The organism is Nitrospira japonica (assembly GCF_900169565.1).
Taxonomy (GTDB): Bacteria; Nitrospirota; Nitrospiria; order Nitrospirales; family Nitrospiraceae; genus Nitrospira_C; species Nitrospira_C japonica_A.
The window spans coordinates 3081679-3312364 of record NZ_LT828648.1; the positions used below are offsets into that span (position 1 = coordinate 3081679).

215 protein-coding genes, 1 tRNA gene and 1 other RNA gene (2 of these 217 running past the window's edge) are annotated in these 230686 nt (G+C 59.2%); 124 read left to right on the forward strand and 93 right to left on the reverse strand.

Going from position 1 to position 230686, the window contains the following annotated elements; genetic code table 11:
* The 3 genes from lnt to NSJP_RS14685 all read right to left on the reverse strand — a co-directional run.
* Positions 1 to 150: the 5' portion of an apolipoprotein N-acyltransferase gene (lnt, locus tag NSJP_RS14675; protein WP_231989393.1), read on the reverse strand. It extends 1461 nt beyond the left edge of the window; the window shows 150 of its 1611 coding nt (coding positions 1-150); the start codon lies at positions 148 to 150; its stop codon lies beyond the left edge, outside the window.
* Between the two features lie 203 nt (positions 151 to 353).
* Positions 354 to 692: a PilZ domain-containing protein gene (locus NSJP_RS14680; protein WP_080887614.1), complete on the reverse strand. Its 339-nt coding sequence runs from the start codon at positions 690 to 692 to the stop codon at positions 354 to 356.
* Complete coding sequence (locus NSJP_RS14685; RefSeq protein WP_080887615.1) at positions 689 to 1132, reverse strand: VanZ family protein; 444 nt, start codon at positions 1130 to 1132, stop codon at positions 689 to 691. The genes NSJP_RS14680 and NSJP_RS14685 overlap by 4 nt, the downstream gene beginning before the upstream one ends.
* A gap of 409 nt (positions 1133 to 1541) precedes the next feature.
* On the opposite strand from NSJP_RS14685, the gene NSJP_RS14690 reads away from it, so the two are divergent.
* The 12 genes from NSJP_RS14690 to NSJP_RS14740 all read left to right on the forward strand — a co-directional run bounded on the left by NSJP_RS14690 (position 1542) and on the right by NSJP_RS14740 (position 11827).
* Positions 1542 to 1859, forward strand: coding sequence for a hypothetical protein (locus NSJP_RS14690; RefSeq protein ID WP_080887616.1), 318 nt, complete (start codon positions 1542 to 1544; stop codon positions 1857 to 1859).
* 17 nt (positions 1860 to 1876) lie between these two features.
* Positions 1877 to 2536 carry a YajG family lipoprotein gene (locus tag NSJP_RS14695; protein WP_080887617.1) on the forward strand — a complete coding sequence of 220 codons (660 nt, stop codon included), beginning with the start codon at positions 1877 to 1879 and terminating at the stop codon, positions 2534 to 2536.
* A gap of 116 nt (positions 2537 to 2652) precedes the next feature.
* Positions 2653 to 3345 carry a hypothetical protein gene (locus NSJP_RS14700; protein WP_080887618.1) on the forward strand — a complete coding sequence of 231 codons (693 nt, stop codon included), beginning with the start codon at positions 2653 to 2655 and terminating at the stop codon, positions 3343 to 3345.
* 163 nt (positions 3346 to 3508) lie between these two features.
* Entirely contained in the window at positions 3509 to 4831 is a 1323-nt protein-coding gene (locus tag NSJP_RS14705) for a dicarboxylate/amino acid:cation symporter (protein ID WP_080887619.1), read from the forward strand.
* A 189-nt stretch (positions 4832 to 5020) separates the two neighbouring features.
* Positions 5021 to 5416 (forward strand): outer membrane protein assembly factor BamE, encoded by a 396-nt coding sequence (locus tag NSJP_RS14710; RefSeq protein ID WP_080887620.1) that lies wholly within the window; start codon positions 5021 to 5023, stop codon positions 5414 to 5416.
* Positions 5385 to 6014 carry a hypothetical protein gene (locus tag NSJP_RS14715; protein WP_231989394.1) on the forward strand — a complete coding sequence of 210 codons (630 nt, stop codon included), beginning with the start codon at positions 5385 to 5387 and terminating at the stop codon, positions 6012 to 6014. Before NSJP_RS14710 ends, NSJP_RS14715 begins: the two co-directional genes overlap by 32 nt.
* Positions 6015 to 6032: 18 nt before the next feature.
* Complete coding sequence (locus NSJP_RS14720) at positions 6033 to 6497, forward strand: hypothetical protein (RefSeq protein ID WP_231989395.1); 465 nt, start codon at positions 6033 to 6035, stop codon at positions 6495 to 6497.
* Positions 6494 to 7102 (forward strand): hypothetical protein, encoded by a 609-nt coding sequence (locus NSJP_RS14725; RefSeq protein ID WP_080887623.1) that lies wholly within the window; start codon positions 6494 to 6496, stop codon positions 7100 to 7102. Before NSJP_RS14720 ends, NSJP_RS14725 begins: the two co-directional genes overlap by 4 nt.
* A gap of 116 nt (positions 7103 to 7218) precedes the next feature.
* Positions 7219 to 7524: a hypothetical protein gene (locus tag NSJP_RS14730; RefSeq protein ID WP_080887624.1), complete on the forward strand. Its 306-nt coding sequence runs from the start codon at positions 7219 to 7221 to the stop codon at positions 7522 to 7524.
* A gap of 38 nt (positions 7525 to 7562) precedes the next feature.
* The gene (locus tag NSJP_RS19355) at positions 7563 to 7712 is read left to right on the forward strand and encodes a hypothetical protein (RefSeq protein ID WP_155970264.1); all 150 of its coding nucleotides are present in this window, start codon (positions 7563 to 7565) and stop codon (positions 7710 to 7712) included.
* A 68-nt stretch (positions 7713 to 7780) separates the two neighbouring features.
* Positions 7781 to 8401 (forward strand): CDP-alcohol phosphatidyltransferase family protein, encoded by a 621-nt coding sequence (locus NSJP_RS14735; RefSeq protein WP_197685428.1) that lies wholly within the window; start codon positions 7781 to 7783, stop codon positions 8399 to 8401.
* 18 nt (positions 8402 to 8419) lie between these two features.
* Complete coding sequence (locus NSJP_RS14740; RefSeq protein ID WP_080887625.1) at positions 8420 to 11827, forward strand: TM0106 family RecB-like putative nuclease; 3408 nt, start codon at positions 8420 to 8422, stop codon at positions 11825 to 11827.
* 23 nt (positions 11828 to 11850) lie between these two features.
* Here the strand turns inward: NSJP_RS14740 and NSJP_RS14745 are convergent, their stop codons facing one another.
* From NSJP_RS14745 to NSJP_RS14765, 5 genes are all read right to left on the reverse strand, one after another.
* Positions 11851 to 12603: a lipoate--protein ligase family protein gene (locus tag NSJP_RS14745; protein ID WP_080887626.1), complete on the reverse strand. Its 753-nt coding sequence runs from the start codon at positions 12601 to 12603 to the stop codon at positions 11851 to 11853.
* Positions 12569 to 13978 (reverse strand): dihydrolipoyl dehydrogenase, encoded by a 1410-nt coding sequence (lpdA, locus tag NSJP_RS14750; RefSeq protein ID WP_080887627.1) that lies wholly within the window; start codon positions 13976 to 13978, stop codon positions 12569 to 12571. Before lpdA ends, NSJP_RS14745 begins: the two co-directional genes overlap by 35 nt.
* Positions 13979 to 14107: 129 nt before the next feature.
* Positions 14108 to 15577, reverse strand: a complete 1470-nt coding sequence (locus NSJP_RS14755; protein ID WP_080887628.1) for a 2-oxo acid dehydrogenase subunit E2 — start codon at positions 15575 to 15577, stop codon at positions 14108 to 14110.
* Positions 15578 to 15644: 67 nt separating this feature from the next.
* Positions 15645 to 18344, reverse strand: coding sequence for a pyruvate dehydrogenase (acetyl-transferring), homodimeric type (gene aceE, locus NSJP_RS14760; RefSeq protein WP_080887629.1), 2700 nt, complete (start codon positions 18342 to 18344; stop codon positions 15645 to 15647).
* A gap of 176 nt (positions 18345 to 18520) precedes the next feature.
* Positions 18521 to 19690 (reverse strand): YncE family protein, encoded by a 1170-nt coding sequence (locus NSJP_RS14765; protein ID WP_080887630.1) that lies wholly within the window; start codon positions 19688 to 19690, stop codon positions 18521 to 18523.
* A gap of 184 nt (positions 19691 to 19874) precedes the next feature.
* Here NSJP_RS14765 and NSJP_RS14770 point away from each other — a divergent pair, with 184 nt between their 5' ends.
* Together NSJP_RS14770 and NSJP_RS14775 are read left to right on the forward strand one after the other, a co-directional pair.
* On the forward strand, positions 19875 to 21524 hold the full coding sequence (locus tag NSJP_RS14770) for an AsmA-like C-terminal region-containing protein (RefSeq protein ID WP_080887631.1): 1650 nt from the start codon (positions 19875 to 19877) through the stop codon (positions 21522 to 21524).
* Between the two features lie 175 nt (positions 21525 to 21699).
* Positions 21700 to 22428 carry a DUF3313 domain-containing protein gene (locus tag NSJP_RS14775; RefSeq protein WP_172834365.1) on the forward strand — a complete coding sequence of 243 codons (729 nt, stop codon included), beginning with the start codon at positions 21700 to 21702 and terminating at the stop codon, positions 22426 to 22428.
* Between the two features lie 21 nt (positions 22429 to 22449).
* Here the strand turns inward: NSJP_RS14775 and NSJP_RS14780 are convergent, their stop codons facing one another.
* Positions 22450 to 24198, reverse strand: a complete 1749-nt coding sequence (locus NSJP_RS14780; RefSeq protein WP_080887633.1) for an alkaline phosphatase family protein — start codon at positions 24196 to 24198, stop codon at positions 22450 to 22452.
* A 305-nt stretch (positions 24199 to 24503) separates the two neighbouring features.
* On the opposite strand from NSJP_RS14780, the gene NSJP_RS14785 reads away from it, so the two are divergent.
* From NSJP_RS14785 to NSJP_RS14815, 7 genes are all read left to right on the forward strand, one after another.
* Positions 24504 to 24899 carry a hypothetical protein gene (locus NSJP_RS14785; protein WP_155970266.1) on the forward strand — a complete coding sequence of 132 codons (396 nt, stop codon included), beginning with the start codon at positions 24504 to 24506 and terminating at the stop codon, positions 24897 to 24899.
* Between the two features lie 233 nt (positions 24900 to 25132).
* On the forward strand, positions 25133 to 26569 hold the full coding sequence (locus NSJP_RS14790; RefSeq protein ID WP_080887635.1) for an ATP-binding protein: 1437 nt from the start codon (positions 25133 to 25135) through the stop codon (positions 26567 to 26569).
* Positions 26566 to 28224, forward strand: coding sequence for a response regulator (locus tag NSJP_RS14795; RefSeq protein WP_080887636.1), 1659 nt, complete (start codon positions 26566 to 26568; stop codon positions 28222 to 28224). Before NSJP_RS14790 ends, NSJP_RS14795 begins: the two co-directional genes overlap by 4 nt.
* 11 nt (positions 28225 to 28235) lie before the next feature.
* Positions 28236 to 28778: a DsbA family protein gene (locus NSJP_RS14800; RefSeq protein WP_080887637.1), complete on the forward strand. Its 543-nt coding sequence runs from the start codon at positions 28236 to 28238 to the stop codon at positions 28776 to 28778.
* A 15-nt stretch (positions 28779 to 28793) separates the two neighbouring features.
* A complete protein-coding gene (locus tag NSJP_RS14805; RefSeq protein ID WP_080887638.1) occupies positions 28794 to 29768 on the forward strand; it encodes a VTT domain-containing protein in 975 nt (324 codons plus the stop codon).
* Between the two features lie 115 nt (positions 29769 to 29883).
* Positions 29884 to 30126, forward strand: coding sequence for a hypothetical protein (locus NSJP_RS14810; RefSeq protein WP_080887639.1), 243 nt, complete (start codon positions 29884 to 29886; stop codon positions 30124 to 30126).
* Positions 30127 to 30317: 191 nt separating this feature from the next.
* Positions 30318 to 30752 (forward strand): hypothetical protein, encoded by a 435-nt coding sequence (locus NSJP_RS14815; protein WP_080887640.1) that lies wholly within the window; start codon positions 30318 to 30320, stop codon positions 30750 to 30752.
* A 79-nt stretch (positions 30753 to 30831) separates the two neighbouring features.
* On the opposite strand, the gene NSJP_RS14820 is transcribed toward NSJP_RS14815, so the two are convergent.
* The 3 genes from NSJP_RS14820 to NSJP_RS14830 all read right to left on the reverse strand — a co-directional run bounded on the left by NSJP_RS14820 (position 30832) and on the right by NSJP_RS14830 (position 33775).
* Positions 30832 to 32004, reverse strand: coding sequence for a YncE family protein (locus NSJP_RS14820; protein WP_080887641.1), 1173 nt, complete (start codon positions 32002 to 32004; stop codon positions 30832 to 30834).
* Positions 32005 to 32365: 361 nt separating this feature from the next.
* The gene (locus NSJP_RS19360; protein ID WP_155970268.1) at positions 32366 to 32755 is read right to left on the reverse strand and encodes a hypothetical protein; all 390 of its coding nucleotides are present in this window, start codon (positions 32753 to 32755) and stop codon (positions 32366 to 32368) included.
* Positions 32756 to 33085: 330 nt separating this feature from the next.
* The gene (locus NSJP_RS14830) at positions 33086 to 33775 is read right to left on the reverse strand and encodes an SDR family oxidoreductase (protein WP_080887643.1); all 690 of its coding nucleotides are present in this window, start codon (positions 33773 to 33775) and stop codon (positions 33086 to 33088) included.
* Between the two features lie 234 nt (positions 33776 to 34009).
* Between NSJP_RS14830 and NSJP_RS20160 the strand changes: the two genes are divergently transcribed.
* The 8 genes from NSJP_RS20160 (at position 34010) to NSJP_RS19635 (ending at position 44555) form a co-directional block, all read left to right on the forward strand.
* Positions 34010 to 34204, forward strand: coding sequence for a DUF4160 domain-containing protein (locus NSJP_RS20160; RefSeq protein ID WP_080887644.1), 195 nt, complete (start codon positions 34010 to 34012; stop codon positions 34202 to 34204).
* A gap of 22 nt (positions 34205 to 34226) precedes the next feature.
* Positions 34227 to 34469, forward strand: a complete 243-nt coding sequence (locus NSJP_RS14840; RefSeq protein WP_080887645.1) for a DUF2442 domain-containing protein — start codon at positions 34227 to 34229, stop codon at positions 34467 to 34469.
* A gap of 430 nt (positions 34470 to 34899) precedes the next feature.
* Positions 34900 to 35454: a vWA domain-containing protein gene (locus tag NSJP_RS14845; RefSeq protein ID WP_080887646.1), complete on the forward strand. Its 555-nt coding sequence runs from the start codon at positions 34900 to 34902 to the stop codon at positions 35452 to 35454.
* 474 nt (positions 35455 to 35928) lie between these two features.
* On the forward strand, positions 35929 to 38460 hold the full coding sequence (locus tag NSJP_RS14850) for a DEAD/DEAH box helicase family protein (protein WP_080887647.1): 2532 nt from the start codon (positions 35929 to 35931) through the stop codon (positions 38458 to 38460).
* Positions 38461 to 38468: 8 nt separating this feature from the next.
* Positions 38469 to 40994: an N-6 DNA methylase gene (locus NSJP_RS14855; RefSeq protein WP_080887648.1), complete on the forward strand. Its 2526-nt coding sequence runs from the start codon at positions 38469 to 38471 to the stop codon at positions 40992 to 40994.
* Positions 40991 to 43216, forward strand: coding sequence for an AAA family ATPase (locus NSJP_RS14860; RefSeq protein WP_080887649.1), 2226 nt, complete (start codon positions 40991 to 40993; stop codon positions 43214 to 43216). Before NSJP_RS14855 ends, NSJP_RS14860 begins: the two co-directional genes overlap by 4 nt.
* Before the next feature lie 79 nt (positions 43217 to 43295).
* On the forward strand, positions 43296 to 43727 hold the full coding sequence (locus tag NSJP_RS19630) for a hypothetical protein (protein ID WP_197685429.1): 432 nt from the start codon (positions 43296 to 43298) through the stop codon (positions 43725 to 43727).
* 21 nt (positions 43728 to 43748) lie between these two features.
* Positions 43749 to 44555 (forward strand): nSTAND3 domain-containing NTPase, encoded by an 807-nt coding sequence (locus NSJP_RS19635; protein WP_197685430.1) that lies wholly within the window; start codon positions 43749 to 43751, stop codon positions 44553 to 44555.
* Positions 44556 to 44687: 132 nt separating this feature from the next.
* Here NSJP_RS19635 and NSJP_RS14870 read toward each other — a convergent pair whose 3' ends face one another.
* Entirely contained in the window at positions 44688 to 45113 is a 426-nt protein-coding gene (locus NSJP_RS14870) for a DUF3617 domain-containing protein (RefSeq protein WP_080887650.1), read from the reverse strand.
* A 208-nt stretch (positions 45114 to 45321) separates the two neighbouring features.
* Here NSJP_RS14870 and NSJP_RS14875 point away from each other — a divergent pair, with 208 nt between their 5' ends.
* The 9 genes from NSJP_RS14875 to NSJP_RS14920 all read left to right on the forward strand — a co-directional run bounded on the left by NSJP_RS14875 (position 45322) and on the right by NSJP_RS14920 (position 52122).
* Entirely contained in the window at positions 45322 to 45726 is a 405-nt protein-coding gene (locus NSJP_RS14875; protein WP_172834366.1) for a PEGA domain-containing protein, read from the forward strand.
* Between the two features lie 149 nt (positions 45727 to 45875).
* Positions 45876 to 46091 (forward strand): DUF433 domain-containing protein, encoded by a 216-nt coding sequence (locus NSJP_RS14880; protein WP_080887652.1) that lies wholly within the window; start codon positions 45876 to 45878, stop codon positions 46089 to 46091.
* 555 nt (positions 46092 to 46646) lie between these two features.
* A complete protein-coding gene (locus tag NSJP_RS14890; protein ID WP_080887653.1) occupies positions 46647 to 47021 on the forward strand; it encodes a hypothetical protein in 375 nt (124 codons plus the stop codon).
* 303 nt (positions 47022 to 47324) lie between these two features.
* Positions 47325 to 47552, forward strand: a complete 228-nt coding sequence (locus tag NSJP_RS14895; RefSeq protein WP_080887654.1) for a hypothetical protein — start codon at positions 47325 to 47327, stop codon at positions 47550 to 47552.
* Positions 47553 to 47677: 125 nt separating this feature from the next.
* Positions 47678 to 48175: a hypothetical protein gene (locus NSJP_RS14900; RefSeq protein ID WP_080887655.1), complete on the forward strand. Its 498-nt coding sequence runs from the start codon at positions 47678 to 47680 to the stop codon at positions 48173 to 48175.
* A complete protein-coding gene (locus NSJP_RS14905; RefSeq protein WP_155970274.1) occupies positions 48172 to 48384 on the forward strand; it encodes a hypothetical protein in 213 nt (70 codons plus the stop codon). The genes NSJP_RS14900 and NSJP_RS14905 overlap by 4 nt, the downstream gene beginning before the upstream one ends.
* A 123-nt stretch (positions 48385 to 48507) precedes the next feature.
* Positions 48508 to 48987 carry a VOC family protein gene (locus NSJP_RS14910; RefSeq protein ID WP_172834367.1) on the forward strand — a complete coding sequence of 160 codons (480 nt, stop codon included), beginning with the start codon at positions 48508 to 48510 and terminating at the stop codon, positions 48985 to 48987.
* Positions 48988 to 49203: 216 nt separating this feature from the next.
* Positions 49204 to 49446 (forward strand): type II toxin-antitoxin system RelE family toxin, encoded by a 243-nt coding sequence (locus tag NSJP_RS14915; RefSeq protein ID WP_080887658.1) that lies wholly within the window; start codon positions 49204 to 49206, stop codon positions 49444 to 49446.
* A gap of 276 nt (positions 49447 to 49722) precedes the next feature.
* Positions 49723 to 52122 (forward strand): Tex family protein, encoded by a 2400-nt coding sequence (locus NSJP_RS14920; protein WP_080888617.1) that lies wholly within the window; start codon positions 49723 to 49725, stop codon positions 52120 to 52122.
* 222 nt (positions 52123 to 52344) lie between these two features.
* Here the strand turns inward: NSJP_RS14920 and NSJP_RS14925 are convergent, their stop codons facing one another.
* Positions 52345 to 53175, reverse strand: coding sequence for an alpha/beta fold hydrolase (locus tag NSJP_RS14925; protein WP_080887659.1), 831 nt, complete (start codon positions 53173 to 53175; stop codon positions 52345 to 52347).
* 194 nt (positions 53176 to 53369) lie between these two features.
* Between NSJP_RS14925 and NSJP_RS14930 the strand changes: the two genes are divergently transcribed.
* Positions 53370 to 53915, forward strand: a complete 546-nt coding sequence (locus NSJP_RS14930; RefSeq protein WP_080887660.1) for a hypothetical protein — start codon at positions 53370 to 53372, stop codon at positions 53913 to 53915.
* A 71-nt stretch (positions 53916 to 53986) separates the two neighbouring features.
* Here NSJP_RS14930 and NSJP_RS14935 read toward each other — a convergent pair whose 3' ends face one another.
* Positions 53987 to 54412 (reverse strand): hypothetical protein, encoded by a 426-nt coding sequence (locus tag NSJP_RS14935; protein WP_155970276.1) that lies wholly within the window; start codon positions 54410 to 54412, stop codon positions 53987 to 53989.
* A 382-nt stretch (positions 54413 to 54794) separates the two neighbouring features.
* Positions 54795 to 55163 carry a hypothetical protein gene (locus NSJP_RS19365; protein ID WP_172834368.1) on the reverse strand — a complete coding sequence of 123 codons (369 nt, stop codon included), beginning with the start codon at positions 55161 to 55163 and terminating at the stop codon, positions 54795 to 54797.
* A gap of 168 nt (positions 55164 to 55331) precedes the next feature.
* Here NSJP_RS19365 and NSJP_RS14945 point away from each other — a divergent pair, with 168 nt between their 5' ends.
* Complete coding sequence (locus tag NSJP_RS14945; RefSeq protein WP_080887663.1) at positions 55332 to 56081, forward strand: hypothetical protein; 750 nt, start codon at positions 55332 to 55334, stop codon at positions 56079 to 56081.
* An 18-nt stretch (positions 56082 to 56099) separates the two neighbouring features.
* On the opposite strand, the gene NSJP_RS14950 is transcribed toward NSJP_RS14945, so the two are convergent.
* Positions 56100 to 57308: a threonine ammonia-lyase gene (locus NSJP_RS14950; RefSeq protein ID WP_080887664.1), complete on the reverse strand. Its 1209-nt coding sequence runs from the start codon at positions 57306 to 57308 to the stop codon at positions 56100 to 56102.
* Positions 57309 to 57722: 414 nt separating this feature from the next.
* Between NSJP_RS14950 and NSJP_RS14960 the strand changes: the two genes are divergently transcribed.
* From NSJP_RS14960 to NSJP_RS15000, 9 genes are all read left to right on the forward strand, one after another.
* Positions 57723 to 59030 carry a tetratricopeptide repeat protein gene (locus NSJP_RS14960; protein WP_080887666.1) on the forward strand — a complete coding sequence of 436 codons (1308 nt, stop codon included), beginning with the start codon at positions 57723 to 57725 and terminating at the stop codon, positions 59028 to 59030.
* Between the two features lie 210 nt (positions 59031 to 59240).
* A complete protein-coding gene (locus NSJP_RS14965; RefSeq protein ID WP_080887667.1) occupies positions 59241 to 59501 on the forward strand; it encodes a DUF2630 family protein in 261 nt (86 codons plus the stop codon).
* Between the two features lie 73 nt (positions 59502 to 59574).
* Positions 59575 to 60846: a sulfite dehydrogenase gene (gene soxC, locus NSJP_RS14970; protein WP_080887668.1), complete on the forward strand. Its 1272-nt coding sequence runs from the start codon at positions 59575 to 59577 to the stop codon at positions 60844 to 60846.
* Positions 60818 to 61384 (forward strand): c-type cytochrome, encoded by a 567-nt coding sequence (locus tag NSJP_RS14975; protein WP_197685431.1) that lies wholly within the window; start codon positions 60818 to 60820, stop codon positions 61382 to 61384. The genes soxC and NSJP_RS14975 overlap by 29 nt, the downstream gene beginning before the upstream one ends.
* A gap of 152 nt (positions 61385 to 61536) precedes the next feature.
* Positions 61537 to 62736, forward strand: a complete 1200-nt coding sequence (locus tag NSJP_RS14980; protein WP_080887670.1) for an efflux RND transporter periplasmic adaptor subunit — start codon at positions 61537 to 61539, stop codon at positions 62734 to 62736.
* The gene (locus NSJP_RS14985) at positions 62733 to 65921 is read left to right on the forward strand and encodes a multidrug efflux RND transporter permease subunit (protein ID WP_080887671.1); all 3189 of its coding nucleotides are present in this window, start codon (positions 62733 to 62735) and stop codon (positions 65919 to 65921) included. Before NSJP_RS14980 ends, NSJP_RS14985 begins: the two co-directional genes overlap by 4 nt.
* A gap of 55 nt (positions 65922 to 65976) precedes the next feature.
* Entirely contained in the window at positions 65977 to 67419 is a 1443-nt protein-coding gene (locus NSJP_RS14990; protein ID WP_231989396.1) for an efflux transporter outer membrane subunit, read from the forward strand.
* Positions 67420 to 67491: 72 nt separating this feature from the next.
* Positions 67492 to 68241: an SDR family NAD(P)-dependent oxidoreductase gene (locus tag NSJP_RS14995; RefSeq protein ID WP_080887672.1), complete on the forward strand. Its 750-nt coding sequence runs from the start codon at positions 67492 to 67494 to the stop codon at positions 68239 to 68241.
* 166 nt (positions 68242 to 68407) lie between these two features.
* Positions 68408 to 68587 carry a hypothetical protein gene (locus NSJP_RS15000; protein ID WP_080887673.1) on the forward strand — a complete coding sequence of 60 codons (180 nt, stop codon included), beginning with the start codon at positions 68408 to 68410 and terminating at the stop codon, positions 68585 to 68587.
* A 40-nt stretch (positions 68588 to 68627) separates the two neighbouring features.
* On the opposite strand, the gene NSJP_RS15005 is transcribed toward NSJP_RS15000, so the two are convergent.
* Positions 68628 to 70706: an MASE1 domain-containing protein gene (locus NSJP_RS15005; RefSeq protein WP_172834369.1), complete on the reverse strand. Its 2079-nt coding sequence runs from the start codon at positions 70704 to 70706 to the stop codon at positions 68628 to 68630.
* 114 nt (positions 70707 to 70820) lie between these two features.
* Positions 70821 to 72380 (reverse strand): FAD-dependent oxidoreductase, encoded by a 1560-nt coding sequence (locus tag NSJP_RS15010; protein ID WP_080887675.1) that lies wholly within the window; start codon positions 72378 to 72380, stop codon positions 70821 to 70823.
* 256 nt (positions 72381 to 72636) lie between these two features.
* Here NSJP_RS15010 and NSJP_RS15015 point away from each other — a divergent pair, with 256 nt between their 5' ends.
* The 5 genes from NSJP_RS15015 to NSJP_RS19370 all read left to right on the forward strand — a co-directional run bounded on the left by NSJP_RS15015 (position 72637) and on the right by NSJP_RS19370 (position 79492).
* Positions 72637 to 75051, forward strand: coding sequence for an alpha-amylase family glycosyl hydrolase (locus NSJP_RS15015; RefSeq protein WP_080887676.1), 2415 nt, complete (start codon positions 72637 to 72639; stop codon positions 75049 to 75051).
* A gap of 268 nt (positions 75052 to 75319) precedes the next feature.
* Positions 75320 to 76213 (forward strand): ATP adenylyltransferase family protein, encoded by an 894-nt coding sequence (locus NSJP_RS15020; protein ID WP_080887677.1) that lies wholly within the window; start codon positions 75320 to 75322, stop codon positions 76211 to 76213.
* A gap of 578 nt (positions 76214 to 76791) precedes the next feature.
* A complete protein-coding gene (locus NSJP_RS15030; RefSeq protein WP_080887679.1) occupies positions 76792 to 78042 on the forward strand; it encodes a DEAD/DEAH box helicase in 1251 nt (416 codons plus the stop codon).
* Positions 78043 to 78316: 274 nt separating this feature from the next.
* Positions 78317 to 79270 (forward strand): hypothetical protein, encoded by a 954-nt coding sequence (locus NSJP_RS15035; protein ID WP_080887680.1) that lies wholly within the window; start codon positions 78317 to 78319, stop codon positions 79268 to 79270.
* 48 nt (positions 79271 to 79318) lie between these two features.
* Positions 79319 to 79492: a hypothetical protein gene (locus NSJP_RS19370; RefSeq protein WP_155970282.1), complete on the forward strand. Its 174-nt coding sequence runs from the start codon at positions 79319 to 79321 to the stop codon at positions 79490 to 79492.
* 336 nt (positions 79493 to 79828) lie between these two features.
* Here NSJP_RS19370 and clpX read toward each other — a convergent pair whose 3' ends face one another.
* Positions 79829 to 81100, reverse strand: coding sequence for an ATP-dependent Clp protease ATP-binding subunit ClpX (gene clpX / locus NSJP_RS15040; protein ID WP_080887681.1), 1272 nt, complete (start codon positions 81098 to 81100; stop codon positions 79829 to 79831).
* A 785-nt stretch (positions 81101 to 81885) separates the two neighbouring features.
* Here clpX and NSJP_RS15045 point away from each other — a divergent pair.
* The gene (locus NSJP_RS15045; RefSeq protein ID WP_080887682.1) at positions 81886 to 82572 is read left to right on the forward strand and encodes a small metal-binding protein SmbP; all 687 of its coding nucleotides are present in this window, start codon (positions 81886 to 81888) and stop codon (positions 82570 to 82572) included.
* A gap of 92 nt (positions 82573 to 82664) precedes the next feature.
* Here NSJP_RS15045 and NSJP_RS15050 read toward each other — a convergent pair whose 3' ends face one another.
* Positions 82665 to 83528 carry a dienelactone hydrolase family protein gene (locus tag NSJP_RS15050; protein ID WP_172834370.1) on the reverse strand — a complete coding sequence of 288 codons (864 nt, stop codon included), beginning with the start codon at positions 83526 to 83528 and terminating at the stop codon, positions 82665 to 82667.
* Between the two features lie 306 nt (positions 83529 to 83834).
* Between NSJP_RS15050 and NSJP_RS15055 the strand changes: the two genes are divergently transcribed.
* On the forward strand, positions 83835 to 84191 hold the full coding sequence (locus tag NSJP_RS15055) for a hypothetical protein (RefSeq protein ID WP_080887683.1): 357 nt from the start codon (positions 83835 to 83837) through the stop codon (positions 84189 to 84191).
* A 61-nt stretch (positions 84192 to 84252) separates the two neighbouring features.
* Entirely contained in the window at positions 84253 to 84570 is a 318-nt protein-coding gene (locus tag NSJP_RS15060; protein WP_155970284.1) for a hypothetical protein, read from the forward strand.
* A gap of 10 nt (positions 84571 to 84580) precedes the next feature.
* Here the strand turns inward: NSJP_RS15060 and NSJP_RS15065 are convergent, their stop codons facing one another.
* Positions 84581 to 85129, reverse strand: coding sequence for an MOSC domain-containing protein (locus tag NSJP_RS15065; protein WP_080887685.1), 549 nt, complete (start codon positions 85127 to 85129; stop codon positions 84581 to 84583).
* Between the two features lie 463 nt (positions 85130 to 85592).
* On the opposite strand from NSJP_RS15065, the gene NSJP_RS15075 reads away from it, so the two are divergent.
* Complete coding sequence (locus NSJP_RS15075; protein ID WP_231989397.1) at positions 85593 to 86159, forward strand: heme-binding beta-barrel domain-containing protein; 567 nt, start codon at positions 85593 to 85595, stop codon at positions 86157 to 86159.
* Positions 86160 to 86168: 9 nt separating this feature from the next.
* Here NSJP_RS15075 and NSJP_RS15080 read toward each other — a convergent pair whose 3' ends face one another.
* Positions 86169 to 86660 carry an HAD domain-containing protein gene (locus NSJP_RS15080; RefSeq protein WP_080887687.1) on the reverse strand — a complete coding sequence of 164 codons (492 nt, stop codon included), beginning with the start codon at positions 86658 to 86660 and terminating at the stop codon, positions 86169 to 86171.
* A 168-nt stretch (positions 86661 to 86828) separates the two neighbouring features.
* Here NSJP_RS15080 and NSJP_RS15085 point away from each other — a divergent pair, with 168 nt between their 5' ends.
* From NSJP_RS15085 to NSJP_RS15095, 3 genes are all read left to right on the forward strand, one after another.
* The gene (locus tag NSJP_RS15085; protein ID WP_080887688.1) at positions 86829 to 88817 is read left to right on the forward strand and encodes an OPT family oligopeptide transporter; all 1989 of its coding nucleotides are present in this window, start codon (positions 86829 to 86831) and stop codon (positions 88815 to 88817) included.
* Between the two features lie 62 nt (positions 88818 to 88879).
* Complete coding sequence (locus NSJP_RS15090) at positions 88880 to 89158, forward strand: hypothetical protein (protein WP_080887689.1); 279 nt, start codon at positions 88880 to 88882, stop codon at positions 89156 to 89158.
* A 61-nt stretch (positions 89159 to 89219) separates the two neighbouring features.
* Positions 89220 to 89606: a YkvA family protein gene (locus NSJP_RS15095; protein WP_080887690.1), complete on the forward strand. Its 387-nt coding sequence runs from the start codon at positions 89220 to 89222 to the stop codon at positions 89604 to 89606.
* A gap of 9 nt (positions 89607 to 89615) precedes the next feature.
* Here the strand turns inward: NSJP_RS15095 and NSJP_RS15100 are convergent, their stop codons facing one another.
* The 3 genes from NSJP_RS15100 to NSJP_RS15110 all read right to left on the reverse strand — a co-directional run bounded on the left by NSJP_RS15100 (position 89616) and on the right by NSJP_RS15110 (position 90958).
* Positions 89616 to 89963: a hypothetical protein gene (locus tag NSJP_RS15100; protein ID WP_080887691.1), complete on the reverse strand. Its 348-nt coding sequence runs from the start codon at positions 89961 to 89963 to the stop codon at positions 89616 to 89618.
* 71 nt (positions 89964 to 90034) lie between these two features.
* Complete coding sequence (locus NSJP_RS15105; RefSeq protein WP_080887692.1) at positions 90035 to 90238, reverse strand: hypothetical protein; 204 nt, start codon at positions 90236 to 90238, stop codon at positions 90035 to 90037.
* Between the two features lie 330 nt (positions 90239 to 90568).
* Positions 90569 to 90958 carry a hypothetical protein gene (locus NSJP_RS15110; RefSeq protein WP_080887693.1) on the reverse strand — a complete coding sequence of 130 codons (390 nt, stop codon included), beginning with the start codon at positions 90956 to 90958 and terminating at the stop codon, positions 90569 to 90571.
* 178 nt (positions 90959 to 91136) lie between these two features.
* On the opposite strand from NSJP_RS15110, the gene NSJP_RS15115 reads away from it, so the two are divergent.
* The 3 genes from NSJP_RS15115 to NSJP_RS15125 all read left to right on the forward strand — a co-directional run bounded on the left by NSJP_RS15115 (position 91137) and on the right by NSJP_RS15125 (position 93426).
* Positions 91137 to 91544, forward strand: coding sequence for a DUF4168 domain-containing protein (locus tag NSJP_RS15115; RefSeq protein WP_080887694.1), 408 nt, complete (start codon positions 91137 to 91139; stop codon positions 91542 to 91544).
* A gap of 21 nt (positions 91545 to 91565) precedes the next feature.
* Positions 91566 to 92549, forward strand: coding sequence for a Kelch repeat-containing protein (locus NSJP_RS15120; protein ID WP_080887695.1), 984 nt, complete (start codon positions 91566 to 91568; stop codon positions 92547 to 92549).
* 250 nt (positions 92550 to 92799) lie between these two features.
* Positions 92800 to 93426 (forward strand): hypothetical protein, encoded by a 627-nt coding sequence (locus tag NSJP_RS15125; RefSeq protein ID WP_080887696.1) that lies wholly within the window; start codon positions 92800 to 92802, stop codon positions 93424 to 93426.
* Positions 93427 to 93433: 7 nt separating this feature from the next.
* Here the strand turns inward: NSJP_RS15125 and NSJP_RS15130 are convergent, their stop codons facing one another.
* On the reverse strand, positions 93434 to 95797 hold the full coding sequence (locus tag NSJP_RS15130) for a fatty acid cis/trans isomerase (protein WP_197685433.1): 2364 nt from the start codon (positions 95795 to 95797) through the stop codon (positions 93434 to 93436).
* A gap of 124 nt (positions 95798 to 95921) precedes the next feature.
* Between NSJP_RS15130 and NSJP_RS15135 the strand changes: the two genes are divergently transcribed.
* From NSJP_RS15135 to NSJP_RS15145, 3 genes are all read left to right on the forward strand, one after another.
* On the forward strand, positions 95922 to 97466 hold the full coding sequence (locus tag NSJP_RS15135; protein ID WP_080887698.1) for an ATP-dependent DNA ligase: 1545 nt from the start codon (positions 95922 to 95924) through the stop codon (positions 97464 to 97466).
* 52 nt (positions 97467 to 97518) lie between these two features.
* Positions 97519 to 98766, forward strand: coding sequence for an NnrS family protein (locus NSJP_RS15140; RefSeq protein ID WP_172834371.1), 1248 nt, complete (start codon positions 97519 to 97521; stop codon positions 98764 to 98766).
* A gap of 116 nt (positions 98767 to 98882) precedes the next feature.
* Positions 98883 to 99356, forward strand: coding sequence for a hypothetical protein (locus tag NSJP_RS15145; RefSeq protein ID WP_080887700.1), 474 nt, complete (start codon positions 98883 to 98885; stop codon positions 99354 to 99356).
* Between the two features lie 85 nt (positions 99357 to 99441).
* Here NSJP_RS15145 and NSJP_RS15150 read toward each other — a convergent pair whose 3' ends face one another.
* Positions 99442 to 99777, reverse strand: a complete 336-nt coding sequence (locus NSJP_RS15150) for a BON domain-containing protein (protein ID WP_080887701.1) — start codon at positions 99775 to 99777, stop codon at positions 99442 to 99444.
* 323 nt (positions 99778 to 100100) lie between these two features.
* On the opposite strand from NSJP_RS15150, the gene NSJP_RS15155 reads away from it, so the two are divergent.
* Positions 100101 to 100640, forward strand: coding sequence for a DUF3015 domain-containing protein (locus NSJP_RS15155; protein ID WP_080887702.1), 540 nt, complete (start codon positions 100101 to 100103; stop codon positions 100638 to 100640).
* An 18-nt stretch (positions 100641 to 100658) separates the two neighbouring features.
* Here the strand turns inward: NSJP_RS15155 and NSJP_RS15160 are convergent, their stop codons facing one another.
* On the reverse strand, positions 100659 to 101645 hold the full coding sequence (locus NSJP_RS15160; protein WP_172834372.1) for an endonuclease/exonuclease/phosphatase family protein: 987 nt from the start codon (positions 101643 to 101645) through the stop codon (positions 100659 to 100661).
* Between the two features lie 111 nt (positions 101646 to 101756).
* Positions 101757 to 102326 carry an OmpA family protein gene (locus tag NSJP_RS15165; RefSeq protein ID WP_080887704.1) on the reverse strand — a complete coding sequence of 190 codons (570 nt, stop codon included), beginning with the start codon at positions 102324 to 102326 and terminating at the stop codon, positions 101757 to 101759.
* Between the two features lie 288 nt (positions 102327 to 102614).
* Between NSJP_RS15165 and NSJP_RS15170 the strand changes: the two genes are divergently transcribed.
* Positions 102615 to 103496 (forward strand): hypothetical protein, encoded by an 882-nt coding sequence (locus NSJP_RS15170; protein ID WP_080887705.1) that lies wholly within the window; start codon positions 102615 to 102617, stop codon positions 103494 to 103496.
* 439 nt (positions 103497 to 103935) lie between these two features.
* On the forward strand, positions 103936 to 105183 hold the full coding sequence (locus NSJP_RS15175; RefSeq protein ID WP_172834373.1) for a DUF445 domain-containing protein: 1248 nt from the start codon (positions 103936 to 103938) through the stop codon (positions 105181 to 105183).
* 11 nt (positions 105184 to 105194) lie between these two features.
* On the opposite strand, the gene NSJP_RS15180 is transcribed toward NSJP_RS15175, so the two are convergent.
* Positions 105195 to 106115: a hypothetical protein gene (locus NSJP_RS15180; RefSeq protein WP_080887707.1), complete on the reverse strand. Its 921-nt coding sequence runs from the start codon at positions 106113 to 106115 to the stop codon at positions 105195 to 105197.
* Between the two features lie 149 nt (positions 106116 to 106264).
* On the opposite strand from NSJP_RS15180, the gene NSJP_RS15185 reads away from it, so the two are divergent.
* From NSJP_RS15185 to NSJP_RS15215, 7 genes are all read left to right on the forward strand, one after another.
* Positions 106265 to 107680 (forward strand): TolC family protein, encoded by a 1416-nt coding sequence (locus NSJP_RS15185; RefSeq protein WP_172834374.1) that lies wholly within the window; start codon positions 106265 to 106267, stop codon positions 107678 to 107680.
* 22 nt (positions 107681 to 107702) lie between these two features.
* The gene (cax, locus tag NSJP_RS15190) at positions 107703 to 108761 is read left to right on the forward strand and encodes a calcium/proton exchanger (protein WP_080887709.1); all 1059 of its coding nucleotides are present in this window, start codon (positions 107703 to 107705) and stop codon (positions 108759 to 108761) included.
* 270 nt (positions 108762 to 109031) lie between these two features.
* The gene (locus NSJP_RS15195; protein WP_080887710.1) at positions 109032 to 109301 is read left to right on the forward strand and encodes a DUF5132 domain-containing protein; all 270 of its coding nucleotides are present in this window, start codon (positions 109032 to 109034) and stop codon (positions 109299 to 109301) included.
* Between the two features lie 186 nt (positions 109302 to 109487).
* Positions 109488 to 109694 carry a DUF5132 domain-containing protein gene (locus NSJP_RS15200; protein WP_080887711.1) on the forward strand — a complete coding sequence of 69 codons (207 nt, stop codon included), beginning with the start codon at positions 109488 to 109490 and terminating at the stop codon, positions 109692 to 109694.
* 189 nt (positions 109695 to 109883) lie between these two features.
* On the forward strand, positions 109884 to 112445 hold the full coding sequence (locus NSJP_RS15205) for a heavy metal translocating P-type ATPase (protein WP_080887712.1): 2562 nt from the start codon (positions 109884 to 109886) through the stop codon (positions 112443 to 112445).
* A 13-nt stretch (positions 112446 to 112458) separates the two neighbouring features.
* Positions 112459 to 113136, forward strand: coding sequence for an HMA2 domain-containing protein (locus NSJP_RS15210; RefSeq protein WP_080887713.1), 678 nt, complete (start codon positions 112459 to 112461; stop codon positions 113134 to 113136).
* A gap of 178 nt (positions 113137 to 113314) precedes the next feature.
* A complete protein-coding gene (locus tag NSJP_RS15215; protein ID WP_080887714.1) occupies positions 113315 to 113959 on the forward strand; it encodes a TMEM175 family protein in 645 nt (214 codons plus the stop codon).
* A gap of 128 nt (positions 113960 to 114087) precedes the next feature.
* On the opposite strand, the gene NSJP_RS15220 is transcribed toward NSJP_RS15215, so the two are convergent.
* The 3 genes from NSJP_RS15220 to NSJP_RS15230 all read right to left on the reverse strand — a co-directional run bounded on the left by NSJP_RS15220 (position 114088) and on the right by NSJP_RS15230 (position 118730).
* Positions 114088 to 115602, reverse strand: coding sequence for an arylsulfatase (locus NSJP_RS15220; RefSeq protein WP_197685435.1), 1515 nt, complete (start codon positions 115600 to 115602; stop codon positions 114088 to 114090).
* 431 nt (positions 115603 to 116033) lie between these two features.
* On the reverse strand, positions 116034 to 117377 hold the full coding sequence (locus NSJP_RS15225; protein ID WP_172834375.1) for an alginate export family protein: 1344 nt from the start codon (positions 117375 to 117377) through the stop codon (positions 116034 to 116036).
* 1047 nt (positions 117378 to 118424) lie between these two features.
* Entirely contained in the window at positions 118425 to 118730 is a 306-nt protein-coding gene (locus NSJP_RS15230) for a DUF5132 domain-containing protein (RefSeq protein WP_080887716.1), read from the reverse strand.
* 304 nt (positions 118731 to 119034) lie between these two features.
* Between NSJP_RS15230 and NSJP_RS15235 the strand changes: the two genes are divergently transcribed.
* The gene (locus NSJP_RS15235; RefSeq protein ID WP_080887717.1) at positions 119035 to 119403 is read left to right on the forward strand and encodes a hypothetical protein; all 369 of its coding nucleotides are present in this window, start codon (positions 119035 to 119037) and stop codon (positions 119401 to 119403) included.
* 84 nt (positions 119404 to 119487) lie between these two features.
* Here the strand turns inward: NSJP_RS15235 and NSJP_RS15240 are convergent, their stop codons facing one another.
* Complete coding sequence (locus NSJP_RS15240; RefSeq protein WP_080887718.1) at positions 119488 to 120213, reverse strand: hypothetical protein; 726 nt, start codon at positions 120211 to 120213, stop codon at positions 119488 to 119490.
* Positions 120214 to 121181: 968 nt separating this feature from the next.
* On the opposite strand from NSJP_RS15240, the gene NSJP_RS15245 reads away from it, so the two are divergent.
* The 3 genes from NSJP_RS15245 to NSJP_RS15255 all read left to right on the forward strand — a co-directional run bounded on the left by NSJP_RS15245 (position 121182) and on the right by NSJP_RS15255 (position 123675).
* Positions 121182 to 121916, forward strand: coding sequence for an SIMPL domain-containing protein (locus NSJP_RS15245; RefSeq protein WP_172834376.1), 735 nt, complete (start codon positions 121182 to 121184; stop codon positions 121914 to 121916).
* Between the two features lie 132 nt (positions 121917 to 122048).
* Entirely contained in the window at positions 122049 to 122582 is a 534-nt protein-coding gene (locus NSJP_RS15250) for a hypothetical protein (protein WP_080887720.1), read from the forward strand.
* 124 nt (positions 122583 to 122706) lie between these two features.
* Positions 122707 to 123675, forward strand: a complete 969-nt coding sequence (locus NSJP_RS15255) for an aldo/keto reductase (protein WP_080887721.1) — start codon at positions 122707 to 122709, stop codon at positions 123673 to 123675.
* A gap of 18 nt (positions 123676 to 123693) precedes the next feature.
* Here NSJP_RS15255 and NSJP_RS15260 read toward each other — a convergent pair whose 3' ends face one another.
* Entirely contained in the window at positions 123694 to 125253 is a 1560-nt protein-coding gene (locus tag NSJP_RS15260) for a DUF4403 family protein (protein WP_080887722.1), read from the reverse strand.
* Positions 125254 to 125666: 413 nt separating this feature from the next.
* Between NSJP_RS15260 and ssrS the strand changes: the two genes are divergently transcribed.
* The 12 genes from ssrS (at position 125667) to NSJP_RS15310 (ending at position 138566) form a co-directional block, all read left to right on the forward strand.
* Positions 125667 to 125741: non-coding RNA, 6S RNA (ssrS, locus tag NSJP_RS20255), on the forward strand.
* A gap of 277 nt (positions 125742 to 126018) precedes the next feature.
* Positions 126019 to 128091 carry a DNA topoisomerase VI subunit B gene (locus NSJP_RS15265; RefSeq protein ID WP_231989398.1) on the forward strand — a complete coding sequence of 691 codons (2073 nt, stop codon included), beginning with the start codon at positions 126019 to 126021 and terminating at the stop codon, positions 128089 to 128091.
* 3 nt (positions 128092 to 128094) lie between these two features.
* Positions 128095 to 129201 carry a DNA topoisomerase IV subunit A gene (locus tag NSJP_RS15270; RefSeq protein WP_080887723.1) on the forward strand — a complete coding sequence of 369 codons (1107 nt, stop codon included), beginning with the start codon at positions 128095 to 128097 and terminating at the stop codon, positions 129199 to 129201.
* 113 nt (positions 129202 to 129314) lie between these two features.
* Positions 129315 to 129671 carry a hypothetical protein gene (locus NSJP_RS15275; protein WP_080887724.1) on the forward strand — a complete coding sequence of 119 codons (357 nt, stop codon included), beginning with the start codon at positions 129315 to 129317 and terminating at the stop codon, positions 129669 to 129671.
* On the forward strand, positions 129668 to 129994 hold the full coding sequence (locus NSJP_RS15280; RefSeq protein WP_155970288.1) for a hypothetical protein: 327 nt from the start codon (positions 129668 to 129670) through the stop codon (positions 129992 to 129994). The genes NSJP_RS15275 and NSJP_RS15280 overlap by 4 nt, the downstream gene beginning before the upstream one ends.
* Positions 129966 to 130532, forward strand: a complete 567-nt coding sequence (locus NSJP_RS15285) for a peroxiredoxin (protein WP_080887726.1) — start codon at positions 129966 to 129968, stop codon at positions 130530 to 130532. Before NSJP_RS15280 ends, NSJP_RS15285 begins: the two co-directional genes overlap by 29 nt.
* 101 nt (positions 130533 to 130633) lie before the next feature.
* A complete protein-coding gene (locus NSJP_RS15290; protein WP_080887727.1) occupies positions 130634 to 130900 on the forward strand; it encodes a glutaredoxin family protein in 267 nt (88 codons plus the stop codon).
* A gap of 73 nt (positions 130901 to 130973) precedes the next feature.
* Complete coding sequence (locus NSJP_RS19545; RefSeq protein WP_172834377.1) at positions 130974 to 131132, forward strand: hypothetical protein; 159 nt, start codon at positions 130974 to 130976, stop codon at positions 131130 to 131132.
* Between the two features lie 66 nt (positions 131133 to 131198).
* Entirely contained in the window at positions 131199 to 134405 is a 3207-nt protein-coding gene (locus NSJP_RS15295) for a PD-(D/E)XK nuclease family protein (RefSeq protein WP_080887728.1), read from the forward strand.
* Positions 134395 to 137751, forward strand: coding sequence for a UvrD-helicase domain-containing protein (locus tag NSJP_RS15300; RefSeq protein WP_080887729.1), 3357 nt, complete (start codon positions 134395 to 134397; stop codon positions 137749 to 137751). Before NSJP_RS15295 ends, NSJP_RS15300 begins: the two co-directional genes overlap by 11 nt.
* A gap of 12 nt (positions 137752 to 137763) precedes the next feature.
* On the forward strand, positions 137764 to 138180 hold the full coding sequence (locus NSJP_RS15305; RefSeq protein ID WP_080887730.1) for a tetratricopeptide repeat protein: 417 nt from the start codon (positions 137764 to 137766) through the stop codon (positions 138178 to 138180).
* Between the two features lie 2 nt (positions 138181 to 138182).
* A complete protein-coding gene (locus NSJP_RS15310; RefSeq protein WP_080887731.1) occupies positions 138183 to 138566 on the forward strand; it encodes a metallopeptidase family protein in 384 nt (127 codons plus the stop codon).
* 252 nt (positions 138567 to 138818) lie between these two features.
* On the opposite strand, the gene lgt is transcribed toward NSJP_RS15310, so the two are convergent.
* Complete coding sequence (lgt, locus tag NSJP_RS15315) at positions 138819 to 139631, reverse strand: prolipoprotein diacylglyceryl transferase (RefSeq protein WP_080888623.1); 813 nt, start codon at positions 139629 to 139631, stop codon at positions 138819 to 138821.
* Between the two features lie 346 nt (positions 139632 to 139977).
* On the opposite strand from lgt, the gene NSJP_RS19375 reads away from it, so the two are divergent.
* From NSJP_RS19375 to NSJP_RS15390, 15 genes are all read left to right on the forward strand, one after another.
* The gene (locus tag NSJP_RS19375) at positions 139978 to 140214 is read left to right on the forward strand and encodes a YtxH domain-containing protein (protein ID WP_155970290.1); all 237 of its coding nucleotides are present in this window, start codon (positions 139978 to 139980) and stop codon (positions 140212 to 140214) included.
* 250 nt (positions 140215 to 140464) lie between these two features.
* Positions 140465 to 140551 (forward strand) — tRNA-Leu (locus tag NSJP_RS15325).
* A gap of 39 nt (positions 140552 to 140590) precedes the next feature.
* The gene (locus NSJP_RS15330) at positions 140591 to 140920 is read left to right on the forward strand and encodes a hypothetical protein (protein ID WP_080887733.1); all 330 of its coding nucleotides are present in this window, start codon (positions 140591 to 140593) and stop codon (positions 140918 to 140920) included.
* A gap of 187 nt (positions 140921 to 141107) precedes the next feature.
* Positions 141108 to 141866 carry a hypothetical protein gene (locus NSJP_RS15335; RefSeq protein WP_080887734.1) on the forward strand — a complete coding sequence of 253 codons (759 nt, stop codon included), beginning with the start codon at positions 141108 to 141110 and terminating at the stop codon, positions 141864 to 141866.
* Positions 141867 to 141992: 126 nt separating this feature from the next.
* Positions 141993 to 142895, forward strand: coding sequence for a methyltransferase domain-containing protein (locus tag NSJP_RS15340; protein ID WP_172834378.1), 903 nt, complete (start codon positions 141993 to 141995; stop codon positions 142893 to 142895).
* A gap of 87 nt (positions 142896 to 142982) precedes the next feature.
* Positions 142983 to 144344 carry a DNA repair protein RadA gene (gene radA / locus NSJP_RS15345; RefSeq protein WP_080887736.1) on the forward strand — a complete coding sequence of 454 codons (1362 nt, stop codon included), beginning with the start codon at positions 142983 to 142985 and terminating at the stop codon, positions 144342 to 144344.
* Complete coding sequence (locus tag NSJP_RS15350) at positions 144328 to 145209, forward strand: LolA family protein (protein ID WP_080887737.1); 882 nt, start codon at positions 144328 to 144330, stop codon at positions 145207 to 145209. Before radA ends, NSJP_RS15350 begins: the two co-directional genes overlap by 17 nt.
* 37 nt (positions 145210 to 145246) lie before the next feature.
* Positions 145247 to 145999, forward strand: a complete 753-nt coding sequence (gene tsaB / locus NSJP_RS15355; protein ID WP_080887738.1) for a tRNA (adenosine(37)-N6)-threonylcarbamoyltransferase complex dimerization subunit type 1 TsaB — start codon at positions 145247 to 145249, stop codon at positions 145997 to 145999.
* A gap of 28 nt (positions 146000 to 146027) precedes the next feature.
* Entirely contained in the window at positions 146028 to 146597 is a 570-nt protein-coding gene (gene rimI, locus NSJP_RS15360) for a ribosomal protein S18-alanine N-acetyltransferase (RefSeq protein ID WP_172834379.1), read from the forward strand.
* Positions 146591 to 146833, forward strand: coding sequence for a YdcH family protein (locus NSJP_RS15365; RefSeq protein WP_080887740.1), 243 nt, complete (start codon positions 146591 to 146593; stop codon positions 146831 to 146833). The genes rimI and NSJP_RS15365 overlap by 7 nt, the downstream gene beginning before the upstream one ends.
* Positions 146834 to 146885: 52 nt before the next feature.
* The gene (tatC, locus tag NSJP_RS15370; protein WP_080887741.1) at positions 146886 to 147656 is read left to right on the forward strand and encodes a twin-arginine translocase subunit TatC; all 771 of its coding nucleotides are present in this window, start codon (positions 146886 to 146888) and stop codon (positions 147654 to 147656) included.
* A gap of 13 nt (positions 147657 to 147669) precedes the next feature.
* Positions 147670 to 148719: a hypothetical protein gene (locus tag NSJP_RS15375; protein ID WP_080887742.1), complete on the forward strand. Its 1050-nt coding sequence runs from the start codon at positions 147670 to 147672 to the stop codon at positions 148717 to 148719.
* 84 nt (positions 148720 to 148803) lie between these two features.
* Positions 148804 to 149256 carry a peptidylprolyl isomerase gene (locus tag NSJP_RS15380; RefSeq protein ID WP_155970652.1) on the forward strand — a complete coding sequence of 151 codons (453 nt, stop codon included), beginning with the start codon at positions 148804 to 148806 and terminating at the stop codon, positions 149254 to 149256.
* Between the two features lie 22 nt (positions 149257 to 149278).
* Complete coding sequence (locus NSJP_RS15385) at positions 149279 to 149980, forward strand: hypothetical protein (protein WP_080887743.1); 702 nt, start codon at positions 149279 to 149281, stop codon at positions 149978 to 149980.
* Positions 149981 to 150096: 116 nt separating this feature from the next.
* A complete protein-coding gene (locus tag NSJP_RS15390) occupies positions 150097 to 152295 on the forward strand; it encodes a tetratricopeptide repeat protein (protein WP_080887744.1) in 2199 nt (732 codons plus the stop codon).
* A gap of 156 nt (positions 152296 to 152451) precedes the next feature.
* Here NSJP_RS15390 and NSJP_RS15395 read toward each other — a convergent pair whose 3' ends face one another.
* A complete protein-coding gene (locus NSJP_RS15395; protein ID WP_080887745.1) occupies positions 152452 to 153417 on the reverse strand; it encodes a 2-hydroxyacid dehydrogenase in 966 nt (321 codons plus the stop codon).
* A 373-nt stretch (positions 153418 to 153790) separates the two neighbouring features.
* Here NSJP_RS15395 and purH point away from each other — a divergent pair, with 373 nt between their 5' ends.
* The 4 genes from purH (at position 153791) to NSJP_RS15415 (ending at position 157894) form a co-directional block, all read left to right on the forward strand.
* On the forward strand, positions 153791 to 155344 hold the full coding sequence (purH, locus tag NSJP_RS15400; RefSeq protein ID WP_080887746.1) for a bifunctional phosphoribosylaminoimidazolecarboxamide formyltransferase/IMP cyclohydrolase: 1554 nt from the start codon (positions 153791 to 153793) through the stop codon (positions 155342 to 155344).
* Positions 155345 to 155472: 128 nt separating this feature from the next.
* Complete coding sequence (gene purD / locus NSJP_RS15405) at positions 155473 to 156753, forward strand: phosphoribosylamine--glycine ligase (protein ID WP_080887747.1); 1281 nt, start codon at positions 155473 to 155475, stop codon at positions 156751 to 156753.
* 17 nt (positions 156754 to 156770) lie between these two features.
* Complete coding sequence (locus NSJP_RS15410; protein WP_080887748.1) at positions 156771 to 157418, forward strand: L-threonylcarbamoyladenylate synthase; 648 nt, start codon at positions 156771 to 156773, stop codon at positions 157416 to 157418.
* A gap of 47 nt (positions 157419 to 157465) precedes the next feature.
* On the forward strand, positions 157466 to 157894 hold the full coding sequence (locus tag NSJP_RS15415; RefSeq protein WP_080887749.1) for a hypothetical protein: 429 nt from the start codon (positions 157466 to 157468) through the stop codon (positions 157892 to 157894).
* Positions 157895 to 157914: 20 nt separating this feature from the next.
* On the opposite strand, the gene NSJP_RS15420 is transcribed toward NSJP_RS15415, so the two are convergent.
* The 5 genes from NSJP_RS15420 to NSJP_RS15440 all read right to left on the reverse strand — a co-directional run bounded on the left by NSJP_RS15420 (position 157915) and on the right by NSJP_RS15440 (position 161037).
* The gene (locus tag NSJP_RS15420; protein WP_172834380.1) at positions 157915 to 158286 is read right to left on the reverse strand and encodes an FmdB family zinc ribbon protein; all 372 of its coding nucleotides are present in this window, start codon (positions 158284 to 158286) and stop codon (positions 157915 to 157917) included.
* A 47-nt stretch (positions 158287 to 158333) separates the two neighbouring features.
* The gene (locus NSJP_RS15425) at positions 158334 to 159527 is read right to left on the reverse strand and encodes a pyridoxal phosphate-dependent aminotransferase (protein WP_080887751.1); all 1194 of its coding nucleotides are present in this window, start codon (positions 159525 to 159527) and stop codon (positions 158334 to 158336) included.
* Positions 159524 to 160012 carry a pantetheine-phosphate adenylyltransferase gene (coaD, locus tag NSJP_RS15430; RefSeq protein ID WP_080887752.1) on the reverse strand — a complete coding sequence of 163 codons (489 nt, stop codon included), beginning with the start codon at positions 160010 to 160012 and terminating at the stop codon, positions 159524 to 159526. Before coaD ends, NSJP_RS15425 begins: the two co-directional genes overlap by 4 nt.
* The gene (rsmD, locus tag NSJP_RS15435; protein WP_172834381.1) at positions 160009 to 160545 is read right to left on the reverse strand and encodes a 16S rRNA (guanine(966)-N(2))-methyltransferase RsmD; all 537 of its coding nucleotides are present in this window, start codon (positions 160543 to 160545) and stop codon (positions 160009 to 160011) included. The genes coaD and rsmD overlap by 4 nt, the downstream gene beginning before the upstream one ends.
* A gap of 309 nt (positions 160546 to 160854) precedes the next feature.
* Entirely contained in the window at positions 160855 to 161037 is a 183-nt protein-coding gene (locus NSJP_RS15440; RefSeq protein WP_080888625.1) for a hypothetical protein, read from the reverse strand.
* 215 nt (positions 161038 to 161252) lie between these two features.
* On the opposite strand from NSJP_RS15440, the gene radC reads away from it, so the two are divergent.
* Together radC and fusA are read left to right on the forward strand one after the other, a co-directional pair.
* A complete protein-coding gene (gene radC / locus NSJP_RS15445) occupies positions 161253 to 161975 on the forward strand; it encodes a RadC family protein (RefSeq protein ID WP_231989399.1) in 723 nt (240 codons plus the stop codon).
* Positions 161976 to 162026: 51 nt separating this feature from the next.
* Positions 162027 to 164129, forward strand: a complete 2103-nt coding sequence (gene fusA / locus NSJP_RS15450) for an elongation factor G (protein WP_080887755.1) — start codon at positions 162027 to 162029, stop codon at positions 164127 to 164129.
* 6 nt (positions 164130 to 164135) lie between these two features.
* On the opposite strand, the gene NSJP_RS15455 is transcribed toward fusA, so the two are convergent.
* From NSJP_RS15455 to NSJP_RS15510, 11 genes are all read right to left on the reverse strand, one after another.
* The gene (locus NSJP_RS15455) at positions 164136 to 165557 is read right to left on the reverse strand and encodes a Do family serine endopeptidase (RefSeq protein ID WP_231989400.1); all 1422 of its coding nucleotides are present in this window, start codon (positions 165555 to 165557) and stop codon (positions 164136 to 164138) included.
* A gap of 37 nt (positions 165558 to 165594) precedes the next feature.
* Entirely contained in the window at positions 165595 to 166245 is a 651-nt protein-coding gene (locus NSJP_RS15460; protein ID WP_080887757.1) for a TrkA C-terminal domain-containing protein, read from the reverse strand.
* A 256-nt stretch (positions 166246 to 166501) separates the two neighbouring features.
* Positions 166502 to 167011, reverse strand: coding sequence for an NADH-quinone oxidoreductase subunit B family protein (locus NSJP_RS15465; RefSeq protein WP_080887758.1), 510 nt, complete (start codon positions 167009 to 167011; stop codon positions 166502 to 166504).
* A 13-nt stretch (positions 167012 to 167024) separates the two neighbouring features.
* The gene (locus NSJP_RS15470; protein WP_172834382.1) at positions 167025 to 168614 is read right to left on the reverse strand and encodes a hydrogenase large subunit; all 1590 of its coding nucleotides are present in this window, start codon (positions 168612 to 168614) and stop codon (positions 167025 to 167027) included.
* Positions 168615 to 168625: 11 nt separating this feature from the next.
* Complete coding sequence (locus NSJP_RS15475; protein ID WP_172834383.1) at positions 168626 to 170128, reverse strand: proton-conducting transporter transmembrane domain-containing protein; 1503 nt, start codon at positions 170126 to 170128, stop codon at positions 168626 to 168628.
* Positions 170129 to 170136: 8 nt separating this feature from the next.
* Positions 170137 to 170805, reverse strand: a complete 669-nt coding sequence (locus NSJP_RS15480; protein WP_080887761.1) for a hydrogenase — start codon at positions 170803 to 170805, stop codon at positions 170137 to 170139.
* 2 nt (positions 170806 to 170807) lie between these two features.
* On the reverse strand, positions 170808 to 171770 hold the full coding sequence (locus NSJP_RS15485) for a respiratory chain complex I subunit 1 family protein (protein WP_080888626.1): 963 nt from the start codon (positions 171768 to 171770) through the stop codon (positions 170808 to 170810).
* 8 nt (positions 171771 to 171778) lie between these two features.
* Complete coding sequence (gene hyfB, locus NSJP_RS15490) at positions 171779 to 173806, reverse strand: hydrogenase 4 subunit B (protein WP_080887762.1); 2028 nt, start codon at positions 173804 to 173806, stop codon at positions 171779 to 171781.
* An 86-nt stretch (positions 173807 to 173892) separates the two neighbouring features.
* Complete coding sequence (locus NSJP_RS15495) at positions 173893 to 174834, reverse strand: carboxypeptidase regulatory-like domain-containing protein (protein ID WP_231989401.1); 942 nt, start codon at positions 174832 to 174834, stop codon at positions 173893 to 173895.
* A gap of 643 nt (positions 174835 to 175477) precedes the next feature.
* A complete protein-coding gene (locus NSJP_RS15505; RefSeq protein WP_080887765.1) occupies positions 175478 to 176836 on the reverse strand; it encodes a sigma-54-dependent transcriptional regulator in 1359 nt (452 codons plus the stop codon).
* Positions 176833 to 178230, reverse strand: a complete 1398-nt coding sequence (locus NSJP_RS15510) for a two-component system sensor histidine kinase NtrB (RefSeq protein WP_080887766.1) — start codon at positions 178228 to 178230, stop codon at positions 176833 to 176835. Before NSJP_RS15510 ends, NSJP_RS15505 begins: the two co-directional genes overlap by 4 nt.
* 235 nt (positions 178231 to 178465) lie before the next feature.
* Here NSJP_RS15510 and NSJP_RS15515 point away from each other — a divergent pair, with 235 nt between their 5' ends.
* Positions 178466 to 178981 (forward strand): tetratricopeptide repeat protein, encoded by a 516-nt coding sequence (locus tag NSJP_RS15515; RefSeq protein ID WP_080887767.1) that lies wholly within the window; start codon positions 178466 to 178468, stop codon positions 178979 to 178981.
* A gap of 73 nt (positions 178982 to 179054) precedes the next feature.
* On the opposite strand, the gene lipA is transcribed toward NSJP_RS15515, so the two are convergent.
* From lipA to NSJP_RS15545, 6 genes are all read right to left on the reverse strand, one after another.
* Entirely contained in the window at positions 179055 to 180002 is a 948-nt protein-coding gene (lipA, locus tag NSJP_RS15520) for a lipoyl synthase (RefSeq protein ID WP_080887768.1), read from the reverse strand.
* A gap of 5 nt (positions 180003 to 180007) precedes the next feature.
* Positions 180008 to 180373 (reverse strand): hypothetical protein, encoded by a 366-nt coding sequence (locus NSJP_RS15525; RefSeq protein ID WP_080887769.1) that lies wholly within the window; start codon positions 180371 to 180373, stop codon positions 180008 to 180010.
* Positions 180374 to 180425: 52 nt separating this feature from the next.
* Complete coding sequence (locus NSJP_RS15530; RefSeq protein WP_080887770.1) at positions 180426 to 180791, reverse strand: hypothetical protein; 366 nt, start codon at positions 180789 to 180791, stop codon at positions 180426 to 180428.
* Positions 180792 to 180831: 40 nt separating this feature from the next.
* Positions 180832 to 181137 (reverse strand): Rieske (2Fe-2S) protein, encoded by a 306-nt coding sequence (locus tag NSJP_RS15535; protein WP_080887771.1) that lies wholly within the window; start codon positions 181135 to 181137, stop codon positions 180832 to 180834.
* A 27-nt stretch (positions 181138 to 181164) separates the two neighbouring features.
* Positions 181165 to 182040 (reverse strand): Mrp/NBP35 family ATP-binding protein, encoded by an 876-nt coding sequence (locus NSJP_RS15540; protein WP_080887772.1) that lies wholly within the window; start codon positions 182038 to 182040, stop codon positions 181165 to 181167.
* A gap of 138 nt (positions 182041 to 182178) precedes the next feature.
* Positions 182179 to 183030 (reverse strand): acyl-CoA desaturase, encoded by an 852-nt coding sequence (locus NSJP_RS15545; RefSeq protein WP_080887773.1) that lies wholly within the window; start codon positions 183028 to 183030, stop codon positions 182179 to 182181.
* A gap of 166 nt (positions 183031 to 183196) precedes the next feature.
* Between NSJP_RS15545 and NSJP_RS15550 the strand changes: the two genes are divergently transcribed.
* Positions 183197 to 186148, forward strand: coding sequence for a proline dehydrogenase family protein (locus NSJP_RS15550; RefSeq protein ID WP_080887774.1), 2952 nt, complete (start codon positions 183197 to 183199; stop codon positions 186146 to 186148).
* Here NSJP_RS15550 and NSJP_RS15555 read toward each other — a convergent pair.
* The gene (locus NSJP_RS15555; protein WP_080887775.1) at positions 186041 to 186931 is read right to left on the reverse strand and encodes a TapB family protein; all 891 of its coding nucleotides are present in this window, start codon (positions 186929 to 186931) and stop codon (positions 186041 to 186043) included. The genes NSJP_RS15550 and NSJP_RS15555 overlap by 108 nt on opposite strands.
* A gap of 117 nt (positions 186932 to 187048) precedes the next feature.
* Between NSJP_RS15555 and NSJP_RS15560 the strand changes: the two genes are divergently transcribed.
* Positions 187049 to 187822 carry an SDR family NAD(P)-dependent oxidoreductase gene (locus tag NSJP_RS15560; protein WP_080887776.1) on the forward strand — a complete coding sequence of 258 codons (774 nt, stop codon included), beginning with the start codon at positions 187049 to 187051 and terminating at the stop codon, positions 187820 to 187822.
* Between the two features lie 33 nt (positions 187823 to 187855).
* On the forward strand, positions 187856 to 188584 hold the full coding sequence (bioD, locus tag NSJP_RS15565; RefSeq protein WP_080887777.1) for a dethiobiotin synthase: 729 nt from the start codon (positions 187856 to 187858) through the stop codon (positions 188582 to 188584).
* On the opposite strand, the gene thiE is transcribed toward bioD, so the two are convergent.
* The 14 genes from thiE to NSJP_RS15635 all read right to left on the reverse strand — a co-directional run bounded on the left by thiE (position 188565) and on the right by NSJP_RS15635 (position 202599).
* The gene (gene thiE, locus NSJP_RS15570; RefSeq protein ID WP_231989403.1) at positions 188565 to 189203 is read right to left on the reverse strand and encodes a thiamine phosphate synthase; all 639 of its coding nucleotides are present in this window, start codon (positions 189201 to 189203) and stop codon (positions 188565 to 188567) included. The two genes, bioD and thiE, sit on opposite strands and share 20 nt — an antisense overlap.
* Positions 189204 to 189354: 151 nt before the next feature.
* Positions 189355 to 190695 carry an acetyl-CoA carboxylase biotin carboxylase subunit gene (accC, locus tag NSJP_RS15575; RefSeq protein ID WP_080887778.1) on the reverse strand — a complete coding sequence of 447 codons (1341 nt, stop codon included), beginning with the start codon at positions 190693 to 190695 and terminating at the stop codon, positions 189355 to 189357.
* 58 nt (positions 190696 to 190753) lie between these two features.
* Positions 190754 to 191326 carry an acetyl-CoA carboxylase biotin carboxyl carrier protein gene (accB, locus tag NSJP_RS15580; RefSeq protein WP_080887779.1) on the reverse strand — a complete coding sequence of 191 codons (573 nt, stop codon included), beginning with the start codon at positions 191324 to 191326 and terminating at the stop codon, positions 190754 to 190756.
* Positions 191323 to 191883 carry an elongation factor P gene (gene efp / locus NSJP_RS15585; protein WP_080887780.1) on the reverse strand — a complete coding sequence of 187 codons (561 nt, stop codon included), beginning with the start codon at positions 191881 to 191883 and terminating at the stop codon, positions 191323 to 191325. Before efp ends, accB begins: the two co-directional genes overlap by 4 nt.
* 52 nt (positions 191884 to 191935) lie before the next feature.
* Entirely contained in the window at positions 191936 to 192436 is a 501-nt protein-coding gene (gene aroQ, locus NSJP_RS15590) for a type II 3-dehydroquinate dehydratase (RefSeq protein WP_080888628.1), read from the reverse strand.
* Positions 192437 to 192540: 104 nt separating this feature from the next.
* The gene (locus NSJP_RS15595) at positions 192541 to 193344 is read right to left on the reverse strand and encodes a tetratricopeptide repeat protein (RefSeq protein WP_080887781.1); all 804 of its coding nucleotides are present in this window, start codon (positions 193342 to 193344) and stop codon (positions 192541 to 192543) included.
* A 3-nt stretch (positions 193345 to 193347) separates the two neighbouring features.
* The gene (gene coaBC / locus NSJP_RS15600) at positions 193348 to 194595 is read right to left on the reverse strand and encodes a bifunctional phosphopantothenoylcysteine decarboxylase/phosphopantothenate--cysteine ligase CoaBC (protein ID WP_080887782.1); all 1248 of its coding nucleotides are present in this window, start codon (positions 194593 to 194595) and stop codon (positions 193348 to 193350) included.
* A 13-nt stretch (positions 194596 to 194608) separates the two neighbouring features.
* Positions 194609 to 194968 (reverse strand): DNA-directed RNA polymerase subunit omega, encoded by a 360-nt coding sequence (locus NSJP_RS15605; protein WP_155970292.1) that lies wholly within the window; start codon positions 194966 to 194968, stop codon positions 194609 to 194611.
* Between the two features lie 21 nt (positions 194969 to 194989).
* Positions 194990 to 195697, reverse strand: a complete 708-nt coding sequence (gmk, locus tag NSJP_RS15610; protein WP_231989404.1) for a guanylate kinase — start codon at positions 195695 to 195697, stop codon at positions 194990 to 194992.
* On the reverse strand, positions 195694 to 196572 hold the full coding sequence (locus tag NSJP_RS15615) for a YicC/YloC family endoribonuclease (RefSeq protein WP_172834384.1): 879 nt from the start codon (positions 196570 to 196572) through the stop codon (positions 195694 to 195696). The genes gmk and NSJP_RS15615 overlap by 4 nt, the downstream gene beginning before the upstream one ends.
* A complete protein-coding gene (nth, locus tag NSJP_RS15620; protein WP_080887785.1) occupies positions 196569 to 197231 on the reverse strand; it encodes an endonuclease III in 663 nt (220 codons plus the stop codon). The genes NSJP_RS15615 and nth overlap by 4 nt, the downstream gene beginning before the upstream one ends.
* A 33-nt stretch (positions 197232 to 197264) precedes the next feature.
* On the reverse strand, positions 197265 to 198920 hold the full coding sequence (hflX, locus tag NSJP_RS15625; RefSeq protein WP_231989405.1) for a GTPase HflX: 1656 nt from the start codon (positions 198918 to 198920) through the stop codon (positions 197265 to 197267).
* A 45-nt stretch (positions 198921 to 198965) separates the two neighbouring features.
* Positions 198966 to 200048, reverse strand: a complete 1083-nt coding sequence (gene tsaD / locus NSJP_RS15630) for a tRNA (adenosine(37)-N6)-threonylcarbamoyltransferase complex transferase subunit TsaD (protein ID WP_231989406.1) — start codon at positions 200046 to 200048, stop codon at positions 198966 to 198968.
* 124 nt (positions 200049 to 200172) lie between these two features.
* Positions 200173 to 202599 carry an ATP-dependent Clp protease ATP-binding subunit gene (locus NSJP_RS15635; protein ID WP_080887787.1) on the reverse strand — a complete coding sequence of 809 codons (2427 nt, stop codon included), beginning with the start codon at positions 202597 to 202599 and terminating at the stop codon, positions 200173 to 200175.
* 269 nt (positions 202600 to 202868) lie between these two features.
* Here NSJP_RS15635 and NSJP_RS15640 point away from each other — a divergent pair, with 269 nt between their 5' ends.
* Positions 202869 to 203729: an NAD(+)/NADH kinase gene (locus NSJP_RS15640; protein WP_080887788.1), complete on the forward strand. Its 861-nt coding sequence runs from the start codon at positions 202869 to 202871 to the stop codon at positions 203727 to 203729.
* Between the two features lie 32 nt (positions 203730 to 203761).
* On the opposite strand, the gene NSJP_RS15645 is transcribed toward NSJP_RS15640, so the two are convergent.
* Both NSJP_RS15645 and NSJP_RS15650 read right to left on the reverse strand, forming a co-directional pair.
* Positions 203762 to 205108, reverse strand: coding sequence for an FAD-dependent oxidoreductase (locus NSJP_RS15645; protein WP_080887789.1), 1347 nt, complete (start codon positions 205106 to 205108; stop codon positions 203762 to 203764).
* Positions 205109 to 205321: 213 nt separating this feature from the next.
* Positions 205322 to 206779 (reverse strand): class II fumarate hydratase, encoded by a 1458-nt coding sequence (locus tag NSJP_RS15650; protein ID WP_080887790.1) that lies wholly within the window; start codon positions 206777 to 206779, stop codon positions 205322 to 205324.
* Between the two features lie 82 nt (positions 206780 to 206861).
* Here NSJP_RS15650 and NSJP_RS15655 point away from each other — a divergent pair, with 82 nt between their 5' ends.
* Positions 206862 to 207092: a hypothetical protein gene (locus tag NSJP_RS15655; protein ID WP_155970294.1), complete on the forward strand. Its 231-nt coding sequence runs from the start codon at positions 206862 to 206864 to the stop codon at positions 207090 to 207092.
* Positions 207093 to 207153: 61 nt separating this feature from the next.
* On the opposite strand, the gene NSJP_RS15660 is transcribed toward NSJP_RS15655, so the two are convergent.
* Both NSJP_RS15660 and NSJP_RS15665 read right to left on the reverse strand, forming a co-directional pair.
* Complete coding sequence (locus NSJP_RS15660) at positions 207154 to 207603, reverse strand: Hsp20/alpha crystallin family protein (protein WP_080887792.1); 450 nt, start codon at positions 207601 to 207603, stop codon at positions 207154 to 207156.
* 138 nt (positions 207604 to 207741) lie between these two features.
* A complete protein-coding gene (locus NSJP_RS15665) occupies positions 207742 to 208878 on the reverse strand; it encodes a citrate synthase (RefSeq protein ID WP_080887793.1) in 1137 nt (378 codons plus the stop codon).
* Between NSJP_RS15665 and NSJP_RS15670 the strand changes: the two genes are divergently transcribed.
* Together NSJP_RS15670 and NSJP_RS15675 are read left to right on the forward strand one after the other, a co-directional pair.
* Complete coding sequence (locus tag NSJP_RS15670; protein ID WP_231989407.1) at positions 208870 to 209241, forward strand: hypothetical protein; 372 nt, start codon at positions 208870 to 208872, stop codon at positions 209239 to 209241. The genes NSJP_RS15665 and NSJP_RS15670 overlap by 9 nt on opposite strands.
* Positions 209238 to 209621, forward strand: a complete 384-nt coding sequence (locus NSJP_RS15675; RefSeq protein ID WP_080887795.1) for a hypothetical protein — start codon at positions 209238 to 209240, stop codon at positions 209619 to 209621. Before NSJP_RS15670 ends, NSJP_RS15675 begins: the two co-directional genes overlap by 4 nt.
* 12 nt (positions 209622 to 209633) lie before the next feature.
* Here NSJP_RS15675 and NSJP_RS15680 read toward each other — a convergent pair whose 3' ends face one another.
* A complete protein-coding gene (locus tag NSJP_RS15680) occupies positions 209634 to 210005 on the reverse strand; it encodes a hypothetical protein (protein WP_080887796.1) in 372 nt (123 codons plus the stop codon).
* A 91-nt stretch (positions 210006 to 210096) separates the two neighbouring features.
* Here NSJP_RS15680 and NSJP_RS15685 point away from each other — a divergent pair, with 91 nt between their 5' ends.
* Positions 210097 to 210447: an arsenate reductase family protein gene (locus NSJP_RS15685; RefSeq protein WP_080887797.1), complete on the forward strand. Its 351-nt coding sequence runs from the start codon at positions 210097 to 210099 to the stop codon at positions 210445 to 210447.
* A gap of 99 nt (positions 210448 to 210546) precedes the next feature.
* On the opposite strand, the gene rnd is transcribed toward NSJP_RS15685, so the two are convergent.
* The 3 genes from rnd to NSJP_RS15700 form a co-directional block, all read right to left on the reverse strand.
* Positions 210547 to 211746, reverse strand: coding sequence for a ribonuclease D (gene rnd, locus NSJP_RS15690; protein ID WP_172834385.1), 1200 nt, complete (start codon positions 211744 to 211746; stop codon positions 210547 to 210549).
* Between the two features lie 8 nt (positions 211747 to 211754).
* Complete coding sequence (locus NSJP_RS15695) at positions 211755 to 212342, reverse strand: J domain-containing protein (protein WP_172834386.1); 588 nt, start codon at positions 212340 to 212342, stop codon at positions 211755 to 211757.
* Positions 212343 to 212462: 120 nt separating this feature from the next.
* The gene (locus tag NSJP_RS15700; protein WP_080887800.1) at positions 212463 to 213905 is read right to left on the reverse strand and encodes an NAD-dependent malic enzyme; all 1443 of its coding nucleotides are present in this window, start codon (positions 213903 to 213905) and stop codon (positions 212463 to 212465) included.
* A gap of 147 nt (positions 213906 to 214052) precedes the next feature.
* Between NSJP_RS15700 and NSJP_RS15705 the strand changes: the two genes are divergently transcribed.
* Entirely contained in the window at positions 214053 to 217736 is a 3684-nt protein-coding gene (locus NSJP_RS15705) for an aldo/keto reductase (protein ID WP_080888631.1), read from the forward strand.
* 2 nt (positions 217737 to 217738) lie between these two features.
* Here the strand turns inward: NSJP_RS15705 and NSJP_RS15710 are convergent, their stop codons facing one another.
* The 10 genes from NSJP_RS15710 to NSJP_RS15755 form a co-directional block, all read right to left on the reverse strand.
* Positions 217739 to 219130, reverse strand: a complete 1392-nt coding sequence (locus NSJP_RS15710) for an AAA family ATPase (RefSeq protein ID WP_080887801.1) — start codon at positions 219128 to 219130, stop codon at positions 217739 to 217741.
* Positions 219131 to 219163: 33 nt separating this feature from the next.
* Entirely contained in the window at positions 219164 to 219991 is an 828-nt protein-coding gene (locus NSJP_RS15715; RefSeq protein ID WP_080887802.1) for a CpsD/CapB family tyrosine-protein kinase, read from the reverse strand.
* Between the two features lie 38 nt (positions 219992 to 220029).
* Positions 220030 to 221802 (reverse strand): GumC family protein, encoded by a 1773-nt coding sequence (locus NSJP_RS15720; RefSeq protein WP_080887803.1) that lies wholly within the window; start codon positions 221800 to 221802, stop codon positions 220030 to 220032.
* Positions 221803 to 221808: 6 nt separating this feature from the next.
* Entirely contained in the window at positions 221809 to 223017 is a 1209-nt protein-coding gene (locus NSJP_RS15725; RefSeq protein WP_080887804.1) for a porin family protein, read from the reverse strand.
* Positions 223018 to 223059: 42 nt separating this feature from the next.
* The gene (locus NSJP_RS15730; RefSeq protein WP_080887805.1) at positions 223060 to 223665 is read right to left on the reverse strand and encodes a polysaccharide biosynthesis/export family protein; all 606 of its coding nucleotides are present in this window, start codon (positions 223663 to 223665) and stop codon (positions 223060 to 223062) included.
* A gap of 10 nt (positions 223666 to 223675) precedes the next feature.
* On the reverse strand, positions 223676 to 226033 hold the full coding sequence (locus tag NSJP_RS15735) for a tetratricopeptide repeat protein (RefSeq protein WP_172834388.1): 2358 nt from the start codon (positions 226031 to 226033) through the stop codon (positions 223676 to 223678).
* A 53-nt stretch (positions 226034 to 226086) separates the two neighbouring features.
* Positions 226087 to 227673: a glycosyltransferase family 4 protein gene (locus NSJP_RS15740; protein ID WP_172834389.1), complete on the reverse strand. Its 1587-nt coding sequence runs from the start codon at positions 227671 to 227673 to the stop codon at positions 226087 to 226089.
* 108 nt (positions 227674 to 227781) lie between these two features.
* A complete protein-coding gene (gene xrtD, locus NSJP_RS15745; RefSeq protein ID WP_172834390.1) occupies positions 227782 to 229338 on the reverse strand; it encodes a VPLPA-CTERM-specific exosortase XrtD in 1557 nt (518 codons plus the stop codon).
* Between the two features lie 287 nt (positions 229339 to 229625).
* Positions 229626 to 230291, reverse strand: coding sequence for a hypothetical protein (locus tag NSJP_RS15750; RefSeq protein ID WP_080887809.1), 666 nt, complete (start codon positions 230289 to 230291; stop codon positions 229626 to 229628).
* Between the two features lie 304 nt (positions 230292 to 230595).
* A protein-coding gene (locus NSJP_RS15755; protein WP_080887810.1) for a WecB/TagA/CpsF family glycosyltransferase crosses the window boundary here: on the reverse strand, positions 230596 to 230686 show its 3' end. The gene runs 668 nt beyond the window's last position; the window shows 91 of its 759 coding nt (coding positions 669-759); its start codon lies off the right edge, out of view; the stop codon is at positions 230596 to 230598.

Genomic DNA, 230686 nt, shown 5'->3' on the forward strand with positions numbered 1-230686 from the left:
TCCCAGGCGAAACGCCCGCCACTTGCTGGGGCTATCGAGGGCGAGGTGAAGCGGGATCAGCGCCACCCACGCCAGCAACCCGATGTCGAATTTGGGAAAACAAAAGGGGAGGAGGAGACCGCTCGCCACCGCGAGCACGATTGAACGCACAGGCCACCGATACATCGCGCTAACTTAGCGGAAGGTAAGGACCGATGCAACCAAGCCCTCATGGTCGCCTTGGCCAACCGGTGACAGTCCCCGGATCTCGACGACCCGGGCGCCTGACGGACTCTCACGCCCAAGGCGAATGACAATCAGCATGAAACGGTCAGGTGCAAGATATAAGGAACCGGCTGCGCCGAGACCAACCTCTAGTGCGTCATCAACGACAGTGGCGTCCGCTGATCGAAGGCGACCTGATCCAGCTCCCACGACGTCGCCGTGTCGTTGTGGTCGAGTTGCACCCCGAAGAACTGGTCGCGCACCCACCGCACCGTGGCCTTCCTGATCAAGAGAGCCGACTGAGTCGGCGGGATGAGCAGCACCATCAGCTCCATCCCGACCGCCACGTTGTGCGATCCCTGCAGGCAGCCGCCGCTATGGTTGAGATTTGCGGTCACTCCGCTCGCGTGAAACGCGCCGTCGGAATAGTACACCGCACAGGTGATGGGAACGCGCAGGCTCCTGCGTTTGTCAGAATGAACCATCATGAGAGCAACCTCCTCAAAGACAAGATTGACGACGACCCGATTCGTTTCACCGAGAGCATGACCGGCCTGGCGGCCCGTCCCTCGGTCCGATTCTGCGCGAGCATGGCGCACGCGATCAGGGTAATGCCGCCGGCGTTGACGGCAAGATCATCGGAAGACGTGCTCCGGCCGGGCACCAGGCCTTGAAGCACCTCGGTCCATAGACCAAAGACGAAGGCGGCGCTCGAGGCGGCCAACACCGCGTAGACGATCGGCCAGCCGCGTCCGCGCAGACTCCGGGTCAGCAACCACGCCAAGATTCCGTATCCTGGTGCATGAGCCCATTCGAGGAGAACGGGCGGCATCTGCGTGATAAGCCGGCCGCTCATTCCCACACCCGGGGCGATCATCGCGCCGAAACACAGGAGCATCATGTACCCCAATGTCGTAATCAATCCCACTCGTATTCTCCCGAGGTGACACACGTGTCTCGCACACGCAATTGGGAACCTACACAACATGTAAACGCTGAAACTACTAGGCATTGGTAGGGGACAGCCACACCGTCTCGCCCAATTACTGTCTGCGACGTTCGAGGTTCCCGTTCTTTAGCTGGGTATCCTTTCGGCACAATCCGGCCCGATTCAAGGCTTGCGACGACTCCATTTGGACCTACTCAGTCGACGCTCCTGCCGCATGGATTCCTGATGATGAAAGAGCCTGAATCGAACGGAATGCCGAACGCCCGGGTCTGATTGCCGTGGCGTCCAGGGATCTGCCCAGGCTCGGCCTGTGGCGTCTGCCCGTTACAGTGAGTGTATTCGCACTTGATTCCACAGAGTTCTCTTTCTGAACCAAGGAGGATGAACCATGGCAGGAGGATGGAAAGGGTGGGCGGTCGCGTCGGCAATCGTGCTGTGTTTCACCATGACGGGCTGCGCCAAGACCGGCCCGGAAAAGCACACGGCCGTTCCCAGCAAGGGGGAACGAGTCATGAATGATGCGGTCACCGGCCAGATTAGCGAGATGGGATCGGATCACGTGTCCATTACCCAGGCGGGCGGCAAGATCAGGCATGTTCGCGTAGACAGCCACACGAAGATGGACCAGATGGCCAAGGGCGACTATGTGAAGGCCTTCGTCTCGGACGACGGTTACGCCTCCACCATTCAGCGGGTCGGACCATAAACGAAAGCGACGATTTGATGGCGCATCTCCCATCTCGCCGCTGGTTCCTCGGCGTCTGCGCAGCCGCCCTTCTGATGGGCGGCTGCACAGGGCCGGCGTATGTCCCGGAGATCACCGTCGCGGAAGCGAGGCCGATCGTCGATGCCACCGCCGAGTTTCATGGTCTCTTCCCCGCACGGGCACTCGTGTCGGGTAAACGGACGTATGGACTCGATGCCCCGAAAGCCAGGCGACAACCTCCCACGGAATTGACGAGACAACTCGAACAGGAGATGCTGAAAGAACTCGCGGCGGCCGGAGTCTTTTCCCGGGTGACCGGATTCGACCCTAAACCGGACGTCATTATTGCCGGCCGTATCGACGCATTTCACGAAGAGTACCGCCCACGTGCCTGGACCTACGTTCCAATCCTCGATAAACAACTGGTGTCCAGGCTGCTGAATCTCAAGAGCCACACGAGCACGGGGGAGGCGAGTCTGACATTGTTCGTGTTGACGCCGGATGGAGCCCTCATCGGGACCTACGAAGGCCGATCCACCTTCGACGAGCAATTCAACCCGACGAACGAAGTTCCTCCGGGTGCACGCCTCAACCGCGCGCTCTCCGACGCGGTCAAGGACATTCAAGACCAGATCGTCCGCGACGCGCAGCTGCGCAAACTGGCGTCGCGATCCTGACCCACGCACGGCCCGCCATCGCACTACGTGATTTTTCTTGAAGAACCGGCCGCTTTCGTCCACGATGAGCCGTAATACCGGCCGTAGCGCGCATCGAACCTTCGAGAGAGATCGCCATGCACATCGTCACATGCCGTCCCGCTGCATCACTGGGTATCAGCGTCCTCCTCTTTGCACCAGGCTGCGCCTGGCAAAGTACCTACGACCAGGCGGTCGCCGAACGGGAAGGCGTCAAGGCGGAATTGCAGAGCGTCAAGCTTGAGCAGGACCGTCTGATGGAACAGGTCAAGGAAATCGAGCCCCTGACGAAACAGGCCAGACTGCAGGCGGAACAGGCCAATGCCTCGCTCAGGGACGCCGTCGATGCGGCGGAGGGAGCACGCCAGATCGGCGAAGAACGCCAGGCCAAACTCGCGCTTCTCATCGACCAGCTGTCCGCCCAGCAGAACAGTCTGCGCCAGTCCATGCGGAAGATGAAGGCGGAGCGACCGGGCTTGCAGTCCGCCGTGGACAAGTATCGGGCGCAGCTCGACGAGGCAGACCGGCTCAGCGCCGCCGCGTCGTTCCCGCCACCGCCTCCCGTTCATGACCCCATTGCCTCCGCGACGGTACCGCCGCCGCCGTCACTCCCCGGACCGACCGTAACCCCGACGTCCGTTTCTTCCTCGGCGTCCGTGCCGTCGTCCGATCCCCTTGCCGTTCCTGCGACAAGACCGGCAACCAAGCGGGGAGTCGAGCCGGCCGAGGAGGGATTTTTTGCGAGCATGAAGGATTGGCTGGTCTCTATCTGGCGATCAGTCTTTTCTTAAGCGACAGCATTCCTCGAGTCTGTAGACTCCGGTTGCTCCAGTGCGCCTCGCACCCTCGTGTGACTTTCCCGCAGACCAGGTCGCATTTCGTCCTCTCCTTCATCTATGATGACTCACCCGACAGGTCCTTTATCTGAACGTTCAACTCCCTGGCCCATCACCTTTGACGGAATCAGCCTCGCAGAACGCAACGGATCAGGACGGCCTCGCACCTGGCCGTCGCCGGTCCATTCCTCTCTATACCAGGGTCCTGATCGGCGCTCTCTGCGGCACGGCGCTCGGACTGCTCCTCGGAAAGGCTCCTTACCTCGGCCCGTTCGGCAATGAACACCTGGGCTTGATCGGTCTGGCGGTCATTACCCTGCTGAAGGCGCTCGCAATTCCGCTCATCTTCTTCGCCATCCTCGATGCCTTCCTCCGCATGAGCCTGCCCCTTCGGCAGGGAACCAGGCTGCTCGCCATCTGCCTCATCAACGTCTCGGTGGCCATGACGATCGGGCTCGTGATCATGAACCTCTGGAATCCGGGGGCGGCCTGGCACGGTCATCTGGATCAATTGCTCACGACAGATTCGAGGGGAGCCGGCCCAACCCGAACCGGCCCTGGTGAGGCCATCGAACACCTGGCCTCCTATATTCCCAGCACCATGTTCCGGCCCTTCACGACCAACAACGTCATTGGCGTGGTGCTCCTCGCCGTCGTGTCCGGCGCGGTATTGCGGCATCTCCGAGTCAATCGCCCGCTCCATGCGCTCGAGCGCACCGTCGAAATCGTCGAGCGTGTCTATCATTGGCTCATTCGCATCCTCGGGTGGATCATCGAAGTCGTTCCGTTTGCCGTGTTCGGCGTGCTCGCCAACGTGGTCGGAAAGGCCGGCGCGGGGGTCTTCTCGCTCTTGTGGATCTTTCTTGTCGCGATCCTGGCGGGGCTCCTGGTCCATGCGCTCGTCTACTATCCGGCCGTCGCCTGGCTCGTCGGCCGGAAACCGCCCGGCATCTATATCGGCAAGGGCGCGGACGCGATTACGACGGCGCTGTCCTGCAACAGCAGTCTGGCCACCGTCCCGATCACGCTCCGTTGTCTCGAGCGGATGCAGGTCTCGCCGGAATCGGCACGCCTGGCCGCTTGCGTGGGAACGAACCTGAATAATGACGGCATTACCCTCTACGAAGCGATGGCCGCGCTGTTTTTGGCCCAGGCGTTGGGCTTCGAGCTGGCCCTCGGGAATCAGCTCCTGATCATTGCGGCCTCCATCGTCGCCGGCATCGGCGCGGCCGGCATACCCGAAGCCGGCTTGGTCGTGCTCCCCCTGGTCCTTTCGGCCGCCGGGCTGCCGGACCAGATCATCACGGCCGCCATCCCACTGATCATGACGGTCGACTGGATCCTGGCCAGGGTCCGATCGGGAGTCAACGTCATGAGCGACATGCTGGTGGCGATACTGCTCGATGCGGCGGAACGGAAGCGTCTGCCGTCCGGCCCCTGAAATTCCATACCGGCCGTCGGGGTGATTTTCCTTAGAGAAAACAGGTATCCTGGCGAGTGGGCAGCGGCGGCGGCGCCATGGTACTGTGTAGTGTCGTTCGAAAGAGGATAGCGCCCGATTGCGTCACGCACAAACATCCAATTCAGCAGACCGGCATCTCACCGGATTTCACGCGAGGGGGAATCACACATGAACTACAAATGGGTACTGTGGGGGCTTTGTCTCTCGATCGGTCTCGCCGGATGCGGCGGAAGTCAACCGGCCGAAATCAAGGACGAACGCTTGACGGTCGGAAGAGTACAAAGCGAAATCAAGGTCGGCATGCCGGCTTCCCAGGTCGTGGAAATCCTGGGCTCACCCAACATCGTGACCACCGACGAGAAGCGGCGGGAAGTCTGGATGTACGACAAGGTGTCGACCGACCGGGTAGATACCGCAAGTTCCTCGTACGGCACCTTGATCATTCTGGGAAAAAACTCGCGGGATGCCTCGAGTTCTCAGCGGCAACGCACGCTCACGATCATCATCAAGTACGACGATGACAAGAAAGTCCGTGATCTTGCGTATAACTACACCCAGTTCTGATCGCCTCGCCGCCCGCTCCGGCCGGCTTGCCGGGTGGGCGGCCTGTTTGGCCTGCACAGCCGGCCTGGCCCTGTTGGCGGGTTGCGTCCAGGAGACGAAGCCCGACGAGCTGTTCCAGCTGAAGCCGGAAAGCCTCCGGAACCGGGCGATGTCCATACGCACCTTCGACACTTCCAACGAGCTCGAGCTCCTGTCGGCTTCCGCGGCCGTTCTCCAAGACCTGGGGTACCAGGTGGAGGAGAGCGTGCACGAGGTCGGGTATTTCCGCGCGGTCAAGGAACGGAGCGCCAGGGAACATGGCCAGGACTGGCAGCGGGTCATGTTCTTCTTTTTCTCGCTGGGCGGAGCCGTCATCCCGGTCGATCTCCACCAACAGCTCGTGGCGAATCTGGTCACCAAACCCCTCAATCCGGAGGGCACCAAGCAACAGGTGCGCATCAGCTTCTACCGCATCGTCTGGAAGGGCGACGGCCAGGCCAATCGGCAATACATCCCGCCTGGGGAGCAGTATATGGAGATGATCCATGATCCGGAGATCTACCAGCAATTCTTCGCCAAACTGTCCAAGGCCGTGTTCCTGGAAGCCCACGACATCTAGCACGAGGAGCCGGAATCTATGCGGAACGCATTAATGGCCCGACGGTGGGGGTGGGGAATCGTCATCGGCCTCTGGGGTGTGCTCTTATACGGATGTACGACCCCGGAGCAGCCGCCGACCCTGCTGGCGCCGACGGAGGCACAGCTGAAGATCCGCAACTTTCAGACGCGGGTCTTCGACATGACCGACCGAAACTTTGCGATCCGATCCGTCATCGGTTCGCTCCAGGACTTGGGCTTCATCATCGAACGGGCCAACGACGTCCTGGGGCTCGTGACGGCCGCCCGTTTCGCCGAACCGAACTACTATGACGTCGTCACCATCACCGTGACCGTGCGGCAGCTCAATGCGACGCAGCTCACGATCCGGGCCAACGCGATCTACAACAACCGGCCGATCGAGGATCCCAAAGTTTATCAGAACTTCTTCTTCACCCTCGAACGGTCGTTGTTCATCACCAAGGAGAGCCCGACCGCGCCATGAGAAGTTCAGCGGGATACCAGTCGACTTGGCTCGGTCCGGCGACCGGATCGATGTGCCGGACCGTCGTGGCGCTGGCCTGCCTTGCCGGTCTCTCAGGCTGCAACACCTATGAGCTGCGCCAGGAAAATCAATCGAACGCGCGCAATCAGGTGTGGCTGTCCGAAACGAGCCAACTCAAGATCCGCGCCGCCCAAACCAGAGTGTTCGACACGACCGACCGCCTGAAGCTTCTGCAAGCGGTCGTCTCGACCATGCAGGATCTGGATTTCAAAGTCGAAGTCCTCGACCAGGATCTGGGAATCGTCTCGGGAAAGAAGTTCGTGGAGGTCGAGACCGGCTACATGGCTGACCCGGTCTATTACTATCTCTATCGGCCCGATACGATGATGTTCCTCGCCCGAAACTACCGATCCTGGGGTCCCTTCTACTATCGCAGCAACCTCGTGCGGTTCACCGCCACGATCCGCCCGCGCGGCGAAACGCAGTCGCTCATCCGTGTCAGCGTGCAGTACTACATGCACGCGCTCGAAGATCCGAAGGCCTATCAAGAGTTCTTCCGCACACTCGAACAGTCGCTCTTCCTTCAAGGCCACGAAGATACGTAGCCGCTGTTCAGAAAGGCCCATCCAGCAAGGCCGTCTCCCCATTGAACCTCGGCTCCCGCTCCGCTAAGCTGAACGGAATCTTACGACGATCACCCCTAACTGGCATTCGGATCACGATGGACGAACTCGAAGAAAAGGCCAACACGCTCTTCACCGGCAAGACGAGTCAGCTGGCCGCCTCGCACAATCATATCCGGTGCACGGTGGACGGCTGTCTGCAGCACGCGACCGTCGCCTGCGAAGTCGCGGTCAAGAACTCCCACCTGGGACCGGACGGGGAGATCCATCACATCCCCCTCTGCTCCAACCATGCCCAGGCGGGCGATACGTTGCGCTGGGAATGGAGACGGGACCCTGACGCAAGCGCGACGCGCAAGCTGCGGCTGGACAATCTCTTTGCGTTGGACACGGTCGAGGATTAACCACACTCAGTCCGTCTCAAAGGAGAAGGAGCACCTGCATGGCCGAGCCGCTCAATTCACCGATACCAACCGGCAGTAATCCTCCAAAGGCCCAGTTCATCTGGCAATGTCCCTCCTGCTCCCGGCGCTATTTGACCGAACAGGCTCCGGCGCAATGTCCCTATTGTCTGCAACCGGTCAAGGGGTGATGACGCAAGGTTCCTTGTTTGTTCCCGCGCCGATACCGGGGCGGGCCGTCCGGTCATGATGCAACGACATGATGACCCCGCGTAGATTTTCGATGATCCGCGAGTTCCACCTTGCGGATTTTCTGACGCTGGCCAACGCCGCCTGCGGCGTCGGCGCGGTGCTCTTCAGCATGCGCTACATGGGCAGCGGCGCCTCGGCTGATTTTCTCACGGCGGCGGCGCTGGTTCCCGGAGCGCTGCTGTTCGACTGGCTCGACGGACGCGTCGCCCGCTGGCGGCACGAGCATACCGCGCTCGGTCGCGAACTCGATTCGCTTGCCGACATTCTCTCCTTCGGCATGGCGCCCGCCGCGCTCGGCTATGCCGCCGGCCTGCGGGGCGGATGGGATTGGTTCGCCCTGACCTTTTTCGTCTGCTGCGGAGTGAGCCGCCTGGCCCGTTACAACGTCACGGCCGAACAGCTGTCCGCCGGCGGTGACAAAGTCGCCTACTTCGAAGGGACGCCGATTCCGACCACGGTCCTGCTCGCCGGCCTCTTGGCGATCCTCCTGTGGCAGGATCGGCTGGGCGAACGACTCTATGGAGGAGTCTGGACAATCGGCGTGGCCGATCTGCATCCCCTGTCACTGTTGTTCGTGCTTTCCGGGAGTCTCATGATCAGCAAAACCCTGAAGATCCCCAAGATCTGAATTCATCCGGAGGATCGGATGAGAAAGTCGGCGGACCGTCTCCGCTATGCTCCCAGCGACCTGATCACGTTTTTAGCCTCCCCCTTTGCATCCTGGATGGATCGTTACCATCTGGAGTACCCCGGCGCCGCCGAACCGGACGAGCGGACTGAAGACGACGGGCTGATCGCCAAGACCGGAGCCCGGCACGAACAGGCCGTCCTCGAAGAGTTCCGGACGTCCGACGCCCGCATGGTAGAGATCACCACGCGGGACTTCACCCAGGCGCTGACGCAGACCAAGTCCGCCGTCACGGCCAGAACCCCGGTCATCTATCAGGCCGCACTCGAAGAGGGAGATTTCTCTGGCTTCGCGGACTTTCTCCTGCTGGATCCGTCCGGCGATTATCAGGTCTGGGATACGAAGCTTGCCCGCTCGCCCAAACCGTACTATGCCATTCAGCTCTGCTGTTATTCCGAGATGCTCGCCTCGATCACAGGCGTACGGCCCGACACGTTCGGCGTGATCCTGGGCAACGGCGAGCGTGTCCCGTTCAAGCTCGAATCCTTCGTGTATTACTACCGCCATCTGAAACAGCAATTCCTCATGTTACAGGCCGGTTTCACCGGCGACCTCCACGACCGGCCTGAGCCGGCCCCCCGCGCCGACCATGGCCGCTGGACTTCCCATGCAGACCGCTTTTTTCGAGACCGCGACCACCTCGTCATGGTCGCCGGCATCACGACCGGCCAGATCAAAAAGCTCTTGAAGGCCGGCCTCACGACCGCGGCGCAGTTGGCCGACGCGTCCTCGGTGAAAGTTGCGAACCTCGACCAGGCTTCGCTCGACAAGCTCGCGGCGCAGGCCAGACTCCAGCGGCAGACGATCGAAGACCGGCTGACCGATCCTGAGGCGCCCCCGCGATTCGAGATCCTGCCGCACGCCGGTCCGAACGGAGAGGCAGTCGGATTTGCCGCGCTGCCTCCTGACGATCCGGGCGACGTCTGGTTCGACATGGAGGGCTACCCGCTGGCTCCCGGCGGCCTCGAATATCTGTTCGGCTGCTGCACACGGGAACCGAGCGGACCAGTCTATCGATATTGGGATTGGTGGGCCCACGACCGGGACGGGGAGAAGCGCGCGTTCGAAGAGTTCGTCGATTGGGCGTTCGACCGGTGGAAGAAGTATCCCCGCATGCACATCTACCATTACGCGCCCTATGAGCCGAGCGCCATACGGCGGCTGAGTACGCGCCATGACAGCCGGCAGGACGAAGTGGACGAACTGCTGCGGCGCAACGTGTTCGTGGATCTCTTTCGCATCGTCCGGCAGGGACTGCGCGTGGGAGCCGACAACTATTCCATCAAGTCCGTCGAACGTCTGTACCGACCCAAGCGGGCGACGGAGGTCGCGAGCGGAGCCGATTCGATCGTGGCCTATAGCCGGTGGATCGAAAGCGGGCAGGCCGGCGATTGGCGGCAGAGCGCCGTGCTCAAGAACATTCGGGACTACAACGAGGACGATTGCCGGTCCACGGCCGAGCTCCTCGACTGGATGAGGGCTCTGGCCACAACACGACATCTCCTTCCACCGTCTCCACGATCTGTTCCAGCGCAGGACGAGCCACGTGAACTCCCGCAGGCCGTGATTGACAGGATCGAAACCGTGGCGCAGCTGCGGAAGCGGCGGGACTCTGTCGCTCTCACGCTCGCCGACCTGGTCGAATTTCACCGGCGCGAACAGAAGCCCGTATGGTGGCGGATGTTCGATCGTGCCGCCGCGACGCCGGATCAGCTGCGCGACGATCCGGGATGCATCGAAGGATTGACGGCCGACGGACCCTGCTCGACGGAAAAACGTTCACTTCTCCAAGCCTACCGATTCGATCCGGCGCAGGAATGCAGGCTGGCCGCCTCCGACCAGGTGCGGTTCGTCCATAACCTTGACGCCACGTTCACCATCGCCGATCTCGATGCAGCCATGGGCCGGCTGACGTTGAAAATCGGCCGACAGAGCCTGGGAGACAAGTGCGGTGGAGTCTTTCCGACCGAGGGATCGCTGCTGCAGAATGAATTCGTCTCGCCGGCCGGCATCCCTGATGCCTTGGCCAGGGTGGCGGCCTCCCACCTGTCCGATACGCTGCCCAAACCGGTCACGGCATTGTTGACCAGGCAGGCGCCGGCTGCGCCGATGCAACAGGCAGGTGAATCCACCATCGACGCGGCTCTACGTATCGCCCGCTCCATGGACGGAGGTTGCCTCGTCGTTCAAGGCCCTCCGGGTACGGGAAAGACCTATGCGGCATCCCGCGTCATCGTGGCATTGCTCGAGAGGGGCAAGAGAATCGGCATCGCCTCGAACAGCCATAAAGCCATTATCAATCTGGTGAAAGCATGCGGCGAAGCGCTCGGTCCCGGTTTGAAGGGCGTCAAGGCCGGAGGCGAGCTGGATAGAGATCTGCACGAAGCCTATCCCGGATTGCTCCATGTTGCGAGCAACAATGACGCGAAGAGTCGATACGTGGAGGGCCTGGTGGGCGGCACGGCGTGGCTCTTCACCAGGGACGAATGGATCGATACGCTCGACTACCTGTTCATCGACGAAGCGGGACAAGTTCCGCTCGCCAACGCGGTCGCCATGGCCGGAAGCGCCCGTAACCTCGTCCTGCTGGGCGATCAGATGCAGTTGGAACAACCGATTCAAGGTTCCCATCCCGGAGACGCGGGCCTGTCGGTGCTGCAATATGCGCTCAAGGATGAAGCAGCCAGCCTGCCGGACGCTCCCGTCTTCCATGCGGTTGTGCCGCCGGACTACGGACTCTTTCTTGGAGAATCCCGACGGATGCACCCCTCGGTGTGCCGGTTCATCTCCGAAAGCATCTACGAAACGCGTCTCACGTCTCATCCCGATTGCGCGAGACAACGGATCGAGGCCAATCCAGTCACGCGTCGGTTCGTCGGCAAGGAGGCAGGCCTGATCTTGAGCCCCGTCGAACACGACGGGAACGTCCTGCGGAGTGACGAGGAAATCATCCGGGTCCAAGCCCTCTACCGGGAACTGCTCGGCCGGCCCTACACGGACAAGCACGGGAAGACGAGACCGCTCGCCCTCGCGGACTTTCTCTTCATCGCGCCGTATAACGCCCAGGTGCGGGCCCTGCAAGACACGCTGCCGGCCGGCGCGCGCGTGGGCAGCGTCGACAAGTTTCAGGGGCAAGAGGCGCCGGTCTGCATCCTCTCTCTCTGTTCGAGCTACGGAGAATATGGCTCTCGCGGGCTGGCCTTCATTCTGGACCGCAACCGCATCAACGTCGCGGTCTCGCGCGCCCAATGCCTGGCCGTCGTGGTCGCGGATCCTCGTATTGCCTGCTCGTTCCCTGGATCGGTGAAGGACATGATGCTGCTCAACTTGTTCTGCAAACTGGCCGACGCATCAGCGGGCGATTAGGCGGCAGACGGGCACGGGCAATCTCATCGTCGGCTTCGCTCGAGGACGTTTCTGATGCCGGCCTGGAGACGGGATTCAGTCCATTCAACGGATGGCAACACGGCATGCCATACAAGAGCCATTGCCTGCTTGAGATCGTCCGGCTTTGCATCGATGGTTCGCACGAAATCCTCGTGAGGCCGATCCTGCCGGTAATTGGGCTGCCTCGCCGGCTGTTTCAGATATCGCGCGATGAGCGCGCCGTCCATGCCATGCAGGAGAGTCCCATGGAACAAGAGGGAACGTCTGGTCCTCCGCTGCGCGTTCCCGGATATCTTCCTTTCACCGACGGCCAGGTCGCTGATGCCGCAAAAGACCGTATCGGGCTCCCAACGGCGGATCACCGATGCGATCCGGTCGAGGACGAACCGGTTGGTCGTGCGGATGCTCTCCAAATCCGGATGCAGGTCCTGCCTCGCGACAAGCGCGTAGGACAGGCAGCCAGGCCCCTGTAAGACGGTCCCGCCACCGCTGATCCGGCGTAGGATTTCCACCCCGTCGCGTTCGCAGGCGGCCACGTGCACGTCGTCGCCGGCGCGCGAGCTTCGGCCCAGCACGACGAAGCAGCGGTCGCTCTCCCAGAAGCGCAGCAGCGGTTCGCCGCCGTGCTCTTCCATCTGATCGAGTAAGACTTCGTCGAGCGCGATGTTCTCGACCGGCGAGGGCAGGGTCAGATCCAGCAGACGGAACCGATGCCGTCCGTTAGCGCTTGGAGTAGAGATGGGTGGGATATCCATGAAACGCTTCGGCTGCTTCCATCACCGTCTCGCTCAACGTCGGGTGGGGGTGGATCGACGCGGCGACGTCCTCCGCCACGGCCCCCATTTCGACGGCGAGAACTCCCTCGGCGATCAACTCGCCGGCGCCGACGCCGCAGATGCCGACGCCGAGCACGCGGCCTGATTCTTTGTCGAGGATCAGTTTCGTGAGACCGTCGTTGCGACCCAACGTCGTGGCGCGTCCGGATGCCAGCCAGGGAAACTTGGTGACGGTCACCGCTTGGCCTGCAGCCTTGGCCGCTTCCTCGGTCAGACCGCACCAGGCGATCTCGGGGTCCGTGAAGACGACGGCTGGAACCGCTGTGGCATCGAAGGCGGTCTGTTGGCCGGCAATCACCCTGGCGGCGATCAGGCCTTCATGCGTCGCCTTGTGGGCGAGCATCGGCTCGCCTGCGACGTCGCCGATTGCGAAAATCGCCGGCTCGGCCGTGCGCAGCTGTCGGTCCACCTGCACGAAGCCTTTGGCGGTCAGCGCGACCTTGGTGGTCTCGAGTCCCAGCTGCTCCGTATTGGGGCGCCGCCCGACTGCGACGAGCACCCGGTCGAACACCTCGGTCGTGCTTCCGCCGGATCCGGCCAGCGTCGCGGCAATCCCGTCCTTCCGCGATTCCAACTTATCGACCTTCGTTTCGAGCTTGATCGCTTTGAAGCGCCGTTCCATCCGCTGCTGCAGCGGCCGTATCAAGTCTAGATCGGCGCCGTTCAATAGCCGGGGCAGGGCTTCGACCACCGTCACCTCGGATCTCAACGCATGATAGACCGTACCCAGCTCAAGACCGATGTAGCCTCCGCCCACGACCAGCAACCGGGCGGGAACATCCGGCAGGTCCAGCGCACCGGTCGAATCCATCACCCGAGGATCGTCGATCGCAAGCGAGCCCGGTACGACCGGACGAGAGCCGGTGGCCAGGATGGCGTGGGCGAAGGTCAATTCGCGGGAGCCTCCGGAGCCGTTCAACGACAGTGTCGTCTTGTCCTTGAAGGTCGCGCGCGCCTGGATCAACTCGACCTTGCGGCTGCCAGCCAGTGCCTGCACCCCCTTCGTCAGTTTGGCGATGATCGTCTTCACCCTGCGGCGCAGCGTCTCGAGATCGACGCGAGGCTTGTCGAACTCAATGCCCCAGGCCCGGGCGTCTTCCGCTTCGCTGATCACGCGCGCCGCATGCAACAGCGCTTTCGACGGGATGCAGCCGCGCAGCAGGCACACGCCGCCCGGCTGGGCTTCCTGATCGACCACCACCGTCCGTAACCCGAGGTCCGCAGCTTGAAAGGCGGCCGCATAGCCTCCCGGCCCGGCACCGATCACCACCACATCGCACTCTGTTTCAGCCATCGATTCCCCTTTGACGATCAAACCCTAAATACCAAGCTCCAAATCCCAAGTTTCGGATTTTGTGCTTCGGATTTCGAGTTTGGATTTCCAGTTTCGTATTTCGACATTCGTATTTCGTATTTGTAACTCTTACAGTCCTAGAAACATTCCCTGGAAATCTTCCAGCACCTTCACGATCTCGTTCGTAAACCGCGCGCCATCGGCGCCGTCCACCAGGCGATGATCGTACGCAACGCACAATCGGAGGATATGGCGCGGGACCAGTTGGCCATCGCGATATACCGGCGTCATGCGGGCCTTGCCCACTCCGAGAATGCCGACCTGCGGCGGATAGATGATCGGCGTGAACGGCCCCGCGCCCAACCCGCCCATGTTGCTGACGGTGAACGTGGCTCCGCGCAACTCCTCGAGCTTTACCTCGCGCTTGCGCGTCCGCTCGGCCAGATCGGCCAGTTCCAGGGAAATCTGCAGCAGATCTTTCTGATCGACGTGATGGACCACCGGGACGATGAGTCCCGCGGGCGTCTCCACGGCCACGCCGATGTTGTAGTAGTCCTTGTAGATCACTTCGCCGTTGGTCAGATCGAGCGTGGCGTTCAGCTGCGGATAGAGTTTGAGCGCATGCACCGAGGCTTTGAGGAACAGGCTGGACAGGGTGAGTGTGGCGCCCTTCTTCTTGAACTGCGGGGCATACCGTTTATGGAGCTGCATCAGGTCAGTGATATCGGCGTCCTGGAACTGGTGGACGTGCGGAATGTTCGTCCAGGCCTGGGTCATGTTGGAGGCGATCTTCCGGCGAAGCGATGGGAGAGTTTCCCTGCGTTCGGTTCCGTACATCGTCGAAAAGACTTTGCCCGGCAGTCCTGCGTGACCAGCAGGGGCGGCGGCGCCACGCGACCGTTCACGCACATGGGCTTTGACGTCTTCCGCCGTGATCCGCCCGCCGGCCTCCGATCCTTTGACCTGAGTCAAATCGACTCCCAGTTCACGCGCCAGCCTGCGGACGGACGGAGGCGCAGGAATGGCGGCGCCGGAAGATGCCGACTGAACGGCTTCACGCTTGACTGACGCCGGGGCAACCGATGGTTGCGGAGCCTGGGCTCCATCGGAGTTTGGCTGACTGTGTAACGCGGGTTCCGCCGTCGCTTGAGACGACGTGGCGTCCTTTTGTTCGACCGGCTCCTCAGGCGGTTTTTGCTCGGCCGTTTTCTGTTCGGCTGGTTTCTGTTCAGCTGGTTTTCGCTCGACCGGTTTCTGTTCGGCCGGTTTGGCGGGCGCTGGAGCCTTCGACGTCGCCGGTTGGGCAATTTGTTGAGGCGTCGACGCCGCTGCAGGCTGCTCCTGTTCAGCTGTCTTGGGAGGCGACCCGCCGCCATCCAAATCGACGAGAGCCTGGCCGACCTTCACATGATCGCCCTGGCGGACCAGCAGCTTCATCACCGTTCCACCGGACGGCGCCGGAACCGGCACGGTGGCCTTTTCCGTTTCGAGTTCGATCAGTGATTGGCCTTCTGCGACATGATCACCTTCCTTGACGAGGACCTGGACCACGTCGCCGCCTTCGACGCCGTCCGCCAAAAATGGAAGTTCTACTTTCATAACTGTTCCTTTAGATACATTGGATCAGCGGGAACACTACCCGTACCATTGATCAGGCGCCTGCCGCTCAACGTTTCCAGGGCGCCTCATCGTGCGGATTCAGTCCCAGATCCTTGACGGCATTCCGGATCGTCTCAGGCTTGACCGTCCCATCGCGCCGATGCAGCGCATAGAGGGCAGCCACGACCATGTGCTCCGCGTCGATCTCGAAAAAGCGCCGGAGGGCCTTGCGCGTATCACTCCGCCCAAAGCCGTCCGTGCCCAGCGCCAGCAGGCCCCCCGGCAACCAGGGGGAGATCTGTTGACTCACCAACCGCACGTAGTCGCTCACGGCCACGCAGGGTCCGTCGAGCGATCGTGCGATCTTCTGGAGATAGCTCTCCCGCGGCGGCTCCTCCGGATGCCACATGTTCCACCGCTCGGCTTCGAGCGTCCTCATACGCAGCGTCTTGTAACTGGTCACGCTCCATACGTCCGCCGATACGCCGTAGCGTTCCCGTAATAGGTCCTGCGCGCGCAAGGCCTCGATGACCAACGTGCCGCTGGCCAACAGATGGGCGCGAGGTTCGTGCCGTCCGCCATGCGCGGGGGCCGGCCGGAAACAATACATCCCCTCGCGGATGCCCTGCTCGGCGCCGGCGGGCATGGCCGGCATCGGATAGGATTCATTGTAGAGCGTCACGTAGTACGACAATTCTTCCTGATCCTGGTACATGCGTTTCATGCCGTCCTGCAGAATGACCGCCAGCTCGAACATGAAGGCGGGATCGTAGCAGGCGATCGTGGGAAACGCGTCCGCCAGCAGATGGCTCTGCCCGTCCTGGTGCTGCAGCCCTTCTCCTTCCAACGTCGTACGCCCGGCCGTCGCGCCCAACAGAAAGCCCCTCGTCCGCATGTCGGAGGCGGCCCAAATCAAGTCCCCCACGCGCTGGAACCCGAACATGGAATAGAAAATAAACAGGGGAATGGTGTTGAGCTTGTGCGTGGCGTAGGCGGTACCGGCGGCGATGAACGAGGACATCGCTCCGGCCTCCGTGATGCCCTCTTCGAGAATCTGGCCGTTGGTCGCCTCGAAGTAATAGAGCAGCGAACTCTTGTCGACCGGTTCATACAGCTGCCCGACGTGCGAGTAGATGCCGTATTGCCGGAACAGCGCTTCGAGTCCGAACGTGCGGGCCTCATCGGGAATGATCGGCACGAGATGCTTGCCGAAGTCTTTGATGCTCAAGAGCCGGCCCAACATGCGGGCAAACCCCATCGTGGTCGAGACCGGCCGGTCTCCCGATCCTCCGATGAACTCCTTGAACTGCTCCAGCGGCGGCGGCTCGAGCGGTTCCACGTTCACCCGGCGTTCCGGCAAAAACCCGCCCATCGCTTCACGGCGCTCGACGAGGTACGCCGCCTCGGGACTTCCGGCCGGCGGCTTGAAGAACGGCGTCGAGCCCAGCTGATCATCCGGTACCGGCACGCCGAACCGGGTGCGGAACTCGCGCAGCTCGTGCTCGTTCATCTTTTTCTGTTGATGGGTGACGTTGCGGCCTTCGCCCGCTTCACCCAATCCATAGCCTTTGATCGTTTTCGCCAGGATCACCGTCGGCCGGCCCTTGTGCTCGACGGCGGCCTTGTAGGCCGCGTAGACCTTCCTCGGATCGTGGCCGCCGCGCATCATCTTGTGGATCTGTTCGTCCGACAGGTTCTCCACCATCTTCAACAGCTTCGGCTCGACGCCGAAAAAGTGCTTGCGGACATAGGCGCCTCCTTCCACGGTGTACTTCTGATACCACCCGTCGAGAACTTCGCCCATTCGCCTCACCAACAGCCCTTCGTCGTCCTTCGCGAGCAGCGGATCCCAATCGCTGCCCCAAATGACCTTGATGACGTTCCAGCCGGCGCCACGGAAACTCGCCTCCAATTCCTGGATGATCTTGCCGTTGCCGCGCACCGGTCCGTCGAGGCGTTGAAGATTGCAATTCACCACCCAGATCAGATTGTCGAGCCGTTCGCGCGCTGCCAGCGAGATCGCTCCAAGGCTCTCCGGCTCGTCGGTTTCGCCGTCGCCCACGAACGCCCACACGCGGCGGCCGGCCGTGTCTTTCAAACCCCTGTCTTGGAGATACCGGTTGAAGCGCGCCTGGTAGATCGACATGATCGGGCCGAGTCCCATCGAGACGGTCGGAAACTCCCAGTAGTCAGGCAGCAGCCATGGATGCGGATACGACGGAAGTCCCATCCCGCCGGTGGCCAGCTCGCGCCGGAAGTGATGCAGCGATCCTTCGGACAGGCGGCCTTCGACGAAGCCGCGCGCATAGATGCCGGGAACGGCATGGCCCTGGAAGTAGACGAGGTCGCCTCCGCCGGGATGGTCCTTTCCACGGAGAAAGTGGTTGAACGCGACCTCGTACAGGGTCGCAGCCGACGCAAAGGTGGAGATATGTCCGCCGATACCGGGATGCTGCTTGTTGGCCTTGACGACCATCGCCATCGCATTCCAGCGGACGAAGCTGCGGATGCGGCGTTCGATTTCCAGGTTTCCCGGATAAGCCGGTTCCTGTGAGGCAGGAATGGTATTGACGTAGGGTGTATTGAGCGGAGCGGACACGGGCGTCCCCCGCGAACCCAGCCGCTCGCGGAGCCGCTCGAACAGATAGGACGCGCGGTCGGCGCCCTTCGCTTCCAGCACGTAGTCCAGCGACTCCAGCCACTCGCGGGTTTCTTCCGGATCGCCGTCGGTCTGCGCGTCTCGATGAGTACGATCGTCGTCGCCCATACGATCTCCTCGGGACTGTCAGTTCATCTTACAGAGGGGAGGGGAGCGAGCGCAAAAGAAACCGGCGGGTCTCTGAACAGGACGGGCGCAGGCCCGAAGAGCGGCCGGGCCTAAAAGTGTATCGCCCCGGGGCCGCTCTTCGAAAGCCATTCCCTATCTCGCGGCGCGTAACGAGCTCAGCGGCTGCTGACCTGCGTCTTGGCGTCGCGGAAATGATTCGGCAGCGGCATGATGCAGTTGGGATTGAACCCCGCCGCTTTCAACGTATCGATGCTCCCCAGCACCTTGTCGTTCTTGAGGTCGATCACGGTGATGGATCCGTCGCTCATGCCCTCCAGGTTGAGCAGGCTGTTCTGCACGAACAGATACCGTTCGTCCGGCGACAGGACCGTATGGTGCGCGCCGGCGGCGGCCGGAATGGCCTTGAGAAATTTCGGATGCGCGGGATCGCTGTTGTCATACAGGTTGACGAATCCGGGTTTGGCCGTCGTGACGTACAGCCGATCTCCTTTGGCGTTGTACATCATTTCCAGCGGCATGCCCTGGTCTCGCGGGCCGAAGTCGTCCACTTGATGGAAGGAGAAGGTCTTAGTCTTGGGGTCCCAGATTCCGGCCCACAGCGTGGCTTCCAGCATGTTGGTGATGTGCACGACCGGCGGATTGGTATTGGGTGAGAACATGATTTCAACCGGCGCCGATTTCGTCGAGGGCTTGGACGACAGCTTGTGCGTCGAGAGCACCTTCCCGGTGCTGGCTTCCAACACCGACACCGTCTCGCCCTGCTCCGACATGTCCGGCTTGACCGTGCTGGTCACCAGGACCCGGTCGATGCCGTTGTGGATGGCGATCCCATGCGGATAGAGGACGAACGCGGCAGGATCGGTCGAACTCAGGGTCTTGATCGGCTTGTCCTTGACGGCATCGCCCATGATCACGTTGCTCGATCCCATACAGGTCAGATACCAGGTCTTGTTGTCTTCCGACACCACCAGATCCTCGCCGACCTTGCAATCCGGCACCTCGATCGCGCGCAGGCGATAGGGGAACTTCGTGAGATCCACGACGTGGAGGAGACTCTTTCCCAGGGCCGTGACGTACGCCTTGGTACGATCGCGGTTGAAGAAGATGTGATGGGCGACCAGATCGGATGGCAGCGGAATCTCCATCAGGATCTTGCCGAAGTCCTGCGACTCGGGATCGATCTCCATGATGGCGATGCCTTCGCGCCGCACGGGCTGATCCGGTTTGCTTTCATAGTTCAACAGGGCGAGCAGTTCCGCCGACGCGAGGGACGCGCATGAGAGCAGCAGGCCGAGCGTCAACGATAGAAGTCTGATTGGTTTCATGGAAGCCTCCTTGTCTGAAAGCGACTGAGGGAAGAACGGTACACCTCTCCGTGGAGACAAGCAATGGCTTTACGACCATGACACGAGAACCCGTGCTTTCAATGCGTGCTTTCTCCATGGCATCGGCGTATCTTAGAAGAAACGAGCAGGAGAGATTGCCCATGAAACACATGCAGGTACGCTGATGAAAGTTGCCGTAGGTCTCCTGATCGCACTGGTGGTACTGGTCGCCATCGTCCTGTCGCTGCCGTTTCTCATCGATCTCAACAAGTATCAAGACCAGTACAAACCGCTCATCGAAGAGGCGCTCAATCGCAAAGTCCACTTGCAGGATATTCGCCTGACGATTTGGCCCAGGATCGGCGCCAGAGTCGCCGGCTTCACCGTGCTGGATGATCCGTCCTTCGGCGCAGAGGCCTTTGCCTCGCTCGGGTCGCTCGACGTCGGCGTCAAACTCATGCCCTTGCTCAGCGGGCAGGTGGTGGTCGAAGAGATCACGCTTCGCGATCCGGTGATCACGGTCATCAAAAACAAGAACGGCGTGCTGAACGTCTCGACCATCGGCCGCACCGGCGCGGCAACCCCGCAGAAGCCGTCACGGGCGCCGGTTCCGTCCGCGGAAGGCCCGCTCAAGATCCTGGCCATGCTGGCCGTCGATCAGGTATCGATCGAGCGGGGCAAATTGACGTATCGGGATCTCTCGTCCGGCAAGCAGACCGAATACGTTCTGCAAGATATGGATCTGTTGCTCCAATCCGTTCAGCTCGGCGAGACCCCCACCCTCCACTTCCGCACGCTGGTCCAACCGATGAACATCCCGGTGCGGCTCGACGGGGCCTTCGGCCCCCTCAAGGAATCCGCCGATCTCGACGCGATCCGGTTCAAACTTGCCGTCGGCAAGATCGACGCCGTCATCATCGGCAAGACGGCGGGACGGAACATGAACCTGAACGTCAGCGCCCCTGTCATCAATACGGCGGACCTGCCGATCGCGCTCCCGCTGCAGAAGCCGGTCGAACTGAACAGTCTCGAGATCGCTGCGGAGGTTCAAGGTCAGGAAGTGCATCTACGCAATGCGTCGTTCCAAATTTTCGGCGGGCAGATCGCGGCGCAGGGATCACTCACATCCGGTTCCGAGGCCCCGCCCTTTACCGGAAAACTGAAGATGCAGGGTGTGCAACTCGGCCCGGCGCTCAACGCACTGGCGACAAGCAAAGTCACAATGAGCGGCACAACAGATGCCGATCTATCACTGCAAGGTCAAGGCTTTACCATGCCAGACCTCACGAAACACTTGAAAGGCACGGGACGCGTTGCCGCGAAAGACGGCAGGATCGAGCAGGTGGGTCTGCTCGCAGAAGCGTTCACCATTCTCAAGGTGGCCGGCATCCAGCTCGACCATCCGAAAACGACGGTCTTCTCCACGGTCCAGACCGACCTGGGGGTCGAAGAGGGAACCCTGCAGCTGCGCAATCTCTTGATGGACAGTCACGATTTCCAGGCGACCGGCGGCGGGACGGTCGGGTTCGATCAGGCCCTGAACATGCTCGTGAATCTCAACCTGTCGCAGGAACTCAGCGGAAAGGTGGTCAGCTCCTCGAACGTCGCCAGGGTTGCCATGAAGGACGGGCGCCTCCGCCTGCCGCTCACGATCACCGGTACGACCCAGGCGCCATCATACGGCATCGATCTCAAATCTCTCACCGGCAGGGTACAGGAACAGGCGAAGAAAAAAGCCGAGGAGACGGTCAGGGGTCTGCTCAAAGGCACCGTGAAGCCGGAAGACCTGAAGCAGCAGGGCAAGGATTTCCTCAAAGAACTGTCGATTCCCTGAAAGAGAATCCAAATCCTAAAACTCAAATCCCAAATACCAAAGTCTGAAATTCGAAATCCGAAACCGCATTCTCCGATCTTGCAATTTTCTCCCGGCCAACCGTAAGCTCCGGCCTGGCCGGACTACCCATTCCTGCCTCACAATGCCGTACACCTTCATACTCTGGAGGAACGTAATGGTACCTCTCTCCCGCATCCTGCTCATCGGACTGATCGTGACGCTCTGCGGATGCCCCGCGACCAAACAGGCCAGAACCGTCGACAAGCTGGGATTCCTGAAGGACCTCTATCCCATCATGACGAAGGGCAATGAGGATGCGGGAGAATCGCTCTTGATCTACAAAAATCCCAAGGTCGCCACCATACCCCCCAATTCCTACACGAAGATCCTCCTGGATCCGGTCCTGATCTTCCGAGGTCCGGAGTCGAAGATGGGCGGCATTTCCCAGAGCGAAACGCAGATGCTCGCCGACACGTTCTATGCATTGATTTACCAGGAGCTTTCCAAGGACTACGACATGGTCGACAAGCCCGGGGCGAGCACGCTACGGGTACAGGTCGCCGTCACCCACCTGGAGGAATCGTGGCCCATGCTCGACGTCGTCTCGAACGTCCCGGCTCCGATGAACGCGCTGGCAGCTGGGTCGGTCATCAAGACCATCGCGACGGGCAAACCCGCCTTCACCGGCGAGGCAGTCATCGAAGCGAAGGTGACCGATGCGCAAACGGGCGAGGTGCTGCGGGCGATGGTCGATCGGCGGGTGGGGACGAAGAAGCTGGAAGCCCAGTCTTTCAATTCCTGGGCGGACGTCTACGAATCACTGCGCTACTGGGCGGAAAACGGCCGCTATCACCTGTGCAAGGCGCGGCAGATCCGCACCGATTGTCCCAAGCCGCGGGCGTGATCGCGCTGGAATAGCGCTCAATCACGACGGCCGATTCTGCTTCAGGAACTCGATCGATTCGTTGATCGTGTGGACTCCCGGCGGCATGGCATCGCTGCCCGTGGCCACGGCATTGACCATCTTGACCAGATCGGCCGCGACCGCCCCGGGCGGATTTTCTCCGTCGCTGAGCGCCTCCTGAGGCAACAGTCTCCGCAGCCGTAAACGCGGCATGTCCGTGCGCGCACGCGGCTGCGGCAAGCAGGGGAGACTCGACAGGCTCGTGGATGCCGCGTCTCGCTTGGTCAGCGGAGTCAGATTGAATTTTTCCTCCAACGTCTTCATGAGCGAGGTGGCGTCCAGCGCCCCGTTGAAGACCGTCCCCTTCGGAATCCACGGCGAGATCAGCAGCGTGGGAATTCTCTGCCCCAATCGGTCGAACTGAAATCCGTCCTCGCCCGTAAACCCGTCCCCAGGAGGCGTGGCCTGCGGCGGCGGCACATGATCGAAACAGGTCCCGCCCTCGTCGAACGTGATGATCAGGAGCGTATTCAGATAATTACTCCCGTTCGGCGAATTGGAGTTGCGGATCGCCTGGTACACGTCGTTGACGAGAATCTCGCCGCGCTTCACGGCCGGCGCTCCGTAATCGGGATGGTAGCTGTTCGTGTCCAGCAGAAAGCGCGGCTGGATGAACGTATAGTCCGGCAGGTTCCCGCTCTCCACGTCGTCGTAAAACGAAGTCATGTCTTTGAAGTAGGGCGCGGCATCAGGGAAATTGCCCAACGTCGGATAATGCAGCAGCCGCGTGAGCGGCACGATGTCGAAACCGTCATAGTAGATCGTCCAGGTCCGGCCGGCGTCACTCAGCGATTGAAAGATCGTGGGGGCCGTGTTTTCGAACGGCCAGCGGATCGACGGAGCGTTGATGATGAACCCCGACGATGACGCGGCATGGAAGAACGCCCGGTTGGTATAGGTCTGGCTGGGTACGGCGCAATGCCAGCTGTCGCAGACCGCGTAGTTCTGGGCCAGCTGGCTGATGGCCGGGACGATGTTGGGCGGATAACACTGCATGATGGTCGAATATTCGTCATAGGTTCCCGCCTTCCCCATCGACAGCAGACTCCAGTAGAACGCCGTGATGAATCCCGTCATCGGCGGAGGAAAGAAGGCTCCCTGGTCCGGCACGTTATAGGGCGCCGTGAAGTCCGACTGCTGCTTGGCCAGCTGGTTGAGCAAGGGATTGAATTCGTTGTAGAGGGCCACGTTGACCGCGCCGTACTGCTCAGCCGGATCGACGACGGGATTCAGCAGACCGGTAGCCTTGGAAACCGGAATCGATCCGAGATTTGATTGGGGCGCATACGGCGGGATTGGATTCGAAAGGTTCTTGGTCGCGACTCCGTTGAAGGGTTGCCCCGACGGGCTCACGTCTTTCGGATAGAGATAGCCCAGCAAATTATCCAGCGTCCGGTTCTCGAGCTGGAGCACGACGACGTGCTTGAACGATTCCATCAGATTGGCCGGCGTCCCGATCGGACCTCCCGTAAAGGTCGGATCCGGTCCGAAGAACCGCGCCGCATTGGGAATTTCGGTCGGAGGCATCTCTCCGGGCGCGGTCAGATCGGCAGGGTCCGGCTCCCCGGGGAACAGCGTGGTCGAGGTCGAGCTTGGCGAAGACGGCTGGCTGGAATCATCCTTGCCGCAGCTCGCGAGTGCGGCTGCCATCGCCAGGCTGACTTTGAGAAACACTCGGCGATCCACTTTGTTCTTGTCGGATTCGTCCATGACACATCTCCTCGCATCGTCGGTCGCGTAGTGCGTCTTCAGTAGGCAAAACTGGCAGGACCTTAGCTCGTGCCAGAGGGACTGTCAACGGCGGCCAAACACGCGTAATGGATGTAATCGCCTTTCTGATCTGCTTGAAGGCTGTGAACTCGATCATGCCGTTTTATCCTTTCTCAACGTCTTTGAGTGTGCGCGACGAGCGATTCCGCGCGAATTACGGCCTGTTTCCACCGAGCAGAATCATGGTCGAGTGCTATAGTTTCAACCATGAACGGCGTCGCAATCACACACGAAGGGAGAACGCCATGCGACACGCGCCATGGGTGAGCATTTCACTGCCGGTACTGATCGCCTTCGCCACATACTCCTGGGCGGGCGTTGCTTTGAAACTCCACTCGGTGCTCGCGCATCCGGAGTCCTATCAATCGAGCGTGATCCAAGTGACAGGAGTCGTCTCCAACCATCAGTTCCAGCGCGTCAAGAAATGGATGGCCAACGTGGATAAATGCGTCCAGACCTTCACGGTGACGGACGGAGCCGACTCCATTCAAGCGGTGTATGGAGCAAACTGTGCCGGGGCGCTGGACTTGCTGCGCAATCGCGATCGCGTCACGTTGCAAGCCCGGTTTGATTGGAAGCCGGGTAAAGCGGGAATGCTTACCGTGCAATCGGTGGTGTCAAAGGTGACGCCGTACCCATAAACCACAGGATGAAAACTCAAATTCCAAACTCCAAATACCAAGTGTGAAAATTCGAAATGTCGAAATACGAAATCCGAAACAATAGGATGGGAACGCCAGTCCGCTCGATCCAATAGCCCCACGACCTGATCTCACGATCTGATCCCTTCCAATCAATGCCAGGCCTCTGCGGCGCGGCATAGCAGCGGCCGTCGTCTTTATGGTACCTCTAGAGGTCACTTGGAATCGGACTCATGGATCCCGCTGAGCTGCTCAACCTTCCACTATTTGCCAACCTGTCTCAGGATGAACGGACCTGCCTCGATCAGGGCGAAGTCCTGTCGGTTCCTGCGGGAACGATGGTCACGCGCGAAGGGGAATCGGTAGAGTACTTCTATGTGATCCTCGAGGGCGAGATCCGCGTGACGAAGAACTACGACGGCCAGGAAGTGGTATTGGCGCTGCACAGCACGGGAAAATTTTTCGGGGAAGTGCCCTTGCTGTTGGACATGCCCTACTTCGTCGACAGCGAGACGCGAACCGCCTGCCGATTGTTACGCTACTCCAAGGAGCAGTTTTGGTCCGTGATGCGCATCTGCCCCACGGTGGCAAAGGAAATCCTCCGCACCATGGCGGCGCGCGTACGGGGCCTGGAAGGATATTCTCAACAACGTGAAAAACTGGTCTCACTCGGGACCATGGCGGCGGGTCTCGCTCATGAACTGAACAATCCGGCCGCAGCGGCCCGCCGAGCGGCTGCCGATCTGGTAACGGTCGCGAGCGGGTTGCCATCTCTTGCCTGCCAGCTGAACAAACAGCAGCTCTCCGCCGAGCAGTCCGAAACGGTCGCGCAGATTCTGCGCGACCTGGCCTCCCGGCCCAGTCCCTCGGTGCCACCGGATCCTCTGACCCGAAGCGATCGAGAGGAAGACATCCTGAAATGGCTCGAACAGCACCCCATCGACAATGCCTGGAATCTCACCGGCATCCTGGTCGGCGCGGGGTTGGATCGAACCTGGCTCGAGAGAATCAGCAACCGGTTTCCGAATGACGCAATAGGGGATGTCTTGCGATGGATGACCGGCACGCTCTCATTGCGGGACCTGACTCAGCAGGTCGAACGGAGCACCAGCCGCATTGCAGACCTGGTCAATGCCGTGAAGGCCTATTCGTACGAAGGACGGGCCCCCATTCAAGACGTCGATATCCACGAAGGGCTCGAGAGCACGCTCACGATGCTGTCTCACAAGCTCAAGAGCGTCACGGTGGTCCGAGACTATGACCGGTCGCTGCCTGTGATTCCGGCATATGGAAACGAGTTGAACCAGGTGTGGACGAACCTCATCGACAATGCGATCGATGCCGTCGGCGGAAAAGGAGAGGTCCGGATTCGCACCGCACACGAGGACCACCACGTGCTCGTGGAGATCCACGATGCCGGATCAGGCATTCCGAAGGAAGTTCGGCCGCATCTCTTCGAGCCGTTTTTTACCACCAAGGGCGTCGGCAAAGGGACGGGGCTTGGATTAATTATCAGCTACCGCATCGTCACGGATCGCCACAAGGGTGAGATCGATTACGATTCGGAACCGGGCCACACCGTGTTCCGGGTCCGCTTGCCGATGATGCGCAAGCCATTGGCGACTTCAGCCGGCCCGAGCGATCCGCCGGTAGAGAGCGCCGGACCATGAAACCCTTTTTGGTCACGGTGGATGACGACCCCGAGGTCTCGCGTGCGGTGGAACGGGATCTCCGCCGCAGGTTTGCCGAGCAGTACCGAATCCTGCGAGCGGAATCCGGCCCGGAAGCGCTGGTGTCGCTGGAGCAGCTCAAGCTTCGTAATGACACCGTCGCCCTGTTCCTCGTGGATCAACGAATGCCTCAAATGACGGGGGTTGAATTCTTGGCCCAAGCGATCACGCTGTTTCCTGACGCCAAACGCATCTTGCTCACCGCCTACGCCGATACGGATGCGGCGATCCGCGCCATCAACGACGCGCAAGTCGACTACTACTTGATGAAGCCCTGGCATCCTCCCGAGGAACGTTTGTATCCCATCATCGATGACCTCCTGGAGGACTGGCGCGCCTCGTTCAAAGCCCCGTTTCAAGGCATCCGGGTATTGGGACACCGCTGGTCGCCCCAAACGCATCAGATCAAGGAATTCCTCGCCAAGAACCAGCTCCCGTATCAATGGCTGGACGTGGAGAAGGATGCCGAGGCCGAACAGCTGCTTCAATCGACCCATGCAGGGAATGATCAACTGCCCGTGGTGGTCTTTCCCGACGGCTCGTCTCTGATCCAGCCCACGACGCTTCAGGTGGCGGAGAAAGTCGGCTTCCGAATGAAAGCCGAGCAGCCGCTATATGACCTCATCGTCATCGGCGCCGGGCCGGCCGGATTGGCCGCCGCCGTCTACGGAGGGTCCGAAGGGCTCAAGACGGTCTTGATCGAGCGTGAAGCGCCGGGCGGCCAAGCCGGCATGAGTTCCCGGATTGAAAACTACCTGGGCTTCCCGGCTGGCCTCAGCGGCCAGGATCTCGCCCGGCGCGCCCTGACGCAGGCGCAGCGATTCGGCGTCGAGATTCTGAATCCGCAGCAGGCCGTCAGCCTGCGCGTGGCAGGGCCGGCGCGGATCGTCACGCTCGCCGACGGCAGCGAGCTCAGCGGGAAGACCGTGCTCATTACGACCGGCGTCTCCTACCGTACGCTCGATGTGCCTGGCATGGCCGAGCTGACCGGCGCGGGTGTCTATTACGGAGCCGGCATGACGGAAGCGCTCGCGTCCAAGGGAGAAGACGTCTTCATCATCGGCGGCGCGAATTCTGCCGGCCAGGCGGCGGTCTATTTTGCCAGTCACGCCCGCCAGGTGACGATGTTGGTGCGTGGTGACAGCCTCACGGCCACGATGTCGCACTACCTGATCGAACGCCTCAAGCAAACGCCGAACATTCTCGTCGAAACCAGCGTGGAGGTGGCCGAGGCCTGCGGCACATCCCGGCTCGAATCGTTGGTCCTCCAACATGCCAAGACCAGGGACCGGCGCAGGGTGCAGGCCCAATCGCTATTCATTCTGATCGGCGCGTCTCCCCATACGGACTGGCTTGGAGACAGTGTCCTTCGCGACGAGTATGGGTTCATCCTGTCCGGTCCTGACTTGGTACGGGACGGCTGTCTGCCGTCGAGCTGGCCGCTCCAGAGACCCCCATACCTTTTCGAAACGAGCGTGCCCGGCATCTTCGTCGCGGGCGACGCGCGCCATGGATCGATCAAACGGGTCGCATCGGGGGTTGGTGAAGGCACGATCGCAGAGAAGATGATCGAACGCTATTTGGATGGAGTCTAGAACGCTTCGCCATGGCCGAGCCGCATCATCATGGACAGTCACTCGATCTCACGGAGCATGACCACGTGCAAGGAGAGGTATCGGCTCCGGTCGTCCTGATCGAATACGGGGATTTCCAATGTCCGTTCAGCCGGGAAGCGGTCAAGACCGTGCGGGCCTTACAGCGTGAGTTCGATCGGTCTCTTCGATTCGTGTTCCGGCATTTTCCGCTGGTGGACAAACATTCCCATGCCCTCCAGGCTGCCGAAGCGGCTGAAGCGGCGGCCGCCCAAGGACAGTTTTGGGCCATGTACACGATGTTGTTTGCCAATCAATGGGAACTCGAATACGGCGATCTGATGGAGTATGCGAAGCAGCTTGAATTGGATCGCACGCAGTTCAGCGAGTCCCTGACCACCCATCGACACCTCGACCGTATCCGCACGGACGTGGGCACGGGCCGCCGGCATGGAGTGACGGGGACGCCGACATTTTTTATCAACGGCCGTCGCCAGGACGGCAATGACGACCTACGCGCATTGGCGGCTGCGATGCGCCACGCGCTGGGCTCATAAACCTCGACCGGTCCTATGCAACAAGCGCTCGATTTTCTGCTTCATCATATCGAGCTGGTGGTGTTTCTGACCGTTCTCGCAGAGCAGGTCGGACTGCCCGTTCCCGGCATTCCGCTCCTGCTGGCCGCCGGCGCCGTGGCGGGAGAAGGGCAGGCGAACCTCGCCGTGCTGACTTGCATCTCGGTTGCCGCATGCCTGCTGGGCGACATGGTGTGGTATGAACTCGGGCTTCATCGAGGCCGGCAGGCGCTGTCTCTCCTGTGCCGGATTTCGCTCGAGCCAGACGCCTGCGTCAGACGCACGGAAAACTTTTTCGTCGCACATGGCGTCCGCGCGCTGGTGTTAGCCAAGTTCATTCCGGGGTTGAGCACGCTCGCGCCGGCGTTGGCCGGTCTCTTCAAGGTGTCCCTCGGACGGTTTTTCCTCTTCAACGGCGCCGGATCGCTGCTCTGGAGCTTGTCTTTCCTCCTTCTCGGCTATGTGTTCAGCGATCAGATCGGATACGTCGCGGACCTCGCCGTGCGCTTTGGGACCACCGCGGGAATCATCATCGCCGTCAGTCTCGCCGGCTATGTGGTCTTCAAGTATTTCAACCGGCAGAAACTCTTGAGGGAACTCCGCGTGGCACGCATCACGCCGGCCGAACTGAAGCAACTCTTGGACGATGGCCAGCAGTCGGTTATCGTGGATTTGCGCGGCAACGTCGATCATGTGGCCGACCCCTATACGATCCCGGGCGCACTGCGTATCTCGGCCGAGGAGCTCGAGCACCGTCATCATGACATTCCCCGCGATCGGGACATCATTCTGTTCTGCGCCTGCCCGAATGAAGCCACCGCGGCCAGGATGGCGTTGATGCTGAAGCGGCGAGGGATCAGCCGGGTGCGGCCGCTCTTGGGCGGCATCGATGTGTGGCGTGAGCTCGCCTATCCGCTCGAATTGGTGATCGCAAAGGAGAACGCCGTCGGAACCTCCAAGATATCAAGCTGATCCCTATTATTTTGTGCCGCTAGGGAACCTCCTAGTTAAGCCGGACCTCCTGCCATGCAAAGCTGATCATCTTGCGATCACGAGGACAGAAATTAGGAAGGGGAGGGTGTCCATCATGAACATTCAACGTTCCGTGAGCCGATTTGTCGCGCAAAGCAACGATATATTTCATCAACTTCGCTCCAAAGGCGAGATCCTGTCCGATGTGGATTTGGTGACGCTTCGGGAGCAGCTCTACATTCTCGACACGGAAGCCGACCATCTGCAGAATCTCAAACAACCTCGTTCGGAGATGTCCCGTTTGATCCCTGCCGGTCGTCTCCCCAAAGTGCGGACAGGGCGTCACGGGCAATCGTAGTAAACCGGTATCTTCCTGGGTCATGCCCGCTCGCGAATCATGAAATCCAGTGCTTCGATATGAACTGACTAATAGCCCGGTCAATTTCAGCCTGGACATCGAACGCAACAATCTGGTAAGCCAAGGAGTCGAGACCACTCTTGTAGGGATCTGCCTAGCTGCGTCCCTGCCTCAGGCTGTTATCGTCAAAAATGATGCGAGTCGTACTCTTATTATTACTGGCCGTACTCACCGGATGCGCCCATCACGATTTGGACGCGCTCCGGGCGAGCAAACCCGACCTCATGCAAGAGGTCGTCGGCCCCTATGACGGTCTCTCAAAATGCGCGAAAGAGCGATTCGATCAGGACCGATCGGACAATCTGACCCTGTCGGAGAATCCGAATAAGGGCATCAATCGCCTCGCCATGCTCAGGAATCGTAGCGGATTCCTTTCCAAACGCGGACAAGACGCGCTCTTCGAGTTCACATTCGTCCGGCAATCCGCAAAGTCCACGCTGGTCGAATTCCGCTCGGTGAGTTCCACGAACCAAACCGATCCGGCATGGAGAGCCATCGCCGAGTGCTCCGCTTCCTTGAGAATCGAACCTCCACCTTCTCCCTCAGCGGCCCTCGGAAATTCCTGAGTGCCCTGCCGAAATTCGTCCCAGTTGGGTACGTGCACGCATGGATTCATGCGTGCACGCGTTGAATCCTGACCACGTCTCAATGCATCATCGCCCGCATGGTCGGCTTCTGAAAGTGATTCGGCAGCGGCATGATGCAGTTAGGGTTGAACCCCGCTGACTTCAGGGTATCGATACTCCCCACGACCTGATCGTTCTTCAGATCGATCACGGTGATCGATCCGTCGCTCATCCCTTCCAGATTGAGAAAACTGTTCTGCACGAACAGATACCGTTCATCCGGCGACAGCACCGTATGATGGGCGCCTCCGGCGGTCGCGATCGCCTTGAGAAACTTCGGATGCTTGGGATCGCTGTTGTCGTACAGATTGACGAATCCCGGCTTGGCCGTCGTCACGAACAGACGATCACCCTTCTTGTTGTACATCATTTCCAACGGCATCCCTTGCTCGCGCGGACCGAAGTCGTCGATCTGATTGAACGAAAAAGTCTTGGTCTTTGGATCCCAGACGCCCGCCCACAGCGTCCCCTCCAGCATGTTGGTGATGTGCACGACCGGCGGATTCGCATTGGGGGCGAACATGACCTCCACAGGCGCGGTCTTCGCCGGAGCCGGCTTCGACGTGACGCGATGCGTGGACAGAACGGTCCCGGTGCTGGCCTCGATGACCGTCACCGTGTCGCCCGCCTCCGACAGGTCCGGCTTCACCGTGCTGGTGATCAGAATGCGATCGATGCCGTTGTGAATGGCGATACCGTGCGGATAGAGGATGAAGGCATCGGATCCGGCCGCACTGATCGTCTTGACCGGCTGGTCCTTCACCGCGTCGCCCATGATCACGTTGCTCGAACCCATGCAGGTGAGGAACCAGGTCTTGTTGTCCTCCGACACCACGAGGTCTTCGCCCATCTGGCAATCCGGAACGGCGATCGCCCGCAGCTGGTAGGGAAACTTGGTCAGGTCGACGACGTGCAGGATGCTCTTCCCCAGGGCCGTGATATAAGCCTTGCTCTTGTCGCGGTTGAAGAAAATGTGATGGGCCACGAGATCGGACGGAAGCGGAATCTCCATGAGGATCTTCCCGAAGTCCGACGAATCGGGCTCGATGTTCATGATCGCAATGCCTTCCCGCCGCACCGGCTGATCAGGCTTGCTCTCATAGTTCAACAACGCATACTGCTCGGCCGCGACGACGGACGGACCAGCGAGCATCAGTGCAAGAGCCGAAACTAGGAATCTGAACGGTACCATGACAGACCTCCTTGTGATGGCGAATCGAGCCATGACTCGATTCGGATGGGTTATGCATCACCAGTACGATGCCTGCGGCGGACTATAGCGAGTACCGTTGCGGGGGTCTTATCCGAGCGTCTGGATCTATTGATACGGATGGTGGCAGGAAGCGGGTGACTTGTCCTATCGTCCGGACAGCTTAGCAGGAAAGGGGAGAAAATGCCTCAATCCGAAACTCGAAATCCGAAATCTGTCCCTTCTTCGGTCATTCCCGCGGACGCGGGAATCCAGGTCTCTTCAGAGCAAATCCGAAACTCGAAGTTCGAAATACGAAACGATAAGATGGAAAACCCAAAAGGCAGGAAAGACTGGATGGTGGCTACGGAAGCGGTCCGATATGCTGCTCGATGGTACGGAAGCGATGCTCGAGCCGTTCAACTCGTTCCTGTATCTGACCGTACGAGAGCTGAACCAGGGCGCGTGTCTCTCGAAACTGTTCGTCCATGTGGGATCGTTCTTCAGCATGAAACTGGCTCACATGCAGCTGAAAACTTTCGGCGACAAGCTGAAGCTCATGCCTGAGCCCCTCCGTGAGAATACCCGTCTGGCGTCGACTTTCCATGATGTCGGTGCGCAACGAGTCGGCAACCAGTTGAAGCTCTTCCCTGAGAGCACCTGTGTTGCGTTGTGCTTCGGCAATATCGGTCCGTAGCGACTCGGTCGCCGCGCCAATAATCCTTTGAATTTGTATCAGCGATTCCTGGTCCATGCGGTCTGCCTCAAGACGGTCGAAGTCTAGGCCTCGGCATTTGCAAAGTCAACGGTCACGACGTCGAAAAGCCGCGCAGCAATGGGCGAATACAACCATTTCACTTGAGTCGGGCCTGGCGTGCGGACTGACTCCGTCGTCTCCGACGGTGCCAGTCTCACTTCCCAAACAAATCCGAAATTCCAAATCTAAAACTACAAGAGGGAAATCTCAATGGCAGGAGGGACTGGATGACGGTTGTTGCTGAAGCAATTCAACCATCTATTCCGTCATTCCCCCAAAGGAGTTTCGGATCTCGAGTTTCGAATTTCGTATTTTCCCAGGAAGGGTCTACCAGGGAATAACCTTGCGGTCTTTGATGAACTGGCCGGTGAGTGAAATGGGCGCCTCGGTCGCCAACCACACGATCGTGTCGGCGCCTTCCTCGAGGGAACGCGGCGCTTCATTCCCGCCCATGTCCGTTCTGACCCAACCGGGACAAACGGAATTGACCGCGATGTTCGAGTCTTTCAATGCGGCGGCAAACTTACCGGTCACGCCGTTCAGCGCCGTCTTGGAGATACTGTATGCGGGCGCCCAGGTGTCCATGTCGGTCAATTGGCCGGCCCCGCTGGACACGTTGATGATTCGAGCAGAACCACTTTTACGAAGGAGCGGCAGGAACGTCTGGGTCATGAGCAACGATCCGATCGTATTGGTCTCGAACATTCTCCGGAGCCGCTCCGGAGGCAGGTCGAAGATCGAACCCTCGTCTTGATCCAGGATTCCGGCATTGTTGATCAGCACGTCCAAATGATCCACCGTCTGTGAGACGATGCCGAAGGCGGCTTCGATGCTGACTCGACTGGTGACGTCGAGTGGGATTGGCGTGACCGAGGAGTCGATGGAAGAGGCCGCTCTCTTGACCGCGGCGAGCGTCCGCCCGGTCAAGAATACAATCCAACCGCGCGTCGCCAATTGCCGCGCGACCTCGTACCCGATCCCTCTGTTGGCTCCCGTAACCAGGGCGATGCTCGGCATGGCCAAGTCTCCGTTTCCTCCCAGCCGCTAGTCCATTATACAATGCGCCTCACTACAGGTCCTGCCAATGTCTCAGGTAAATCCGAAACTCGAAATCAGAAATTCGAACCAACGGGAACAGATATCCTAAGCGAGCCAGCATAAATACAAGTATTTCATCTATGTTCGCTTGCTTTCATTCACAGAAGTTAGTATCACATTTGCCTCTTCCTAACTCTTGCATCGACATGACCCATGCCCACTGTTCTTCACGTAAAGGGCTATCGTTTCTTCTTCTTCAGCCTGGAAGGAAAAGAGCCTCCGCACATTCATGTTGAGCAAGCTGAGCGATATGCAAAGTTATGGTTAGCCCCTGTATCTATTGCCCGTGCGAAAGGGTTTCGGAACAATGAGTTGACGGAAATCCTTCAGATCGTTCAGAATAACTAGACGTTGTTCCAGGAGCGATGGCATGAGCGCGTTGGCAGTAAAACTTGAGCCGTTGGCCGTCGAAGTGACATTCACAGATTCGATGTTGCGCGTCGTGTTGGCTGACGGCCGCAAAGTATCGTCACCTTTGGCATGGTTTCCACAGTTGCTCAACGCCACGCCAGAACAACGCCGGAAGTGGCGTCTCATCGGCGGAGGAGTCGGCATCCACTGGGAGACGGTAGATGAAGACATTTCAGTTGAGAGTCTGCTCGCAGTCAAATAGCCTTACAATCCCCTCGCATTTCGCCCCCGCGTGATCCTGTCCTCAGTTCCCGAAAAGTTCCAAAACTCAAATTCCAATAGCCGCCATTCACTCGCATATCCCGCTCTTCTCCGTCATTCTCGCGAAGCTTGTCCCCGCATGTTTTAAGCGGGGAGCGGGAATCCAGGCGATGCCTTCTCTCCCAGGATGAAGCCATAGCCAATCTTCTTATCTTTCGCATGAGATACTGCATGTAAAGTGCTGTTTAGATTCAATTATATTTACTCAATAATCTACATTCCCACTGTGACATTTCCTGTCACAGTCTTCAGTATACTGACCGGCATCGGGAGGGGACTGGCTCCGTCGTCTGCGACGGTGCCTGTCCCACTTCTTGGCCTTTGATCCGGGCACTCGAACCCGGGTAACCATATTTTATATGGAGGGACTCATGGACCAGCAACAGAACGGCCAAGCGAACGGTGCACCTCTGCCGCTCTACGTCACGCTCATTCTGGACGAGACAGGCTCAATGCAGTCCTGTAAGGGTTCAGCCATTGCCGGCATCAATCAATATCTCGCCTCACTCAGAGAGGAAGAAGCCGAAACCCGGTTCACGCTCACCCTCTTTAACTCGAAGAAGACGGAAGTCCGCCACAACGCCGTGCCGGTCCGGCAGGTGAACGACCTCGACGTAGAGACCTATCGTCCCGACGCAACGACGCCGCTCTACGACGCGATCGGCCGGACGTTGTCAGCGGCGAAGCAGGAAGCACCGAACGACGCCAAGAAACTCTGCGTCATTCTCACGGACGGACTGGAGAACGCCTCGCAGGAATATACCCGCCCGCAGATCTTCGACATGATCAAGTCGTTCGAACAGGGCGGCTGGAGATTCCTGTACCTTGGAGCCGATCACGATGTGTGGGCGGCAGGGGAATCGCTCGGCATCGCGGGCGACGGTCGAGTGTGCTTCAGCAAGCTTGAAGTGGCAGAAACGTTTTAAGGGTTGTCCGAACTGACCTCATACTACCGCCGGAGCGACTGAGTCAGGATGGGACTGGCTCCGTCGTCTGCGACGGTGCCTGTCCCAGTTCCCGACAAGGGCCAAAAACTCAAATACCAATCCCAAATAACACATGGCAAACTCGAAATTCGAAACTAGAAATCCCCCCCCCGTAAGAATGGAAAATCCAAGCATCAAAAACACAAATTACAAGAACGAGCCCATATCACAAAGACCGTCCCTTCTTTCGTCATTCTCGCGGAAGCGGGAATCCAAGCTTCTAGGATTTAGCCATCCTTGGGGAAATAGGTCTAACCGTATTTCCGCACCGAAAAACTCGTAAGAATACGTGCTATTTTTCCCGAGAACTTTGTCAATTCCGCCAGACCCACCATTGGAATGATTGCATTCGTTCGTCGAAGAGGGTAAGTCTCTCCGCGGATTCGTCCGGAATGTTCTGCAGCTTCCGCTCCTATGAAAGAAGCCGCCGCCCGTATCAAGATCAATAAGCTCCTAGAGGCGGCAGGTTGGCGTTTCTTCGCCGACAGTAACAGTCCAGCTAACATCCAGCTCGAATCCAACGTCACAATAAGATCTCAAGATCTCGATTCACTAGGCAATGATTTCGAGAAGGCGTCCAAGGGCTTTATCGATTTTCTGCTTCTGAATGAGAAGGGGTTCCCCTTTATCGTTCTCGAAGCCAAGGCTGAGGACAAAAACCCTCTCGTTGGGAAAGAGCAAGCCAGAACCTACGCCCGATCGCAGAATTGCCGTTTCGTCATTCTCTCCAACGGCAACCTGCATTACTTTTGGGACTTAGAGCGTGGCAATCCCTACATCATTACTGCCTTCCCCAAGCCGGATTCCGTCCAGAGCTACCGAAAGATCACGCCCAATCCAAGCCGCCTTGTTGAGGAAGTTGTCGGGGATGACTATATCGTGCTTACGCAGTGGCCCAATTATGCCGCTGAGGCCGCGTGGAACAATGAAGCTGAGCGGCCTGGATTTATCGCCATCAATGGGCTTCGATTCCTGCGTCCTTACCAGAAGAAGGCGATTGCCGCGATTCAGGCAGCAGTCAAGAAGGGGCAAGACCGCTTTCTCTTCGAAATGGCCACCGGGACCGGCAAGACACTGACGGCCGCAGCGGTCATCAAGCTGTTTCTCCGAACAGGCAATGCTCAGCGTGTGCTTTTCTTGGTGGATAGGCTTGAGTTAGAAGATCAGGCCAAAAAGGCCTTTGCCAAGGTATTGGCGAACGATTACAAGACCGTCATCTACAAAGAGAATCGCGATGATTGGCGGAGGGCAGAAATCGTCGTCACGACCGTTCAGTCATTGCTCTTCAATAACAAGTATCAGCGGCTCTTTTCACCGACTGACTTCGATTTGGTGATCTCGGACGAGGCCCATCGGTCCATCGGCGGAAATGCTCGGGCGGTCTTCAATCACTTTATTGGATATAAGCTAGGCCTTACAGCGACACCTCGCGACTACCTCAAGAATTTTGGCAAGTCCGAAACAAAGACGACCGACCCCCGCGTGCTAGAGCGCCGGCTCTTGCTCGACACCTACCGCACGTTTGGATGTGAGGATGGGCAACCGACTTTCCGCTATTCGCTGCTCGATGGCGTGAAAGATGGTTTTCTCGTGAGCCCTACGGTCGTAGACGCTCGGAGTGAAGTGACCACCAAGCTCCTTTCCGAAAGCGGCTTTGTCGTCGAATTTAGGGATGAAGAAGGCGAGAACCAGAAAGAGACCTACAAACAACACGAGTTTGAAAAACGCTTCTTCTCCGATGCCACCAACAATCTCTTCTGCAAGACGCTTATGGAAAATGCCCTGCGTGACCCGGTAAGCGGAGAAATGGGAAAGACCATCGTCTTCGCGGTGAGCCAGAATCACGCTGCCAAGCTCACGCAAATCCTCAATCTCATAGCCGACCGCATGTTTCCAGGGAGATACCAGTCGGACTTCGCCGTGCAAGTCACCTCGCAGGTGCCTGACGCCCAGCAATACACCATCAACTTCACTAATAACAATCTTTTAGGCTCAGGCAATTTCATCTCTGCTTATAAGACGAGCAAGGCACGCGTCTGTGTGACCGTCGGGATGATGACGACAGGCTATGACTGCCCAGATATTCTCAATCTCGGCCTCTTCCGTCCGATCTTTTCGCCAACAGACTTTATTCAGATTAAGGGCCGCGGGACCCGCAAGCACAATTTTCTAGAGCAATTGTTTGACGACGAATTAAAAGAAGGGGTTAAAACTCCCGTCAAGTCTGCCTATAAACTGTTCGACTTCTTTGCGAACTGTGAATACTTTGAAGAAGAATATGACTATGACGAAGTGATTGCCCTCCCGAAACCCAAGGGCGACGAGGGGAGGTCGGGCACGGGTAGGGTGGGTGTCATCTACAAATCCTATGAACATATCGGTGAGGACATTCTGTCGAGCATTAAGGAGGAGGAAGTCGGCGAATACGGCATGAAGATCGATCGGATGTTCTTTCAGCGGTTCGAGGATACCGTTCGCCAAGACACGTTCATCGCCGCCAACGTCGAAGCAGGGCAATGGGATCGGGTCGTGGACTATGTAAACCGGGAAGTGTTCGACAAACCGGACGCGTATTACAGTCTGGAAAAGCTAAGGAAAGCTGCTGCTGTGGATCGGCGACTGTCCCTGAGAGAGATCATTGAAAAGAGCTTTGGCCTCATTCAGGGGTTCAAATCCAAGGATGAACTGCTCGAAGAGGAATTCGCCAAATTCGTGACGGACTATCGGCCGGAAGAGGCTACGGCGATTCCAGCCCTGAAGAACTTCTTCAAAGCATATGTAAGCAATGACCAGGTTCGGTACAGCATCGAGAATCAGCAATTTACCGACTTGGCGACGAATCCAGTCTTCACCACCAAGGATCTCAAAGCCGTACCGGAAAAGTATCGCGCAATTATTCCCAACTATATTAAGGATTATGTGCCGCTGAATCGCTTCATGCCCTAAAGGACGACATGCTCGACATCGACACCAAGCGTCGCATCGACACCGCTCGTGACATTCTCGTGGGGAAGGTGCCTGATCCAAAATCCCAGGTCGAACAGATCACCATCGCCCTCATCTACAAGTTCATGGACGACATGGATGCCGAGGCTGAGGTGCTCGGCGGCAAGAGGAAGTTCTTTAGCGGCGACTTCGCGCGGTACGGCTGGGCCAAGCTCATGCGTTCAGGGTTGGGCGGTCATGAAACCTTGGCACTCTATGCGGAGGCGGTTACCAAAATGCCGGAGAATCCCGGCATCCCCCTCCTCTTCCGTGAGATCTTTAAGAACGCGTTCTTGCCCTATCGTGACCCAGAAACCCTCAAGGCCTTCCTGAAAGTCATCGATGAATTCGAGTATGACCATTCCGAACGGCTCGGAGATGCCTTCGAATACTTGCTGTCCGTCCTGGGCAGCCAGGGCGATGCGGGACAATTCCGCACGCCGCGGCACATCATCGATTTCATCGTCGCCATCATCGCCCCGAAAAAGCACGAGACCGTTCTTGACCCGGCCTGCGGCACGGCTGGCTTTCTGATCTCGTCGTACAAGCACATCCTCAAGACCAACACCGACAAGGACGGCCACAGCACCCTCACTCCAGATGAGCGCGGACGGCTGGCCGTCAACTTCAAGGGCTACGACATCTCACCCGACATGGTGCGCCTGTCGCTGGTCAACCTGTACCTGCACGGCTTCACCGATCCGCATGTTTACGAGTACGACACCCTCACCAGCCAGGACCGCTGGAACGAGTATGCAGACGTCATCCTCGCCAACCCACCCTTCATGTCGCCGAAGGGCGGCATCAAGCCACACAACCGCTTCTCGGTTCAGAGCAAGCGTAGCGAGGTGCTGTTCGTGGACTACATGGCCGAGCATCTGACTCCGAATGGCCGCGCCGGCATCATCGTGCCCGAGGGCGTCATCTTTCAGAGCCAGACCGCCTACACGCAACTGCGCAAGATGCTGGTGGAGGACTACCTCATTGCCGTCGTGTCGTTGCCAGCGGGCGTGTTCAATCCCTACTCCGGCGTCAAAACCTCGATCCTCATCCTCGACAAGGCTTTGGCGAAGCAGACAGGTACTATCGCTTTCTTCAAGATCGAGAACGACGGCTTCGGCCTAGGCGCCCAACGCCGCCCCATCGGCAAGAATGACCTGCCTCAAGCCCGCGCCGAGATCATCGAATACCTGCGCCGCCTGTGCGCGCGGGTGTCGGTGGATGGCTTTAAGCCAGCCCTCGGGCTTCTGGTACAGAAGGAGAAGATCGCCTCGAATGGGGACTACAACCTGAGTGGGGAGCGGTATCGGGAGAATGGCGCGAAGATGGCACAATATCCCCACAAGCAGCTTGGCGAGATTTGCGAGGTGAACCCTACACAGACCGATCCCCAGAAGCTGTTTGATGGCTGGTTCAATTACATTGATATCTCCTGTGTCGAGAATGATACCGGAAAGTTCCTTGGAGCGAATAAGCTGAATGTAAGTGAAGCACCAAGCCGAGCCCGTAGAGTTATTGCCAATGAGGACGTGTTGCTCTCGACAGTGCGCCCTAATTTAAGAGCATTCACTATCATCTCAGACGTTCCTGAACGTGCGATAGCCTCGACAGGATTCTCAGTTCTCCGCGCGAAGCCGGATCGGCTGATCCCTCAATTCCTGATCCAAATGCTCAGAGGAGAACACGCGTTGGATCAGATGGTCGGAATGATGGGAAAGGGCGCATACCCGAGTATCAATCAAACGGACGTCGAGACGATCGAAATTCCCCTCCCGCCGCTAGAAGTACAGAAGGAAATCGTGGCGGATATCGAAGCCTACCAGAAGGTCATCGATGGTGCTCGCGCTGTCCTCGACAACTACCGCCCCCACATACCCATCCACCCTAATTGGCCTATGGTGGAGTTTCCCGAAGTAGTCTTTTTCCAGGAAGGACCAGGCATCCGCAACTGGCAGTTCACTTCAGCAGGGATCAAGCTGCTCAATGTAAAGAACATCGTTGGGGATCGGGTAATCCTAGAAAATTCTGACAAGTTCATTTCTGCGGAGGAGTTTGATCAGAAGTATCACCACTTTCAGGTGGAGGATGGCGACATTATCATGGCAAGCTCCGGCGCCACCTATGGCAAAAACGCGCATTTTATAGATCCTGGATATCCTGTGATTGTGAACACGAGTACGATCCGTGTTCATCCACGGGACGAATCCAGGATTCTCCAGGACTACATCAAACTCTTCCTCGATAGCGATTCGTTCAAATGGCAGATCGACAGGCTGATCACAGGTTCAGCTCAGCCAAACTTCGGGCCATCACATCTCAAACAGGTGAAAATACCACTCCCGCCGCTTGCCACACAGGAGAAAATCGTGGCCGAGATCGAAGCCGAGCAGGCACTGGTCAATGCCAACCATGAGTTGGTAGCTCGCATGGAAAAGAAGATACAGGCCACGCTTGATCGCGTCTGGGGTGAAGACACGGAAGAAGGTGTGCCATGATCGAGTCCATCACGATCACTCAAGTCGCGACTTATGGCCACGAACCCCAAGAAATGGCCGACTTGTCACAGTTCAATTTCCTATTCGGATCGAATGGTACGGGGAAGACTACAATTAGCCGCATCATTGTCGATGAGGCCGCCTTTCCAGGTTGCCAGATAACCTGGAAGGCAGGGACAAGGTTAGAGACGCTGGTATACAACAGCGATTTCGTGGAGCGGAACTTCAATCAGTCAGTGGAACTGAAAGGAGTGTTCACCCTCGGAGAGAAACAAGTTGATACGCTGGAGAAAATCTCCGTGGCAAAAAAGGAACTCGATGAGTTGACCAAGAAGATAGAAAATCTGACTCAGAACCTACAGGGTGTGGATGGCGCGGGTGGCAAAAAGGGCGAGTTAGTGTCTCTTGAGGAAGAGTTCAAGAACAAATGCTGGGAGCAGAAGCAGAAGCACGACACAAAGCTACAAGGTGCCTTTGAGGGCTATCGGAACAATGCTAAGAACTTCAAGGACAAAGTCCTCCAGGAATCGACTTCCAACAACGCGGCACTCCTGCTGCAGGTAGAGCTGGAGAGGAAAGCGGAAGTCATCTTCGGCCCAACCCCAACGACCGAACCAGCCGTCCCCATCATTGATATGAGCAGGCTCTTGGCACACGAAGGCAATCCTATCCTGAAAAAACGAGTTATCGGCAAGGACGATGTGGACATCGCCATGATGATCCACAAGCTCGGCAACAGCGATTGGGTTCGACAGGGGCGGCCATTCTACGAGAAAAACGATGGAGTGTGTCCATTCTGCCAGCAAGATACGAAACAGTCGTTTGCGCAGGGACTGAATGAGTACTTCGACAAGGCGTTTGCCGCTGATACCAAGACCATCAGTGAACTCGTTGCCAATTACGCAACTGACGCCGATCAGGTTCAGCAACAGCTCGCGTCGCTCACTGCATCGCTGTCGAAGTTTCTCGACATCGAAAAACTGAAGGCGGAGAAGGAACTGCTCGATTCGAAGGTCACTGTCAACAACCAACGGCTTGAAGGCAAGAAGAAAGAGGCAAGTCAGGTTGTTGAACTGGAAACTCTCGCCAGCATGGCTGAGGCTATCAATGCACTGGCAAGTTCAGCAAATACCGTCATCGCCGAACACAACAAGACCGTTGATAATCTACCTCAAGAGAAAAAGACATTGACAGCGCAAGTGTGGAAGTTCTTGCTGGAAGAGATCAAAACCGATTTGTCTGCATATCAGACGAGACGCGAAGGTCTGAACAAAGCCATCTCTAACTTAAGTGACCAGATTCAAACTGCCGAAGCAGACAAGAAGAAGAAATTCGCCCAAATTCGAGAACTCGAAAAGCAGACCACGAGCGTTCAGCCAACCATTGATGCCATCAACAGCCTGCTGTCCTCTTTCGGATTTCAAAGCTTCAACCTCGCCAAGGCAGCGAACGGCACATCCTACAAACTGGTTCGACCGGACGGATCCGACGCCAAAGCGACTCTCAGCGAAGGGGAGAAGAACTTCGTCACTTTTCTCTACTTCTATCACCTTCTGAGAGGGAGCAATTCGGAAAGCGGGATGACTGTCGATCGGGTCGTCGTGTTCGACGATCCGGTTTCCAGCCTCGACAGTGACATCCTGTTCATCGTGGGAAGCCTCATCAAGGGATTGTTTGATGACGTCCGCAATAACACCGGACATACCAAGCAGGTGTTCGTTCTTACTCACAACGCTTATTTCCACAGAGAGGTTACCTTCAATCCGAAGCGAAGTAATGACAAGGCAATGAGCGAGGAAACCTTTTGGGTAGTTCGAAAATCTGGCCAACTATCAAAGCTAGACAGACATACAACCAATCCCATCAAAACATCCTACGACTTGCTTTGGGCTGAAGTCAGAAGTCCGCATTATTCAAATCTCACAATTCAGAATACTCTTCGACGGATCCTTGAGAGCTACTTCAAAATACTCGGTGGAGTTGATCCAGATAGTATTTGCGGAATGTTTGAGGGAAAAGACAAGCTGCTCTGCAAGTCTTTGTTCTCGTGGGTGAATGCTGGTTCTCATCATGCCTTAGATGACTTATACGTGTCGTCTGATGATTCGGCGGCAGAAGCATATTTCCGGGTCTTCAGAGAAATCTTTGAGAAGTCACAGCATATCGCTCACTACAAGATGATGATGGGTGATACCTCTGCAGGGAAATCGGTTGACTTCTAAAGCACGCGAAGCGTTTGGTCTGCATAGTCTTGGCTGGAGCAGCTTCCAGCAATTGTGTCTCACGATCACAAGGGAAGTTTTGGGGCAGACCGTAGAGTCGTTTCTCGATTCTGGAGATGGTGGAAGGGACGGGGCATTCGTAGGTACATGGAAGACTGCAAGACAGGAACATCTCAGCGGCCCGTTCGTAGTCCAGTGCAAGTTCACTAGCAAGATCAACTTCACTCTAAAGGCATCCGATCTCTTCGATGAGGCGAAAAAGGTAAAGAAACTCGTTACACGGGGACTCTGTGATTCCTATGTGCTCATGACAAATGCCGAAATTTCGGGTACAGGAGCAGAGAAAATCCAGTCCGTTTTCAAGGCAGTCGGTGTGAAGCACGTCGTTACGTTCGGCTCTACCTGGATAAATCAGCAAATCCGCGAGAGTAAGCGCTTGCGCATGCTCGTTCCACGAGTCTACGGGCTAGGGGATTTGAGCCAGATTCTCGACGAGCGTGCCTACTTGTAGGCTCAAGCCATCCTGGAATCAATGCGCGAAGACCTTGCCAAAGTTGTCGTCACCGATGCCTATCGAAGAGCCGTCGACGCGATCAACAAACACAGTTTCGTGTTACTCATCGGCGAACCTGCGGCAGGTAAGACGACCATCGCGTCCCTGCTGGCAATGGCTGCACTCGACCAGTGGAATGCCCCGACACTCAAGCTCGACGATCCCGGCAAGGTCGCTGAACACTGGAACCCAGACGAGCCATCGCAATTCTTCTGGCTGGACGATGCGTTTGGGGTCACCCAGTACGAAGACTTCCTCGTTCACCGATGGAACCACATCTTGCCGCAGATCCGGCCGATGCTCCGCAAAGGAGCGAAGATCGTCATGACCTCGCGCGACTACATCTACAACCGCGCACGCAGGGACCTGAAGGGAAGTGCTTTCCCACTGCTAAAAGAGAGCCAGGTTGTGATCGACGTTCATGACTTGTCCGCCGATGAAAAACGGCAGATTCTCTACAATCATCTCAAGCTCGGAAAGCAGCCGCACTCGTTTCGAGTCGACATCAAGCCTTACCTCGAAGGCGTTGCGAGCCATCCGCGTTTCATCCCCGAAACGGCGCGACGCCTGGCCGACCCGCTCTTCACGAGAGACTTATTTATTGATCAGTACTACGTCGGTCAATTCGTTGAAAGGCGCGAGCAACTTCTTCAAGACATCCTCCAGGGGCTCGACACCGACAGCAAAGCTGCACTCGCATTGATCTACATGCGCAATGGCCATCTGGAAAGTCCGGTCGAACTCCAGCCTTCAGAGGCACACGCTCTTGAACGCCTTGAGGGATGAAAAAGGGGACAGGCTACTTTTCCCAATAATTGGCAGCTCACAAAGTTGCCAGAAAACTAGCCTGTCCCATTTTTTGGTCTCCTTTTTCTGTCTCAGTTCTTGGGATTTGAATTTTGGTGCTTGGGAGCCACCTCAATCCCCGTGGCGGCAGTCTCTCGTTCTCTTTCCATCAAGTGTCATAATCGGAATCTCCGTTCCGGATTTTTTCGACTTGGCGTGGCGCTTGACGGCAAACTGGGTGGCCGATACCATTCCATCTACATGAACGGTCGAGTTGGGGGTCTCGACGTCATAGGTTATTTTCCCTCCTTGCACGGAGAGATTGCTCACGGTGAATCCTGGAACTGGGCGATACTTTTTGGCGAAGGCGTAGTTCAACACACTGTCCGGATCGGCCAGATGCTCGGCCGTCACACAGCGGTTGCGCATCTCCGAGCTCGGCCCGCCGCTCACCGCCACCTCATAGTAGCCTGGTAGCAGAGGAAACGATTCCGCCTGCGCTGCTTGTGCCGATGCCACCAATACCATCGCGACAACGGCCATGTATGCAAGCTTCATGAAGCTCCTTTTTTCTGTTAAGTGCCCATCACCAGTTCAAGTGCACGGCCCGAATTATTCTGCTCATCGGCTACGCCTGTCAATAATGGATCGGTCCGCAGGCTGGGTCGGCTCACACCATCCGCGCCATGCACAAAGTTCTTTGCTTCGGTCAGTAAACCAGCTAAGAATGAGTGCTCGCCTTCACTATCAAGAAGAGGAGAAGAACGTGAACTTTGCCATGTGCGCTTGGAAGACGACGTGCGTTGGGCTTGCGCTCTGTACGCTACTGGCCGGCTGCGGCTCCATCATTCATGGCAGCAGACAAACGGTTTCCTTTGATTCCACGCCTGCAGGTGCGATCGTCAAGCTGCAGAATGGCACCAGCTTCACGACGCCTCATAGCGAAGAGCTCCGCCGAGCAGAGGAGCATACGGTCACGATAGAGAAGGATGGCTACGAACCGGCAAGGATTGCGATCAAGCGAGATTTCAATGGCGTTGCGACCATTCTTGGAAATATTCTCTGGCTCATTCCGGGCGTCATTGTGGACGTTCTCGTAGGCGGGGCTTGGACGCTCGATCCTGAACACGTCAACGTGCAGTTGGTGGAACAGAAAACGAAAGTAGAATAAGCGCACATTCTCTGCAGACCTGTGTTTTTCTTCCCCTTAGTTTCGGATTTCGAATTTGCCACCCTGAGTCCATTCTGGTCCATCTTAATTGGTTGAAAATTGCATTTGACAGCCGACGAGCTTAGAATCGCGTTGATCGGAACGTTTCCATGATACGTCATTCGCTCATTACTTCCAGCCCGGATATCCTCGGCGGAACGCCTGTGTTCCGTGACACCCGCGTGCCAGTCCAGACTCTCATTGAATATTTGGAGGGGGGACAGACCATCGATGATTTTCTCGAGGGATTTCCAACCGTCACGCGTGAGCAAGTGATTGCCTTCCTCGAGGAAGCGAAAACCCGCATGTTGCCCGTCGCTTCGTGAAACTTCTCCTCGACGAGTGTATCGATTGTCGACTGGCCAATTAGATTGAAGGCCATGAGGTTGTCACGGTCCCTCAGGCTGGCTGGTCCGGCGTTCAGAACGGCGATCTCCTGAGGCGGGCGGAGGGACAATACGATGTTTTTGTGACAGTAGATCGCAATGTTGCATTCCAACAGCACCTTCCGCAATTTGCCATTGCGGTCGTCCTCCTCCAGGCACCGACTAATCGTCTAAAAGATCTTCGGGCGTTACTCCCTGAACTCCATCGGATTCTGCCGACTGCGCCAAAAAGTCAGATGACGGTGGTTACTGCTTAGCGGCCCATTGCTCAACTAGTGGGCGTGACATGGCTCGCACACCAGCGATGTGTAGTCCGAACGATCGTATGAGCAGAACGAAAACTGATGGGATAAAATGGGGATATGCTACTTTTCCAATCAGTTAGCAACCGATGATGTTGGCTAGAAAACTAGCCTGCCCATTTGAGAAGCCGCACAATGATGTGTTCAGTTTCAGTCTTCACTCGAATGCCACTCACCCCACATGGAGGATTCTATGCTACAGAGTCCTGGAGTCCTATGGATCAAGGCAGCGGTTATTTACCTCATCATCGGAGTCGGCTTTGGCATTTACATGGGTGCGTCGGGAAATCACCTCTTGATGCCTGTTCATGCACATTTCAATTTACTTGGGTGGGCATCCTTGGCGCTGGTCGGGTTGATCTACCACCATTATCCCGCTGCGGGATCGAATCGATTGGCCACCGTCCAATTCTGGCTCCATAACATTGGTTTGCTGGTAGGTATGGGATTGCTCGTCGCGGTCCTGCGCGGCAACACGTCAGTCGAGCCGCTGCTCGGCGTGGCATCGATGGTCATCGGCACGGCTGTCGTGCTGTTCGCGATCAATGTTCTCCAGCGAATCAATTGACCGGGGCCTCGGAGCCATTTGCAACTCAATATAGGAGTTGAGATGTCGGGATGAAAAAAGGGATAGGCTACTTAAGATAGTGACGGCCGGTGCACACATCTCCGGGCCCGACGTTCAGCATGTAAGAGGCCTGGATTCCCGCTCCCGCTTGGGATTTGAGTTTTGGTGTTTAAGTTTTCTTTTCCATGGTCGGATCTCGCATTTCGGATTTTGATATTTGGGATTTGAGTCTTGGCATTTGAGACTTGTGTTCTGTAAGGTTTCGTATTGCGGATTTCGAATTTCGGATTTATATACTTGGGAATGCCTGTCCGCCCGGATCCTTCCTTTTCTGAATCCCTCTCCGGTGACCATCGCCGGGTCTTCTATGAAGGCCACCGGTCGATCGCGCTGTTCATGATTCTGGTGGTGTTCCTGTCGCCGTTCGCCGGGCTCTATGTCGCGAACCTGTTCGGTACCGTACTTGGCGTCATCCTTTCCGTCGCCGCCTTTTATTTCACTCCCTACGTCTGGCTCAAGATCGCCGGCTGATAAGACTACCGGCGCAAGACAAGGGATCGGGAGTCTTGGTTTCTCGCTTCTTCCGCACGAAGTGGATAGGGGGACGTAGTGGGCGTATGATCCATCGGTGAAACACGGTAAAATAGGATTTCTCTATGGAACGGACACTCCAAGTCCTGAATGAGCTTAAGCGCGATGGCATTTTGAGCCGCTACGCCATCGGCGGGGCGATGGGTGCCATGTTTTACATTGAACCACTCCTCACTTTTGATCTGGACATCATCGTGTTGTTGCCGGAGACGAAAGGCGGGCTTCTCACGCTCGCCCCACTCTATGAAGCGCTGCGTATAAAGGGATACGCGGAAGAAGGGGAGTGTGTGGTGATCGAAGGTGTCCCTGTCCAGTTCTTGCCTGCGTACAATGCTCTGCTGGAAGAGGCTTTGCAAAACGCCCGCACGATGTCCTATGAATCCACATCCACACAAGTGCTTGGAGCGGAGCACCTCGTGGCCATTTGCCTCCAGACGGGGCGGACGAAGGATCGCGAGCGGGTGCGGATTCTGCAAGAAGAAGCCGATCTGGACTCTGAGTATCTCGGTGAAATTCTCCGGCGACATCAACTGGAAGGGAAGTGGAAAGAATGGACCGCTTGAAACCCGTGATTGAAACGTTGTTTCGTGCCAAACAACAACGACGGAAGAAGCTTGTGGCCTTGCCCTTCCCAGAAAAAGTTCGGGCTGTTATCCGGATGCAGCAGATGGCCGCACCAATCTTGCTCGCCCGAGGCAAATCCGTGCGTGTTTGGGAATTGGGTCTGGTTCAAGACGGGCGTTTATCCTCCGGCGCGCGGCAAGACAATTGAACAGGTTACCTCTCTTGCGACATGTAGTCTGGACGGGAACTTTCGCAATCAACAAGGGCTCCCGACAAGCCTCTTCTCTTCCTCACGATGTCATACTCATTACCGTTCTTAGGAGACTCTCACATGCCTAAAATGTACATCTGCCTCTGGTCCAACGACAAAGCCGAGGACATGGCCAACTTCTACAAATCCGTCTTCAAGGGCACCAAGATCGGGAAGACGTGGTATTGGGGCCCGAATCCGATGAGAGTCAAAGAAGGCTCGGTCTTGACCATGGACATCACCGTGTTGGGACAGCGGATCATGCTGTTGAACGGGTTCAGCAAGATGCCGTTCAATGAGTCCGTCTCCATGGTCGTGCCGTGCAAAAACCAGCGCGAGATCGACGCCTATTGGAAAGCCCTGCTCCGAGGCGGGGGAAAGCCCGTGCAATGCGGCTGGCTGATCGACAAGTTCGGGGTCCGTTGGCAGGTCTTTCCCGTCGAAATCGAAAAGTGGCAGGCCAGCAAGAACAAGAAAAAGAAGCAGGCCATGAACGAAGCCATGTGGAAGATGGTCAAACTCGACGCCAAAAAGCTCAAAGAGGCCTTTGATCGCGCCTGAGCTGGTATACTCACGCCAGTAATTTGTGAAGGTGACTATCGATGCTTACAAAACGATTGTCGAGGACAACTCATACGAAGAAGCGTTACGTGACGAACCGCGCGGGAAAAAAAACGGGAGTGGTTCTATCCCTTAGACGATACTCGCAACTGATGGAAGATCTTCACGATCTGGCCATGGTGGCAGAACGACGGCAAGAGGGATTAGTCGGCGCTGATGAAATACGAAAGCGGCTGCGACGGCGTGTCCACTTATAGTCTTTGTTACAAGCCATCGGTCGAAAGAGATCTTCACTCCATCCCCCATACTATAGCTTCCCGCCTTCTCGATCGAATCGATCGCTTAACGAGTGATCCATTTCCCCCTCAATCCATCAAACTCCACGGTGCGGAACGGCTCTATCGGCTTCGCGTCGGAGACTATCGCATTGTCTACGAAGTCGACCGCGAGTTTGCCTAGATTACGATTCACTATATCCGCCATAGACGAGAGGTCTATCGGAAGCTACGTTGAATGGATGGCTTGTCGCTCCCTGCGAATGAAGCAGCGGGACAACCAGCCTTTCCTCTTTTCTGAAATCAATCGTTTTGGTAAAGTGCGCCCCGCAGCACCGTATCGAGCTCAGGTCGCGCGTGATCATGGCGCGCCGCCAAGTCTCAGCAATCCTCGAGAATGTCTCTTCGCGCGATGGTGCCCGCTGACGAAGCGACGTTCGGAAAGTCGGTAATAGATCAGATGGCCGCTTCGCCCGTTTCATCCCTCTCAGACGCAGCTGCGCAGCACATCGTGCAAGTCCTGGCCGCCGAACTCAAAATCCTGCCACATCAAGTGTCATCCACCGTGGCCATGCTGGACGGAGGCGCGACCGTACCCTTCATCGCCCGATATCGGAAAGAAGCAACCGGCAACCTCGACGATACGACGCTGCGAAACCTGGACGAGCGGTTGATCTACCTGCGAGAACTCGAAGCGCGGCGTGCCGCAATCCTGACCTCCATCGAAGAGCAGGGAAAGCTCACGGATGCCTTGCGGGCCGCCGTCGGAGCGGCAGACACGAAGCAGGCGCTCGAAGATGTGTATCTGCCGTACAAGCCCAAACGGCGCACGAAGGCCGATATTGCACGCGAGGCGGGGCTCGAGCCTCTGGCCGATTCGCTGCTGGCCGACCCGACTCGGAATCCTCTTGAGGAAGCCGCTAAGTACGTCCGCGTGACGTCGGGAACCGATGGTGCCGACGCCGGCGCGGTTCCGGATGCGAAAGCGGCCCTCGAGGGCGCCCGCGACATCTTGATGCAACGCTTTGCGGAGACTGCCGAGCTGTTGGCGAAGCTGCGTGCGCGCCTGTGGGAGGAGGGGAGGCTGTCGTCGGCCGTCGTGCCGGGGAAAGAACTCGCCGAAGAGGAAAAGTTTCGCGATTACTATGCCTCGTCGGAGCCGATCAAGAACGTGCCGTCGCACCGCGCGCTGGCGATGTTCCGCGGATGGCACCTCGGCGTGCTGAAACTCGAATTGACCTTGGACGAAACGGCGGAGGCCATGGCAATCCATCCCTGCACGGCCATGATTGCCACGCACGTCGGGATCGCAGAGCGGGGCCGCCCCGCCGACGCCTGGCTCATGGAAGTGTGCCGCTGGACCTGGAAGGTCAAAGTACACCTGCAACTTACGACGGAACTGCTCCTTCGCGTGCGCGAAGCAGCTGAGACCGAAGCCATTCATGTATTCGCCCGCAATCTGCATGATCTCCTGTTGGCAGCGCCTGCTGGTCCAAAAGTGGTGCTCGGCATCGATCCCGGGATTCGCACCGGCTGCAAAGTGGCAGTGGTCGATGCGACGGGAAAACTGCTCGAGACCTCGACGATCTATCCGCATCAGCCCAGGAACGACTGGCAGGGATCATTGGCGACGTTGCGGCAATTGGTCGATCGGCATCAGGTCCACTTGATCGCAATCGGGAACGGCACGGCGAGCCGCGAAACGGATAAACTGGCGGCTGAACTGATGAAGCTCTCCACTGAGACGACGTCGGAAGGCCGTCTTGCCAAGATCGTCGTGAGCGAGGCCGGCGCTTCGGTCTATTCTGCATCCGCGCTGGCCGCGGCGGAATTTCCCAGCTTGGACGTCAGCCTTAGGGGCGCGGTCTCGATCGCGCGCCGGCTCCAAGATCCGCTGGCTGAGCTGGTCAAGATCGAACCGAAGTCGATCGGCGTCGGCCAGTACCAGCACGATGTCAATCAGCGCGCCCTCGCGCGGTCCCTCGATGCGACGGTGGAAGATTGCGTCAATGCCGTGGGCGTGGATGTGAACACGGCGTCGGTCCCGTTGCTCGCTCGGGTCTCCGGCTTGAACCAGACATTGGCCAAAAACATCGTCGAGTATCGGGATGCCCATGGAGCGTTCCGGGACCGGCGCGCACTGTGCAACGTGCCACGGCTCGGGGAGAAGACGTTCGAGCAGGCCGCCGGCTTTCTGCGCATCAACGATGGCGACAATCCGCTGGATCGGTCCGCCGTGCACCCGGAGGCCTATCCGGTCGTCGAGCGCATTCTGACCCAGCTTGGCAAACCGATGCAGGAGTTGATGGGGCAACGGTCACTCTTACAGGGCCTCTCGGCGGCGGACTTTATCGATGAGCGGTTCGGGCTCCCGACGGTCCGCGACATCCTGGTCGAATTAGAAAAGCCCGGCAGGGATCCGCGTCCAATCTTCAAGACGGCTGTCTTCAAAGATGGCGTGGAGGCGCTGTCCGACCTTCAGCCCGGCATGATCCTGGAGGGCGTCGTCACCAATGTGGCTGCCTTCGGTGCATTCGTCGATGTCGGCGTGCATCAGGACGGACTCGTGCATGTCTCGGCGTTGGCCAATCGGTTCGTGAAAGATCCGCACGAAGTCGTGAAGGCAGGCCAGGTCGTCAAGGTGAAAGTCTTGGAGATTGATTCAAAGCGGCAACGCATCTCATTGACGATGCGGCTGGACGAGGCGTCCGCTGTTCCACGTTCGCCACGTGAGACGAGTCATCAGGCGTCCAAGGCCGTGATGTCCGGCTCACGATCGGGCTCTGCGGCTCCTTCTGCTCAACCAATGGGCGCCTTGGCCCAAGCGCTGGCACGGGCCAAGGCAAAGCAGGCTGGATGAAAATAAGTACAGTCGCTGTTCTGAAAATTAAGCATGGCGAACCCATCTTGTTGAAGGCGTCGGCCAGCTGAGCAATGAGCGCTAGAGTTCTGGTGATCGGAAGAACGCGGGAATGACGAAATTCCCAGACATGCTACTTGTTCTGATGTTACGACAGGATCAAACTACTGAAAAGCCAGCCAGCCCATAGTTTTCTGTCAACACACTGTCTTCGAACTGTGCTTAGCCTGCATACTGCCTAGCGAACCTCGTCAACTCCTGATTGAAACGCTCCGAATCTTCCAACTGAGGGCTATGTCCAACTCCCTCAAACACCGATACCTCGGCATGCGAGATACAGGTCAAGAGATGTTTCGTATGAGCGGGGGTGATGACGGCATCCTTCTCTCCTGTCGTAACCAGGACGGGGACCCTGATTCCCTTCATGACCGTGTCGCGATCGATGTTGCGCGAGATCATCCCCAGACGTGCCGTCGGCGGCACCACCATACTGCAGGCAATCAAGATTTCTAGAACATCCTGCGGAGGTTGTTGTGCAAAAATGATCCGCACGAACTTGCATACCGCTTCGACGTTGGCTGTGAGATCGTCGGAACACATACCAGGGACGACGTTGATGAAATCGCTACCGAGCATGCTGCTTCCAGTTCCTCGACCCATGACCACAGCAGCACAGACGTAATTGATCCCACCGATCCCGCCCTCTCCATACTTCTCGAGATAATCATTGATGATATAGCCGCCATACGACCAGCCCACAAGCACTGGCTTGCGCAATGAAAGCGTGGTGAGGACGCCGTGGATATCGTCAGCCCAAAGGGTTGGCTGGCCGTACTGGTCGGATGCCGTCGGCTTTTCCGACATGCCATGACCGCGAAGATCGAGGCATACAAGGCGGAACTCTTCAGCCAGAGCGGATTGGTATTGTTTGAGCCAGGCGAGCGAACAGAGGTTGATGCCAGGAATCAGGAGGATGGTCCTGCCGTCGGGCTGGCCGAATTCGTGCACGGCCAACCGGAGCCCACCGCCTCCAGAGATGTGTTGTCTGGGCATCGGTGTAGAGCACTCAATAGACGAATGAGGATGGTATGCCTCGATCTATATTGTGTCAATCGGGACCATGTGGCCTTCTCCGAGTTCCGCTCACTGAAATTTCAATAGGCTTTCAGAGACTGGTCACTTCCCCAGTCGCATCGCTACATCGCAAAGTCCAGAGTATTAGATGGCTATCCATTGAGGAGGTTCCCATGGCGAACCGTGAAGAGAAAGTGGACGCACGCAGCCTCTTCTTGGCTGCTCCTGGCCGCTCGCCAGAAATCACTGAATCAGCGGACGCATATGGATGGCTCGTTGGAAGCTGGGAATTGGATATTCGTGTGTATTGGGCGACCGATGTGAGTGCAAAGGGGCTCAAAGGTGAGGCTCATTTTGGTTGGGCGCTCGAAGGTCGTGCGATTCAGGACGTGTGGATCATGCCCCGTGTGGCGGAGCGCACCTCCAATCAGGACAAGCACATGAATATGTACGGCACCACCCTCCGAGTCTGGGATGCCTCAATTCAGGCTTGGCGCATCACATGGATTAATCCGGCGGGAGACCACAGGGAAGAACAGATCGGTCGATGGAGTGGCAAGGATTTCGTGCAACTCGGAGTTCGTTCCGACGGGACGCCCACACGCTGGATGTTCACGAACATCATGCCAAATTCGTTTCGTTGGACCGGCGAAGCGCTGAAGCCGGACGGTACCACCTGGACGCTTGAAGGCGACTTCCGTGTAACAAGAATGCGCTAACATGTCAGTTAGCCGGGAGAACGGAAAAGGGGACAGGCTAAGCCGGCCCCTTTTCCAGGCCGCTTGATGCATTATTGAGTCTTCTTGTCTTGCTGCTCCATTTCACCCGCGGCCCGTGCCGATTTTCCTTCGCGAAGCTCCTCGGGTACTTGAGACATGTCCGGCTGCTTCCCGCTCTGCTGACGCTCCGTCGATTTCTTGGTTTGGCCGGTTCCTTTCTCGCCGATCCCCGCTGGCTCCTGAGCGGATCCTCGGATACCTTGCTGCTGCTGATTTAATTCTTGCGCAGCTTGCGCCGATTTGCCCTCCTGAATTTCCTCCGGTACCTGCGACATGTCGGGCTTGCTTCCGCTCTGTTGACGGTCCGTCGACTTTTGCGTCTGACCAGTCCCTTTTTCTCCGATGCCCGCCGGCTCTCCGGCAAATGCCGACGCGCCGAACACGAACGACGCGCCAACAAATAAGAACACAGGTAATCCGCTCTTGGTCATATTCATAATCCCTCCCGTTTACACATGATTGGCCAATCACCCATGCTCTCATCGTAAAAAGTTCCGGTCCTCCTTTGTACTAGGGCTATCCTGAGTCGATCGTCATGGGTGGGGATGAGATGGAACTGTGGGTTTGCTGACCTAGAGACTTTACTAGGGGGGATCTATACTCGGTGTGCGCGAATGGGCTTCTTTTGGAATTTGAAACTCTATTCTCTTTCTTAATTCCCGCTTCCGCGAGAATGACTTCTTTTCTATGGTTTCGGATTTGTCATTTCGAGTTTCTGAGTCTTGATATTTGGGATTTGTCCATTTGGTACTTGGACTTCCTTCATGGTTATCGTTTCGAATTTCGGATTTCGAATTTCGGATTTATTCAGTTGGTTTTTCAAGGAACGCAGGTTCGAAACATTTCGTCGCATAAGTCATCTATTTGGTTTGTCTCTTTAGGAATGGGTTCGAATTCCACGCCCGTCACCTGGTCCTGCTCAATCAAGAGACTGGCCCAGCAGCCACGATGCCGCATGTGTTGGCTGCCTTCCAGGAACGTGGTCGATCCGACAAAGGTGGACGCCTCTTTGTAGTAGCGGAGGATGACTCCGGTTTCATAGGGCACTTCCTTGGCAGGCTGCCCTGCGCACTGGCGTATGTGCGTTTGGCTTTTCCCGACCAGGCGCTGGGCTATGGGCTTCGGCGTAGATGGCGCGGGGGGCGAGGCGCATCCCACGATGAGCAGAACGGCGAGAGACCAACACAATGAAATATACCGGTTCAATCTGCGATGTTGTACACTCATTTCCACGTAACGAGCTGAGCGCGCCTGTGTCTGTATGATGTCCTGACTCGAAGAACCTGGAGCGACGTCATTCTAGGAGGCACTCGATCACGGCGCAAGTCTCTTCGCACGAAGTGAAAGGTTCATAGGATGCGCGTGCCCATTCTGGTTCTAGTCTTTCTAGTCTTCGCAGCCTTGTCCACATTGTCCTGCAGCGGCAAGCCGTCACCGCACGCGACGGAGGAACCGCCGCCGTCCACGGGGCACGTCGATACTGAAGATGACCTCATGCATGGAGATCATGAGGCCGAGGCGGTGCTCGCCATGTCCAACCCTCAAACCCATCTGGGACCGCATTTCCGATGGACCACGCTTCGCCCCACCAATCAGGCAGATCAAGCGACGGCCTGGGACTTCCTCCGGCATCTGCGACAGGATTTGGCCCCATTTCGCGAGTATCGCTTTGCCGAGGATGAAGGCTACGAAACATTCCTGCCGAACGTCCGGCAGACGCACTATCACTTTACGCGCAAGACGAACGGATTTAAGGCCAATTTCAAATTCGATCCCAAGCAGCCCACCTCGCTGTTATACCGGGACGCCCCAGGCGGCTATGAATTAGAAGGCGCGATGTTCACGGCGCCGAAGTGGGCGAGCGAGGAGGATTTGAATAAACGGATTCCTCTGAGCGTGGCGCAGTGGCATGCTCACGTGAATATCTGCCTGCCGCAGAAGAAGGACTTGCAGCACGCGGACTGGAAGAAGTTCGGCCCCAAAGGCTCGATCCTGACCAAAGCCGAATGCGATCAAGCCAACGGGCGATTCTATCCGCAGCTCTTCGGCTGGATGGTGCACATCTATCCGTACGCGGAGACGCCCGAGCAGATTTGGGCGCACTGAAAAGACGATGCCTGCCTCCTATTCGACGACCGTGAATTCATACGGCACGTCCTTGAGGGTCGCCAACAGCTGCGAAGTATGATCACCCCCGCGAGTTTCCATCGTGATATCGATCGCCGCTTCGTTCAAACCGACACCATAGTGCGCGCGGTTATACGACGTCTCCACGATGTTCGCACTCGCCTTGGCGATCACGGCGGCGAGCCCTTCCAATGCGCCGGGGTAATCCGGAAGGCGCACTCGCAGCCGTAATCTTCTGCCATCCCTGACCATACCCTGTTCGATGATTCTGGCCAGCAGCGTCACGTCGAGGTTGCCACCGGACACCAGGACGGCGATGTTCTTCCCGCGATGACCCGTCTTGGATTGAAGGATGGCGGCAAGGCTAATGGCCCCGGCACCTTCCGCCACCGTCTTTTCCCGCTCCAACAACACCAGAATCGCCGCGGCGATCTCATCTTCGTCCACCGTCACAATGGTATCGACATACTTCCTGACGAGGGGCAGCGTATGCGTACCCGCTTTGCGGACGGCAATGCCATCGGCCAAGGTGGATTGTGCGGGAAGACTCGCTGTTCCTTGGCCTTCGAGAGCGGCTTTCATGGAAGGGAGGCGGGCTGTTTGGACTCCGACGATCTCAACGTGAGCATGGCGCTCCTTGACCGCACAGCCGAGCCCTCCGATCAAGCCTCCGCCGCCGACCGGCACCACGATCACATCCAGATCGGGGTTCTGCTTCAGGAGTTCCAAACCGATCGTGCCTTGTCCGGCGATCACGGCCTCGTCATCAAAGGGATGAATGAACGTCGCCTTTCGCTCGCGGCTCTGTTCCAACGCGGCCGCGCATGCGTCGTCATAATTGTTTCCCTGCAACACGACGTCGGCCCCATACCCTCGCGTGGCCGTGAGTTTGACGAGCGGGGTGGACCTCGGCATCCAGATTTGGACCGGAATATGGTTCTGCGTGGCATGGTAGGCCACGCCCTGGCCATGGTTTCCGGCCGAGGCCGCAATCACTCCCTTCCGGCGTTCGGCATCGGTCATCGTCAGGATGCGGTTGAGGGCGCCGCGCTCCTTGAAGGACCCGGTCATCTGCAGATTTTCCAGTTTCAGAAAAATGGAATTTCCGGTGAGCCGCGACAGCGTCTTGGAATGGACCAGCGGCGATTCATAGATGGACGATCTGATGCGGCTCGCTGCGGCTTCGATTGATTCGAGGCTGACCATACCCTTCCTCCTTCTCGTATCGAGTGCTCTTCCGGACAAACAAAAAGCCCCTGGCAGAACTGAATCCGCCAGGGGCCTCGCGTCGATGACGCTGTGAATGCAGGCCGGCTCAGGCGGAACTGGCGATCATCATCGCCGCCGCCATGCTAATGCCGAGAGTCTGCAGAATGGTCTTCATGGTTGAACTACATGCCGTGCTTGATTTTTGCCGAGGGCAATATATACCAAGGACAGAGCATGGATAGCAAATGTGTAAAATTTCAAAGACCAAACGCGCAAATCCAAATTCGAAATCCGAAATCCGAAGTTCGAAATCCGAAGTTCGAAAGCGTATGAAGTCCCAAAATCCAAGACCCAAATATCAAAAATCCGAAATTCGAACGGACCCGAGCCCATGATAGAATCCCCATCATTGTGAGACGCGAGACCCATCCATTCTGCTTCCGCTCATTCTGGCTCTTCTTGTTCTGGTCCTGTTTGGCCGGTATCCTCGTGCCTCCTCATGCTATCGCCGACATGCAGACGATGACGGCAACCGGCGAATATCGGATGGTCGCGCACGACACGCCTGGCGATGCGGAACGCCTCGCCCTAGTTGCGGCAAAATCACAGATTCACAATGTGACGGCGGACTACCTTGCTACCGTTCCAGTGGTGCAACAACTCGGACTGAATCAGACAGAAATCCGTGCCTACACCGTGGGCCTCTTCGAGATCGATCAATATCCGGCCCGGCCCGCCGAGAGCGAGAGCGGCACCACTCTGTCCGTTCCGGTGAAGATTCACTTGGACCCTGCCGTGGTGGCCCGTCAACTGAATGGATTGATGCAGAACGAGCGAGCCAAGACGGAATTGATGCGCATCAGAGACACTCTCGACGCCTATTTCAAGGAACTGGACGATGACCGGACGCGCCTGGCCAAGACGAAGGAGGAGGCCGACGTGAAGGCGATCCTCCAGCATCGCCGCGACGTCCTGACACGGATCGACACCGAGGAACAATTCGCCCGCACCTGGACCACTCTATTCAGCATGCGGGAGGCCGCAGTTCCTCAGGGCCGGGCTCCGCAAGACAAGCATGGTCAGAGCAAGGAGCCGGCTCGCGCGCCAGGCAATGCCGAAGCGCATCGGAAGAAGGGAGCGTTGCTCGCCGACCAAGGCCGTTTTGACGAGGCACTCGTTGAGTTTCACGAGGCGCTCCGACTCATTCCCGATCTCGACCGGGCTCACCTCGGTCTCGGAGCCGCCCTGCAAGGCAAAGGGGATCTCGACGGGGCCATTGCCGAATACCAAACAGTCCTCAAACAGCATCCGAACGATGCCCATGCCCACAATAATTTGGGGAGTGCGCTCCAATTGAAAGGGGATGCTCCGGGAGCCATTGCTGAATACCGCAAGGCGCTGGAATCTGAACCCAATGATGCCGTGACCCACTTCAATCTCGGAACGGCGCTGGCAACGAACGGGAAGGGCCAGGAGGCCGTGGAAGCATATCGAACGGCGACCCGGCTCGATCCGGATCTATTTCAGGCGTACTTCGATCTTGGCGGGCTCTTGAGGGACAACAATCAACCACGCGAGGCGGTGAGCGCATTCCGGGAGTACCTCCGGCGGGCGCCGGATACGCCGGCCAATCGGCCGTTCATCGAGCAGGCCCGCGCCTACCTCGACACCGTCAGGGAGCAGCGCCGCGAGCGGCTCCGTCAAGGCACCGGCCCGTAACGCACGTCCGTGCACTTCGAGTCACCTGTGTTTCGCCCCTCCTATTCTCCTCTCTAGTTTTTCCGATACCCGAGTTTTACAATCGAATGTGATGTCCGAGATGTTTCACTCATCTCAAGGACACAGTCGTCCGTTGCCTTTCCTGGAATTCAAACCACTCCTCTGACGGTTCGTCGTCAGTTCGGAGTGCGCAAGCGAAAGGACTATCTTATGGACACCAAACGCCCATCAACGGATCAACCGGTTCTCGCCCACATTCAAGATCTCGTCCAAGAGGAGCATCGCCTATTCGAAAAAGGCGAGCATGGGACGGTCGCAGAGAAAGACCGTCACAGGCTCACTCAGGTGCAAGTCGAGTTGGATCAGTGTTGGGACCTCCTCCGCCAACGCCGCGCTTTGCGAGACGCCGGCCAGGATCCGAACCAGGCACAAGTTCGTCCGGCTCGAGTCGTCGAGAACTACGAACAATAGCTCCGCCAACGATCGGCCGGTCTGCGGTTAGGAGGTCCTCCCGCTCAGAAGGCTCTCTTAAAAGGAGGCTGGAATGAATGACGAGACGGAAGGCGTAAACCGGCGAAAATTTTTGCGCCGCAGTGCGTCTCTTATCGCAGGAGGAGCCGCGGCACTGGCCGTGCCTGCTGCCCGCGCCGAACCGTCGGACTCGCCGAAAGATCCGATGCGCGTCCCGGGAGCCTTGCCCCGTCCATATGGGGACCGCTCGCCGTTTGAGACCGCGCAGCGATCGGGAGCCGGCGGCCCCGGCTCCGCTCACGGTTGGGGGTCCAATGCTCCCAACAACATCAACTCCACCACACCGCTTCAGGATCTGCACGGGATCGTCACGCCGTCCGCGCTGCACTTCGAGCGGCACCATAACGGCGTGCCCGCCATTGATCCAGCCCGTCATCGCTTGTTGATTCACGGACTGGTCGATCGGCCGATGGTCTTTACGCTGACCGATCTGGAGCGTATTTCCTCTGTGTCGCGCCTCGCATTTCTCGAATGCTCCGGCAACTCGTGGGATTGCTGGGCGGAAAAAGCTCCAGACTTTACCGTCCAAGAGCTGCATGGACTGACCAGCACCAGCGAATGGACGGGAGTGAAACTATCGACGCTGCTGGATATCGTCGGCGTTCAACGCGGTGCCGGCTGGATGTTGGCAGAGGGAAGCGACGCCTCCGGCTTGGACCGGAGTGTACCCCTGACCGGCGACGTTCTCGAGGAAGCCATGATCTGCTATGGACAGAACGGCGAAGCGTTGAGACCCGAGCAGGGTTATCCGATGCGTCTCCTGCTTCCGGGATACGAGGGCAACATCAACGTGAAGTGGCTGCGGCGGTTGAAATTTGGCACCGCCCCATTTATGACGCGGTGGGAGACGGCCAAATATACCGATCTCATGCCGGATGGAACAGCCTACCAGTTCAGCCTCGTGATGGAGGCCAAGTCCGTGATTACGTCTCTGTCAGGCCGCCAGCAGATCCAACCGGGGTTTCACGAAATTCGCGGGCTGGCCTGGAGCGGCCGTGGCCGCGTGACGAAAGCCGAGGTCAGCCTGGACGGCGGGCGCACGTGGCAGGCGGCTCAGCTGCAAGAACCTATCCTTCCCAAATGCCATACGCGTTTTCGATTGCCATGGAAGTGGGACGGACAAGAGGCGATCTTGCAATCCCGCTGCACGGACGAGACGGGCTATGTCCAACCGACTCGTCAGGACCTCGTCAACGTCCGCGGCACCAATTCCGTCTATCACTATAACGGCATTCAAAGCTGGAAGGTGGAACGCGATGGACACGTGCGGAACATCTCTGTCTAAGTCGTCGATGGTGGCGCTCGGCTCACTGACGATTGCCCTGGGATGCGTGTGGACCGGATGGTCGGCGGAAGAGCGGGACTATGGAGTGGGGCGGCCGGCCACCCAGGAACAGATCCGTGCCTGGGACATCGACGTGAATTCGGTCGGGGAGGGACTTCCACCGGGACAAGGCACGGTCAAACAGGGTGCACAAGTGTTCGCATCCAAATGCGCCATGTGTCACGGTCCGACAGGGATCGAAGGTCCAAAGGACAAACTGGTAGGCGGACACAACACGCTGATGACGGCAAAGCCGCTCAAGACGATCGGCAGTTACTGGCCCTATGCGACGACGCTGTACGACTATGTCCATCGAGCCATGCCGTTTACCGCGCCGCAGTCTCTCACCCCGGATGAGACCTACTCGGTCGTCGCATGGCTGCTCTTCCAGAACAAGATCATCCCTGAAGACATGGTGATCGATGCGAAGACGTTACCCGCCATACGCATGCCGAACCGTGACGGGTTTGTTCGGGATCCACGACCAGACATTCGTTGAATCTGCGGGACGAGGAATCGCACGTGCCAATTCTAAGACGTGAGTGGCGCTGATCACTCTCCCAGAGTAGTGCTTTTTGCCTGGCTAAGGCGTATCCTCCACTTCCCTAACGTGGCGACCCTGGCCGGAGATGAGTTTGTGGGTGGTGACCCATGAATCTCGACTGGAACGCGCGTCAACAGTCGGCAGCCTGTCTTCTCGCGATCTTCATTACTACGTTCCTCTTCGGCTGTAAGGGCGAAGTCGCCTCCTCGCCGCCCCCTCAAGCGCTGGAAATCGGTGTGGTCACGGTGACACCCACTTCCGTGCCCGACGAGCCGGAGTTCATCGGTCAAGCGGAAGCCTCGCGGATCGTCGAAATTCGCTCACAGGTGACGGGCATCATTCAGGAACGTTTTTTCCAAGAGGGGAGGGAGGTCAAGAAGGGCGATCGGCTGTATCGGATCGATGAGGTGCCTTTCCGCGCGGCTGTCGTGAGTGCCAAAGGACGAGTCGCCCAGTCTGAAGCCCGTTTCGTTCACGCCAAACAAGATCTGGCTCGTGTGAAGCCGCTCCTCGAACAGGATGCCGTCAGCCAGAAGGATTTCGATGATGCGGTGGCCGAGCAACTGGCGGCCAAGGCCGCGCTGGAGACTGCGCATGGAGACTTGGACAAGGCCAAATTTGATTTGGATAATACAGTCATCGCGGCGCCGATCAGCGGATTGGTCGAGCGGACACGAGTCTACGAAGGCCGCTTGGTCTCGGCCCAGACGGATCTGCTCACCGTCATTCACCAGATTGATCCCATGTATGTCGTCGTCAACGCGCCGGAGGCCTTTCTGATCAAACGACGGGAGGATACGGCCGCCAAGAAGATCCAGCACCCCGGGGTCTACAAGCTGACGGGGACGCTTATTTTTCTCAATGGCAGCCGGTATGCGGAAGACGGGGTTCTGGATTTGCTCGATGTGGGATTGCGCAGCGACACCGGGGAACGGCCGGCACGCGTCACATTCCCCAACCATGACGGCATCATCATCCCCGGCCAGTTCGTGACCGTGCGCTTTCATGGAGTGACGCGGAGCAGCGTGATGTTGATTCCCCAGCGAGCCGTGCTGCAAGGGCCGAAGGGACCGATCGTCTACGTCGTCGATGCCGACAACAACGTGCAAATCCGTGACGTCAAGGCCACGGCCTGGCAAGGGACCCAATGGTTGGTGGAGGACGGCTTGGTCGCCGGAGAACGAGTCGTCGTGGACAGTTTGCAACGCGTCGTCCCTGGAACGGCCGTGAAGCCGGTCCCGGTCGAGACCGAGGCCGGGTCCTCCGGAAGTCCGCCATCCGATCCGAAGAGTCAGACAGCCAAATGAGCCCCCGGTTTTTCATTGACCGGCCGATCTTTGCCTCAGTCCTCTCGATCGTGATTGTGGTCGTCGGCCTGGTGGCGATGGCGACCCTGCCCATCGCGCAGTTTCCCCCGATCACTCCCCCCGTCGTGCAGATCGACGCCGACTACCCCGGAGCCAGTGCCGAGACCGTAGCGGATTCGGTCGCGCGTGTCATCGAGCTCCAGATCCCAGGGATCGACAATCTGCTCTACTACGACTCCACGAGCACGAATGACGGGCACATGACCCTCCGCCTGACGTTTCAGATCGGCACCAACATCGACATCGCGCAGGTCCAGGCGCAGAACCGGGAGAAACTGGCGGAACCGCAACTCCCGCCGGAAGTCATCCGCCAGGGCGTGTCGGTGAAGAAACTCTCGACCGACCTGCTGGCCGTGCTGGTGTTGCAGTCGGCCGATCCCAAGTACGACGCGTTCTTTCTCGCGAATTACGCCACTGTTCGCCTGGTGGATGACATCAGGCGTCTGCCGGGCGTGGGCGACGCCTATATTTTCGGACAGCAGAACTACAGCATGAGAATCGTCCTCGACCCGGTGCGCATGGCCCAACTCAGTCTCACCCCCAGCGACATCGTGAACGTCGTCCGGGAACAGAACCGGGACTTTCCCGCCGGCCTGGTCGGACGGGAACCCACACCCCAGGAGAACGAGCTCACGATTCCGATCATTACTCGCGGCCGGCTGACGGAGGTGAAGGACTTCGAAGAGATGATCGTCCGGGCGATGCCCAACGGCTCCATGATCCGCCTGAAGGACGTGGCCAGGATCGAACTGGGCGCTCAATCGTACGACCTGGAAGGCCGGTATCGGGCCAAACCGACGGCCCTGCTCCTGACGTTTCTCGCGCCGGGGTTCAACGCTCTCAACACGGTGAAAGCAGTCCGCAAGCGGATGGACGAACTGTCGAAGTCCTTCCCGCCAGGCGTCTCGTACGACGTGCCGTACAACACCACCAAATTTATCGAAGTGTCCGTCGAAGAAGTCGTCAAGACCTTGCGCGATGCGATGATCCTGGTGATCCTCGTCGTCTTTCTCTTCCTGCAGAGCTGGCGAGCGACGTTGATTCCGGCGGTGGCAGTGCCGGTATCGCTCATCGGGACGTTCGCCGGCATGGCTGCCCTCGGGTTCTCCATTAACACGCTGACGCTGTTCGGCATGATTCTCGCGATCGGGATCGTCGTAGACGACGCGATCGTCGTGGTCGAAAACGTCGAGCGCCACATGGAAGACGGATTGTCGCCCAAGGAGGCGGCCAACAAAGCGATGGAGGAAGTGACAGGTCCCGTGATCGCCATCGTGCTGGTCCTGGGTGCGGTGTTTGTGCCGGTGGGATTCATGGGCGGCATCACCGGACAGCTGTACAAGCAATTCGCCATTACCATCGCCATCTCGGTCGCCATTTCGGGGTTCGTGGCCTTGACGTTGAGCCCTGCGCTTGCCGCGTTAGTGCTCAACCCGCGTCATCCTTCGGAAAAGGGATTATTCTCCCACTTCAATCGCATGTTCGGCTGGGCCCAAGTCCGCTATGCCGGCGCCGTCGGCGGGACGATTTCACGTCCATGGCTGTCCCTCGCTTTGTTCGGCATGGTGGTGCTCCTGGCGCTGGCCCTTTTCCGCGTGACCCCCTCAGGTTTTCTGCCCGACGAGGATCAGGGCTACATCATCGTGGTCGCGCAGCTTCCCGACGGAGCTTCGAAGAAACGAACCAATGCCGTGATGGATAAGGTCGAAGGATTTTTTCTCGCGAATCCGTCCGTGTATGCGACGAACGGGCTGACCGGGCAGAATTTCGTCTTCGGCACCCGGGGAACCTACACCGCCACGTCATTCGTCCCCCTCAAGCCCTGGGACGAACGGAAGGAGCCGCATCAGCATGCGAAAGCGTTGATCGCCGACGCCTTCGCCGAGTTCAAGAAGTTCCGTGACGCGATCGTGCTGGCTTTCAACCCGCCGTCTATCAGAGGGCTCGGGGCCACGGGCGGATTCTCCATTCAAATCCAGGATCCCAGCGGAGGGGATTTCAGAAAATTTTCCGCCGTGACCAAGGATTTCATCGCCAAGGCCAGGCAAGACCCGGCCATCGGCGCCATCAGCACCAGCTTCCGCGTCACCGCGCCTCGGCTGTATGCCAACATCAACCGTGACCGGGCGAAAGCCCTCGGGATTCCCATTTCCGAAGTCTTCGACACGATGCAGGCCTACTTCGGCAACTTCTATATCAATGACTTCGTGAAATTCGGCCGGGTGTACCGTGTTCAAACCGAAGCAGAATCTCAATACCGCATGGCTCCGCAGGACATCTCCAAGATCTACGTGCGGGCCTTGAGCAGCCAGGGTCAGGCCATGATTCCGCTCGACACGGTCGTCACGACCGAAGCCACGAGCGGACCCGATCCAGTGACACACTTCAACGGGTTCAACACCGCCCTGGTCCTGGGGGCCTCGAGTCCAGGATACAGTTCCGGACAAACGCTGGATGCGCTCGAACGGGTGGCGCAGGACGTGTTGGTGCCCCAAGGGTATGCGATCGACTGGAGCGGTATTTCCTTCCAGGAACGGAAGGCGGGCACTCAATCATTTCTGGCATTCGGGTTTGGCCTGCTCATGGTCTTTCTGGTACTTGCGGCGCAGTACGAGAGTTGGACTGTGCCCTTCGCCGTGATCATTGCGGTGCCCTTCGGTGTCTTTGGAGCCTTGTCGGCGGTCTGGCTGCTCGGCATGAACAATGACATTTATTTCCAAATCGGGCTGGTCACCCTGATCGGACTGTCGGCCAAGAATGCCATCCTGATCGTGGAGTTCGCCAACCAGCAATACCAACAGGGCCACTCATTGGTGGACGCGGCAATCGAGGCCGCCAGGCTTCGCTTCCGTCCCATCATCATGACGTCGATGGCCTTCATTCTCGGCGTGCTGCCGTTGGTGATCGCCACGGGAGCCGGCGCCGCCAGCCGGCGATCGATCGGTACCGGTGTGCTCGGCGGCATGCTGGCGGCCACGTTCCTCGCCATCTTCTTCGTTCCGTTGTTCTTTGTACTGATCGGTAAACTCAATCAACGGGTCACCGGTCGTGGCGCGGTCACGCCGCCGCCCACGACGAGTCAGATACATCCTCAACGGGTTCTTCCTGCCGGGCGTTCGGGGTGACCGTGTATGGCCGGGTCTTGCCATTGACCTTCCATTTCGCGACGGAGGTACGATCATGCGCGATGTGATGCTCCGATCGTTCCTGGTGGGACTACTGGGACTGCTGGTCTCCTGCAAGATGGGGCCGGACTATGCCAGACCTGCCATTCCAGTTTCCGACTCATTCCGCATGGCGGAGGAAGAAAAGAACCTGCAATCCTTCGCCAATGTTCCGTGGTGGGACCTCTATCGAGATGAGGAACTCCAGAAACTCATTCGTCTCGCGCTGGAGGGGAACAAGGATCTCAAACGGGCCGTGGCGACCGTTGACGAATTCGCCGCGCGAGTGCTTGTCACCAGAACCGATTTTGCTCCCCAGATGAATGTGGCGGTGAATGCGCCGGGCTTCGGCAATACGAGAAATTTGTCCTTCCCCGGATTTCCCAACCTGTTCAACTACTATGTTCAGGGCAATCTCGCCTGGGAACTGGATATCTGGGGACGAATCCGCCGGTCCAATGAGGCGGCGATCGGAGACTTGCTCTCCCGGGAAGAGAACCGGCGGGGCATCATTCTGCAGATCGTCAGCGGAGTGGCCCAAGCCTACTTCGAATTACGGCAGTTCGATTTGCAGCGGGACATCGCCCTGCGGACCTTGGACGCGTGGGATGAATCCGTGCGGATTGCCCGGGCGCGATTCAAACAGGGCTATATCCATAGGCTGGACGTCGAACAGTTTGAGGCCGAGCGGGAGAATGCCGCGGCCCGGATTGCGGAATTGAAGCGGCAGATCGTGCAGAAGGAGAACGAGCTCAGCGTGTTGCTAGGGAGAAATCCCCATCAAATCTCGAGGGGGCGGGCCCTGACCGAACAGGTGATGCCGCCGGTCGTGCCGGCCGGCCTTCCCTCGGAATTACTCCAGCGCCGTCCGGACGTCGTGCAGGCCGAGCAACAGGTGGCCGCCGCAACCGCCAGGATCGGTCAGGCCAAGGCCGACCGATTTCCCAAACTGAGCATCACGGGCATTCTCGGTATCGCCAGTCCTCAGTTGACTCAGTTGGTGGCTCACGAGACCTTCTTCGGAGTGGCGGGTCCCAGCGTGGCCGGCCCCTTATTGAATGCACAGGTGTTGGGTTTCCAACAGGAGGCGGCTGAAGCCCAAGCAAGACAGACCGTCGCCCAATACGAACAGACCATTCTGGTGGCGTTCAGAGAAGTGGAGGATTCGTTGGTGGCAGTGTCCACAGCCGATGAGCAGGTGGCCGCACAAGCGCGGCAGGTCAAGGCACTCCAGGCGGCACTGCACCTGGCGAACCTGCGCTATAAAGGCGGGATTGCCAACTATCTCGATGTCCTCATTGCCCAGCGGAACCTCTTCGATGCCGAATTGTCATTGGCTTCGACGCGCCGACTGCACCTCGTCTCGGTGGTTCAACTCTACAAGGCCCTGGGCGGAGGCTGGCTGCCGGCACCGGCCACGGAGAGCCAAGAATCAGAGCAGCACGCCCGCATGGAATAGGCACGGGACGAGCGACGAATTTGGCCCGATAGAGAATCAGTCATTTCATCCATCGGACCAACGTGAGGCACGATGAGACCACGTCTTGCTGGAAAAGTTGCGGTGATTTCCGGAGGCGGCAGGGGATTGGGATTGGCGACAGCCAGACTCTTCGCGCGTGAGGGCGCCTCCGTGGTCATCGGACAGCGTGACCGCGTTGAAGGCGAACAGGCGGTGACCAGCATGCATGCCGACGGCGAACGCGCCTGTTTTTCCGCCCTGGACGTAACACAGGAAGACTCGTGGCAGCAGGTTATCCATACGGCTCTGGAAACGTTCGGCCGGCTCGACATATTGGTGAACAATGCAGGGGTCCTTCAAATGGAAGGCGTGGAGGATTTAACCCAAGACGTTTGGGACCATACCATTGCGGTGAATCAGACCGGCACGTGGCTCGGGATGAAAGCGGCCATTCCAGCCATGCGCAAAACAGGAGGAGGCTCGATCGTCAACGTCGCGTCAATCGCCGGCTTGATCGGCCATGGCCAAGTGTTTGCGTATCAGGCGAGTAAAGGCGCCGTGGTGATCATGTCCAAAAGCGCCGCCATTGAGTACGCGCGCGAAGGCATTCGGGTCAACACTGTCATTCCCGGCCCGGCCGATACCGCCATGTTCAGCCAGGTCGAGCAAGCCCTCGCACAGCAGGTCAAGAATCAGATTCCTTTGGGACGCATCGCACGACCGGAAGACGTTGCGTATGGCGTGCTCTATCTCGCATCCGACGAAGCCGCGTATGTAACGGGCACTGAATTGGTCATAGACGGAGGCTTCACGGCACAGTAAGCGGATCGGCGGTCGTGCAACCAACCCTGCCGTTCCCGTAGAATACGATCCGCCATCTGTCACGCATAGCTTACGAGTTTTTCACCGCGCCACTCGCCGTGGCGAAGGTGATTCGCCAAGGCAGACGAACACGTTCAACCAGTCACATCACTGAGAGGACCACGCCATGAAGAATGTCGACATGACCGTCGAAGGCACGATACTGACGATTAAGGTCGATCTCTCCAAAGAGTTCGGACCTTCCGCCTCGGGCAAGACCATCATCATCGCCTCGACTGAGGGGAATGTCACAATTCCGAATCGGGAGGAAAAGGTCGGGCTCAACGTGTATCGAAAGAAGCCATAATTTGTTTCCCGAAGATCTCTCTGCCTGGACGAAGCTCACTCTATTCCTCTTCGGTCGTTAGAAAAGGCTCGTGCCGGGAGGTGAGGGCCATGACCGTTTCGTAGAGTCGTTCGCTGGCTTCCTCCTTCGATACAAAGGCCGATGCGCCGGCCTTGCGCATCGATTCCCGGACATGCGGTGTATCGTTCACGGAGACTGCAATAATGACCGTTTCAGGGTGTTCTTTCTTGATCCGCGTGGTCGCCTCGATACCATCCATGCGCGGCATATTGATGTCCATGATGATGACGTCCGGCGCCCGCTTCGTTGCGATCGAGACTGCTTCCCGGCCGTCTGCCGCTTCCCCGATGATGAACAAATCAGGGTATTGGTCTAGGATGGCTCGAAGCCCCTGGCGGACCATGGCATGATCGTCCACGAGTAACACGCGGCGCACCCCGGTCGTCTTCGCTGATGGTGAAGAAACCTGTCCTTTATCTCCTGTTGCCTCCGAAGTCGATACGGACGGGGTGAGCGGGAGGCCCAATGTGACGGTCGTTCCCTTTCCCGGAACACTTTCGACTCGCAACCATCCTCCCAATTCCTCCATGCGTTCTTTGACGCTGAACAGTCCAAAACGATGCCCAGGCTGAGCTGGGGCGAGGCTGTCGGTGTTGAACCCCTGTCCATGATCCTGGACCGAGATTCTTAAGAGATGATCCGTCGCTTCCAACGTGAGGATAGCGTGATTCGTCCCGGCATGTTTGGCGACATTAAGCAGTAATTCGCGAATCGAGTGGAACAGTAAGATCGCTTGATGTTCAGCTAGCGTCAGCGTGGATGTGCCGACATGCGTTTCGACCGTGAGGCGATCTTTCTCCATCTGTTCAGCCAACCATTGGAGTGCGGTCGGTAGACCGAATTCATGCAATACCGATGGACTTAACTCCGCCATCAACGTTCTGGTGTAGTCGAGAGCTTTGATGAATGTGTCATCGACCTCTTGAAACAGCGTCTCCGCAGGGCCGCCCTTGCTCCGGAATTGTGCATGCAGGCTCGACAACTTCATCTTGCCGAGCACCAGCAACTGAGCCAAATAATCGTGCAGTTCTCCGGCCATGCGCTTACGCTCGCGCTGTTCGGTCAAGGTCAGCGTTTGAGCCATGGTGCGCAACCGTGACTGCGTGTGGACCAGCTCTTGCGTCCGCTTGTTCACCAATCGTTCAGCCTGGTCGAGGAACCGCGCTTCAAGGTCCTTTCTCTCTTGTACGGCGGCGGCCAGGGCCAATGCCATGAGCGAATTCACGGCGAGAAAGGCTTGCCCGAGCAAGAGCGATTCGTTTTCCGAAGTACTGGCAAATGGACCGCGGCCATGAATTGTGCCGAACGTGGCCCATCCGGCCAGGAGGACCGTGAGGGTGGCCGTCTCTCGCGGGCCGAAATGGAAGGCCGCCCAGATCATGATGGGCACGAGCAGAAACTGCAGCGGATACTTGTGTCCCGTGTTCATCAGCGGGCCAAAGATCACGGCACAGGTGAGGAGAAGCACAAGGAGTAAAAGCCCCAGCTCGAGCCCTTGTTGGCGAGTCCACTCTATGCGCGGATATTGCGCCCAGAGCAGGATCGCCGGTGTGACAATCAGAATGCCGGTTGCGTCACCCATCCACCACGTGAGCCAGATGACGACGAACTGTTCCGGTGCGGCATGCTGGCCCAGCAAGAGGCTGCCTGCCCCGATCGTGGCGCTGACCGTCGGACTCAGAAATCCTGCGAGAAGCGCGGACTTTAAAATATCAGGTGTCGATTCAAATGCCTGAAGACCATGCGCGAATCTTTGCAAGAGCCACGCAGCAAGAATCCCTTCGAGTGTATTGCCGACCGCAATCGCGGCCGATGTCACAAGTGAACCCATCGTCGTGACATTGACGAGGAAGGCCCCGGCGAGGATCGCCGGCCAAATGGAAGGTCCGAACAGAAGCAGCAAGGCGATCGCCATTCCGGCGGGAGCCCAGACCGGCGATGCACTCACGTGCACAGAGGCAAAGCCGAGGCCGATCTTTCCGGCCAAGAAATAGACGCCGGTCACGAGCGCCATGACGGCCACGTTCACGGCCGGGCGCTGATGAGGCAGAAAAGGCATGGTTGCCCACATCACGTAGGAATTGAACTATAAAGGAAGGAGTATGCTGGGATCCAGCCACAAAGATGACGCTGAAATGAAGCAGGGCGGGAGAGATCGAAACGAAAGATGCGGCTATCGTGGCCGGAGACAGGCTTCCACGGCAACGGCATCGCCGCGCTCCATGGCCGCCTGCACCCGCAGGGACTCGACGTCTCTGTTCACGGATGCCACTGCCACAATCTTGCCATTCTTGCGATACGCCACGAGACAATCGCGGTCCGGAATGCTACCGGTCACGCTCGCCTCATCCCATTCCGGAGCCGCACCCACATAAGCAATCGTCACGTCGTAATGTGCGCTCCAGAAAAAGGGAACGGCGGCGTACGGCTGGTTGAGACCCAACATGTTTCGTGCAGCGGCTTGACCCTGCTGCTCAGCCACGACCCAGTGCTCGACCCGTAGCGAGGTTCCGCTGTAGCGGTCCGGCCAGCGCACGATGTCGCCGGCTGCCCAAATGTGCGGATTGCTCGTCCGCAAGTATTCGTCCACCAGCACGCCTCGATCAATCCGTAATCCCGCCTGTTCGGCCAGATCCAGATTCGGGCGAACCCCGATGCCCACGACCACGAGATCGGCATCGAGCGTCGTTCCGTTCTTCAGCGTGGCCGATTTCCCGGTGATCGACGTGACGGTCTGTCCCAAATGGAACTGCACGCCATGCTGCTCGTGCAGCTCGCGCACGAAGCGGCCCAATTCGGGCCCGAGCACGCGCTGCATGGGAATCTCGTCAGGCGCCACCACGTGCACGTCGAGCCCTCTCGTCCGGAGGGAGGCCGCGACTTCCAGCCCGATGAAACTCGCACCGACCACGACCGCATGCCTCGCTGTCGTCGCACGCTCGATGATGGCGCGGCTGTCGCGCAACGTGCGCAGCGTGAACACATGAGGCAAATCGGCACCGGCTACGTTCAGTTTGACCGGCGACGCACCGGTGGCCAGCAACAAGGCACCGTATTCGAGGCGCCGGCCGTCGTCCAGTCCGACCGCGCGCGCATCCGGAATGAGCCGGACGATGCGGCGGCCCGTGAGCAGGTCGATCTTGGTCTGCTGGTACCAATCGAGCGGACGGAGCGGAATCCATTCTTCCGGCGCCTTGCCGGCCAGATAGTCCTTGGAAATGTTCGGACGGTCATAAGGGCCGGCGTCATCGCCCGAGATGATCGTCACCGGCCGTTCATAGCCCAGGCGCCTGAGCATCTCCGCCGCGGCAAACCCGGCGGCACCGCCGCCCACGATGATGACGGAAGAGGGGACGGAAGTCGATGGAGCGTGAGCGGGAGGCGCCGATAGCTTTTGGTTGACGAATAGACGGCCACCGCGCTTCTCCGTCGAATAGCAGGCCACCGGATCGAAGGCGGGAGCATGGACGGCTTCTCCCGTCTCGGGTCGAAAACAGGCGTGATGCCACGGACAGCGAACCACCGATCCATCGAACAGGCCTTCGGCCAAAGGGCCTCCGTAGTGCGTGCACTTGGCACCCATGGCATGCACCGTCGTACCCTTGCGGACCAGCAGCACCGGCTCTCCATTGAAGTGACCGAGGAGCATGCCCCCGTCAGGGAGCTCGCTCGATGCCGCTCCCACGGTTCGCAGATCGGGTCCGGACAACGACTCTCCACCGTTCTCGCTCATGAGATCCTTCCCTCACAGGGTTCGTTCACTGTTAGCATCGTCCGAGAACAATCCAGAACTAGTGAATCCCCTCATCAACCCTGACAGACCTTTTCGCCCGGCAGCGCACCGTACCATGGAAGACGCTTGACCGGCAGTGCAAATCTTGTCTAAATCCTCATTGATTTGCAACTGCATCCGCTTCGATGTTTCGTAAAACATTCTGATGCCGACGAAACTGTCGGCGATGTCGCACCGCTTGTAGGAGGATATCCCTGTGCCAACGCGAAAGGTGGAATTTCAATTCATCACAGGCTTGAAGCGCTCGATCTTTCGAAATGCTCGCCTGCGCGGCAGCTGGAACGCGAATGGCCGGTATTCTGCCGATTGGACGGAATCTCCGATGCAGAAGACGGTCGGAGAAGATGGCTGCCCCGTCTTCAAGGCCTCGGTCTCACTCGATCTCGCCGATCAGGGCACGCTCTTTCGCTGGGGAGTGGTCGTAGACGATCCGCAGGGCAATAATTTGTGGGGTATTCCGACCGAAATCCCGGATATGAATTCCGCTGACCGTTATCGGCAGTTCGGTCTGACTCCCGGGAGCTCGGCCCAAATCGAGCGCTATTACCTGACGTACGGCCGGCGGTTGGGAGCCAACAAACACTTCGCAACAGCAACCTCCAAGCCCGGTCTGCGTTTTGCCGTCTGGGCGCCCAATGCACGAAGCGTCGAGGTGGTCTTCGGAAAGCCTTTGAACGGCCATATTGCCGACGATGGCACCGGAATCGATGCAGCTCAACCGGTCGTGACGCTGTCTCGGGGCGCCGACGGTATGTGGCAGGGTGGTCCTCCCGGCAACTTTGCATCGTTCATGAGCCTTCCATATATGTACCGCATCGTCAACGCCGGCGGGGACACGGTCTACCGGACCGACATTTTTTCCCGCAGTCAAATCGGCAGAGGCGGCATCAAGCCTCCCGATGGAGCGGGTTGGACAGGGACGGTGGACCAGCTGGATGGCACGGTGAGCTGCAGCGTCGTGATCGATCCTGACGTGGTCCGCCGCACGTTCGAATCGACGGCTCCCGGTGCGGCGCCGGATCTCATCTCCGCCGAAGAATTCTGGACCACGGAATTCACTCATGGGCGGCCGGTTCCCAATCGTCTCGAAGACCTCGTCATTTATGAATTGCATGTCGGTTCATTGGGATTCGGGAAGACGGGCGCGGGGGATCTGAGCGATGCGATGTCGTTTCTTGATCACCTGGTTCTGCTCGGTGTGAACGCCGTCGAACTCCTCCCGATGGCGGAATTTTCCGGGAATGTGGGATGGGGATATGGCGACAGCCATCCCTTTTGCATCGAATCGAGCGCCGGCGGACGCGACAAGTACCGCCATTTCGTCCGCGAGTGCCACCGGCGCGGCATGGCCGTGATTCAGGACGTGGTCTACAACCACTACGACAACGACGCGGAGCGGGCTCAATGGCAGTATGATTCGACCGCTCCTGAACAGAACATCTACTACTGGTATGAGGGGCGCTCGTCCGATTATGCGTTCCCGGACGGCGGCTATCTGAATAACGGCTCCTCAGGGTACACCCCCCGGTTCTGGGAAGATGTCGTCCGCCAGCAGTTTATTAGTAGTGCGGCTTTTTTGACCGAGGAAATGCATGTCGATGGGTTGCGGGTCGATCTGACCCAGGCGATTCACCGCGATAACACGCTCAATGCCGATGGGCGTTCCATCGGCAGCGCCAATCTGTTCGGGCAAAAGTTCTTGCGTGAGTGGAGTCGAACGCTTCATATGATTCGTCCGACTACGATCCTGATCGCGGAAGACCATACGGGATGGGACGCGGTGACGCAACCGCCCGCGCAAGGCGGATTGGGATTTGACGGTACGTGGCACGTCGCGTTCTATCACGATCTCATTGGAGATTCGGACATGTCGGGTGACCGGGCTCGTCTGCTGAAACGAGCGGGGCTTGACGGGATTGATCCGCTTCAGATGGATTGGTTTGCGGGATCGCTGTACGACACCCAATACAGGCGGGTCGTCTTTCACGAATCGCACGATGAAGCGGGGAATGCGTCTGGGACCGCAAGGACCATGGTCGTGGCCGTCAATGATGCTCCGCTGGTGGATGCCACGAGAATGGCCGCAGAGTCCCGGTCACGCCTGTCCTTCGGTCTCTCGCTGCTCTCCGCCGGTACGCCGATGTTTTTCATGGGAGAAGAGATCGGGGCCCAGAAGCGGTATACGTTCAACGGGTTTCTTCAACACCGGGAAGACATCCTCGGCGAGCGGACCGGGAACGGCAAGGCTCTCTTTCGCTTCTATCAGGATGTCATCGATCTCGGCCGGCGTCTCGAATCAGTCCGCAGCCACAACATCGACATCCTCCACCAGTCCAACGCCAACCGCGTGATGGCCTGGAAACGATGGGACGGCGCGGAGCAGGTCATCGTGGCTGCGAGCTTCAATAATGCGCCGTTCGCAAATGGCTATGTGATCGCGAAGGATGCGCTCGCGATCCCCGATGCCGGATGGAAGGAAGTGTTGAATAGCGATGCGGTCATCTATGGCGGTCAGAACGTCGGGAATTCCGGCGCCATAATACCTTCCAGCTCAGGCCAGCTTGAAGTCGTGATACCCGCCAACGGCTTTGTGGTGCTCATCAAGCAATGACGCGAACATACAAGCGTGCTCCACGTGTATGCGATCGGGCATAGAGGTGGTGAAATTCGTGGCACCACGCCCGCTTCATCGATCGCTGGAGTGAATGGCGCCTGCAGAGCTCTGTCTGTCCTAGCGCAGGGCAGGATTGTTGCGGCGCGTATGCCTCCTAGTCTCATGATGACATCTTACCAAACCGTCCGCTTGCTTCTTCCCAAGGATTCAAGAGTCCTCTCACTTTCCTCTTTTTTCATCTCGGCGCTTCGCGTACCATTTTCACATGACTGATCAGGCACAACACCTCACACCGGGCACTTTGCCGGCCTCCTTGCGTGAACGGATGGAGCACGCGCGCCGGTGCGGCGCCATCCAGTTCATGCAGACGTGCCTGGACGTCATTGAACAGGAGGGGATCCCGTTCCAGGTGCGGATCATGGAATCCCTGGCCAAAAAAGCAACCGCTGCAAGCGGTGGCGCGAACGTCAACCCGTTTCTTCCCTGTGATCCCGACCTTTTCGTCGCGCCGATTTCTCCGACGCATCTCGCCTTGCTGAACAAGTTCAACGTGGTCGAGGGTCACTTACTGATCGTCACCCGAAGCTTCGAAGATCAGTGCTGTCAGCTCACGCAGAAAGACTGTGAAGCGCTGCTGATCACTCTCACGGAGATTGACGGACTGATCTTCTACAATGCGGGACGGGAGGCAGGGGCAAGCCAGTCGCACAAACACTTCCAGCTGCTGCCGTTGGACGCCATCGGTCCGATCCCGATCGAGCCGTTGTTCCGCTTTGCACATCCGGATGAGATGGTGGGAACCGTCCCGAAGCTTCAGTTCCGCCATGCCTATGCCGGAATGGATGCGGACTGGACGAATCCGGAAAAGCTCAGCGGCGCGTCCTTCCATGCCTGCTACCGCCAACTCCTTCACACGGCCGGCCTGTCGGTGGAGGCCGCCACAGGAAGCCATGCACTGACGGCTCCGTACAATCTCCTCGTGACTCGGAAGTGGGCCTTACTCGTGCCCCGATCGCGAGAACGCTTCGAAGATATTTCCATCAATGCATTGGGATTCGCCGGAACCTTCCTCGTGAAAGACCAACGCCAACTCGAGACGCTACGGCGAATGGGACCGCTGACCGCGCTTCGGCATGTCTCTTTTCCGAATCCCGCCTGAACGCTTCTTTCGACTTCCATCACCTCGTGAACCTGACGTCTTCATCATTCGAAATGGAGGACGGTCTGCCCGTCATGCGGGGAGCGTCTATATTTGATGACGGAGAGTTCCTCCAAACAACACCGGAGGATTTCCGCCTCGTGGCAGGTCAACGTTCTTGCATCAGAGAGATGCCGGTAGAGCTGCTCGGTCGCGATGATAAAGTCCTGTATTTCCTTTTTGATCGGCAAAGCGACCCCTCGTCTCATTGTTCTTCCATGCAGCATGATCGTTCGTTGTATCGGCTTTGGGCCAGCTCGGTACATCTGGGATTGCCCTAGTCGCGTCTGTGATGGAGACGGGTCCGGGCTGCCTTCGCTATGTTCAGGAGATGACAGAGGTTGACGGAACCGCCTGAATACTATAGAGTGAAGCCACCTCGATCGTAGTAGTCCGGCGACGAGCCAATCCAAACACACGGACTTCGCGATCGCATCGCGGCCAGGTCCTGTTCGGAGCGGATTCTCCTCTTCCCGATTCTGACTCCCCTCGGTTCTCTGATTTTCGTCACCATGCGATCCAACTGAAAGGATAGTGTCGTGCACACGACTGTTCCCACGAGTTTTCACGCCCTCGGTCTGTCCAAAGGTCTCCTTCACAATCTCACGAAAGCCGGTTTTCAGAACCCATCGGCCATTCAGGCCGAAGCTATTCCACATGCGCTGGCCGGCCGCGACGTCCTCGGCTGCGCACAGACGGGCACGGGCAAAACGGCGGCCTTCGTCGTTCCGCTGATCGAACGGCTGGCCGCCGATCCCAAGGGACATCCCCGCGCCTTGATCCTGGCGCCCACCAGGGAGTTGGCCATTCAGATCCAGAGCACGATCGATCGGCTCGCCAAAAATCTCGGCGTCTTCGCGACCACGCTGGTCGGCGGCGCGGACATGCAAGCGCAGGTGAGGGGATTGCAACAGCGGCCTGACATTCTGGTCGCTACGCCGGGCCGCCTGTTGGACCATATGTGGAACGGGACCATCAATCTCGGATTGATGGAGATCCTAGTGCTGGATGAAGCCGACCGCATGCTGGACATGGGCTTCGCACCGCAGATCAATCAGATTCTCGACGCGCTGCCGGAAGACCGGCAGACCCTGCTGTTCTCCGCGACGTTGCCGGCCGATCTCACACGCCTGGTGCAGGCGAACGTCAAGGATCCCGTCCATGTGACGGTGACGCCTCCTGCCACGACGGCGGACGGCGTGACGCAGGCGCTGCACCATACGACGCATGCGCGGAAGGGCGAGCTCCTCGTGTCGCTCCTCGGCGCAGAAAAGGAGACCGTGCTCGTCTTTACCGGCACGAAGCATCGCGCCGACCGGATCGGTCGTTTGCTCGGCGAAGCCGGGCACAAAGTGGCGGTCCTGCACGGAGACCGGACCCTCCCGCAGCGGCGGGCGGCGCTCGAAGGCTTCAAGCGCGGGACCTATCGCGTGCTCGTGGCGACGGACATCGCCGCTCGCGGCATCGACGTGGCCAACATCGGCCATGTGGTCAACTACGATCTCCCGCAATGTCCGGAGGACTATGTCCACCGGATCGGCCGCACCGCGCGCATGAAAACCACCGGCCGCGCCACCAGCTTCGTGACGGCCGAGGACCGCCCGCAACTCCTGGCCATCGAATCCCTGCTGGGTCAACCGGTTCCGCTTGCCCCAGGCAGCCCGGCGCCGCGACCGAACGGCCACGGCAATGAAGGTGGTGACCGCGGGCATGCGGGACGATCCCGACGATCAAACCATCATCGTCGCCCCATGGTCCAAGCTCCCGCCTCGGGACAATCCCAGGTCTAAGCCGTCTTGACCGGTTCCTGACCGGAGCGTAGAGTAAAGGATCTGTCGTACACTACCTCAGAATTATGGAGGTGGTTGCCGCCATGATTCTCCGCTTCTCTCCCGTTCGAACTCGTTCCCTCAATCGCCAGGCGCGACGCTCTTCCCGGATACCAGTCCGGGACGTGACGGGTATCGCCGTTCCGGATCAACAACCCATTCATATCGCTTGCGCCATACGGCGGTCCGCGCGTTTGCCGCGCGCCGACCTGCCGGAAGGCGAAAGGAGGTCGTGATGTCGTACCGTTACAATTCCGTCGACATCATCGTGGGTGTCGGCATGTGTGCGATTCTCTTCGGTGCTCTCCTGCTCTTTGCGGCTGCCAACGGCACCTACCAGGTGGCCGTCCCCGAGCCCGCCATCACGCAAGAACCGGTCGAAAGCCTGAGCGGACTGAACTGGCTCCAACCCGTCATTGGCCAGGCGCTGGTCGATGGCGCCATCTTCGAGCGCCGGACCAATCAACTCCTCGATCAATCCACCGCCGAATTAAACCGGGCGACGATCGCGGCGAATGACTTCACCTCCACCGCGGAAGATCCGTTCGGTTCGGTGATGCATCAAGCGGAAATGATGCCGGTCGCCCATCAAGCTCGTGTTCAGGGCATCATGGGGCGCGCCATTGTCAATGACACGAAACGAGGAATCAGAAGCGGCGTGCTGTCCGCCGACTTGTATCTGTCGGATTACAACACCCGCATGATCCGCACGATCGAAACCAGGGGACAGCAGCTTGACGAGGAGTTTGCCTCCACCTGGCAAGCCGTCCTGGGACGAAGCATCGTGGACGCGTTTCAGCGTTACACGGATCGAGCCGGCGCAATTCAGGAACAAATGGGATCGGCGCTGGTGCACCTGACGCAAGGGCAGTGGATGGCGGAGGAAGGCGGCACGGCGCTGGCCTCGCAGATGGGAAGTCTCGTTCTCGCCGCAGTGCGGACGGAAGCACTGGAGGAACGGCTCACGTTGCTGGCAGCCATCGAGTCGTCTCCTGAAGAACCGGCCCTGCCCACGACCGAACCGGCCTCCTGGCCGGACATTCCAGTCGGCTTCGTTGCCGCTGCCGGCGTCTTGTTGATGGCCGTTTTCTTCGGCGGAATCACGTTGTCGGCACAGCGACGGGATCGTATTGCCATGGCCGAGATCCAGCACCAGGCGTCCAAGTGGGTCTATCGGCCGGCCGCCTGAGCGGCGCAAGAAGGGACTCGCGCGTTCATGCGCGCGAGCAGGTGACATATGTCGCTCGTCTATTGGGGAATCGTGACGGGTCTCGTATTGATGGTCGTGACGCTGTTCGTCAGTTTTGCCTTGATCGGGTCAAAGGCCAGACCATCCGACGCATCAAGGCAAAGCCTCGAGGAGTTGAAAGAGCACATCGCACGGGCGTCAAGCGGCCGTCGTGCGGCCTGAGTGACGCCGAGGCAATAAACCTCATTCCAGGCCGCCATGGTTCATGGCGCCTGGAAGAACCTATGAGGTGCACTATGGTGGAGATGATTGGTGTCGTCACAATCTGTGCGCTTCTCTGGTTGCAAGCCTGGTCGATGGCACGGGAGAGCGATTCTGAAAGAAAACGGACGCATCTATCTCACGAAGGGAATCACTCTCTGGACGTCACACCGACGCACGCGCGGCCGAGACAGGCGGCCTGAGTCCGGTTACGTAGATTGACTCATGAGACCGTTCGAGGCTCCCTGATCAGGGAAAGGAAAGGTCTGTACTGAACCGGGGCTGTGAACAAAACCATTACGAGAGGACTCGCGGCTGCGCAGTACCGGCGATGACATCCTCGGTGATTTCGACGGATTTTACGCTGCCCATGGCCGGTACCTCGTACATGAGATCGAGCATGACTTCCTCCAGTATGGTGCGCAAGGCCCGCGCGCCGGTCTTCATGAGCGCTGCGCGCCGCGCCACCGCCCTCACGGCCGAGTCGCTGAACGTCAATTCGACGCCTTCGATCTCGAAGAGAGCCTGATATTGTTTGACCAGCGCGTTGCGCGGCTCGGTCAGCACCCGGATCAGTGCCGGCACATCAAGGTCGGCCAGGGTCGTGAGAACGGGGAATCGTCCGACGAATTCCGGGATGAGCCCGAATTTCAGCAAGTCTTCCGATCGCACCCGGCCGAGGATTTCGGTATGGCCGTCGATGCCGACGGACGGATCGTGCATATCAAATCCAAGCCGCTTCGGCATCGTCCGTTCCGCGATGATGTGATCCAGCCCCACGAAAGCTCCGCCCGCGATGAACAGGATGTCCGTCGTATCGACGCGGATGAACTCCTGCTCCGGATGTTTTCTCCCGCCTTTCTGCGGCACGTTACAGGTGGTGCCTTCGACCAGCTTGAGGAGCGCCTGCTGAACCCCTTCGCCGGACACGTCGCGGGTCAATGAAGGACTCTCGGACTTGCGGCTGATCTTGTCGATTTCGTCGATATAGATGATACCGGTCTCGGCACGCGGGACGTCGTAATCGCAATTCTGCAAGAGTTTCAATACGACGTTTTCGACGTCCTCGCCCACGTAACCGGCTTCGGTCAGGGTGGTGGCATCCGCGATGGCAAAGGGCACGTGGAGAATCCGCGCCAATGTCTGCGACAAGAGGGTTTTGCCCGTTCCCGTCGACCCGATCATCAAGATGTTGCCCTTTTGCAGGCCGACGTGTTTGAGACGGTCGCGATTCACGATGCGCTTGTAGTGATTGTGGACCGCGACCGCCAGCACCTTCTTAGCGCGCTCCTGGCCGATTACGAACTCGTCGAGCGTCGCTTTGATGTCGGTCGGCTTGGGAATCACGGAGGGCAGGGAGGAGGACGTTGAAGGCTGTCCAATCCGATCCCTATTCAGCGAACGCTGCAGGCACTCTTCGCAGATGAGGACCTTGGAGATGACGCCGCAGGACTTGCAGCTGTGCTCGACGGGGCTGGCGACGAGGTTGCGGACCGTGGTCTCGCTCCTCCCACAAAACCAGCAGACGGGTCTCGGCTCGGGCGACGGGTGGACTCGGTCCCAAAACACGCTCTGTCCCTCCTGATGCCTGACCGGCAACTGCTTCGCGGGCGGCCGTCATCGCCTATGCAGCGCGCTGAGGACACTGGAACCCTGTGCGAGAGAGATTGGGATAGGGACCCGAACGAGATAGAAGCGGGAGAGAGAGGCGCTTTGTCGGTCTTCCCGTACACGGGAGATTGTGTTGCCGTTTCAAATCCGGCCAATGCGACCGACGTGAAACCCGCCTCTATCTCGGCGGGCCATTGAGGTCCGGTGGACTGAGGTCTTCCATGACTGACCTCCTCTTATTCGTACACTATGACCTCTCATACGCCTCGGCCACGTTCCTGTCAATGGTCTTATAGACCAACCCTCTTACCATCGACCTGCATTCTATCTGCCTGGCTCGAAATCTTAGAACTTGACTCCGGTCTTCATTGCGCCCATCGTACTGGCCATGCTGTCAGGCGTGAAGCGACGCTGACGGCTGCCCTATCTCTCGCGCTTCACATTTCTTTTCGCGCGACTGATTCTCCAGCCTCCGCCGCTCACACACGCCACGAGATTCTTGCCCGCACAGTGCCGTCCGGTCAGGCCGCACCAGAACAAAGAGTCGGCTCTCCGGATCAGCACAGGTATTGAGTACGATGCCGAGGCAAGACCTGCGCAGTGAACCTATTGCGAGGAGGTGCATGATTGGCAGTGAACACACCGCTTTTCTGGTTCAGACAGGCAGGCTCCGTCGAAGAACGAAGCCGGAGTCAGTTCACCCATGCACGGACCTAATTTCATAGCCGAAGAGGAGGTTCACCATGCTACGTCGAGGTGTACTCATCTTGTGCGGAAGTCTTGTGTTGTTCCTCGGACTGGCTCCCTGTTCGTCCAACGCCCAGACCGCCGCTACCCCACCCCCACCGCCCATCGCTGACCAACCTCAGATGGTCCCGTCGGATCGTCCGGAAACAGCGACGACGGCCGACCGCGCATCCTACGACCGCCAGCTATCCGAAGCCGTGGCCCACGCGCGGAAGGCCGAGGTCGCCGGCAACGAAGGGAACATTCCTGAGATGCTGCGACACACAAACATGTCATTGGAGCAAGCCAAGGCGGCGCAAGTGGCCGGTGCCAATCCCGATCTGGACGACGGTATCGCAAATCTGAAAGAAACCATCATGGTCGGAAAGCGCGATCAGATTGCCCCATCCTCCATCAAAGAGGCTCGGGTCAAGCTGGTGCAGGCCTCAGCCGTCCATCCAGTCAGCACGGCCGGCACGAAAAGTTCCCGAATCCTGACAGGGGAGTTGAGACGGACGACGACCATCTCGACCTTTCCGGAGCAGGAAGCCTATGTCGTCAGAGATCCTCAGACCGGCGCCGACACGCCGGTATTCATGTCTCCGGAGATGAGCCGTCAGGTCAAAGAGGGAGACATGGTGCAGACGCAGATTGACTCGCAAGGTCGCGTGGTCGCGATTTCCCCGAAGTCGCCTAATAAATAGGGAAGCTTGCGGAGGGCGGGGTGGAGATGCTCCACCCCGCCAAATCCGTACGGCAGCCGACTGTCATCAGAGGCACAGGCATGAAACGCGTGCTACGCGACACCGTTCTTCTTGAACCAATCCTGTAACCGCTTCCAGCCGTCTTCCGCCGCTTCCTTTCTGTAGCTTGGCCGATAGTCCGCGTGGAAGGCATGCGGGGCATTCGGATAGATCACGAACTGCGACGTGCCGCCGGCTGACTGAAGCGTCGCCTTCATTTGTTCCACCGTATCGAGTGGGATGCCTTTGTCTTCCGCACCGTAAAGACCCAGCACCGGAGCCTTGAGCGACGAGGCGACGTCGAGCGGATGCTTGGGCTGCAAGGGCGTCGGATTGCCGGCCAATCGACCGTACCAGGCCACGCCGGCCTTGAGCTGGGGATTGTGGGCCGCATACAACCAGACGATTCGCCCTCCCCAGCAAAATCCCGTGATGCCGAGACGCTCAATGTTGCCTTCCCCGGATTCTTTTGCCCAGGCGACGGCGGCATCGAGATCGGACAGAACCTGTGCGTCGGGGACCTGCGACACCACTTTGGAGCGGATCTCGTCGATATCGGTCATCTTCGACACGTCCCCCTGGCGCGTGAACAACTCGGGCGCAATGGCCAAGTAGCCCAGCTTGGCGAACCGGCGGCATACGTCTTTGATGTGCTCATGGACCCCGAAGATTTCCTGGACCACGAGGACAACCGGAAACCCGGCGCCGCTCTGCGGCTTCGCACGATAGGCCGGCATGGGGCCATCTCCGGTGGAGATCCTGATCTCGCCGGCTGTCAGTTCCGCCTCGTCAGTCGCGATAGTGGCGGCAGAAATCGGCCGCACGGCCAACGCGAAGCCGGCCGCCAACGTCGCGGTTACAAAACCACGTCGAGTCATGGCTGGTGACGAATTCGGCATGGGATTGTGACCGGCCATGGCAGGATCCTCCTGGCGGCGACGATAGCACTTGCCCCTGATCAGAGCAACGCGAGAGATCGTGCGTGGCCGATCATGGCGCTCACATCGTAGGCGCACAGGCTCGGGCCTTGAATCTGGCTCCTAGAGATTATCCTAGTGGCTGGCGCCCACATGGGATGTGGCAAAAGTCCCTACAAATTCAGGTGGTTTAATGTCCACAGTGAACCTTTTGCTTGCGAAAACAGTCTTCTAGGGTATTGGCACTTGTGGTGCATTCTTTTGTAGATTGCAAGAGATCAGGTGGGCAGACGTGAGGAGGATACTATGACTGACGTCAAGTTCATCCGTTCCACGGTCACCGCGATCAGCCTCGGTATTGCAAGCGCCTGGTTCTTCGTCCCCGAGGCCCAGACTCAATCCCGCCCTTCATCTCCACGAACCGTGACAGGTCAGGTTTCGGCGGTCGAAGGGAATTTTCATATGGCGAAGGATGGCGGAGGAAAAGACATTCTCCAGTTCGTCGACAAGGCCTATACCATCACGACACCGACCGGCCAGGAGATTGAATTGACGCTCACGCGCGAGACAAGAGTCCCGGCCCGAGCGAATCCTGGCGACAGGGTAGAGGCTCAGATTTCGGAGAAAGGCCAAGCCTTGTCGGTCAAACTGATCGAGCCATGAGGAGTTTCAATAGGGCCGGTTCTCTCATGTGCGGTTCGGAGCCATTTACCTGGGACGATCAATGGCGCATCCCGTCGCATCGTTCTGCGCAATACTGATGATTCTCACCCTTTCCACCGGCTGTCCCTTGACGCTCGAGCAGCGATGGGAATGGTTCGATTCGGAGAGACGACAGGAGATCGGCGTCAAGACCAAGGACTATTATCTGGATGAGTGGGGACCGCCGGCGAAGCGCACGACGACCGCCGACGGAGATATCGTGTGGACGTGGGAGCAGCGTGCATATGGCGGGGCGCAAGGTTGGCGGAAGACGTTGATTTTCACGCCCGACGGCGTCTTGAAGGCCTTTAGCCGAGACTATTGGCCAAAAGAAAGATAGAAACCCGTTCTCAATTTTCGAACACGCTCCGATAACTCTCGCTCACCGACATCTCCCGATCGTCGTGCGCAAGGCGTTCCCATCCGTCGCCAGCGCCGACTTCGCCTTCTTCGATGACCGCCAGATAGAAGCCGCAGCGACCGCTCACGTGAAACCGCTTCGGCATGTCTGGGCGTCTGAATCGGAGACCGAGTTTGTAGCAGGGGAGACGCGGTTGGGTCACCTCCATCACCGCACCCCCGATCCTGAAACGGTCGCCGATGTGCACGGACTGCTCGTCCAGCCCCTCCGTCGTAAAGTTCTCCCCAAAGCTGCCGTAGGGGAGCTGCGTGCCCGGCAGTTCTTTTTGCCAGAACGCATAGTGCTCGGATGGGTAGACGTAAACCGCCTTGTCCCGGCCGCCATGGACGGTGAGATCGGCCTGCTGATCCCCTTCCAGATTGAAATGCCGTGCCATGATGCGACCCGTCACCGGCTTCTTATAGATGCCGGTGGTAATGGATTTTCCCCGCCATCGCACCGTGCGTGGACGGCCGACTTGCACCGATACCAGCTTCATGGCAGGCCTCCTGTCTAGACGCTGCAGCGTTCGGTCGCCGGACATTCCTCATTCCCCGACGACGCCGGCTTCCATCCTATCCAGGTCACGATCCGCTCACCGATCACACCGCACGGCTGTTCGAGCGATGTGCGAGCATCTGTCTTTGATTGATTGTACAGACTTCTCATCGCCGACGTCAGACGCACGATCCAACAATCGAATCGGCAGTCGTATGCGTCGTCAGACATGGTGCATTCAGTTGAATGAACAGGAGCCTGTAATTACAATCGCGCGAGGTGAACGGTCTCATCTATCAGGAGAGGAGCGGTCCGCACCGCTGTCTGCCGGCGCTGCTCGCACGCTTCAAGGGTTACGAGAACTGTGTGGTCATCGAATATACCTGGTCCACACGGATCTGCAGAGTCAACGCTGGCAGTTACAGAATCAGCGACGCCAGCACGTGATGGGAAAACAGGAGGGTATGATGCAGTCAGATTTGAGCAAACTTGGGCCGCTGGCACCATTGGCCGGCATTTGGGAGGGAGAGAAGGGGGAGGACGTCGCACCGTCGGATGATCGGGGAACGGAACATAACAAATTTCATGAACGGATGACGTTCGAGCCGATTATTCCCGTGCAAAACCACGAACAGATGCTGTACGGGTTGCGTTATGCGACCGTGGCACGGCGGATCGGTGAAACCTATCCGTTTCACGAGGAAGTCGGATACTGGTTATGGGACCCCGTGGAACGGCAGGTCCTGAGATGCTTTATCATACCGCGCGGCATCGCGTTGATTGCCGGCGGCGCCGCAGAACCCACGTCCATGGAATTCACGTTGGTGGCGGACGTGGGGTCTGAAACGTACGGCATCTGCTCGAACCGGTTCCTCGACCGGGAATTCAAGACCGTACGATTCGAATTGACCGTCACCATCTTCGGTCGGGACCGATTTCACTATAAGGAAGATTCGCTGCTTCGCATGCCGGGCAAACCGGATCTGTTCCATCATACGGATCAGAACATATTGAGGCGGGTATCGGGCTAGATCGGAAGGCTAGGCGGCGCGGTCTTTTTCGGGGCCGTCCACGTTCGTGCCGAGCCCGGCAAGACGGCGGGCCAAGACGGATTGGATGACGGTCAATTCGTCCTGACCGGCCGGGTTGGCTTGGATGCAGCGGGTGAGCGGAATACCCGCCGCTTCGATTTCCGGCTCGAATTTTCCGATGTCATCGTCGATCCAGAACCACTCACGGCCGTTCAACTTTTGCACGGCCTGTTGGACCCACGCCACTTTGTTTTCGAGCTTCGTCCAATTGGCATGGTGGAAGACCGGTGGGTCCTCGTCTGGTCTGAATTTCTCGCAGTACAGCACTTTCAGCAGCGTTTTGATCCTCTCCGATTCCCACGACGTCAGCCAGACGAGCTCGAAATGTTCGTGCGCCCAGGCGAGCCAGGATTTGACGCCCGGCCTGAGTTGGAACTCGCCCGCATAGTCGCCGAACAACACCCCGTCAATGTCGTGGAAGAGAATCGGTACGGTCTTCATATGGCGCCTCCGGGGTCACTCTAACAGAAGCGTTCCGGAAACCTATTAAATTCACTGTTTGGTGCTTGCCGGCCGCACTCCGGCCTGTTGCCTTCCCCCTGCGCTGCGTTATCATGGGGGCCTTTTTCTCTCCCCCATGCGTCGGTTTGCCCTGGAGTATCGACTCGTATGAATCAGGAGCACCCTGTCGTCCCCGCTGCGGTTTCACTGCCTGAGATCACCGTCAAGGCGGTCGTTCTGTCGGTCATCCTCGCCGCGGTGCTCGCGGCAGCCAATGCCTATCTGGGGCTCTTTGCCGGCATGACCGTCTCCGCGTCCATCCCGGCCGCCGTCGCCTCGATGGCGATTCTCAGATTGTTCCGGCAATCGAACATTCTCGAAAACAACATCGTCCAGACCGCCGCGTCATCAGGAGAAGCGCTGGCGGCCGGAGTGATTTTCACGATTCCCGCCTTGCTGCTGGTGGGTTATTGGGGAGACTTCGACTATTGGCAGACCACCGTGATCGCCACGGTCGGCGGACTATTGGGCGTGCTGTTCACCATTCCATTGAGGCGCGCGCTGATCGTGACGGCTCGCTTGCGATTTCCGGAAGGAGTGGCGACGGCCGAAGTCTTGAAGGTGTCGGCAGGCGCGCATCGCGAACAGGGACGGGAACCATCGGATGACTTCAAGGCGCTGGCCACCGCCGCCATGATCGGCGGAGCGGCGAAGTTCTGCGAGAGCGGTTTGCGCCTGTGGACTGAATCGATCGAAGCGGCGGCGCAGATCGGCAGGACGGTCCTGTATGCCGGCATCAATCTATCGCCCGCGTTGCTGGCCGTGGGCTTCATCATCGGCCTTCAGACGTCGGTCGTCGTGTTCGTCGGCGGCGTGATCGGTTGGCTCGTGCTGATGCCCGCATACGGCCTCCTGAACGGGCTACCGGCCGATCTCACGGGCTTGGAGGCGGCCAGGACGATCTGGAGCCATCACATCCGATACGTGGGCATCGGCGCCATGCTGATCGGCGGCCTCTGGACCCTGACCAAACTGCGCGAACCCGTCTGGAGAAGTCTCCGGACGCTTCATGATACGTATCGAGCCTCCCGCGTCGCGCACATCAATCAGCACACGGACCGGACGGACCGGACGGACCGGGATGCCTCCTTGCCGTGGATCGTCGCGCCGTTCGTCCTGTCGCTGTTCCCGATGGCCTGGCTCTATTCACGCGTCGTCGACAGCCTGTCGATCGGCCTGGTCATGACGGTCGTCATGGCGCTCGCCGCCTTTCTTTTTTCCTCGGTCGCGGCTTATATGGCCGGATTGGTCGGAAGTTCGAGCAATCCGGTCTCCGGAGTCACGATCGCCACGATCATGTTGGCTGCATTACTGCTCGTGCTCTTCATGGGATCCGGCCATCCGGCAGGTCCCGCCGCGGCGCTGGTGATCGGAGCCGTGGTGTGCTGCGCCGCCGCCATGGGAGGAGACAATCTCCAGGACCTCAAGACCGGCCATCTGGTCGGCGCCACGCCCTGGAAGCAGCAGATCATGCAAGTCGTCGGTGTGGTCACCGGTGCCCTCGTGCTGGTTCCGGTGCTGTCATTACTCCACGCCAAGTACGGCATCGGCGAGCCGACGGTCGCACATCCGCATCCGCTGAGCGCGCCGCAAGCTACGTTGATGGCAAGCCTGACTCGCAGCGTCTTTGGAGCGGGCCTGCCATGGCCCCTCGTCGGACTCGGCGCGGCATTCGGCGGCCTGGTGATCTTCATGGACGGAAAGCTGGAGGCGCGCGGAAGCACCTTTCGTCTGCCCGTCCTCGCCGTGGCTCTCGGCATGTATTTGCCGTTGAAACTTTCCGCTGCCATCGTTTTCGGCGGTGCCGTCGCCGCCTTGGCCAAACGGGCAGCGTCGTCGGGAGAGGAGACTTCCCGATCAGGCCTGCTGTTTTCCGCCGGATTGATCACAGGGGAGGCCCTGATGGGTATTCTGCTGGCCATGCCGATCGCATTGGCCGCGCTGATTCCCGGTCTCTCGGCCGATCCCTTTACTCTCTTCGACACACCTCCGATTGCCGGCTGGCCGGGACTTGCGGTCATCGCACTGGTCGGAATACTGCTCTATCGCGTCGCAACAAGGACCGGACGGCCGGAGCGCGGCAACCGGCACCGATAGCGGCAATCTCGCCATGCAATCGGCCGGCGAAACAGGTACACTGCCATGAGTCGGAGGCATACATGGCACGATCCAGAAGACCTGAACTCGAAAAAGACAATCCGTCGGCCCCGCAGACGTACGTGGGACGGCGGCGGAAGAGAAACACGCTCCACGTTGACGCCGAACACGGCATGATCGAAACGTTGGAACACCTCACGGATGCAGCGGAGCGGTTCATCAATCGAGTGCCGCGACTCAGGAAGCACGAAGCGGAACGGCTGGCGCTCTTGGATGCCATCACCCAGGCGCAATTGACCTTGTCGGTCCACACGGTACCGTCTCACCATCCGGTTCGCTGAACGGCCGGGCGACCGAAGCTGGATCTCATTGGCGTCCGACGAGGACGGGACGGGGGACAGGATGTTCGGACAATATGGCGGACGGGCCGGACGATACCTCAGGGACAAGGAGCGGTTGCAGCGTCTGATCGGCGAAGCCTTGTCGATGGCACGAGCGAGGGGCGGTGCGATCTGGACCGACATCCAGTTATTGACCAGACTGCTCAAGGCCTGGATGAACGGAGCCTATCACGGAGTCTCCGCCCAAACCTTGGTGGCGATCGTGGCGGCGCTGATCTACTTCATCAATCCGTTCGACGCGGTTCCCGATTTCATTCCAGGACTGGGCTATATCGATGATGCTGCCTTGATCGCGTGGCTATTGAAGAGCCTGGCGGGGGATTTGGACCAGTTCAAAAACTGGGAAGACCGCAATGGATCGGCTGAAAGTCCGCAGGAGACGGCATAGCACTACCGGCTATCTCGCACCGACCATGGGTTGATAGTAGAGCCGATCGAAATAGGATTCCCCGCCCTGGGTCATGTTGCCATAGTTGCTCATCGCGCGCATCCGCTTCTCCCGGTCGGCCCGTTCACGGTCCTCTTCCTCAGACCGGCGGGTGAAATAATCAGTCGTGACCTCGAAGCTGGTCATATCGGCTGGATTTTTGCCGAAATGGCCTGTCCCCGTCGCTTTCTCGCCGGAACTGCTTCCCAAGTAGGAAGATTCGATCATCATCTGACCTTGCGCCGACGGAACGGAGCAGGCTCCGACTGCAAACGCGAGGGCCAGGCTGACCAAGATCCCGAGGGGAAGTACCATCATGGATCCATTCCTTTCTTGCTTACCCCAGAACGGGCAGGCTGAATCGACATGCCGTCTGATCGGCGGACCGGTCACTGGACGCGCAGCGTCGTCGCCAGGCCCAGACTGTTCCGACTGAATTTGATACGACCGGTGCGACCCAGCCTATCGACTTCATGAAACACTTCGAACCAGCTCAATTCCGGCAGGCTGCGGATCAAATGGCCGAGCGCACAATCCGGATGGGCCTTTACCGCTTGGAGAATCTGATCGGCAGCAGTGTGTTGTTGATCCATATCGGAGCTCCTCACCATGCACCATGACACGTTGTCGCCAACGACCACCTTAGAGTTGTGCAAATCGCAGTCCTGGCATGGGCCGCGAGAGCCCCACATAAGTTCCTGTAAATGTTTAGATTTTGCCTGACGATTTGGAGGCAGATTCCAGACCGAATGCCGCACGGCATTTTCGCTCATGCTCAACTGAGCGAAATCGCTCAAACTCGAGATTGGAATTCAGTATCCGGAGAGATGAAAAAGGCCGATCAACCTCACATGAGAGGGCGCCGGAGCCCCCTCATGATGAAGGCGAATGGACATCGGTGTGAAGACGGGCAGGCCCGTCGATCAGATACTCGGCGGATCTTCCTTGTCCTCGCCCGTCAACATCGTCACCTCCTTCGCCTCCATCTCAGCCATCTCGGTTAACATGCTCTGCAGGGCCTGACGGCGCTGCTGCACCGCCGTCTTTGGAAGGTCCTTCGCCATGGGCTCCTGTGCCGATTCCGGCAGGTTCACCAATGCTTCCGCCTCGGCAAGCGTTGCATACTTGTAGGTTTCGACGTAGCGATGATCTGCGCCGTAGAGCCGGACGAGTACCGCTTCCGCTTCATCATCGAACCGCTCCAGATCAGGCCGCACCGGAGACCGATGGTCCAAGGTTTCCAGTTTCTCGATCAGTGCCTGGAGTTCCTCACTGCGCATCCGCGGGGCAAACGACGCATTGGTATTGGGCATGAACGTCCTCCTATTGGAAAGTGAATGAGTCCAGCTTCACGCAATTACCGCCGTCGGAACACTAGGGGAATCCCCACGTCCTTCCTTCACCGAACCGAACCTTGTAAGATGAACTCGTCGCCCGTCCGACAAGGGCGGACGATGATCGTATTCAACCATTCAGCGACATGGGGGATTCATGACCGTCATGCACTGGGCAATCGGCTTCGCCTTATCCGTCTTCTTGTGGACCGGATCCGCGTTCGCGGCGGACCCGGCTGATGTGGAGAAATTTGTCAAAGCCCGCATCGAAATCGGAGAGATGATGACCAACTATTTTTCAGGTGGAGGCAGCAACGGGACAGGGCAACCGCCTTCGCCGGAGCGGATGCAGGACATGCGGGCCGACATCAATACGAAGCTCGGCAAGGTTCTGGCGAAATATGATTTGACCGTCGAAGAGTATCGCGCGCGCAGCAAGGAAGTCTTCGCCGATGAAGCCGGCGTGAAAAGCTTTCTCGAGGCCAATCCCGACCTGAAACAACGGTATGACGCCCTGCCGCTCGACCGAATGGGACGAAGCGGGGGATCGGGAAGGGGTTACTGAGTGCGATCGAGAATCGCTTGGATGCTCCATGGCCTCCTCTTGGTCTGCCTTCTCCCGCAGCCGTCCGGCGCGGAGCCGACGAAGCCTGATCCCGGTCAAGGTGCCTGGCGGACCGCGAGGCCGGCTTCGCTGCAACGGACCGAAGCCGTCGCCGTCACGGTCAACGGCAAGATTTACGTCGTGGGAGGATTCGAACCGCCCGGCGTAGGCACGGCGACGAAATTAGCCATTACGCCGGCACTCGAGGAATACGATCCCGCATCGGATCGGTGGACGGCTAGAGCCTCCATGCCGATGGGATTGCATCACACCGGCATCGGAGCCGTGGGCGGTCTCGTTTACGTGATCGGGGGCTATAAGCAATCCGGCCTGAGCATCTGGCAACCGGTGGCCTCGGTTTATGCGTACGATCCGGCTGCGGACAAGTGGACCGAGCGTGCCCCGATGCCGACCGCTCGCGGGGCCTTGGCCGTGGCGGAGCTCGACGGAATGCTCTACGCGATCGGGGGATTCGGCGAGAAGGGGAATAGCCCGGCGGTGGAAATCTATGATCCGGCCCATGATCGATGGATGCCGAGGACGCCGCTGCCGACCCCTCGCGACCATCTCGCCGTCGTGGCCCTCAACCGGAAGATCTATGCGATCGGTGGCCGTCTGAACGGCGACTACCAACGGAACCTCGCCGTCACCGAGGTCTATGATCCCGCCGTGGATCGTTGGGAATCGGCCCCGCCGCTGCCGACTGCTCGTAGCGGCATTGCTGCAGTGTCACTCGGAAACCGGCTCTATGTCTTCGGCGGCGAAGGTCCTGAAGGAACATTTCGCGAAAACGAAGCCTATGATCCGGCCCGGCATGAGTGGCAAAGGATGGCCCCGATGCCGACCGGACGGCATGGCTTGGGGGCGGCATCGCTCCAGGGAGGAATTCATGTGATCGATGGAGGTCCGACTCCGGGCGGCTCCTTCAGTAACCTGCATGAGATCTTCACGCCACCGTCCCGCTAAGTTCGTCTCATTGAATCTAAATAGATCCGAGCTGAATCCAAATACTCTCGCCCCTTGCACCTTTCGACATACTCAGGCACCTCATCTTTCTGAGAATCCCGGTGTTATTTCGCTGCCTTCACAAGGAAATGTCCGCTTTGAGCATAGGGCATTGGAGTTGCACTCTTTCTGTTACCACAACACCTGAGGTGTGCGTTCCTCAGTGAGCCGTCCCAGCATCAAGCGAGGCCGACCGGTAAGGTGACGTCCCATGTTCCATGACTCGTTCCTGCGGCATTCTGGAAATGGCCGGCCCTGTCCCCACTGTTCCTCGACCAAAACGAACGAGATCAGCCAATACCTGCTCGGATGCTCGCATTTGGCGCTGCAGCGCTGTGGACAGCTGCTGCTGAAGGCCGCCGCCCGCTTCGACGGAGGAGAGGAGGAGGCGGCCTTGGAACAGGCGATCCATTCGCGCGAGGAATTGGACCGGTCCCGCTATCTGGAAGATCAATGGAGGGTCGGCCTGAGCGGCACCTCCATCTCGGTGACGGACATCGAAACTCACTTGAAAGAACATTTGGAGAAGCAGGAGTGCAACCGAGGGGTGACACAACCTCCACGAGGCGCCGCGGCGATCTACACGTCGGCACCGGATAGGCGGACCGGCTCTCACGATACCGACGAGAACGACCGGTCGCAGAGAAGGGAAGCCATCCGTCAATACATGCTCGACGTGATCGGCATCTACACCTACCGCTGGGACCGGTTGCAGAGCTTCGACCTGTTGAACCTTTCCGATCCTGAGCTCGCCCATGCCTATATGCGTCTGAGCGACCGTCTGACCCTGCCGGCGCCTCCCGACATGACCGTCCCCAGACGGGCAAGCACGTTCTGAGGGAATCTTAGCGGTTTTCCAGCCTGTTATAGTCCAGCGACCCCGCCTCGATGGGGTCGATGCGGCGATAGGTTTCGTGGACGGCGTCGCTGTGCCGCCAGAAATCCCGGCTGGTACGGCGCAACCCAAAATGTGCCGTAAGTGTGCGGTAGTCATCTTCGTTTCTCAGCGAGGCGACCATGGCGATGAATTCCGGAAGATCCTGTTTGTTCACCCGGTAGAAGGCGTTGGGATAGGCACCGATGAGTCCTCTCGCCACCGTGACTCCGTCTTCATCCGGGAGGCGGCGAGAGGCCTCGTTGAACAGCGAGGCGATGTTACTGAATCCGTTATCGTGCAACAACGTGTAGAGCCGGTCTCCCTGACCTTCCCGGCCCGGTCCCTCCGTGACCGTCAACAAGGCGACTTCCGGCATCCACTGCAGCACTCGTCCCTTGATCTTGGACAATCCCTGCAGCTGCTCCCGCACATCCGCATCCTGTTCTCCCGCCACGTCGTAGGCATGATTGAGTGCGCCACCGACATGCCGGGCGAGCATGTCGAAAAGTTCGTGCTTGGGTCGGTCCGTCCGGTACGGAATCCCGCTTTCCTTTTCGACATTGATGCGGCGGCCCAAAACATACTCCTTCACCGAGTCGTGCGCATCCCGATACCAATAATCCCGTTCTCGCTCCCGGTCCTTGGCAGGCAACAGCAGCAGAAAATTCGACTCTCCCTCCATCCGGAGGAAATCCATGTACAGCCGCGTATCGAGCTGGTGGCCCGTAAAACCATACACGTCGAAGCCGGCGACGAGCAGATAATAAATCCGCTCGAACAAGTCGTAGGAGAGGAGCCAGGCCGTCTTCGGATCGTCGCCGACCAGACCCTGCACGACGGATGCGCTGTCGGCGTGGCGGAATACGGTGAGGGCGGCGTTTCGATTCCGGTCCCGGCCGTTCCAGATGAACGCCAAGCCGGCCGCCTCACCCTTGAGATCCAGCGATTCGAGATAGGCCTGTTTGGCCTTGAGAAATTCCTTCTGCATGCCGGAATACTTGATCCAAGAGATGGGCCCCCATCGTGCTCCTTCCGCGGTCGGCAGGTACAGATAGTCGCTCGTTTCCGCCAGATATTCGTCCTTGCCGTCGAGCGCGGCACTATCCGGATCGATGAAGAACATCCAGAACCGGTCGTCGATGACGTTGAGGGCGACCTGGCCGCGGCAGACCGGCCCTTTGATGAACTGCATGACGAAGGTCTGCGCGTCGTCCAACAGGAATTTGTAGCGAGAACGAACCGGCAGATCCCGGAAGGAGACGAAGGGATTTGAGGCGATCTTCGGCTCATAGCCGGGAAGCGCACGGACCTCGAAAGGCGCGTCGAGAAACAACTCGGTGAATCGTTGCTTCCGCGCCTGGCTCAGCGGATAAGGAATGTGCGTCTTGGCGAGGAGACCGGCGTGGACCGGTTCGAACCGGTAATAGACCCGCGGCGTCCCGGGATCGTCATACGGCCGGCGCGTCGCGATCCGGTCGATCGGCTGCCCCGGGGCCGTGCGCGACCGAACGAGGCGGAACCAGCGCCGGTCGGGGAGCCCGTCGAAATACAGATGGGTGATGTGCAGATGCTCATAGAGATAGCGGCTCATGAGGATCTGCTTCGGCGCGTCGCCGTTGAGAAACGCTTCCCATTCATCCACCTGCGCCTTGACCGAAGGCGGAAGGGAATCGGGCGCGTGATAGGGCGCGCCTTGCTGGATCCACCGAATGAGCGTGTAATATTCGTCGTCCGTCAGACCGGGCAGACCGTAGGGCATGCCCCACTGGGGATATTTTTGCGCGTAGGCGTCGACTTCGGTTTCGGTAGGACATTGCTGGTCCCGATCGAGCGACAGATCGAAACTGTCCGGCAGAATCGACTGGTCCGGCAAGGCGTGCGTCCGTTTGAGCGCCAACATGCGCGCGAAGACGCCGGCGCGCCGCGCCTCTTCGGTCGCCTTCTCGTCTTCCTGCAGGACGGGAAAGAACTTCTTGTCGCGCCAGGCCGCGACCGTGTCGGCATCCTCGAAGAGTCTGGTCGGCTGCGCCGTCAGAAGCCGGGTGGCATCGTAGACCGGTTTTTTATTGGCCCCGCGCGCCACACCCTCGTAGGCGGTCAGGTTCAACTGGCACGGTGCGTCGTAGCATCCATGGCAGACGATACAACGGCGTTCCAGTATCGGCTGCACATCCCGCCAGTAATCCACCGTCGCGATGCCCGCCGAGCTGGGAGGCGGCGGAGCCGGTACCGCAGCCTGCTTCGATGGAGCGGACCGGGCGCAGCCGATGACCGCCAGCAGCCCCAGCGCCCACAGCCACGTGCGCGCCATGCGTGGAAATGCGTCAATCAACTTGGGCTCCCTTGGTTCCGCCCGTACCGTCAGGCACACCACTGTAGCACAACGGGGCCAACAACGGACCGTGACCGAAGTCTCACGGTTGCGCGATGCGCGGCCCTCTTCGTACTATCCTCCTATGGAATTCGGTGAACTGGTGGCGTTGGTCGCAGCGGTCCGGGCCACTCCCAAAAAGACGGAAAAGGTGACAAGGCTTGCAACCGGCCTTCGGCAGGTTCAAGGCAGAGAACTCGTCATCCTGGCCTCCTATCTGGCTGGAACCATCCCGCAGGGCCGTATCGGCGTGGGATGGAAGCTGATCGAAGCGGCCATGCCCCAGGAGGATCGCCCTCCAGATATGCCCTTGGGCCTGACCGACGTCGATCGAACGATGAACCTTCTTGCCTCGGACCAAGGCAGCGGATCGTTCGAACGCAGGAGGACGGAACTCCGCCGCCTCTTCGAGCGGGCCGTGCCGGAGGAACGCCGGTTTCTGGGCGAGTTGCTGATCGGGGAAATCCGCCAAGGCGCGCTGGAGGGCCTGTTGCTGGACGCGATCGCCAAGGCCGCCGACGTCTCGGCGCCGGCGGTTCGCGGCGCCATGATGTTCAGCGGAGACATCGGTGAGGTCGCACGCCTCGCGCTCGAGGAGGGGACGGCAGGGCTGGCTCGGATTGAATTCCAACTGTTGAATCCGATAGCGCCCATGCTGGCTAATGCCGCAGCCGACCCTGCTGAAGCGCTCGAGCGGCTCGGTGAGGCCTCGTTCGAGTACAAGCTGGACGGCGCACGCATACAAGTCCACAAGCAACATGAGACCATTCGCATCTTCACCAGACAGCTGCAGGACGTGACCAACCGGCTGCCGGAATTGATCCAATGGACAGCAGCGTTGCCGGTGCGTGAGTTCGTCCTGGAAGGGGAAGCAATCGCCCTGCGCCAGGACGGCAGGCCGCTGCCTTTCCAAGTGACCATGCGACGATTCGGGCGCGTCAACGATATCGAAGCGGCGAGGCGCGACATCCCGCTGTCCTGTTTTTTCTTCGACTGCCTTTACGTGGAAGGCCGGGGCTCGCTCCTGGCGAAATCCTATCGCGAACGGATGGAGGCCCTCGACGCGACGGTCCCGCCCACTTCATTGATCCCGCGGCTCGTCACCGGTGATCGCGGGGCCGCGGAAGAATTTCTTCGTCAGGCTCTCGATGCCGGCCACGAGGGTGTCATGGCCAAATCCCAAACGGCGCCTTACGTCGCAGGGCAGCGCGGATTTCACTGGCTGAAGATCAAGGAAGCCAAGACCCTCGATCTCGTCGTTCTGGCCGCCGAATGGGGCAACGGCCGCAGAACCGGCTTCCTCTCCAATCTCCATCTGGGTGCGCGTGATCCGGAAACCGGCCGCTTCATCATGCTGGGCAAGACGTTCAAGGGGATGACCGACGCGCTCCTCCGCTGGCAGACGGAACAGTTCCTGGCCCTCGAAGAGCGGCGTGACGGCATGACCGTCTACGTCAAACCGGCGCGCGTGGTCGAGATTGCCTTCAGCGATATCCAGGAATCGCCCCGATATCCCGGCGGGCTGGCCTTGCGCTTCGCGCGTGTCAAACGCTACAGACCGGACAAGACCCCGCAAGAAGCGGACACGCTCCACACGGTGAAGGACCTGTTTCACAAGAGCCGGCAATAGGCGCGGCCGGACATTGACAAGGCCCTCAGAGCCCGGGAGAATCACCCAGCCCGTGTCGTCGACACCGCTCAACATCCAAGCCGGCACCTCGATCCCCGCGGCCGACGCGGAGGAAGAACCCTCGTTTCCGTCCTACGACGGTCCCCCGTTTCTCTCTTACGGATTCCGGCCCTTCTTTCTCTCTGCCTCGCTGTTTGCCGGCCTGGCCGTGCCGATCTGGGTCCGGCTGTTTGCGGGAGCCGGCAGTGCGTCGTTTCTGTATCCGCCGCGGGACTGGCACGTGCATGAGATGCTCTTCGGCTTTCTTTCCGCCGTCATTGCGGGATTTCTGTTGACCGCGATCCCCAACTGGACCGGACGAGCACCGTTGCGAGGCATCCCCCTGCTGGCGCTCTGGCTCTTATGGTTGGCGGGCCGGCTCTGTCTGGCGGTACCCGCCGCTTCGCCGATCACGGTCGCCGCCCTCGATGCCTCGTTCCTCATCGTCCTAGCTTCGCTGCTCTGGCGGGAACTGTACGCGGTATCGGCCCGCGCGCAGATGCCCATCGCGGTCATGATCACCCTCTATGCCGCGGCCAACCTCCTCTTTCACGCGGCGGCCCTGCGCGGCTTGTCGACCGATCTCCCTGAGCGGCTCGTGCTCGCCCTGATCATGCTCCTGTTGACGGTCATCGGCGGACGGCTCACGCCGAATTTGACCCGCGAGTTTCTGGCGCAGTCCGGTACGGCGCGCCTGCCGGCTGACTTTTCACGTCTCGACGTCGTAGCGATGTTGTCGGTGCTGATTGCCGCGGTGATCTGGATTGTCGGGCCGGACCTGCCGGCCGCAGGATGGGCGTTCATCGCGGCCGGTGTCATGAATGTCGCGCGACTCCTGCGCTGGTACGGATGGGTGGCCTATAGGGAACCGCTGGTGTTGATTCTTCATATCGGATACGGATGGGTCGCGATCTCTCTGCTCGTACTCGGAGACACGGTACTCGGGGCAGGCATGCCGCAGGCCAATGCCCTCCATACGTTGACCACTGGCGCAGTCGGCGCCATGACCCTTGCCGTCATGACCCGGGCCAGCCTCGGACATACCGGACGGGCGAAGCGCGCCGGCGCTCTGACGGTCGTCATCTATCTGCTGGTCAACGTGGGTGCATTGCTGCGTATTCTCGTCCCGCAGTCGGAATCGCCGACGGCGCTGACCCATACGATCCTCCAATTGTCCGCCGCGGCATGGAGCGGCGCATACCTCCTTTTTGCCGTGGCCTACGGGCCGTTGCTCGTCCGCCGTTCGCTGGATGAACCGTGAAAAATGGGCTTTTCAGTCGCGGTCCGGCGGACATATACTTTGAGAATAGGCCGGACGCATGTACGGGAATACGATAGTCCTCAGAAGCTGTCGGAATCAGAGAAAGCGAGGCTGTGATGAAGCGTGTGTCATTCCTCCTGTTCTTCCTGTGCTTTGGACTGCCGGCCTGGGCCGAAAACTCGGCATGGACCGGCACCTGGGTGCTCCGGGAACTTCAACCGGGCGGCCAACTCACCATGAAGATCGAAGAAACGAATGCCGGCTGGAAGATGACCTACAAAGTCGTTGGGCCCGGGGCGCCCGGGGCGAGTGACACGACCATCGTCACCATGCTTGACGGCAAGGATGTACCGGTCCTGATCGACGGCAAAGCCTCAAAGCAGACGATGGGCATCAGCAAGGTGGACGGCCACCACACCGTCAATATCATCAAGTTCGGGGGGAAAGAGATCGGTGTGTCCAAAGCGGAGCTTTCCGCCGATGGAAAACTGATCAGGGTAGAAACCGACTATCCGGAATCGAACCCCGGCGCTCCGGCCGGTAAACAGATTCAGTTCTGGGATCGCAAAGAGCGAACGTCTTCTCCCTAGAAACGTCGGCGGGCTTCATCATCGCTTGGACGGACAAAGATCGGCCGTACGGTATTGAGGCTGGTCTTGCTATATCGAGTAGCGCTCAGCGACGGTAGATTTCCAGCTCGTTGTCCACGCTCGTGACCCCCGTCACCTGCGATGCCACCTTTCCCGCCTGCATCCGTTGATCCAGAGTCTCGACCGTGCCCCGTAAATGGACGATGCCGTTCTTGGTTTCGACTTCCACCCTAGCAGGATCGACGACCTTCTCGTAGGCCAGCCTGGACTCGATGGCGACGGTGATCTCTCCGTCGTCGAAATAGCGGTCGGCGGTCGGTCGAAAGGGATCGCAGGCGGCGAGCGTGGCCAGGATACCACCCGCCATCGTCACCGTGACCAGCCGGATCGTCCGACTTGGCTTCCTGTCGTGGAGTGCCATGTGCGCACCTCATCTTCAGGTGACGCCCACCACATGCTCCCCGCTGTTTATGATATCACCCCCCGCATAGTCGATGCCGAGCTCACGCCGGTATCATCCATCCCAATAAAAGGTCACGATCCAAAGATTTCCAATCGGTTGCAGATGCTGCTACGGGCGAAAGGTCCGGGCAAGCCCGCAGACGATTCAACCTGGCAGGGATGGACTGTCCGTAATCAGACGAATTGTCCGTCCATCAGGCACGTGTGTTTTCTTGACTGATGAAAGGGGTAGGGTACCTTAAGGATGGCGATCGACAGGTTCAATGCGGCAACGAGGCCTCAATGAGATCCCGTACGATAGGCGGTCTTGTATTCTGCTTGTGTGCGCTGCTGCACCAGCATGGTGCACAGGGCGCAGCCGTTTCGGATAACGGGCCTGGTTGCGGTCTGGGGAAACTTGCGTGGATGGATTATGACGGTCCCAAGCAAATCGCGCCTCAGGTCATGATGGCGACGACGAACGCCACGTTCGGCAGTCAGACATTCGGCATCTCATCGGGCACATCCGGCTGCACCAACGACGGTGTCGTCATGAAAAACAAGCACATCAATATTGCCAGTCACGCATTCGACCGGCTGACCGAGGAGATGGCGCAAGGAAACGGGGAGCACTTGGCGTCTTTGGCTACGCTTCTCGGCGTGCCGGAAGAATCGAAGCCGGCATTCTTCGCGCTTGTCCAAGATCGGTATCAGCGCGTCGTCGGAACGGATGAAGTCACGCCAGCCGTGCTGCTCAAAGTATTGCAAGACGCTATGGCGGAACGTCCGGCGCTCGCACGCTTGCCGTTCGTCGGCGACGTCAGCGAAGATCCCGGACGATAGCCCGCCCTAGGTTGTCACTTACCGGCCCTCCGCTCCTTGCCGGATCAGAGGCTGGATGTCGATCTCTGCCAACACGCCATAGTGATCGGACGGCCAGAGAGCGCGTCCATCCGGCAGCCGTCCCGGACGATCGAGAATGACACGGCTTGATCGGACCACGGCTGACGATGCGGAACCAGGCAAGTAGAGGATGAAGTCTACGCGCGTCGACGCGGTGGGCGCTTCCACATCGATGCGTTGCCAGACGGTCGGACCCGGCGCATCGGGATTGGCGACACGAAAGGTATCGACGAAGCCGGCCTCGAGGCGGAGCGCCGTGAGAATTTGCGACGTTTCCGGAGTGTTGAAATCCCCCATGAGAAGCGACAACCCAAGCCACCCGCGCTCGCGCACGAGTTCACCGACCCGCCGCATTTGACACTCGTCACCGCGCGCGACATGCGTCGAGTACACTTGCAGCGGTCCTCTCTCGGTCGCGATCTCCGCCCGCAAGAGAATCCTCGGTTCGATCCATCGCCGGCAACGGGGCAGATCGGTCACCTCTGAGTCCACGATGGGAAATCGGCTGAGGATCGCCGATCCCTCCTTGAACCCCATGGCGCCGACGACGGCCCAATCGAGAGGAGGCAGGCGAAAGATGTGCTCCGTGGCCGGGGCGAAGACGACATGAAACCCGAGCGCCTGAGCGAGACGCTCCGCGATATTGCCATGCGTGCGGCTATCCGAAGCCTCCTGCAGCCCTACAATGTCCGGATCGAGCGCTTTCAGTTCCCGGATGACCATCTCCAGGCGGTCTTCGAGATGGGTATCGCCTTCGATAAAGCCTGAAGCGGCACCGTCGTGCAGGAGATTGTAAGTGACCACGCGCAACGGTGGGGGATCGTCCTGCGCCAGGGCAGCCGGCATGATGATCGGGCTCGCGAAAAATAGGGTGAGGGCAACCCACGCCGTCTGCACAGGACGGAAAACCCGAACGGCTTGTCCGATGAGAAATCGAGCCGGCATCGGCTGTCCGGAGAAAGGAATCGAATCCACTACGCTCATCGATGAGCGTAGTGTACCCGATTCCTATCGGTTACGGATCATCCTGAAGAAAGGAAGGAGGGGCGGGCAGACCTACTGTTTGACCACGAAATGCACGCTTCGATTGACTTGCATGCAGTCGTCATCGTGCCGGAAACAGAGTGGACGGTCCTTTCCGTAACTGGTCGTATCGACCTCGACATCCAGGCCAAGGTCCTCGAGATACTGCTTCACGTTCCTGGCCCGTAGGTCCCCCAATACCATATTATAGGCGGCAGTCCCGACCTCGTCTCCTCGTCCTTCGAGCAGCACACCCGTGACGCCTTGCCGGCGCAGACGCTTGGCATTGGCCTCCAACGCAGGCACGGCCTCCGCCCGGATCGTATACCGGTCGAAATCGAAGAGAACGTCAGCCAGCGAACCTTTGGGCATCCCGGTATCGTTTCGGGCCGCTAATTCCGCACGCATCGTCGGACCAGAGCGTCGGGAAGCCAAACTCGGGTCTGGTGGTGCAATGTGTTTGATGACCGGTTCATCTATGCGCTCATTCCGGGACACCTGTTCGTCACCGGTGCCGGATCCATACAGGCTGCTGCACGCCGGCAGACCCAGTGCGGATACCACCAGGAGTCCCATCAGCGCGATCTCAGTGGACTTTTTCATTGTGCCTCCTTCTTGACACACCTGATCCGTCTTAAGAAAGCAAAGGAAATGCCATTTACTCCGGAACGAACCAGTGCCGGAGATTCAGGTCACCGAGCCTCGATCTCGCCGGAAACATTTGTAATTCTATCGATGTTCCGATCATCGCTCCGCATATTCCTGAAATTGGGCGGATCGTCTTTCCAACATACGGTAAACGGCCGCACCACACTTGTACAGCAGTACGACGTTTATCGCCGCTTACCTCTCGATCGCCGGCAATAGGTCCCCTGCTACAATAGCCGAACGATGCGGCTGGATTTCCTCAGTTACGCTGCAGCCAACCTGTTCGTTTCGCACCCGCGATTGGCGACATTGAAACGACTGGGGACGGCGACCGGGTTCACGGCCTTCCTCATCCTCATCCTGACTGTTCTCCACCCGACACTGGCCCAGGCCGATCCGGTTGCGGTTCGTTTTCCTGAAGGGCTGACCCATGGCTTCCTGCAAGTACACTCGCCGGCCGGTGACCTTCTCGGAAGGGGAGAACTGACACAGACCGTCAAGGAAGTCGACCTCGTGGAAAGCCGGCTGCTTTTCGTTTTCAAGGATGGCTCCAGGCACGAAGAGCGGGTGTCGTTTTCACAGAAACGTCTGTTCAGTCTCGTCCGATATCGGCTTACGCAACGAGGTCCCTCATTCCCGCAGCAATTGGACGTGACCTTCAACCGTGGCAGCGCGGCCTACGAGGTCCGTTCGGGGCGGTGGGGAGACGAGAAGGAAGAGCTGTTGAGGGGCAAGATCGAAGTACCGAAGGACGTCTACAACGGCATGCTGCTGACCGTGCTGATGAACCTCCCGCCCGGAGCCAGCGAATCGATCAAGGTCCTGACTTTTACGCCGGAACCGAAAATCATCAAGCTGGCGTTGCGTTTCATGGATGAGCACACCGTCCGCATCGGCGAGCAGCCGCGCAAGGCGCTTCGGTACTCGTTTGAACCGGCCTTGGGTGTCATCGAAAAGTTCTTCGGCAAAGTACTCGGCACGTTGCCCGACGACTTCCACTATTACTGCTGGATTCTGGCGGACGATATCCCGGCGTTCGTCAAGTTCGAAGGTCCTCTCCAATTACTCGGCCCGATTGTGCGCATCGAACTGGTCAGCCCTCGCCTGGAGTTAACCACCGAGTAGTGCCTGGCTCATCTGTCGGCGGATGACGACCGTTTGGATTCGACGAGCGTCCCTCATCGGGACTTGGCGTCATGCATCAGGGGGTGCTGGCCGGCGGGTGGGTGGGCGTCTCGAGGGTCTGCTGTTCTGGCGAGGCAGTATCTTCCGCCCTCTCCCCGCGGAAGCCAGCCCAGAAGCCCAGAGCCACCAGGAACGCCAGGGCCACTGCCAGTCCCGCTCGGTCCATTCTGCGCGCGGTCTTTTGAACGATCCAACTACGATGGGGCATCACACATCTCCACGATTATTCCCGGATCGGCTCATCCTATGTAACGCATCCATCATGACGAGGCTACCGGGAACCTCCCTAGGTGCAGAGATCGACAGGACGATGCTCCGACAGTCGAACTACCCCGTTCACTGTGATAGGGTCGTGACCATCGAGATGATGAGGTCTGCAATGGACGGCGACGTTCCGATAATTCCACACGACCCCTCCGCGGCATTTCGGCGCACGCGGCTGGCCGCGACCGGACTTCTGCTTTTCATGGCTGCGCTATTCCTGGCGGCCCTCTTCGGCGAGCAGCGCTATCCGTTGCTGAGCTGGTTGCGCGCCTTTGCGGAGGCGGCCATGATCGGTGCACTCGCCGACTGGTATGCCGTCACGGCGCTCTTCAAGCAGCCGCTCGGCCTCCCGATCCCTCATACTGAAATCATCCCGCGCAACAAGGACCGCATCGCCTCCAGCATCGGAAGTCTGACCCAACGCAAGCTGGTCACGCCCGAGGCCATCGGCAGACTGATAGAGTCGTGGCGCATTCCGGATGAATTGACGTCGCTGCTCGTCGATCCGCAGCGCAGACGGGGACTGACACAGGAACTGGCCGGCTGGCTCGCCCGCTTGCTCGAGACGTCCGAAGATGCCGCCGTGCAGCGCTTTATCCGTCACCTCGCGACCAAGCTGCTCGACGGTCTGACGGTTGCACCGTTGACGCGACAGCTGGTTTCGGGCGTGTTGCAAAGCCTGCAACGCAATCGGTTGGTCAACGACGCGCTCGCCCTCGCCATCGACTACGTCGATACGCATCGGGACCCGCTGTCCAACATGATTGCCCAGAAGCTTCCCTGGTCCCGCTTGCTCGGCCTGGTCCGTCTCGATAAGAGGGTAGCCAGGCGCATGATTGGGTGGTTCCGCTCCGTGCTGCGCGACGTGCAAGACCATCCCGATGATTCCATGAGGCAGAGCGCGGAACAGTGGTTCACGTCTTCCGATGGGGCATCGAGGCAGGTCACGGCCATCAAAGAGTTGTTGATGTCCCCTGTCATGCTGCAGATCATCGATGGGTCCTGGCACAGCCTGAAGGAATGGCTTCTGGCGGATTTGAAACAGGAGCATTCGGAGACCCGTGCCTATCTCGATGCGGCGTTGGCGGGCCTCGGCGACACTCTGAAGCGAGACGAGGACGCTGTAAGAATATTTCAGGAAGGGTTACAGAATCTGGTGGTCGAGCTTGCCACGAGGCACCGGGACAGAATCGGCGAACTCGTCACCAACACGGTCCGTGACTGGTCCGTCGCTCACATGGTGGAGACGATCGAACGAGAGGTCGGCAAAGATCTGCAATTCATTCGCATCAACGGAACCGTCGTCGGGGGGCTGATCGGTCTCCTGTTGCATGCGGTGGCTATGCTGTTCGGCAAGATGTGAGTCGGGTCGGGTCAGGGCCGCGCATCCGCAGACTCGAGCGTTCCGGGAAACCCGAAACAGGCTTCGCCCACAATCGTGCAGGACGCTTTGGACTGCCCGTCGGCGGGAATGGCCTCATACTCAAGATGACTAAATGAGAGTGTGGCCTTGGACACAATCTTGTCGACGGCGGTCGGATCCGAACACGGAAGCTGAGCCGACAACAGTCGAATCGCGCTGAGACGCAATTGCTTGCCGACTTCCGCAACGAGATCGGCAAGACCGGCCCGAAGGGAAGCTTCGACGGTATCCTTTGATACGACGAGGCCGACCAGCCAGGGCAACTCCAGGCGAAACTCTTCGACAGTGTGATGCAGAATTTTGGATGGGTCGGCGGATGTGTCAGGATTGAGGACGACCCTGCCCGAAGCCGTGGCGCCTTTTCCACCGCAGCTCAGCGTGATGCCTTCAGGTTTGATTTTCCCCTTAATCCACTCCAGGTTGGCTACTTCCTTCTTCGTCTCGGCCAGAGCCGTGGTCAAGCGGGGCTGTGAAAAACCTGCCTCGCGTGGAATGGCAACGCGGGCCACGTAGACATCACACTGCTTTCCGTCGACGGCGTGAGGAACGAACGGGGACGAGCGATACCACCGGCCGGACTGCGGCTCGCTTTCGATGATGCCCTTCGAGACATCCGCGCGGCCGGACGCAGACAAAAAGACGGGCATGTCGGAGGACATCGAAACATCCAGATCAAATCGGCCGGTACCATCCGTGTTCGACTCGACGAGGAAAGCAGAACCCCGACCTGGCTGATTCAGCCCGTCGAGAATGACGCGCGCGTTCGGGACGGGACTGACGCTGCTCGTGCCCGGTTGAGATCGGTTCGTCATATATTCCTGCACGAATGATCCGATATTCGTGATTTCGTACAGGGTGCCACGTAATCTCACGCGCCCACCTCGATGCTTTTCACACCTTCATTCACTCGCGGGCCTATGTATCACGGCCTGCATCGAGCGACAAGATCTCTTCACCACCCGTCCAAGCTGTGCTATCGTTGACCCCCTCTGCGTTCATGCCGGGTTGGAGGAGGTTACCTATGGACGATCCGCACGCGCCTGAGCTTCCAAAGATGAGACGCTGTTTCCTCCACATGGCAGCGGTCTTTGTCTTCCTGGTCGTTGTCGCGTCGTCACTACTCATCGTCGAAACCTCAGTGCGGGCGGCGAACATCACGGAGCCGACGGAAAACTGGATCGAGCAGATCCTTAAAGGTCTCTTCAAGCAGGACCAATATCCGGACCCGCTGCCCAAGCAGACACCGCTGCCTCTCCCGACGAAGTTCATGCAGCTCTCGCTGAGCGAAGCGATGGAGCTGTTCCTCAAGCAGAATCTCGATCTGATCATCGCCCACTACGGAATCGATGCCGCGAAAGGCAGACACATCACCGCGCGCCTGTTTCCCAATCCCACGCTGAACGTCAACACGTTGAGTTCCTACACTCAGGGTTGCCAGATGAGCACCTGCGGCGCCGTCGGACCGAGCGTCAGTCAACTGTTCGAAGTGGCCGGAAAAAGAGGGTACAGAATACGAGCGGCCGAGTTGGAGGTGCTGTCGGTCGAAGCACGGTTTGAAGACGCGGTTCGGCAATTGGGTTTTACACTCAAAGATAATTATTTTCGCGTGCAGCGACAGCGCGGACATCTCTCCATCGACCAACGCGCGCTGAACATTCTCATCAAATTGCTTCAGCCCGACAAGAAAAAGCAATTCACCTCCGACCTCGAGCGGACCAGATTGGGACTACTCACCGTGAATACCGAAGCGGAGGTCCTGCGCGATCTGCAGCGGGTCGAAGATGCGTCGGGCGATCTCAGAGTCATGTTACGACTGTCACCGGACGTCGAGCTCGACCTGGAAACTCCTCTTATCTACCGCTCGTTGGACTTGAAGCTTGACGAGTTGATGGAGTATGCATCGCAAAACCGGCCGGACATCCGCGCGCTCCGGCTCGTGCGTGACAGACGGAAAACCCAGCTGCAACTGGCCAAAGTGATTCCTTATCCGAACGTGACGGCGAACCTCGGATACGCGGTCCAAGGTCCCCACGGTCCGGACAACCAGCAGCAATGGGGCTTCGGTCTGAGTGTGCCGATTCCGGTTTTCGATAGGAATCAAGGGGGCATCATGGAGGCGGAAGTCGCTTCAAAAGCCGCGGAAGCCGAAGTGGAAAAGGCGTTGATCCAGATGCAGAACGATATCGGTGTCGCCTATCGCAAGGTCCTGCACTCAAAAAAACTCGTCGACGTGACGAATGGCGCCATCGATCGCGCCACGACGGTATTCCAATCCGCACAAGAAGGCTACGCCAAGAACGAGATCGGCATTTTGGATTTGGAAAACTCGCGCCGGTCCTACGGCGACACGGAAATCAGCCACCTAGACGCGCTGTTCGGTTATTACGAGAATTTGCTGCTTCTGGAACGGTCGACCGGTCGCAACATCATGCTCTGATGCCCGGAGAAATCGGACGCCTATGAGTCTCAATTGGTTGCTCGTCTTCATCCCGCTCGCGCTGGGGTTGGACTGGTATGGAGCCAGCCCGATCGCCATCTTTTGCGTCTCGGCGCTCGCCATCGTGCCGCTGGCCGGCTTGATGGGGCAGGCGACCGAGCAACTATCAATTTATGTCGGAGCGACGATCGGGGGATTGATGAGCGCCTCCCTCGGAAACGCCCCGGAGCTGATCATTTCTGGCTTCGCGTTGAAGGAAGGGCTCGGCGACATCGTCAAAGCGTCCATCACGGGTTCAATTCTTGGCAATCTCCTGTTTTCTCTCGGATTGTCCATGATTTTCGGAGGCTGGGGGCGCCAACGCCAGCAGTTCAATAAAACCGTCGCGGGCGTCAACGGAGGACTGCTGTTCGTGGCTGCGGTCGGCCTGCTCATTCCGGCGCTCTTTCATTTTGCCACCGGAAAGGAACGCGAGGTGAGCACGGAAATCGCGATCGTCCTCTTTTTCGCCTACATTGCGAGCCTGGTGTTCACGCTCAAAACTCATCGCCAGCTCGTTGAAACGGAACCGGGACAGTACGGGCCGGGCAAGGAACAAGTGGAAGAGGAAGAGGGTCGCTGGAGCAAGGGAAAGGCCATTGCCGTGCTCGGAGGAGTCACGGTATTGATCGCCATCATGAGCGAAATGCTCGTCGGAGCGATCGAACCCGCCTCTGCTTCACTTGGTTTCACGCCGATTTTTGCCGGTGTGATTTTCCTGGCGCTGGTCGGCAATGCCGCGGAAGCGATGAATGCCGTGCGATTTGCCAGGAACGATCAGATGGATTTGTCGTTTGGCATTGCCGTAGGAGCCAGTACCCAGGTCGCGTTATTCGTCGCACCGGTCCTCGTATTCCTGGGATACGCCGTCGGACAGCCCATGAACCTCCATTTCACATACTTCGAAATTATCGCCATTACGCTCACCGTCGCGGTCGTCAGTCGTCTCACGTCCGACGGCGAGTGCAATTGGATGGAGGGCGTGATGCTGGTCTGTGTGTACCTGATGTTTGCCATCGGCTTTTTCTTCTTGCCCGCCTGACGAACGAGGGTGGGCTGTCATCCTTTTGATTTATAACGATAATGCCTCGTCTCATGCTCGCTTACTTGACCCTCGCATCGTCTCCGGGACAGCCCTGAAAATTGCGTAATAGACCCAGCGGATAGACCTGCCTTGCGGTCCCTCTTCTCTTGCGTATGCGGGTGTCGGAGCGACTCATCTCCGAGGAATTTGCACGAGAAGAGCTCCTTAAGGTACTATGCTCCCTCTCATTCGTCAGAATTCAATTCGGCCAGGTGGAAGGAGGACCCCATGGAAGCGATTATCACTGGAGTGGTTGGAGTCGTCGCCGGAGCGGTCATCGCGCAGGCAGCTCCAAAAATCGTCGAAGGTCCTGCCTCGCTACTCCGCGGCCTCGCGCGTGAAGTGATCAAGGGCGGGCTGGTGATTCAGGATTCTGCCGCTTCGTTATTCTCCGGAAGCGGGAACGTCCTGAGCGATCTGGTTGCAGAAGCGAGGGCGGAACTGAAGTCCGGCTCGGCTGCAGCAACCGCACCGGCGAAAGTCGGGGCCCACAAGTAGGCCTCGTGCGAGTGTTCCTCAGGGGCCAGCCTCATGGTCACTCACCATAGGTTCATCAGGCCCATCGACGGTTTTCCGAGGAAAGCCAGAGGCCCCCAAGGCATGCTGGCGAGCGCTGTAACCGGTGTAGGGCGGAAGCACCTGTGTCCGGTCATGAGCACGAAGTGCCTGTAGAGGAGGACACCGATGACGGATTTTCTTTCAGGAATAGGATCGGCGTTGCGTCCCTTGGCCAAGGAATTGATCAAGGGAGGGATCTATCTCTTCGATTCAGTATCCGAAGCGGCCTCCGAGGCAGGAGAGCAGTTCAAAGACCTTGTCGCTGAAGCCAAGACGGATCTGGCCAAACAGAACAGTGCGTCCGTTGCAAAAGAGCCTACCGAGGACGATTAGACCGGCACCGCAATCCCCGAAAGGCACACCTGCTCATGGCTGTCGATGTCGAGGAGTCGGCGCGTATGTCGGCGCATGTCGGATTGAGAGCGAACGACTGGATGGCATGGCATGACCGCCGGGGAAGAATCCGGGGGGTGGCCCGGAAACCGGTAAGGCAGCACAGGGCTGAGGAGAGGAGATGAGACCATGTCGGTCGAGCGGGCCACGGTTACGGTAATACATTCCTCACCCGGGCGTGTGCGTCTGAGGGTCAATCAGCTGAAGAGCAGCCGTCGATACGCCCAAGACCTTGAGCAGAGCCTCCAGTCCATTCCTTCCATCCGGCAAGTTTCACTGACTCCAAGCATAGGCAGCCTCGTCGTGCAGTTTGATTCGACAGTCACCCCATCGGCGGGCGTGCGACGATCGATGGCCTCGGCACTGGGCGTGGCGCCGCAGACGTTCGACGACCTGACATTCGACTCAGTTCCTCTTCGGCCGCAATACCACAAGCAGACCCCTCCGCATGATGCTTCCGCTGATGAAGCCGCACTCGTTCGGGCGGATCGTATCGGCTCACTGATTGATACCAGCATTGTGCACAGCCTCCAGGGGCGAGTGCGTTTGCGGGTTCCCGCGCTCAAGACTTCTTCCGACCTGCCTCAGGGCATTGAACGGATCCTCCGAGATCAACCGGGTGTCATCGAGGTGAGCGTGAACGAATGGTCCGCAAGCGTGACCGTTTCATACGATCCCTCGCTGTGGACGTCCGAGCGGCTCTGCGAGTGGGTCAGAGGGCTGAGCATCGAACAGGTCTCCGCGTATGAGCCCACCGGGACGAGATCGGGCCAGGCGGCGACCGAAGAGGAAACCTCCGGTGATGAGCTATGGTATTCCAGCGCAGGGATCGGCATGGCGCTGTTGCTCGAACCCCTGGCGGCTCCGTTGCTGCCCGTCTTACTCATCGCCAGCGCATTGCCGATGCTGAAACGGGCTCATCGCTCGCTGTCCGAAGACGGCAAATTGAACGTGGATGTGCTCGATGCTTCCGCCACCTCGCTCCTCGTCGTGCAAGCCAACTTCCCCATGGCTCTTTTCATGGTCTGGCTGATCAACGTCGCCGACTGGATCCGAGACCTGACGATGATGCGGTCCAAGAAGGCCATCGAGGAGATCCTTGGATATCAACACATCGAAGCCTGGGTCGTGCGCGATGGACAGAAAATCCGTGTCAACGTGTCAGAGGTTCAACTCGGCGAAACCGTGGTGGTCTATCCGGGCGAGCGCATTGCCGTCGACGGCACCGTATTGAGCGGAAAGGCCCTGGTGGACCAGGCCGCTCTCACCGGCGAATCGGTCCCGGTCGAGAAAGAGGCGGATCACCTCGTGTATGCCGCGACAGTCGTTCGCGAAGGGAAACTCTACATCCGAGCCGAGCGGATCGGAAGCGAAACCGAGGCCGGCCAGATTCTGCGCCTCGTGGAAGCCGCCCCTGCCCGTGAAACGAAGATCCAGAATTACGCCGTCAAGTGGGCGAATGATCTCGTGCCGTACAGCTTCATGGGCGCCGGTTTCGCAGCCGCCATCGGAGGCGGAATCCCCGGAGCGGCTGCGGTCCTGATCGTCGACTACGGAACCGGAATCCGGATCGCCGCCCCGACGACCGTGTTATCCGCCATGACGAAAGCGATTCGCAACGGCATTTTGATCAAGGGTGGACGGCACCTCGAAACCCTCGCAGAAGTCGATGCGGTCGTCTTTGATAAGACCGGCACGCTCACCACGGGACATCCCGATGTCATCGACGTGGTGACGTTCGAGTCCTCCACCTCCGACGAGGTCCTGGCATTGGCTGCCTCCGCGGAGCTGCGATTGACACATCCCGTTGCCGATGCCGTGGTCCGGGCGGCTGAGGCGAGACATCTGACGATCCCTGAGCGTACGGCTTCGGAATATACCCTGGGGCTCGGCGTCGAGGCGCTGGTCGACGACGCGGTCATTCTGGTCGGCAGTCCACGGTTCATGGCGCAGCGTGGAGTCGCGTTCTCACTGGACGCGGGAGAGCGCATCGCGGATCTGCAGCGACGCGCGGTTTCGCCGCTCTGCGTCGCGCGGAACGGGTCGATCATCGGCCTTCTGGCGATTTCCGATCCATTGCGGCCCGAAGCACAAGAGGTGGTTCAGGCGCTGCGTGCGCGCGGTATCAAGCACATCGTCATGCTGACGGGTGACCATAAGGACGTCGCGCGCCAGGTTGCCGACGAGATCGGTATCACGGAATACGAGGCGGAAGTATTCCCGGGTGAAAAATCAAAGACGGTCGAGCGTCTCCAGTGCCAAGGCTATAAAGTGGCCGTGGTCGGGGACGGAATCAACGACTCTCCCATGTTGGCCTATGCCGATGTTGGCATCGCGGTCGAAGGGGGAACGGAGGCTGCGAGAGAAACCGCGCCCGTCGTACTCTTACATGGCGGGCTCTGGAAGGTTCCGCTCGCGATCGATATCGGCCGGGAAACCGTCTCCTTGATCCAGCAAAACTGGAAAATTATTTCAATTCCCAACACGATCGCCCTGTGCCTGGCATGCATCGGTGTGCTCGGACCGATCGGGGCCACGTTGCTCAGTAACGGGTCGGCGATCATCGCGACGATGAACGGCCTTCGTCCGATTATGGAACAGCAACCCGTGAAGGTTCTCACGACGACGCGTGAAACGACCACACGTCTCCTTCCTGCTCCTGAGACCGAGAAGGTCATGCTCGCGGGATAACGAGGACGTCCCAATGGCCATCGATGATAGGAGCGTATCCGATGTGCCACTTGCGGGAGGCACGGATCGCTCCGGCGAGCCCGGCCCTGCAGCGGGTGAAGATTGCCGTGAGGGTGCGGGACTCGACAGACCTTTGGCCGGTACCAGGGTCATCCATTCACTCCCCGGTCGAGTCCGGCTGCGTGTTCCCGCGCTCAAGAGCCATTCCCACCTAGAAAAAGGCCTCCAAGCCCTGCTCTCGGATCAAACCGGTGTGATCGAAGCCACCGTGAACAGTCGCTGCCAGAGCGTGACGGTGATGTACGATCCCGCACTGTGGAGCCTGGATTCGCTGTGCGCGTTTCATCGCCGTCTCACTCGCGAAGAACTCGAACGACGCGCATCGATCGCATTGGCGGACGAGGAGGGTGCGGCCACCTCGCCGCCGACGGAATGGTTACAGCCGTGGCGATTCTTGACCAAGACCGAAGAGAACCCTCATTCCAGCGGGGCGGTTCAGACACAAGTCAGATCAGGCTACTGGACGGCAGGCTATATCAGCATGGTTGTGGGAGCGGTTCTGGTTCCCGTGCCCTTGGTTCCAGGTATTCCGCTCCTGATGTTGGCGAGTTACTTTTTTGCCAAAGCCAGCGTATCGAAACCGGGAAATGGACCTGAATTTGACGGGCACGCTACCAAACCAACAGAGTAGATATCGTATGGGCACTCCTCGCTGTGACGACTGACCTCATTCTTCGACTTCATTCAGCTCATACAGGCACTGAAGTGCGCACCGATGGGACACCTCTGTCACCGTCACGAAGCCAGTGTCTTATCTTGAACGGATTGATAAGAGGGAGAGTCGCGCTCGTCGCGCCTGACGATTACTCGTGAAAGTCCTACATCTGTTTCTGAAACGCTCCCATACGCATGAACGGCTCTGCGCTGTTTCGGATGGCGTATATGCGATCGCGCTCACCCTGCTCGTATTGGATCTCAAGGTGCCAGAAGTCCGCGGGATCACGAATTCGGAGTTGACGACGGACCTCGTCGAGCAGCTCCCAAACTTTGTCGCCTATGTGGTCGCATTTTTTCTGGTCGCCCGCTTCTGGATCAACCACCATCGGATCTTCCAGTCGGCAGCCCTGTGTGACGAAAAAGCTCTCTCATTGAACCTCGCCCATCTGTTTTTCATTTCGCTGACCTCGTACACAGCGTCCTTGATCGGCCACTATGAGGGAGATCGTATTGCGACCATCATCTTTTCCTCGAATCTTGGATTGTCCTCATTGACGCTGAGCATACTTGGGCACTACGTGCTGGAGAGAAAGGAATGGCGGACAAAGGAGTCTGGCGGAACGTGGGTGAAGATTTCTTGGTGGACGGCTTACACAGCCCCTGGTGTGGCCTTAGCGAGCATTCTGGTGTCCTTCCTGAGCATTAATGCTGCGCTGCTTCTCTGGCTTGTCGTGCCGTTGAGAGACCTGATGCTTCTGAATCGCCTCTCATCCCCCCATGTGCATCAAGAGCCGTAATTCAATGACCTAGGTTCATCAAGGATCATCGCGAATCATCTACATGACCGATTCCCATCGACGAACGCACAGTGGCCGACAACGGCCGGAATGAGCGCGACCAACGCTCTGTCTGGAATGCGCTGTCCTCAACGAGTCTCACTCCGGAACTGCGTAATGTTTGGCGATGGGGGATTGGGATACTTCTTGACCGATTCAAGGTATTCCTGAACGGTCTTGAACAAAGGGCCAGTGACCCACCCGAAGGTTCCCGCAGTCAGATCCTCGTGTGGATCCATCTCGATGTTGTACAGGATCGGGTAGCCGGCCAGGGGAGCACTGGTGGAAAAGATCCCAGGCTGACGCTGCGGGCCCTGGCCGGTTGGGTGAATATCGGTGAAGTACATGCGCCATTGCTTCCACCGCGCCGCCACCAGGTCCGCGCCGATGAAGCTCAGGAGATGCTCGCGGTGTCCGGCGTCGGACTTTCCGAGCAGCACGTCGGTTTGATCGACGCCGTCGATGGGGCGGTCGGCGGGCACCCGGGCCCCGATGATCGCGGCGAAGGTCGGAAAGAAGTCCATGATCGAGAACATGGCGTAGGACGTGGTGCCGGGCTTGACGTGCCCCGGCCAGCGGATGAAGCAGAAGGTCCGGATCGAGCCTTCGGTGACTTCGCCTAGCTCGCCGCGGAAGGGACCCGGGCTGCCCATGTCCGGCGTGCCGTTATTGCCGAACTCACGAAACGCTTCTCCAGACGGTCCGTTATCGGATGCAAAGACGAGGATCGTGTTGTTCTCCACGCCGAGCTCCTTCAGCGTGTCCATGATCTGGCCTACGTGAAAGTCGCCTTCCATGAGCTTGTCGCCGTAGTTCCCGATGCGTGACTTGCCCTTGAACTGGCCGGACGCCAGGTTCGGGATGTGGCCCATCGAAAACGGCAGGTACAGGAAGAAGGGCTTCTTGGCATCGGTGTGCCGCTTCATGAAGTCGATCGACTTGGCCACCAGCTCATTGTCAATGTCAGCACGCACCTCCTGTGTGAAGGGTTTGATGTGCTTCAACGGCCCTCCGGCAGTCGCTTCCACGATCTGGGGTCCGCGGGCAAGCAGGGCTTGGCGCGGTGCTGGAATAGAGTGGGTCAGCTCGATCGTATCCACGTAGGTCGCAGAATCCCAGGAGATATCAGGCGGGATGCCGTAAAACTCGTCGAACCCGTGCGCCGTCGGCAGGCTGTGTGGCGCACCACCCAGGTGCCATTTCCCGAAGGCGGCCGTGGCGTAGCCCGCATTTTTAAACAGTTCCCCCATCGTGACGGCACGCCCGGGAAGCGTATAGGGCGAACCTTCAATCACGACCAACGATAGGCCGTTGCGGATCGAGTACTGGCCGGTCATCAACGCCGCACGTGAGGGAGTGCAGGCCGGTTCGACCAGGAATTGCGTGAGCCGTAGGCCTTCGCGGGCCAGCTGGTCGGTGCGCGGTGTGGGCGCTCCACGGAGCTCGCCCCCGCCATACGGCCCCATATCGCCGTAGCCGACGTTGTCGGCAAGAATAAAGACGACGTTGGGTATTCTCTCGGCAGCCTGGGTCAGTACAGGCATCTCAACGACGGCCGCCATCACCATGCCATAGATCAACATTTTCTGAACGATTCGATCCATGGAGCGTCTCCTTTCGGATCTCACTTCATGTATGAAGATCGGCTATGCACGTCGCGTATCGAGTAGCCATGACATTCTTTGCCAAATTGATCATGTGCTCTCGCTGCTTTCAAAACTGAACGCGCGTATTCAGCTAAGAGTAGTTCGAGGAGAAGCGATGGTGATCGTACAGATCATGGATCCACGATAAGGTGAAGGCAAGGTTGTCATTCACCGCAAAGTTGAGTTGCGGACCCAGGACATGGTCCTCCGAAAGAGGCCGCCGGCGAGTCGTGCACGGGAGTTGCGGCCGGAGTATGGATCTTTCCTACAATTGTGTCAACGACGCTCCAGTACAGTGCGGACGAGTACATAAGGCTGGCCCTATCCCATGGAAACCATGAACAACGCCCTTGCTCAAGATGGTCTCTCCAGGACCGGAACAGCGTCACTTAAAAGATAAGCCGCACTGACAAAAACATGTAGCTGGCATTTTTGTCGTTAGGCGAGCCAGCCACCCCCTGGCTGAGAAGATTGGAGTAATAGCTTCCTTTGATGAGATAGAGCCATCCTCCCTCCACGATGAGATTGGGACCGGCCGTCCAGGCCAAGCGCGTGTCGAGATCCGACCCCAGAGAAGTACCGGCCTGTCCGGTCTGGTCTTGCAGATCGGCGCCCTGGAATTCGTCTTTGGCCTGCGCCAAGAACCAAAACCGCTGTTTGAAAGAGGCGCGAAGATTGTTCACCGGTTGCACCGATAGGACATACCCCGGTGAGTTGATATTCGACCGCTTGAACAGCCCCCAAATTCCCGTCGGAGTGAAGGAAAATCCATAGGTGCCGAAGAGCGGGTCAAAGCGGCCATTCTGATTGTCGTTCGGATTCTTATCGCCGCTGGCATAGTCATATTCAAGGCGAATGGCCGGTTTCCACCGAACGTTGAACGTGTAGCCGAATTCTCCATGCTGAAAGAATGAGAACGTCGTCAGGGGAGGGCCGCCGGGCTGGAGCGCCGATTGGCCGAACTGATAGGCTGATTCGATCTCGTAATCGAACGCCCCGGCCGCCTCCGGCTGGAACAGCCGAAACCCCATGGTCGTGAGATGCGGGCGCCGGCCTGTGGTGATTTGTTCCTGGGAACGACCGTTGATGCCCTGCCCCTCGGCGGTTTGGGTCAGCGTAAAGGTATAGAGCTCGGTATGGAGCCAGGGCCTGCGCTGATTGAGGTATGACAGTCCAAAGAAGTTTGTATGCGAATCCAGCGTGTCGGGGGAGGTCTGCTGATTTTTGACCGGACGCATGGCGAACGCCCGCACTTGCCAGTCGGTGGCTTTTCCCCACGACCAGTGGGCGCCAACAAACGAATATGGGACATTGCTGTAGAAGCTTCGCGCAATCAGCCGGCTCTTTCCAAACGCTTGGGTAAACTTGCCGATCTGCAGTTCGGTCGGCTGACCTGATCCCAGAAAATTATCTGACCACAGACTGCCATAGAGCTGAAGCATGTCGTTCCGATTCTCCATGTTGCCGCTGACGATCACACCGTAGTTGTACAACGGGCGCGCGTCCAGAAACTCCGCGTGGAATTTAAACGGCTTATAGCGCATCTCCATGTTCACGTCCGTGCGTTCCGAGAATTGCGCCCCGCCGGTCGTCTCATTCTTCTTGACCGGCTGACTGTAGGACTCATAGCGGGTCCGGAAATCAACGCTCAGATGGAGCCAGTCCGGGACGTGGAGCGCCTGATCAAGATGGAATTGCGATTGAGGGAGGCGTACAGGCGACCCATCCGACATCACGATGTCGTGGAGCCGTTGCACAAGAGGGCCGAACCGCGGTGATTCTTCTTCGGATGGCGACGATTCTAAAATTCGTGCAGAGTTCTCGCTCGGCGGATTCGCCGGAGAGTTCTCTTCAGCCCATGCCGCCTGAACCGTGAGCGTGCTGCAGAGAAGGAGGAAGCGCAGAAGGTAACGGAGGACCATGCTGAACGCCCTGTCACGCGGCAATCACAGCCATACGCCTGCCGCACCAACAAACACTCATATTCCTTGTTCTATACCGACCTACCGGTGGAAAGGTGCCGCTCGGTTGTGATCATCGAGATGGCCATACACAATTGGCGACTTGGTTATAGTATTCCTCGACTTTATTCAACTCGTATCACCGTAGGGTCCGGAGTTCGAATCCAGGCCATCTTCGTGTCGCTGACCGTACTCGGGAACCTCTGTCGTAGAGAGAAAGAAGGGAACAGGCTGACAGATAAAGGAGGCGGGTGGGGGACAGTTTGTATCAATTGGTGGATAAACCGTCCCCATAGAGCAATTTTTACGTGTTAAGGCTAAAGAATGAGGTGGCACTGGATTTGCTTTTCTCATGTACTTGGTACGTTGTTATGTCAGACTCGATCAAAGAGTAACGAAGGAGGATCAAGCATGCAGAGTTTAGCGTTTGTACTCTCCATCATGGGTTTTGGACTTGAACTCGCCGCATTTCTTCTGACGGTTTCCGTCTTATAGAGCCTGACAGGCGCGATGTGGGCGCCTATTCGTGGTGCCCGCATGAATTCCACAACAGAAGGCCATTCATGTTCATCTCAGAGCATGAGTGGCCCTTCTTGCTTCCAATGACATCACGAGTTCCGCTTGTGGGATCTTCTAGGCCGCGCCCTTGGCTAATGACCAGGTGTACCGGAGCTTGCCATAGCTAAGGTATCTTGAGGAAGTAAGCTAGTTCACAATCGCGGATGAATGGTGAGTACGAGTTCCGTAAGGGACGAAGCCAATCGAAGGGTAGGGACATACGAGGGCGGGGTTAGCCTGTATGCCTATGTCAGAGATGGATCATCGAGACCCTCTAATCGGTACACGCGTCTTGCGCCGACGACGGCTCTGATCGCCGTTCTTTTCGACTTCCCCGTTCGCTTCTTCTACTGGTGAAGCTTCCGCTTTTGCTGACGCCTCTTCTGCAGGAGGCTGACTGCTCTGTTGAGCCAGATCTGCTCTGGCTTCGGCGACGATATCTTTAAACTTCTCACCGGCCTCCAAGGCAACCTCGGATACTGTATCAAACAGGTAGATCCCCCCTTTGATCAATTCCTTGGCCAAAGGACGCAACGTCGCTCCTATACCTGAAAGAATATCAGCCATCGGTGTCTTTCCTCTCCTTGGAGACTCGTCGGTCTCTTATTTCAATGCCTCGAACAGCCACATTCGGCCCTCCGGCGCATGAGCATGAGCTGATCGTATGAGGTCTTGGAAGCCTAATTGCCAGATCTGGGCGGTCATTTTGAACGAACAAACCTTTTGCGGTCAATCCCCAGAGTTTATTCAGACTGCCGGATAGCCGTGCAACATCCGCTCAAGGCCTGCTCACAATGCGAAGACTAATTTACAAACCGATTGAATTTCAGCTAGAGTACTCCATCTTCGTGGTCTCTCTAGGAGGTGAACGATGCAGGAAGGCACAGCTGGGACGATTGACACAGATCGGACCGAATCAACCTCTTGGACCGACTCGGTTGCCCCGGGCGGCAACAGCGTGCTCAGGACGGTGGAGGACGGCGTCAACTCGGCTGGCCACGCCACGTGGGAATTTTTTCATCACCTCCCCGGTCACGGAGCGGTTATTGGCGGGGCAATGGGTCTCGGCGCTGCCATGGTCGTTGGCGTCGCTGAATTAGCGACGGCGTGCTTTGCAGGCTATGTCAGCTACCGCATTTTCGCGTATGGTGAATCGCTATGCGAGGCCATTGAAAACGCCATCAAGTTTGAATCCGGCAAACTCGACAAGGAAGAAATCGACAAGCCCATCCCGGATTGAGCCAGCGTATCCATCACCCGCCACAATCCGACGAGAAATCGTCCGCCAGACCCTGGTTTCTCCCTCGTGCGATTCAAAACATCTCTAGTGCTTCATCGTCGGCAGGTTGAACTGTGTCCCGTTCAGCACCGCATATGCGGTACCCGGCCACACGAAATGCCGGCCTTCCGGTGCGTGGATTTGAATGCCGGTGAACAGGCCATAGTCGCTTCGCATGGGATCGACAGTGAGTCGAATCATCCGTTCGAGCTCCTCGACGATGACCGCATGGGCAATTCTGGTCAAAGAGAGCAGATTCGGAACCTCGCCGTACTTGAGCTTGCGCAAAAGATGTTGCTTGAGAATACTCTGCTCCAAGTCGTCGGGATCGAGCGCCAATTCGAGAGCCCCGTTCGCAAGTTCGTGGTGAAACGCCACTAAGGCACCGCAGGCATGAGAGACCTTCTGGCGACCTGGTCGGTAATAGTTCCCGAATTCTCCCTGAGCATCGATCGCGATGTGAGGCAGCGCATAATAGGCATATCGCTCTCGGCCATGTTCAATCGGAGCATGTTGCTGAGCGGCTGAGAACCCCGTCTTGCCCAAGGTGAGCATTCCCCCGAGGCTGGAAAACGTGAAGACCTCTCCCCACGTTTTCTCGATAGCTTCCACGAGGGATAAGGCGACCTCATCGCGGCAGACACTGGCGAATGCGATGGTATTCTCCGCCCGAAATCCGTGGCAGTGGAGTGCCTCATGCGACCCGGCAACGAAGCGGTCCTGCGACACAGCCCCGGGAAACTCACGCGCCAGTGATGATTTCCAGCTCATTTCTTGTTCGGGATGGAGTTCATGTGCTGCGATCGATGGTTTCCCGCACAGTAGCCGAAATCACCATGGGATTCCATATGCTTGAACGGCCAATCCATTCTCAAGCCATTTGATCCATCACAGCCACTCAATTCAATTCCCTCGGACGATCACACGATTGAAACGGAAACCCGGGCTGAGGAATAGACCTGAAAAACAGACGTCGCCCACATTGCGGCGAAGCGGCGCGTGCAAGCACTTGCGTCGCTGTCTGAATTAGTAGTACGCTCGCCTCACTGTTCTCCATACTCGCGCCATTCCAAAGAATGACCACGCGATACACGATTCAGGCGCTGCTTCCGGCTCTTCTTTTTCTGCTCTTCGGATGCCACCCGGACCGTCCGATCCCGCAACCGATAATGACCGCCTCTCTTATGACAGAGGAAAACGTGACGCTGTCGGCCGACAGGGTCGTCCACAGGTTCGTACGATAGAGCCGTTTTCTTGCCTCGACCGTATCGAGGACAACAGCGCGTGAAGCCTGCCGATTTGCTTCTTGTCCCCAGCAAAACCCTTAGGCTGTGGATATTGAGGTCTAGGGCCGAATGTCCCGGGCGCCTACCGATAGGGCGCGGGCTGCGGCATGATCCTCGAGCCAAAAATGTGCAACAAATACGGGATTCCTTGATTCGACCACTACAAATAGTGGCACGTCTCCTGAGGCACCTATGCCTAAAAAATAGGCAATTTGATCGATAATGCGTCTAGTGCTCATTTCGCTCACCTATCACAACTACTTGTACACAGCATTATCCACAGAAGATGGGGACTAAGCGTTTTCATGCCGGAGCTGTCGGACTCGGCAACACTGTTCTTGTTTCGTTTTATCATTGCGAATTTACTCACTCGTCACTTCTTGACAGAGGCGGGGAGACGGGCCTAGCCTGCCGCAGTCACGACCTCGACACGTTGCGGAAGAGAGGATGGCCATGCGAGTGCTTGCTTACCTATTCGTGCTGTTGATCATTCCTGGTGCTGTTCAGGCCGGTGGGGGAGCAGGACCGGACATCCCGACTTTGACGGTCAACGGCAACGGTGTCGTGACCGTTCAACCCGACACGGCCTTTGTCACGGTGGGAATGGAAACGGCCGCCAAGTCCTTGTCCGAGGCCCAGCGCCTGAACAGCATGACGATGCAGAAGGTGATGGATCGGTTGCAGCAGCAATTGAAAATCGAAAAAGAGCGTATTCAAACCTCGTCGTTCAACGTCATGCCACAGTACAGGCCTCCGAGCAAACACCCGGTGGATGCACCGGCTGCGGCGCCCGAGATCGTCGGCTATACCGTCAGCAATCGGATTACGGTCGAGATCCGTGATCTGCAGAAAGTGGCCGCAGTGATCGAAGAAACCTCGGCCGCAGGGGCCAACCACTTTCAGGGGCTGCAGTGGGGACTGCGCGACGAGCAGCAGGCACGCCTGCAGGCACTCAAGCTGGCAGCGGGCAAGGCCCGCGAAAAAGCCGCGACCCTGAGCGAAGCGTTGAGTCTCAAACTCGCCCGGTTGATGAACGTGACCGAAGGCGTCCAGTTCATCCGTCCCGCTCCCTATGCAGGCCGCGCCATGATGGCCGCAGACAGCGGTGGAGGAGACATCCCCCTCCTGTCCGGAGAGATGAGAGTCGAGGCGACGGTCACGCTGAGCTACGAAATCAGCAAGGACTAGTGAAGACAAGCGGTACGGTGCGCATTTCGAGCCCACCCGATCATTTCTCCCACTCGTGACACCTGGATGACACAGGCAGTGGCGACAAAAGGAGACGGAGTTAAACCGCCGCCTTGCCAATACGCGTAGATCATGAAAGACGCCGGCTGGCGCGGTTCTTGTACCTTGTTTGAGCTGCATGTCATTTTGTATAGTGGCAGCATCGAGGCAGTATCAAGAACGATCGATGATAAGAATATGATGAAATCGCTCCTTATATTCGCTTCAACCTGCTGCTCGGCCCTGCTGTTGTGGTCAGCCGTGGCCGCCTCGGATTTGGACCGTTCGATGGTGATCGGCGGACACATCGTGCCGCTCGGTCCCGAGACATTTGGGAAACGTTCCGGGCTGATCGGCAATACGGTGCAGCCGGTTCCTGACCAAGGGGCTGCCTCCTCATCCACCCAGGTCTTTCGAGACATTCCCTCGATCAGCGGCAGCTATTCAATCGGCGGTCAGATGTTCTTGCCGTACGTCGGCGCGGGGTTCGGAAACGGATATGCTACTGACTTGGACCGTTCTCTGCACCGGCTTCCGACGATTAGTTCGGACCAGGGATTGCATAATCAATTCGGTCAAAGCGTTGCGCCCAACGAATTTCAGATGGGTATCCGCATCCCCTTCTAAGTCGCCTTTTCTGCCAGTCCCATTCTCGCCAGGATGTCCGATCGATTCGCCACGCGTCGAATAGCCGCGTGCCGCATTGATTCCGTTATGATAGGCTTCCACGGACCATCGGGGAACCACGATCATGCAATACCGTCATCTCGGTCGCTCAGGCGTCAGGGTCAGCCGTCTCTGTCTCGGCACCATGAATTTTGGACCGCAGACGAGCGAGATGGACAGCTTTACCGTGATGGACCGTGCGCTTGAACTCGGCATCAACTTTTTCGATACCGCGAACGTCTACGGATGGAAAACGGGGGAGGGATGGACGGAGCAGATCGTCGGGCGCTGGCTCGCGCAAGGAGGGCGCCGTGACCAGATCGTACTGGCGACGAAAGTGTATGGCCGCATGGGCGACCGGCCGAACGAATCTCGATTGTCGGCCCTTCACATCAAGCGGGCCTGCGAAGCCAGCCTCCGCAGACTCCATACGGACTGCATCGATGTGTATCAGATGCACCACATCGATCGGGACACTCCGTGGGATGAAATCTGGCAGGCCATGGAACAACTGGTGCGGGAAGGGAAGGTGATTTACATCGGCAGCAGTAACTTCGCCGGCTGGCACCTCGCCCAAGCGCAAGAACTGGCCCGCAACCGCCATTTCCTCGGGCTCGTCTCGGAGCAGAGCCTGTACAATCTGACCGAGCGGACGATCGAACTGGAAGTGATTCCGGCCTGTCAGGCGTATGGGATCGGTCTGATTCCCTGGAGTCCGCTTGCACGAGGGCTGTTGGCGGGAGCCCTCGAATCGGCGGCGGCGGGCCGACGAGCCGATCCGGAGGTCCGGAAGGACGTCGATACCCACCGCCACAAACTGGAGACCTATGAGGCGCTCTGTCGCCGGCTCGGGGAACGTCCTGCGGACGTGGCACTCGCCTGGCTGCTTCACCAAGAATCCGTCACGGCTCCGATCATTGGGCCGCGCACGGTGGAGCAATTGAACGAGAGCATCCGGGCACTGGCCCTCACCTTGAACCGCGAGACGTTGAAGCGGCTGGACGAGATCTTTCCCGGTCCCGGCGCTCCCGCGCCGGAAGCCTACGCCTGGTGAGGGCCGATCCGCTGACCATTACGGACGTTCGTCCGGTATCAGCACCGCCTTGGGCGGCTGGCTTTCGACCGGCGGGCCATCAATTGGACGGTCCGTCATTTCGGGGGAAGCCTGCTGCGCCAGCTGATTGACGGGTAATCGGCCGGAGGCGCTGGCCGTACCTTCCAGCACAATATCCGCAACCAGATTGTCACCGGTAGACAGCAGTTGACTCGCTTGCTGCCTGGCCAGGAGCAGATCCATCGTCAGCCCCCCGGCTTTGTGATGACCGCTCAGCGCGGTTTTCATATTGGCCACGCGCTGCGAGAGATCGATGATGGCGGCCTGTTCCAGCCGCGGTCTCAACTCAGCGTCGACGACCTGCCAGTAGCCGGTCTTGATGCCATCCAGGGCGATTTTGGTCTCATCCGCCATCTGGAGATCCGGCATCATGATCGAGCTCCCGTCCGCTTCCAGCCGGGGCGTCGCCCAGTAGTACAAGGTTCCTTCTACATTCCCGCTCGTGACGACGGAAAACAGCGTGCGGCCATTGGCGTCCGCTGCCGTCACCCGTTCGATCATGATCGTCGTCTTGCCGAACGTCGCGGGAAGTTTCATCTCTTGATGGAACAGCCGCTGCTGTAACTGCTGATTCATGAACGCGTAGGGTACCGGCACGCTCAACAGGACGCGGTACGGTTGACCGTCCGGAATCGGCGCCGTGCTGTCCATGCGCACAGGCAGGGGAGACGCACCGGTCTGGAGCTGGCAGGGTGTCTGAAACAATGCCACCGGTGTTTGACGGGCGGCGCCGACGATGGTGGTTTGTTCGGCCGGCCCTTTCATCGACCCAACGATGAAGTCCTTCGCCTTACCGTACAAACACAGTTGTGTCTCGGACGATTTGACGGCCACCGGCTCCTGAAGATGGTCCCAGACGGTCGCGACTGGCACCACGAAGCCGGCCTGCTCCACTGATCGCACGATGTTTTGCTTGACGGCTTCTATCCTCATCAACTCCGCCAATTGCGCTTTCAACGGGGCATTGAACATGTTGCACTTATTGTCGCTTTCAGGTCTGAGGTTGATCGACATCTGAGACTCGCCCAGCGTCACATGCAACCCGTCCGGTTGTTCGCCGAGAAGCAATCGACCGGTACCTTCGATGACCGGATAGACCGGATCGAGCCGGCAGGCCCTGGCGGCATTCGATGCCACTTCTCCGCGATACAACGCCTGATATCTCACCAGACCGTCCTTGATCACGACCTGCGGTTCACCCTCGCGCACGAAGCGCCAGCGATAGGCTTCTTCCAATGGATGATTGATTTCGGTGAACTGCGACGGCAGCGCCGCCTGGATAGTCCGTTGGACCGGAGACAAATCCGCCGTAATAGTGACCGGCAGGAGCGACTCAGGCGCCTGCGCCTGTTTCTGCCGGGGACTGAGCGGCTGAACGGCCGGCGGGGTCTTGCCCAATTGAGGCGGAGGCTGCGGCTTTGAGGAAGTCGGAGGAATCGTATGGCTGCATCCCACCACGAACAGTGTCATCGCGGCGAACACGAACGCGGAAGTCGAGGCGGATGATCTCCCACTCATATAAAAAACCTCCTTGTTGTTATCTCTCGGGCTCTCACCATGTTTCAGGGATGACAGTCGATCGTGCAAGGCATGTACCGATACAGAATGAAGACGATGAAAGAGCCATTGCCCCGCTCTAGATGGAGTTTCCGAAGATTTCCTCCGGCAAAACGCCTCGACACCTCATGACAAGTTGTCCCGTCTATGACGAGAGTTCTCCCGTCTTACGAGGAAGACTAGGACAATCCCTCGTTCAGATTTGCCCGCGCGGCGCTATGGTTTGATAGATTCGTTGAATGAAGGACGATCTTGCGACGGAAGATGTTCGAACATCACATTGATACAGACATTAGTTTGCTTGACGGACCTGAACCCAACGCCTATGGTGCAGAGGTGGGAGGAGTGAACGCCCGGGGGAATATGGTTCAACAGGGGGTCGAGCGCTGAGGATGGTGTGCAAGCCCAGCTCGTACTGGGAAGCCTAAAGTCCTCCCAAGACCTCCGCCGTACCTGCTGACTCTCGGTAGGTGCGTGGCTCCTCCCACCCTAATCAGCCGCTGAAAAGGCTCGCCGGCTACGTTCTCATTCGCTTCCAGCTCGCTGTACCGATAAGAGTACGACTCGCCCGTTTCACTGCCTCGTGGCCGGACGACGTCACTCAGTGCGTCACAGAAAATCTTCAGCGCCGGCGACGTGAGATCGTTCGAATTCGAGGCTCGGCTATTTGCCTCTCCGCATGTTTTGTGGTACCAAGACACAGTGCAATTAATCTTGAGAGGATGAATGGCGAAGCAGACAGCGTCCGCTCCGGTTGTCGGGTCCGCTCCTTCCGCGTCACGATCTCCTGAAGCAGCCGTTCAAAAACAGTCTTCCGCAAAGCCCGCGCAGCAGGTGACGGCGGTCGAGATGGGTGCGCGCCAGCGGGAGATCTCCGTCTCGGAATTTTTCACGAAGAACCGGCATCTGCTCGGCTTCGATAGTCCAAGAAAATCCCTCCTGACCTGCGTGAAGGAAGCCGTCGACAATGCACTCGATGCGAGCGAGGAAGCCGGCATTCTTCCGGACGTCACCGTCCGGCTGGAAGTCGTCCCGACGAACGGCACGACGCCGCCGGCAAGTCAGGCGACACGCTTCCGCATCACCGTCACCGACAATGGCCCCGGCATCGTCCGGCAGCAGATTCCCCGCATTTTCGCGAAGCTGCTCTACGGCTCCAAGTTTCACCGCATGCGCATGAGCCGAGGCCAGCAGGGCATCGGCATCTCCGCCGCGGGCATGTACGGCCAGCTCACGACCGGCAAGCCGGTGAAGATCATCTCGCGCACGGGACCGCGCGCGGCCGCGCACTTTTTCGAGGTGCAGATCGACACGAAGAAGAACGAGCCGCTCGTTCATGAGAACAAGCAGATCGACTGGCATCAGCCTCAGGGCACGGAGGTCACGCTCGAAGTCGAAGGCAAATATCAGAAGGGCCGGGCATCGGTGGACGAGTGGCTCGAGCAGACGTCCATCGCCAATCCGCACGTCAGGCTGATCTACCATACGCCGGAAGGGGAGACGAAGGAGTACCCGAGGACGTATCACGAACTGCCGCCGTCGCCGCGCGAAATCAAGCCGCATCCCTACGGCATCGAGTTCGGCATGTTCCTGAAAATGCTGCAGGACACCAAGAGCCACGGCGTCGCGGGATTCCTGACCAGCGACTTCTGCCGCGTGTCTCCGCAACTCGCCGAAGACATGTGCAAGGCCGCCAAGGTCTCGCCCAATCTGGCGCCGCGCGCCCTCAAGGGACCGGCGGCCGAGGCGCTGTACCGAACCATTCAGGACACGAAGATCATGGCGCCGCCGACGAATTGCATCTCGCCCATCGGCGAGAAGGCCATCCTGTCCGGCCTCTACAAGCAGATCAAGGGCGAATTCTACACGGCGGTCAGCCGGCCGCCCGCCGTCTATCGCGGCAATCCTTTCCTGATCGAAGCAGGTTTGGCCTACGGCAACCGGCCCGTGGATCAAGCGAAGCCGCAACAGCCGGTGCAGCCCAAGGCGGAAGGCGAGGACGAAGAAGAAGACTCCGAACTGGCACGGGTGATCCGCTATGCCAATCGGGTCCCGCTGCTGTATCAGCAGTCGGCCTGCTCCACGTTCAAGGCCGCCCTGAGCACCACATGGAAACATTACGGCGTCTCGCAATCACGCGGTGCATTGCCGGCAGGACCGATGGTCATTTTCGTTCATATGGCCTCGGTGTGGGTGCCCTTCACGAGCGAATCGAAAGAGGCGATCGCCGACTACGATGAGATTCAGAAGGAAATCACGCTGGCTCTCCGCGAGTGCGGCAGACGTCTGGGTCTCTTTCTCCGCCGGCGCGAACGGGCGGCGAGCGAGTTCCGGCGCCGAAATATCTTCGAGCTCTATATCGAAGAGGTCGTCGAGGCCTGCGACCGTCTGAAGGGCGGCACGCTGCCGAAAGCCAAATTGAAGGCTCAACTTCAGAAGATCGCCTCGTCACGCACCGGCGGCGCCAAGACCGACGAGGCCTTGGGCAAGACCGGCGGCGGGCCGGAAGGATTGCCCCATTCGATCATCGTCACGGCGGACGGGGTCGAGGGAGACGTGGTGGTGGCCTCGCCAGTCGAAACCGACGCCGCAGCCGCCCCCGCTGAAACCGACCTGCTCGGCAATGCGCCGGAGGAGGAGACCCCGGCGCGGACTCGTCCGGACAGGATGAAGCCGCCGAAAGCGGGAACCGGCGGAATGAAGAAACGGCCTTCCCCGCAAATACCGCTCTTCGACAAGGCAAAGCCATCGGGGAGGTCGAAGAAGCCGGCTCATCCCGCACCACGGGGAAAGAAATAAGTCATGGCCGCTGAAAGCAAAAAAAAGACGACCGTCGTCGGACGAAAACTGATCGGACTTGCCGACGTCGTGATCGGCGCCGCGGAACGTTCCAAAGATCCGACCTTCTCCATCCCCATTCGCGCGCTGTCCAACGTCTCGTTCAATCCACGCAAGGGGTTGATCGAGATGGGCGACAAGAAACAGGCGCGTTCGTTCTTCAACGTCGGCATGGCCAAGAAGTTCATGCAGACCGTGCTCGTCGCGGACGCCCTGTCCGAACTGCAGCGCGCGGACCTGACCACGTCGCTCAGAGAAATCTACTACCGGACGAAGCACACGATCAAAGACTCGCATGAGAATACGTTCGACACGCAGGACGAGTCGGATCCGGTCATCGAGGATCTGGAAGTCTCCCTGGCCGCCCTGCGCGAAGAACTGCACGTGCGGGCGGAGAACAGCGGCAGCATCGTCGGGCCGGTCGTCTTCGGGGACGACGGCGATCGCGTCGATTGCTCCAAGCTCGGCAAAGGCGGGTACTCAGTGCCCTCGATCGTGGAACCGGAGTACTTGGAGATCCGCCGGTGCACGGCCGACTTCGTGCTGCTCGTCGAGAAGGGAACCCAATGGAACCGGCTGTCGGAAGACAAGTTCTGGCGCCGATATAATTGTGTCTTGTTGACGGGAAACGGCCAGCCGCCTCGTGGCGTGCGCCGGCTTACCAGACGCCTCCATGAAGAATACAAGCTGCCGGTCTATGTCCTGGTCGATAATGACCCGTGGGGCTACTATATTTATTCCGTCGTCAAACAGGGCTCCATCAACCTGGCGTTCGAGAGCCAGCGCATGGCGATTCCGAAAGCCAAGTTCATGGGATTGTCGAGCGCCGACCCCGAACGTTATGAATTACCAAGAAATGTCGGCATTAAGCTGAATGAGAAGGATATCGCCAGAGCCAAGGAACTCATGAACTATCAATGGTTCCAGAAACCGGCCTGGCAGGCTGAAATCAAACGGATGCTCAGCAGCGGGTTGAAGTACGAACTGGACGCCCTGGCCAATAAGGATTTCCAGTATCTCACGAAAAAATATCTCCCGCGGAAACTCAAGGAAAAGGACTGGCTCGACTAGCGGCTTATTTCTTCGGCGTTTTCCAGGCCTCGACTCCATATGAGAATAGCCCTCAACCGTTCCAGGGAATCGCCTAGTGGTACCTCCGAGCTCTCATAGGTTAGTGTTTCTTCATGCGAAACAAGACGAAACCGGTGATCGTCCCGATGATGTTTTTTACCGCTATGACCATCTGTGCATGGTCCGGGCCGAGCTATTCGGCAGACCAGCTTCCACCCGGCGGCTCCGAATCTCCTCCGGGCAACAATCCGGAAACTCGTCCCAAAACACCGCCGCCCGATCTGCCGCCGCCCTCGCGCGATCCGGGGATCGTCAAGCAGCCGGAGACGGTGCCTCATCCAGACTCGGTCGTGGTGCCGCCCGTCGTCGACCCGGGCATGGCCGTCAATCCCGAGCAGCCGCAAGGCACGAAGCCGAACCGACCGCCAGCACGCGACAATCCGCAACACGATCCCGCTCCACGCCGGTGATGACCCAACCGCAAGCGGTACAGAGTCACGTCAAACGGCTGGTCATCACCGGATGCAAGGTGGAACTCATCTTTCGGGTCGAGCAGGGGACTCACTGGAGTGTGCAGGGGATCGTAGAATGCGGAACCGAGGGCAATCGCCGCGAACAGCGGTTCAGCACCGATCGGTTCGATACGATGGAGGCGGCGGAGCAGGAGGCCCTGCGTCAAGCGGAACATCTCCTCGGACATAACGAAGACCGCAGCACGTCGCGGACAAAAAATTGGAATGAGACTACCCAACCCGGAGGCCGAAATGCCGATGATCGGACAGTTGATTCCTGACGCTACGTTCACCTGTTACCATCAAGACCAGATCCAAGAAATCAATCTGCAATCCTACCGGGGCCGGTGGGTCGTGCTGGTGTTCTACCCCGGCGACTTCACCTTCATTTGTCCGACCGAATTGGAAGATCTTGGAACGCTCCATGCCGAATTTCAGAAGTTGGACGCCGAGGTATTGGGCGTCAGCACGGATTCCGTCTATGTCCATAAGGCCTGGAGGGACGTCTCCCAAGCCGTGAGAGACCTTCCGTTTCCGTTGGTGGCCGACGCCGGCGGGCGTCTGGCTCGTGCGCTGGGAATCTACCTCCCTCAGGAAGGCGTTGCCTTGCGCGGCAGTTTCATTTTTGATCCGGACGGCAAGCTTTGCGTCTTCGAGGTCCATCACAACTCGGTCGGCCGCAACATGCACGAGTTGCTCCGCAAGGTACAAGCCGCCGCCTTCGTGCGAGAGAACGGAGGAGTGGAGGTGTGCCCGGCCGGCTGGAGGCCGGGAGATCGCACGCTGAAACCCGGCCTCGACCTCGTGGGAAAGATCTGAGAAAAGGACGCGACGGCAACGCATTTCCGGCAGATTGAAACGACGGCCAGGCGTGTCGTGCCTTGAACCTGGTTTTGGCCGGATGTTACAATCCGCACGCTATGCCGAACATCACCTTGCTCGTCTCTCCCAGTTGCGGCGCTTGTCCATCGGCGAAGAGCCTGTGGAAACAGTTGCGCGTGAAGTACAGCTTTTCCTATCGCGAAGTGGACATCACCACACCGGATGGTCAGGAGTTGGCCGGCCGCCATGCGGTGCGGGCAGTCCCTGCCACCATCATCGACGGCCGATTGACGTTCGTCGGCGTGCCCAGTCGAGAGAGCGCGGAGAAGGCCCTGCAGCTCAAGATGCGGCCGCGGGAAGGTTAAGCCGCGATCGGCACATGCCGGACATCCTGACGACTGTCGATACCCGACGCGTTCCACATCGAATATCGAACCCATGATGGACGAAGACGACATCGAGTTGCCCATCCTGCCCAGGATTGACAAAGGTCCGCCGCCGGATTGCCCGATCTGCGGTGATCCGATGTCGTTCATCGACGGAGACTGGGCTTGTGTCGACTGCAACGGTGAGCTCCTCGGACCGGAAACCGGCTAGCCTCATCGTTCAGTCCGCACGCAGGAGGTCCGGCAGCCCAACAGCTCCCGACGCTTCCATTCCCTCATGCTGAAGGTCGTCACCGGTTCGTTTCATCCCCATCTCGAGTCCGCGTTCGTCGAACATCTCCAACTGGCCAAGGCCGGAGATCCGTTCGTTCCCGTTGCAGTGCTCGTCCCCTCGGCTCCCTTGCTCGAGCGACTCAAGCGCCTGCTGACCCTGGATCGACAACTTTCCTTCCTGAACGTTCACTTCTTGACCTTTCACCAACTGGCCCTGCGGCTCGTCGACGAAATGACCGGCGACACCGCGCGCCCGGCTCCGGTGCATGTCGTCGACGATCTCTTCTTCGAGCAATTGGTGCGTCACCTCGTCAAGACGCGGCTTTCCGGCCTGACCGCCTTGCAGCAGGTCGGCCATTCTTCAGGAACCTGGGGAGCCTTGTGGTCATCCATCCGTGACCTGAAGGATGCAGGGGTCGATCCTGCGGAAGCACGGCGCGGAGTCACCGAAGGCTGCTTCGACGAGGACGACCGGGAGTGGCTCCTCGCCCTGTTCTCACTCTACGCCGCCGTACAGGACGTCGGACGGGCGCTCAACGTCGGAACCGCGGACGATCTCGCGCAGTCCCTGTTGCCGTTCGTCCCGGCTTCTCCGTTCATCCGCTCGCTCCGCCACGTCTTCTATTACGGGTTCTACGACCTGACGCAGATCCAACTCTCGCTGTTCGAAACAGTCACCGCCGCCGCACCGGCCACGCTGTTCTTCCCGCTCGAGGGGGAACGTTCCTTCACCTTCGCACGACGGTTTTTCGAACGGCACATCCAGCGACAGGTGACGTCCCCGGAGTCCGTCATGACGCCCGGCGATTCCCCTCAGCGGGAAGTCGGTTCTCCTGTCTTGTCCGTTCGAAGCGCCATCGGTCTCGACCAGGAACTGGCCGCGACCTGTCGGACGATCCTCGAGCTCGTCGAGACCAACGGATACCGGTTCGACGAGATCGGCGTGGTGGCCAGAACTCTGGATCCCTACCGTCTGCACCTGCATGCCGTGTTCGACCGCCACCGTATTCCTTTCACCACGACGACGGCACGCCCGCTGATTCACGAGCCGCTGTGCAAAGCGCTGCTTCAGCTGGCCTCCTTGCCCACGAATGACTTCTATCGCGCCACGATGCTCGACCTGGTGACGTCGCCGCTCTTCGTCACCTCGCTGAACCATGACCGATCGCCCTTCTATCGTCCCGAACAGTGGAAACTCCTCGTTCCATCCCTGCAGATCACGAGAGGGCGGGAAGAGTGGGCCAGATTGAAGCAGGCCGGCCAATGGTCGTCGGGACCGGACGGGGAAGCGGATGAAGAAACCGGTCTGCCGCTGCCGTTGGATATTGCGCCGGACGTCGTCGAACTCTTATGGCACGTCGTGGCAACGCTCATCGACGGCTGCGCCGTACTGCCGCAACGAGGCACCATCGGGCACATGCTCGAGGCCTTTCAGCCGCTGGCCCTAAGGCATCTGCGCCGTTTGGATGGAGGACAAGCCGGCGCGCCGGATCGCGGAACAGCCCGTCTCCAGGCGGCCTGGGATGCCATCGAGCGCACATGGGCGTCCCTCGCCGAATTGGAGCCGATTGCCGAGACGCTGACCTGGATCGAATTCGTCGAACTGCTCACCCACGCGTTCGAACGGACGACGCTGGTCCTGGATCAGCCGGCGCCGGCGGGCGTGATGGTGCTCGACGCCATGGCCGCCCGCGGTCTGTCGTTCAAGGCGCTGTTTGTCCTCGGCCTCAACGACAAGATGTTTCCCCGTTACATCCGGGAAGACGCCTTTCTCCGCGATCGGCACCGGCGCGTATTGGACGCCACGCTCGGCTTCAAGATCGATGAAAAGCTCGCCGGCTACGACGAAGAGTCGCTCCTGTTCGCTCTGCTCCGCCGGGCCGCCGGCTCCCGATTATATTTGTCGCATCAGCGGGCCGACGACGCGGGCCGCACGCTGGCTCCCTCTCCCTATCTCTGGGACATCGCTCGCCTCTCCGGTCTCGACGCGCAGGCGACGGACATGATTCCCCGGCGTCTGACCGATCTGATCGCCCAGCGACCGGCGATACGACAGACGCTCCCGCCCGCCGACCTCGCGCGGTGGATGGCCATGAACGGGGAGAATCCGGCAGACCTTCTGCAATCAGTCCAAGGTGAGGCGGACCTCCTTCGTCATGCCGTCGAGGCGCTGGGCCATATCGAAGACGACCACGCGGCACTGGCCGCATACGACGGAATAACCGGTCCCTTGACGTCCCACTGGTCCAGGTCGATGCAGCGGGGGTTGGCGCCGACGCCGCTCGAGCGGTATGCGCGCTGCCCGTTTCAATATTTTTCCGTGGACGTGCTGAAGCTCGACCCGGTGCGAGTGCCGGCGTCACAGGAACCGGATGCAGCCCTGCTCGGTACCTTGTGCCACGGCGCCCTCCGTCGTTGCTATGAAGCACTCCTGGCCGCCGGTTGGCCCGCGAACGCGCTGTCGGATGACGCCGTCAACGGTGCGGCCGTCACGGCTGTCGAACAGGCGGCAGCCGAGTGCGCCGTGCATCAGCGCACCGGGCACTATCTGCTATGGGAACTGGCGAAAGCCGCGACGATCGACCTGATCACGGCCGCGGTCGTCTCGGATTCGGACAGACTGGCGGCGGAGGGGTTCGCTCCGTTCGCCTTTGAAGTGGAGGCGGAAGGCACCCTTCGGATCGAATCGGGAGGCGAGGGCGTCCCCATGAAATTCCACGGCCGCGTGGACCGGATCGACCGGCACAACGCGTCGGGCGCCTTGCGGATCATCGACTACAAATTCAAGAGCAACTCAGCGATGAAGACGGACGACCGGCACCTCCTCCAATCCGCAATCCGCGGCTCCCGGCTCCAACCCCCTCTCTACACCTCGCTCGATCTTCCGGCAGGCGGCAAGGCGGACGCCGTTCAGTTCTTCTTTCTCGCCCCTGCGTGGGAGTCTCCGATTGCACGATCCACGTTCAACGCAAGCGACTGGTCCTCGGAAACCGGGACGCTGATCCATCGGACCCTCGCCGGCTTGATCGACGGTATGAAACGCGGCCGATACTTCATCCTGCCGGGAACCCATTGCACGACCTGTCCCTATCGGGTGCTCTGCCGGCGCGAACATGCGTCGACCTGGTGGCGAGCGCACCGGGCGGGCGAACAGAAGCAGCTCGCGGCCCTTCGCAAGATGACGGTGAAAAAGGTGACCGATGTCCGGTGACGCGGTGATTCCGGATCGGCAGGCGAGGGAATCCGCCGAAACCACCTTCGATCGCAACGTCGTCGTCGTGGCGGGAGCGGGAACCGGCAAGACGACGCTCCTGGTGAATCGCCTGATCCATCTCCTGATGAAGGAGCCTGATCCCGTCGCCGTCACGCAGATCGTCGCCCTGACCTTCACGAACAAGGCCGCCACGGAGATGAAGACCCGCCTGCGGGATCGGCTGACCATGCTGGCGCGTCCCGTGACCGGGAGTCAGAAGGGAATCGACGGAGGGGCCCTCTCGATCGGCGCGTTGCAAGCCCGTTACCGGCTCACCGACCGCGAAATCGCGGCGCGGGCCGAATCCGCATTGCGGGAGTTGGAAAAGGCGCAAATCGGCACGCTGCACAGTTTCGCGGCGCATCTGCTCCGACTGCATCCGTTGGAAAGCGGCGTGGACCCGGCGTTCCAGGAAGACGACGGGCAGCGGTTCGACGAATACTTTACGGAAGCCTGGGACCTGTGGATCGATCGGGAACTGGGCCGCGACGGCTCTCATCACGACGACTGGCGGACGATCCTGAAGACCGCCGACTTGGATACGCTCCGCGACCTGGCTCGCGCACTTTCCAGTGAACTGATCGATCTCGACGCGGTTGAGACGCAACTGAATGCCGCCTGTCTCAACCCGATTCTCATGGACCGGCTCCGCCATCTCGCGACCCGCGCTCAGGTACTCCTCGACGCCCATGACCGCCCGAAGCGGCGCAAGATCGAATCGATGCTCGCCGCCTCCGGATCGCTTCTGACCCTGCTTGCGGACGAGGGAGTAGATGCCACGCGAGCCGTACCGCAGGATCTACGTGATTGCTTGAAAAAAGATGTCGGCGATCCGGTCGCCGGCTGGGAGGAATCCGATTTTGCCGAAGCGGTATCGATCATCAAGCTAGCCCAGCAATTACAGAATGTTGATCATGACTACTTCATTGTATTGTTGAGATTATTCCTGCCGCTGATCCGATCGATCCGCACGTCCTTTTCAGCACGAGGCTGGCTCTCGTTCGACGGCCTGCTCGCGCGGGCAAGACAACTCCTCTGGAACCATGGCGCCGTACGCGAGCGGGTCAAGCGCGACTACCGGGCCGTGCTCGTGGACGAGTTTCAGGACACGGATCCGGTGCAGTACGACATCATCCTCGCCATCTCCGAACGGGCGGGATCCCATGCGACCGATTGGCGCCACATCGCGCTCGATCCCGGAAAGCTCTTCATCGTCGGAGACCCGAAGCAGTCGATCTATGCCTTCCGCCGCGCGGACATCGAAGCGTTCGATCGGGTCGTCGAGAAGATCGCGAACGACGGAGGCCTGGTCGCCACGCTGACGACGAATTTCCGGAGCGATGCAGCGGTCCTGGATTCCATCAATGACGTCTTCGACCGCCTCTTTGAACGTCGCCCGCTCATCCAGCCGGCCAACGTGCGGCTGGGAGCCCACTCGCAACGCCCGCCGGCCCGTACGGACGCCGGTGTCCGCTTTCGCGTGGTCGCGCCGAAAGAGGGGAGCGATCCGTTCGATGCGGAAGAGGCGGCCAGGGCGGAAGGCGAAACCTTGGCCCGCTGGCTCACGGAGGAATTCGCGACTCATCCGCACCTGCAGGCACGGCACGTCGCGCTGCTGTTCCGTCGGCTCACGCAAGCGGATGCATATCTCGACGCCTTGCGCCGACACGACATCCCGTACGTCATCGAAGGGGAGAAACATTTTTACCGCCGCCAGGAAGTGATCGACCTGGTCAACGTGCTCCGGGTCCTCGACCATCCGCACGACCGCCTGGCGCTCGCGGGAGTCCTGCGATCGCCCCTGGGCGGCTGTACCGATACGGACCTCGTTGCCCTGCAGGAGGCGGGACTGCTCGACCACGTGAACGAGTCCAAGCTGTCGGCCTGGCCCCATCCTTGCGCGGCGGCCGTTCGGCGCTTGTATCGTCGGCTGACCGAACTGCGGCGGGACACGGCAGCCGTCTCGTTGGCCGAAGTCGTCCAATTGGTATTCGACCGTCTGCCGCTGCTCGAATTGGCGGCAGCCTCGCTCCATGGAGAACAGGCCGTGGCGAACCTCCTCAAGGTACAACAGACGGCGGTCTCCCTCTCCGATCGGCCGCACCTGACGTTCAGCTCCTTCGTGGACTTGATGGTGGCACGATTGGAGGAACAGCCGGATGAGGCGGAAAGTCCCCTGGCCGAGGAGAACGCCGATGCGGTCCAGATCCTGACGATCCACAAGGCCAAGGGCCTCGAGTTCCCGGTCGTCCTCCTGCCGGGGCTTCATCAGGGAAGCGGACGCGAGCCGTCGAAACCGATGGTGGTCTACGATTGGTCGAGCGGAGCCTATGGCCTGTCGCTCGGCGATCGCCGGACGTTCGGCTCCGTGCTGATTCGCGAGAAATTCGCGGCGCGCGAGGAAGCGGAACGGCGGCGCGTCCTCTACGTCGGCATGACCAGGGCCAAGGATCTGCTGGTGCTCTCCGGGAGCGTCACGGAACGGTCCGCCGGCGAAAATGTCCTGGGCCTGTTCCAAGACATCGGCGAAGGAGAGTTGGGCATGGCCTCGACCAGACACGTGAAGATCGGCGCGAGCGTCATTCCACACCATCTGGTTCACGCGCCGGACCGAAAATGGCCGAAGCGGTTTCCGGCCAAAGTGTCCGAACCCTCGTGCGTCGATCCTCAGGCCGTTGCCGGATTGTGGAGCGAACGGACGGCGCGATGGCTCACCCTGCGCGGAGTCGATTGGCATGTGACGCCGACGGAATCGGAAACCGGTCCTGACAGTCCGCAGGTCAGACCTGCCGTCAGAGGCCAGGGACGGGAACCGTCCCGCCTCGTCGGAATCCTGGCTCATCGGATTCTCGAACGTTGGGACTTCGCTGAACCACCCGGCCGCCTGCTGGATCAGATTGAGCCGGCCTTGCGCACGGTTTCCGGACCGGACGAACGGGTGTGGCTCCCGGAGCTGATCGACTCTCTCCGTGAGCTGTTCCTCACCTTCGGCAAATCCGAACCCTATGAACGGCTTCGATCGGCCGTTATCCTGGGCCGTGAAGTGCCGTTCGTGCTGCCCTGGGAGAACAGGAAGATGATGGACGGGGTCATCGACGTCGTCTACCGGCTTGACGGGAAGATCTGGCTCGCAGACTATAAAACGGATCGCGTCGCGGCGGACGAGGCGGCCGATCGAGCCCGGCGGTATGCCCGGCAGGCAGCGGTCTACCGAGCCGCGGCAGAACGCGGCCTGGGACAGCCGATCGCCGGGTTCCAGTTCATATTTCTCCGGGCGGGTGTCGCAGTCAAACTCAGCGAATAGAAGGAGGCGTTCATGTCTCTCATGCCGTGGCTGATGACCCTGATCCTGCTGGCGGGATGCGCCAGCGCCATGCCGCAGATTCCTGCCACCGTCCTCTCCGCGCCCGCCGGCACGAACGCGGAAATCAACGCGCAGCTCGAACGAGGCAACGCGCTCTTCGCGTCGCGCGATTGGGCCGGGGCAGAAAAAGTGTACCGGGAGGTCGTCTCATTCGAGCCCTCAATGGCCGAGGCCCACTACAACCTGGCCGTCGCGCTCGACCATCAGGGCAAGCAGGCCGATGCGCGAAAGCATTATGTCGAGGCAGCCAACCTTGCACCGGGCAACAAAGTCATCTGGGATTCACCGGTCTTTCATGAACGGACCGGTGGATACGGCCATAACATCGAGCGTCCGTCGTTTCAGGATCCGTCGCACAAGGGCTATTGACGATGGGACCGCGAGGGTCGGGGCAGATTTCCCCCGAAGCATTTGACCGTTTGGTCAAGGAAGCGCTCCGCGATCTGCCGGCCCGATATGCCGAACTGGTGGAAGAAGTATCCGTCGTGGTGGAAGAAGAACCGCCCGTCGAAGTCCTGGCCGATCTGGATCTCGATTCGGAAGATGATCTGCTGGGACTCTACCAAGGCCTGCCCCTCAGCGAAGAGTCGTTCTTTCAGCCGGGCGGACAACAACCGCCGAGGATCTCGATTTACCGGGGGCCAATTCTCCGGCTCTGCACCACGCCGGAAGAGGTGAAGCAGGAAATCCGCGACACGGTCGTGCACGAGTTGGGACATCATGTCGGGCTGGACGACGACGAGATGCCTTATTAGCAGGCTGTTGACAAAGGCTCCCAGCAGCGTTCTCGCATCGCTCAGAGGCTCAACGTACGGAACTGAGTACGCTTCGCCTCTTCACTCGCTGCGGCCTTGCTGGACGGCCTTTCTGAACAGCCTGCGGGCATGCTGATGGCGTCCGTGACATCAGACACGACTCTATTTCCGAGATCATCACGTAGATTGTCAACACACTGCTAGTGGACAGAGCCGGAGACGACGGAACTCGCCTCCACATCGCCCGGCGGCCTATTGCGGTTTGAGGGATGGATCGATACGGCGGGCCAATGCCTGCCGCTGATACCCCAATGCGAGCATGAAACTGCCGATGACGACCATCGGCAACGAGAGCAGCTGCCCCATGGAGATGGCTCCAAAAATAAAGCCGATGTGGGCGTCCGGCTCTCGAAACAGCTCCGCCAGCAAGCGGCAGAGTCCGTAGCCCGTGATGAAGCTCCAAAATACCGTGCCGGGCGGGGTGGGTCGTCGCCCGATCACCCACAAGGCGGAAAACAGCAGCACGCCTTCCAGCCCCAACTCGTAGAGTTGCGACGGATGCCGACAGGCCGGTCCGCCGGCGGGAAAGACCATGCACCACTCCACGTCCGCCGGACGACCGAAGAGCTCACCGTTGATGAAATTCCCGAGCCGCCCGAGACCGAGACCGATCGGCGTGACGGAAGCCGCCATGTCCGCGATGGTATAGATGGGAACGCCGTGGCGCTTGCCGAACCAGATCAGCGCGACGATCGTCCCGATCAATCCGCCGTGAAATGACATCCCGCCTTCCCAGACCGCGAGAATCTTGCTGGGATACTCCAGGTAATAGGGGAGGTTGTAGAAGAGCACGTAGCCGAACCGCCCGCCGATGAAGACCCCGAAGGCCGCCCATACCACCATGTCGTAGACTTGATCTTTCGTCAGCCCCAACCCCTGCGCCTCCGCCTTCTGACGAATGACGAAATAGGCAATCGTCAGCCCGATCAGATACATGAGCCCATACCAGCGAAACTGGAGAGGGCCCAATTCGAGAAACACGGGATCGATGTTCGGATACGGGATTGCGGCAAGCCGGTTCATTTCTGCCTCATGTGACGTCGGTGTGCCGGATGATATGTGAGCGATGCCGCCATTGCAAGCAACGCGGCGCGCGAACCGGATCCACGCACGACAGCCTCTCGATAAAACGAAGACGGGATTGTTGGCTTTCCGTCACGCCTGTGTTGTGTTGTGTCAGAAAAACGCTACCAAAAATTAAGCCTGATTAATCGTGCGGCGCCGCAGCGCTCGAAATCCCTCGAAAAGCCCCGATTTTACCCTGGCACAGTTGATGCGAAACGACCGGACAGGACGTCGGCACAGCGGCACCGACCCACTGAACTCTAACCGATTCGCAAGGAGGTCTACCATGTCAGAGCAAGGAAAGCAGGCGGTGAAAATGGCGGCGATGGTGGCCGGCAGCGCGGCTATCGGCGCGGGGCTCGGCCTTCTGTTTGCGCCTCAGACCGGCGCGGAGACACGGCGTGAACTCAATCGGTACGCGAAGAAGGCGCAGGTGCAGGCGACCCGCTGGAGCCGCGCAATCAAGTCCGGCATCCAGGAAGTTGCGGATCGCACGAAACGGCCGGTCGTAGAAGCAGCCTGACGAATCACGGAGGAAACAGTCGAGAGGGGATCGAGGCATCCCGAGTCCCGGCAACTGCATACGAGCGCCAACGGCCTGCTGCTGACACCGGCACAGGCTGTTGGTGCGTGGTTTTCCCCTCCCATTCTCCCGTTCGCCCCTCACTCACTGGATTGCTTGAAACCTCCTGACCCCGATGCTAGAGTTTCGCGGCTCGTCCCTGACCGCATGCAGAGCAGTTCCTCGGTCTTCACGATGGTGATCTACCCGGGCGGGAGTGGCGAAATCGGCAAACGCACAGGACTTAAAATCCTGTACCCGTAAGGGTTTGAGGGTTCAATTCCCTCCTCCCGCACCACTTAATTCCAACATTCCATTCACACGAATTGAGGTGTAGATGAAACGTATCCTATTGACCATCATGATTGGCGCGCTGTTCAGCGGACCGGCTTGGGCCAATCCTACCCACGAACTGGTGCAGCAGATGTCCGACCCCGACCGGAACGCCTATTTCACGAAGGTCCTGCAGGATGCGGGCGAGCGTTGCGACGGGGCGACCAAGACCCAGTTTCAACGCCGGGGCAATTCCGGCGATGCCGTCTGGAATGTCGCCTGCCGCAACAAGAAATCCTATTCGATCGTGATTCACAGCGATACGAAAGGATCGACGATGATTACAGACTGCGCCACGCTCAAAGCGCTGCACGTCGAACAATGCTTCAAATAGCGGGCTGTTGACAACGTCATCCAGCGAACGGCAACGGGACAGTTGCCGTTCGGAAGGGCGACAGTCCCCTCGCTGAAGCCTCGGTGAATCCGATCCTGCGGCCGCCGGCGGCATATCATCTCCTACAAAAGTAGCCATAGATCCTCGCACCGCATTTAGGCATGATGGGGGAGGGGATACGCCGGCCATGCAACAACTCGTATATCGTCCATTGATCAGCCTGTTCATACTCGTCTGCCTGTTGACGCTGTACGGCTGCGGAGAACAGGATCAACCGGCGACGACGCAAACCAGTTCAGCCGAGGGATTTTGGACCGGGAATACCAACACCAATCGCACCCTGACCGGCGTGGTCCTCGACGACGGAACCTACTACTTTTTCTACTCAGCCGCGTCCGCTCCCGCTCAAGTCGCCGGAGTCATTCAAGGCACCGGCACGTCCAGCGACGGAACCTTCACCTCCGGTAACGCGAAGGACTTCCGCATCGGGGCGAGCGCGCTGGACGCCACCATCACGGGCACGTACGGGAACCGCAGCTTCCTGAACGCCACGATCACCTACACGGGGGGCGCGGTCGTCACGTTCACGAGCAGCTTCAACACGGTGTATAACAGTAATCCGACCCTCGCTGCCGTATCGGGGTTCTACACGGGACAGGCCGGAAGCTCGAACGGCGTACAGACGGGCAACATCAACGTCACCGCCAGTGGTCCCTTTGCCGGTGCAGAAACGAACGGCTGCGCCTTCACCGGCACCGCCACACCCAGGATTCGCGGCAATGCCTTCAATCAAACGACGACATTCGGGGGCTTGCCCTGTTTCTTTGCCGGCTCGACGTTTCAGGGCATCGCGCTGTTCGATCTCGGAACACTCCGCTTGATGTCCGCGGCTCCCAATGGAACCAGAACCGATGCCGCGATTTTTTCCGGCCTGAGAACCTTCTGACAGTTTCTACACCGACAGAACCCCACGGTCCGTTCACGCGAATCGCAAAACAATTGCCACCCTAAGGGGTTGTTGCTAGGCTCGAACGCGTCCACTCATACCCGATCCATGACCGGATCGCTCGCTATGGCGCAGGCAACCACTTCCTGGACGATCGAGGACGACGGAGCGGCCCGCACGCTCACGATCGGAACCCGGCGGGTCACGACGAGCTATTCGACCAAACTCATCGAGTTGCTGATCGCGCGAAAGGGCCCCGAGCGGGCCTCGCAGTTTCTTGTCCATCGAACCGATCGCGCCTGGTTTCTCGCCCCGCTGTTCGACGTCTTGAATAGGACCCGGACAGGCTTGAACGTGCTGGAGGTCGGTTGCTCCGCCGGCCATCTCACGGAATATCTCAATGAACAGCCCTGCATCGACTCGATCCATTCGTTCGACGTCGACAAGGCTTTCGTCGATGTCGTTCGGTTGAAGCAACACGAACTCGGCCTTCGCAAGGTCAAATGCGTCGATCACTTCTCGATTCGATCGACCCAAGCATTGCCGTATGAGGATGACTATTTCGATCTGGTGATCGTCGCCGCGGTCGTGGAACACCTGCCGTTCGAGAACAGGCACCTGTACGTCGATGAATATTATCGAGTCCTCAAAGAGGGCGGCCTCGTGGGCTTCTGGGACACCCCGAACCGATGGTATCCGATGGAGTCGCACTCGATCGGACTGCCGTTCATCTCGCTCCTTCCACCTCCCGTCGCCTATGCGTACGCCAGGCTGTTCAAGCGGGAGAAGATGCGTGACGTCGGCTTCCCGCTGTTCGTCCGAGCGGGAACCGGCTGGAGAAATTCCAGCTATCACGAGCTGCTCCCGCAATCGGTCATGGCCGACGTGGAAGACGTCTCGAACGGTTTCGGGTACCAGCCCGGCGCCGGACGGTGGGGAAGAATTTTCGCTCAGCTCCTCAAGGTTCCTCCGGCCTTTTTCGCACCAAGCTTCAACCTGGTGTTCAAGAAAGTCCGGCAGTACGACTGAGCACGACCGACGACGACTCCCGGCGCCTTCCTTTCCGCAATCCCATCCATTAAGATACCCGCACACCGTTGGTTGGATTCCTTCCTGATGAAAGCCAAAACCGTATTCTCCTGCCAGGCCTGCGGCCACCAATCGCCTCGATGGTTGGGCCGCTGCCCCGATTGCGGCGGCTGGAACACGATGAAAGAAGAGCGGCAGGCTCCGACGGGCAAGGGTCGGCCGGCCGCGATGACCGCCGCTCCGGCCCGCGCGACGCCGATCGCCGACATCGAAGTAGTCGGCGAGAACCGGCGGCTGACCCGGATCGGCGAGTTCGATCGGGTATTGGGCGGCGGGGTGATTCCCGGCGCCGTCGTCCTGATCGGCGGGGATCCCGGTATCGGCAAGACCACGCTGCTGCTGCAAGCGTTGCCGAGGCTGGCGTCCTCCTCCCAGCCGGTGTTGTACGTCTCCGGAGAGGAATCGCCGCGCCAGATCAAGATGCGGGGACAGCGACTGGGCGTGGAGCATCCGCACCTGTTGATCCTGGCCGAGACGTCCCTCGAACAAATCTTGAAAGCCATTCAGGAAATCGGACCGGCCGCGGTGGTCGTCGATTCCATCCAGACGGTGTACACGGAACAGATGACGTCCGCCCCGGGCAGTATCAGCCAGGTGCAGGAGGTCGCCGGCCAACTGATGTGGTTCGCAAAGCGGGCTGGCGTGCCGGTCTTTATCATCGGGCACGTCACGAAAGACGGGGCCATCGCCGGCCCGCGCCTGCTCGAGCACATTGTCGACACGGTGTTGTATTTTGAAGGGGATAAGGGGCACAGCTATCGCATTCTGCGCGCCGTCAAAAACCGCTTCGGGTCCACCAATGAAATCGGCGTCTTCGAAATGAAAGACGCCGGCCTCGAGGAGGTGAGCAACCCCTCGGAATTGTTCCTGGCCGAGCGGCCGCAGCGCAGCACCGGCTCCGTGGTCGTGTCGAGTCTCGAAGGCAGCAGACCCATCCTGGTCGAATTGCAGGCCCTCGTGTCACCGACGAGCTACCCGATGCCCAAACGGATGACCAACGGTGTCGATCTCAACCGGGTCTCCCTGCTGCTGGCGGTGATGGACAAGCGGCTGGGCGTCCATCTGTCGGGCCAGGACGTCTACGTCAACGTCGTCGGCGGCATGCATATCGACGAGCCCGCCATCGATCTGGGAATCGTCAGTGCCGTGACGTCGAGCCTGCGCGAAATACCGGTGGAGCCGGGGCTGCTCATCCTGGGCGAAGTGGGACTCGGCGGAGAAGTCCGGGCGATCAGCCAGGCGGAGTTGCGGATCCGGGAGGCGGCTAAAATGGGATTCAAACGAGCATTGTTGCCGGAGCGGAATTTGCCGAAGTTGGAGGGGGTAGAGGGCATCGAACTCATCGGCATTGCCGATGTACGGGAGGCGTTGGATGTCGTGCTCGCATAATCCGCCATTGATCATGGCACGGCCCCGTCACTTTTCCCACTTTCCCATGTACCGGCTCATCTCGGCGCTCGTATTGGCCATCACGTTACTGGTCGTCATCGGATGCGCGACGGGGAGGGCGAAAGATGCGCCGCCGCTCAAGCAGGCGACGGCGGAGGAGTTGACCGCGCTGCTGAAGCAGCGGGAAGCGGCCCTACAGAGCTTGAAGGGACTGTTCAGCGCCAAAGTGCGCGGCGGGATCTTGCCCATCACGACCCGAGTGGAGGGAACCCTCTACTACGAACGGCCGAACGCGCTTCGTCTGCGCGGCTTCACTCCGATCGGCGGAGAATTGTTCGAGTTTCTCCAATCGGATGATCAATTCACCCTCCGGCTGCCCACGATGGGACGGGTGCTGTCCGGCAACGGTTCCGATACGGGTGAGATGGGGAAATTGGCGCGGCCGTTCCAATTGAGCGTGTGGGCGATGAGCGGTGTATTGGGTACCGACGCCGTGGCCCCGTTTGAAACCGTCACCCTGTCCGAGGACGGCGACCGCTACCGGTTGGATGTCTTCGGTCCGCTGACGAACGGCGGCAACGGCTTGCGGCGGCGGCTGTGGTTCGACCGGCAACGGCTGCTGGTCGTCCAGGCGGAACGGCTCACGGATTCCGGGAACATCGACGCATCGATTCGCTATGACGATTTTCGTCCCGTGGGAACGGATGCCGTACCGGTCTCTTCGCCGGACTCTGCGCAGGACCGGATGCTACGCCCCTTCAAAATCTCCCTCGAGGACGGGCGCGGAGAGGGAAGCGTACAGATCATGTTTCACGAACTGATTCCCAATCAACCGCTCAAGCCGTCCGACCTGGGCCGAGGATGAATACGAAGAAGACAGTCGGAAACGGAACGGTCGGACCATGAAAATCCTGGCGGTGGATACGGCGACGGCGTGGCAGAGCGTGGCGCTCTTGGACGATGCAACGGTCCTGGCCCTCGAGGAGCAGGAAGCCCGCGGTTCCCACACCCGACTGCTGCTACCGGCCATCCGCCGACTCTTCGCGCGCACCGGATTATCCCTCGCGCGGCTCGATGGTCTTGCCGTGTCCGCGGGACCGGGCTCCTTTACCGGCCTGCGGGTCGGCCTGGCCACGCTGCTCGGGTTCAGGACGATCAGCGGTCTGCCCTTGGCGGTCGTGCCCACGCTCGAAGGCATGGCTTGGAATTTCCACGGAACCGACGTGCCTCTCTGTCCGATCGTCAACAGCAGGCGCGGTGAAGTGTACTGGGCGCTCTTTCGTTGGCACGGCGATCGGTTGGAACGGCTCGCGGCCGAACGCGCCGGAACGGCGGCCCAACTCGCCGCCACGTTGAGCGGGCGGACGATGCTGTACGGGGAGGGATGGACCACCGAGGGGGAGGCCATCCGCGCCGCCTGCACCGGCAAGCTTCGCGCCCTGATCGAGACTCCGGACCGGAATCAGACTCCCTCCGCGGTGTCGGTCGGTTACGCGGGCATCGACAAGCTGCGGCGGGGTGAACGGGCGGGGCTCGGCGTCAGCCCGCTCTATGTGCAGCGGCCGGAGGCCGAAGTAAAGTACGATGAATCCGGCGGCCTGTCTCCGCTGGCCCGGCGGCGGGCCAAGTTGGCCCGTAAACTGGCGCCACGATAACGAAACCACACAAACGACGACGGCGCACATGACGGTTTCTCCATGCGAAATTCTCCCGGCCACCGATGCCGATCTGTCCGACATTCTGGCGATCGAAGAAGCTTGCTTCTCGGCCCCGTGGACGCGCAAAATGATGGAAGCGGAGATGAGCGGGAACCCTTTCGCTCATTTTCTCGTCGCCCGGCGGGCGACCGCCGAAGGAGGAACATCGGCATCCATTGTCGGGTACGTGTGTTTTTGGATCGTGTTTGAGGAAGTCCGGTTGATGAATCTCGCGGTCATTGAGTCGATGCGGTGCAAGGGAATCGCCACCTCTCTGGTCACCGCAGCTCTTCAAGCCGGTGCACTCCAGTCAGCCGTGCGTGCGGTGCTCGAAGTCCGCGCATCGAACGGCGCGGCGCAAACCCTCTATCAGAATCTCGGATTTCGGCAGACCGGTCTCAGGCCGAACTACTACTCGGCACCGCTCGAAGATGCGGTGCTGATGGAGTTGGATTCCCTGGCGCCGGAAGCGGGCAACCGCTCCCTTGCGGGGGATCATACGGAAGGTCATCCATCCATGGGGCAGCCACTCAAACCAGGAGGTGCGACATGCTGACGGACAATGTGATCATGGAACGGCTCCGCCAATCCAACACAGAATTCCGTGAATTGGAGGAGTCCCACCACCGCCTCGATCTGGAGCTCAACGATCTGCAGAGACGCCACGTCCTGACCCCGGCCGAAGAGTTATCCAAGAAACAACTGCAAAAGGAAAAACTCGCGAAGAAAGACAAGATGGCCGAGATGATCCGCGTCTACCGCGACCACGGACTGCAGGCGACCGCCCATTAGCGGAAGCCCGTGACCGTCCGACGGAACGCCAACGGCCGCAGAGTTCATACCTATGGCTCCCAGTATCCATCCGCTGGCCGCACACATTCAAACCGTCAAGCGGCGCCTGCTCATCATCGGCGCCACGATCCTGGTGGCACTGGCCGTTGCCTTCACGTTCTCGGCGGAGATGGTGGCATGGCTGAATCGGCCCTTCCCCGATCAACTGGTGTTTTACGGGCCCACTGAAGCGCTCTTTGCCTCGATCAAGGTCTCGTTTCTGGCGGCCATCCTGGCCAGCCTCCCGGTCGTGTTTTACCAGTTCTGGAAATTCGTCGAACCAGCGCTGCTCCCGAAGGAGCAGCGCTGGGGGATTCCGATCTTCCTGCTGGCCGGCGCGCTCTTTGCGCTCGGCCTGATCTTTTGCAACCTGGTCATCCTGCCGCTGGTCATCGATTTCTTCGTCAGCTTCGGCATGGACCGCGATATCACGCCGCAACTCAGCGTGGGCACCTACATCGACTTCAACGTCAAATTTCTCCTGACCTTCGGATGCGCCTTCGAGTTGCCCCTAATCCTGACGATCCTGGCGCGGGTCGGCGTGGTATCGGCGCAGGTTCTGGCCGCCTATCGCAAGCACGCCATTCTGGGCTCGTTGATCATCTCCGCCATCGTCACTCCCGACGCAACCCTGTTCACCATGCTGCTCATGGCCGTGCCGCTCATGATACTGTATGAAGTCGGCATCATCGGCGCGAAGATCTTCGGACGTGCGCCGACGGACATGGACCTGCCGCTCGATCCGGACCTTCCTGTCGGAACAGCGGGGCATCGCGTCCGCTAATGCAGGGGGTGTCATGACAGTCATCGCTTCTCGTCTCCTACAATTGCTCTGGTTCGTGATCCTCGCAGGCCTGGCGTTTCCGGCCGCGGCGCAACACGGACCGCAGCCCGACGACCCGACTCAAACCATCCCCGCGCAGCAAGCGGCCAGCATTCAGGCGCTCACGGCGGCAGGTAATCAATCGCTCTATGCCGGATCGTTCGGGCACGGGTTGTTCCACAGCGGCGATCGCGGCGCGACGTGGACCAAGTCGGGCGACGGCATCACCGACCCGTTCATTCTCTCCCTGGCCACCTCGAAAGACGGCACGGTGTACGCCGGCACGTTCCGCGGCGGGGTATTCCGGACGCGGGATCATGGAAAAACCTGGCGGCCCGTCAACGACGGCCTCAAGCGGCACGAGATCAAGACCCTGCTGCCGGTCGGGGATGTGCTGTACGCCGGCACCGCCGATGGCGCTTATCGTCTCGGACGAGGCGAGGACCGGTGGGCGGTCGTCACGACGGGGCTCGACGAAATTCTGGTCCACGCGCTGGCGCAATCGTCCGACGGCACGCTGTATGCCGGCACGTCGGGAAAAGGCGTGCTGCGGTTCAAAGCCAACTCGACGGGCTGGGTACGCTTGCGTCAAGGATTGAAAGATCATGAAGGCATGATCGAAAATTTCATCCGGGTCTTGACCATCGACTCGGAAGGTGCGATCTATGCCGGCACGTTCGACGGCGGCGTCTTTCGAAGCGAGGACGCGGGCGCGACCTGGCGCCCGATCAGCCGGGCGTTGCCGAACGATTCGATTCGAGGCATCGTGTTCAACACTCGAGGCCTCTTCGTCGCCACCGGCCACGGCATCTTCAAGACCGTCGACAGGGGACGCCAGTGGACGCCGCTCAACAACGGACTGACCAGCATGTCCGTCCAGGTGCTCATCGAATCGGATTCCGGCTCGCTGTACGCCGGCACCAACGCCGGAGCGTTCCGCAGCGACGACGACGGAAAGACATGGGCCGCGATCAATCACGGACTCGAGGGGGGGCTGCCGCCACCGCCCTTCCTCTTTCGCTAACACCAGGGGAAAGGATACATGACGATGTCAGAAGCAACCGACAAGACCAAGGCCACCATCGCAGTCACGAGCAAGGGGCAACCGATGGGAGAAATCGTGCTGCGCTTCTTCCACAGCGTGGCGCCCGGTCATGTGAAAAACTTCGTGGATCTGGCCCAGAAAGGGTTCTACAACGGCACCGCGTTTCACCGCGTCATTCCTGGTTTCATGATCCAAGGCGGCGATCCCAACAGTAAGAGCGCCGACCGGGCCTCGCACGGCACGGGCGGTCCCGGCTACCGCATCAAGGCCGAGTTCAACAGCACGCCGCACAAGCGGGGCATTCTCTCCATGGCCCGCGCCAACGATCCGGACAGCGCCGGCTCCCAATTCTTCATCTGCGTCGCCGACGCCAACTTTCTGGATTGGCAGTACACGGCCTTCGGCGAAGTCGTCAGCGGCATGGACGTGGCCGACAAAGTCGTGAGCGTCAAGCGGGACGGCCGCGACAATCCGCTGGAACGGATCGAAATGACGGTCACGATTTCGGAAGGTTGACGTCACCAGGGGTTAGGTTGAAATGGGGATATGTCGTTTCAGCCTCCGGCGCCTCCTCGTCGCACCCTTGACCTGCCTCTGCCTGTCGGGATGCACCATTCCACAGACGCCCTATCGCACGGTCTACGAAGACCCGGTCAATTACGTTCGCCTGGAACTGGACGACACCGTGTTGCCCGAATGGTCGCCGGGCCATCATTCGCATCCCCGAACCTTTACCTCGGAGGAAATCGTCGCGATCCTCACCGGCATGAAAGTGCAGGAACACCGCATCTGGCTGCAGAAGTGGATTCAGGGGGAAGCCCCGCTGGTGCCCGCCTTTCGTGACGAGGAAGTCACGATCCTCGCGCCGCAGATCGCGGAAGCCTTCGCCGCGGCGGCGTATAACGAACGCATCACGTTTTATCTGAGCGAGCCGCAGACGTCGGCCAAACGCCTGATCACCACCGGCGGGCTCTACGTGCGGGATTCGGAGATACATGTGCTGTTGGGCAACTGGCAAATCGTGTACGGCATTCCCCTGTACGGCATGATCTACGACCGCCGGTATCCCATGCGCCCAACCGTCGCCAAGGGCTTCGACCTTTTCTTCCAGCCGGCGGACGCCGTCATCATTCAGAACAGCAGTTTTCTCGATATCTTGTTCGCCAACAACAAGGACGAACTCGTCATCAATATCGACCGGCTTCCCGCCGCGATGGTCATGGCCCCGCCACTTAAGTAAATCTGCTCGCAGCGTCAGCTGATCCTGCCGAAAGGACTCCACGTATTCGGCTGATTTCATTGACAACATCGGGGCTCACTGTTAGCGTTTCCTAGTCGGCCACACGGAGGTCCGTTTTGGGTATCGACCGCAGCAAGATCTTGCACAGCGCGCAGCTGTTCGCGTCGAAAGGGCAGTTCGACGCCGCCATCAACGAATGGAGAAAGCTGTCGGCCGAATCGCCCGCGGACGGGAGCATCTACAATTCCATCGGCGAACTCCATTTGAAGCGGAACGCGTCCGGCGAAGCGGTCGCGGCGTTTCTGCAGGCCGCCAATGCGTTTCGGGCGGAAGGGGCCACCCTCAAGGCCATCGCCACCTATAAGAAGATCCTCAAACTCGATCCCTCCCGCTACGACATCTACCGCTACCTCGGCGACCTCAATGCCGAGCGCGGCCTGCTCAGCAGCGCGGTGCAGGATTACCTGACGCTGGGCAAGTACTATCTGAAGGAGCGCAAGACCAAGGAAGCACTCGAGGTCTATAAAAAGATCGTCAGTCAGGATCCGTCGAATCTCGATGCGCAGCAACGCGTCGCCGAGTTGTGCGTGCAGGAGAACATGCAGGATGAGGCGACGAAGGTCTACCTGCAGCTCGGCCGCGAGCGTTCCGCCCAACAGCGGTACAGCGAAGCCAAAGAAGCCTATCAATCGGTCCTGCGCATCGATCCGTCCAACAACGAAGCCAGCCAGTTCATCGAGCATTTCGAGAAATCGGGCGGCGACCCGACCCGGATCGCCAGAAGCACCGCGACGGCTCCCACGGCGGGAAAATCCCTTGAACCGATGGATCTCCTGGCCGAAGCCCGGCGGCGCATCGAAGAGAAGCAATTTGCGGGCGCGGAAGCGATTCTCAACCAGCTGCTCTCGAAGGAGCCTGGAAATCCCCAGGTGTGTCAGCTGCTGGCCCGATTGCATTTGCATCAGGGCCAACTGCAGATCGCCCTCGGTGAGTACCGATTTCTAGCCGGCGCGGCGTTGCGGGCGCAGGAATACCCGCAGGCGGAGGCGCTGATTCGAGAATTTCTGACCGTCGAGCCCGATTCGGTGCCGCTCCTCGAACTGCACGGGGAGCTGTATGAAGAGCAGGGAGACCCGGCCACGGCCGTCCTGCACTACGGCAAGGCGGTGGAAGTCCTGCTCGAGCATCCTGAGCCTGGCCTCCCCACATTGCCCGAGGAACTCTTTGAAAAGATCAAGCAACTCGCCCCGGAGAGCCCGGTCATTCAACGATTGGAAGCGCTGCTCAATGGCGGCTCCCCCGCCGCCGAATCCGTCGCCGTGCAAACGGACCAGACCGCCCCTGCAACGAATACGCTCCCCGTTGCCGGCACGCGGGCGGACCATGAATGGGAAGCCACGTCTCACCACTCGAGCGAACCGGAGTTCCGCCTCGCGTCCTCCGATACCGCCTCTTCAGTCGCCATCGCTCCGTCGGGGGCCACATCCCAAGCGGGCGCCGTGGGAAGATCCGGTTCGGACCAACCGACGGCAGACATGTCTGTCGCGGTCCCGTCTCTGACACGAGACGCCCAGCTTCGCTCGTTCTTGGACGCGGGACAGACCACGGAAGCGGAGCTGTGGCTGAATCGGTTGGTCGGCCAGGCGCCGCAGGACGCCGGGCTACGCGAATTGTTGGGCGGACTCTGCGAATACAAGGGAGACTCGGCCGCCGCCGCATTGCACTATGCACAGGCGTTGGAACTGTACGTTTCTACCCCGCCCGAAACCGTTACCGAACCGCTCAGCGCGTTGTACCTCAAGCTCAGCATGCTGGCGCCGGCCCATCCGCTTGTCGAACAATTAGCTCCGTTGTTCGCTCCCCGGGAGAATCCCCAGGGTGCAACGGCGGACACGGTCACCGAGATGGCCGATGAACTCGACCCGGAGGTGCATTACACGCTCGGCATAGCCTACAAGAACATGGGCCTCCTCGATGAAGCTCAGGAAGAATTCTCCGTCGCGATGCGAGCACAGGCCGTGTTCCTGGACTCTTGCCTCATGACCGCCGTGTGTTTGAAGGAACGCGGGCAGGCCGATGCGGCCAGCGCCCAGTTGGAGCGGTTGCTGACGGATTCCCGTTGCCAGGGAGCCAAGGGTCAGGCGATTCGGTACGAATTGGGCTTGCTCTACGAGCAACAGGGAAAGTGGGAGCAGGCCGTGACGATGTTCGAGTCGATTCCCACCTTCCACGACGTTCCGGAGAGATTGTCCTCGATCCGCGCGGAACACCCCGCTTCCGAGCCTGCCGCCAAAGCGTTCGGATACGCCAGCTGACTATTGGTCACTCAAGGTCAAATTCGAAATACGAAACTCGAAATCCGAAACATGGGATGGGAAGTTCCAAATCCCAAATACCCAAATCACAAAATCCAAGGCTCAAGGCCAAACTCGAAATACGAAGCTCGAAATCCGAAACCAGGTGCAGTCGAACTACAGTACGGGATTCGGGGCGGGCCGCCCCGCGAGGACCGCGTCCACGTTGCGTAGGCAGATCATGCCCATCTGCACCCGCGCATACCAGGTGGCTGATCCTAAGTGCGGCAGCAACACAACGTGCGGCAATGAGCTGAGCCCGGGATGCAGGCGAGGCTCGTCTTCATAGACGTCGAGGCCGGCCCCGGCGATCGTGCGGCGCTCCAATGCGTCCACCAGTGCCGCTTCGTCCACGATCGGTCCCCGAGCCGTATTGATGAGAATCGCCGTCTGTTTCATTGCCGCCAGTTCGGATGCGCCGATCAGGTGCCGTGTCTGCTCGGTCAGCGGCACATGGACGGACACGAAATCCGAATCGCGCAGCAGGTCGGGCAGCGAGACACCTGCCCATTGAGCGCCGGGCGGGGAGGTGAGTCGCGTGCCTCGATTGTAATAGTGCACCGGCATGCGAAAGCCGACAGCCCGGTGAGCCACAGCCTGACCGATTCGTCCCATCCCGATAATGCCCAGCGTCCGACCGGCAACCTCGGCGCCCAACAGCTGCGTCGCCGACCACCCGGTCCAGTCTCCCGCCCGCACCAGCGCATCGCCTTCCACGACCCGACGGGCCGTAGCCAAGATCAGCGCCCAGGTCAGGTCCGCGGTGGCGTCCGTCAGGACGTCCGGCGTATTCGTCAGGACGATCGAGTGATGTCGAGCGGCCGCGAGATCGATATTATTATAGCCGACAGCATAGTTGGCCACGACTTTGAGCCGGGATGCGGCAGAGAGACTTTGCGCGTCGATGCGCTCGGATAATGTGACGATGGCCGCAGTCGCCTCCTGCAATCCTTGCCGCAGCACGGCAGGGGAAGGTGGACCTTCCTCCGGTTCCGTCAGCAACTGGTACCGCTCACGGACGGTCGCCATGACCGGCTCCGGCAACAGTCTGGACACATAGAGGAGGGGACGGCTCTCGCTCATCGTGACGGCATCTTACCGAGTCAGAACCGGGACGACAACCGACCGGTCGGTTTCCGCTTGCGACATGCTTGCGAAAGCGGGCATCCATCTCTCATCAGACTCAAGGATGGGGAAAACAAATCGCCTGGTTTCCCGCTTCCGCGGGAATGACAGACTTCCGTGGGATTGTGGGTTCTTGTGATTTGGCTGTTGCCATTTGAGTGTCGAGTTTTGTGATTTGAGTCTTGGTTTTGGAACTATCCCCCTCTCTATCGTTTCGAATTTCGGATTTCGAATTTCGAGTTTGGCCTTGTGCCTTGGCCGTTCCATTTGTTATTCTCGTGCACCTTCCACGCATGCACCATTTCAACGGGCGATCCCAAGGAGTCAGACCATGGCCAGCATCAAGCGGGCGTTGATCAGCGTTTCAGACAAGACAGGAGTCGTGGATTTGGCCAAGGGACTCGAAGCCTTGGGCGCCGAGATCCTTTCGACGGGGGGCACGGCCAAGGCGCTCCGCGACGCGGGCGTCAAGGTCACCGACGTGGCCGCCTATACCGGTTCCCCCGAAATTCTCGACGGCCGCGTCAAGACCTTGCATCCGAAAATTCACGGCGGCCTGTTGGGGCGCCGGTCCGTTCCCGCACACGTCGACCAGATGAAGCAGCACAACATCGGGCCGATCGATGTGGTCGTCGTGAATCTCTATCCGTTCGAGGCCACGATCTCCAAACCCCATTGCCCGTTCGACGAAGCCATCGAGAATATCGACATCGGCGGCCCTTCGATGCTGCGGTCGGCGGCCAAGAATCATGAGGACGTCTTCGTCGTCGTCGACCCGGCCGACTATCCGCGCGTGCTGGAAGCGGCCAAGAGTACCGGCGACACGGGACCGCTCCGCCGGGAACTGGCCATGAAGGTGTTTCAGCATACGGGACGCTACGACAGCCTGATTGCGGGATATCTCGAAAAACAGATCCACGGCGCCACCGCCAAATTTCCGAAAATATTGTCGCTGCAATACGAGCTGGCCGAGACCCTTCGCTACGGAGAAAATCCCCACCAGCAGGGCGCCTTTTACCGCGAGCTCCATTCACAGGAGCCCTCCGTCTCGCGCGGCAAGATTCTCCACGGCAAGGCCATGTCGTACAATAATTTTCTCGATGCGAATTCCGCGCTGGAATTGGCCAAGGAATACGATGAGACGGCGGTCGCGATCATCAAGCACAACAATCCCTGCGGCGTCGCGTTGGGGGCCACACCGGTAGAGGCCTACGTCAAAGCCCGCGAGACCGATCCGGTTTCGGCCTTCGGCGGCGTCATTGCCTTCAACCGCCCCGTGGATCTCGCGGCGGCGAAAGAGATCACGTCCACGTTCGTGGAGGTCGTCATCGCCCCGGGATTTACGGATGATGCGCTGGCCGAGCTCAAACGCAAGAAGGATCTGCGACTACTCGACGTCGGGCCGCTGGTGAAGGTCACGCAAGAAGGCTACGATCTGAAAAAGCTGGTCGGCGGCCTGATCATCCAGGATCGCGACTTGGGCGTGTTGACCGATCTACGGTCGCTCTCGGTTCCCACCGTCCGCAAGCCCACCGACGAAGAATATGCGGCCTGTGCCTTTGCCTGGAAGGTCTGCAAACACGTCAAGTCCAACGCCATCATTTATGCGAAACCCGGCCAGACGGTCGGAATCGGCGCCGGTCAAATGAGCCGGGTGGACAGCGTCAAGCTCGCGGCCATGAAAGCGCAGATGCCGATCAAAGGCTGCGTCATGGCGTCGGACGCGTTCTTTCCCTTCCGGGACGGGATCGACGCAGCGGCGCAAGCCGGCATCACCGCCGTCATTCAGCCCGGCGGATCCATTCGAGACGCGGAGATCGTCAAGGCGGTGGACGAGCACGGCATGACCATGATCCTCACCGGCATGCGCCACTTCCGCCACTGACGGATGTCGGCACGACGTTCCAGCCTCGGCCTCTTCTCGCGCAGGGCGCGGTCGCGCCATCAGGCGGACCTCTCTCCCTCCCGCACCTGCGCGTGTTCGCCTGGTGCAGAGTCATACGGTGAGCCTTCGTGAAAATTCTCGTCGTCGGAAGCGGGGGACGCGAACATGCCATCGTCTGGACACTCGGGCAAAGCCCGAGAAAACCCACCATCTTTTGCGCTCCAGGCAACGCCGGAATCGCTTCCCTCGCGACCTGCGTACCCATTGCCGCTCACGATGTTGAAGCCCTGAAAGACTTCGTCGTCCGCAATCACATCGATCTGACCGTCGTGGGACCGGAAGTACCGCTCGCCCTGGGCATCGCCGATGAGTTTCGCAAACATCGGTTGAAAATATTCGGCCCCACCAAAGGCGCGGCGCGCCTCGAAGCCAGCAAGAGTTTTTCCAAAGAGCTCATGCAACGGGCCGGCATTCCCACCGCACGGGCCAAGAGCTTTACCGACGCGGCGTCGGCGCTCGCGTATGCCGACCAGCAGCCGCTCCCCATGGTGATCAAGGCGGACGGCCTCGCGCAAGGCAAAGGCGTGATGATCGCCACGAACCGGCAGCAGGCGCGGGAGGCGATCGTCGACTGTATGGAGAAGGCCGTCTTCGGCGAGGCCGGAAAAGAAGTGCTGATCGAGGAATTTCTCGACGGAGAAGAATTGACGATCATGGCCTTCACCGACGGTCGCACGATCGTGCCGATGCCGCCGGCCCAGGATCACAAGCGGGTCGGAGACGGGGATACCGGCCTGAATACCGGCGGTATGGGGGCCTATGCGCCTGCGCCGCTCGGCACGGCGGTGCTTCGCGAACAAGTCCGGCAACAGGTCCTGGAGCCCATCGTGACTCACCTCTCCAGGATCGGCTCCCCATTCCAGGGTGTGCTGTACGCCGGTCTCATGGTCGTGAAGGGGGTGCCGTACGTCCTGGAGTTCAACGCTCGGATGGGCGACCCCGAAACCCAAGTGGTCCTGCCGCTGCTGAAGACGGACTTGCTCGAAGTCATCGAGGCGGTCGTCGAACACCGGCTGGATCAGATTGGCGTCGAATGGAGCAAGGAGGCGGCCGTCTGCGTCGTCATGACGTCGGGCGGGTACCCCGGTCCATACCGAACCGGCGTGCCGATTCGTGGCTTGTCGGAGGTCCCCCCGGAGCATGCCGTCATCTTCCACGCAGGAACGGCGTTCGATCAGCAAGCCGTCGTGACCGCCGGCGGGCGTGTCCTGGGCATCACGGGATTGGGATCCGACATTGCGTCGGCTCAACAGACGGCGTATCGCGCCGCCAACGCGCTTTCATTCGACGGCTGTCACTACCGTCGGGACATCGCCCATCGAGCCTTGCATCCTCGTACGTCCAGTTGAGCAGCCCCGACCGGCTCATGGCCACCGTCCATCCATTGTCCCCGGCCACGATCCCGACACTTGCCTCCTCCGTTCGTTCGGTCATACGGGACGGAGGCCTCATCGCCATACCGACGGAAACCTTCTATGGCTTGGGCGCAAATCCGTTCGATACCGCGGCCGTCGATCGTCTGCTGGCCATCAAGAACCGGGAGGAGGGGAAACCGATCCTGGTGCTGATCGGTGACGTCGGCCAACTTCCCCTGCTAATTGCCGACATGCCGCGCATCGGACACATCCTGACGGAGGCCTTCTGGCCGGGCGCCCTGACGATCCTCCTGCCGGCCCATCCGTCCCTTCCTCTCAATCTGACGGCGCGAAGCGGACTGGTCGGCGTACGGTTGAGTTCCTGCGTTTCGCTCACGGAACTCCTGAAACAGATCGGCCCGGTCACGGGAACCAGCGCCAACCGATCAGGCCATCCGCCGGCAGCCACCGCCGAACAGGTGCAACAGGAGTTGGGGCACGAAGTCGATATGATCTTGGACGCCGGCAGGACAGCAGGCGGCCTGCCGTCCACCGTGGTGGATGTCCGTGAACCGGTCCGGATTGTTCGAGACGGCGCAATCCCTCGACAGACGATACGGAACGTGTTAGAGACACACGGGATTGTGCTGGCCGCTTAGACCACAGCCGCTGCAATGAACGCAGCAACGCACGGAGGAGGAGAGGCATGACATTGGCGACACGGGTGATGAAGCATGGCGTGGCGATACTGGCCGTCGGTTGTATGCTGACCCTGGCTGGCTGCGACTACTGGCCGCCGGCGCTCCAAACCCAGATCGAGCAGCTTCGTTCTGAACTGCAGACCGTCACTGCCGAGAAGAGTCAATTGCAGACGCAGCTGGCGTCCATCGCCAAGGTGAAGGACGACCTGCAGGTCCAGGTCGACGATCTCAGCCGTGCGAACCGCGACAAGAGTGCCATGATCGCCAATCTTCAAAACAGCGTGACCTCCCTGCAGGAGCGGGTCCATAAGACATCCAAGGCGGGGGCAAGCAAGGCCGTACCGGCCAAAGCACACGCCAAGGCGAAACCCAAGACGGTGGTCAAGACGTCGGCCAAGAAACGGCCGGCCGCCAAGGCAACCGCCCAGCGATAGCGGAGGCGGCCGATACCCGGTTATTTTGAAGAGGGAGTCGTGGACGGGGTCGACGCCGGAGCAGACGTGGGCGCCGGTGCGGACGTTGACGTGCCGGTCGAGGTGTTGGTCGACGGAGGCGCACTCGTCGTCGGTGCCGCCGTGGAAGCGGCTGCCGGAGCCGGCTCTTTCTTGTCAGCCGTGGATTCTCCTCCCGCTGAAGGCGGCTTCAGCTTGTCCGAATAGTCGGTCACATACCAGCCGCTGCCCTTGAACATGATGGCCGGAGAGGAGATCAACCGCTGCACCGGCTTGCCGCATCGTTCGCACGCGGCAATCGGATCGTCCTTGATGCTTTGCTTGATCTCGAACTTGTACGCGCATCCCTCGCACAGATACTCATAGATCGGCACAGGATTCCTCCTTCGCTCACTCGTGCAGCACACACTCGTCTACGTGATCAGGTAAGTCTAGCCAACGCCTTGTCAAGTCGTTCCAACCCCCGTGTGATCGTCTCCATGCCGGTGGCATAGGACAACCGGACGTGCGCCTGGCTGCCGAACGGCTCGCCCGGGACGACGGCGATGTGCGCGGTGTTCAGCAAATAGTTGGCCAGATCCGTTGGCGTCTTGACCACGCCGTCGGGCCCGCGCCGACCCAGGACGCCGGATACATTGGGAAACGCGTAGAATGCACCGGTCGGCATACGGCACGAGACGCCGCGTATCGCGTTCAATCCTTCCACAATCACGCGTCGCCGCCGATCGAACTCCACGACCATCCGTTCGGTGAAGGCACCGCCGTCCCGCAGCGCCGCGACGGCCGCTTTCTGGGAAATCGAACAGGGATTCGACGTACTCTGGCTTTGAACGTTCCCCATGGCCGCGATCAACTCGCGAGGACCGGCCGCGTATCCGATTCGCCATCCCGTCATGGCATAGGCTTTGGACACGCCGTTGATGATGACCGTACGGGCGGCGATGTCGGCGCCGAGCGTCGCGATGCTGACGTGGACGGTCCCGTCGTACACGATCTTCTCATAGATTTCGTCCGAGATCACCAGCAGATCGTGCCGAAGCGCAATGGCCGCGATGGCCTCGAGCGTCGCTCGGCCGTAGGTCGCGCCGGTCGGGTTGCAGGGGCTGTTCACGAGAATCGCTTTCGTGCGCGGCGTGATCAGTCGTTCGAGTTCCTCGGCGTCGATCGCGTAGCCCTCTTCCTCCTTGGTGGGGAGGAGCACCGCCGTGGCGTCATTCAAGAGGGCCTGGTCCGAGTACGAGACCCAATAGGGAGTCGGGATGATGATCTCGTCTCCCGCTTCCAACAGCGCCTCCGCCACGTTGTACAAGGAATGTTTGGCCCCGCACGAAATCAGCACCTGGGACTTCTCGTACCGAAGGCCCAACTCATGTTGCAGCTTGTCGACGACGGCGCCGCGCAGTTCTTCGGTTCCGGACGACGGCGTATACTTGGTGAACCCGGCACGAATCGCCGCCTCCGCCGCCGCCTTAACCGAGTCCGGCGTGTCGAAATCCGGCTCGCCGGTCGAAAAGTCGACCACGTCGATTCCCTGGGCCGCCATGGCTTTCGCCGTCGCAGCCATGGCCAACGTGGGGGAGGGAGCAATGCGCCCGACGCGGGAAGCCAATTTCATGGTTTGAGACTCCGTATGCGTGTCTGGAGGCGCCGCGCCACCTCCGGGTGAAGAAACGCGGTCAGCGACCCGCCGTGCATCGCGATGTCCTTGATGATCGTCGATGAGAGATAGGAATATTCTTCGCTCGGCATGAGGAACACCGTCTCGACCTGCTTCGCCAGCTTGCGATTGACCAGCGCCATTTGAAATTCGTGCTCGAAATCCGAAATTGCGCGCAAGCCTCGAATGATCGCATGCGCCCCGGACTTCTGAACGTAATCCACCAGCAACCCGTCAAAGGTCACGACCTCGACCTGTCCGAGGTCCTTCATGACCAGCTTCACCATCTCGACGCGCTCCGCCATGTCGAACAGCGGATGCTTGGTGGGGTTCGGGGCGACGGCCACCACCACCTTGTCGAACACGCGCAGGCTGCGCGTAATGATGTCCGCATGCCCGTGGGTAATCGGGTCGAAGGTGCCGGGGCAGATGGCGATCTTCATGCCGAACCCCCTGGCCGGGGGGCCGCGCCATAGAGAAAGAGGGCGGTATCGCCGTACAGATATCGTCGGATCAGCGCCGCGCCCGCCACCGACGGCGGCAACACGGCCCTGGCGTCCTGCTCAATGACCATCACTCCGTCCTCCGCGAGAAGCTCCGTTGCCCACACGATCCGCACAGTTTCGATCGCCTGCGTATCGGCGTACGGCGGATCGGCAAACACGACGCCGTACGGCCCGTCCCACCAATCGGGCCGCGCCAGGAAATTCTCCGTGCGACCGACCCTCACCTGCGCGTGGTCTTCAAACCCGCAGGCCGCCAAATTCTTTCGCAGCACCTGCAGTGCGCGAGAATCGCATTCCACAAACGTGACCGCCGTCGCCCCGCGGCTGATCGCTTCGATTCCGACCGCCCCGGTCCCGGCGTACAAATCCAAAAATCGTCTGCCCGACACTCGAGCACCAAGAATGGAAAAGAGCGCCTCGCGCACCTTATCTGACGTAGGACGCAGCGTCGTCCCTTGTGGCCCACACAAGTGTCGACCTCGGTGGGATCCGGCGATGATGCGCATAGTCAGTCAGGTGAGAGGACGCTCAGGAGCGAATGACTCTAACATAGCGTTTTTGAAGGGGTCAAGGAGCGTGCGCGCGAGGAAATCTTCGACGAGCAGATTCGGCCATCCGAGCTCATGGCCAGAATCCGGTTCACATGAATGGTGTTATTTTGACGAGGTATGCGTCGCTGACTATAATTTGCGGAGGTGAGGCCGACCTGTGCGGCGAGAGACGCCAGGGCGGAACAACAACCGGCTCGATGACTCTCGCAACCGCGAGAAGAGGATGCGTTATCGAGCCGCCACCGGCGTGCTCGGCTGCGCATCGCGTGCGGCAAGGCTCTTACGCCGATTATTCGAAATCGTGCGATCGATGATCGCGCCGCAGTTGATGCACTTCCAGGCGTAGAAAATCAGGAAGAAATCCGAGAACCGCTCCAGCATCATGAGACCTTTGCACTTCGGACATTCCATCGTTCCCTCCCAGGTGATGACGTGCACAGCTGCGGGCATGGCTAAGCAAAAGCTACACCACATGGCTCCCATACGTAATTTCAACACCTTAGATGCTACGTATTTGCCACCAAGGGGGATCCAAGGCTTCTTTTCCCGGTACAAAAACGTTCACCGTGTCATATTTTTGTTCGGGAAAAGCAGAAATCCAAGGAATGCCGACGAGGGCGACAGGCATGGGTATCTCGCACTGGCCGGAGGCTGAACGGCCCCGGGAACGACTCTTGGCTCGCGGCGCCGCCGCCCTGACGGATGCGCAACTGCTGGCGATCCTGCTGCGGGTTGGTCGCCAACGGTCCACGGCAGTCGACGTCGGGATGGACATCCTGCACCACGTGGGCGGACTCAGCGGGTTGGCCCAATGTGGACTTGAGGAACTGTGCGCCGTCCCCGGCGTCGGCGAGGCCAAGGCCGCGCAACTCAAGGCCGCGCTGGAACTGGGACGACGAGCGATGGCGATGCCCTTGTCGAAAGGCACGAGAATTTCTTCCAGCCGGGATCTGTTCAATCACTTTCATTCCAGCCTCCGGGATCTCCGCCACGAAATCTTTAAGGTGGTCCTGTTAGACGCCAAACATGGCATCGTGAGGGAGACCACGGTGTCGGAGGGCAGCCTGACTCTCAGTATTGTTCATCCCCGAGAAGTGTTTTCACTGGCGGTGAAGGAGTCCGCGGCGGCGGTCATCTTTCTCCATAACCATCCAAGCGGCGATCCCACACCCAGCCGGGAAGACCGATTGCTCACCGCCAGGCTGGTCGCGGCAGGGGAGATTCTCGGCATTCGCGTACTTGACCATCTCGTCATCGGTGACGGACACTATGTCAGTTTTGCCGATCAAGGATGGCTGCATCGATCCGACAAGACTGACCTGACCCCAGAGGAGGCAATCGAACTGTAATCCATCCCTCCGGAAGTCCAGACGCTTCCGGCCAACCCAGAGGAGGGCCTCATGAACGAGCTGCGGACCGCATCTCTCAGGAATGTGGCTGTGATCGGGAGCCGGGGGGCAGGAAAAACATCGCTTGCGGAGGCCTTGCTCTTCTCTGCCGGAGCCGTCTCGAAACTGGGCACCATCGCGCAAGGGTCGACCGTCTCGGACTTCGAACCGGAAGAGCAGCGGCACCGCAGCTCCGTCAGTACCGCTCTCCTTCGGTTTGCCTGGAATCAGACAACCATCACGCTGCTCGACACGCCGGGTTCGCTGAGTCTCCTCGGCGAGCCTCTGACGGCGCTGGAAGCCGCGGACGCCGTCATCGTCGTGCTGAATCCCGATACCGGCATCCGCAGTGAGTTGATTCGGCTGTGGGCCCGGGCTCGGGAGCGACGTCTGCCGTGCCTGCTGTTTGTCAACGAACCCGAGACTCAATCGAAGCCCCTCGACGAGTTGCTGGCCGCGTGCCGGCGTGAACTCGACATCAGTCCCGTGCCCATGACGCTGCCCTGTTATCGCGATACGGCGATGGAAGGCGTCGTGGACCTCCTCGGTCACACGGTCATCCGATCCAAAGCCGACAGTCCCAAGTGCGAGACCGGCGCCGTGCCTGACGCGATCGTGCCGCAGGTCACCGAGAGCGTGAAGCGCCTCCAAGAAGCCGTCGCCGACATGGATGACCGATTGTTGGAGCGGTACCTTTCTGCGGGAGAACTGACGGCCGATGAACTGGCGTCCGGCATTCGAATCGGCGTGCACAAGGCGGAATTGGTCCCGCTCTATCGCGGCTCCGCGTTGAGAAACATCGGCGTCGCACCTTTGTTGGCCGGCATCAAGGAATGGCTTCCGTCCCCGGAGGAACGGCCGCAGGCGATGCCGCTCAGCGACATAGATCATGACGGAGCCGATGGTGTCACGTCCAAGCCCCATAATCCGGCGTCCTTTTCCGGGTTCATCTTCAAGACACTCATCGATCCGTTCGTCGGGCGACTGTCGTACGTGCGCATCGTCTCAGGCGTGTTACAAACCGACTCCATGATTTTTAACGGCTCGAGACAGATCAAGGAAAAATGCGGCCATCTGTATGCGCTACTCGGGAAAAAGCACACGGTTCTGTCGTCGGCCACGGCCGGAGAGATCGTCGCCATCGGGAAACTGAAAGACGCGCAGACGGGGGATACGCTGTGTGAAGAGCGTACTCCGGTTCGCCTTGCATGGCCCGCCCTTCCTCGTCCCGTTTTGTCGTTCGCCGTCGAACCGAAATCCGGCGCCGATATCGACAAGGTCAGTCTCGGTCTTCACAAGCTGATCGAAGAAGATCCGACGCTCGACTTCTCAAGAAACGCGGACACCAAGGAAATGGTCCTGAGCGGCATGGGACAGCTCCATCTCGATCTGGCATTGGAAAAATTGCATCGCAAGTATGGAGCCGAGGTTGTAATTCACACCCCGAAAATCCCGTATCGGGAGACGATCCGCGCCACGGCTCAGGCTCAGGGGAAGTACAAAAAACAGACCGGCGGACATGGCCAATACGGCGATTGCTGGTTGGAAATCGTCCCCGTCGCCAGAGGAGCCGGGTTTTCGTTCGAAAATCGAATCGTGGGAGGCGTCATTCCGAGAAACTTCGTTCCGGCCGTCGAAAAAGGAGTCGTGGAGGCGATGCATCACGGCACGCTTGCGGGATTTCCCGTCGTCGACATCCGCGTGACCGTCTACGACGGGTCGTATCACGTCGTCGATTCCTCGGAAATGTCCTTCAAGATTGCCGCCTCCATGGCCTTCAAGAAAGCGATGGAGACGGCCCATCCCATCCTTCTTGAACCGGTGATGCGGGTGGAAATCGACGCGCCGGCCGACCATATCGGAGCGGTAATCGGCGATCTCAACGCCCGGCGCGGCCGAATCCAGCACGTGGAGTCGAGAGGACACGACGAGTCGCTCAAGGCGTTGGTCCCGCTGTCCGAACTCATGACCTATACCACCGTGCTCAATGCCTTGACCGGCGGGGGAGGGAGCTATGTCATGGAATTGGCGCGCTATGAGGAAGTGCCGCGCGAGATCAGCCTGAAGATCCTGGAGGAGCAGAAAGCGGCCCGGCAGACCGTCGCAGCGTTGTGACGACGCTTAGGGATCGCCCGCTTTTAGGACGACGTAAAATGCCCGGCTTTCGCGCAGCACACGCAAGAGGACGGTCTCGCCACGGCGGACCTTCGAGATGGCCGCCGTGAATTCCCCGACAGACCCGACGTCCACGCGATTGACTTCTTTGATGAGGTCTCCCTCGCGCAGCCCTTCGGATTGGGCCAGGCTTCCCGGCTCCACTTTGGTAATCAACACGCCTCGGGTTTCCCGCAACCGAAACTTGTCCGCCAATGCGGCGGTCAAATCCTGAAGATCCAGTCCCAGCTTGACGTCGGTACGCGACGGCGGCAAAGAGGCGACCACGGCTTGATCCCGCCGTTCGCTCAGCGCGACGTCCAATACCATGCGTTTCTTGTCCCGCACCACTTCGACTTTGGTCATGACGCCCGGCTGCAGCCCGGCCACGACCCGGGAAAGCCGGTTAGGGGTGTCCACCACCGTCCCTTCGATTCGCGTGATGATGTCGCCGGGTTTGATCCCGGCCACCGCCGCCGGATCCTTCTCGAATACTTCGTTGACCAGCACGCCTTCATTGTCCGTCACGCCGAACTTCCTGGCCAGTTCCGGCGTGAGCGGCTGGATGCCCACGCCCAGCCATCCCCGCACCACACGGCCTTGGGCTACCAGCTGTTGCAGCACTTGCTTGGCCATATTGGACGGGATCGCAAACCCGATCCCTTGCGCAAAATTGATGATAGCGGTATTGATGCCGATCACCTCGCCACGCAGGTTGAATAGCGGCCCGCCCGAATTTCCCGGATTGATCGAGGCATCGGTCTGAATAAAGTTTTCGTACCGCGACAGATTCACGTTCTCACGGCCGATCCCGCTCACCACCCCGAGGGTCACGGTCCGATCCAATCCGAACGGATTACCGACGGCCAAGACCCATTGCCCCACGCGGACGCCGGATGAATCGCCGAACTTGGCATAGGGGAGGGGATGGTCGGAGGTGACCTTCAAGACAGCCAAGTCCGTGTCCGGATCCTTGCCGACGACCTGGGCAATCAGCTTCGACTTATCGGAAAACCGTACTTCGACTTCGCTCGCATCGCCGATCACGTGGTTGTTCGTGATGATATGGCCGTCGGAATCCACCAGAACACCGGATCCGGAGCCGGGGGAATTCGGCGTTCGATCCTGGAGAAAATCCCGTCCTTTGCCGCTCGGCGTCACGGGAAAGAGATTGACCACCGACGGTTTGGTTGCCTCGGCCAAGTCGGTGATGACCGCCTGGATTTCCTCCAGCATCTGCAGACCGGTCGTCTTTCCGGCCTCCGCGGCCTGTACGTCCGCGCACCGGACCGCGACGGCAGACACCACGAGGGCCGCCAGCACGGCCGGCAGCACAGAACGTCTTCGGTTGGAAACGACCGGCGACATGGTGCCGGCAGTGTACACCACCGGGAATCCAGAAACCTACGGGAAGACCCGTCGGGGATCACTCCTCGCGGTAGATGGGCTTGACTTTTCGAGGCGTGCCGAACAAAGCCGCCACCTGGTCCAGGTCGGACCGGGTTCCCATGATGACGACGACGTCATCCGGCTGGAATACCAGGGAGTCGGACGGTGGAATGAGAAAAGGTCCGCGAAACACCGTGATGAAGCGCACCGACTCCGGAATCATCAGATCCGTGGGATGTTTGCCGATGGCGGGAGCGCGCCGGACCACCGGCATCCGTTCCAGCGCGGCCGAATGCAGGCTCAAGTCGCGCTGCAGCGTCAGCAGATCTTCGTGGATGGTTTCCATCTTCAATTCACGAATCTGTCCGTCGACCTGATGCAAGGCCTGCTTGAGATCCCGGACGCGCCCGAGCGACTGATCCAGGGTCCGCTGAAGTTCGTCCGGCGCGATCGAAAGGCTGCCGCGGCCCGTAGAGACCTTGTCGGACACGACGTCGGCAATTCGATGCCCGAGCTCGCCATGCGCGCGTTCAATCTGGCTGAGAAGCTGGGCAGCCTGGCTGTGGAGGCGCAGGATGTGGACCTTTCGATTGACGCGTTCGGCTACCGCCACGACCGATTCATAGACCGCGCTGCCGGTCAGTGATAGTTCCTTCTGCAAGCGGCCGATGAATTCCAGGGACATCATGATTCGGAAAATCTATCGCGTCTGATAAGGGTTATTATGTCAACTTAAAAGGTTCCCGTACCGGATCTCATCCAGTCGTCCACCATTTAAGCATTCCTGTCGTCCGTAGGCATCCCTTTGGATCTACGCTAACACAGCCCGGCGGTTCACCGCCAGATCGCACAGAAATCGACATCGTGAGTGAAGTGCAGGACCGGCTCGGAGCGGGGATTTTCAAGGAGGAGCTTTCCAGGATGTTTCCAGCGGTTAACCGCTTTCATCGTTGCCTCCTCCTCAAATCTTGGAGTACCTGAATAATCGCTTCGGGTCTGGGAGGACATCCTGGAATGCGCACATCCACCGGCACGTGGCGCTCGACCGGCCCGGTCACGGCATAGCTCCCCTTGAACAAACCGCAGTTGATGGCGCAGTCGCCAAGAGCGATCACCAGCTTCGGATCCGCTGTCTGTTTGTATGCGTTTTTCAACGGCCGTTCCATGTTCACGGTCACCGGCCCTGTGACCACCAAGGCATCGGCGTGACGGGGCGACGCGGCGATATGGATGCCGAACCGCTCAATGTCATAGACAGGGTTTGTCAGAGCGTTCATTTCCATCTCGCAGGCGTTGCACGACCCCGTGTCGACTTCCCGGATCGTCAGCGAGCGTCGGAACGGCAGGGCTTTTTCACGGGCATCCGCAGTCGGCTCCTCGACCGGCTCCCGACCGTCGGGATGACGGCCTGTCACGACTCCAGTCTTGAGACTCTTCTTCAGGATGCGGAACATGTGCACCTCCCGACTAGAGATCGTTCCCGGCGTACGAGAGATTGAAGCTCTTGTTGATGAGTGGAAAATCTGGGATGATGTTTCCCGTCACCGCCCACTGAATGGCCGGCCAGTTCACAAAGGACGGATCGCGCACCTTACAGCGGTGGATCTGTCCTCCTTCTCCCGCCATGACGAAGCAGAGAATTTCTCCGCGCCAACCTTCCACGGCTGAGACGGCCCAGTCGCCTGGTATCGGAAGATTGTTTGACTCAGCGACGACCTCTCCTCGGGGAATCAGTCGACCGATCTCCCGGATGAGGCGCATGGATTCGTGAATCTCATCCATGCGCACCCGCAGACGCGCACGGACATCGCCATATCGGTAGAGCGCCACTCTGACCGGCACTTCATCGTAGGCCGCAAACGGGCGGTCCCGCCGCACGTCCTGATCGAGTCCCGATGCCCGTCCGACCACGCCGATGACCCCATGGTCCCAGGCGATCCGTTCCGTCAGTACGCCGGTGGTTTCGAGGCGGTCGGTCAGGGAGGCATTTGCAAGAATGATGGCCTCGAGTTCCGAAAAATCCTGCTCAATCCGGTCCAATTCGCCCACCGTCTCGTCGAGTCTCCTCTGCCCCACATCGCGGGCCACTCCTCCGAGACAGAGGGCTCCGCGCAAGAATCGCGAACCGGTTAGCCGATCGTTGAGTTGCATGAGCTGTTCCTTTATCCGTCCGCAATGCGCATGGGCCAGGGTGTAAGCCGTATCGTTGCAGATTGTCCCCACGTCCCCCAGATGGTTGTGCAGCCGTTCCAGTTCCAGAAAGAACGAGCGCAGATACCGGGCTCGCCGCGGCACCCCCATGTGTATGAGCGCCTCGGCGGCCTGGCAGTACGCGAGGCCGTGTCCGACCGTGGTATCGCCTGAGATCCGCTCGGCAAGCGGCAGCGCGGCCGCCAGCGGTTGCTGCTCGAACAGCTTTTCCACACCGCGGTGCTTCCAGAAATGGCGCACTTCGAGCTGCATGATCGGTTCACCGGCCACGGAGAAGCGAAAATGTCCCGGCTCGATGATCCCGGCATGAATCGGGCCGACCGGAATTTCAAACACCCCTTCCCCTTCGATATGCCGAAAACGATATTCGCCCGGATGCCTTCCCATGACGTGGTTCCACGGAAAATCCTTCCTGAGCGGGTGCGTTCCCTTCGGCCAGTGCTCATGGCGAATCAAGCGGCGGAGATCCGGATGGCCGCCCGGAATCAACCCGTACTGGTCCCGAATCTCCCGTTCGTACCATTGCGCCGCATGGACCGATGGTGTGATCGATGGAAAGAGTCGATCTCTTCCCGTCTGCTCCAGCGTCAGCATCACCCAGGGGCGGCACGATTCCAACGCAAACAGGTAGTGAATCTCATACCGATCCGCGATCGGTCTGCCGTCGGTGGCGAACAGCAATGCCAAACGGCCCCGCGGCTTACCGTGTAGATAGCGCGCAAGATCCGGCAGTTCCGTATGACCCACGCGATAATGGATCACGCCCTCCCGGGACGACGGAACCGGCGACAGCGTCGGAAAGATTTCTCGGAGCTGCCGTTGGATTGAAGAATCACCGAGCATCATGCCTCCTGATGCTATCGGACAGCCAACAAAGCGGATGCCGCTTCCAGCAATTGGCGCAAGGGTGCGGGCAAGACCCAGCATAATCCCACGAGCAGAAGGCCCAGGAAGAGGAGCGAGAAATGCCCGGCCGACCAGGATTCTCCCTGTTCCACTGCCTGGGGAGCCGGCCCCCAGACCATACCCGTGATCCGGTAGAGAAATCCGGAAAACGCCACCAGGCTGCACAGCAGCAGGAGCAGAACGGAGCCGCCGACGCCCTGCCCTCCCCACTTGCCCGGGAGTCCGGACGAAGCCAGCGCAGTAATGATCTGCATTTCGCTGGCAAAGAGCGCAAACGGCGGCAGGGCCGCCAAGGCCAGTCCCGCCACCATCAGCGCCAACGCGGAACCGGGCATGACGCTGACAAGCCCCTGCACCTCCCCGATCTCGACCGTTTTGTATCGTCTGTGGATATTGCCGGCCGCAAAGAACGCCAGTGCCTTTGCAAAAGCATGATTCACCAGGTGGAATAAGCCCCCGAAGGTTCCGACCGGTCCGCCGACTCCGAATCCGACCATCGCCAGGCCCATATGCTCGATGCTGGAATAGGCCAGCAACCGCTTGTAGTTGTGCTGCAAGAGCAGGAACAGGGCCGCAATCGCGAAAGACAACAGTCCGAACAGTGCTAGCAGGTTGCCGGAAAACTCGGGCGAGACGGCCTGGTCGACGATGCCCCTGCTTCGCAGGATGGCGTAGACGGCGACGGTTTCCAGGACGCCCGCGAGCATGGCGGCGACAGGGGCCGGAGCTTCCGAATAGGCGTCGGGCAGCCAACTGTGCATCGGGACCAACCCGACCTTCGTGCCATAGCCGACGAAGAGAAAGACGAAAGCCAGTTTCACAATATGCGGATCCAGCCGAGCGGCAATCTCCTGCAATTGTGTGATATTGAGCGCCAAACTGACGTCGCCGAGCACGCGGAGAGATGAATAGTACATGAGAACGACGCCGAACAGAGCCAGCGAGATCCCCACGGAGCAGAGAATCAAATATTTCCATCCCGCCTCCAACGATTCTCGGCGGCGCCAAAAGGCGATCAAGAAAGTCGTCGCCAGCGTCGTGGCTTCGATCGCCACCCATTGCACGCCGAGACTGTTGGCGACCGTCGCCAGCACCATGGCCAGCAAGAACATGTGGAACAGGAAGAAAAACATGTTCAGGCGGTTCGGCGCGATGGTTCCCCTGGCCACCTGCTCATCCAAATACGATCGCATATAGAGAGAGCACGCCAGACCGACGGTTCCGATGATGAACAAAATGACCGACGAAAGCGCATCGATGTAGACCAACTCATCGAACGCCGTCACCGCGCCTCGTATCAGAACCGTTCGGGCGATCAGTATTTCCGCGGCCACCAGCAGACCCATGCTGCCCAGGTTGATCAGGTGAAGCTGCCGCGACGTCCGGATGAACAGACTCCAGCATCCGGCCGTGAACGGCGCACACAGAAGCACGGCGACGGCGACGGTCGTCATCGCGGCGCTCATTCCTTCAACTCGCTGAGACGGCTGGTGTCCACGCTGTCGAACGCGTCCTGCAGCCGGTTCGTATAGATGCCCGCGATCAACGCCGCGACCAGCACGTCGAAGAAGACGCCCAACTCGACGATCAGCGGCATGCCGTACGTCGCAGCGGTCGCGCCCAAAAACAGCCCGTTCTCCATGACCAGGAACGCGATCAATTGGGTGACGGCCTTCTGCCGCGCGATCATCGTGAAGAAGCCGATCAGGACGATGGCCAACGCGATGGCCAGCGAGTTGCGGGTCAGCAGATGGCCGAACGAGATGATGGGTTGCGTGATGAAAAAGGCGAGCATCACCAGCGCGCCGCAGATCAGCAGACTCGCCGGCACGTTGACGTTCATGACGAGTTCGCGGGTCACGTTCAGGCGCTCGATGACCCGCCGAAGCACATGTGGAATGACAAGGCCCTTGACCGCCACCGTCAGGGCCGCGGCGACGTAGATGTGCCGCGTCCCGGTCAGGAAAGCCACCAGCGCCGCCGTCATGGCGAGAAAGAAGGATTGCAGGGCGAAAAGATCGACGCAGGCGGACAGCCGGCGCTGGGCCACGATCGCAAAACACGTGAGGAGCAGCATGGCCGACCCGAGATCCACGAGCTGTGCGCCGACATGAGGGGTGAGCCAGGACATGGTCAGCCTTGCAAAATGTAAAAGAACAACAACCCCAGCAGCGCCAGGATGAATGCGACGCCGAGCAGATCGGTGACGCGGAAGAGGCGCAGTTTGGCGAACAGACACTCGATCAGGCCGATCGATGCCGCCAGGACCGACACCTTCGCCACGTAGACCGCCACGCCGATCGCGAGCGCCGGCGGCGTCGGCGACGTGGCGATGCCCCAAGGGGCGAACACGTTGGCGATGAGCGTCAAGAACACCAACAGCTTGATGGCTGCAGCCCATTCGAGAAGGGCCAGGTACCGCCCGGAATACTCCAGAATCATGGCTTCGTGAATCATGGTGAGTTCAAGATGGGTGGTCGGATTGTCCACGGGGACGCGGCCCGTTTCCGCCAGGGTGACGATGAAGAGCGCCGCAAGCGCCATCAGGTGCGGCACCGGATCGGTCGCTCCCTCCAACAACGCAGTCCTGTGAACGATGGTACTGAGATTAGTCGATCCTGCTGTCAGCGCAATCGCAAAGATCGACATGATCGTGGCCGGCTCGGTCAACGAGGCGACGATCGCCTCTCGGCTGCCGCCCATGCCCCCGAAGGCCGATCCGGCATCGAGCCCGGCCAGGATCAGGAAGAAGGTGCCGAGAGCGAACAAATAGACGAGCGCGATGATGTTGCCCGCAAAGCCGAGGGGAACCTGCGAGACGAACACCGGCACCAACAGCCCGGCGGTCAGCGTGGAGCCGAAGACGATGTAGGGCGTCGCCGTGAAGATCCACGACGCGGTCGTGGAGACCACCGGCTGCTTCCTGAACAGCTTGGCCAGGTCCGCGTACGGCTGGAACAGGCTCGGCCCTCGCCGGCATTGGAGCCTGGCTTTCAGCTTGCGGATGAGCCCGACGATGAAGGGCGCCAGGATCGACAGGATGATCGCCTGAGCGACGGAAAGGGCGATGGCTTGCAGAATGGTCGGTATCGACATCGCTTCCGTCACAAGGCGATCAGCAACAGCAGCACGAGCGTGACGAACATATAGGCGAGGTACACATGAAGACTTCCGGCCTGGATCACCCGCAGCCGGCCGGCCAGCGCATGAACCAGAGTGGCCACCGGTTGATACAGATACATTTCGAATACCGGCTCGATACGAAAGGTGAAGTGCCGGCGCTTGGCGAAATATTGCGATTCATGCAAGAACTCGGTTTCAAGTTTGACGGTCGGTTGATAGATCGTGCTGAACACTCGCTTGATCGGCTGGACGAAACCGGTGGCCGTATATTGCATCCGAGGTGAGAGATTGAGGCCGCACACCCAAGTTCCGGCGCGCCGGTTCTTGCGCCGGCCGCCCGCCAGAGTGGTGAGCACCAGCGCCGCGGCCGCGGATCCGGCGAGGATCAGCGCCAACACCGGCGGCGACAGGCTCGAAAACTCGGCGCTGACCGGAATCAGCGTCCACCCGTCCGGCGCGAGCATCTGATGGGCGACCGAGCCGCCGATCATCGGCTGAATCGCGCGATCCAGCAGCGGCACGACGACCATGGGCGCCAATCCGAGCAGGACACAGGTCGCCGCCAGGATCACCATCCCAATCCGCATGCTCCACGGCACTTCTTCGGCATAGCGGGCATGGGTGCTGCGAGGCAGAGCCAGGAAAGAAATGCCGAACGCCTTGGCGAAACAGGCCAGGGCCAAGACTCCGGTCAGGGCGAGCAGCGCGGCGGCGAGCGGCAGCATGAGCTTCATCAAGAGCGAGGGGACTTGAACGCATTGGAAAAGCGTTTGAAAGACCAACCATTCGCTCACGAAGCCGTTGGTAGGCGGCAAGGCCGAAATGGAGACCGCACCGACGAGAAAGCACGCTCCGGTCCAGGGCATGCGGCGCAGCAGACCGCCATACTCCTCCATATTGCGGCTATGGGTGGCGGAGAGCAGCGCCCCCGCCCCGAGGAACAACAGGGCCTTGAACGCCGCGTGGTTGACCGTGTGGTACAGACCTGCCAGCACACCAAGCGCTGCCAACGCTTCCAGCCCATAGGTGTGAAACAGCATCCCGGCGCCGATGCCGAGGAGAATGATCCCGATGTTTTCCACACTGTGATAGGCCAGGAGCCGTTTGACATCATGTTCCATGAGGGCATACATCACCCCAAGCACGGCGGATACCGCGCCGATGACCAGGACCGTGAACCCCCACCACCAGGGAAACTGACCGCCGAGAAAATCGAACGAGACACGCAGCAGGCCGTAGATCGCCGTCTTGATCATCACGCCGGACATGAGGGCCGAAATATGTGACGGGGCGGCCGGATGCGCGTAGGGCAGCCAGATGTGTAGCGGCACGATCCCCGCCTTAACCCCGAATCCAATCAGAGCCGCCAGAAAGACGACCGTCCGCACCCCGTCAGATAGCGCCCGTTCGGGATGACGGAATGCGTCGAACGAGAATGTTTCCCCCTGCTGGAACAGCAGAATGAACGTCACGACAATGAATGCGGTGCCAATATGCGTCATGACCAGGTACAGGAACCCCGCGTGCCGCACCTTCGGATCTCCGTGGTCCGTGACGACGAGTAAGTAGGAGATCAACGACATCAGCTCCCATGCGAGCAAGAATAGAAATCCGTCATCGGCAAGCACGACGAGCGTCATGGCACAAAGAAATGCATTGAAAAGAGCGCCCAAAACGGCGGGGGACGCGCGTCCGGAAAGATGCCGCAGATACCCGACGGCATAGATTGCCGCGGCAAGACCCACGAGAGAGACGGTCAGGAGGAAGAACGACGCCAGCGCATCCAGGCGAATGCTGAAGGTCAAAAGGGGCATCGTCGAGGAGGAGACGAGAGTAAGCGGCGCCTGAGCAACGATGCCGGCAACGCCTAGAACCAACCCCGTTCCAGTAGCAACGCCTGCACAGGCATGGGCGAGAACATTCTGAATATCGGGCTTGCCGGGAATGATGAGGGGAAGAACCATACCGGCGGCGTATGCCACCAGAATGACTGTCAGCAAAATGGTCATCGATTACATGTTCCCGACGAACCGGAGGCCCTGCACCCTGGAACGGGCGGCCCTGTTGCGGGGGATCTTCGAATCAGTTCCCCTGATCAATGACCCTGCTTCTGAATCATCGGTTCGATTTCTTTCTTTGCATCCTCGGTCACGCTATATCGCACATATTCATGGTCCAAGACCTCGTTGGCATAGAGTCGACCGGTCGGGGCCAGCACCACGAGCCCCGCCTCTGCGGTGCCTTTGGGCTCTACGGTCACGGTCTGCTCGATCACCGTTCGGATGTAAGGGTGCCACACCGACAGCTTGTACGTGCCCGGCGGCACATCGGTGATAGTGAACCTCCCCTGCTCGTCCGTTTTGGCAAAGTACGGATTGGTCACCGCCAACCCCCAACTCTCCATGTAGACGTGAAATCCGCACTGCATCATGAAGATGCGGCGGCCTTTGCTCAGGTTGACCAATTGTTTCATCGGCGGACCCGCCATGTGCTTGTGGTACAACCCGATTTCGCTGCGATCTTTGAAGTTACGCGGGTGCTGTGGATTCATCGGCAAGGGGACGTTGAACAACACACGCGCGCCGAGATGCGAGGTTTCATAGGCCTGAATGTCATGCATCACTGGATCCATGTTGACCACGGTCACCGACTGGTCATCGCGGACGACCGTGGTGAAGGGCAGAAACAGACAGTCTTTTGCTTCTATCTGCGGCGCACCCGCGTCGTCGAAAGGCTTGCCCCTGTCGATTCCCTCCACATACACCACGACGTCCCGGAACTCGCCGGCCGGCCCGACGTTGAACGGCTGTAGGATCCGCCAACCCTGTCCATCGGAGATGCGACCGCAATAGAACGGATCGGGCAACGTCGTCAGGTTGTAGCCCTTGGGTTTGGGCACCGTCCCATCGAGTTTCACTGTGCCCGTGATGGCTCCTCCGTCCGAGACGGTCATCGCTTCATAAGAAGCCAGCACCGGCGTAGCGAAGCCTAGCACCAATGCCATCATTCCACTGGAAACGCGTCGAGTGATTCTCATCTCTTTGTCTCCTTACTCGGGATTCCAACGGTCATATGTCAGCCTAACGGCCAACAGCAATCCTATCCGGCTGAACGTACACGGTCTCAGCCCTTCCAGAACACCCGCATGCCCTTGACGGTAGATCACCGCCACGGATTCTCCTTACAACACCTGCCTGCGCATTCTCATGAAGGGGACTGCAACGGACGTCCAACCTTTGGTGCACAGCGAGCGATACCTTCGCGAGCCTGAAGACTGTTGGGATCCGCGGCCAACAACATTTTCCAATGGACCAGCGCCTCCTCAGACTGGTTCAGACGTTCAAGCAGGGAGGCCAACTCACAGCGCGCGCTCCCATTGGTCGGGCAGACCGTCAGGGTCCGCTGCAGCGTTGTAAGGCGGTTGATCCATTCGGTCGACATCGATTCCCCCAGATCCCTTCCACCCTGCAGGGACGGTGCCTGGAATAGTCGGACATGGGCTGACTAAGAAGTTGTGAAGAAGACGATGCATTTGGACGAGATAAACAAGAGAGGAGAGTCGTGGCAAAATGCCACTTCCGTGGCTCGTGCAAGAATTGCAGGTTTTCGTTCTTGCGGGAAAATTCTCCTGCAAAATTTGCAGGCGCAATCAATCTGTCACGGTACGAGCGGGCGGCGGGCTATTCACGGATGCCGTATTCTTTGATCTTGTACTGAAGCGCGCGGAGGCTGATACCGAGGAGTTTTGCCGCTTTCTCGCGATGATTGACGACTTCGGCCAATGTCCGCCTGATCGCTTCTCGTTCAATGTCGTTGAGCGAGGTGCCGAGCGTCACGACCATCGTGCGTGCATGTTCCTGACTCGCCTGAATCTCTTCCGGCAAATGTTCCGGCTGGATCGCCGGCTCCTTGACCGTGATGACGAGCCGCTCCATCAAATTTCTCAACTGCCGAATGTTACCGGGCCAGGCATAAAGCCGCATCAGACGCATCACATCCCGTGAGATCTCCTTGAGGTCCCGATGATGCTGTGCGGAGAACTCCCGGAGAAAGCGCTCGGCCAGGAGCGGAATGTCCTCGCCACGCTCGCGCAGAGGCGGGAGGCGAATCGGGACGACATTCAGCCGGTAATACAAATCCTCTCGAAAGTCGCCTTGTTTGACGGCTTCTTCCAAATTCCGATTCGTGGCGGCGACGATGCGGGCGTCCACCTTGATCACCTTCGTGCCGCCCAACCGTCGAAACTCCTTCGTTTCCAGCACGCGCAGAAAGTCGACCTGGGACTTCAGCGATAACTCCCCTATTTCGTCGAGCAGCAAGGTGCCGTTGTCCGCCAGTTCGAACCGCCCGACCTTCGTCGTCGTCGCGCCGGTGAAGGCGCCTTTTTCATAGCCGAACAGTTCGCTTTCGAAGAGGTTCTCCGGAAGCGCCCCGCAGTTCAGCGTGACGAACGGGCCGTCGGCTCTGGCGCTCTTGTGATGGATGGCCCTGGCCACGAGTTCCTTGCCCGTGCCGCTCTCCCCTGTCAATAAAACGGTCACGCCGCTATCGGCCACCATCTCGACCAGGCTGTACACACGCTGCATGGGTTCGCTTTCGCCCACCATCTGGTCGTAGCGAACTCTGGTTTCGAGGCGATCCCGCAGCTGTTTGTTCTCGTTGGCCAGAGCCCGCCGTTCGAGCGCCTTGGTGACGACCAGGGGAAACCGTTCACGATCGATGGGCTTGGTCAGGTAGTCATAGGCGCCGGACCGCATCGCTTCCACCGCCGTATCGATGGAACCGTAGGCGGTCATGACCACGACCTCGGTCTCCGGCCATGCGGCCTTCAGACGACGGATAAACTCGATGCCTCCCACGCCCGGCATTTTCAGATCGGTGATGACCAATTCCGCGCCGCAGCGGGTCAGTTCTTCCAATGCCTCCTCCCCCGACCCAACACCCCGGACGTCGTACCCCTGCTTCGACAGAACGGTGACCAGGGCATTTCGAATGTTGATCTCGTCATCGACCACGATGATCCCCGCTCGATCGGTCATGCCGTCACCGTTACGGAGCGCAATTGGCCGGTTTCCGCAGGGAATTGCAGCAAGACGATCGTCCCCTGCCCGTACTCGCTCGACACGTGAATCGTCCCGCCGTGGTCGTGCATGATCCTGTAGGCGATCGCAAGGCCAAGACCACTCCCCTCCGATTTCGTGGTGTAAAAGGGTTCGAACAGATGCGCAATGTCTTCATTTTTGATCCCGCTGCCGGTATCACTGACCGTAATATCGACCCATTCCTGACCGTTTCCGCGACGGCAGCGGGCTTCAACACGGCAGCGGCCGCCGCTCTGCATGGCATGGAACGAGTTCGCCATCACGTTCACTAGCACCTGACTGATCTGCGTCTCATCGCCCAATACAGGAGGCAATCCGTCTTCCACCAGATGCTCCAGCCGGATACTCCGCTCGTCCGCTTCGAAACGCATCAGTGACATGATGTAGTCGATGACCGACGGCACGTCCACCTCATGCAGTCCGTGTGAACCGGGGCCGGCAAACTTCATGAAGGTGTCCAAAATGGCCGACATGCGGCGGCACTCCGCGTTCAAAATCCGAATGTAGTGATCCGCATCTTCCCGTAGCCCAGCCTGCCTGGCCAGTTCATCCTCCAAGAGATGCAGATTGAGATCCACAGCACTCAATGGATTGCGCAACTCGTGCGCCACCCCCGCGGACAACGTATGCAGCGCCGACAACTTTTCGGCCACGCGCAGCCGCTGTTCCAGCGCCAGCCAGTCCGTCACATCCTGTGCCTGGAGAATGATCCCCGCCGACAGTCCGTCGTCGCCGGTCAGTTCGGCCGTCGTCACGCGGATCGTGCGCGATTCCCTGTCTCGTCCCTGATACGGCAGATCCTGTTGACGCACGTGCTCTTGCATTCGCAAGGCGGTGTCCAGCACGTGGCGGATCACGTCTCCCGGTGCAAAAACCGATTCATACGCGCATCCCAGCAAGTCCCCTGACGAACGCGTCAGGACGACCTCGGCCGCCGGATTGACGGCGGTGATAATTCCGCTCTGGTTCAGGGTCAGGATCCCGGTGGGAATACTCTCTAGAATATTGCGGGCCAACCCTTTGACCGCCTCCAGCGTGCGCCGTGCGCTATCGTAGTGCAGAAATGCGATGACGGCGCCGATGGCTCCCGCGGCCGCGACGAACACCAGCAATGCCACTAACACCAAGTCACGGCGTGATTGCCACAGCGCGGCGAAATGCTTCGTAGGAACCGATCCATCCTTGGAGAAATCCTGCAGCAGTCGCTGGTCTTGTTGTAGGCTGAGCAGCAGCAGAAAGGACAATAGCAGCGCGAGGGACAGAAAGACCGCAGCCATGAGCCACAACGGGACGCCGCGGAATCGCACCGTGACGGGGACCGGCCTAAACATGGCGGCGCCACAGAACCGGGCTCATGATCGACTTCATGCTAGCACGCACAACCGCTTCTGTATACACGACCGGTCCGACCTGCTTGAGCGGACGAGTCGCGTCTGAACGGTACGGGTGATTTATGTCTCGTGCACAACGATCATCGGTCTCACCGACATTTGACTTCCCTCGCGTTTCTCATTACCGTGGCGAGCACATTGCCGGCCATTCTTGATCATCAGGATTGTTGAACCCATGATACGCTCCCACTTCGGTTCCGCCTTGCTCGTGATCTGTTGGACCCTTTCTTCCCTGCTTCTTACGGCCTGCCAAGACCGCCGCGCCGACAAGGCCTATACCTCGGGAAACTACGAAAAGAGCGCCAAAGAACTGGAAGCGCTCGCCAACCTCGGTGATGCGCGTGCCCAGTACAACCTGGGATTACTGTACGATCAGGGCTTAGGAGTTCCGCAGAGCGACGCCTTGGCCTTGCGATGGTACACCCAGGCCGCAGAGCGCGGGGAGCCTCGCGCGCAATACAATCTCGGCATCATGTATATGAACGGGCAAGGGATGGCGCCGGATCCGGTTCAGGCTTATTTCTGGTTCAGTCTAGCGGTGGCCCAGGGAGAGCGCAAGGCGTCTGATGCCCGTGAGTATGTCATGGAGCAGATGACCTCCGAACAAATCACCCGTGGACAACAGATGGTCATGACACGGCTGCAAGCACAGCCTGGCGGCCATCAGCGGAGGTCAGACCCTCCACAATAGTATCGCCAGCACGAATCGTTTACCTCGAATAGCATCATTTATACCGAATACATCAAGTTCTTCCTGAACTATTTCACTCCTGGTTGCGGTCAAGGCCTGCATGATCGGACGCATGGTAGGAGCTGCGCACCAACGGTCCGGATTCCACATGGTGAAAGCCCAAAGCCAGCGCCTCCGTCTTCAGCGCATCGAAGAGCGCCGGTTCGTAAAATCGCTCAACCGGTATATGCTGTTTGGTCGGCTGAAGATATTGTCCGATCGTCAAAATATCGCACTCGCCGCTTCGTAAATCACGCATGACCTGACGAGCCTCGTCGAGCGTCTCCCCCATACCCACGATCAGGCCGGACTTCGTCGTCATGCCCTGCTGCTTGGCCTGCCGGAGCACTTCAATCGACCGCCCATACTTGCCCTGAGGCCTGATGGCTGGAAACAGCCTGGCGACCGTTTCGATATTATGGTTCAGGATGTCCGGCCGCGCGCAACAGACCTCGTTGAGCGCCGCCGCATCACCGCCAAAGTCCGGAATCAATACTTCGATCGTGCAATCGGGATTGAGTCGTCTCGTCTCGCGGATCGTCGCCGCAAACATCCCTGCGCCTCCATCCGACAACTCGTCACGATTTACGGACGTCACCACCACGTGCCGTAGACCCAGAGCCCGAACCGCTTCGGCCACCCGCCCCGGCTCCTTCAAATCGAGTGGCAACGGTTTACCGGTCTGCACCGAGCAATAGTGGCACCGCCTGGTGCAGATATCCCCCAGGATCAGAAACGTGGCGGTCCGTGCGTTCCAACATTCCCATCGATTCGGACAACGGGCTTCTTCACAAATCGTGTGAAGCTTGAGTTCCTCCAGCACCCGCTTGATGTATAGGTAATCGGGCCCGGTCTGCGCCTGCACACGGAACCACGCAGGGAGCCTGGGCCGTGACATGTCCGAAGAGGACAGTCCATCAGCGCTCTGAAGCCTGGATGGAGCGTCAGGCCGCCCGATACGATCGACAGGGATCAAATCCATGGTGTTCAGTTGCGGGCCGTGCGCGTGCGAAACCAATACATCAGCGAATCAAGCCAGCCGCCGGAGGTGACCGATTCCTGAGGCGGATCGGGATATTCGACCCAGGGCTCCTGCGAACCCAGGTACGACTCGCCTCTAAATGTCATCTGGGTTTTCAGCTGGCGATAGCCGCGGGACTGGAGCATATCCGTCAACGCCGGCAATACCGCATCGCGGACAGGACACCAGCCGGTCGAGAGTCGAAGGTCTTCGTACTGCAGATGGGCCCGATAGCCCGGATCGGCCTGTTCCAATTCGACGGGGCGACTAAACCCCCGCTCGCGTTCATCCAGACCGGCCAGCTGGTGCTTCTCGATCCAGTTTTTCGGCATCAGCCTCCGATGCCCTTCTGACACGAACAGTCAGGTCGCCCGCCTGCCCCCGTCACTCCAGGGCTCGAAACACTGCGACCAAATCGCTCAGCGCGGAGGTCTTGTGCTTGAGCGCGATCCGTTCCACCTGCATCGTTTCGTGGACTTGCCGATCCGCCGACGCGCCCCGCAAACAGGCCTCGCCGAGCGCGAGGATGCGATCGCACTCTTCCGTCAACTTCTTCTTCACCACGGGATTGACCGACAGGATATCCATGAGCTGGCGCCTCGTGTCGGTCAAATGCTTTTTCAGTTCCGCGTCGGGATAGGCCTTCCGAGCCGATTCATCCAGGCAGCGATCCAAATACTGCGCAAGAAATACATACAACCGGACCAGCGCGGCAGCGATGTCAACCTGTTCCGTGGCGGTTACGGCCATGATGGTCAATCCTTTTCTTGTCTCGCGCGAGACAGGGAGATCAGAGGAGCACTTTCACGTCCGAGCCGTCGACTTTGACCTGATAGACTTCGACCTTCCCCGACGGATTGTTCACACAGGTTCCGGTGGTGACGTTGAATTGCCAACCATGCCACGGGCAGGTCACCACCTCGCCTTCCACGTCACCTTCGCCGAGCGGCCCTCCGCGGTGAATGCAGGTATTATCGATGGCGTGAAACACCCCGTCGACATTGAAGAGGGCAATGGCCTTCCCCTGCGCTTCCGCTACGATTCCGTGGCCTGGCTTAATATCCCCGCTTCCCGCCACCCGTACGAACTCTCCCATGGATCCCCCTCCCCCAGTGTGACGCTCTCATTGCTTGCCGAACGGTTCTTTGATCTTCTTCAATAGGCTGTCGATCGAGGCGCCTTCTTTCTCCGATCCACCCAAGCGGTTCATGAGCTTCTGGGCGATGTCCCTGAACGCGGCGGCCTGCGGCGATTCCGGGTGCGCGACGACGATGGGATGACCACTGTCACCGCCGTCACGAATAGCCGGATCGATCGGAATGCGCCCCAGGAAAGGCACCCCCAGTTTTTCAGCGGCGCGCTCCCCTCCCCCGTGCGAGAAGATCTCCGTCCGCTCACCGCAATGCCCGCAGACGAAGAAACTCATGTTCTCGATGATGCCCAACAAGGGCACGTTGACCTTCTGAAACATCGCCATGCCCTTTCGCACGTCATAGAGGGCCACTTCCTGCGGCGTCGTCACGGTCACCGCGCCGGCCAACGGTACCATTTGAGACAAGGACAACTGGACGTCTCCGGTACCGGGCGGAAGATCGATCAACAGGTAGTCCAGATCGCCCCAGAGCACGTCACGAAAGAACGCCTGCAAATACTGGTGGACCATCGGCCCGCGCCAGACCAATGGGGCCTCCTCCGGAACCAGAAATGCCATCGAGATTAATTTGACCCCGTAACTCTCCACCGGAAGGATTTTCCCGTCCTTCTGCTCCGGACCGGCGGTACTCCCCATCATCATCGGAATGTTCGGCCCGTACAGATCCGCATCCAGCAGGCCGACCTTCGCTCCGCTCAATGCGAGCGCGCAGGCAAGATTGGATGCGACGGTCGATTTACCCACGCCGCCTTTACCGCTGCTGACGGCAATGACGTGCTTGACTCCGGAAATGAGCGTGTCTTTGGCTTGCGTCGATTGCGCCTGGTGAGTATGTTCATCCGCCATCGGAACGACCTCCTCTCACGAACCAGACCCGGCCTCCAAGCCGAACGGCCCGCATGCTCGCATCATAAGCGATGGAGGAAGAGAAAGAAATGGGCCGGTTGGGCCAACCGGGATGGGACGACCGGGGAATAGAAATGGCTATTCCGCAAATACCGTCGGATCCAGCCGGCGAAGATTCGTCGCCAGTCCAAAGAGCGACAGGGAATAGATGATCCACTTCGACGGATCAAAGTTGTACCACTGGGGACCGTTGCGATAGTCGCGCGCGTAGGTATGGTGATAATTATGGTACCCCTCCCCGAAACTGACCAAGGAGATCAGCCAGCTGTCCCGGCTGCTGTCACCGTTGCCGTGCGGTTGCGTGCCATACATGTGGCAGAGCGAATTGATGGCGAACGTCGAATTCAACACCATGAACATCCGAAACATGCCGGCGAGCATAAAGCACCCGATCGCCCCCTGGATTCCTCCATGCAAGAATCCCAGGATGAGGGGAAAGGCAAGACCGGAGATGACGATGGCGTGGTAATTCCGGTGCTGCCACATGATCATCGGATCCTTGCGTAACTGCCGTTCATAGTTTTCGGTGCGGTGGGGTGTATTGACGAACAGCCACCCGCAGTGACTGTGCCAAAAACCCTTCTGCGCGTTATACGGGTCTTCTTCCTGGTCGGTTCGGGCATGGTGGCGGATATGATCGGAGCACCACCGCAACGCGGAGTTCTGCAGCGCCCATCCTCCGGCGATCAACAAGATTGCCTTGACCCACGGATGGCATTCGAAGCTGCGATGCGAGATCAAGCGGTGATAGCCCACCGTGATGCCCATGCCGGTCACGATGTACAAAAAGCCGAACACCACCCAGTCAAACAGCGTGTAGCCGTAAAGAAATCCGAACAGCGGCGTTCCGATCAACGTCACGGCCGCCACCAGGCAGAAGAGGATGAACGTCTTGTACGCAAACGGCGAAGTCCACTTGGTATCGGGCATCCCTACTCCTCGCGTTGATATGAAGAAAAACCGGCGATCAGTCTGTCCTGGCGGTCACCCACTGCCCCGTCACATACGAGACATATAGTAGCGAACTATTGAATAATTTTCAACAAAATCATTGCGGTGTATACTGTGTCAGATTGCCCCCGAGCCCTATCTGTCCATGAGACCTGCGCCGCCCGACCTGGAACTCGCCATCCGTCGAATCGGTGAAGACCTCGCTCGATTGTCATCCGGCCAAACTCCAACGGTCTTTGAACGGCGCTGGTGGTCCCAAGCCGCCATGAACATGGCGATGCATGACCAGGCGTTCAAAACCCAACTGTTCCGCTTTATCGACGTGCTGCCCGCCGTTCCCAATGACGAACGCGTCGTGTCCTTGGCCCAAGAATATTTCGGATCCATGACCGACCGCGCGTTCGGTTTGCGGTGGGGATTGAAGGCCTTGTCGGCGACCGGCATCGGTGCACGGCTCACCGGCCACGCCATTCGCTCCCAGGTCGAACAGATGGCAAGAACGTTCATCGCCGGTTCGTCCATCGACGACGCCGTGCCGGTGCTGAAAGATCTCCGCCAAGACGGAAAGCGATGGTCGGTCGACCTCTTGGGAGAAGCCACCATCAGCGATCAGGAGGCCGACCGCTATCGCGACCGTTGCCTGGAGGCCTTGCGGACATTGGCCCGTTCCACCGCCGCAGAGCACGACTCCGGCGACCTGGGCCGCGACCAGTTCGGAACCGTGCCGGCCGTGCAGTTATCCCTCAAGTTATCCGCGCTGACTCCCCATCTTGACCCGATCGATCCTGATGGCACCTATGATTCGATCGCGCCCCGGCTGCGCGCCATCGTCGACGTCGCCAACCACCTGGGCGCCTCGTTGATTTTCGACATGGAGCAAGCCGAAACCAAAGACGTGATCATCGAGGTTTTCACACGATTGTTCTCCGAAACGGCATACACAACGTTTTCCCATGCCGGCATCGCGCTGCAGGCCTATCATCGGGAAACCGTTCGCGACGTCGACCGGCTGATGGAGTGGGTCCGCGTGCGCCGAACCCCGGTGACTATTCGCCTGGTCAAGGGAGCCTATTGGGACAGCGATACCATTCACTATCGTCAAAAGGGATGGCCGATTCCCCTTTTCGAGCACAAAGCCGACACGGATGCCAACTTCGAAGAACTGGCCCACACACTATTGACGCATGCGTCGCTGATTCGGCCGGCATTCGGCACGCATAATCTGAGGACGCTCGCCTGTGTCGAAGCGCTGGCGGAATACCTGGGACTGGGACCGGAGGTGTATGAGTATCAGATGATCTTCGGCATGGCCGAACCGTTTCAGCACGCCATCGTCGAACGCCATCGCCGCCTTCGGCTGTATGCGCCGGTCGGCGAGCTGCTTCCCGGTATGGCCTATCTCGTGCGCCGACTGCTGGAAAACACTTCGAACGAATCGTTCCTCCGCAAGGAATACGTGGAGTCCGAGCCGCTCCAGCACCTGCTCGATCCGCCCGCCGCACACCGGACAGAACCGGTGCTCCAAGCGGATGCCGACACCACGTTCCGAAACGAACCGACCCTGGACTTCTCCCAGCCCGCCGCGCGCGATGCCATGCAGCAAGCCGTCAAGACGGCCCAAACTCGGCTCGATCGACAGTGGAACGTTCCCTTCCTCGCTTCCTCACCGTCCGGCCCGGTCCTGCTCTCGCATAATCCTGCGCAACCGAACGAGATCGTCGCACGGATTCCCGCGGCTTCTGGTGATGACGCCAACCGCGCCGTCGGGGCTTCCCTCACGGCTTGGGGCGCGTGGCGCGAGACGACGGGGGAATACCGGGCGGAGATCTTGATCCGTGCGGCGGCGCTGATGCGCGGCAGAAAGTCGGAACTGGCGGCATGGGAAGTCATGGAATGCGGGAAACCGTGGCGCGAGGCGGATGCGGACGTCGCCGAGGCGATCGATTTTCTCGAGTTCTACGCACGAGAATGGCTGCGGCAGGGAGTTCCGACACGATTGGGGCGGATGCCCGGAGAATTGAACCATCGTGTCCTCGAGCCGCGAGGCGTCACCGTCGTGATCTCTCCCTGGAACTTTCCCTTGGCCATTCCGACCGGCATGGTATCGGCCGCCCTGGTGACCGGGAATCCCGTCATCTTCAAACCGTCGGAGCGGTCCTCACTGATCGGCTTGCTGCTCGTCTCACTGCTGCATGAGGCCGGAGTGCCGAAGGACATCCTGATCGGCCTGCCTGGAGGCCCGGACATCGGACAGGCGCTGGCACGGCATCGCGACGTCGCGACGATCGCCTTTACCGGATCGAAGAAGGTCGGGATCGGACTTCTGCGTGAGACGGCGACGGTGTTACCGGGTCAAAGAATGGTGAAACGCGTGATCGCGGAAATGGGCGGGAAGAATGCCATCATCATCGACGACACGGCCGACCTCGACGAGGCTGTCACCGGAGTCGTGGTGTCCGCGACCGGCTATGCCGGACAGAAGTGCTCGGCCTGTTCGCGGGTCATCGTGCACGAGGCCGTGTACGACATTTTTGTCCGTCGCCTGCAGGAAGCCCTCCGCTGCCTGCGTATCGGAGACCCCGCGGAGCCCGGCATCGACATGGGTCCGGTAATTGATGCGAGAGCACAATCGACCATCCTCGAGTACGTCGAGATCGGCAAACGGGAGGCTCACCTGATCGAAGACCGCAAACGCCTTTCGTCAGGTTGGTATGTCGGCCCGACCCTCTTTGCCGACGTGAAGCCTGACGCGCGGATCGCGCAGGAGGAGATTTTTGGACCGGTCCTGGCCGTCATGAAGGCCGTCTCATTCGACGAAGCCCTTCGCATGGCCAACGCGACGGATTACGGACTGACCGGCGGGGTCTATTCACGCAGCCCGGCCAACCTCGACCTGGCAACCCGGCTCTTTGACGTGGGGAATCTATACCTGAATCGGCCCATCACCGGCGCACTGGTTGCGCGCCAGCCGTTCGGGGGCCACCGGCTGTCAGGGATCGGCGCGAAGGCCGGTGGTGAGGACTACCTGCTGCAATTCGTTACCGTGAGAATCATCAGCGAACAGACCTTGCGCAGGGGATTCGCCCCGGCCGAGTGAGGCTCTCGAAGGCTTGATCTCGAACGATTCCAGTTCTTCCACGATCTCCGTAATCAGGCCGCGGTCCTGCAACGGAGACAGTTCCTGCCGCTCGACATATTTGACCAGCCCCACGCCCTTGACGAACCAGGCGGCCATGACGTCTGTCCCTGTCACGGTTTTCTTTGCGGCGGACAGCTGAATGGTCATCTGCATTCTGGCTTCGATCTTCACGGCATCTGGAAACGTCCCGGCCGGAACGGTAACGGCTTCCTGCCCCACGACCGTCGAGCTACCCTGCACGTCGGCCTTTTCATTGACTCCGTCCTGGTCCATGTCGGTCCCGAAATCCAGTTCCTTCTTGTCGAACTGCGAAAACGATGCGGCGACCTTCATGGGAAACCGGACGATTTGATAGGGAACCAGCTGCTTTTCCAACGGCGTTCCGGGTTCCGACCCATAATAGACGATACCAACCGTATCTCGACGATAGAAACTGTCGGAGACACCATGATTCCCGGGATTGGTGTCGTGAAACGTGGTCACCGTGACACCCTTCAGGGACTTTGTTCCGGTCACGGACGACACGTTTTGAAACGACTTGTGCTCGATCGTCTGGACCGGCCCTTCGGTGATCTGCCCCCGATACTCCCAATGGCTGCCGATCGTGTCCGGAAAATAGTCCTGCGATCGGGCGATCGTCCCGTGGTCCTCTGCCGCGAAGGAAGCGGATGGCGAGAGACCGATGTACAGAGAGCAAAGCAGGATCACGAGCAGATTGATTCGCCCTGTCGCACGCAGCATGCGCGATTCCTCCATCATCACCAGTCTGTGACCGTATCATAGGCTCGCGTGACGCGGCAAGCAGACCGGCTTGCCGCGAGCTTGCCTTGACTGCCCATCCAAATCATAATCCCGCCCATGCGTCACGCACAGATAGTATCGGAAACCGATCGCGGCGGCATCGCGCGCGGCAAACGTCCGGCCGTCCTCGTGACCGGCGCTTCGGGGATCATCGGCCGAGCCATCAGCCTCGCCTTTGCGGCAACCGGATGGCACATCGGGATTCACTATCACCGCAATACGCAAGCAGCCGGCGCGACGCTCGAGCAAGTCCGCGCAGACGGTGGCGAGGGAGCCCTATACCAAGCGGATCTCCGGGACAGCCGTTCCATGAGGCAGATGGCCGAAGCCTTCGCCAAAGACGCTCCGCAGGAATGGGCCTGCGTCTGCAACGCCGGCATCGGTGCCAGCGACATGCTCATCCGTCAGCGGGTAGACCGGTGGTCCGACATCATCGAAACCAATCTGACAGGCACCTTCCACTGCATGCAGGCGGTTGGACGAATCCTCTGCGCCGGGAACGGCGGCTCGATCGTCGTCATCGGATCTCATGCCGGCTTTCATGGCACGACCGGACAGGCCGCCTACGCGGCTTCCAAAGCCGGCTTGCTCGGATTGATGAAAACGGCCGCACTGGAATGGGGCCCTCGCAATGTGCGCGTGAACTTGTTGCTGCCGGGCTGGCAGAAAACGCCGCTCTCTCAAAGCGCGATGTCCGACGATGACACCCGGATCGACCACGCCCTGCATCGAACGCCGTCGATCGAATCGGTGGCGCGCATGGTCGTCCATCTCATACAGGCGGAGGACGTCTCAGGTCAGATTTGGAATTGTGATAGTCGACACCTCTAACGGAAACTTGAGGTATCATCACAGGAGCGACGTATGAATAGTGGCATCTTCATCACCGGAACGGATACGGGGGTCGGAAAAACCATCGTGACGGCCGCGCTTGCCCTACACATGAAACGCAAGGGCATTGCAGTCGGCGTCATGAAGCCGATTGAAACGGGGATCACGAGTTCCGGCCTGGCTCGTTCCGATGCGGCACGGCTCCAAGCCGTGATCGAATCCGATGATGCGCTCGGAGCGATCTGCCCGTTCCAGTTTGAATTGCCTCTCGCTCCGCTTGCAGCGGCCCAAGCCGAACGACGAGAGATTGACCTCGGAGTCATTCAGAAGGTCCATCGCCTGATGGCAGGTCGCTATGAATACGTCGTGGCCGAAGGAATCGGCGGAGTTCACGTGCCAATTGGCCGAAACATCGACGTCTTTGATCTCATCGCCCGTTTACGGTTGCCGGTCGTGGTGGTGGGCCGCTCCGGGCTCGGCGGGATCAACCATGCGCTCCTGACTGTCGAAGCGCTTCGCCGGCGGCGAATCCCCGTCGCGGCACTCGTGCTCAATCAAACGAGGCCCGCGCGGTCCAAGCTGGAGCGCCTGCAGGAGCGGACGACGGTCGAGATCCTCCGCAAGCAAGCCGGCGTGCCGGTGCTTGGGCCTCTCCCCTACAGGTCGGAATTGTCAAAACAGTTCAGGAAAACCGTGACGAAGCTTGCTCAATCCGCTGCGATCACGCAGCTGGCGAAAGCCGTCAGGCGAGCAGCGAGATAAGTCGTTCGACCGCCTTTTGGACATCCGGCGCCGCAACAGCGGCCGAGATGACCGCGATCCCATCCGCTCCGGCTCTCATGACCGCAGGCACCTCCTCTGCTTGGATTCCTCCGATGGCGAAGACCGGAAGCGTCGTCAGGGCGCGGACCTGTTTCAGTCCGTCCATCCCCACCACCGGGTCGTGATCCTGTTTCGACGCAGGTTTAAAAATTGGGCCGAAGCCGATGTAGTCCGGCTTGAGATCGTCTGCTTCCCGCACCTGCTCGGCCTTGTGCGTGGACAAGCCGATGATTTTGTTTCTCCCCAGAATTTTTCTCACGTCTCCATAAGACAAATCGTCCTGGCCGAGATGCACCCCGTCTGCATCGACCGCTAATGCCAGATCGCACCGATCGTTCACGATGAAGGTCACGCCAAGCTCAGCCGCGAATTTCCGCAGCGACAATGCCTCCCCATACTGTTCTCGCATCGACGAGACTTTATTCCGGTATTGAAAGAGCTTGGCTCCGCCTTCGGCGGCCGCCTTCAAGATCGCGCCGAGCGGCCGATCCGGACGAACCGACGGATCGAGAATGATGTAGAGGCCGGAAAGCTCGTGAGTACGCGTCGTCACAGCCATCTTGTCATTGTAACGTTAAAACTCTCGCAGGCTGTTCCAAAAGTCTGTTCTGCGAGACCGAAGTGGAACGAGGACCCGAGACCTACTCTGTTTGGTACGTCGACGGTCTGCGTGGCACCGGAACGAAGCCGGCGGACTTTTTCAACACCTGTTAGCCGGCAAGGAAGCGGTCGAGGAACGTCGTCGAGACATGCCCCTTTTGGAAGTCCGGGTCGTTGAGGATGCGCTTGTGGAGCGGGATGGTCGTCTTGATGCCTTCGATGATGAACTCGTCGAGCGCGCGACGCATGCGGGCAATGGCTTCCTGCCGGTCGCGGCCGTGAGTGATCACCTTGGCGATCATGGAGTCGTAATAGGGCACGACCAAGGCGTTAGATTCCATCGCCGAATCCACCCGAACCCCGAACCCGCCGGGAGCGCTGTATCTCGTGATCAGACCGGGCGACGGCGTGAACTTTTCAGGGTCCTCGGCATTGATGCGGCATTCGAGGCTGTGCCCGCTCAGCTTGATGTCCTGTTGCTTGAAGGAAAGCGGCTCTCCGTCGGCCAGTCGGATCTGCTCCTTGATCAGATCGATCCCCGTGACCATCTCCGTGATGGGATGTTCGACTTGGATCCTGGTATTCACTTCCATAAAGAAGAAGTTTTGGTCCTTGTCCAGAAGAAACTCCACGGTGCCGACGTTACGATAGTGCACCGCCTTGACCGCTTCCACCGCGGTCCGCCCGATTTCCCGGCGAAGCTTTTCGTCCACGGCCGGGGAAGGTGTTTCTTCGACCAACTTCTGGTGCCGCCGTTGAATCGAACAGTCACGTTCCCCGAGATACACCACATGGCCCCGGTGGTCGGCCACGATCTGAACCTCGATGTGACGCGGCTCCAAAAAGTACCGCTCGAGATAGACGCTGTCGTTTCCGAACGTAGATTTCGCTTCCGCTTGTGCCGCCTGAAATGCCCGCCCCAGATCGTCCGCCTTGTTGACCACACGCATGCCGCGTCCGCCGCCACCGGCGGCCGCTTTGATGATCACGGGATAGCCGATCTTTTGGGCGGCCTCAATGGCTTCCTGCTCGCTCTTCAGGCCGCCCGGACTTCCCGGCGTGACCGGCAGACCTCGCTTGGCGACAATCTCTCGAGCCTTGGCTTTGTCCCCCATGAGAGCGATGTTTTCGGAGGTGGGGCCGATAAACTTGACGCCGATCGATTCGCACACTTCGGCGAAGTGGGCGTTTTCCGAGAGGAAGCCGTATCCGGGGTGGATCGCATCCGCGCCGGTGATCTCGGCGGCGCTCAGCACATTGGGAATGTTGCGATAACTGAGTGCCGCTTCCGCAGGCCCGACGCAGACCCGTTCGTCCGCGGCCCGGACATGCAATCCACTGGCATCGGCCTCCGAATGGATCGCCACCGTCTTGATACCGAGCTCTTTGCAGGCCCGGATGACGCGAAGCGCGATTTCCCCCCGATTGGCAACGAGAACTTTCTTGAACAAGCCGTGACTCCGATGCGATGAGGTGGTCAGTCTGTCATTCAGAACGTGTCACGGAACGCTAGGCCGTGGCCTTGGGATCGATGCGAAAGAGGGCCTGCCCGTACTCGACCGGCTTGGTGCTTTCGGCGAGGATCTTGACGACCTGGCCGTCGACTTCGGACTCAATTTCATTCATCAACTTCATTGCCTCGACGATGCACAACACCTGTCCCCGTTTGACGAAATCACCTTCCTCGACATACGGATCGGCATCCGGGGACGGCGACCGATAAAACGTGCCGACGATGGGAGAGGTGATCGTGACCAGACCCGCCGTGTCCTCGGCCGCGCCGCTGGGCGCCACCGCCGGTTGAGAGACAGCGATCGCGCCGGTCGGAGCGATATCGGTCACGGCTGTCGTGATCGTCTTGACCCCGACCTCATGCCGAATCCTGATACGGACCCCTTCCCGCTCCAATTCCAATTCGGTCAGATTGTTCCGCTTGAGCAAATCGACCAATTCCTGGATGTGCTTGGATTGGTTTCCCGTCAGGAAGGGCCGTCCTGCATCTCCGGCCCCCCCCGCCAGGCTCTGCGGCAGAACGATGGGAGTCTCTCGTTTCTTCGGGCGACGAGGCTTACCCCGGGTCACCGGACGCGCTCCACATAAGCTCTTGTGCGGGTGTCGATCTTAATCACGGTGCCCACCTCCAGATAGAGTGGAACCTTGATCGTCGCACCGGTCTCGACGACGGCCGGCTTGGTGCCGCCGGATGCCGTATCCCCACGGACGCCCGGTTCCGCATCCACCACCTTGAGCTCGATGAAAATCGGCAACTCGACGTCGATCGGGCGATGCTCATAGATCAGAATCTTGGCGACCATGTTCTCTTTGAGGAGATCCGCGTTATCCCCGAGTTGCTTCTTGGCAAAGGTCAGCTGCTCGTAGCTCTCCGTGTCCATGAACGTATAATCGTCACCCGTGGCATAGAGGAACTGCATGTCCCGTTCTTCAAGGTCGGGCTCCTCGAAGCGCTCGCCGGACCGAAAGGTTCGATCGAGTACGTTGCCCGATATGTAACTCTTGAGTTTGGTACGGACAAATGCCCCGCCCTTTCCCGGTTTCACGTGCTGAAACTCGACAATGTAGAACGGCTCCCCGTCAAGCAAGAGCCGTACGCCTCCTCGGAAATCAGTGGTCGAAATCACTCGATGCTCCCTTCACGTTGATTGAATCGTAGTTGGCCAAGTCATGCGTGCATTAGCGGCGACCCGTCCGCCGATGAGACGTTGCCGCCTTGGAAGAGGGTTGCGTCCTCGGAGGTCGCGCCGTGAGATGCCCGTGCAGTCCCCGAAGCGCCAACAGATACCCCGCCGGCCCGAGCCCCGAAATCTGCCCAAGCGCCACTCCAGCGACATAAGATTGATGGCGGAAATCTTCCCGCTGATGAATGTTGGATAAATGGACCTCGATCGTCGGCAGACTCACGGCCGACAGGGCGTCTCGAATCGCCACGCTGGTGTGCGTGTAGGCCGCGGGATTGATGATCACCCCGTGACACCCGCTTCGGGCCTCCTGAATCCACGACACCAATTCTCCTTCGTGGTTGGATTGCCGGATGTCGACCTCGACGGACAGCTCCTCCGCCAGCTTGACGATATCGCCATCAATGGCGTCGAGAGCGACGGACCCGTAAATACCCTGTTCCCTGGTGCCCAGCAGATTCAGATTTGGACCGTGTAATACGAGTATCCGTAGCATGAACAACTCTGTGGTCGGATGCAACGCTCGACAGGCGGCCTTCACGGGCGACCGGCAGGGCGGCATTGTAACAGGCCGCCAGGTATCGGTCAAACTGCTGAATTCTATTGAGAACTTAAGGAACCGGACCGATCCGATCCGTTGCGATCACGTCGGGCCCGCTCGATGGAGCGGAGCCAAGCCTCCAGCTGTGCGACGGTGCCGGCATGGGGAGAGGGGGCGGAAACGGGGTCGACGGAATTCGGTGAAGGCTCGGGAGTGGCCGCAGCCCCATCTTGCCCGGCCTGATCGACGGCTGCGGCTGGCACAGGGTCCGCGACCTCGTGCGTCGTCGTCGCGGCAGCCGAAAGGTCCTGAAACGGAGTTCGCGGATCGACGGTCTCTGTTCGGTCCGCTTCCTCCGATACGGGAGAAGTCGAGACGGCCGTGGGAACGATTGGAGCGACAGGACGTATGTGTCCCGGCGTTCTGGTCGTCAACTCGGATGATTTCCCCAGTTTTTCCCTGATGGCCCGCGCTTCTTCGTCCCGAGGGTTCAACGCCAGGATGACCTCGCAGCTTCTTAACGCCTCATCCGATGCGCCTTGAGCCACGTAGATCTTGATGAGGGTCCGATGCGCACGAAGGTTTTCCGGGCTCACCCTGACCGCTTCTTCAAGGAGAGCTTTGGCTTTCGTTGATTGTCCAAGTTGATCATAGGCTCGACCAAGCACGACCATTGCCGTGATGAAGCCCGGATAGAACTTCAGGCCGTCCTCCAGCACACCGGCGGCTTCCTGCCACATGCCGGCCTTGCAATACTCTTCCGCCAGCGGCAGGAACACCTTGGACTGAGGATCTTTGGCCAATTGCAAGGCCATCCGGTCGATTTCCATGGCACTGGCCGAGAGTTTCTGATTCGATGGCATCGGCTACTCCTCCCCCGTCATAGGCCTGCGAACGGCCGTACGCGCCAGCCGTAGGGCGGCATCCAGGATGTCGTCTGCAAGCCGGCGCTTGGATCGCAGTCCCAACTCGCTGATGGCCCCGTCTCGATCAATCAATGTCGCGGCATTGTGATCGCTGCCGAAGCCGGCACCGGGAGTCGTCACATCGTTGGCCACGATGAGGTCGACGCCTTTGGCATTCAATTTCTGACGGGCATGCCGGAGTAAATCCCCCGTTTCGGCGGCGAAGCCGACCAGAAGTTGGCCCGTGCGCCGGGCGGAAAGATCCGCAAGAATATCGCCGGTGGGCTCGAGATCCAACACGGGGTTCGTGAGGTCACGCTTCTTCAATTTGTTGACGGCCCGGTGCTTCGGTCGAAAATCCGCAACCGCCGCCGACATGATCACCACCGTCGACCAGGACAACCGCATGGTCAGCGCCTTGGACATTTCCTCCGCCGTTTCGACGGAGACGACCTCAACTCCGGCCGGATGAGGCAGCGCGGTAGGACCGGTGACAAGGACGACTGACGCGCCTCTGGCTTGCGCGGCTTCCGCCAGCGCGTATCCCATTTTTCCTGAACTTCGATTGGAAAGATATCGTACAGGGTCGATCGGTTCCTGCGTGGGACCGGCGGAAACGAGCACCCGGTGGCCGCTCCAATCGCGCCGGGGCAACAGCACCGCTTGGATCGCGTCGAGTATCGCCGATTCCTCGGCCAGCCGTCCTTGTCCCAGGCGACCAGAGGCCAGAGGGCCTTCCTCGGGATCCAGGACGGTCACGCCGCGCCGACGCAGGGTGTGAACGTGCTCGACAACGGTCGGATGTGTCCACATGCCGCCGTCCATGGCCGGCGCGATGATCACGGGACAAGCGGCCGCCAGCAACATCGTCGTCAAGACATCATCGGCCAAACCCACCGCCGCCTTCGCGAGAAAATTGGCCGTCGCGGGAGCCACGACGATGACGTCGGCCCTCTCGGGCAACGTCAAGTGCTTCATTTCCTGATGGGCTTCGAAAAGGTCCGCCGCTACAGGACGCCCTGAAAGCACCTCGAAGGTTAGGGGCGTCACGAACTTCGCGGCCGCCCGCGTCATCGCGACGTCCACCTGCGCCCCTTCGCGTACCAAGGCGCGCAAAAGATTGACGGCTTTGTAGGACGCGATGCTCCCCGTTACTCCAAGAATCACGTGCTTGCCGGCGAGCGTCGGTCCGATCTGCCCAGCAACCATGGTTGCTCCTCGGTTACTCCTCGGCTTCAGGCTCTGGAGCCTTTGGCGTGTCGTCGACGTAGACGCTCAGCTCTTTCTTGATCTCACGGGCATCCTCACCGGTCATCATGGCCATGCGCTCGCTTTCGCCCTCCTTGCCGCGCTTGGCTTCTTTCATCGCATCGCGGGCTTCCTTGCCCATGAGGTACTTGGCTTCACCGCGCAGCACCTCGTCCAGCGCCACGGTGGTTTCCTTCGTGAAGCGGGAGGCACCGAACGGACGCGAGCCTTGGAGAATGTGCTTGGCTCGTTGAGCCGCCACGATCACCAATCGGTGACGGGAATCAAACTGGTCCGGCGTATATTGCGGCAACAAATTCAGCATCTCGATCATGTGGATGAAACCCCTTTCTGGTTAATGATGATCTGTTCGATTTTCCGATTGCGACTCGTCGGCGAGAAGAAAATCGCGCTCGATCCACGCCGTATCCATCCGCGCGGTTTTCGATCGTTCCGCGAGGAAGATCGTCTCCAGTTCGCGAAGGGAACGACCTAACTCGTCGTTGCGGACGACGTACGTGTATTGCCGATAGTTCCACACCTCTTCCTTGACCTTCTGCAACCGGCGTTGAATCTCTTCGGGAGCATCGGAAGCCCTCGTTTGCAATCGAGTGCGCAACGCGGCCATGGAGGGAGGAAGGATGAAAATCGACACGGAATCGTCGAATTTCTTCTTCACCTGCAACGCCCCCTGAACGTCAATTTCCAGCAACACGTCGATTCCTTGATCGAGTTTGTCGGTCAAAGATTTTCTCGGCGTCCCGTAGAGATGACCGTACACACGCGCCCACTCGACGAACTCATGACGGTCGATCATTTCCTGGAACGTGGCTTCTTCGATGAAAAAATACTCACGGCCGTGTTCCTCGCCCGCCCGCGGCTTTCTGGTGGTACAAGAAATGGAGTGCCAGAGACCCGGGATGCTCGCGACCAGTTGTTTGCACAGCGTTGTTTTTCCGGTTCCCGACGGCGCGGAAATGATGAACAAGACGCCGTGACGGTGGAGGGACGCACCCATCGGTCCGGCAGGTGATCGGGCTGGATTTTTGGTCGTGACGCTCATTCGACGTTCTGCACTTGTTCTCGAATTCGTTCGAGCTCGGCCTTCATATGGACGACCTGAGCGGCGATTTCGGCATCGTTGGCCTTGGAACCGATTGTATTGACCTCACGCCCCATTTCCTGGAGCAAGAAATCGAGGGTTTTACCTATAGATTCCGATCGGTTAAGCGTTTGCTCAAACTGTACCATATGGGAGTCCAATCTGACTATTTCTTCCGCAATGTCGCCACGATCCGCATACACGGCCAATTCCTGCAGCAGGCGGGATGCGTCAGGGGGTTCGCCGCCCATCAATTTTTCGACCCGGCTCCGCATTCGATCGAATTCAGCCTGGACCACTCGGGGAGCCATCGCCCCCACGATCGTCTTCCGCTCCCGAATCGCACCAAGCCGTGCGAGCATGTCCTTCGCCAAGGCATCCCCTTCCCGCCTTCTCATCGCCACGAGGTCGTCCAGCGCCTTGACCGCCAGTTGTTGAGCCAGTTTGGAGAGCTTTCGATCCTCCACCGGCTGGTCGATAATGGACACCACGTCACGCTGTCCGGCAATCAGGCCAATATCAATGGATCCGCTCAGCTTGAGGGTTTTTTTCAAGGCGCGAAGTGCCTGATGGTACTGCTTCGCCAAGCCCTGGTCAACAGCCACCGTATGCGACCGTCCCTTTCCGCTCTGGACGGTTATGGTGAGATCAATGCGACCACGGGCACAAACCTGCTGCGCCGCTTTCTTGATGGTGTCTTCCAAATGATTCAGTGGGCGCGGCAAGCGGCAGGCGATCTCAAGGAAGCGATGATTGACGGACCGCACCTCGACCGCCACCGAACCATCCTGCCACGGTGCCTGCTGCCTCCCGAATCCTGTCATGCTTCGAATCATGCGGGCCCTTTCTGTTTCCACGTACAGTGCGCGTAAATCGGACAACGTTCGCATTGCGGGCGCCTGGCAGTGCAGACATACCGTCCGTGCAGCAGCAAGCGCTGCGAGACGGCCGTCCAGCGCGCGGGCGGAAGCAGCCGTTGAAGATCCTGTTCGATGCGGGTCGGATCGTCCGAGGTCGTAAACCCAAGGCGGTTGGCGACTCGTTTGACATGGGTATCGACGACGATCGCCGGCTTGCCGAAGGCATTGCCTAATAGGACGTTGGCGGTCTTTCTTCCAACTCCCGGCAGACCGACCAATTCTTCCATGGTCTCCGGAACCTTTCCGTGAAACTTCTCCTCCACGGCGCGACCACAAGCGATGATGTTCTTCGCCTTGCTCTTGAAGAATCCCGTCGAACGGATGACTTCTTCCACGTCTCGCTGCGAAGCCTGTCCCAAATCCGCCGGTGTGGGATACCGCCGGAACAGCGCGGGGGTAACGCGGTTGACCCGTTCATCCGTGCATTGTGCGGACAGGATGGTGGCAATGAGGAGTTCCCATGGAGTTCGATGGTCGAGTTCCATCTCGGCGGCCGGCATGGAACGGATCAAATTTTCAGCGATCTTGCCGAGACGCTCCTGACGTGCCTTCTGCTGGAGTTGCTTGGGGATCATATCGGTCGAAATGGCGGTCCGATTGTGCAGCGCTCAACCGCCGGATGCAAGCACGAGGACATCGGGCCCCTTGACGGCAGGCATTCCCGTATCAGGCACGAGCAGCGTCAACTGCTGTTCCAGATGGCGCAGCAACGGATGAAGGGTATCCGGATGAATCGCCGAAATCCCGACGGCGCCATAGCGGCGGCACAGCAAGGCCGCCTCGTCCGGGGGAAGTCGATCGCACTTATTGAACACGAGCGTGCGCGGAAGCGCGTCGAGGTTCAGATCTCTGAGAATCGTCACCACTGCCGAGATCTGGACATCGATGTCGGCTGCGCCGGCGTCCACGACATGAACCAGGAGATCAGCCTCTCGCAATTCTTCCAGCGTGGTACGGAACGCTCCCAACAGCTCCTGCGGAAGATCCCGGATGAATCCCACCGTGTCGGTGACAATGACCTGCCGGTCCCGGGGAAATCGGAGACGTCGGCTGGTCGTATCGAGGGTTTCGAACATCCGGTCCTGAGCGGATACATGACTCTTGGAGAGGACGTTGAGCAGCGTCGATTTTCCGGCGTTCGTATATCCGACCAACGAAAGCACCGGCATCCCGTGCCGATTCCTGCGGGCGCGACGCTGGTCTTGATGTCTGGCGAACTGACGCAAGTCCTGCTCCAAATGCGCAATGCGCTCTCGGATTCTTCGACGATCGGTCTCCAATTTAGCCTCGCCAGGCCCCCTAGTTCCGATACCACCGCCCAGTCGCGAGAGATCCGCGCCCTTCCCGGACAGGCGGGGCAGGAGGTAGCGGAGCTGGGCCAGCTCGACCTGCACCTTGCCCTCCCGGCTGTGGGCGCGTTTGGCAAAAATGTCCAGGATCAATTGGGTCCGATCGATCACGGGGATATCGGTCACTTCGGAAATGGCCCGCGATTGCGCCGGAGACAATGTCTGATCAAAAATCACCATGTCGGCGCCGCGATGAAGCGTTTGGATCAGCACATCCTTCAGCTTTCCCCTTCCCAGCAAATACCGTTGATGCCCTCCCGTTGTTCGTTGCGTCAGGCGATCGATGACTGAAATTCCCGCCGAAGCCGCCAGCTCCGCGAGCTCTCCGAGCCGGTCCTCCTGTTCCGCCCGGCTCATGGATGAGGCGCTGACCAGCAAGGCCGACGCCACCCCTTCTTTGGTCGCGTGGCCACGCACCCTCTGCAACCCGGCTTCCAGTTCCTCGATGAATACATCGAACACCACGGGAGACTGGTGAAACGCCGTCGTCTTGAGGACATTGAACAATTGGCCCGTGCCGTTCGGCGGAAGCAGGTGCGCAAGATACAGATTGCCAGGCAGCCCGTCGGAGTCCACGGAGAGCACGCCGATCAAATCCAGACGCAGATACGCAAGGTCCGTCAGCAGTTCCTGATTGATCGGCTGATCGTGCAATTGCGTTCTGATCACGCGAAGTCCGCGCAACGATTGAACGCCGGCCCTGAACCGTGCCAATGTCGCCGGAGACAACGTCAGGTCGGTTCCCACGACGATCTCCTGCATCTGGCCTTTTCTGGTCAACACCACCGCGATCGGACGCCGAATGTCCAGAGTGATCTGGCACATCGTTCTCGCCAATTCCGGGGAGAGCACCTTATCTGGAGGCACGCGCCGCCGATACAACCGTTCGATGGCGTCCAGCTGGCCCGCTTTCAACCCGGTAATATGACCAATTACGTCAGAAATGGACGACCTCCCTTGTCAGACGGTTTCGATTACCTGCAGGGGTGACAGCGGATCCATCGTGACCAGAGCCTCCGCGTCATCGGCCAGGCGTCGACCCGCCGACAATGCGTTTCTCCCCGCGGCGGCGATCATGGCCGCATTGTCGGTGCAGTACTGCAACGGCGGGATGCTGAGCAACACACCTTCTCGATGCGCTCGTTCCGTCAACAGAGCGCGGAGTCTTGAATTGGCGGACACGCCTCCCACGACCGCCAAAGCCGCCACGCCGCAGCGGCCTACGGCGGTGAAGGCCTTCTCGACAAGCACACTGACAATGGCCTCTTGATAGCCGGCGGCCACATCGGCCCGAATGCCATCGAGATGCGCCTTATCCATGCCCTGCAGGCGATAGAGCAACGACGTCTTCAGCCCGCTGAAGCTGAATTCGAGGCTGCTCTTCCGCATGGACCGCGGAAACCTGATCTTTCCCGGATTCCCCGCTTGCGCGAGCTTGTCCAGTGCCGGCCCTCCGGGAAATCCCAAGCCTAGCATCTGGGCTCCCTTGTCGAACGCTTCCCCGGCAGCGTCGTCCCTTGTACGGGCCAACAGTCTGGTGGCTCCATCTTGTCCCCGGTGATAGAGATGAGTGTGCCCTCCTGAAACGACCAGCACCACGCATGAACGAGGAAATGATGGATCCTTCAGCCACGCGGACGCGATGTGCCCTTCCAAGTGACTGACCCCAACGATCGGAATGTTCAGTGCAAATGCCAGCGCCTTGGCATAGTTCAACCCTACGATCAGGGCGCCGGCAAGTCCGGGACCTTCGGTGACCGCCACGCCTGCGAGATCCTGCCAGCTCAAACCTGCTTCATCTATGGCACGGGCCGCGATCTCCTCGATCTTTTCGATATGCGCCCGAGAAGCCAGCTCCGGCACGACTCCTCCGAACCGAGCATGAACGCTGTGCTGCGAGGAGATGACGTTGGAGAGAATCGTCCCGTCGCCGCGGATGACCGCCGCGGCGGTTTCATCACACGACGTCTCGATCCCCAAGACCGGACCGTCGGTCCCACGGGCGTCGGATATCCCGGAGTAGTTCATTTTAATTTGATTCATTGCCCTCTGAGCCGGTGCTTCGGCGTAAAAACACCTCGACCCTTGCCGCGTACGACGCAACAAGGGTCGAGGCTTGATGATCGGTCGATGATTCGGATCGCGCGGACCGGCCGGCGACTATCAATTACACACCAGCCATCGCCTCCTGTTCAATGAAGACGGGAGCACCGTCGCGCAGCACCACTTTGATCTTCCGGCTATCCTTGAAGCGGCCCTTGATCATCTCTTCGGACAGCGGGTCTCCGATGGCCCGCTGAATCGTCCGGCGCATCGGCCGAGCCCCGTAGAGCGGTTCATACCCTTCCTTGATGAGCCACTGTTTGACCTCGTCGTCGACCTCGATCTCCACGCCTTTTTCCAGAAGCCGGAGATTGAGCTCGCGCAACAGGATGTCCAGGATATTGAACAAATGGGACTTGTCCAATTGGTGGAACACCACGATCTCGTCAATGCGGTTCAAGAATTCCGGGCTGAATTGACGCCGCAATTCTCCGAGAACCTCTTCCTTCTTGTGGCGATCCTGTTCGGCTTCGGTGCTCTGGAATCCCAAAGACACGCCCTTCTGGATCAATTTCGTGCCGATGTTGGACGTCATAATCACAACGGTGTTCTTGAAATCGACTTTGCGGCCCAGGCTGTCGGTCAAGACTCCGTCGTCCAGCACCTGCAGAAGCAGATTGAACACGTCCGGATGGGCTTTCTCGATTTCATCGAACAAAACCACCGAATAAGGACGACGGCGCACACGCTCCGTCAATTGCCCGCCCTCCTCGTAGCCGACATATCCGGGAGGAGCGCCGAACAGACGGCTGCTCGTGAATTTCTCCTGATACTCCGACATGTCGATGCGGATCAGCGCGTCCTCGGTATTGAACAAAAACTCCGCCAGGGTACGAGCCAACTCAGTCTTTCCGACTCCGGTTGGTCCCAGGAAGATAAAGGAACCGATGGGCTTCTTGGCTTCCTTGAGGCCCGCGCGGGAGCGGCGGATCGCACGACAGACCGCGGAAATCGCCTCGTTTTGGCCGACCACCCGTTTATGGAGGAAATCCTCCATCCGCAGCAACTTGTTCGACTCTTCTTCTTCGAGCTTGAAGAGCGGAATGCCCGTCATTTTGGAGACGACGTAGGCTACGTCCTCCTTGCCGATCGTCGGCTTCTGCTTTTCCTGATTCTTTTTCCACTCGCGCTTGGACTCGTCGAGCAACTTCCTGAGCCGTTCCTCTTCTTCGCGATGGCGAACGGCTTCCTCGAAGTTTTGCATCGAAATCGCCAACTCTTTGTCCCGCGACACCTTCTTCAGCTCCTGCTCCATTGCCTTCAACTCTCCGGGCAACGCATAGGTCTGAAGCTTGGCGCGCGAACCGGTTTCGTCGATCAAGTCGATCGCTTTATCCGGCAGGAACCGATCGGTGATATACCGATCCGACAGCTTGACCGCTTCGACGATGGCATCCTCCGTGATCTCCACGCCGTGATGCTCCTCATAGCGGTCGCGAAGTCCTTGAATGATCCGAACCGTTTCGTCGAGGCTCGGCGGCTGCACGTAGATCGGCTGGAACCGCCGCTTGAGTGCGCCGTCTTTTTCGATGTGCTTGCGATATTCATCCAGCGTCGTCGCGCCGATGCACTGAATTTCTCCGCGCGACAGCGCGGGCTTCAGCATGTTGGACGCGTCGATCGATCCCTCCGCCGCACCGGCGCCCACCAACGTATGCAGTTCGTCGATGAAGATGATGATGTTTCCGGCTTGCACGATCTCCTTCATCACCACCTTCAAACGCTCTTCGAATTGGCCGCGGTATTTGGTCCCGGCCACCAGGGACCCGAGATCCAACGCGATCACGCGTCGCGACAAGAGGTTGTCGGGAACTTCGGATTGGATGATCCGCTGGGCCAACCCTTCGACAATCGCCGTCTTTCCGACGCCGGACTCGCCGATTAATACCGGATTGTTCTTCGTGCGGCGGCTGAGGATCTGCAACACCCGCTCGATTTCGTCCGCCCGTCCGATGACCGGATCCAACTGACCTTCCTGGGCCATCTGGGTGAGGTCACGACCGAATTCATCGAGCGCCGGCGTATTGCTTTTGCGATCACGCTCGCGCGGAGCGGACTTGCGCAAGAACGTCACCGTCAATTGCCTGGCCGTCAGGAGATTCGCGCCGAGGCTGCGAAGAATCTTGCCGCCGATCCCCTCCTCTTCCCGCAGAAGTCCGAGCAGAAGGTGTTCGCTGCCGATGTGATTGTGCCCAAGCAACCGGGCTTCTTCGACGCCGTACTCGATGACCTTCTTCACGCGGGGGCTGAACGGGATTTCGCCGAAGGTCATGGTCGTCCCGCCGCCGGGCAAGTTTCGTTCGATCTCCAAGCGGATCTGTTCCGTGGAAAGACCCATCTTCTTCAAAATCATCAGGGCGATTCCGTCGGACTCGCGAAGAATGGCCAGGACCAGGTGCTCGGTCCCGAGATAATCGTTCTGATGACGCTCGGCCTCTTCCCGCGCGAGGATGATGATCTTCCGACCCTTGTCCGTGAATCGTTCGAACATCCTGCCTCCTTCTTGATGGTCTAGCTTGATGGGCTAGGGCTGACCCGTGGAAGCGAACCCTTCGAAAAATATGCCTAATTTTAACTAGAAGGATGTGCAGTGTCAAGGTTGGATGGGAATCGCACGGCGCTTACGCGCGGAATGGGAACGTCATGTCTCCACAACAGACCACATCATGCGATTCGTTGACTTCAAAAGAACCATCCCGATAGAATCCCGAACTTTTCCCGGCCGACCCGCTGCCTCTGGACAAGAGAGATGCACCATCGATGAAAAGCAAGAGCATCGGCATTTTGACCAAGCCCAAATTCCCCGAAGTCAAGACCACTCTGCAAGCCGTGGTGTCCTGGCTGCGTGCCAGGAACATCGATGTGATCTTGGATACGACCTCCGCCGCCCTTCTCGAAGAAAAGGGCGGCCTTCAGAAAACCCAATTGGCTCAGAAGGCCGACGTACTGCTCATCCTGGGAGGAGACGGAACGATGCTCAACGCCGCCCGCCTGGCAGGCGAACGCGGCATTCCCATCCTCGGCGTCAATATGGGAGGCCTGGGATTTTTGACCGAGGTGCGACTCGAACACCTCTACCCTTCCCTGGAGCGGGTCTTCGCCAACGATTTTGTCCTTGATGAGCGCCTGATGCTCAAGACGCACGTTCACCGTCACGGGGAGACCGTCGCGCAAGGCATCGTGCTCAATGACGTCGTCGTCAGCAAGGGAACTCTGGCGCGGATGATCGAATTGCGGATCTCCATTCACGGACAATTCGTGACGAATCTGCGTGGAGATGGCTTGATCATCAGCACCCCGACCGGGTCCACGGCCTATTCCCTATCGGCCGGTGGGCCGATCCTCGAGCCGGCTGTGCATTCGCTCATCCTGACGCCGATCTGTCCCCATACACTGACGCACCGGCCGCTGATCGTGCCGGACAATGTCGAGATCGACGTCACTCTCACGAGCAAAGATGAAGGCGCCATGGCGACGCTGGACGGACAAGTCGGCATCGCGCTGACCCAGGGGGATACGGTCGCATTGAGCGTCTCGGAGTTGCGAACCAGGTTGATCCGCTTTCCGGAAAGCACGTACTACGACGTCTTGCGTGAAAAGTTGAAATGGGGAGACGGCTAGCGTGGAAGATGTCCGGATGGAACGATGCGTTTCTATCCCTGCTCGACCAATCGGATCATGTCCTGATTCGTCGCAAATTTGAATTCGCCGATGCAGTCGTCTTTGGCCTGTTGAGCCTTCTCCGCCGCTTCCAACACTCGAAGCCCCTTGACCCCGACCGGATGGCTCTTCCGTTCCCGAAGCGTCGCCTGAAGTTTCTCGACTACGGACTTCGGATTTCCCGGTGCCGGCTTGGTGAGCAGATATCGGCCGACGACCTCGGCGCACCAATCTCCATCACGTTTGGCCACCCCGACAAGCCCTTCGCTGGCTTTTCTGGCCCAGCCTGCGAGAAAGACTCCATCCAGAACCTTTCCCGTGGAATCATCGTACGCCTGAAACAATGCGTCGTCCGGATCATTGTTGGTCTTGACGGGATTCGTGACGAACACTCCGCTCTTATAGGGCAAACCGACGGTTTCATCGACCTTGTCGCCGACCGCAAAGACGACACTGTCGCAGGGAAACTCATAGAACTGCTTGAGTCCGACGGCAGCCGTGTCCTCGCCCTTCGGCTCAAGCTTGTTATCTTCCATCTCCAACCCGCGAACGCGGTTGTTTCCGTCGACGAGGATGCGCTTGGGTGACGCCAAAAACTTGAAGCTCATTTTCGCATCACTGTTTTTCGGCTCGCACTTCGTAAACTCCCCAAGCAGTCCCTTCAGGATTTCGTCGGGCTTCTGACCCACCGCAATGAGCCGGTCCTTGATGCGCTCCACTTCCTTGGTGATGTCATCCACATCCATGTTGGAGCAGACCGCGCGGATCTCTTTGGGATTGTACTTTCGCTCCGCAGGACCGCGTCGGACGATGGCCGTCACCCGCTCGACCTTCTTATAGCGGGTCAGCCAGTGGGCGATATCCACCATGACGTCGCCAGCCCCGATAACGGCCACGTGCCGACCGACGTCAAACGGGCGGTCGCCAAATCCCGGAAGCCGGTTGAAGTGATACACCACGTCTTTGGCGTGAAAGACCCCCGCAGCCGTGTCTCCTTCGACACCGATGGCTTTAGTCCCCTGCGCACCGATGGAGTACACCACCGCGCTGGCGCCAAGGTTCCGTAGGTCTTCGACGGATAGATCCTTGCCCTTCCCGATCGAGACGTTTCCAAAATAATGCACGTTCTGCTGCTCGAGTAATTCCCAGTACTGTTTTTTGAGACCGCCGCGCAGCTTAAGCTTGGAGGGGAAGATGCCGTATTCGGCCAATCCGCCGAATTTGATGTCGCGATTCAGAATAATGACTTCGTGTCCCGCTTTGGCAAGGGTTCCGGCCACCGCCATCCCGGCAGGTCCCGCTCCGGCGACAATTATCACATGGGCTGCTTTTGCGCTCATACGATCGTTCTTTCCCCGTGTAGAGAGATAAAATGGTCTAGAACCTCAAGAGTTCCGCGGACTTTAGCATAGGGATTCCGCCGCTGTCAAAATCAAATCCGGCTCTTCATCAGACATACGCGCGATGCCGTCATGCTCCGCGATTCTCTGCCCGCTTTCGCTGGTCGCTGCGATCCGGAGGGTCCCCTCCCGTTTATGCGCGCATCGTCCCGGTCAACCTCCGGCGCTTCCGACCGGTCCTCCTGGCTCTGTCATTCGCCAGGGATCGAGCAGTTCGGTCAGTCGCTTTTCCGGAAGGACGTGCTGCTCCTGGGCAACCTGGCGAACGGTTTTTCCGGACTTGAAGGCGTCTTTAGCCAGTTTCGCCGCCGCTTCATACCCGATCTCGGGCGCCAGTGCGGTACACATGGCCAAGCTTTCCTCGATCAGGCTGTTGCAGCGCGCTTCATTCGCCTTGATGCCCTCGATGCACTTGGCCGAGAAATTATTCGAGGCCGTTGCCAGCAACTCAATGGACTGGAGAAGGTTGTACGCCATTACCGGGAGCATGACGATCAATTCGAAGTTCGCCGCCTGTCCGCCGACGGTCACCGTGACATCGTTGCCGACCACTTGAGCGCAGACCATTGTGACGGATTCGGCGATGACCGGATTGACCTTCCCCGGCATGATCGAGGACCCGGGCTGCGTTTCGGGCAAACTGATTTCTCCGAGTCCGCAGCGGGGACCGGACCCCAACCAGCGGACGTCATTGGCGATTTTCGTTAGGCTGACGGCCAACGTCCGCAAAGCTCCGCTCGCCTCGACCAGCGAATCCTGAGCCGATTGCGCCTCGAAATGATTGACGGCTTCTTGAAACCGGCATCCGGTCTCCTGGGAAATGATGGCCATGACTTTGCCTGAGAACTCAGGATGGCAATTCAAGCCCGTTCCAACGGCCGTTCCGCCGAGCGCAACCTCGCTCAGGGCTTCCTGCGCCCGCTTCATTCGAGCGATCCCCAACTCGATCTGTCTGGCATAGCCGCCGAATTCCTGACCGAGCCGAACGGGCGTGGCATCCTGCAAATGCGTCCGCCCGATCTTGACGACCTTATCGAACTCTCTCGCCTTGTCCTCGAGCGCCCTATGCAACCGGGACAGCGCCGGAAGCAGCTGCCGCTGGATCGTCTCCGACGCCGCGATATGAATGGCCGTCGGAATGACGTCGTTACTCGACTGGCCGAGATTCACATGGTCGTTGGGATGCACGAGTTTGCTGCCTCGCGCGCCTCCGAGCAATTCGGTGGCCCGATTGGAGATGACTTCGTTCGTGTTCATGTTTGTCGAGGTACCCGATCCGGTCTGAAAGATATCGACGGGAAATTGAGCGTCGAGTTTCCCCTCCACGACTTCCGCGGCCGCTTGCCTGATCGCGTCCGCATGGCGCTGATCGAGTAAACCGAGCGAGTGGTTTACCGACGCGGCCGCCCGCTTGATCAGCCCCATGGCCCGAATGACGGACCGCGGCATGCGCAAGGAGCTGATGGGAAAATTCTCCACCGCCCGCGCAGTCTGCACGCCATAGTAGGCGTCAGCCGGCACGGCCAGTTCTCCCATTGTGTCACGTTCGATTCTGGTGGCCCCGTCGGACGAGCTGGGGGCGGTGGCATGGCTATCGCGCGTCTGCTTCATAGGTTCGACTCCGTCATAAAGGTTCTGGCTTACGAGGGCGCCATGATAAACTCCGCCCATTAGTCGGCACAAGGGTGGTCTCATGGATTCTGCATATGTGATCGTGGAGACCTACGCCGGCAATAAGGGTGAACGTACGCCCCGATCGTTCACGCACGGGAAGATGCATCGCATCGTCACGGACATCCTCGATCGGTGGTATACCGAAAGCCACTGTTATTTTCGCGTGCGGGCGGACGACAGTCTGCGGTACGTCCTGCGGCATCAGCTTGATGAGGAATCGTGGGAATTGGTGATGCGGGAACTGGGCTGACAATGAAAAGGCCCGTCTTGCGGACGGGCCTTTCCCACCTCAGCGTCTGAGTACTGCCTTTTCAGGCAACTTTGACATCGACCGCCTTCGGCTTCACCCGTTCCGTCTTCGGCAGGTGCAAGGCCAGGATTCCATCCTTGTATTCCGCCTTGACTGCGGTATCGTCAACCGATTCGGGCAACGTGAAGCTGCGGACGAAACTCCCGTAGGAGCGCTCGACCCGGTGAAACTTCTTGCCCTTCTCTTCCTTGTCTTGACGGCGTTCACCCTGCAACGTCAGCACCCCGTCTTCGACGGTGACCTTGACGTCTTCCTTCTTCACCTCCGGCAGCTCCGCTTTGATCAAATACTCGCCGTCGGTCTCACTGATGTCCACGGTCGGCATCCAATCCGCCACGGTCAACGCTTCCTTCCCATTGCCGGTGCGTGGCGCCGGACGGGCAAACATACGATTCAACCTCTCCGACATATCTTCCAACTCGCGAAACGGGTCCCAGCGTACAAGAGCCATGTTCGACCTCCTGTTCGTCATCACTATGATTGATGGTTAACGTGTTTGGCGCTGCGCCGCACATTCCACTCACGGTTGGGAGATAACTCGGACCGGTGTCAAGTCAAGAGGGCCGGCGGCGGAGAAGGCGACAATGGCTCAAGAGCGCTCGTTTAGCGGTACATATGAACGGTTGTGCTCACCGGAATAGATCTGGTCCGGACGAAACAGCTTGTTCTCATGCAGTTGCTCCAGCCAGTGAGCGAGCCAGCCGGACACCCTCGCCATGGCGAACAACGGGGTGAAGAGATCGACGTCGATTCCCATCTTGTCGTAGATGATCCCGGAATAGAAATCGACGTTGGGGTAAATCCCCTTCGCATCCAAATGTTCTGAAGCCGCCCGCTCGACTTCCACAGCCACGTCGTAAAGCGGCGAGGAACCACAGGCCTTGAACAGTTTGACCGAGAGCGATTGCAGGATGACGGCTCTCGGATCCTTGACTTTGTACACCCGGTGGCCGAAACCCATCAGTTTCCGCTTGTCGGCCAGACGTTGTACGACGAACTCTCGGGCATGACCGGGAGTACCGATTTCCTTCAGCATCTGTACGACTTCTTCGTTGGCTCCCCCGTGCAGCGGTCCCTTGAGCGACCCGATGGACGAAGCCACGACGGTATACGGATCGGCCAGCGTCGAGGCCGTGATCATGCCGGTGAACGTCGACGCGTTCATCGTATGCTCGGCATGGAGGATCAGACAATCGTCGAATACCTCGCTCCAGACGGCGGGCGGCACCGATTCCGTCATCATGTACAGAAAGTTCTCGCTGAACTCGAGATCGTCGCGCGGCGGGATCGCCTCGTCACCCCGTCGCAGCCTGGCCCATGCCGCGACGATCGTCGGGAGCTTGGCGACAAGACGAACCGCCGACCAATAATTATTCTCCACGTCCTTGACGTTGCGGCCCGGATAGAACATGCCGAGCGCGGCGACCGCGGCTTGGAGCGCGTCCATTGGATGACCGTGCTCCGGGAGACATTTCATCAAATCGATGATCGTGAATTTCACACGCCGGTGACGCGTGACGTCCTCCGTCCACTTCGACAGTTCGCCTCGGGACGGCAGATGGCCGAACAGGAGGAGATAGGCTGTCTCTAGATACGAAGAGCTGGCACAGAGTTCCTCGACCCGGATTCCGCGATATTCAAGAACGCCGCGTGCACCGTCCACGTCGCTGATGGCCGACTTGGCGGCCGGAACACCGGCAAGACCGGGCATGAAATCGTGTGGCATAGTCTCTCCTGCTCGGGCGACTACTCGTCCGTATGGATCGATGCGATACCGGCGACACGGGAGAATGCGACGGTCGGCACCTTGCAATCACCTACCCCGCTTGGCATACTGACTTCAGTCGTGACGTGGAAGACGCGCATACTACGGCACCGCCTGTCGGTAATGGCGATTCTCGGCACCCTCATTCTTATCTCCAGTCTCATTTACCTCTGGACACCGGCCGGACAACCTCAACGTCGGACGATCAAGGCAGTCGGAACCAGTACATTGGGCCACGGTTCTCCCCCGGCGACCATTCCTCAACATTCCACGGCCACCGGCGAGGACGGCATGATGACCCAGAAAACGAGGGGTAACCAGTGAGAGCCTTTCTGTGTGCGGCACTCGGTGCGGCTCTTCTCGTCGGCAGCGCCAATGCGGCGTCCGGCGAGGACGACTTGTTGATCTTCGCCGTCGTCAGCGCCCCGCCCAAAGACCGATCCCGCGTGGCGGTAAAGGCATCGGTCAATGACACGGTCTCGGATACGAAGCTGCTGGCCTCCGAATCCATTTTGAACAACCTCATCTGGAAAAAGCTGGAAATCTGTCATGCCCTCCGGATCGAGGGCACCAAAGCCGCCGACGGATACAAGGTGGTGACCGTCCGGGTCATCGATGCCAGCATGCTTCCGATGACGTTGCAATCCTTTGCCGGGGATTGCCTCATCAAAAAGGCCATCGAGATCGCGCCGTTGGTGGATTAAGACCCCGGAGAATCACGTTGCCCGGCACTCGAAGCAGCTCGTGGGTTCTTCCGGTGCATCGCACTCGTCTCCGGTCAACGGAAACAGCTGCTCGCAGAGACGGCAGGTTCGAATTTCAAAGTACGCCGTGCCCTCCTGATCGATGTCGGTGGGCAACAGCAATTCAAAAGGATCATATCCGATCATCGTCCCATCGGAAAATTTGACGACGGCGAGTCGATCGTTGAAGACTTCGAAGACGGCCTCTTGGCCTTTTCGATCGACAAGATGCCCGAGCACGAAGACCGGCTGCCCTTTGCGTTTGATGCGGAGATCACGCAACGTGCGCTGATCGGTGGTCGCGCAGGAAAATTGACCGCTCGAACTGGTGCCGACAGTGGGCATGGCAAAGACGAAAAAAAGAACAATTGTTTAGCATGTACCATAGGGGTAAAAATGGCGTCAAGCGAGGATCCACCCGTCAGAAGGAGTCGACATGCCCGATATGATCATCTATGAGAAGCCGACCTGTTCGACGTGCCGTCAAGCCGTCCAACTGGCCAAAGACAGTGGGAAATCGTTCAAGACCGTCAACTACTATACGACCCCGTTCACGAAGGCCAAGCTGACGGCGCTGCTGAAGAAGGGCCGATTATCTGCTCGTGACGTGCTGCGGACGAAGGAGGACGTGTATAGAGAGCTCGGCCTGGCTAAGAAGAATTTATCCGGCGACGAACTCATCGACTTAATGCTCAAACACCCCGACTTGATTCAACGTCCGATCGTGGAAGCGGGTGACAGGGTGCTTTTGGCCAGGCCGGCCGACCAAATCAAGCAGCTCTTGTAGCAGGGTTCACGCTCCGGCCGGCCTCGTGCCGGCAGTCGGAGTCCTCAACGCATGGCAGGAGCCGCTTTCCGCTGGATCAACCAGCGCAGCCTCGCCCGGTCATCCCGTACCATCCGGCTTGAACAACAAAGTCCCCGAGCGACTCACCCGCACCGTTACCTCGCCGTTCAACACTTGCTGGATCAAATTTCCCGCCACTTCCCGACGCCATCCGCGCAAGAGAGGAAGAGCGATTTCGCTCTTTTTCTCCCTGGCCTCGACCAATGCTTGAATGTCGGCACTGGTCGCAAGCAAGGTCGGAGCGATTTCCGCTTCCGCCGCACGGGCCTTTAGGACGGCTTGAAGAAACTCGACGACCCCGACGGACTCAGGTTCAGATCGCCTTTCCACCGGCACTTGCGGCCACGCCGAGGGAGGCAGGGCCAGTGAGCGTTCCACCGTTTTTACAATGTGTTCGCCGTTACGTTCGACCTCGGAACTGTGGACTCCTCTGAGGGTCTTGAGTTCATTCACGGTCCTCGGCGGATGCCGGGCCAATTGCAACAGGACTTCATCCCTCAGTACCCGTCCCCGCGGTACATTGCGGCGCTTGGCCTCGCTTTCACGCCAGGCGGCCAGATCACGAAGCACGGCGGCGTACTTGGGCTTGAGCCCTTCCCAGCCCCTGATTCGCTGATAGCGTTCAAGCGGATCCCGGCCCTTCTCACCCACGACCGACTCCAGTCGGGCGAACTCTTCGTGGGCCCATTCCAATCGGCCCAACGCCGAAAGCTTCCTGACGAGATGCGCATGAATCGGAAGAAGGAACTGAACGTCCTCGGCCGCGTAGGCGATCTGATCGTGCGAAAGCGGGCGCGCACTCCAGTTGGTGAAGGTGTGGGCCTTCGCGAGCCTGGTGCCGACGATGCGCTGCACCAGATTCGCATACGCAGATTGAGCGCCGAATCCCAACATTGCGGCGGCAATCTGCGTATCGAAAAACGGCTTCGGAATCTCTCCGGCATGCACCGCGAACAGATCCAAATCCTGCCGGCCGGCATGGACGATCTTGTTCACTCCCGGATTGCCGATGAGTTCCCAGAACATGTCGAGCGGACCGTCGGCCTGCACGGCGGGAAAGTCGATGACCGCCGAAAGCCCGGACGAGGCGATCTGAATGAGTTCGAGCTTGGGAACGAAACTCTCTTCCCCGACGAACTCGGTGTCGAGGGCAAGCTCCGCGCTGGCCTGCAGCTGGTGGCATAGCCGTTCGAGATCCGCGCGCGTGGTGATGTAAACGGGCTCGCTTGGTGTGGTCACGCTCTGATTCATTCCGCTGGGCTGTACGGTCGATCCGGCGGCCTCATCGGTTCGGTATTGGTGAGACTGAGATACTCCTTGAGGAACTGGTAAGCCTCCAGCATGCGGCGGAGTTCCGGCTCGGAGCTGCGATCTCCCTGGTTCGCGTCGGGATGGAGCTGTTTCGCCTTGTGGCGAAACGCCGTCGTGACGTCGGCCAGCGAGCTTCCGAACTCGACGCCCATAATGGCATAGGCGTCCACGGCATTGTTGACACTCGAGCTCTGCGAGAGATCCCCGCCCCCGCCGCCTGCCGCTTTCAACATGTCCGCCAGGTTGAGCTTCCGCCGCCGCCGCCTGGGGCGTTCCCGAATCTCGCTGTCCAGGTCATCCCAACGATCCTCGACAAATTCCAACCGCGACTCCAGACGCATGGCGCCTGACAGATCGGACACGCCTTCCAATTCCTCTTCGATCTGGAGCAGCGACTTGACGATCTCGTCCAGCCCTTGTTCCACGCGAAAATAGCTGTCGACACGTTCCTGCATCATGGTATCCACGGCACAATCCATACTTTCCTCGGTTTTCGAGCGGAGCGAACTGATGCGTTTTTGCATCCCGCTCCTGAATTTCATGTACTTACCCGCCGAAAATGGCATACACATCCCGTGGGGTTTGCAAACGCCGCGCATTCTAGCATAGGCGGCCCAGTGGTCAGAAGCGCGGAGATGGACCCTTCACGTCGAAGAGAACTGATCACCGATCTTGTTGCGGCGCCGTGCCACACCGGTTTCGTGCGCAGCGGCGGAGACCGCTTTGGCCACTTTCGGCACCACTTCCTTATCGAAGACACTGGGAATGATATAGTCTTCGGTCAACGTTGTACGGGGAATCGACTCGGCCAATGCCTTGGCGGCGGCAAGTTTCATCGGTTCGTTGATCGCCACCGCTTGCACATCCAACGCGCCGCGGAAAATTCCGGGGAACGCCAGGGCATTGTTGATCTGATTGGGAAAATCCGACCGGCCCGTCGCGAAGATGCGACAATGTGACGCGGCCAACTCCGGCGATACCTCCGGGTCGGGATTGGCCATCGCGAACACGATCCGATCCGAAGCCATCAGATCGAGGTCTTCAGCCTTCAAGAGATTTCCGACGGATAAACCGATGAATACGTCGGCTCCCCTGAGAGCGTCTTGGAGCGTGCCGGCCGGCTGCAGCGGCGTCAGACAGGACAGGAGATCCTGGCGGCAGGCACGCAGGCGTTCACCATCCCCTTGCAAAATGATTCCCGGTTTATCGCAGCCCACCAGATGCGATACCCCTGCCGCCAGCAGCATTCGGCAGCAAGCCGTACCGGCGGCACCAAGACCATTGACGACGACCCACACGTCCTCGATCGCTTTACCGACGACCGCAAGCGCATTGGTGAGAGCCGCGAGAATCACCACCGCGGTGCCATGTTGATCATCGTGCATCAGCGGGATCGCCAACGACTCCTTCAGACGCCGCTCGATCTCAAAACAGCGCGGCGCGCTGATATCCTCTAGATTGATGGCGCCGAAACCCGGAGCAATCGCTTGAACCGTTCGTACCACTGCATCTACTTCCTGCGTATCAAGACAAATCGGCCAGGCATCGATGCCGGCCAGTTCCCGGAACAACATGGCCTTGCCTTCCATGACCGGCAATGCCGCCTCCGGGCCCAGGTTGCCGAGTCCGAGAACCGCGGATCCATCGGTCACGACCGCCACGCTGTTGCTCTTGGTGGTGAAGGCATAGGCTTTGGATCTGTCCTTGGCGATCGCCTGTGAAACCCGTCCGACGCCGGGAGTGTAGACCATGGACAGGACATTGCGGGTGTTGATCGGCACCTTGCTCTGTACCTGGATCTTCCCACCCAGATGGAGCAGGAAAATTCGATCGGAGGCCGATAGAACTTTGACGTCAGAAAGCGCTCCAAGGCGCATGAGCACATGCTCGCCATGCGCCTCGTCGCGAACATCGAACGTCACGTCCCTGATCATGGACGCGCTGGTAGCTGAGACAATGTCGACCGCGCCGAGATTCGCGCCCTCCATCGCCAAGACGGCCGCGACATTTGCGAACATGCCCGGCTTGTTGGCCAGTTCAAGGCGAACGGTCAACCGGTAATTGGAATAAGGACCGAGATCGTTCATGGCCACCGGTCGGGACGATGCAGTCACTCATGAGAATACCATAAGAAGGCGATTGTAACGGGCTCGACATTCCCCGACGGAGTTCCAATGCAAGCATGGGATCATGTTTCATTGATCCCCTCTTCCACGGAATGCTATGGTGAGGAGATGTCCGCGCCGTCTCGTCCCCCTAATCGACTCGTTCACCAGACGAGTCCATATCTGCTTCAGCATGCCCATAATCCTGTGGACTGGTTCCCATGGGGGCCCGAAGCTCTCGAGCTTGCCAGGACACGGAACCGCCCGATCCTCTTGTCGATCGGCTATTCCGCATGCCATTGGTGCCATGTGATGGAGCGCGAATCGTTCGAAAACGAATCCATCGCCGCGCTGATGAACCGGCACTTCGTGTGCGTCAAAGTGGATCGGGAGGAACGGCCGGACCTGGATGAAATCTACATGCAGGCCACCGTCAGGCTCAACCGAGGCCAGGGTGGCTGGCCGATGACGGTGTTTCTGACCCCTGAACAGCAGCCGTTTTTTGCCGGAACCTATTTTCCTCCGGATGACCGATGGGGACGCCCGGGATTTCCCGCCATTTTGAAGAAAATCGCGGAAGTCTGGGAACGAGACTCCGGTAGCCTTCGCACCCAAGCGCAGGAACTGACCGATCGCTTGACGCAGGAAGCCCATGCCACATTCCCCATGACGGTCAGCGAGACGGTGCTGACTGAGGCGGTGCGCGAGTTCCGCGATGAATTCGACGCGCGTTACGGCGGATTCGGCTCAGCCCCAAAGTTTCCCCCGGCCGCCGGTCTCTCCTTGTTGCTCCGCTGCCATCGGCGCTCCGGCGATCCGAGCATCCTTCAGATGGTCACGAAGACGCTCGATGCCATGTCGGCCGGCGGCATCTACGACCATATCGGAGGAGGATTTGCACGGTATTCCACGGACGAACGGTGGCTGGTTCCACACTTCGAGAAAATGCTCTACGACAACGCACTCCTGACCAGATCGTATTTGGAAGCCTTTCAGGTCACCGGAAAGGCCGCTTACCGCGCGATCGTCCAGGAAGTGCTCGACTATGTGCTACGCGAAATGACCGGCAAGACCGGAGGTTTCTATTCCTCAACCGACGCGGATTCAGAAGGAGTCGAAGGCAAGTTCTTCGTATGGACGCCGGCACAGGTCCGCGCCGTTCTGACGAATGAGGAAGATGCAACCCGATTTTGCGCGTGCTACGACATTACCGAGCAGGGCAATTGGGAGCATCAGAGTATTCCGAACCGACTCCGGCCGATCGAGGAGGTCGCGCGGGAGCTCCGGATTTCCATTGACGAACTCCAGAACACTGTCGATCGGTGCCGTCCCCTCCTTTACCAATCCAGGGCACAACGGCAACCTCCCGGACTCGACGACAAAGTGATCACCGCATGGAATGGGATGATGCTCGGCACCCTGGCGGAAGCGGGGCGCGTGCTGGGGATGCCGCGATACATCGAGGCATCCAGACGGGCCGCCGACTTTTTGTTGACCGTTCACCGGACAGCCTCCGGTCGCCTCCTGCGGACGTCACGCAATGAGCACGCCCATCTCGACGGCGTCCTCGAGGATTATGCCTTTCTGGCGGAAGGGCTCATTGATTTGTTTGAAGCCTGCGGCATGGACCGCTATCTGTCGGCGGCGCAGTCGCTCGGAGAACTAATCCTGACATCGTTCCGAGACGAGGTACACGGAGGCTTTTTCACGAGTTCACGCGAGCACGAAACGCTGATCATGCGCAGCCGTGAAGGACCGGACGGCGCCACCCCCAGCGGAAACGCCGTGGCAGCCTTCGTGCTCGCACGACTCGCACATCATGGTGACCGGCAGGACTTCCGCGAGGCAGCCGTCGGCGCCATTCGCGCCTATGGAAAACAGATCACCCGCTATCCCAAGGCCTTCGCCAAAAGCCTGGCCGTCGTCGATTTCGTGACGGAAGGTCCCCTTGAAATCGCATTGGTCGGTCGTGAAATGGATCCGGCACTGCAGAGCTTCACGGACGCGCTACGTTCAATCTACTTGCCCAATCGGATTCTTGCCGTGACGCATCAGGTGGACGGGACATCAACGCATCCACTCTTGGCCGGCAAGACCACGGTCAATGGAACGACGGCGCTCTACCTATGCCGTGATTTTACCTGCCAGCGTCCCATTACGGATCCAGGCGAAACAGTCGCCGCAGTCCATACTGCGCAGAAGCCCTCTTCGGCAAACGCGGGGGACCGATCTCTCAATGGACAGATGCTCGCCGGCTTCGCAACGGCGGAAGGAACCGCCAAGTATGCCGCACGGCAGGTCAATCATCCCAACGCACCTCCCGGGTTGGAAAACGGTTACGTCCCGTTCGGGGCAACCGGTCTCACCGTGTCCAAAGTCGGTTTCGGCACATACCGCATCGATATGAGCGACAGGGAATACACTCTCGCCTTAGAAACAGCGCTGCGAAACGGCGTGAACTTAATCGATACTTCCACCAATTACATGGACGGCGACAGCGAGCGAGTCATCGGTCTTGCCATACGACGTCTGAACGCGGAAGAGGCTCTGTCCCGTTCCGAACTCATCATGGTCTCAAAGATCGGATATGTTCAGGGCCAGACTTTGGCCCGGGCCACGGCCCGAGAGCAATCCGGAACCCCGTATCCTGACATGGTCAAATACGGCGAGGGGATCTGGCATTGCATTCATCCCGAGTTTCTCGCCGACCAGTTGACGGCCTCGCTCGACCGGCTGGGATTGCAAGGATTGGACGTCTGCCTATTGCACAACCCAGAATACTTCCTATCGGAGGCAGGACGTCGCAAGGACGCGAATCTGGAAGAGATACGCGAGAGCTTTTATCGACGGATACAGGATGCATTCGCATTTTTCGAATCGCAAGTGGCGCTCGGTCGAATCCGTTGGTACGGTGTCTCCTCCAATTCCGTCGCGTCCGAAGCCGACGCCACGGATGCCACGTCGCTTTCTCGCTTTCTGGCCGCTGCGGAGGCAGCGGCGGCCTCACAGGGGCAATCCCAGCACCACTTCGCCGTGCTGCAATGTCCCATGAATCTCTTTGAGGCGGGCCCGCTGCGTACTCACAACACCGGAAATGGCCTGCAACAAACGGTCTTGAGTTTGGCCGGGCAAAGCCGCCTGGCGGTATTGGTGAACCGGCCGTTGAATGCCATGGCTGATCCGAAAGGCGGAATGTTACGGCTGGCTGACCTTCCCCACGAAGGCCATCCAGTTGATGTGGAAACTCAAGTGAAGAAGGTCGGACAACTGGAGCAGGAGTACCGCGACACGCTGGCGTCTTCGATTTCCAATCCGCAGCAGGGTCTACAGCCAACCGACTTTTTCAATTGGGCGACCGAACTGAAACCACTGGAGGGACGCCTTCACGGCCTGGAACATTGGGAGCAGATCGAGCACCAAGTGATTGCTCCTCATGTAAACCAAACCATGCAGGCGGTGCCGCGCCTGCTGGCTCCAGAGATGGCGGATCGATGGGAAGAATGGCGGGAACGTTATGTCCCTGAGCTCTTGAATTTGCTTCGCGGTCTGCGGCATCACGCCACGGAAAAAAGCCGCCAGCGAAGGCTGGCCGTCACCGCACTGCTCGACCCCCTTCTCCCGGAAAACCGGCGCATGGAGTCGCTCTCTCGTAAGGCCCTCTGGATCGTCAGCAGCACCCCAGGTGTGACTTGCGTGCTCAATGGGATGCGATCACCGTCGTATGTGAAAGACTCTATCGAGGTGCTTCGGTGGGCGAATCTAGCGCAGGCACATTCAATATACGACCGGATGCCAGCTTCAACGGACGTGTAATGTTACTTGTGGCTGCTAATCAGGCGCTGCAAATTTCCAATCCATGAGACGTCCTCGTCGGCCGACGCCTTCCCCTGTTTCTTGAGCCGGGGTCGGCCTCCCAGGTCCCTGGCGCGAAATGCCGCATCTCGGTAGTGGGAATTCGCTTGAGCGACCCGGCGATAGAGCAACATCGCCTCTTCCTGCTGGCCCGTCGCCTCCAACGTTCTCGCGAGAAAATATTGCACGTCCAGCACTTCTTTTCCCGACGCCGACTGATCGTTCAATGCCGTGCGAAAGGCATGCAGCGCTCCATCCGTGTTTCCCATCGCCCTATGACAGAGACCGATCTGGGCATAGGCCCGCAGCCAATAGGCGGGGTTCTTGGCCACCCGCTCGAATATTTCCACCGCTTCATCCAATCGTCCTGTCTTTTTCAGCTCCAGCGCCTCGTCATAATCGATTCCCGGTAGCCGTTCCCGCCTCATGATCGATGTATCCGCATTTGAAACGGCCGCCTGGGCAGCCGGAAGGGCGGTCTCGATTTCTGCCGCATCCTCGGGAGCGTTGGCCAGAGTGACCAGATCTTCCTTGCCGGCCAGGGGAAGAATTCCTCCCCTACCCCGATCCAAAGCAGCCTGCGCGACGATCTTCGATGTGATGACTCTCTTCTGCTCGGCAAAACCATAGGTCAAGGCGATATCGCATACCTGATTGATGAGTCGTGGATTCCCACGTGTCAGGCGATGCACCAAGGCGCACGCTCTTTTAGTGAAAAGGCCGGTCTGTCCCCCTGCAACCTGAAGTCGGTGACTGATGACATTGGCCGTATCGACGTCGGTCAACGGCTCGAGATGATAGTCCGCCACGATCCGTTGCGCGAATTGACTCATGTCGATGCGTTTCAGCAACAACTGCAGATCCGGCTGACCCGAAAGAATGATCTGGAGCTTCAGCTGCTTGCCGTCGTTCATATTGGACAACAACCGCAATTCCTCCAACAGCTCGGCACCGAGACTCTGCGCTTCGTCGATGATCAAAATGACCCGGCGGTGCTGGCGGGACTCCTGGCTGAGGAACTCAGAAAAGATGTGATACGCCTCAACGGGATCCAATCGCTTCTTCGCCAATCCCAGCGACAGAAGAATCCAAGGCAGCAAGTGCTCAACGTCATAGCGCGCGTTGGTCACCAGACCGATCGAAAACTTCCCGCGATGCTCGGACATGAGTTTTTGCAAGAGTGACGTCTTTCCCATGCCCGGATCCCCGGTCAACACCACGAACGGAGCCTGGCTCAGCAAACCGTATTCCAGCAAGCTGTAGGCTGCGCGATGCGTCGACCCGGCATACAGGAAGTCGCTGTCGGGCAACAGCGCGAAGGGTTTCGTCTTGAGACTGTAAAATGATTCGTACATACGCGGACTCCCGGTCAAATCATCATGAGAGATTCAATGGGTCAACAACTTTCGCATGCCTGCTGGGCTGAGATCGGAACGGCCGGCCTTGTTGATGACCGTGCCCAAGACAGGCCGTCGATCTTTTACCAATAACAATGCCCGTTGCAGTTCCTCCACTGTGGTTTTTCCCTCCTCGACGACCAACAGTAACGCATCGGTATAGGGTGAAAATGCCAGCACGTCGGCGGTATGGAGCAAGGGCGGGAGATCGAAGATGACCACTCGGGAAGGATAGCGATGCTTGAATTCTTCGACCAACGCCAACATCTTGGGCGAGATGAGCACCTCTGCCGAGTTGGGGATCGCCCGGCCCGCCGGAAGAACCACGAGCCGTCCCATGTCGGGATGAACGAGAAGATCTTCGACCGGCTCGTTGTCGAGCAAGTAGTCTGCCAATCCCCGGCACGCTCCCATGCCGAAAACTTCATGGATACCGGGGCCTTGTAAATTTGAATCGACCAGCAACACGGTTTGGGTCATCTCCATCGCCAGGCTAACGGCAAGATTCGCCGCCACCAACGTCTTGCCTTCGCCGTACCCGGGACTTGTGACGCCTAGGACGTTCCAGTCGTGCTGACGAAGTCGCTGCAGGATCTGCGTTCGCAAGATCTTGTACGCATCGACGTACGGGCCCTTGCCGTAAGCCGCCATGACCCGCTGTCGGCGAAGGACGGGTGTGGGCACATCGAGCGACCGCGTGCGTGTATAGACGATCGGCTCGAACTCCGACTGATCGTTATTCCGTCCGGTCGACCGAGGACTCGCCGAATGTTTCCCTCGATCTTTGAACAATTGAACCGCCGCTCGTAACCGATCCATGATCAATCCTCTCGTATTGACGTTGTCAGCTTAGTCGGCTAGTCGATTCCAAATCGTTTCATCATTCCGAACCACAGTACGTCCAACGGCACGATAAACACATGGATGGCCGTCAGCACCGATACCGCTGCGCCCAGTCCCACCCCCTTGAACACCAGACGCCGACGGAGGCTTTGAGCCAAATCCTCCTCATTGGGCATGAACGGAATGACGGCCAGAGGGAACAATTGCGTCAGCTGAGCCAATTGCTCCGGCGTGCGGATGGAATGGTCCAATGCGTCCACCGCCAATCCGGCCCCCAATCCGCCCACTGTAGCCAGGATGATTCCCACGAACGCCAACGCCAGCCGATTCGGCTTGTCTGGCTTCTCCGGCAAGCTCGGCGGATCAATGAGGGAAAACCGTTCACCTTTCCGCTGCACTTCCAACCCTTCCGACACCTTGGCCTCCAGCAGTCGGGATCGAATATCCTGATACTTCTGCGCCGACGTGTCGCGATCCCGTGTCAGCGTCAGATATGCCGGCTCCAATTCCGGGGTTCGCTCCAATCGCGTCGTGTATTCCTGTAGTCGTCGCTTCACATCCGCTCTGGTTTTTCTGAGGGCGTCCAAAGAGGAGACGGCTGAATTGAGCTGTGCCTGGAGGTTGATATACGCCGGATTCTCCGGCCGGATGGACGGGGCTTTTGCCCTGGCGCCACTCAACCGGTGCACTTCCCGCTCCAAGGCGCCGATCTTTCGTTGTGTGGCGACAACATCCGGATGATCCTTGCCAAGTCGATCGGACTGCGTGGCCATGGTCGCGCGGGCATCGATCAACGCTTTCGATGCTTCTTCCGGCTCTGAACGAAGGCCTGTCTCTCGTTCAAGGGCCTCGATCTCCTGACTCATCTTGATGATGTCCGGATGATCCAAGGAGAAGTTCGCGGAGGCCCCCGCATACTCCGCCCGTAGGGCCCGCAGACGCTCGGCGGAATCCAGAATACGCTCGCCGTTCACGGACATGATCGGCGTATTGGGCTTGATCGTGGCCAGCTCACCTTCCAGATAGTTTCGCCGTTCTTCCAGCGTCCGGCTCTGCTGATCGATGTCCACCAGCTCGCGGTCGGCCTGGTTCATCAATTGTTGGTTGAGCGGGAGCAGTTCTGGCAGTGCACCCTTCGCGCGTTGTTTGAATGCGGCGATCTGATCATCGAGATGGCTGATATGCTTGGCCAATCCTTCCGCTTCCTGCTGGAGAAACGCCGTGGCTTCCTGCGCTTGGCGCTCACGGCTCTTCAGATTCTCGCCGAGGAATAAACTGGTCAATTCGTTGGCTACTTTCTGCGCCAGTTCGGGTGACTGGCTTTGATAGGCCACGGTGAAGGCAATAGTGGCTTTCGTCGGATGTTGGGTGCGCTTGTCGACGACATCGGCGCTGATCACTTCCACCTCAATATCATTGATGAAGCGCTTGACGACCTCTTCGACTGGACTTCTTCGTCTGAGATCCTGATAGAGATCGTACTGCTCCACGACTTTCCATAAAGTGGTGCGGCTCATGACTTGCTGCTTGATCGTTTCAATCCGCTGGTCGGCATAACTCGTAATCGTCGAGCGAACGAGGTCTGACGGTATTTCCTGTTCCTCGATAAGAATGGTCGCGGTGGATCGATAGGTCGGCGGCCACATGAAGACAGCCGTCAGACTCAACACGAGGAGACTGGCGAACGTCCAAGCCATGATGGCGCGCCTGCGGGAAAAGACCACCAGGAAATCCTGCAAGGTCGGCTGAGAAGACGGACTCGATTGTGAATGTTGTTGGTGCATCATGAATTCCTAGTTCGACATTGCCAGTTTGGGCGGGAAATACGTCAGCGTCAGCATGGCTGCATTGGATGTGGCCGTATTAGTGAACGTGTCCACATCGCGCCAGCCATACGTATAAGAAGCTTCCAGTTTCCACCAATCGAAGAATTTCCAGCTGAGCCTTGGCGAGGCCTGCGCGTATCGCTGGCCAGGGAATGCCCCTCCAGAGGCGGTATCGGTAACGCCTGACACGAGATAGCCGGCCGCGTCGAACGACGCCGTCACGGTTTCGGTGAGGTCATACGAGGCCAGCACGCCGATTCGATCGGTCTGAATCAACAGTCCGAAGCCGCTCGGGACCACGTCCCGCGATGCCTTGACTTTGATCGATGCATGTTCAAACGCTTGCGTCACGCTCGCCCCAAACACCCAAATCGTCTTGCGACTCTTCATCGAGTCGGTCGCCGTCTCCGTGGTTGAGCTGACATACCGCGATCCACCGTACACGTTCGCCGTCAGCGTTTCGGTGAACGAATGGGTGAATTCCGCCGTCACACCGGGGAAATAGGCGCGAAAGGGCGATGACGAATTAGTCGTATGAAAATTCGTATAGGAGCCAGTGACCTGCAGCGTATTCTGCTCATTCAACTGGTAGCCCAGGCCCGCGGAGGCGCCCAATAGTTGGTAGTCCACCAATCCAAGCCGCAGTCCATCCTCGTACGAGGCATCGGCAAATTGAAACGCCGTTTGGAGGGACAGTTTTTCCGTGAGCATTCTCGTCCAGGTCGGATTGGCCGACCAGAGGTCTCGTTGCGTAAACCGCAAGACCACACCTGTGGCCAGGAGTTCCCCCATCAACGTGTTGTCCCTCGTGTATCCTCCGGTGAATCCGAACACGTCGCGCTCCGTTTTGTACCGCAGAGTCAGCGGGAGAAAAATATTGGTGAACTGAGTGGCTTCCCCTCCGTAATACGAGACAAAATCCGCGGCCACGCGGCCGCTGGCCTCGAACCGCTCGGTCTTTCCGGCAAACTCCGCGGCCGGAGACACCCAATATCCGTAGGTGGCCTCATGCGGAAAGGGGGTCAGGATCAAGTTGCTGTTGTAATACGCCTTCGTCCCGATCGACGGAAGAATCGACCATTCCGCTGCTCCCACAAGATTCGACAGGGTAAGGCTCAAGAGCGTGCTCCATAAAATGACCCGTTTGACCAATCGGTGCATGTTGCGCCAAGGCATCTTCCGTCACGTGTTTCTCGGACACGGTCTGGGCTCAAACGGCTATGGCACCATGACCACGTCGCCGCGCTGCAGGAGAATATTCTGCTCAAGATCATGCCCCTTCCTCACGTCGCCATAGCGAAAGTGGAATACCTGCTGCTGGCCTTTAACACGCCGGACGATTTTGATGTCGTTCTCGCCTGCGAAGGGCGTCAATCCTCCGGCCAAGCTCAAGGCCTGCAACACGTCGGTATAGTGGCCGATTAGATATTCACCGGGCTTGTTGACCCTCCCGACCACGTATACCTTGTAGCTCAAGACTTTCATGACGGAGACGGACACATTGGGATTAGGAATAAACTTGATAAGCCGCTTGACGAGATCGGCTCTGATCTCTTCAACGGTGCGGTCTTCCGCTACGACGTCTCCGACGAGGGGAAACGAAAACATGCCGTCGGGACGGATAACCACTTCTCTGGTCAGTTGCTCGTCCTTCCACACCGACACGAGAAGAACGTCTTCCGAACCGACCCGATATCCCGGTCCTATCTGAGCCCCCGCAGTTCCCGAGTCGGATGCACCGGGAGCCGGAACGTTTGCCGCACACGACACGACAAAACAGAGCAGACTCAAGCCGGCGATCATGAAGAAGTTTGCGCGAGACATGATGCGAATGTTACCCCCTGATTTGTGCGAGCACCTGCTCAGCTTCCTCACGGCCGGGAAATGCGTCCGGCACTTTGAGAGACTTGGTCAAATAGACACGGGCCTCGGAAGCCTTACCTGACTGATAATAGGCAATGCCCAGGTGATAGTTGATGACCGAGGTGTCCGGAGACTTCCCGACGGCATCCCTGAGCAATCTGAGCGCCTCTTCCTGATGTCCCATTTTCAACCTGACCCAGGCGAGTGTATCCAAAAAAGCCGGGTGTGGCGCTTCCTTTTCGAAATCACGACTCAGTGCAAAAGCCTTCTGCAGACTGACTTGATCGCGTTTGTAGTCCACAAGCAGCACCGCAAGATTGTTCGCGGCCAGAATATTGCGGGGATTGATCCGCAATGTCGCTTCATATGCCTGCATGGCGGCGTCCATTCGACCCCCGTCCGATTGAGCCGACGCCAGAAGCATGGACAATTCTTCACTCTCCGGCGCGGCCGACAGTCCCGCTTGAATAATCTGCACCGCCCGAGCCGACTGCCGTTGCGCCAGCCACATGCTCGCCCAGTTGATCCACGGAGCGGTCCATTTGGGATGCAGTCGCGTCGCCTCACGAAACTGCTCGTCGGCCGGTCCATATTGCCCCGCAAGCGTCAGCACTTCTCCGAGAAGACCATGTCCAAAACGATGGGTAGGATTGGCGGCCAGTATCGTTTCCAGCCTTTGTTGAGCTTGTGCCACCCGCCCTCGTACAATGTCCAACTTGATCACGGCGAGGAGCGCATCCAAGTCATTCGGCGCCAACATTGCGGCGCGCGCATAGGCGGCCGCCGCCTCATCGAGTCTGTTCCGTGCCTGGAGATAGCGCCCTTCCGCCATGTGAAACGCATAGGAGGCTCCCGCGGTTCCGCGCAAACGTTCAAGGGTCCGCCCCGCCTCGTCGAGATTTCCGGTCAGGAGGTCCAGGTTAATGAGCATTTCAAGCGCGGATATATCGTCAGGCCGTTGTTTCAGAAGATCGTCGAGTCTGGCCCTCGCCTCGCGGTGTCGTCCGCTCTGGCTCTCCAGAATGGCGAGAGAGCGACGGGCATCGACTTGCCCCGGATACAGCGCCACGGCGCGCTCGAAACTTTCCCGAGCCAATGCCGGTTCCTTGTTCAGCAGATAGGCCTGCCCGAGCAGGAATTGAACCGTGGCCTGTTCCGGCTGATCATGCAGCACGGTTCGAAACGCCTGCACCGCGTCCTTGCCGTTGTGATTCGCCAATGCGATCTTGCCGGAGAGGGTCAAGGCCTCCGCCGATCGTGGATTGTCTTTTAATGCCTCACCTACTTCGCGTTCCGCCTCCGCCTGCCGGCCTTCCTCGAGATTCATCTCGGCCAATTTGACTTTGGCTTCGAGGCCAATCGGCTTGTCCTTGTATTCGTCCACCAATTCAAGATAGCGAGCCCGCGCCTTGTCCGCCGACCCATGCCGGCGGTAGAGCCCGGAAAGAGCAAACTGGAGTTTTCCAGAATGCGGAAGGTGCTCGACGGCTTCTATCAACGCTCGTTCGGCGGCAGAGACATCCTTACGGGTAACCAGAAAGTCGGCCAACATCAATCGTCTCGCCTCGCTGTCCTGATCCAGGGCGACGGCTTCACGGAGAACAGATTCGGCCTCTCGCTGCGCACCCATGGTGTCAAACAACCTGGCGAGCTTGAGTCGATGGTCAAAAGACGCCGGCTCCGCTTCGATCATGACGCGGATGACGGCCTCTCCTCCTTTCATATCGCCGGCTTCCAGTAACGTGTTATGCAAATTGTTCAACACATCCATCTCGTGCGGATGCGTCTGCAAAGCCCGCCGAAGGATCACCTTCGCATTCGCAAAGCGTCGCTGCTGCCGATACAATGTCGCCAGGAGAATTGCCACGTCAGGTTCGGCGGGAAACTCCTGGGACAAGGCCTCGGCCTTTGATACGGCCGCGGGCACCATGTCGTCCGTCGAACCGAGCACGGCGATCTTGAGCGCCAACGCCTGGGGGTGGCGAGGCTGTTTGGCCAACACCTTGTCTGCCGCGGCCGTCACATGTTCGCTCAATCTCGCTTCCAGGTAATATTTCGCCAGCGCAATCAACGCCCCACTATGATCGGGGACCAGTTCCACAACCTCCTGGTAAAGCTTCACGGCATTGCGCCAATTCTTTTCCTTTTCCTCGACCTGTGCGAACAGGAAATACGCGTCTGCATCTCTTGCGTCGATCTTCAGCACGTTGCGCAGCGCCACTCTGGCCTTCGGGTAGTTACCGGCTTCGATATGTTCCTGCGCGAGATTGCGATACTTCGTCTTCCGCTCCTCAGGGCCTCCACAGCCCAGAAAGGCAGTCGCAACCATGCATAGCATCAGGAGCGCCACTTGACGTTTCACAATTTCACCTCGCCTCACCTTTAGAACCACACGCGTATGCCCAGGCCGAACAGGATCCACAACGACACAAACCCTAGCTGTTTCACCCGATCTGAAAAAGAATGCAGCAACAGTTCGAAGGAAAAGAACAGCACGATCAACTTGGCGGACAGTACCCCCAGCATCGAGACATCCACACTGACCTCCGGAAGCAGCGGAAACATGACGGCCAGAAACACCATCAAGTAGTCGAGCGGTGTCGTCTGAAACCGGCTTTCCTCGCTGAAACGGAGACTGAGCAGCACCATGATTGCCACGACGAGAAAGAACACGTTGTGAGTCACGGCGAACCCCGAAGCAGTCCGCAGCCACGAATCTTCATGGACGTACAGCAGGAAGGTCGTGCCCACGTACAATCCGCCGCGAACAAAATAGGGAACGAGCCGCGGCAGCACAGCGAGTCCTACCAACACAACCGCAAAGAGACCTATCGAGAGATACCCCACGTCGGAGGGAACGTTCGCGGGCAGAAAGACCGTCGCAATCAGGAAAAACGGGACCACGATGGCCAGAAATCGAATCGGAAGATCGGCCAGCCAGGATCCGTTCAGAAACTTTATCATCCGTCCCTGTGCGTTCCAGCCTGGCCTCCGCGACGCCGGTAAGGCGATCAGTCCGCGGCCGGCTCCGATGAAGAGGGCAAGCACGCTTCCGGCGATGACCAGATACAATGGCACAATGAGAAAATCGGAACGCCAGCGTAACGCATACGCCAGACCGACCATGCCGGCCTGGATGGCATAGATGACCGTCACCGCCTCAAAATGTGACAGGCCGATCGCCAGTAATTTGTGGTGAACGTGCGTGCGGTCGCCGACGAAGGGAGACCGGCCCTCGGCCAGACGTTGTCCGAAGACGCCAAGCGTGTCCAGAAACGGCAACCCGAGGAGAAAGAGCGTCAAACTCGGACTGAACGGCCCGCGCGTCGAGTCGGTTACGACGATGGCAAGCACGCCCATCATGAATCCGAGCAGCTGGCTTCCGCCGTCACCCATGAAAATCTTTGCCGGGTAAGTGTTGTACCGAAGGAAGCCCAGGAGTCCTCCGAGAAACGGAACGGTCAGGATGAGGACCATCGAATCGCTCGAGAGATAGGCAAGGTATGCGATTCCGCAGAGGCTCAGGAAGGACAAGCCCCCTGCGAGTCCGTCCAACCCGTCGGCCAGGTTGACCGCGTTGGACACCGCCACCAAGAACAGCAGCGTCAGCGGGATCCCGGCCCAAGCCGGCATGGCAATATCGAGGACAAAGGGCATGTCGTGGAAGCGAATCTCGCCGACGAAAACCACGGCAAGCGACGCCAGCAACTGCCCCACCAGCTTGGTCCGATAGCCGAGATTGACGCGATCGTCCCATACTCCGAATCCGAGAATGACGAGGCTGCCGAACAGCACCGACAGAGTCCTATGATCCTTGGGTGCCCACCAGGCAATGGACAGACAGGCGGCGACGGCAAAGGCGATGCCTCCGACTCTGGGAACCGGATGCGCGTGCACCTTTCGATCCCCCGGCACATCCATGATCTGAAATCGCCCGGCAATGAGTCGCAATGGCGGAATCAATGCCATGCAAACCAGAAGGGATGTCATGAAGCTGAAAAATAATTCGCCATTCATCGCCGTATGACCCTTGGTCTCCTCTGAACAACCCCACTCACTGTCTGCCGCTGCCGGTGCTTAATCTGGAACGAATCGTCTCAGTTCAGGTTCGATCGCCATGGCAAATTCCATGACCCTTCGATCCGCCGACGCTTCCGTTTCTCCTGAACCGATCAGCGAAGCAATCCTCACCAGGGCCCCATCGGTCCGGTCCATCGTCATCGCATCCCACAGAAGATAAAACTTCACGAGATACTCGCTGGCCAGGGCGCGATTGCGCTGCTTGAACCAATACAGCACCACCTGACGCTGATCTTCCTTCTGGATGAGGACGCGGTTGGCGACGATGGCCGAGCTGGAGCGGACCGAAGACGGAACGGTCACACGTTCAAAGGACGATATTTCCCAGCCGCCCCCCGGCAGACAGCTCTGGGGCGAGTGCGCGGACTGTCCCTTCTTTTGAGACCGATAATAGGCGCTGTAGAAGTTGACGGGGCTGCCGCCGGAGGCGCGGTAGTCAGCCAACACGTAGTCGTCGAAACGAAGAAGGTCGATGAACTGTTTTTCGAGATGAAGCGACGTGCCTTTCCAGCCCTGCAGGACCATCGGGAAATCCACGAATTGAGCCCGCGCGGGAGGACGCTCTTCCCGTTGATCGATCGCCGCCGATGCCATGGCAAAGGGCACGAGCAAGGCCACGCTATAGAGATAGACCGGTCCGGGAAAGGACGGCCGCAAGACCGCGGAGGAACGGACTGGTATGTCCGTCCGCGCTCCGCGATCGGACATGGCCAGATTCGCCGAGGAAAGAACGCGACGCGCGGAGACTCCCTTGGAGGGAATCTTGGAAAGGATCAACATCTCGAGCAGCAGCACTCCCAAGCTGCTCATGAACAACACCCAGCCCTCGAACAGATGGTAAAAGCCTTCCGCAGCGCCTTGGCCGTACAGTTCTACCAGGATGCCGATGACTCCGATTCGAAATCCGTTGATCAGAATCGAGATGGGGATCGCGGATACGACCAACACGACCCGCTTCCATGTTTTGTCCTGATACAAGTACGCGCATAGCAGAGCCAGCGCCGTCAGAGGGAACAGGTATCGGATCCCGCTGCAAGCCTCGATGACTTGCAATTGGACGGAACCGAGATCGATGACGTTTCCTTCACGAAATGCGAGGACTCCTACAAGTTGAAGAAACCCGACTCCCAAAGCGGACGACCATAACTGCAATTGGCTCGCGAGGCCCGCGTAGATGAACGTCGGCAAAGGAATCGCCGCAAGGAGATAGCCCAGGGGAAAGGCGATGACCCTCGTTCTCGGAATTCCGATCAACGAGACCGTCAACCCCACGATGACCATCCAGAGCGACACGTGAAGAATGAAAAATACGGTGGTAAGCTCCCCCACCCAATACAGCAGCAAACCCGCCGTGATGATGACGACTCCCCACACAGACTTTTCAACCCTGACCTCCGCGATGCGATGGCGCAGCCGCCAGATCAAGACCAGCGAGACAAACGGAATGAAGAGGCCGAATCCGTAATCTTCGCTTCCCCACCACAGACGAAGAAGAAACTCCAGGCTGTCCGCATACATGTATCCCAGCAGGCCCACGGCCGCGACCGCGCTCATGATAAGTGACAGGCTGGTGTTCATGGGTGGTACGCAAAAGTCGAGTGTCTTAAGAAACGTGTCACGAGGCCGTGCTTACGGGAGAAGGATATAGTCGATGATCGGACAAGGTCGACGGCCGAAGGTCCGGACACGTCGAATCCTCTACCCTGCATCCTCCGTCGATCGGCCGAGAGGATGCAGCATTTGATCCATGGTCGTGCCACGCCGTTTGTCGGCCTATTCATAAGAAAGGGCTTGGCACCCCTGATGGGGAGCCAAGCCCTCGCGTGTTGGCGACGCAACGGTTACGCTTGCGTTCCCTTGAAGCTTCGCAATCCTCCCGCACCCAAGCCTACCAGAGAGATCAGACCGGCGCCAAAAAGGATCATCGCCGCCGGCAATGGGACGGCGGTGAGACTGCTCAAAGAGCCCTGGATCCTGACCAAGTTTCCGTCGGCATTTTCAAAAATCAGCCGCCACCTGCTGCCGGTGAGAGAGGACAAGCTGGGCGGATTCTGCATGTCCGTGTTTGCAAAGAGACTGCCTTCACGGTCCAAGTTGAGGTCGAACCGCATAGGAGAATACCCGTTGATCGGAAGACCGGTCGCCGCCGTCACAAGCCTCCACCTGTCTCCGAACGTCCCACCAAGATCAATCCCCTTGGCCACTTGAACGGTATTGGCACCAGCCATGTAGTTCGACGTGTATCCGCCGATCGCCAACGTCATGTTGGTGACCACGCCGGGGTAATTTCCGCCGGTGGCCGGACTATTGTCGAACTGGAATGTTCCGGAAACCGGAGACATCAGATTCACCGTCGGCATCAGTCCACCGTTGACTTGACTGACTCCGCCGGTGAACGAATAGGTGACGAGGGCCGCATCCGCACCCGTCCACGGACCGACAAGCGACAACAGCAGGATCACCGAAAACATGATCCGCTTCATCGCCGATTGCTGAGTCATTCTCATGACACTTCTCCTTCGTAAAAGTGGTACAACGTGACGCACGCTGTACCTCAGCAAGAGCCAGACCTGAGACGCGCACGACTATCTCGTTGAAAATTCGAACTGGGAATAATTGTCCTGTCTCATGAGTGTCTGGACTAGCCTACGAGTGCAGTTCAATTCTGAATCGATACAAGACGGCGATACATGCAAGCACATGACACACGGTGGAACACACGTCGTCATCATGATGCGCATAGCGTCCGAATGCACCTATTCAAATGTACCTATCGAGCGTAGGCCGATCGGGACCCGTTCGGGAAAATACTCAGGCGGCGAAGAGATGATGACGCAGGGCCAACCAGATAAATTTCGGAGCGGAGACAACATTACGTTTCCACATGCGGCGGGGTTCCAGC

Excerpts from the sequence above, each read along its gene's own strand:
- NSJP_RS14680 (WP_080887614.1), bottom strand. The coding sequence starts at position 692 with ATGATGGTTCATTCTGACAAACGCAGGAGCCTGCGCGTTCCCATCACC.
- NSJP_RS14690 (WP_080887616.1), top strand. The coding sequence starts at position 1,542 with ATGGCAGGAGGATGGAAAGGGTGGGCGGTCGCGTCGGCAATCGTGCTG.
- NSJP_RS14695 (WP_080887617.1), top strand. The coding sequence starts at position 1,877 with ATGGCGCATCTCCCATCTCGCCGCTGGTTCCTCGGCGTCTGCGCAGCC.
- NSJP_RS14700 (WP_080887618.1), top strand. The coding sequence starts at position 2,653 with ATGCACATCGTCACATGCCGTCCCGCTGCATCACTGGGTATCAGCGTC.
- NSJP_RS14710 (WP_080887620.1), top strand. The coding sequence starts at position 5,021 with ATGAACTACAAATGGGTACTGTGGGGGCTTTGTCTCTCGATCGGTCTC.
- NSJP_RS14720 (WP_231989395.1), top strand. The coding sequence starts at position 6,033 with ATGCGGAACGCATTAATGGCCCGACGGTGGGGGTGGGGAATCGTCATC.
- NSJP_RS14725 (WP_080887623.1), top strand. The coding sequence starts at position 6,494 with ATGAGAAGTTCAGCGGGATACCAGTCGACTTGGCTCGGTCCGGCGACC.
- NSJP_RS14730 (WP_080887624.1), top strand. The coding sequence starts at position 7,219 with ATGGACGAACTCGAAGAAAAGGCCAACACGCTCTTCACCGGCAAGACG.
- NSJP_RS19355 (WP_155970264.1), top strand. The coding sequence starts at position 7,563 with ATGGCCGAGCCGCTCAATTCACCGATACCAACCGGCAGTAATCCTCCA.
- NSJP_RS14735 (WP_197685428.1), top strand. The coding sequence starts at position 7,781 with ATGATGACCCCGCGTAGATTTTCGATGATCCGCGAGTTCCACCTTGCG.
- NSJP_RS14740 (WP_080887625.1), top strand. The coding sequence starts at position 8,420 with ATGAGAAAGTCGGCGGACCGTCTCCGCTATGCTCCCAGCGACCTGATC.
- NSJP_RS14745 (WP_080887626.1), bottom strand. The coding sequence starts at position 12,603 with ATGGATATCCCACCCATCTCTACTCCAAGCGCTAACGGACGGCATCGG.
- lpdA (WP_080887627.1), bottom strand. The coding sequence starts at position 13,978 with ATGGCTGAAACAGAGTGCGATGTGGTGGTGATCGGTGCCGGGCCGGGA.
- NSJP_RS14755 (WP_080887628.1), bottom strand. The coding sequence starts at position 15,577 with ATGAAAGTAGAACTTCCATTTTTGGCGGACGGCGTCGAAGGCGGCGAC.
- aceE (WP_080887629.1), bottom strand. The coding sequence starts at position 18,344 with ATGGGCGACGACGATCGTACTCATCGAGACGCGCAGACCGACGGCGAT.
- NSJP_RS14765 (WP_080887630.1), bottom strand. The coding sequence starts at position 19,690 with ATGAAACCAATCAGACTTCTATCGTTGACGCTCGGCCTGCTGCTCTCA.
- NSJP_RS14770 (WP_080887631.1), top strand. The coding sequence starts at position 19,875 with ATGAAAGTTGCCGTAGGTCTCCTGATCGCACTGGTGGTACTGGTCGCC.
- NSJP_RS14775 (WP_172834365.1), top strand. The coding sequence starts at position 21,700 with ATGGTACCTCTCTCCCGCATCCTGCTCATCGGACTGATCGTGACGCTC.
- NSJP_RS14780 (WP_080887633.1), bottom strand. The coding sequence starts at position 24,198 with ATGGACGAATCCGACAAGAACAAAGTGGATCGCCGAGTGTTTCTCAAA.
- NSJP_RS14785 (WP_155970266.1), top strand. The coding sequence starts at position 24,504 with ATGCGACACGCGCCATGGGTGAGCATTTCACTGCCGGTACTGATCGCC.
- NSJP_RS14790 (WP_080887635.1), top strand. The coding sequence starts at position 25,133 with ATGGATCCCGCTGAGCTGCTCAACCTTCCACTATTTGCCAACCTGTCT.
- NSJP_RS14795 (WP_080887636.1), top strand. The coding sequence starts at position 26,566 with ATGAAACCCTTTTTGGTCACGGTGGATGACGACCCCGAGGTCTCGCGT.
- NSJP_RS14800 (WP_080887637.1), top strand. The coding sequence starts at position 28,236 with ATGGCCGAGCCGCATCATCATGGACAGTCACTCGATCTCACGGAGCAT.
- NSJP_RS14805 (WP_080887638.1), top strand. The coding sequence starts at position 28,794 with ATGCAACAAGCGCTCGATTTTCTGCTTCATCATATCGAGCTGGTGGTG.
- NSJP_RS14810 (WP_080887639.1), top strand. The coding sequence starts at position 29,884 with ATGAACATTCAACGTTCCGTGAGCCGATTTGTCGCGCAAAGCAACGAT.
- NSJP_RS14815 (WP_080887640.1), top strand. The coding sequence starts at position 30,318 with ATGATGCGAGTCGTACTCTTATTATTACTGGCCGTACTCACCGGATGC.
- NSJP_RS14820 (WP_080887641.1), bottom strand. The coding sequence starts at position 32,004 with ATGGTACCGTTCAGATTCCTAGTTTCGGCTCTTGCACTGATGCTCGCT.
- NSJP_RS19360 (WP_155970268.1), bottom strand. The coding sequence starts at position 32,755 with ATGGACCAGGAATCGCTGATACAAATTCAAAGGATTATTGGCGCGGCG.
- NSJP_RS14830 (WP_080887643.1), bottom strand. The coding sequence starts at position 33,775 with ATGCCGAGCATCGCCCTGGTTACGGGAGCCAACAGAGGGATCGGGTAC.
- NSJP_RS20160 (WP_080887644.1), top strand. The coding sequence starts at position 34,010 with ATGCCCACTGTTCTTCACGTAAAGGGCTATCGTTTCTTCTTCTTCAGC.
- NSJP_RS14840 (WP_080887645.1), top strand. The coding sequence starts at position 34,227 with ATGAGCGCGTTGGCAGTAAAACTTGAGCCGTTGGCCGTCGAAGTGACA.
- NSJP_RS14845 (WP_080887646.1), top strand. The coding sequence starts at position 34,900 with ATGGACCAGCAACAGAACGGCCAAGCGAACGGTGCACCTCTGCCGCTC.
- NSJP_RS14850 (WP_080887647.1), top strand. The coding sequence starts at position 35,929 with ATGAAAGAAGCCGCCGCCCGTATCAAGATCAATAAGCTCCTAGAGGCG.
- NSJP_RS14855 (WP_080887648.1), top strand. The coding sequence starts at position 38,469 with ATGCTCGACATCGACACCAAGCGTCGCATCGACACCGCTCGTGACATT.
- NSJP_RS14860 (WP_080887649.1), top strand. The coding sequence starts at position 40,991 with ATGATCGAGTCCATCACGATCACTCAAGTCGCGACTTATGGCCACGAA.
- NSJP_RS19635 (WP_197685430.1), top strand. The coding sequence starts at position 43,749 with ATGCGCGAAGACCTTGCCAAAGTTGTCGTCACCGATGCCTATCGAAGA.
- NSJP_RS14870 (WP_080887650.1), bottom strand. The coding sequence starts at position 45,113 with ATGAAGCTTGCATACATGGCCGTTGTCGCGATGGTATTGGTGGCATCG.
- NSJP_RS14880 (WP_080887652.1), top strand. The coding sequence starts at position 45,876 with ATGATACGTCATTCGCTCATTACTTCCAGCCCGGATATCCTCGGCGGA.
- NSJP_RS14890 (WP_080887653.1), top strand. The coding sequence starts at position 46,647 with ATGCTACAGAGTCCTGGAGTCCTATGGATCAAGGCAGCGGTTATTTAC.
- NSJP_RS14895 (WP_080887654.1), top strand. The coding sequence starts at position 47,325 with ATGCCTGTCCGCCCGGATCCTTCCTTTTCTGAATCCCTCTCCGGTGAC.
- NSJP_RS14900 (WP_080887655.1), top strand. The coding sequence starts at position 47,678 with ATGGAACGGACACTCCAAGTCCTGAATGAGCTTAAGCGCGATGGCATT.
- NSJP_RS14910 (WP_172834367.1), top strand. The coding sequence starts at position 48,508 with ATGCCTAAAATGTACATCTGCCTCTGGTCCAACGACAAAGCCGAGGAC.
- NSJP_RS14915 (WP_080887658.1), top strand. The coding sequence starts at position 49,204 with ATGAAATACGAAAGCGGCTGCGACGGCGTGTCCACTTATAGTCTTTGT.
- NSJP_RS14920 (WP_080888617.1), top strand. The coding sequence starts at position 49,723 with ATGGCCGCTTCGCCCGTTTCATCCCTCTCAGACGCAGCTGCGCAGCAC.
- NSJP_RS14925 (WP_080887659.1), bottom strand. The coding sequence starts at position 53,175 with ATGCCCAGACAACACATCTCTGGAGGCGGTGGGCTCCGGTTGGCCGTG.
- NSJP_RS14930 (WP_080887660.1), top strand. The coding sequence starts at position 53,370 with ATGGCGAACCGTGAAGAGAAAGTGGACGCACGCAGCCTCTTCTTGGCT.
- NSJP_RS14935 (WP_155970276.1), bottom strand. The coding sequence starts at position 54,412 with ATGAATATGACCAAGAGCGGATTACCTGTGTTCTTATTTGTTGGCGCG.
- NSJP_RS14945 (WP_080887663.1), top strand. The coding sequence starts at position 55,332 with ATGCGCGTGCCCATTCTGGTTCTAGTCTTTCTAGTCTTCGCAGCCTTG.
- NSJP_RS14950 (WP_080887664.1), bottom strand. The coding sequence starts at position 57,308 with ATGGTCAGCCTCGAATCAATCGAAGCCGCAGCGAGCCGCATCAGATCG.
- NSJP_RS14965 (WP_080887667.1), top strand. The coding sequence starts at position 59,241 with ATGGACACCAAACGCCCATCAACGGATCAACCGGTTCTCGCCCACATT.
- soxC (WP_080887668.1), top strand. The coding sequence starts at position 59,575 with ATGAATGACGAGACGGAAGGCGTAAACCGGCGAAAATTTTTGCGCCGC.
- NSJP_RS14975 (WP_197685431.1), top strand. The coding sequence starts at position 60,818 with ATGGACACGTGCGGAACATCTCTGTCTAAGTCGTCGATGGTGGCGCTC.
- NSJP_RS14980 (WP_080887670.1), top strand. The coding sequence starts at position 61,537 with ATGAATCTCGACTGGAACGCGCGTCAACAGTCGGCAGCCTGTCTTCTC.
- NSJP_RS14985 (WP_080887671.1), top strand. The coding sequence starts at position 62,733 with ATGAGCCCCCGGTTTTTCATTGACCGGCCGATCTTTGCCTCAGTCCTC.
- NSJP_RS14990 (WP_231989396.1), top strand. The coding sequence starts at position 65,977 with ATGCGCGATGTGATGCTCCGATCGTTCCTGGTGGGACTACTGGGACTG.
- NSJP_RS14995 (WP_080887672.1), top strand. The coding sequence starts at position 67,492 with ATGAGACCACGTCTTGCTGGAAAAGTTGCGGTGATTTCCGGAGGCGGC.
- NSJP_RS15000 (WP_080887673.1), top strand. The coding sequence starts at position 68,408 with ATGAAGAATGTCGACATGACCGTCGAAGGCACGATACTGACGATTAAG.
- NSJP_RS15005 (WP_172834369.1), bottom strand. The coding sequence starts at position 70,706 with ATGCCTTTTCTGCCTCATCAGCGCCCGGCCGTGAACGTGGCCGTCATG.
- NSJP_RS15010 (WP_080887675.1), bottom strand. The coding sequence starts at position 72,380 with ATGAGCGAGAACGGTGGAGAGTCGTTGTCCGGACCCGATCTGCGAACC.
- NSJP_RS15020 (WP_080887677.1), top strand. The coding sequence starts at position 75,320 with ATGACTGATCAGGCACAACACCTCACACCGGGCACTTTGCCGGCCTCC.
- NSJP_RS15035 (WP_080887680.1), top strand. The coding sequence starts at position 78,317 with ATGTCGTACCGTTACAATTCCGTCGACATCATCGTGGGTGTCGGCATG.
- NSJP_RS19370 (WP_155970282.1), top strand. The coding sequence starts at position 79,319 with ATGTCGCTCGTCTATTGGGGAATCGTGACGGGTCTCGTATTGATGGTC.
- NSJP_RS15045 (WP_080887682.1), top strand. The coding sequence starts at position 81,886 with ATGCTACGTCGAGGTGTACTCATCTTGTGCGGAAGTCTTGTGTTGTTC.
- NSJP_RS15050 (WP_172834370.1), bottom strand. The coding sequence starts at position 83,528 with ATGGCCGGTCACAATCCCATGCCGAATTCGTCACCAGCCATGACTCGA.
- NSJP_RS15055 (WP_080887683.1), top strand. The coding sequence starts at position 83,835 with ATGACTGACGTCAAGTTCATCCGTTCCACGGTCACCGCGATCAGCCTC.
- NSJP_RS15060 (WP_155970284.1), top strand. The coding sequence starts at position 84,253 with ATGGCGCATCCCGTCGCATCGTTCTGCGCAATACTGATGATTCTCACC.
- NSJP_RS15065 (WP_080887685.1), bottom strand. The coding sequence starts at position 85,129 with ATGAAGCTGGTATCGGTGCAAGTCGGCCGTCCACGCACGGTGCGATGG.
- NSJP_RS15075 (WP_231989397.1), top strand. The coding sequence starts at position 85,593 with ATGATGCAGTCAGATTTGAGCAAACTTGGGCCGCTGGCACCATTGGCC.
- NSJP_RS15080 (WP_080887687.1), bottom strand. The coding sequence starts at position 86,660 with ATGAAGACCGTACCGATTCTCTTCCACGACATTGACGGGGTGTTGTTC.
- NSJP_RS15085 (WP_080887688.1), top strand. The coding sequence starts at position 86,829 with ATGAATCAGGAGCACCCTGTCGTCCCCGCTGCGGTTTCACTGCCTGAG.
- NSJP_RS15090 (WP_080887689.1), top strand. The coding sequence starts at position 88,880 with ATGGCACGATCCAGAAGACCTGAACTCGAAAAAGACAATCCGTCGGCC.
- NSJP_RS15095 (WP_080887690.1), top strand. The coding sequence starts at position 89,220 with ATGTTCGGACAATATGGCGGACGGGCCGGACGATACCTCAGGGACAAG.
- NSJP_RS15100 (WP_080887691.1), bottom strand. The coding sequence starts at position 89,963 with ATGATGGTACTTCCCCTCGGGATCTTGGTCAGCCTGGCCCTCGCGTTT.
- NSJP_RS15105 (WP_080887692.1), bottom strand. The coding sequence starts at position 90,238 with ATGGATCAACAACACACTGCTGCCGATCAGATTCTCCAAGCGGTAAAG.
- NSJP_RS15110 (WP_080887693.1), bottom strand. The coding sequence starts at position 90,958 with ATGCCCAATACCAATGCGTCGTTTGCCCCGCGGATGCGCAGTGAGGAA.
- NSJP_RS15115 (WP_080887694.1), top strand. The coding sequence starts at position 91,137 with ATGACCGTCATGCACTGGGCAATCGGCTTCGCCTTATCCGTCTTCTTG.
- NSJP_RS15120 (WP_080887695.1), top strand. The coding sequence starts at position 91,566 with ATGCTCCATGGCCTCCTCTTGGTCTGCCTTCTCCCGCAGCCGTCCGGC.
- NSJP_RS15125 (WP_080887696.1), top strand. The coding sequence starts at position 92,800 with ATGTTCCATGACTCGTTCCTGCGGCATTCTGGAAATGGCCGGCCCTGT.
- NSJP_RS15135 (WP_080887698.1), top strand. The coding sequence starts at position 95,922 with ATGGAATTCGGTGAACTGGTGGCGTTGGTCGCAGCGGTCCGGGCCACT.
- NSJP_RS15145 (WP_080887700.1), top strand. The coding sequence starts at position 98,883 with ATGAAGCGTGTGTCATTCCTCCTGTTCTTCCTGTGCTTTGGACTGCCG.
- NSJP_RS15150 (WP_080887701.1), bottom strand. The coding sequence starts at position 99,777 with ATGGCACTCCACGACAGGAAGCCAAGTCGGACGATCCGGCTGGTCACG.
- NSJP_RS15155 (WP_080887702.1), top strand. The coding sequence starts at position 100,101 with ATGAGATCCCGTACGATAGGCGGTCTTGTATTCTGCTTGTGTGCGCTG.
- NSJP_RS15160 (WP_172834372.1), bottom strand. The coding sequence starts at position 101,645 with ATGCCGGCTCGATTTCTCATCGGACAAGCCGTTCGGGTTTTCCGTCCT.
- NSJP_RS15165 (WP_080887704.1), bottom strand. The coding sequence starts at position 102,326 with ATGAAAAAGTCCACTGAGATCGCGCTGATGGGACTCCTGGTGGTATCC.
- NSJP_RS15170 (WP_080887705.1), top strand. The coding sequence starts at position 102,615 with ATGCGGCTGGATTTCCTCAGTTACGCTGCAGCCAACCTGTTCGTTTCG.
- NSJP_RS15175 (WP_172834373.1), top strand. The coding sequence starts at position 103,936 with ATGGACGGCGACGTTCCGATAATTCCACACGACCCCTCCGCGGCATTT.
- NSJP_RS15185 (WP_172834374.1), top strand. The coding sequence starts at position 106,265 with ATGGACGATCCGCACGCGCCTGAGCTTCCAAAGATGAGACGCTGTTTC.
- cax (WP_080887709.1), top strand. The coding sequence starts at position 107,703 with ATGAGTCTCAATTGGTTGCTCGTCTTCATCCCGCTCGCGCTGGGGTTG.
- NSJP_RS15195 (WP_080887710.1), top strand. The coding sequence starts at position 109,032 with ATGGAAGCGATTATCACTGGAGTGGTTGGAGTCGTCGCCGGAGCGGTC.
- NSJP_RS15200 (WP_080887711.1), top strand. The coding sequence starts at position 109,488 with ATGACGGATTTTCTTTCAGGAATAGGATCGGCGTTGCGTCCCTTGGCC.
- NSJP_RS15205 (WP_080887712.1), top strand. The coding sequence starts at position 109,884 with ATGTCGGTCGAGCGGGCCACGGTTACGGTAATACATTCCTCACCCGGG.
- NSJP_RS15210 (WP_080887713.1), top strand. The coding sequence starts at position 112,459 with ATGGCCATCGATGATAGGAGCGTATCCGATGTGCCACTTGCGGGAGGC.
- NSJP_RS15220 (WP_197685435.1), bottom strand. The coding sequence starts at position 115,602 with ATGGATCGAATCGTTCAGAAAATGTTGATCTATGGCATGGTGATGGCG.
- NSJP_RS15225 (WP_172834375.1), bottom strand. The coding sequence starts at position 117,377 with ATGTCGGATGGGTCGCCTGTACGCCTCCCTCAATCGCAATTCCATCTT.
- NSJP_RS15230 (WP_080887716.1), bottom strand. The coding sequence starts at position 118,730 with ATGGCTGATATTCTTTCAGGTATAGGAGCGACGTTGCGTCCTTTGGCC.
- NSJP_RS15235 (WP_080887717.1), top strand. The coding sequence starts at position 119,035 with ATGCAGGAAGGCACAGCTGGGACGATTGACACAGATCGGACCGAATCA.
- NSJP_RS15240 (WP_080887718.1), bottom strand. The coding sequence starts at position 120,213 with ATGAGCTGGAAATCATCACTGGCGCGTGAGTTTCCCGGGGCTGTGTCG.
- NSJP_RS15245 (WP_172834376.1), top strand. The coding sequence starts at position 121,182 with ATGCGAGTGCTTGCTTACCTATTCGTGCTGTTGATCATTCCTGGTGCT.
- NSJP_RS15250 (WP_080887720.1), top strand. The coding sequence starts at position 122,049 with ATGAAAGACGCCGGCTGGCGCGGTTCTTGTACCTTGTTTGAGCTGCAT.
- NSJP_RS15255 (WP_080887721.1), top strand. The coding sequence starts at position 122,707 with ATGCAATACCGTCATCTCGGTCGCTCAGGCGTCAGGGTCAGCCGTCTC.
- NSJP_RS15260 (WP_080887722.1), bottom strand. The coding sequence starts at position 125,253 with ATGAGTGGGAGATCATCCGCCTCGACTTCCGCGTTCGTGTTCGCCGCG.
- NSJP_RS15265 (WP_231989398.1), top strand. The coding sequence starts at position 126,019 with ATGGCGAAGCAGACAGCGTCCGCTCCGGTTGTCGGGTCCGCTCCTTCC.
- NSJP_RS15270 (WP_080887723.1), top strand. The coding sequence starts at position 128,095 with ATGGCCGCTGAAAGCAAAAAAAAGACGACCGTCGTCGGACGAAAACTG.
- NSJP_RS15275 (WP_080887724.1), top strand. The coding sequence starts at position 129,315 with ATGCGAAACAAGACGAAACCGGTGATCGTCCCGATGATGTTTTTTACC.
- NSJP_RS15285 (WP_080887726.1), top strand. The coding sequence starts at position 129,966 with ATGCCGATGATCGGACAGTTGATTCCTGACGCTACGTTCACCTGTTAC.
- NSJP_RS15290 (WP_080887727.1), top strand. The coding sequence starts at position 130,634 with ATGCCGAACATCACCTTGCTCGTCTCTCCCAGTTGCGGCGCTTGTCCA.
- NSJP_RS19545 (WP_172834377.1), top strand. The coding sequence starts at position 130,974 with ATGATGGACGAAGACGACATCGAGTTGCCCATCCTGCCCAGGATTGAC.
- NSJP_RS15295 (WP_080887728.1), top strand. The coding sequence starts at position 131,199 with ATGCTGAAGGTCGTCACCGGTTCGTTTCATCCCCATCTCGAGTCCGCG.
- NSJP_RS15300 (WP_080887729.1), top strand. The coding sequence starts at position 134,395 with ATGTCCGGTGACGCGGTGATTCCGGATCGGCAGGCGAGGGAATCCGCC.
- NSJP_RS15305 (WP_080887730.1), top strand. The coding sequence starts at position 137,764 with ATGTCTCTCATGCCGTGGCTGATGACCCTGATCCTGCTGGCGGGATGC.
- NSJP_RS15310 (WP_080887731.1), top strand. The coding sequence starts at position 138,183 with ATGGGACCGCGAGGGTCGGGGCAGATTTCCCCCGAAGCATTTGACCGT.
- NSJP_RS19375 (WP_155970290.1), top strand. The coding sequence starts at position 139,978 with ATGTCAGAGCAAGGAAAGCAGGCGGTGAAAATGGCGGCGATGGTGGCC.
- NSJP_RS15330 (WP_080887733.1), top strand. The coding sequence starts at position 140,591 with ATGAAACGTATCCTATTGACCATCATGATTGGCGCGCTGTTCAGCGGA.
- NSJP_RS15335 (WP_080887734.1), top strand. The coding sequence starts at position 141,108 with ATGCAACAACTCGTATATCGTCCATTGATCAGCCTGTTCATACTCGTC.
- NSJP_RS15340 (WP_172834378.1), top strand. The coding sequence starts at position 141,993 with ATGGCGCAGGCAACCACTTCCTGGACGATCGAGGACGACGGAGCGGCC.
- radA (WP_080887736.1), top strand. The coding sequence starts at position 142,983 with ATGAAAGCCAAAACCGTATTCTCCTGCCAGGCCTGCGGCCACCAATCG.
- NSJP_RS15350 (WP_080887737.1), top strand. The coding sequence starts at position 144,328 with ATGTCGTGCTCGCATAATCCGCCATTGATCATGGCACGGCCCCGTCAC.
- tsaB (WP_080887738.1), top strand. The coding sequence starts at position 145,247 with ATGAAAATCCTGGCGGTGGATACGGCGACGGCGTGGCAGAGCGTGGCG.
- rimI (WP_172834379.1), top strand. The coding sequence starts at position 146,028 with ATGACGGTTTCTCCATGCGAAATTCTCCCGGCCACCGATGCCGATCTG.
- NSJP_RS15365 (WP_080887740.1), top strand. The coding sequence starts at position 146,591 with ATGCTGACGGACAATGTGATCATGGAACGGCTCCGCCAATCCAACACA.
- tatC (WP_080887741.1), top strand. The coding sequence starts at position 146,886 with ATGGCTCCCAGTATCCATCCGCTGGCCGCACACATTCAAACCGTCAAG.
- NSJP_RS15375 (WP_080887742.1), top strand. The coding sequence starts at position 147,670 with ATGACAGTCATCGCTTCTCGTCTCCTACAATTGCTCTGGTTCGTGATC.
- NSJP_RS15380 (WP_155970652.1), top strand. The coding sequence starts at position 148,804 with ATGGGAGAAATCGTGCTGCGCTTCTTCCACAGCGTGGCGCCCGGTCAT.
- NSJP_RS15385 (WP_080887743.1), top strand. The coding sequence starts at position 149,279 with ATGGGGATATGTCGTTTCAGCCTCCGGCGCCTCCTCGTCGCACCCTTG.
- NSJP_RS15395 (WP_080887745.1), bottom strand. The coding sequence starts at position 153,417 with ATGAGCGAGAGCCGTCCCCTCCTCTATGTGTCCAGACTGTTGCCGGAG.
- purH (WP_080887746.1), top strand. The coding sequence starts at position 153,791 with ATGGCCAGCATCAAGCGGGCGTTGATCAGCGTTTCAGACAAGACAGGA.
- NSJP_RS15410 (WP_080887748.1), top strand. The coding sequence starts at position 156,771 with ATGGCCACCGTCCATCCATTGTCCCCGGCCACGATCCCGACACTTGCC.
- NSJP_RS15415 (WP_080887749.1), top strand. The coding sequence starts at position 157,466 with ATGACATTGGCGACACGGGTGATGAAGCATGGCGTGGCGATACTGGCC.
- NSJP_RS15425 (WP_080887751.1), bottom strand. The coding sequence starts at position 159,527 with ATGAAATTGGCTTCCCGCGTCGGGCGCATTGCTCCCTCCCCCACGTTG.
- coaD (WP_080887752.1), bottom strand. The coding sequence starts at position 160,012 with ATGAAGATCGCCATCTGCCCCGGCACCTTCGACCCGATTACCCACGGG.
- NSJP_RS15440 (WP_080888625.1), bottom strand. The coding sequence starts at position 161,037 with ATGGAATGTCCGAAGTGCAAAGGTCTCATGATGCTGGAGCGGTTCTCG.
- radC (WP_231989399.1), top strand. The coding sequence starts at position 161,253 with ATGGGTATCTCGCACTGGCCGGAGGCTGAACGGCCCCGGGAACGACTC.
- fusA (WP_080887755.1), top strand. The coding sequence starts at position 162,027 with ATGAACGAGCTGCGGACCGCATCTCTCAGGAATGTGGCTGTGATCGGG.
- NSJP_RS15460 (WP_080887757.1), bottom strand. The coding sequence starts at position 166,245 with ATGATGTCCCTGGAATTCATCGGCCGCTTGCAGAAGGAACTATCACTG.
- NSJP_RS15465 (WP_080887758.1), bottom strand. The coding sequence starts at position 167,011 with ATGTTCCGCATCCTGAAGAAGAGTCTCAAGACTGGAGTCGTGACAGGC.
- NSJP_RS15470 (WP_172834382.1), bottom strand. The coding sequence starts at position 168,614 with ATGATGCTCGGTGATTCTTCAATCCAACGGCAGCTCCGAGAAATCTTT.
- NSJP_RS15475 (WP_172834383.1), bottom strand. The coding sequence starts at position 170,128 with ATGACGACCGTCGCCGTCGCCGTGCTTCTGTGTGCGCCGTTCACGGCC.
- NSJP_RS15480 (WP_080887761.1), bottom strand. The coding sequence starts at position 170,805 with ATGTCCTGGCTCACCCCTCATGTCGGCGCACAGCTCGTGGATCTCGGG.
- NSJP_RS15485 (WP_080888626.1), bottom strand. The coding sequence starts at position 171,770 with ATGTCGATACCGACCATTCTGCAAGCCATCGCCCTTTCCGTCGCTCAG.
- hyfB (WP_080887762.1), bottom strand. The coding sequence starts at position 173,806 with ATGACCATTTTGCTGACAGTCATTCTGGTGGCATACGCCGCCGGTATG.
- NSJP_RS15495 (WP_231989401.1), bottom strand. The coding sequence starts at position 174,834 with ATGAGAATCACTCGACGCGTTTCCAGTGGAATGATGGCATTGGTGCTA.
- NSJP_RS15505 (WP_080887765.1), bottom strand. The coding sequence starts at position 176,836 with ATGACCGATCGAGCGGGGATCATCGTGGTCGATGACGAGATCAACATT.
- NSJP_RS15510 (WP_080887766.1), bottom strand. The coding sequence starts at position 178,230 with ATGTTTAGGCCGGTCCCCGTCACGGTGCGATTCCGCGGCGTCCCGTTG.
- NSJP_RS15515 (WP_080887767.1), top strand. The coding sequence starts at position 178,466 with ATGATACGCTCCCACTTCGGTTCCGCCTTGCTCGTGATCTGTTGGACC.
- lipA (WP_080887768.1), bottom strand. The coding sequence starts at position 180,002 with ATGGATTTGATCCCTGTCGATCGTATCGGGCGGCCTGACGCTCCATCC.
- NSJP_RS15525 (WP_080887769.1), bottom strand. The coding sequence starts at position 180,373 with ATGCCGAAAAACTGGATCGAGAAGCACCAGCTGGCCGGTCTGGATGAA.
- NSJP_RS15530 (WP_080887770.1), bottom strand. The coding sequence starts at position 180,791 with ATGGCCGTAACCGCCACGGAACAGGTTGACATCGCTGCCGCGCTGGTC.
- NSJP_RS15535 (WP_080887771.1), bottom strand. The coding sequence starts at position 181,137 with ATGGGAGAGTTCGTACGGGTGGCGGGAAGCGGGGATATTAAGCCAGGC.
- NSJP_RS15540 (WP_080887772.1), bottom strand. The coding sequence starts at position 182,040 with ATGGCGGATGAACATACTCACCAGGCGCAATCGACGCAAGCCAAAGAC.
- NSJP_RS15545 (WP_080887773.1), bottom strand. The coding sequence starts at position 183,030 with ATGCCCGATACCAAGTGGACTTCGCCGTTTGCGTACAAGACGTTCATC.
- NSJP_RS15550 (WP_080887774.1), top strand. The coding sequence starts at position 183,197 with ATGAGACCTGCGCCGCCCGACCTGGAACTCGCCATCCGTCGAATCGGT.
- NSJP_RS15555 (WP_080887775.1), bottom strand. The coding sequence starts at position 186,931 with ATGCTGCGTGCGACAGGGCGAATCAATCTGCTCGTGATCCTGCTTTGC.
- NSJP_RS15560 (WP_080887776.1), top strand. The coding sequence starts at position 187,049 with ATGCGTCACGCACAGATAGTATCGGAAACCGATCGCGGCGGCATCGCG.
- bioD (WP_080887777.1), top strand. The coding sequence starts at position 187,856 with ATGAATAGTGGCATCTTCATCACCGGAACGGATACGGGGGTCGGAAAA.
- thiE (WP_231989403.1), bottom strand. The coding sequence starts at position 189,203 with ATGGCTGTGACGACGCGTACTCACGAGCTTTCCGGCCTCTACATCATT.
- aroQ (WP_080888628.1), bottom strand. The coding sequence starts at position 192,436 with ATGCTACGGATACTCGTATTACACGGTCCAAATCTGAATCTGCTGGGC.
- NSJP_RS15595 (WP_080887781.1), bottom strand. The coding sequence starts at position 193,344 with ATGCCATCGAATCAGAAACTCTCGGCCAGTGCCATGGAAATCGACCGG.
- coaBC (WP_080887782.1), bottom strand. The coding sequence starts at position 194,595 with ATGGTTGCTGGGCAGATCGGACCGACGCTCGCCGGCAAGCACGTGATT.
- NSJP_RS15605 (WP_155970292.1), bottom strand. The coding sequence starts at position 194,968 with ATGATCGAGATGCTGAATTTGTTGCCGCAATATACGCCGGACCAGTTT.
- gmk (WP_231989404.1), bottom strand. The coding sequence starts at position 195,697 with ATGAGCGTCACGACCAAAAATCCAGCCCGATCACCTGCCGGACCGATG.
- NSJP_RS15615 (WP_172834384.1), bottom strand. The coding sequence starts at position 196,572 with ATGATTCGAAGCATGACAGGATTCGGGAGGCAGCAGGCACCGTGGCAG.
- nth (WP_080887785.1), bottom strand. The coding sequence starts at position 197,231 with ATGATCCCCAAGCAACTCCAGCAGAAGGCACGTCAGGAGCGTCTCGGC.
- tsaD (WP_231989406.1), bottom strand. The coding sequence starts at position 200,048 with ATGAATCAAATTAAAATGAACTACTCCGGGATATCCGACGCCCGTGGG.
- NSJP_RS15635 (WP_080887787.1), bottom strand. The coding sequence starts at position 202,599 with ATGTTCGAACGATTCACGGACAAGGGTCGGAAGATCATCATCCTCGCG.
- NSJP_RS15640 (WP_080887788.1), top strand. The coding sequence starts at position 202,869 with ATGAAAAGCAAGAGCATCGGCATTTTGACCAAGCCCAAATTCCCCGAA.
- NSJP_RS15645 (WP_080887789.1), bottom strand. The coding sequence starts at position 205,108 with ATGAGCGCAAAAGCAGCCCATGTGATAATTGTCGCCGGAGCGGGACCT.
- NSJP_RS15650 (WP_080887790.1), bottom strand. The coding sequence starts at position 206,779 with ATGAAGCAGACGCGCGATAGCCATGCCACCGCCCCCAGCTCGTCCGAC.
- NSJP_RS15655 (WP_155970294.1), top strand. The coding sequence starts at position 206,862 with ATGGATTCTGCATATGTGATCGTGGAGACCTACGCCGGCAATAAGGGT.
- NSJP_RS15660 (WP_080887792.1), bottom strand. The coding sequence starts at position 207,603 with ATGGCTCTTGTACGCTGGGACCCGTTTCGCGAGTTGGAAGATATGTCG.
- NSJP_RS15665 (WP_080887793.1), bottom strand. The coding sequence starts at position 208,878 with ATGCCACACGATTTCATGCCCGGTCTTGCCGGTGTTCCGGCCGCCAAG.
- NSJP_RS15680 (WP_080887796.1), bottom strand. The coding sequence starts at position 210,005 with ATGCCCACTGTCGGCACCAGTTCGAGCGGTCAATTTTCCTGCGCGACC.
- NSJP_RS15685 (WP_080887797.1), top strand. The coding sequence starts at position 210,097 with ATGCCCGATATGATCATCTATGAGAAGCCGACCTGTTCGACGTGCCGT.
- NSJP_RS15695 (WP_172834386.1), bottom strand. The coding sequence starts at position 212,342 with ATGCAAAAACGCATCAGTTCGCTCCGCTCGAAAACCGAGGAAAGTATG.
- NSJP_RS15700 (WP_080887800.1), bottom strand. The coding sequence starts at position 213,905 with ATGAACGATCTCGGTCCTTATTCCAATTACCGGTTGACCGTTCGCCTT.
- NSJP_RS15705 (WP_080888631.1), top strand. The coding sequence starts at position 214,053 with ATGTCCGCGCCGTCTCGTCCCCCTAATCGACTCGTTCACCAGACGAGT.
- NSJP_RS15710 (WP_080887801.1), bottom strand. The coding sequence starts at position 219,130 with ATGTACGAATCATTTTACAGTCTCAAGACGAAACCCTTCGCGCTGTTG.
- NSJP_RS15715 (WP_080887802.1), bottom strand. The coding sequence starts at position 219,991 with ATGGATCGGTTACGAGCGGCGGTTCAATTGTTCAAAGATCGAGGGAAA.
- NSJP_RS15720 (WP_080887803.1), bottom strand. The coding sequence starts at position 221,802 with ATGATGCACCAACAACATTCACAATCGAGTCCGTCTTCTCAGCCGACC.
- NSJP_RS15725 (WP_080887804.1), bottom strand. The coding sequence starts at position 223,017 with ATGCCTTGGCGCAACATGCACCGATTGGTCAAACGGGTCATTTTATGG.
- NSJP_RS15730 (WP_080887805.1), bottom strand. The coding sequence starts at position 223,665 with ATGTCTCGCGCAAACTTCTTCATGATCGCCGGCTTGAGTCTGCTCTGT.
- NSJP_RS15735 (WP_172834388.1), bottom strand. The coding sequence starts at position 226,033 with ATGGTTGCGACTGCCTTTCTGGGCTGTGGAGGCCCTGAGGAGCGGAAG.
- NSJP_RS15740 (WP_172834389.1), bottom strand. The coding sequence starts at position 227,673 with ATGGCATTGATTCCGCCATTGCGACTCATTGCCGGGCGATTTCAGATC.
- xrtD (WP_172834390.1), bottom strand. The coding sequence starts at position 229,338 with ATGAGCGCGGTCGCGGCCGTGGGCCTGCTGGGATACATGTATGCGGAC.
- NSJP_RS15750 (WP_080887809.1), bottom strand. The coding sequence starts at position 230,291 with ATGAGAATGACTCAGCAATCGGCGATGAAGCGGATCATGTTTTCGGTG.